This is a genomic window from Anaerotruncus sp. G3(2012) (assembly GCF_000403395.2).
Lineage (GTDB): Bacteria > Bacillota > Clostridia > Oscillospirales > Ruminococcaceae > Anaerotruncus.
In genome coordinates this window covers 165,114-347,654 of the sequence record NZ_KE159674.1, presented here as the reverse complement: position 1 = coordinate 347,654, position 182,541 = coordinate 165,114, and the positions used below count along the sequence as shown (strand labels likewise).

Genomic DNA, 182,541 nt, shown 5'->3' with positions numbered 1-182,541 from the left:
CATACTTCACAAAGGCACTTATAACAATCATATAACCCATACTTAGAATTGTAAAAATTACTCATATGTCAATTATGGGATACACCCAGCTGATCCAGTAGCAGCTGCTGTCTAATATTAAGATTGCGGTTATTGACCAGCCCTGCAAATTTGTCCATATCATAGTCCATAATCTCCAACCAGGCCCGGATAGATGACCCAGCCTGGTCAAACACATACTTTGTGAGATTGTCCAAGTTGTAATCCAGACCGCCCTTGTAGGCCATCGGGATTTTATCCGCGTAACCTAAAAATTTAGACCACCAGGTAGTCATAACAGATCGTTGGGGGTTGTCCTCATCTTTGGACTTGACATACCGCAGCTGATTGGACATGATCCCAAAGTATGCAGCGGAGATACTGCCGGTAGACCTCCAAGCGGAGATAAAACTATCCGCCGCATTATCACGGAGCTGATACTCAAGACGTATCCATTTTTCGGGGACATCCACCACCGATCGACCGGCGCGTAACCGCTCCATGGTCTTGTCGTATATCCTAAGACGCATCCGGCTGGATGGCGCGCCGAAGATAATAGACCTCTCCTTGGTGCCGATACTAACCAGATAATCCCTAAACCGGGAGACATAGCGCCCGGAAAAGGTGTAGGAGATCAACTTATCCATAGAGAGCTGGCCAAAGGTGTCGCACGCGATGTCCAACCGTGAGATGTTATGTACTTTGTACGCCCGTATCTGCTGGATAAGAGTGAGCCAGTCCAAATCTGGATACAATGTCTCATACAGGCGGCAACCCTGGCCGGATAACTGGATTAAGACCGTGTCGCAGCCGCCCCAGGCAAGCGTAATACCCCCGCCGACGTAAGCATACATATAGCCGTACAACCCCTTTCGCGCCATCAGCTGTAGATTGCCAAAATGCCAATCGTGACAAAGACTAGTGAGCACATCGGTATCTGCAAGATACTCGAGACCGTCCACATCCTCCCCCCACTGCTCAAGGTAACAACGTGCACCAACCGTAAATGTCAGGTAATCTACTAAGATTTTTGGTTGCAAGCAAATCCCTCCTAAATGTGCATTGTAAGCTGGTCTATAGACAAGACCTCTGTTGTTTGTGCCCCCGTGCTACATAACGAGGGCTTAAACTCGCCGCACTACCCGCAACAAGTTCTTTTTCCGGCTGGATTTACCATTATATGGCTCTGCCCGGCGGTTCCTTTCCCGGCTGCCCCCCTTTTTTTCGGCGATTGAAAAGTTGAAATCAAAGATTCCAACTTTCCAACACCGCTACTAAGGGCATTGAAACTGTTAAATATTAGCAAATATTTAACAGTTCCAACCCCCTCTACTAGAGGGCTGCCGCCCTCTTCCCACCGACAAGGAAAAGTGGAATATCAAAGATATCCCACTTTACCATGACTGTGGGAATTCACCCGCTCAATTGAGAGAGAGAATAATAAATTATTTTTTTAGGGTACCGTTCGCCCCTCACTTTGTAGAGACTGACAAGAATTCCCTTGGCAAAACCTGCAAAGAAAGTGAAGAACAGAAGCCATGCCGCCGGGCAGAGCCATAGTAGGTATGTAAACCAGCCAAAATACTCATATCATCGCTGATCACGCGGAATAAACTCGCGCCCCTTAAGACGCTCGATTACCTCAAACGTATCATAGCTAGATCGCAGCCGATTAGATTGCACAAAATAGCAAGTGCGGATTGGCTTGCACCTTTTTTTGACATTATAGGCGCTGTCTCCGGATGTATCATATTCCGCGGCGTCGTATTCCCGATACCAGGTGAGACGCCCCAAAAATGTCCGACAAACCATAACGCTAAACGCCTGCTCCCGTATCTGCTTAACCACTCGATTGTATACTTGAGCGGATGCAATAATCTTGACCCGCTGCTTGCGCTGCTGGCTGATTTGGGAGAGCAAAGTTTCGGGGAAGTCCTTCCACTCCTTCGCGGAGTATTCGCCATGGATTTCATCAATCGCAAAAACGACCCCTCGTTCCTCATTGCGGATTTCAAAGAAATCTTTCCAGCTGGACATTACGTGTGTTGCGTTGGAATAAGAAAAGTTTGTAACAATAAAAGCGTCCGGAAACCGCTGGTGAACCATGTCCAGATAGTGCACCATGGATATTGTTTTCCCACTCCCCTGTCGGCCGACGAAGATTGTAAACCCGAAGTAATCAAATACATCTGACCGGGCCTGCCGAGTGAGAAAGTCCCAAACCTTCCAGCGCAAAAAATCGTAAGGACGGAAGGAAATCTCGAGAGACTCGAGCCGATCGGCGGTAAGGTACTCGCCATAAATACGATATCTGACGATAAACACCACAAAAAACAGGACAACCCCAAGTATCGCCAGCCCGAAAAGAGAGCCAATGAAAGACAAAATGCCGGAAACCACTGGACCAAAAATCTTGACCGCGATTGCAAACATATCCACATTAGCCATTAAGACACCCCCGGAATTTTGCGGACTACCCACATAATGACCGACCAAATCGCCCGCAGGTTGTAGCAGATAATAATAAGCAGCAAACAAGTACCCACAACAGGGATAGAGACAGCGAGGTTGGCAGCGTGTATCAGATCGACAAAGGACTGGACATAATCCCGCATAAAAGCAAAATCCGGCAGCCTGGGAAACAAACTAAGGACAAACAAAATCAATGCCTTTAAAAGCTCCATTAACAATTTGACAATCATAAAAGCACCTCACCCATGCATTGATAAAATATAAACCATCCAGAAAAAATGCCAGAAGAAAAAGACCAGGCTAAAGAAGCCATAGAAAAACCGCCAGAAGAAAAGTAAGCTATCTGCATACAACCGCAAAAATCGTATAAACCTATCCAAAAAAACATCTCCTTACTGCTCAAACAAAACCACGATACGACGATAACAAGCAATGGCCGTATAGACCAAAATAATCATTGTCAAGACCGGTTTTAACCATTTAAAATATGGCCGGGCGTACTCAATCACGTCAACCTTGATGGCCGGAGACCCTGCAAACATCTCGTTAGCGTCGATATGCCACCACAAATTAGTAGTTACAATGTTGTCATCCTGTAGCTGTGCAAATGCATCCCGCATGATCTCATAGAGCTGGGATAAGCCGCCAAACTTATCATCAGCAGCGGATTTGATCTCCTGATACCACTGCTCATAGTAACCAGTGTCCGGGACGATCAAACTTACAAGCTTATCCCAAAACCCATTAAGCCAACCCATAATACCGCTACTCTCAGAGGTAGTCTGTCGATCATCAATGATCGTCCATCTCTCCGCTGGTACATCAACCCGGCAATCGCTGCCATCATCTGATAACACATCAAGCGTGATCGCAGTCCGGATGATCTTACCCAGCGGCATTTTTGCACTGGGAATAGTCGATATATTGGCGTGTTGCATAAATTTAAGCGTCGGATAATGAAAAATAAATACATCTGCGTGCAACTGCTCCCGACAAAGCATCTCCCCTCCCGAAAAATCTACTTTAAGCGTATCCCGCGGAGCATCGAAAAGAAACATCATGATTGCCGGATTGCCTTGGCTCAAGGTGTTACCGCTCGTATAGGTCAACATCCCACGATTGGTACCAGTAGCATTAAACGCCTGCTCATATAGAGACATATCGCCATCTGGCAGCCCATACCCGGCGATCTGGAAAATGCCAATCGCCATGGTAGACCCGTCCTTGCTGTTGTACTGATAACATACAGAGGAATCTAGCGTCATAGCAGCAACCGACAGAGGACAGATGGAAAGAAGCAGCGCCGCCAGAAGAAGTGCAAAGAATCTCCTCAAACGAAGTCCCCCCTACTGCCGCGAATAGTGCTTGATAATCCGCAAAATCAAATAGATACCCATAATGGCCGCAAGTACCAGGAACCCAACAAAAACCGCATTGCCAATGTGTCGACGCACCCAGCGGAAAAACGTTAGCCAAATACTAGTATTATATACAACGTACTCTGGATTCCCGGTCGGAACTTCTGGTTCCTTCGGAGGATCTACAGGAACTTCTGGGACACTGGAATCCGGTTCATCCGGGGTGATATCATCATTTACAATAAGAGTATAAATGTCAGACAAGATATAAGATGTCCTCGGATTACGCTCGTCGGAAACCAAAGACTGAGCCGAGCGATAAAGGGGGCTACCAGAAGATGTAACAGAATTAGACCTATTATTAGTATTAAAAATGGAAAGAGACCAACCGGAAGAATAAGAAAAATAAAAGTAATATCCAGGAGAAGAAAATTGAAGACATTGATTACCTACATTATTAGTATAAGTAAAACCCGTAAAATCCGAAATCCGATTTGCGTAAACCCAAAAACTAGAAGAACCTAAACAAAAAATAACTGCATAGTCAGGATCATTTAACCAATCTTGCATTACCAATTTCCAAGCCTCTTTTGCTTCTTCGCTGGCACCATCAAAAGAAACATCTATGTCAAGGACAGTGCCAGTCCTAGAATATCCTTTGCCCCAACCAGAAGCAGAATATTTAGAAACACACTCATCATAAGTTAAATTAGAAACCTCAGCAAAAGACGGGACCGAGAGAGCCAGGACGCACACCAGCGCGCAGCCCAGCGCCAGAAGCCGCTTTAAAAAATCTTTTGTCAACATTTTGTCACCCCTAGATCACTTAAAATAAGCCTTAATAGATTTGACCAAAGCCGATATAGCAATAATGATGGCAAGAATAGCAATCGCAGGAAACATCGAAACACCAATTCTGAAGCGAATGAAACGAGAAAAAAATCAAGAACTGATACATCCCAAGGCACATAGACGCTAATAACAACCACCTCCGTTATTTATGTGGCCATGCAGCGTTTCCGCGGATTTGCTACGCAAAATACCGCGGAAAACGCTTGCATGACCTATATAAAAAAACAAGGACGGTTGTTATGACCGTCCCTGTCCCCCGCTCCCGCATCAGCTCAGGAACTTTTTAATGACTTTAGGAATAAGCGTTACACCCAACAGAATTGCAAAAAGCGCAATGCCAATCGGGATGATCACCGCAAGGTTGGCTGCCACACCGTCAACAACCGGCTTGAGCATCTCTGTCGAAATGGCCACAGACTCAAGACCGGCGGCAACATCACCTGCACCCGGCGTGCTGGAAGAACCGGAAGCAAAAGCCGGAACGGAAAGCGCGGCCGGCAGGATCGCGGCTCCAACAGACACAACTATCTGCCGTTTGACCATCGGGAAAAAACCCTGAATCTGATAGACCTTGGTACTAAGAGCAGTACGCATGATATAACCTCCTTAAAAAATCTATATCAACCCTCACGGGCCAATACCTAATTATCATGGAATGCTGATTTGACAAAGACTTTGTAAAACCACCAGCAGACAAGTGCAAAAACGATAACCGCATATGTAAGCGGGACAAGCCCATAAAGAAAAGTGTGAAAATCATCATGCAGACAAAGGACAGCTAAACGCCAATCGCCACTATCAGCAAATCGGGCAATGCCGGAATCCACATAATGCACCTGTTATCCCCCCTGCCAGACATCTACCGTAAAGTCGTTAAGAGTGATCTCTTCGCCGCCATCTACGAGCAGCGAAAAAATGGAGTCGCTGCCGTCCACGCCATAAACGTTAGTCATAAAGATATACGCAACGACCAGCATAACAGCGACCATAACCAATCTACCCAACGTATCACCCCCAAAAAAGATAAATTGTAGAAAATACCAGAAGAGCACCAGAGAGACCTAAAATCCACTGACAGGCTGCATCAAAAATATCATCCTCGCTATCGTCGCTTCGGGATAGCTGCCGATCCGGCCCAAAGTATAAGCCAAGGTCGTCATATTTCCGAGCCATCAAGAAAAGTCAAGTCCAACGACACGGCCACGATGGTCAAAATCAATTTCTATCTCCATGCCGAGATAATCCGAAATATCAACTCCTTCCGGAATCATCTCTGGGCGGAGAAAAATACTGGCTGTCTCCTGACCCGCCGTAATGGACCTGGATTCGTAAGCTGTGAAAATTTTTGTGCCAAGAATCCGCTCACCATCCTTAGAAAAATCGACCTCGGAATAACCCAGTAACATCTGTTTCATACTCTACACCCTTTCATTTGATTAAATTTTATGCTAAACATTGTTTAACAAATATAATTATATCACGCTAAACATTGTTTAGCAACAACATTTGAATAAAAACATCCAAAATGATAAAATTTGTACAAAGGAGGTCAAGAATATGGAGAAAGAAAAGGCTACCAATCAAATTGGAATAAGAATAACCGACACTTTGAAAGAAAGAATCAACCAAAGAGCTGCTGAAGAAGGAAGAACACCGTCTAACTTTGTTATCAATATTGTTACAAAATATCTAGATGAAGTAGACAATGCAAAACGATTACTAGAAAAAAAATGAGGTAACTGACATGAGTGAATATCTTGACATCATAGAAACAGCAATAGACCAAGGATTCATGGAAGCTTTCCAAATGATACTCCCCTACCTCCTAATTATTTTCCTGTTTATCGTCGTCATTTCGTTCCCACTTGCGATCTTAAGTAAAAAGCTAGACAAGCTGGAAGAAGAGCGCAAGCAAAAAATTTGGGATCAGCGCCACCGCAGAAGAGACCAAATCTATTTTGAAGAACGGGAAAAGTATGAAGAACGCAAAAGACAAAAACGGCAAGAACAAAAGCAAAAGCGCTCTTGATTTCCTGCCGTTCATTCGTTATAATATAAGTACAGGGACACCACAAGACGGTAGCCTGAGGTATAACTAAAAAATAGCCGCTACCTTTGGCCGAGGGCGGCTATTTTTTTATGGTTCTGAGTATTTCCAACAGTATGTATAACATAATGATGTAATATACCAATTCCATAGCGTCACCCCCTTTCACGGGAGTGGCCACCGCCCTGCTTGCAGGTGTCCCTGTAAAGAAAATTATACCATCCAAACGAATTTTGTCAATAAACAAAGAGGACTGGAATTTTTCTTCCAGTCCTTCTTACATAATTTTCATTTAGCGAAATTACTTGTCTTTATTTTACATCACTCCCCCAAGGCTTGTCAAGCCATTTTTATTTTACCTTTCCAAAATTGTTCTGTTGAGAAATGGAAAAATTGCCGGAAGCATAAAAGCTGCCGGCAATCCCGAGAGAAAAATTTCCTATTTTTCAGGCTTTCCAGAAGTCCCCGCCTTTTTTCTTAAATACGCCGGCCAAGGATCGGGACCCAATGCTGGTAAAAAGCACTGTAAGTTCCGTTATCGAGCGTCTCCCTGATTTTTTCCATCAGCGTATTATAGAAATAGAGGTTATGCATCACGCCGAGCCGGGATGCAAGAATCTCGTTTGCCCGAAACAGATGCCGGAGGTATCCCCTGCTATGGTTCTGGCAAACAGGACAGCCACACTGCGGATCAAGCGGTTCGCTATCGGTTTTATATTTCTCGTTGTGCAAAATCCGGATACCCTCCCAGGTGAATAGGGTACCGTGTCGGGCGTTGCGGCTTGGCATGACACAATCAAACAAGTCTACCCCCCGATAGACCCCTTCCAGTATATTGACCGGCGTACCGACCCCCATCAGGTATCGAATTTTTTCTTTCGGCATATATGGTTCTACCGCCTCAATCGTATCATACATCTCCTGCGCGGTCTCTCCCACTGCAAGACCTCCAATCGCATATCCATCCAGCTCAAGCGCGGCGATCTCCTGCATGTGGCGGATACGCAGACTGTGATAGGTCGAGCCTTGATTGATACCAAACAATAACTGGTGTGGATTCAGGGTATCCGGGAGACTATTCAGCCGCGCCATCTCGGTTTTGCATCGCGCAAGCCAGCGGGTGGTGCGCTCGATTGACCGCTCGGTGTATTCAAACGGCGCAGGGTTCTCGATACACTCATCAAAAGCCATCGCAATGGTGGAACCAAGATTGGACTGGATGCGCATACTTTCTTCTGGCCCCATAAAAATCCGATGCCCATCCAGATGGCAGGCGAAAGTCACGCCCTCCTCTTTGATCTTGCGCAGCTTCGCCAGAGAAAAAACCTGGAACCCACCGCTATCGGTGAGGATCGGACGTTTCCAGTTCATAAATTTGTGCAGTCCGCCCAACCCACGAATTACGTCGTCTCCAGGCCGGACGTGTAGATGGTAGGTATTACAAAGTTCCACTTGGCATTTCAGGTCAACCAGATCTATAGAAGAGATTCCCCCTTTGATTGCAGCAGAGGTGCCAACATTCATAAAAGCAGGCGTCTGCACCGTCCCATGAACGGTTTCAAACTCGCCGCGCCGGGCATGTCCCTCCTGTTTCAACAGCTTATACAATATAACTCCCCCTTTTTGAACCGTCACCACCGGGTTCCCATGCATTTCCATACACAGAAACAGGGCGCAACGGCGGCACCGCCACGCCCTGCATGGTTTTCATTTGTCATTGATGCTGTTGGTATTATACTATATGCCAGTTTCCCAAGTCAATGGCTGTGCAGATTTTTTCCATGTGCCCCAGATAGGCAGATCGAAAATCATTCGAGGTGTCTGCGCAATTCTTCGATTCCTTCCCCAGTCACACTGCTGATGTGGACAATCGAACCGACTCCCGCCAGCTTCAGGAACGTTTCAGCCCGTTCTACCTCTGCTGGATTCCTGCATTGATCTATTTTGGTAACAACGCCAACCATTGGCTTTTGGAACATTGCCTGTATCCCTGGGGCAAAGCGGCACTCTGAATCCGTAGAATCTTGAAGAAGCAAAATAACATCTGCTTCCACTCCACTCACCACCAAAGCCCGGTAAAATGCTCTGTTCTCGACATATTCTCCTGGAGTATCAATCGCAGTCCCGCCCACTAATTCGATCGACTGCGTTTTTTGATATTGCAGCTCTTTCTGAAACAATCGTTGACATAAGGTCGTTTTGCCACAGCCAACCCGCCCGATTACCATAATCTTTTTCATAGTGGTTCCTCATGACTGAGTGATTTCGGTGGGCGTAAACTGGAGCGTTTTTGTCAGAACCTGCACTACCTCGTTTAACGCTGCATGGACGCTGGACACATCCCCGCAGACTACCAGAGAACCACTGAATCGGTCGACAAAGACAATCTCCACTTCCGCTGCCTTGGTGGCTACATCTGCTCCGATGATCGCAGCTTCACTAGGCGTGATGGTCAGAATGCCCAGCGCACCCCGCTTCTGGCAGACCACCCCCAATTTGGTATACAGATCCGGATTGGGATTGGCAATCAGATGGGCCATCGTGACCTGTTTTCCGGGAACATATTCCTGAACCATGCGCTGTTTTTCTTCTGGCACCACAATTCCTCCCTCAATAGAGCGACTGGAACACTTCCGGTCTGGGGCTGGGAATCACCACATTGCCCATCAGCATACCGCTGTCCGAAGCGATCCCCGCTCCAGCGTGTATCGCCTCCCGTACCGCAGCAACCTCGCCGGTGAGCACCACAAAGGACTTTCCTCCAATCCCCAGCCCAAGACGCAGGTCTACTAATTCCACATCCGCTGCTTTTACCGCCACATCTGCCGCTTGAACAGCCGCGGTGACACTGAAAAATTCCAATACTCCCACCGCATTGACTTCACCTGGCTCGGTAGCCTGATTGATCGCCTGGATCACCTGAGGATGGACCCGGGGAATCACGACCGAGTCGACCACACAGGCTCCACCAGCCGATTGTCCCGCTTCTATCGCGGCCTGAACGGCAGCTACATCGCCGGACAGCATCACATGATATTTTCCGGGGCAGGCCGTTCTGGCAAACACCAGATTCACTTCAGCCGCCTTCAGCATGGTGTCGGCAGCCTGAATTCCCTGTGCAATGCTGTTTAGCTCTAAAAATCCAATCGTCTCCATCCGACCTTATCCCTCCTTCCGTATTACGATGGCATCTCCAACCGATACAACCACACCATCTATGCTGGCGTGCAGGTTGGCGCTCAAAGCCCCTTCTGGCGCAGCAGCAATCAACTGACCGGCCGAGACCTGTTCCCCCACCGTCACCAATACAGTTGGTGGTGCGCCAATATGCTGCCGTAACGGCAGTGTCACCTGATCAGGTGTCTCCTGCATCAAACCGGCAGTTCCACAACGATCGTAATATTCCAGTACACCTGCCCGAGCGGCAACCCGTTTGGTAGGTGCTTTTCGTCCTTCCCGCCATAGGGATGGTTCCTGCTGTCCCTCTCCTTTGTTCCAGCGCACCTTTTCTCTGGCCAGCTCTTGCTTAAGCATCGCGTTGACCCGCCGGGGCTGTAACTGCATCGGACAGGCAAACGTTTCGCAGATGCCACATTCGCAGCATAATGCCGCACTTTTCAGGATGCGGCTGTCCGTTGTGTTTCCATCCAATGCCAGCGTCGCCATCTGGCGCATAATCCGATGCGGTTCCAGCGGATGTCCCAGAAGATGCCGGGGACATAAATCCGTACACCGGCGGCACTGGATACAGGACGATCTGGCACGCTGATACATATGCAGAAGGGTGATCTGTTCCTTTCTGGCGGGAAGGCTGTCAATGGGCAGAATCAGGATGCCAGATGTGGTCTTAATCACTGAGGCTTCCAGCGCTTGATCCCTTGTGAGCCGTCTTCCCATCATCGGTCCCCCCGCAATGGCCATCCAGTCTCCCTCCGGGATGCCTCCCGCCAGTTCCAGACATTGTGCAAAAGAGGTTCCCAGAGGTACACAGATCACTGTAGGCTTCTTCACCATACCGGAGACCGTAAGATATTTATGGGTTACGTTCTTCCCTTCCAGTGCCAGAGCTATATTATACATGGTCCCGACATTGGAAACGACACACCCCACATCCAGAGGGATGCCTGCCGGCGGGATTACTTGCTGTGTCACCTCGGCAACGATCACCTGTTCGTCTCCCGCAGGATAAAAACTCTTCATTTTGTGGATCGAAATAGGTGCATCCTGTTCCCGGATCGCCCGCTCCAGAGAAGCGATCTCCTCCTGATAGCTGCCTTTGAGAGCAATCGTACACTGCTGCGCCCCGACCGCCTGTTTGACTGCTGTGGCAGCAGATACAATCTGTGCGGCATGATGGATCATCAGATACCGGTCGGTCCGCAGAAGAGGTTCGCACTCCGCTCCATTTAAAATCAGATGATGGATGTCCCCTTTCAGTTTGGCATGGGTGGGAAATCCAGCACCTCCACAGCCCACGATACCCGCACGTTGTATGGCAGAGATCACATCCACCCCATTTTTCTCACTTGCCGGCCTGTTCACGATCCACCTCCAGACTGTCGATAATCCCCACAATCGCGCTGTCCACCATCCGCTCGTCTCCTCCACAGGCCCGGCGGGCAGTGCTTCCGCTGACCACCAATACCCGCTCCCCGATCCCGGCGCCGACCAGGTCGGCCGCTACATACTCCGGAGCGGTTTTACGTCCACCGCGCTCTTCACGCACCACCATCAATTTTAATCCACTCAGGCTGTTCTCCTTTTTCGTAGCCCAGACATGGCCAACCACTGTGCAGACTGTCATTGTTTACACATCCCTCATTCGCGTTCTATGCAGATTCCCGACTGACGGAATACATCCATCGCCGAGGGAGTTAGGATCGTCTTTCTGCTGAGTGTCAGCGACCCTTGGCACTGCGCTGTCAGACGGCGCGCCACTTGTTCGGTCACCAGTTTGGGAATCTCCACCGTCTCCTTTTTTGCCTCCTGTATTTGTTTCCCGGGGAATATCGGGAGTGGCTCCCGCTCTCCTGAAAGGATGATCGCCCGGGTCTGGCTATCCAGAGCACAGGCGTTAGCCTCATCCAGATCAATATGGAGTGCTGGTGTAAAGGAATCCTTCACCCGTATCTCGATCCCCTCAAAAGTCAGAGGACGGCTGCTTTCCATCCGGACGCTGACAAGCTGGCCATCATGCAGCCCCCTGCGGACAGCCTCATCTGGCGGCAAATGGATATGCGCTTTTGCGACAATCGCGCTCCCATCTGCCTGTACCATCCCGTTCGGGCCGATCAGATAGACATCCGCCGCCCCTGACAGGTTTCCAGACAGGCGCACCGGGGCCTGTATCCCCAATACCCGGCAGTCTGACCGAGACAGCTCCACCTGAACGGCTGACCGCTCGGGTCCCAATACCGCCACATTGGAGAGCTCTCCCTTTGGGGTAACCACCCGAACACGCTGTTCACTCAAAAATTCGCCTTTCTGGGATAAATCCCTGCGCTTGGTGAGTGCTGCCCCTTTCCCAAACAGGGCTTCCACCGACTCGCGGGTCAGATGGACATGACGCGCAGATGCTTCCGCAGGTATTTCATTCCAAACTGCGCACATCTGCTGCGGTCCTTCCTGTTTTTGAAGACAGTGGGCTACTACCTGAGCAACGATGCTCTGTATCTCCTGCTGTGTCATTCTTTTCCCTCCTTTTGCCGGGCAATCTCCCGGCACATCAGGATATAAATGGCACTGGACAAGCGGTTCAGCGCCTGAACCAGATCCTGACGTTCCGACCCGAATGCCGAAACAGCGGCCAGTTCACACTCCCTGATCTGGGTTCGCAGCCGGTTCAACAGAAGCACTGGTTCTCCCATCCGGTAGTTTAACACCGGATGGGGAATTCCTAGCCGCTCGGGAATGTGATGAGAAAAATCCCGGATCTGCTCCGCATCCATCTCGAACAGTTTTCGATCTTCCAACGGCCTGTCCTGTACTTCTGCTCCCAGAATCGCACGAATATAGCTCAGGACGTCCTCCAGCGCTTCCGCTATAGGGGTTCTCCCAGCTTCAGCAAGCAGGAACTGGGTTTTCAGCAGCTCGGCCTGAAACGAGTCCAGCGCTCCGCGCAATGCAATGCGCGGATGGATTTTCTCCACCAGCAGATTGCCCCGCAGATGGGTCATGTGCTCCGGTTTTTCGGCATAGGTGATGCCGGTTGAGGCATCGCGGTAGGTCGCAGCTCCCCGGTTCACAACTGGCTCTCGGGGCATTTCCTGCACGTTTTTTTTCTCTGTCAGGGTGATTTTTCGATCCTTTAGAAATTCCCGCGCCAGCGGTGTGACATAGGTACCCGGTTCCACACTGTACTCCCGTACCTTCCCAGTCAGACAGGCACTGCGCAGATCGGCTTCGGTCAAGATTTTCATGTCACAGCCGTTTTTAGTTCAGGGTAGGCAGAATCAGCTCCACCTCTCCATGCGGACGGGGAATCACATGGACGGAGACCAGCTCACCGACCTTCGATGCCGCAGCTGCTCCGGCATCGGTTGCCGCTTTGACAGCACCGACGTCTCCCCGCACCATCACCGTTACCAGACCGCCGCCCACATGGACTTTACCGATTAGGTTCACATTCGCTGCTTTTACCATCGCATCTGCTGCCTCAATCGAACCAACCAGCCCCTTTGTCTCGATCATACCCAAAGCCTGTAAATTTTCTGCCATTTTCAGTTCCTCCTGTATCTCATTTCATTTCTGTATACTGTATAGACTTATGGTGTTCTATCTGTCCCCACTCTCAAGAGAAGGGAGAATCCGCTCGACTTCCTCGTGCGGGCGGGGTATGACATGTACGGATACCAACTCCCCCACACGGGAGGCCGCTGCCGCGCCCGCATCGGTAGCTGATTTTACCGCCCCGACGTCCCCGCGCACCATGACAGTCACCAGACCGCCGCCTACATGGACTTTTCCGATCAGGTTGACATTGGCTGCCTTTACCATCGCGTCAGCCGCTTCAACCGAACCTACTAACCCCTTGGTTTCAACCATGCCCAAAGCCTGAAAATTTCCTGCCATCATCCATTCCTCCTTAAACAATTACGCCATACCCAGCCGGGCCAGCACTGCCCGGGTGATCGCTTCTACATCTGCGCTGGTCACCGGCTCCGACGACTGCGGGGATTTTTCCAGCATCGGAGCATTCTGACACGCTGTTTCGGGCACCGGATGGTTTCCTCGGATCTCCTCCAGCTCCCGCACACCAAAGGCCACCCGCCGGATATTCACCAGATGTCTCGGTGTCACATTGTCCGAGGTCGCGCTTCCTCCCACTGCGCCGCATCCCAGTGTCAGCGCCGGGGCAAGATTGGTGGTGGAACCTACGCCGCCCAGTGCGCCGGGCGTATTGACCAGCAGACGGGAAACCGGCTTTTTTCTGGCAAATGCCCGAATGACTTCCTGATTCTGTGCGTGGATAGTCATAGTGTGACCCGCCCCTTCATTTTGCAGGATTGCAACACACAGGTCGCACGCCTCTTCCCAACTGTCCTGGACATAGTACCCCAGAACCGGGCACAGCTTTTCCCGCGCATAGGGATTCTGTCGGGAAACCTCCGTCTGCCTCGATAGGAGCACCCGGGTTTCATTCGGAACATTGACTTCCGCCATCTTTGCGATCTCCACCGCCCGCTTGCCCACAATCCGGGGATTCATCGTACCGTTGGCCCGCAGCAACAGCCGGGAAACCTTTTGAGACTGCTCCTCATCCAGAAAATATCCGCCCTGCGCTTTGACCTGCTGCTCCACCTGCTGCGCGATGCAGGACAGGGTGACAATCGACTGTTCTGACGCACAGATGGTGCCGTTATCAAAGGTTTTGCTGTCGAAAATATGCTTGACAGCCAGAGGGATGTCAGCGCTCTGGTCGATGAATGACGGACCGTTTCCTGGCCCTACCCCCAGCGCCGGATTTCCCGAACTATAGGCTGCCCGTACCATTGCTTCGCCGCCGGTAGCCAGAATCAGGCTCACATCCCGATTTTTGAGAAGGGCGTCGGTCGCCTGTACCGTAGTTAGGCTGATACATCCTACCGCACCTTCGGGTGCGCCTGCCTTGCAGGCAGCCTCCTGAATCAACTGTACAGTTTCACAGATGCACTTTTTGGCCCCGGGATGCGGGCTGATGACAATGGCATTTCCTGACTTCAGGGAGATCAGTGTTTTATACATTACGGTCGAGGTCGGATTGGTCGATGGGATCAATGCAGCCACAACGCCGACCGGCACCCCGATTTCCCAAATTCCCTGTCCCTCGTCCTCCCGGAGTATCCCTACCACCTTCAGATCCTTGATCGACTGGTGGGTCACCGTACTGCCCAACAGATTTTTCAATATTTTGTCCTGCCAGTTGCCAAAGCCGGTTTCCTCGCAGGCCATCTTCGCCAAACGTTCAGCATTCTGGGCACAGGCTTCTGCAATCGCTGCAACAATGGCATCCAGCTGGTCCTGAGAATACTCTGCCAGCTGCGCGGCGGCTTTTTTTGCCTGTGCCACCAGATTCCGCACCTCCTGAACCGACTGTAGGTCGCGATCCAGTGTCATGTTAACCACTCCTTCATAATGGAAGCATTTGAAAATAACGGGTCTGATTCTTTTCAAGTCTGCGGCGTTCCTGCCGCAGGAGGCTACTTGTAGCAAGCCTTGCTTCAGGTATTTTCTCATTAAAACTTTTGAGGAAACTGTGCCGCATCACACACCGCTTGTGCGAAAGCATCGCACGCCGCTTGACAAGCGGACTGTTCTCCCGTCAGTAGGCCACCGGCAAAATTTGTCTCAGTAGGCGGGCCATAAAATACCGACAAATTTACCTCCGCCGCCTTCAGCGCTGCGTCCAGCCCCAGAAGGGCTTCCATCGGCGGGGCGATTAGGTAAGCCATTGATGTCCCCACCTCCACGCCTGCCTGATGGGACAGGTAGAACCCTGTACTGGAAATGCAGTGCGCAAAGTAGACAACCGAATCATCCGCACAGGCGCTGTAGAAGCACCCGCCATGCCGTATAAACTCCGCTGCCGCATCCAGACCAGCCCGTACCTGCTCGGGGTCTGGTCCGGAAAGCACACCGATGAACTCTCCTGCCAGCCTGGTGCTGGCATTCGACGCCCCAGCATACATACTCCGAGCATAGGCAACATGAACATCTGCTTTCTTGGTGGCCTCATCCAGAGCAGTATAAGATACGTCATCACAATCGGTGGTCAGAAAGCCCAGGCTCCTGTCTTCCGGCCGCAGATTCAGATGTTTTCGCAATATAGGATCGGCATTGGGCAGCATCCGCAGTCCCAGCAGGGATACCGAAATTGGATCGCCCCTCATCTTCTCATCCTTTCCGCAGGTCTACGCCGCTGGCTTTTGCTTTCAATATCATCTCAATCACATCACAGAGATAGGCCCCCGCTTCCACGGCGGAAATGCCGTTCCGATGGATATTCGATACCACTGTGCGTCGAGCCTCGGGCATTCCTACTGTGGCCCGATAGGCCAGATAGGCGCTCATGCTCTCTGCTGTCCCCAGTCCGGGCCGCTCCCCCAACAGCACACAGGTCACCTTGGCATCCAGAGTCTGCGCGATATGGTCCATCGCCGCCACCCGGCCAAACCGGACAAAAAACGGTGTGCCTACTGTCAAGCCTCTGGCTTCCAAACCTTGCATCAACACCGGCAGGATATTAGCCAGATTTGCCTGTATAGCAGTAGAGGACAAGCCGTCGCTTGTATAAATCTGCACATCCGGGCTCTTTCTGCATCGCCGTTTGATCTCTTCCAGCGTCTCGAGGGAAAACTGGCGCCCCAGATCTGGTCGGGTCAAAAACTGATCCTTGCTTGTGCAGCAGGTCTGCACCGAAAAGAGTCCCAGACGTTCCAGTAGCTGTTCCGGTACATCCATCATCACGGCGTCTCGAGCCGCCGCATGGTCAGCCCGCAGGGTCAGCAGCGTCTGTGTCTTTAGTCGAGGACCTGCCCGCCCCACCCCAATACGCGCTGGAGTGCTGCGCATCATCCGCTCTAATGATTCTCGATCTTGTGGGGCTTCTAACAACGGGACGGCCTTTATATCGGGTGAAGTGATGTCCACTCCAGCCTCTTGGCAGACCATTCTCCCCCCGTCCGCCTGTGAAGCAGATTTTTCCTTTCTAGGAGGCTGGAATGGAGGTGGTACCGGAGAGCCAGCCTTTCCATTGGTTTGGATGGAGGAGGGGTTCGCCGTTAGTTCTGCCAGCACTTCCTGTACAATCCGTTCCATCGTTTGTGCTTCCAATCCCGCTCACCTACCTTTTGTAAAAATAGTGGGATCTCCTGCCCGTCTGGTCAGGCGCCCATCTTCCATAATCCCCATCTTTTCCAGCCACTGCTCAAACTCCGGAATCGGCCGCTTCCCAAGAATGTTTCGGATGGTTCCGACATCATGATAGGCGTTGCTCTGGTAGTTAAGCATAATGTCATCACTGGTAGGTACCCCCAGAATATAGTTGATTCCCGCTGCGCCCAACAGGAGGGACAGGTTTTCAATATCGTTCTGATCTGCCAACATATGGTTGGTGTAACAGCAGTCGCACCCCATCGGCACACCGGACAACTTGCCCATAAAGTGATCCTCGAGACCTGCACGAATGACCTGTCTGCTGTCGTACAGATATTCCGGCCCGATAAAGCCGACCACCGTATTGACCATAAATGGTCGGAACTGCCGGGCATAGGCGTAACAGCGTGCCTCCATCGTCACCTGATCCGCTCCATAGTGGGCGTCCGAGCTGAGTTCGCTGCCCTGCCCGGTTTCAAAATACAGCACATTCGGTCCAGCTCCGGTCCCATGCCGGCGCAGCAATTCCTGCGCTTCTATAACGGTGTCGGTTGTAAAACCAAATGCCTGATTGCCCTTTTCGCTGCCCGCGATCGACTGGAAGATCAGGTCGGTCGGCGCCCCGTTTTTCACCGCCTCGATCTGGGTGGTGATGTGCCCCAGCACACAAATCTGGGTGGGGATTTCGAACCGGTTTTTGATTTCATCAAACCGCTTGAGCACCTCGCTCAGGCTGGATACCGTATCATTGACCGGATTCAGACCAATCAAAGCGTCACCGCAGCCGTAACTAAGCCCTTCAAACAGTGATGCAGTGATCCCTTCCACGCTGTCGGTGGTATGGTTGGGCTGGAGACGGGTAGCCAGTGTTCCACGCAATCCGATGGTGGTGTTGCAGCGGGCCGGAACCTGGAGCCGGGATGCCGCATAAATCAGGTCCAGATTGCTCATCAATTTGGCAGTACCCGCCACCATTTCCGCAGTCAATCCCCGGGAAATATCCCGCAGCTGGTTTTCGGTTGTCTCGTTGGACAGAATCCATTCGCGAAGCTCTGCCACCGTCCAGCCTTTGATCCGGTCATAGACCACCTCATTCAAGCTGTCTTGGTTTATTCTTGTCACGTCGTCCTGCTCGTATGGAACAACCGGATTTTCCCGCAGGTCTTTCAACAGCATATCTGATAAGGCTTCTTTGGCCGCAATGCGCTCCATATCCGATCTGGCAGCTACACCCGCCAGGGTATCCCCGGATTTTTCTTCATTGGCTTTCGCCAGCACCTCTTTTACACTGTCAAACACAAAATTTTGTCCTGACAGCAGCACCCGATAACTCATAGGGGGTTCCTCCATCATCCGAAAATCAATGTTTTGACGACCACTGGTATGGCCAGGCCATCCACTACTGGGCGTCCCATATCCAGATAATCGTTCTGCTCCAGCTGCACTGAGTCGATCACGACCAATCCCCTTTTTGGGGAACGAAGGCGAATCTGCTGTCCAAGCGCTTTGGCCATATCCCGTTCCACTGCCAGAAACAGCGCTTCCTCCGGATATAGCGCCTGTTCACAGGCTCGTGAGAGTGCATCTGCCAGCTGTCTGATTTCCTCATACGAGGGATCCGCCTTGCCCGGCAATGCCAACAAAAAACGTCGGCTGTCGGTCTGCTTCATAAACCACGCGATCCGCTCATGCAAAATCATCCAGTCTCCCTGGATGCAGCGTGTCTGTTCCCGGTCTGTCAGCTTGAGCACTGGCAGGTTCTTCTGGGGAAGCAGATCGGGGTCGTAGGTGATGGTACTGCCCGATACACTGGTCGTATAACTGCCCGCCCCCACCACAGTTGCGCGAATCGTCTCCTGGGCATCCACCATCCGGAACCGCTGGAACAGGCCGCTTTCACGGATCGCCTGACCCAGCAGGACACCAATGTCCCCATACTGAAGTGCATCCTGGCCGCTGTGACGGATACAGTCTGCCACACCGCCGGAAAAGCACACCGCCTGCACCGGATAGGGCGGCACGAACTGGCTGCTGCCAGCAGTCTGTATCTTATGTAAGAGCGGAGATTCCTCTCCCAGCAGCAGCTGTTCCAGCAGCTGTGCCATCCTCTGGCAGACCTGCCGGACATCCACAGGCGAAGCCGGAAGCCCTTCCGATAGCTGCAGCCCCAGACTTTCCGCGATGCAGCGGGCACTTGGACTGCAATAAGTCACTGTCCATTCGCTGGACAGGCAAATCTGTCTGCCCCCGATATCCAGACAGCCTTTTGCTACTGTGCGTCCATCCGGAGCAAACAGGACAATGTTGCTTGTCCCCCCTCCGATATCCAGATTCGCGGTGTAACAGCCATTTACTTTTGCGTATTGCTGTGCCCCACTGCCCTTTCCGGCCACGATTGCCTCCAGATCGGGGCCTGCTGTGGACACGACAAACTCCCCTGCAAACCAGCTTAACTGCTCCAGAACAATCGCAGCATTCTCTTTTCGGGCGGATTCCCCTGTGATGATGACGGCGCCTGTCCGGGTGTCCGACGGAGAAACCCCTGCGCTGTCAAATTCTTTTGCAACAATCTCGCCGATGCCCTCCCCATCCAGAAAAATGCGGTCCCGGAGCGGGGTGCGGTAGATTCTGCTTTGATAGACCAGCTCCTTGTCTACAATGGATACCCGTGGTACAGAGAAATAGCTGGCCGTGTTCTCCATCGTCAGCTTGCTGAAGATGACCTGTGTCGTAGAGGTCCCGATATCGATCCCCACGCTCAGCATCTCCTCAGACGCCATCTTCAACACCTCCCCAGACAACATGCGCATAGCCAAACGCATTCACAAATTTCCTGAATATGCTTGACTATGCGCACAAAGGGCATGGAAATGCCCTTTGTGCGGCAACTGATAAAGAGAAAAGGAAGAAGAAACCTTGTAAGTTGTCAGTCCGCGGTTAAATGGTATATAACTCGGGTCTGCGATCCTTGTAAGCGGGCAGCTTTGCGCGTACGGCCTCTACTCGGTCCAGATCAATACGAGCCACCAGCAGTTCTTCGGCTTCACCGCCGCTGGCGATGGGGACACCCATCGGATCCACCGCTACACTCTCTCCAATCGTGTCTGCATTACACTGGTCACAGGCCAGCATATAAACCGTATTTTCAATTGCACGTGCGGTAATCAAGGTGCGGAAATGGTGGCTTTTCAGTTTACCTGCCATCCAGGCTGTGGGCATCACAATGATGTCAGCACCCTTAGAGCGCTGATAGCGGGCAACCTCTGGGAAACGAACCTCGTAGCATACAAACAGCCCGATTTTTCCAAAGGGTGTTTCGATAGGCTCAAAGAACCGGTCTCCAGCTTTGATGGTGTCCGACTCCTTATAGCCAAAAGCGTCATAAAGGTGGGTTTTGCGGTAGGTGGAGACGATCTCCCCTTCCGAATTGATTACCAAAGTGGTATTGTAATTGCGATGATCGTCCGATGCCTCTACCGCCTCGTTCATGCCGAAAATCAGCCAGATCCCATGCTGACGGGCTTGCTCGCGCATCTGGATAACAAACGGGCCATCCAGCGGTTGAGCGGTTGCGAGGGCAATCTCATGAGCGGTTCCAGAGGGAAAAAGGCTCATATAGAGTTCGGGAAAGATCACCACATCGGGATGGTATAGAGATACGGCTTTCTCGATCGCCTTTTTTGCCTTTTCCAGGTTGACCTCGGGCGACCCTTCCGAAGCCATTTGAGCCATCACAAAGGTGCTTTGACGCTGCACAAAAAATCCTCCTTCAGAAATTAGTCTACTTTCATCAGTTCCCCGATCTTCCCCTTGACGCCTTCTTCCACCAGACGATCGAAGTTGACCAGATCGGACAGATATTTACCTTCCGCAAAGCTCTTTCTCCACAGGACTTCGTTGCGGTCAGCGGCCTCCGCTTTCTCAACCAGTTCTTCGAAGCGCTCTGCTGGAGCTACAATAACGCCATCCACATCTCCATAAACGATGTCACCAGGGCAAACAACCGCCCCACCACAGTTAACAGGGACATTGTATTCTCCATCAATCCCTTTTAGGGTGTTGGTGACAGCAGCGCGCCCTGTGGAGAACAGCGGGAAGCCCATCGCTTTGATCGGACGGGTATCCGTGTTGGGGCCGTCTACTACAATACCTGCCAATCCAAGGCTGCGGGCAGCCTGTACAACCATTTCACCTACACAGGCCACACGTTTGTCACCCATGCGGTCGATCACAACCACAGATCCTTTGGGTGCACGCTTCATGGCGTAGTAGAGCATCGCATTGTCGTTTCCAGGCAGGCGGATGGTGAAAGCCGGGCCAATCATCTTGATGTCCTCGCTGATTGGCTTGATGCTGGCATCCATAAAGCCACCCTGAACATGGTGTCCAATCTGTGCGGGATCGGTTTTCAGTGCACGTTCAAACAGTTTCTCGAGATCCATAAAAAATACCTCCTGCAATCATCAATCTTATTGTTGTTATTCATACCGTCCCGGCTTTATGCCAGGAATGTGGAAAATACAAAGTTAGGCAGCCAAGTGCTCAACGCAGGGATAAAAGTCACCGCCATCAGCGCTACTCCCAGCGGAATATAAAGAGGAACCACATTGCGGATTACACTTTCCGACGGAACTTTTGCAACACGGGCTACCGCATAGATGCAGAGTCCGAAAGGAGGGGTCGACAGGCCAATCATCAAATTCAGCACGATCATGACGCCAATGTGCAGCGGGTCAAAGCCCAACATATTGGTGATCTGAAGAATGATTGGAGCCGCCAGAATCAGTGCACTGTTGCTCTCCATGAACATCCCCATAATCAGCAGCACAAAGTTAATAATCAGCAGGACAACAAAAGGATGCTCCATTGCGCCGCCAAGCAGCGACATGATTCGATCAGGGAGTTTTTCGAGCATGAGCGCCTTTGTAAAGGTACCGCCAGCCACCAGCAGAATCAGGATGGAAGAGCAGGACTTAATCGTGCTCCAAACCGAATTCCATAATCCCTTGAAAGTAAAGGTCCTGTGCAGGATTCCCAGTGCAATCATGTAAAGAGCCGCCATCGCGCCGGTTTCGCCGGGGCTGAACACCCCCATCAGCATGGTGATTAGGATCAGCACCGGTGCCAGCATAATGGGGAACGCATCCAAAAACAGCTTGCTTGTCGTCTCAGTTTCTTCCGGGCGCGGAATAGGCTCATGGTTGAAGTGATTTTTGTGGGTAAACAGAACCCATACAAACAGACAGCCGCTCAGCACTACACCAGGAACGAGCCCGGACAACAGGGACTTCGTGCTGGATATACTGGCAATGGTGGCATACAGAACCAGTGGGATACTGGGCGGGAATACCGGCCCGACCGTACTGGCTGCGATCGTCATGGCAGAGGCATAGCCCCGATCATACCCCTCGCCGTCCATCTCCTCTACCATCATGGGGCCAAGCCCACAAACAGCGGAGATCGACGCTCCGGACATGCCTGCAAAAATCAGGTTCAAGATGACCGCGATCTTGGACGAATAGCCTTTTTTCCCTCTTGATATTGTGCGGGCAAAACGGAAGGCTCGCTCGGTCTCGCCAAATTCGGTAACCAGATTGCCCATCAACAGGAACATCGCCACTGCCAACATGTTAAAGCTATACAAAGACTGATAAAACGAATAAGTAATAGTAGACAAGGTGGTGCCGGTCGCGATAAAGTAAAATGCGGCGGGCAGGCCCATAGCCACTACAATCGGTGCACCGACGCCCAACAGGACGACAAACCCAATCAACAACGCTGCGATCACTTCTGAGCCCCCCTCTCCTTCACCATTTTTACCATGTTGATGACCGTCTGAATCATCCAGAACAGGATGCCGAGCAGCATGGCATAATACAGATAGCGGATCGGAAACTTGCTTGCTTTTGCCAGCGTGCGCTGAACTGAAGGAAGCATCAAACAGCCGCTGTAAAGGATGATACCGCTATAGACCAGCGTCAGCAGCTTACCTACCATTGTCATGCCGAAGGACAGTTTCGGAAAGACAGAAAATAAAATCTCTACCTTCAGGTGCTCATCTCCGGACTCGACCTCTGCCAGTGCCAGAAAGACCATCAAAATCATGCCAACCTGTGCAATCTCTTCGCTCCATGTCAATGCGATCCCCAAAAAGAAACGGCAGAATATTTGTGCGATGATGCAAAAGCCAATCATCAGGCAGGACAATCCGGAAATGCTGGTTACTATTTTCCTTGCATAATTCCATAGTTTACTTGCCATAATAGTTCTCCCATCTGTCTGTTCTCAGATTCATCAGTGCTGAACCGATTTGATGAGATCTACCATATCGCCCCAATCCTCTGCAAAGGCATCGTACATGGTCATACCTGCTGCCTGAAACGCTGCAATGTCCAGACCGCTCTCTTCGTCGATGACCGTCATACCATTATCAATGCAGGTCTGCTTGTACTCTTCCTCAGCCTCAGCGATCTGCCCATCCATCCAAATGGAAGCCTCATATGCTGCATCCCAACATGCCTGCTGCTGACGCTCAGAGAGCTTGCTGTAGGTGTTGTAGTTCATCCAAAGGCCGTGGTTTGTCGGCATGTGGTTGGTCATGACCAGATACTTCTGAATTTCGTACAGGGAGTTGGTGCAGATAACGCTCAGAGGATTTTCCTGGCCGTCGATTACGTTGGTGATCAGAGCGGTGGATACTTCCGAGAAGTTCATTGGGGTTGCCGCCGCGCCAAAAGCCTGGAACAGCTGCAGATACAGGTCGCTGGGAACAACACGGATTTTGGCACCTTTCATATCGTCCAGCGTCTTGATCTCAAAGTTGCAGGTCACCTGTCTGTAACCGGAGCAGAAGGAACCCAGCAGAATTGCGTTACTGTCTTTCAGACTTTCATTGATTGTCTTCATCGGCTCACTGCGATAATCAAAGGTCGCTTGGCGGTGCGCCTCGTTCTCATACAGATAAGGAGCATCGAAGGCACCCAGCCGGGAGTCCAGGTCAGATGCGGAAGACGGTACATACTGAGTAAAGTCACAAATCCCGCTCTGCAGCGGCTCCATATCGTAGGCAGCCAGTGAAGCGTTGGGATAAATCTCTACTGTCAGGGTTCCATCAGTTTTTTCATTCAACAGCTCGGCAAACTTCTGCGCCCAGGTAATGACCGGGGTACCCTCTGCGTTCTGGTCGCTGAACTTCAGCGTATAGGACTTTTCTTCTTCGGCAGCCGCGCTGGAAGCGGGCGCTCCAGATGTGGAACCGCTGCTGGACGGGGTGGAGGAACCACTGGAACAACCAGCGAGCCCCAAAGTGAGAGACAGGGCAAGACCTAATGCAAGAATCTTTTTCATTTCGAATCTCCTTTTCTTCCATAGTTTCTTCAGTTTACCCATCTAGTATTCTGCATATTGTATTTGGTATACCAAAATATAGCGAAAACCTCCTCTCTTTGGCAAATACTTATATCCATTCCCTCTAAGGATGATATTTCGAATTCGGTATACCAAAACCACATCAATAATGTACCATATTTCAAAAAATAATACAAGCTATTTCTTTTACTTGATTCTCTTTTTGTTATCTTTCACGAAAATTTTTAAACTTTTATGGTAAGAACGCTCGGTCTTCAAAAGATCAGGTTTTCTTCGTGATCTACCCTCAAAATATTGGGAATCTTTTTTAGATGGCTTTCCCAGGTAGCAATATGTTCTTTCAGAGTTTCCCTTCCCACATCGTAGTCCTTTTTTCTCAGACACTCCAGCAAGCGCATATGCCTGCTGGGATATTCTTCAATCGGCAGATCTCCATATTGGAGCGAAAGCACCGAAGTCCGGATGAGTTGGTCTCCCAGATCAGAAATCATCTGAATCACCTTGGTATTTTTGGAGATGCGGGCGATCTGAATATGAACTTCGATGTCCTTTGTCATCAACTCATAATATTCGGCCGGGTCTATTGCTTTGGTTGTTACACGCATTTCGTCTGTCAAATTCTGGAGCATCTCAATATCCTGTTCTGTGATCTTTTTGATCGCCAAATCATAGGACATCAGTTCCAACGGAAGACGAATTTCCAAAAGCTCCTGCACCGTTTTCCAAGTCAACAGGCTGATCACCTTCTGTTTGCCTTTCTTGGCAATCCAGCCTTCCTGTTCCAACGTTCTCAATGCATCCCGGATCGGGGTCCTGCTTACAGCCAAAGAATCCGCCAGCTCCCGCTCATTCAGAGCCTCTCCTGGTTTGATCTGATTGGTCACAATGAGCTGTTTCAACTGTCGATATACTTTTTCTGAGTAGGTTTCATTTTTGTCAATCGCTAAAAGCTGTACGCTCTCCACACCGTTTGCCCTCCATTAAAACCATAAGCCTTATTTATAATTTAGTATACCATATTTCAAATTCCTGTCAACAGTTTTTGGTATACCAAAAATCGCTCTCCCATTCCCCTGCCAGTTTCACAGAAAAAAACAGATACAATATAATGGTAAAGAACGAGAGTCAAAGGAGCTGAAACTACAATCTATAGGATCAGCATTGCATCCCCGAAACTGAAAAAGCGATACTTTTCAGCAACAGCTGTTCGATATGCCTGCATCGTATGTTCATAACCTGCAAACGCACTGACTAACATAATCAGGGTGCTCTCCGGCAGATGGAAATTGGTTATCAGGCCATCCAGAACTTTGAACTGGTATCCTGGATAGATAAAGATGCTGGTGTCCCCTTCATCCGCGCGGATCTTCCCCCATTTGGAGGCAACCGATTCTAGGGTTCGGCAGCTTGTTGTTCCAACTGCAATTACACGACCGCCATTTTGTTTGGTATGGTTAACCAAGTCAGCAGTTTGTTTGGAAATGGAATAGTGCTCCGAATGCATATAATGCTGGGTGATCTCCTCAACTTTGACCGGGCGGAACGTCCCAATCCCGACGTGCAGCGTCACTTCCGCAATATTGATCCCCTTTTCCCGCAGTTCATCGAGAAGTTTAGTGGTAAAATGCAGTCCTGCGGTTGGTGCTGCAACCGAACCGAGTTGTTTGGCGTATACGGTCTGGTAACGCTCCCGGTCACGCAAAGCAGCAGTAATATAGGGTGGCAGCGGCATAGTTCCAATCCGTTCAAGCACCGGATAGATGCTTGTCCCCTCATATTCCATCCGAACGAGCCGGTTTCCGCCCTCGACTACCTCAAGAACCTCTGCGGTCAACAGGCCCTCCCCAAATACAAAACGTGCACCAGGCTTCGCTTTTTTTCCCGGCCTCACCATCACTTCCCAAATATCCTGCTCCTTCTGAGCGAGCAACAGGAACTGCATTGCCCCGCCGGACCCTTCTTTGATACCGAACAGACGCGCAGGAATGACTCGTGATGTGTTGATGACCAGCGTATCCCCCGGTTTCAAAAACGCTGGAAGATCATAAAAATGCTGGTGGTGAAGTTTGCCGCTCCCCCGTTCGAGACAAAGCATCCGGGAATGATCTCGGGGTTCGACCGGAGTCTGCGCGATCTGCTCTTCGGGGAGATCGAAAAAAAAGTCAGATTTTTTCATGGGTTCCTCCAATATTCTGTTGCATTAAACAATTTATCACAGCAATCGTCCAAATTGATTGACATACGGCTGATGAGATGCTAATATAATTTTGATAAACCAAACCGGTAGAGGCGCGTCTTTCATCAGTAACCGGGCATCAGATTGCCAAAGTCGTTTAAAGGGCCGGAGAAAGGGACAGACGCCGAAGGGGATGCGCTTGGCGGGCGCGCCTCTGGGGGTATTTCCGAAAAGGGGTGCCACTGTCATCATTGCAGTATGATGGAGCGCTATGGGGAGGCACAGGCAATGGGTATCTGCTGTTGCCGCGCGTTCAACTGACGAATCCTATTATATTGTAAAATACGCCGGTTTTCAACCGGTTTTTTTATTCTTCCAGCGAAAGTGCGCCGCGGTCTGGTCGACAGCCACACATTCGCGGATCGAGCGGAAAGGAATGTTTAGAGATTATGAAGCAGTTTAGAGTTGGCGTCATCGGTGCAACAGGCATGGTTGGGCAACGGTTTGTCTCTCTCCTGGAGAACCATCCGTGGTTTCAGTTAAAGGTCGTTGCTGCTTCCCCGCGCTCCGCAGGGAAAACATATGAAGAAGCGGTCGGTTCCCGCTGGGCAATGCCTTTTCCGATGCCGGAGTCTGCAAAAAATCTGATTGTGCTGGACGCCTCCAAGGTGGATCAAGTCGTACCCCAGGTGGATTTTGTCTTCTGTGCAGTTGATATGAAGAAAGAGGAAATCAAAGCCCTTGAGGAAGCCTATGCAAAAGCAGAATGTCCGGTCATCTCGAACAATTCCGCGAACCGTTCCACACCGGATGTTCCGATGATTGTTCCCGAGGTCAATGCTTCCCATACAGAGATCATTCCTGCGCAGCGGAAACGGTTGGGTACCAAACGTGGCTTTATCGCGGTAAAATCCAATTGCTCGATCCAAAGCTATGTTCCTGCCCTCCATCCGTTGATGGAAGAGTTTGGGGTTTCTAAAGTGCTGGTCTGTACTTATCAGGCAATTTCCGGAGCTGGAAAAACATTCGAACGGTGGCCCGAGATGGTTGACAATGTGATCCCCTATATCGGTGGTGAAGAGGAGAAAAGCGAGCAGGAACCGCTCAAAGTCTGGGGTAGGATAGAAGGAGACCAGATTGTCCCTGCCACTTCCCCATCGATCACTGCACAATGTCTGCGGGTCGCCTGCTCAGATGGTCATATGGCCGCAGTGTTTGTCAGCTTTGATCGAAAGCCGACGATAGACCAGATCAAGGAAAGATGGGCACAGTTTGCAGGGGATCCCCAGAAACTGGAGCTTCCCAGCGCGCCCAAACAGTTCTTGCATTATTTTGAGGAGAACGATCGTCCGCAGACCAAGCTTGATCGGATGCTTGAAAATGGTATGGCGGTTTCGATGGGCCGTCTGCGGGAGGATTCCCAGTATGATTACAAGTTTGTTTGCCTATCCCACAACACCTTGCGTGGTGCAGCGGGCGGCGGCGTTCTTTTGGCCGAACTGCTTGCTGCAAAAGGATACTTCGACTGACGCAGAGAGACTTGAAAACCTCTATCCTTTTTCCATCTGAAAGTTTTGTAGAAATACACTAAGGATAGATTCTTTTGTGGTATCCAGATGGAATAATGATATAGTGATATCGTAAAACATCATGTTGATTTTTGCTCGAAAACATGGGAAATTTGGGGTTCTATGCTAAAATCGGACAGCTACAAGCAAAATAGAACATCTCATTTGGGTATGTTTTCACATTTTGAGGAGATCAGGTATCACTTTTGGCAAAAGTGCAGTTGTTAATGGTAGTTTTAAAGCTCTGTATTCCCTCTTTGGGGGCTTTTTCCGGTAGAAAGTCTGCTTGAAAGGCTGTCAATCTCTTCTACTTGACAAAGAATTTGGCTCTTGCTTTCCGACAGGGTTGAGGAGATTTAAAAATCTATGATTTTGCGATATTTGGTAAAGAAATGCAGGAATACAAAGTGTATTTTTCCCAATGATATGATCCAGATTGGAACCATTTTCAGCGATATTCTGCGGTGTAAAGTGCCATAGGTTGGCAAACATATCCTGAAGGTTTTTCAGTAATTTGATGATAGAAAGGTTGTCTGTAACAAATGAAAAAAAAGACCATCTTTACCGGTGCTGGCGTTGCGATCGTTACTCCTATGCGTCCTGATCAGTCGATCGACTGGGAGCTGTTTGGCAAACTGATCGACTACCAGATTGAGAATGGTTCGGATGCGATCGTCGTGGCAGGCACAACCGGCGAGGCATCCACATTCACTGATGAGGAGCATGTGGAGTCGGTACGGTTCGCCGTTGAGCATGTAGCTGGGCGGGTTCCGGTTGTCGCAGGTGCGGGGAGCAACCACACCGACTATGCTGTTTGGCTTTCCAAGGAGGCCAAACAGGCGGGCGCAGATGCTCTGCTGCAGGTTACTCCCTACTACAACAAAACCTCTCAGGCAGGCTTGGTCCGGCATTTCACTACCCTTGCGGATGCGACTGATCTGCCAATCATTCTTTACAACGTTCCAAGCCGTACGGGTATGGGAATCCAGCCCAAGACCTATCTGGAGCTTTCCAAACATCCCAATATTGTCGCAACCAAAGAGGCGAGCGGCAATCTCTCTGCGATTGCGGAAATCCGGTATCTCTGCGGCGACGCTCTCGACATCTATTCGGGCAACGACGACCAGATTGTTCCGATCCTCTCCCTTGGCGGAAAAGGGGTCATTTCTGTTCTGTCGAACGTAGCCCCCCGCCAGACGCACGAAATCTGCCAGCTCTACTTTGATGGAAAAGTCAAGGAAAGCGCGGCACTCCAGATTCAGTTGTTGGGCCTGATCAATGCATTGTTCTGTGATGTCAATCCAATCCCGGTTAAACATGCGGTGAATCTGATGGGTTGGGATGCCGGTATCTGCCGTCTGCCGCTTGCCGAACTTTCTGACGTGCAGAAAACACTGCTTGAACAGGAAATGAAACACGCCCATATCATCTGATCTTCTACTGTCTTTAAAAAGATAAAAGACAGGGAATACAGGATGGGCTGGGGAACGTCCTGGACTGGCTGCATATTTTTGACGATGTTGATGGTTCTAATCTTATCTGGACCAAATATCAATCAGAAGGATATGCCGAGTTTGCAGGAAGCAATAGTAGGAGGTCTAAATGAAAAGGATCATTTTATCAGGTTGTAATGGAAAGATGGGGCAGATGGTTGCTGCCTGTGTGAAAGACCGCAGTGACTGCACCATTGTTGCAGGAATTGACATTACAGGAAATAACAGCCGTAACGCATTTCCTGTTTTCACCAAACCGGCTGAATGTGAGGTAGACGCAGATGTTATAATTGATTTTTCCCATCCCAGCACACTGGCTCCCCTGCTCGCCTATGCGGTAGAACGTCATATTCCGGCAGTGATTGCCACCACCGGGCTTTCCTCCGATCAGATAGAGCAGATTCAGCAGACTTCCAAACAAGTCCCCCTCTTTTTTACTGCCAATATGTCTCTAGGGGTCAATCTGCTGGCGGAGCTGGCGAAAAAAGCAGCGGAGGTTTTGGGGGGACAATTCGACATTGAGATCATCGAAAAACATCATAATCAGAAGATTGACGCTCCCAGTGGCACTGCATTGATGCTGGCGGATGCGGTTTCAGAGGTTCTTCCGGAAACACCACAATATATCTACGACCGCCATGCAGTACGAAAAAAACGCTCCTCCAACGAGATCGGTTTACATGCGGTACGCGGCGGCACGATTGTCGGAGAGCATGAGATCATCTTCGCTGGACGCGATGAAGTTTTGACCCTTTCCCATTCAGCAGCAAGCAAAGAGGTTTTCGCTGTTGGAAGCATCAACGCCGCGCTTTTCCTCTGTGACCAGCCAAATGGCCTGTATAATATGGGCCATATCATTTGAAAGGAGCTTACTTATGAACGGCGTATCCAAAATTTCGGTCTGTGACGAGATTGCACTAGTCAGTTTCCAGCGGATTCCGAGTGACATTGCAACTCTTGCTTCGATTTTCACTCGTCTGGCCAACGCCAAAGTCAATCTGGACATGATCAGCCAGACCGCCCCGCAAGGACATCTAATCGGTCTTTCGTTTACTCTGCGTTCGGAACAGCTCGTCGAGGTGCTTGAACTGATTAACCAGTTCCGCGAAACCCATCCTGATATCAAACCGATGGTAAGCAACGGAAACTGTAAAATCCAGCTTTATGGTGAGGAGATGCGGGAGATGTACGGTGTCGCTGCTTCGGCAATCGAAGCCATCTCCGAAATAGACGCCGAACTGACCCTGATCAGCACCGGTGAGGTAGAAATTTCTCTGCTGGTGCCCAAAAGCAGCTGTGATGCTGCCGTCAAGGCTTTAGAAGAAAAGTTTTCTGTCAAACCAGAATATGGAATATAACTATAGATTCAAAAACAGGGTTGCTTAAAAGCAACCCTGTTTTTTAAAAAAAGCTGACCTGTGAAGTTTCGGGCAGATCTCCCAGCGCACCGGAAGTGCGCAGCATCTCGATCACTGACTTGGAAACCCCGGCGCGGTTGGAAATATCGTCCGCAGAGATGAAAACATCCTTCTGCGCAGCTTCCCAAAGGCTTTTCGCTGCGGCCTCCCCTACCCCTTTCAGCGCCATAAAAGGCAGGCGAATCTTGCCATCCTCTACCTGATAGACATTGTAGTGGGATTTATAGAGATCGACTGGCAGAAAACTAACCCCACGGGCCTGGCATTCATAAATAATCTGCAATGTTGTCAGGACGCTTTCGTCCTTTGCCGTACGCTCGTTACCCATCTGCAAAAGGCTCTGCATCCGCGTCTTGGTCAACTGCTTGCCCACAACGGCAGCTTCTGCATCCAAATCCCCGCCGCGGACGGTAAAGACAACTGCATAGAACTCCAGCGGACGATGCACCTTGAACCAGCCGAGGCGGATGCAGGCGATAACATATGCCGCCGCGTGCGCTTTCGGAAACATATATTTGATCTTGAGGCAGCTGTCAATATACCATTGTGGAACCCCATGCTCCTTCATAGCCGTCATATGCTCCTCAGTCAATAGCGTTGGCGCCTTTCCCTTTCGGGTGATCTCCATAATCTTAAACGCCATCTTGGGCTCCAAACCCTTGTGGAGCAGATAAGTCATGATACTGTCACGGGTACCGATTACATTGGAAATCGTACAGGTTTTGCTGCGGATCAGCTCCTGCGCATTGCCCAGCCAGACATCGGTTCCATGCGAAAGCCCAGAAATCTGGAGCAGGTCGGAAAACTGCTTGGGCTGGGATTCAATCAGCATCCCGCGCACAAAGTTTGTTCCCATTTCGGGCAGCGCGAGTGTGCCAGTATTGCATTCGATCTCCTGTTCAGTCACGCCGAGCGCCTCAGGCGATGTAAACAGACTCATTACCGCGGGATCGCTCATCGGGATGTCATTCACGTTGATACCGGTCATATCTTCCAAATATTTGTACATGGTCGGCACATCGTGTCCCAGCTCATCGAGTTTCAGGATGGTGTCATGCAGGGAGTGAAAGTCGAAATGTGTGGTGGTAATATCCGAGTTGGGGTCATCCGCCGGACGCTGTACCGCGGTAAAATCGTAAACCATGTTAGTTGACGGAACAACTACCATGCCGCCTGGATGCTGACCAGTCGTGCGCTTGACGCCGGTACACCCGATCGCCAAACGTTCCTCCTCGGCGCGGGTCATGACCAGCCCCCGCTCCTGCGCATATTTTTTTACAAACCCATAAGCAGTTTTCTCAGCTACCGTTGAGATCGTCCCGGCCTTAAATACATGGGTTGGCCCAAACAGTTCTTCGGTATATTTATGGATATTGGCCTGATATTCACCGGAAAAATTTAGGTCAATATCGGGTGCCTTATCGCCATCGAATCCAAGAAACGTCTCAAACGGGATGTCATGCCCATCCTGTTTATAGCGCGTCCCGCAGATTGGACAATCCTTCGGCGGAAGATCAAAGCCAGAACCATACTCCCCTTTTTCATAGAATTCACTGTGTTTGCAGTTAGGACAGTAGTAGTGCGGCGGGAGCGGGTTGACTTCCGAGATACCGGCCATAATCGCAACAAACGAAGAGCCAACCGATCCACGGGAGCCGACATGATAGCCGTTTTCCTCACTCTTAGCGACCAGCTTCTGCGCGATCATATAAAGCACCGCAAAACCATGCTTAATGATGGAGGTCAGCTCCCTGTCAAGACGGTTAGAAACCAGATCAGGAATTTTTCCTTCATATCCATACATTTCCATCGCTTTGCCCCAAGTGATCTCCTGAAGCATCTGTTCTGAACCCTCAATTGTCGGGGTAAACGTTCCATCCGGAATCGGCTTGATCTCCTCTACCATATCCGCAATCCGGTTTGGGTTTGTGACCACCACCTCATATGCCTTTTCTTTCCCCAGATATGTAAATTCTTCCAGCATCTCGTCTGTAGTCCGGAAATAGAGCGGCGCTTGTTGGTCCGCATCCGAAAAGCCCATGCCCGCCATCAAAATCGCGCGGAATTTCGAGTCTCCCGCGTCCATGAAATGCACATCTCCCGTTGCTACTACCGGCAGATGCAGCTTTTCTCCTAGCTTGACAACTGTTTCATTGAACTCTTTTATCGTGTCAAGCCCTTTAACTTTACCTGTCCGCACCATAAAATCATTGTTTGCTAATGGCTGAATCTCAAGATAGTCATAAAATTTAGCGATTTCGCATAAATCTCCCCAACTTTTCCCCTCTATAATTGCCCTGTAAAGTTGTCCGGCTTCGCAGGCACTCCCAATCAACAACCCTTCCCGATACTGCATCAGCTTGCTTTTGGGAATCCGTGGACGCTTGGAATAATACTCCAAATGCCCCAATGAAACCAGTCGATAGAGATTTTTCAGGCCAACGTGGTTCTTTACCAGGATAATCTGATGAAAGGTTGGAGATTTTTTCACATCAACGGCTGCCAGAGAAGTATTGATCTGCTCGATCGCCCTGCAATTCCGTTCGGAACGGAAAATGCCGATCATTTTCTGAAATATTTTAGCGAGCATCTCTGCGTCGTCGCAAGCCCGATGATGGTTGAAATTTCCAAGCTCCAGATGTTTTGCAACAAGGTCCAGTTTATGCTTTTTCAGTTGAGGAAACAGTGAACGCGAGATCGTCACCGTGTCGATCGAGGTAAACTGATAGGGCATCCCGGAACGTTTCGCAGCCTGCTTGAGAAAACTGGTATCGAACGGCGCATTGTGCGCAATCAGCACCGCTTCCGCCCCTCCGCAAAATGCATAGAATGCCTTCAAGGCTTCCCCTTCCAATGGTGCATCCCGCACATCATCGTCGGTGATCCCAGTCAGTTCGGTGATCTTTGGCGGGATCGTACACTCCGGATTTACAAACGTATTAAACCGGTCGACGATCTCCCCTCCCCTCAGCTTGACCGCACCAATCTCGGTGATCCGCTCGGTCGCTGCCGAAAGCCCAGTGGTTTCGAGGTCAAAAACAATCAGCTCTCGATCAAAATCCCCAGTCGCTTCTCCCTGCATAGCATGAACCATATCATCGACAAAATAGGCTTCCACACCATAAATCACCTTTATTTTGCCGCCTTTTTTGCGGATGCTGTTGACAGCATTCATGCAATCCGGGAACGCCTGTACTACGCCGTGATCGGTAATCGCAACCGCCTGATGTCCAAATTCATAAGCCCTCTGAACCAGTTTCGCAGCCGGAGTCATCCCGTCCATCGCAGACATGTTCGAGTGCATATGCAGTTCGACCCGTTTCTCCTCTGCAAGATCCCTGCGTGGAATCTTTTTCACCGTTGCGATACTGTCAGGGCGCAACACACTTTCGTGGTCAAACCGGTCGTATTCCACCAGACCATGCATGACAACTGTATCACCATTGCGTAGTTCATCCAGCCCTTTAATCTTTTTATCCATCCGGCCGATAATCTTTGCGCAGTAAGAACCCGTATAGTCGGTAAAATAGACCGATAAGATCAGCGTTTTCTCATCCCGGCTGGTTCTCCGGTCGATCTTGAATACGTCGCCCCAAACTGTGACATTTCCACTTTCCAGGTTGACCGAAGCCATCTCGGTCGGACGCCCCTTGGGAGGATTTCCATAAAGAGTTCGCATAGACCCCTGTTCAAATGGAAGGTTCTGCGCATCAAAGCTCAGTCTGGACGGTTCTGCTGCCGGGGCATCTGTACCCTTACTCGCATCCATTTTCCGGGAGCAAACCGGTTCAGCGGGCGGTTGATAGAGAATCGGCTCCGGCTGGACTTTTTCCATGGTTTCCTGATAAATCTCACTGTCCGATGCGACATCCAGAACTCCATCAAACTCAACCTTGATCTCTCTGCCAAATTCCGCATAGATCACATCCGAGATTTTGCGGGGACAGTGAATCTCTTCCAAAAATTCCTTTCCGCCGTGGGTCAAATAGATTCGCAAGGTCCCATCCATCAAATCCGATCCACAGCCATCAAAAAAGCCGTTTACCGGAACCCCGCTTCCACCCAGACGTGCAATGATCTCAGGCAGATAATCGCAGGTAAACAATTCGGGTGGATAATGCGGGCAAAGCTCCACTTCCTGCACCTGCAACGCTGAAGCGAGCGTCCTCTGGAGCTGGCTCAACTCCGCATAGGGGACCCTTCCTTCCGGCATAAGCTGTATACGGACCACCCTTTTGGAGCCGTCGATTTGTACTCTGCTTATCTCCGCACCAGCGATGGGATCAGCTGGTGAATCGGGCAGATATTCCCCAAAAACATCAATAAAATGTGCCAAACCTTTTTCACAACCTTATCCGAATCTTGCATTGGAATCGACGAACGATTACATCCGGTCGATCTCGTCCAGAAGAACCTGCAAAATTTTGTCTTCCGGGTATTTGCCGACGATTTCCCCTTTTTTGAAAAGCAGCGCTTCCCCGGCTCCGCCCGCGATTCCAATATCCGCTTCGCGTGCTTCTCCCGGTCCATTTACAGCGCAGCCCATCACAGCGACCTTGAGAGATTTTTTACAATCCGCGAGCTTGTCCTCCACCTGTCCAGCCAGAGAAATCAGGTCGATCTTTGTACGCCCACAGGTCGGACAGGAGATGATTTCAACCCCTTCTCTGGCAACTCCAGCCGCTTTAAGGATGTCGCGTCCTGCCCGGACTTCTTCAATTGGATCTGCTGTCAACGATACCCGGATGGTATCCCCGATCCCGTCACAGAGCAACGATCCGATCCCAACCGCACTTTTTAGCAAGCCCATACGGCTTGTACCAGCCTCGGTTACGCCAAGATGCAGCGGATAATCGGTCTGCTCCGCTGCCAGACGATAAGCGCGAATCATCGACGGCACATGGGAGGATTTGATTGACAGAACGATGTCAGAAAAGTCGAATTTTTCAAGTAGCTGTGCATGGTAAAGCGCACTGTCAACCAATGCTTGTGGCGTAGGTCCTCCATATTTTGTAAGAATCTGCTTTTCCAAGGAGCCTGAGTTGACGCCGATCCGAATCGGGATTCCCGCATTACGGCAGGCATGTGCTACAGTTTTGATGCGGGATTCCTCTCCGATGTTACCAGGATTGATCCGGATTTTATCCACTCCTGCGGAGACGGACTCCAACGCAATCCGATAATCAAAATGAATATCCGCAACCACAGGGATTTTTACAGCCTGCTTGATCGCTGGAATCAGCCGCACCGCTTCCAAATCGGGGATAGCGGCCCGAATGATTTCACATCCGGCCCGCTCCAGTGCAACTGCCTGCATAACACTGCCTGCAACATCCGCAGCAGGCACGTTCAGCATCGATTGTACGGTGATCCTGCTTCCCCCACCGATCACGCCGTCTTTTAATTTTATTTCTTTTGACATTCTATTCCGTCCTTTAAAAAAGTCTGACAACATCATTGAAAGTGACCACCAGCATAATCCCCATCAGCAGGACAAATCCTGTTGCATGGATCAGCCCTTCATATTTGGGATTGACCGGCCGTCGAATCACCAGCTCGATCAGCAAAAAGACCAACCGCCCACCATCCAGAGCCGGAACCGGCAGAAGATTGAACACCCCGATATTGATCGTAATAAAGCTGACCAGTAACAGCAGCGTTTTGATGCCGGCTGTGCTCGCCTGACCGATCACAGTGGAAACTCCAACCGGTCCAGAAAGCTCCGACATAGTAAAGTTCCCTGTGATCAGGTTTAAAAATGACATCCAGACCTGCCGCACAATCGAGAACATCCACAAAAAGGAATACCGCACGCTGCCCCAAAATGTTTTGGATGTGGTGTAGACATAGAAATCCAAATTGATCAATCGGGTCCCATCATCGAGTGTTTCCATCCCGAAATCGACAGCTGGAATTTCCAGTCTTCGCCCGTCACGAATCACTGTAAAATCGACAATCCCATCTTTATCGCTAATCATCGAAAATGTGATGTCATTCGAGGTAAAAACCCTGCTTCCATTGACTCCAATGATTCGGTCATTTACCTGTAACTGACGGTTGCTTGATGCATTCTCATGGAATTCCGAGATAATGGTAGTCGGCAGGCTGGTCCGAAGTGCCACCAGAATGGACAGAATCACCAAACCCAAAATCAGATTCATCAGTGCCCCTGCACAGACAAACGCAATCCGCTTCCAGAGCCGCACGTTACAAAAGGCCCTTGGATCAGAACTTTCGGCATCTTCCCCTTCGACCGCCACAAAGCCGCCGATCGGAAACAAGCGGATCGCATATTTTGTTTCGCCCCGCTGTTTCGACCAGATCGCCGGTCCCATGCCAATCGCAAACTGGTTTACCCTCATTCCCGAAAGCTTTCCGACTGTAAAATGCCCCAACTCATGCACAAAAATCAACAGTCCAAATACCAGAATTGCCGCAACCACCTGAATCACAATTTCCATAGGTCAAGTATCCTCACCAATTCAAAAAATGTCCTGCTACTGCGCAGGAGCGGGGTTACAGCCCCGCCATAGTCATAGTATTCTTACCCGATCCCGCAATATTCCAATACCATCTCACGGGCAGTCCGATCTGCTTCCAGCACCATTTCCAGCGTATATGCCTGCTTTTCTCTTCCATCAAACCGTTCCAAAACCTCATGTACACAATCTGCGATCTTTGTGTAACGAATCCTGTTCTGCAAAAATAGTGCGACCGCCTGTTCATTCGCGCTGTTGACTGCACATGGGAACAGGCCGCCCATACTCGCTGCGCGCATGCAGTCCGCCAAACAGGAAAAGGTCTGCAAATCCGGCGGCTCAAAGGTCAGCGAGCCCATCTCTGACAGCGAAAGCCTGTTCGCCGTACCGGGAATCCGCTTCGGGTAGGTCAAAGCATATTGAATGGGAATCTCCATATCCGGAACCCCCATCTGTGCGATCACTGATCCATCGGCATATTCCACTGCGGAATGCACGACACTCTGCGGATGGACAATCACTTCGATCTGATCCGGGGAAATGCCGAACAGCCACATCGCTTCGATGAATTCAAGCCCCTTGTTCATCAAGGTAGACGAGTCAATCGTAATCTTTGCTCCCATAGACCAGTTTGGATGCTTTAACGCATCTTCCAATGTAACACGTTCCAACTCTGCTTTGGAATATCCTCGGAACGGGCCTCCTGAAGCCGTGAGCAGAATTCTCCGGGGCGGGTTTTGTAAATTTCCCTGTAAACACTGAAAAATTGCGCTGTGTTCGCTGTCCACCGGGAGAATCTTCACTCCATTGGCCTCCGCAGATTCCATCACGAGCTGTCCTCCCGCAACCAGTGTTTCCTTGTTGGAAAGTGCAAGCGTCTTTTTCGCGGCGATCGCCGCGAGGGTCGGACGTAGCCCGATCATCCCGATTACCGCATTGCATACGATCTCTGTCTCATCCAGGACGGTAAGCTCGCAAAGGCCATCCATCCCTGTTAAAATGTCAATATCCATGTCTGCAAGACGGACTTTCAGATCCTTGTACGCATTTTCATCAAAAATGGCAACACGGCGAGGGGTAAATTCCCTCGCCTGCTGTTCCAGAATGTCTGCGCTGCGATTTGCCGCAAGTGCAGTGACCTCATATCCCGCACGCTTGCAGACCTTTAATGTCTGGGTTCCGATCGAACCGGTAGACCCCAAAACTGCAACTTTTTTTTTCAAGTCGGTCCCCCCATTTATGCCAACACTGCAAGCGGCAGATAGCGGCTGATAATATAGACCAGCGGCGCAACCATCAATGCGCTGTCAAACCGGTCCATCACACCTCCATGCCCTGGCATAATCGACCCATAGTCTTTCACACCAAACTGCCTCTTTACAATGGAAGCCGAAAGATCTCCTACAATACTGACAGCCGATAAAAACGGCATGATACATGCAATCGCCAGATAGTGGATCTGTATTGGGTATCCCGCTGCCGCAGAAGCCAGACTGTACATCCATGAGATCAGCAGCATTGCGAAATCGGCAAAAATCATTCCGCCAATCGCACCCTCAACCGTCTTTTTAGGACTGATAACCGGTGCCAATTTATGTTTGCCGAACGCATGTCCGGCGAAATAAGCACCTGTATCCGACAGCCATGCACTGCCAAGTGAAAGCAGGACATAAAAAATCCCGAGCGTTGTGCCATTCCAATCCCGCTGGTAAACCAATGTAGAGAGCGAAAACGGGATCATCAGGCTAAAAGTGAAAACCACTGCAACCTGCTCGACATGGATTTTTTTATGATTGCGCAGCAACACAGAAAACAGGACAAGTACATAGAGATAACAGGTAAGCGGTATCACTCTGCTGAGAAGCCGGCTGGACAGAAACGGGATTGCAATCGCGAAAATGGTCGCCGGAATAGACAATGGACGGAAATTCCAGCAGCCGGTCGCAGAAAACATCTCATAAACCGCCAACCAAGCAAGCAGTGCAACAACGATATTGACAACAATGGTATCGAAAAGCGCCAGAACCACAGCCAGTAAGATCAAGCCAACCGCAGAACTGATAACTCTTTGTTTCATAGGGTACGCTCCATTCTTTCCGAATTTGCCCATAAACAGGCAGGAATCGGAAAATCAAACGCCGCCAAATCTCCGGCTGCGTTGCAAATATTGCAGGATCGCCTGATCCAGATGGTTTGGCGTAAAGTCCGGCCAGAGCACATCCATAAAGACCAGTTCTGCATAGGTTGACTGCCATGGCAAAAAATTAGAAGTTCGCATTTCCCCGCTTGGCCGCAGAATCATATCTGGGTCGGGCTGTCCACAGGTGTACAGACAATCAGAAACCATCTGCTCACTGATCTCGGATGGGGAAATCGTCCCCTCCGCGCACCGCTGTGCCAAGGTACGAACTGCCCGTACAATCTCATCCCGTCCACCATAGTTCAATGCAATATTGATGTGGATGCGATCGTTATTCGCGCTTTCCGCCTCGATCCGCTGCATCTTTTCCTGTAAATCCGAAGCAAGAGGAGTGCGGTCTCCGAGAAAACGCACGCAGGCATCCTCCTTTTGCTTCTGGAAAGCTTCGTCCAGATACCTGCGCAGGAGATCCATAATCGCCTTGACCTCATCCTGCGGCCTTTTCCAGTTTTCGGTGGAAAGGGCGTAGGCAGTAAGGTATTGGATGCCGATTTCACGGCAATACTGCGCAATTTCACTAAAAACCTTCGCTCCCTGCCGATGCCCCGCTGTACGCGGCAGGCCGCGCTTGGCAGCCCATCTTCCATTTCCATCCAAAATCAAGCCGATGTGCACCGGCAACTTCTCTGTGGGAACCTGCGCAAGCAGCCCTTTTGCCATGACGTTCCTCCGTTCGTTAGATTTCCAGAATTTCTTTCTCTTTTTTCGATGCGATCTCATCGATCCGCTTACAGAATTTATCAGTTAGCTTCTGCATATCCTCTTCCAAGGTCTTCTGCTCATCCTCACTGATCTCACTGCTTTTTTTCTGTTTCTTAAAGGTATCATTCGCATCCCGACGGATCGAGCGAATCGCTACTTTCGAATCCTCTCCTTGCTTGCGGATCTGCTTGCAGATATCCTTTCTGCGTTCCTCCGTCAGCGGCGGGAAAACAATTCTGATTACCATGCCGTCATTAGATGGGTTGATACCAAGGTCGGACACCTGAATCGCCTTTTCGATGGCCTTTAGGGTAGATTTATCCCAAGGTTGGATAACGAGTATACGAGCTTCGGATACGGAAACCGCAGCCAGAGATTGAATTGGGGTCGGCGTGCCATAGTAATCGACAGTAATTTTGTCCAGAACAGCCGGATTGGCACGCCCTGCGCGGATCGAAGCGTAGTCCGATTCCAGAATACGGATGGTCTTTTCCATCTTTTCATTGTAAACCTGAAGCTTCTCTTTCATGGTTAGTCCTCCTTCACAATCGTACCAATATTTTCACCCTGAATAGCCGCCAGAATATTGTCCGGGTCCGCCAGACTAAACACCAGAACCGGTATTCCATTCTCTCTGCACATCGCCGCTGCGGTGCTGTCCATTACTGCCAGTCCCTTTTCAAGCACTTCCTGGAAAGTCACTCTTTCATACTTAACTGCATTTGCGTTTTTATTTGGGTCACAGTCATAGACACCATCTACCATCGTGGCCTTCAACATGATGTCCGCATCAATCTCCGCGGCACGAAGGGAGGATGCCGTATCAGTTGAGAAAAACGGGTTTCCTGTACCGCATCCAAAGACTACAACCCGCCCCTTTTCCATATGCCGAATCGCTTTGTTCCGAATGTATGGTTCAGCAATCTGCTGCATCGTGATTGCTGTCTGTACACGCACTTCAACCCCATGCGTTTCCAACGCATCTGCCAGTGCCAGCGCATTCATCACTGTCGCCAGCATTCCCATATGATCTGCACGTGTGCGATCCTCCATCTGGCTGCTGCTTCGCCCTCGGAAGAAGTTGCCGCCACCTACAACAATCCCAATCTGCGCTCCAAGATCCACACATTTTTTAATACTTTCGCAGATCGAAGAAATCACATTGTAATCAATCCCAAACTTCTTCTCACCGGCAAGAGCCTCTCCGCTCAACTTGAGCAGGACCCGTTTATACTTGATTGGCATAAACTACCTCCATAGAATGTTTTTTCCACGGTACAACTGGCTTCCGCATACTCTATTTATTTTACAATAACCACCCGATAAAGTAAAGATAAAAAGACAGATTCTTTCCAAAATAATCACCTTTTGCAGGTAGAAGTAGAGATGTCTCAAAAAAAGTGCTAGATTGGAGCGGAAAGTAAGGTCATAGAACTATCATGATTGAGAGAGCAGTTCTATACAATAAGTGAAATACTGGAAATTCAAGTGTACTTATGATTCAGATCAAATCTCAAAGCTATTGACGTTACCCTCTAAAATTATGTATGATAGATAGAAAGGATCATGAAGAGAGGATGTTTGGAATGTACGATGTTTTCCGCGCCGGTGTTGAACCCGGCGGCCTTACAATGGATTATGAAATCAAGATTCTGATCTGTTATATCCTGCGTAGCCTGGGGCATCCAATGCCAATCTCTGCGCTGATTGAAGTTTTCGTTTCCGAAGGGATCGGCAACTATTTTGAGGCTGCAAGTGCAGCTTCAGGATTGGTTAAGAGTGGACACATAGAAATTCTGTCTCCCAGTCCATCCGAGCCTGATCAATGCTATCAGATCACCGATCTTGGGCGCAACGCTGCCGAGACATTCGAAAAGACACTCCCCCTTTCGATCCGTGAAAAAGCGGTTGCTGCCGCACGAGATTATTTTCTGATCCGGGAGCACCGAACTCACAACAAAGCGGAAACCCGCAAGGTGGAGGATGGGTATCTACTGACCCTCACAATCAGCGATATTGGAAGCGACCTGCTGACGCTGACCATTCTGCTGCCAGATGCAGAAACCTGCCGAAAGCTTCAAGATCGTTTTTTTAAAGACCCAGTCACTACCTATAAAGGCATTGTTGCGGTTCTGACTGGAAATTTTGAGACAGTCGGCGCACTTCTCGAAAACCAGTGATTTGACAGCTTGTTCAGAATCTGGTATCATCTTTTTTCATAAGACTTGAATTGAATTCGGATTAGGGAGGTATCTTCATGCTCCATCAATGGATGTTCTGGATTATGCTGCTGCTCTGCGGCTTTCGGCTCAGCGGGCTGACGTTTCTCCTCTCGAACGACCTGGATCGCCTGCCGACTGTTATCTACTACTCTGCGGGCGTAGCCATTTTCCTGGGACTTGTCCTTCTGTGTAAGCGAATCATCCTTTCTTTCCTGAGGACCCGCGACCTCGTTTTCTTTTATGTAATACACGCGGTCTCTGTCCTGCTCAATCTGATCGTGATGAAAGCATCTCGTCCGCTTGTCGTCTACAACACGGATCTTATTGTAACCGGTACTCTTTTTGATATCCTGATAAGTATCGTGCTGGTCATTGAAGCAGCTGTGGAGCACCAACATATCCGTCTCGAACCTGCCGAACCCGCTGAGCCAAACGAATCTATATAATCCGCAGGAGAATGCCATGTTCATTATCCTCTCCCCAGCCAAAAATATGCAGTCATCCCGTCTGGAGGGGTTGACTCTGTCCCGCCCACGTTTTCTCGCGCAGACAGAACAGCTTGTCGAAACTCTCCGCAAATTTAGTCCATGGCAGCTTGAACGCCCCATGTCAGTGAATCCCGACCTTGCGCTCAAGGCATTCGACTCCTTCCAGTCGTTCGACCCAGATGCAGAAGGAACTGCTGCGTTACTCGCTTACCACGGCCTGCAATACCGCAATCTCGATCCGCAATCGTTCAGTCTTGCGGACTTTGCTTTCGCAAACGATCATCTGCGTCTACTCAGCGCATTTTATGGGGTTCTCCGACCAACCGACGGGATTCTTCCCTATCGGCTGGAATTTCTCTGCAAACTGAAATTTGGCGGGCAAAATCTCTATCAATTCTGGGGGGATCTGTTTTATCGAGACCTGCTTTCCAGCGGAAAGACGGTTATCAACTTAGCCTCTGCGGAATATTCCAGAACGGTACAGCCCTATCTAACCCCGCACGACCGGTTTCTTACCTGTAATTTTCTCGTGATGAAGAGAGGAAAACCCAGAATGCTCGCTACTGCCGCAAAGATGGCACGCGGGCGGATGGCACGTTATATTGTGAAAGAGCGAATCGACGATCCAGAGGGCTTGAAGGACTTCTGCTGGAATGGATATACGTTTATACCGCATCTATCAGATGAATCTACATATACCTTTTTGCAAAGAGAATAAGAAGTAAAAAAGACTGCGGTAGCAGTCTTTTTTGTTTCAATAATGCTTATAGGCAAGGATGCTGGTCACAGACGAAATAACCACCAAGGCACACCCGGCAATCAACAGATAAGGGATCGCTACAACATCAAAAAACAATCCTGATCCCTTGCCGGTATAGCACTGTATCGTCAGGATCAGTCCGCAGCCAGAGGCAAACAGCCAAAAACTGTCGAACAGCAATCCGCCCCTGCTCCCTCCGAGGATCAACTCCTGCACCAGCAGGACCACCGATGGCACCGCAAGCACAAGGGTGCGGATCCACCAATTCCGGTCGATTTCCGGTGGAACCGAGCCGCCATATCCAAACATGACCATCAGCTGAAAGGCAAGCGCCGCCAGCAGTGCAAGGCATCCAAAGATACCCAAAACCATTGCGCAGATGCCTGCCGCACCGGCCGGTGCTTCTAGTAACGGATCCTTGCCTTTATGCCGTTCCTCCCGCGCAAAATAGTTATTGACAAGGGATTCTCCGCAGTAGCCGCAGGAACGCGCCCGCCCACTGACCGGATGCCCACATTTCGGACAGTTTATCATCCCATCATCCCTTTCGATCTCCTCATCGTCTACTGTTCAAATATTCCAGCTTTAGTGTAGCACAACCGGACGCTCTTGACAAGAGATCGTTCTACAAAAGACGCAGGCACATAGCACTCTCTGCGCCTGCGTCTTTTGTCTTTAATTTTCGGTTTACTGCTCCAGCAACTTTTCAACTCCTGCTAACTCGACGCAGAGGCAAAGCAGTTCCACCGCCTGCTGGAGCTCGGAGACGGTCGGATAGGAAGGTGCGACGCGGATATTACGATCACGCGGGTCCTTTCCATACGGATAAGTCGCACCTGCGGAGGTCAACACAACACCTGCATCCTTGCACATCTGAACCACCTTTTTGGCACAGCCGTCGAGCACATTCAGTGAAATAAAATATCCGCCCTTCGGCTCAATCCATTCGGCAATCCCTTTTCCAGCCAACTCATTATTGAATGCATCCAGTACCGTCTGGAACTTCGGACGCAGTTCCGCCGCCAACTTTTCCATATGCGCGAGCACACCGTCCAAATTTTTGAAGTACCGCGCATGGCGCAGCATGTTGACCTTGTCAAAACTGATCGTCTGGATCGTCAGCAGATTTTTCATGTTCTCCATAACCGCAGTTGAACATGCAAAGGCCGCAACACCAGCACCTGCATGGGAAATTTTGGATGTTGATGCAAACATCATTACTCGGTCAGGATCTCCCGCTGCCTTACACTCCTCCAGAATATTCAGGATCTGCTGCCGCTCCTCGGGATGCAGGTCATGCACTGCATAGGCGTTATCCCACATAATCATGAAATCACTTGCAGCGGTCTTCATGCGCGCCAGACGCCGCACCGTTTCGTCCGAATAGGTTACACCGTTCGGATTGGAATATTTCGGAACACACCAGATACCTTTAATCGTAGGATCAGACGCTGCCAATCGTTCAACCACGTCCATGTCCGGACCGTTTTCATCCATCTCCACTGGGATCATCTCAAAATTGTAACGCTGGGTAATCGCGAAATGGCGGTCATACCCCGGCACCGGGCAGAGGAATTTTCGTTCAGGGGTCTTCCACCACGGCTCCGCACCCGGCCGCACCCCATGCAGCACCATCTTACCAATCGCATCATACATCATGGTCAGGCTCGAGTTGCCGCAGATGAACAACTCCTCGGGGGCAACGCCCAACATCTCACAGAAGATCACTTTGCAGTCGGGAATACCGGTAAAATCCCCGTAGTTACGGCAGTCGGTACCATCGGCGGACAGACAGGAGGTCTTGGAATTGACCACATCAAAAAGGCCGTTTGCGAGGTCAAGCTGATCGGATGAGGGCTTTCCACGCGACATATCGAGCTTCAAGCCCCTGCGTTTAAACTGCTCATACCGTTCTGTCAGCTCGGTGCGCAGGGTTTCCAGCTCTTGCCGGGAAAGTTCGCTGTATCTTGCCATAAGTCGATAACCTCCATCTTTTATTTTTTATCATATAACATTTTTATTATACATGAAAACACCAGTTCCCGCAAGCTGATTTAGACAATTCACACAAAAAATCTTCTGCGGATTGTGAAACCATGACTTGTGAGCACGATTTTTGCACCGCTTTCTCGAATACGGGACACCGATTCCAAGCAGGATTTCCGATCTTCAAAGATCAGCGGCGGCGAGAGAGCTGGCATCCGCATCAGTGCATCCCCAACCACAATGGCTTCCCCCGCGATCACTCCTGTCGAACCAGCGGTATGGCCCGGAAGCTCGATCACCTGCGCATCCACCCCGTAGGCATTCAGACGCATCCCATCCGAGAGCAGGATTTCCGGGGAAAACGGCTCCAACGGCTTCTGCATCAGCTTTTGGGAAAAGTAGCGCAGCATCTGCCCACGTACGCCCTGTGCATTGAGCGGACGGGCGGACTGATGTTCCAACAATGGCAGGTCCGCCGGATGGAGCGCAACAGGTACCTTCAACTCCTGTGCAAGAAACGCTGCATTTTTGATGTGGTCAAAATGGGCATGGGTCAGCAAAATCAACCGGACATTCGCATCCTGAACCTGTCTGAGAATCTGCCCCGCATTCCTCATTCCTGTGTCGATCAGCACCGAGCCCGTCTCTCCTCGTAGTAGCCAGCAGCAGGCCGTCCCTGCCGGAATCCGCTCAATCACCTGCATAAAAAGCGCCTCCCTGTCAAAAACCGCGCGCGGGTAAACTACCCGCGCGCGAAACACAAACTCAATATTCTGCCGAACCGGTTGTCCGCGGGAACGGAAGCACGTCCCGAATATTCGAAACCCCAGTGATATACATAATCAACCGTTCGAAGCCCAATCCAAATCCAGAATGTCTGGCACCGCCATATCTGCGGAGATCAAGGTACCAGCTGTAGTCCTCTTCTTTCAGGCCAAGCTCTGCAATTCGGCTGGTCAGCACATCAAGCCGCTCTTCACGCTGGCTTCCGCCAATGATCTCCCCAATACCAGGCACCAGCATATCTACCGCTGCGACCGTCTTGTTATCATCATTCAGGCGCATATAAAACGCCTTGATTTCCTTTGGATAATCGGTCACAAATACCGGCCGCTTCATTAGCTCCTCGGTTAGATACCGTTCATGCTCGGTCTGGAGATCACATCCCCAGTAAACCGGGTACTGGAACTGGTCTTTGACTTTTTCCAGCTGCTCGACCGCTTCGGTGTAGGTCAGGTGTGCAAACTCCGAATGGACGATCCCGTTAAGCCGCTCGATCAGCCCCTTGTCATAGAAATTGTTGAAAAACGTCATCTCCTGCGGGCACTGCTCAAGTACATAGGAGAGTACAAATTTTATCATATCCTGTGCAAGGTCCATGTTATCCTGAAGATCCGCAAATGCAATCTCCGGCTCGACCATCCAGAATTCCGCTGCATGGCGGGCCGTATTGGAGTTTTCTGCGCGGAAGGTCGGCCCGAACGTGTAAATATTCGAGAATGCCAGCGCCATACATTCCCCCTCCAGCTGCCCGGAGACGGTGAGATTGGTCGCCTTTCCGAAAAAGTCCTGCGAGTAATCTACCTTTCCGTCCTCGGTAAGCGGCGGGTTCAGTGGATCAAGGGTGGTGACCCGGAACATCTCCCCTGCCCCCTCCGCGTCACTGCCGGTAATCAGCGGGGTATGCACATAAACGAAACCGCGTTCGTTGAAAAACTTATGGATTGCGTAAGCCGCGACCGACCGCACCCGGAACACTGCTGCAAAGGTATTGGTGCGCGGACGCAGATGCGCGATCGAACGCAGGAATTCAAGCGAATGGCGCTTCTTCTGGAGCGGATAGTCCGGAGTGGAAGCCCCTTCAATCTCCACCGCGTCTGCATGAAGCTCAAACGGCTGTTTCGCATCCGGGGTCAACAGGATCGAGCCGCGGACCACCAGCGCACTGCCGACATTGAGTTTGACGACCTCGGAAAAATTCTCAAGTTTACCCGCTTCAAGGACAACCTGTAAGTTCTGAAAGGAAGAACCATCGTTCAGCTCGATAAAGCCGATCGACTTGGAGTCCCGGATCGTTTTTGCCCATCCGCAGACGGTTACTGGCGCACTGGTATATTCCTGTACTGCCGTGAACAGCTTTTTGATCTCTGTCCTTTTCACAATATGACCACCTTTTCTGAAATCTGCTTTTCAATCTGCCAATCAGCCTGGAGGCCAGGCAAGGTTGCGCTGCGCGAGTACATGGAAGTGCAGGTGCCCGACCGTTTGTCCCGCCATTGGGCCACAGTTGTTGACCACGCGAAAATCATCCCCGCAGTCCAGTCCCTTCGCAAGCTTGGCAATTACTGCAAAGATATGCCCAACCACCGCGCAGTTTTCCTCGGTGAGCATATTTGCGCCCGAAATATGCGCTTTGGGCACCACCAGAAAATGTACCGGCGCCTGCGGATCAATGTCATGGAATGCATAACACCGGTCATCCTCATAAATCTTTTTGCTCGGGATCTCTCCCGCAATGATCTTGCAAAACAGACAATCGCTCACAGCCGATCCCTCCTGATTATTGAATAAATTTGCCCACAATCGCCGGAAGCTGTGCAACCGCTTCGTCGATCTTAAAAATCTCGGTAGTGCCGCCCATTGCGGAGTCCGGACGACCGCCACCCGATCCACCGCAGAGTGCGGTGAACTCCTTGACGATCCTGCCGGCGTGAGCACCTTTCGCGACCGCATCTTTGCCGCAGCAGACAAGGATGCTCGCCTTTCCGGCATTGACTGTGGTCAGAACACAGATTGCTGCCGGATTCCGGTCACGCGCATGGTCTCCCATCGTGCGCAGCGCTTCCACCTTCGCGCCGTTGAGAGAGATGCTTGCAATCCGGATGCCGCCAACCTCCTGCGCACCATCAAACAGGTTGCTCATCTGCACCTCGGCAAGTTTGCTGTTGATCCCGTCCAGCTCCTTCTGAAGGGCTTTCATCTCACTGTTGAGCGCGGCCGCCTTGACGGGAAGCTCAGCGGGATTGCCGACCTTCAGCGCCGATGCAGTCTCCTGCATCAGCTTTTCCTGGTCGGAGATCAGCTTGAGCACATTCCGGCCGGTGACCGCCTCAATCCTGCGGATACCTGCCGCGACCGAAGATTCCTTCACAATTTTGAAGAGGCCGACTTTTGCAGTATTGTCCAGATGGGTGCCGCCGCAAAGCTCGATTGACTCGCCCGGCACGTTGCAGACCCGTACGGTATCGCCATACTTTTCCCCAAACAGCGCCATTGCCCCGAGCTTTTTCGCTTCGTCAATCGGCATCTCCCGTACCTCCACGTCGATCGCGGAAAGTACCGCCCGGTTGACGATCTCCTCGACCTTCTCCAGCTCCTCGGGCGTAACCGCAGAGAAGTGGGTGAAGTCGAACCGGCAGATGTTGTCGTCGTAGAAGGCGCCCGCCTGATGCACATGATCTCCGAGCACATTACGCAGTGCCGCCTGAAGCAGATGGCAGGAGGTATGGTTGCGCATAATATCGCGGCGGCGTCCTGCATTGATCGCCGCAGTGACCGTGTCCCCCACCTTCAAGGTTCCGGCAGTCAGCTCCCCTACATGTACAAAATGTCCACCTTTGGATTTTTTGCAGTCAAAGACATTGAAAAAACTGCTGTCACTTTTGAGCATACCGCCATCTCCGGCCTGACCGCCGCTCTCAGCATAGAACGGGGTAATATCCAGCACGATCGAGCCAAGCTCGCCATCCGATAGCTCTTCCGCCCGCTGGTTATCCTTGATGATTGCCACTACTTTGGCTTTGGCGGCAAAGTCGGTATAACCCACGAAATTGCCATGCTCTTTCACGTCTGAGAGGATGTCCTCCTCCCAGCCGAGATCGCCCATCGCGGCGCGGGCTTCGCGGGCGCGCTGCTTCTGTTCCTCCATCTTGGCGATGAACTCTTCTTCATCCAGCCCGATTCCACGCTCTTCCAGGATCTCTTTGATCAGGTCGACAGGGAACCCAAAGGTGTCATAAAGTTTAAAGGCGTCCGCACCCCGCACCGTTTTGTTCTCTATATCAGAGTCGATCTTGTCGATAATTGCGTTGAGAAGCTCGATTCCCTGGTCGATCGTGCGGGCAAACCGCTCTTCTTCCACCTTGATGACCTTGATAATATAGTCTTTGTTCTCGACCAGATTTGGGTAGGCATTGGCATTTTCGCGGATCACCGTTTCAGCGACCTCATAAAGGAACGGGCGGTCGATCCCGAGCAACCGTCCATGGCGTGCAGCGCGGCGGAGCAGGCGGCGCAGGACATAACCGCGCCCCTCGTTCTGTGGGAGGATGCCGTCCCCAACCATAAAGGTAGTCGAACGAATGTGGTCGGTGATGACCCGCAAAGAGACATCCGTTTTCTCATTGGTGTGATACTGTACCCCCGCGATCTTTGCAATATGGCTCATGATGTTCTGGACGGTATCTACCTCAAATAGATTGTCCACCCCCTGCATGATGCAGGCAAGGCGCTCCAGCCCCATACCGGTGTCGATATTCGGATGCTCCATCCGCTCGTAGTGGCCGTTCCCATCCCCGTCAAACTGGGAGAACACCAGATTCCAGAACTCGACATAGCGGTCACAGTCGCAGCCGACACCGCAGGTAGGTTTGCCGCAGCCGTATTTCTCACCTCGGTCAAAATAGATCTCAGAGCAGGGGCCGCAGGGGCCGGAACCAATCTCCCAGAAATTGTCATCCTTCCCGAGACGGACAATATGAGTTGGGTCTACGCCGACCTCTTTGGTCCAGATTTCAACCGCTTCGTCGTCGTCCTCATAGACCGAAACCCACAGCCGGTCCACCGGAAGTTCGAGCACCTTGGTGATAAACTCCCAAGCCCACGCGGTTGCCTCGTGCTTGAAATAATCCCCGAACGAGAAGTTTCCGAGCATTTCAAAATAGGTGCCATGACGTGCGGTTTTTCCCACATTTTCAATATCCGGGGTACGGATGCACTTCTGGCAGGTGGTGACCCGCTTTCTGGGTGGGGTTTCGATACCAAGGAACCATTTTTTCATGGGGGCCATGCCCGAGTTGATCAATAGCAGGCTTGCTTCATCCGCAGCCGGCATCAAAGGGAAGCTCGGCAGCCGCAGATGTTCCTTGCTTTCAAAAAAGCTGAGGAATTTTTCACGCAGTTCATTGAGTCCAGTCCATTGCATTGTCTCTATCGCTCCTTTAAAATTGTGACAAAATAAAAAACGCCCCCGCCCCATAAAATGGGACGAAAAGCGTAATAAACACCTTCCGCGGTACCACCCATATTGCGCAATTGCGCCGCTCAAGAGGATTAACGCTCGCACCGCGTCCGGCTCCGCGCCGGAAGGCTCAGGGATGGCTTCCACCGGGGTTTTGCAGCGGCCTCACAGCCCAAGGGCCGCTTCTCTGGGGCAAACATGCGGTGGTTAATCCCATCATCGCCATATGCCAAACAGTATATACCCTAGCTCTGGAAAAGTCAACCGTTTACGCCTGTTCTGTGCATTTTTTCGCGCTGCTAATGCCTGATTTTATGAACACTTTGTCAAAATGCCCAACCATCCAGACGTTATTGCGTTACGACAGGGTTTCCGTCCTTGTCGATCAATGGCGTTAAGCCTGCTGCATTTCCATTCCTGTGGAACATATAATTGACACCCGTCTCTGTGTCGACCCAGATTTCAATTACATCAATGATACCCTGGCTGTAAACTTTTTCAAAACGATCCATAAAAAAGCCTCCTGCCAATCCCAAATTGATCGCTTTATTTTATCATTTCCAGTTTTGAGTGTCAATGTGGGACTGGTAAAATTGGCCTATGAACTTCAAATATGCTTTTTAATCCATTCCAGTGCGCCTTTTTCCAGCCTCGATACCTGCGCTTGGGAAATCCCGATCTCTTTTGCAACCTCCATCTGTGTTTTGCCGACAAAAAAGCGCAGGGACAAAATCTTTTTTTCCCGTTCTCCGAGACTCTTCATCGCCTCCTTGATCGCGATTTCGTCCATCCAGTCGCTCTCACCATTTTTATCCCCCACCTGGTCCATCACAAAGATGGTGTCCCCGCCATCCGAATAGACCGGTTCGTAGAGGGACATCGGTTCGACGATCGCCTCGAGTGCAAGCACGACATCCTCCTTCTTAACCCCCATTTCCTTTGCGATCTCATCAACCGTCGGCTCCCGGGAGTTGCGGTTCATCAGCGCCTCTTTGGCCTGCATCGCCTTATATGCCATGTCCCGGAGTGAACGGCTCACCCGCACCGCGTTGTTGTCCCGCAGATGCCGCCGGATTTCCCCGATAATCATCGGCACGCCATAGGTAGAAAACCGGACATTTTGGTTCGGATCAAAATTGTCGATCGCTTTAATCAGGCCAATACATCCCACCTGAAACAGATCATCGAGGTTTTCCCCCCGGTTGGTGAATTTCTGCACGACCGACAGCACCAGCCGAAGATTGCCGTTTATCATCTCGTCCCGCGCCGCCTGATCTCCCGCACGAATTCTTTTTAGCAGTTCGATCTTTTCCTTTTCCTTCAGGACAGTCAGTTTGGAGGTGTTTACCCCGCAGATTTCCACTTTATTGATATACAAATCCCGCGCACCCCTTATACTCTCTACATTCGAGAAAAGTATGGGCAGTGCGCGGGAAGATCATGCAGGATTTTTCAGTTTCCAATAGTTTCTTGTATTGCAAAATCTTCGGACTTGAAGTTGTGGTAATACCGTCCTGACCGGGCGGTAAAACGCAATACACAGTAGTCTGGGTCATCCGGGCCCTGCGGATAGTAGGCCGTATCCCCTTCCCGCCAGATCCGGTAGCGGGACTCAGAGTCGGTCAATATCTCTATGGTACCGGTCAACAGCGCACCTCGGAAAAAACGCCGGTCACAGAAATAAAGGCAAGCCGCAGGATTCTCGCGGTACTGCGCCACATGCAGCGACGAGATGTTTGTGGTCAGCCAGAAGGTGTGAATTCCCTCCCGTTCGCGCGGTTGGAGCATCGCCTTGACGCTCGGGAACCCCTCCTTATCAATCGCGCCCAAAAAGCAGACCGACTGTTTATCCATTAGATTTCCAATGGTTTTTTCTGCGTCTCTCATAAAAAAGGCCCCTTTCTTTTCCTGAACTATATTTCTTGTCCCACAGGGCACAGTCAAAAGTGGGAGAAAACTTCTGATGCGATTTCCCAGGCAAAAAATCAGGCAAGACCTGAATCCCTTACAAGAATATGGTAAAACGCACGCCGCTTCCGGGCAGGTTTTCTACAGATACTTCCCCACCATGCAACTCCGCTACCCGCTTGACGATCGAAAGCCCCAGACCGTTTCCCTCTCCTCCTCGGGAAGGATCGGCCTTATAAAACTGCTCAAACAGATGCGGTCTGCTTTCCTCCGGAATGTTGTCCCCATCGTTGCAGATGACAAACACCACCCGCCCCCCTTTCTGGTGCAGAGCCAGGGAAATCCGTCCTCCATCCGGAGAAAACTTTACCGCATTGTCGATCAGGTTCGCCCACACCTGCATCAATAACGACTCATAACCTGCAAAATAAATTTCATCCAGTTCGAGGTCCAACTCCAAATTTTTTCCGGTCCAGCCCGCCTCACAGAGGGCAAGCGCATGCCGAATCTGCTCGTCAATCCGCACTGGATGCCGCTCGGATGGGATATTGCCTTTATCCAGCCGGTTAATCATCAGAATGTTCGCCACCAGAACCGACAGCCTGCGGGTTTCGTCGGTGATCGTCCCCACATATTCCCTGCGTTCCTCTGGGCTGCAATCCCCCTCAAGCAGTTTGGCATATCCTTCGATGGCGGTCAGCGGCGTCTTGAACTCATGTGAGATGTCCGAAACAAAGTTGCTGCGGAGCATCTCAACACTGCCAAGCTCCCGTGTCATGGTGTTAAAACTCTCGATCAGCGAACCAATCTCATCCATGCGCTTTGGGGCGGGAATCCGGACGGTAAAATCCCCTGCCGCGACCTTACGGGTTGCCTCGTCCAGCATACGCACCGGCACCAGCAGGCGGTAGCCACCGATCATCGCGGCGATAAGGCCGATCAGCAGGGTAAGCAGCAGCGAAAGCAATTTGGTCTGACGGGAGAGTCGGAAGATCGGTTCCATGTCCGCCTGAACCAGGATATAGCTGTCCTTATACCGGTTGAGCATCGCATGAGGTAGACCGTTCCCACTGGTCCGGGAGAACACAAGGTAGCCATCAGCCGCGAGCCTTCTCTGTTCCTCTTTGTCCAGCTCAAGCGGGGAAAGATCATCCAGTATCCGAAGCCGGAGACGCTCAAAACTGAGCAGCTCGTCAATGTCCGAAAGGGGCAGGTGGTGCTGTTCCAGATAATCCGCTACAGTGTCAATACTGGACAGCACCTGATTTTGTACATCGCCGGCGAACGCCCGTCTGGAGAAATGGGAAAACATGACTGTTGGGACCGCCGTAGTGACCAGCATTATCAGACAGAGCAGACCCACAACCTGATGGTAAACCGTACTGCGGCGTTTGCAGCGCTTTTTCATGTACCCTTCTGCACCCCTTTATAGCCAAGGCCCCGAATGGTGGAAATCTCCAGATCCGGTACCTGCTCGAACCGCTCCCGCAGCCGCTTGATGTGCACGTCTACGGTACGGGGGCTGGTTTCACTGTCAAATCCCCAGATTTCATCCATCAGCTCCTGGCGGGTAAAAATCCGGTTGGGATAGGAGAACAACTTGTAAAGCAGGTAAAATTCCTTTTGCGGAAGCACGACTGTCTCCCCCGGGAGCCGGACCTCGAGCGTATTATAATCGAGTGTCACCTCGCCGATCCGTATTTGATTCTCGCTGTAAATCCGGCTGCGTCGGAGCAGCGCCCGCACCCGCAGAACCAGTTCTTCCAGATCAACCGGTTTGGTCATATAATCGTCTGCGCCCGCCTCAAACCCTTCTTTTTTGTCCACGAACTCGGTTTTGGCGGTCGCCATCAGTACCGGTATCTCCATCCGATTTTCCCGGAGCTGCCGAACCAGCGCATAACCGTCCATCCCCGGCATCATGATGTCAACGATCATCAGGTCGACCGCCTGCTCCCCCAGCAAGTGCAGAGCCTGATCCCCGGTTTCGGCAAGCAGGGTGGAAAACCCTTCCCGGCGCAGATAAATATCGATCAGCCTGCGAATTTTCTGGTTGTCATCCACGACCAAAATTACCGCCATACGATTCCTCCTTTTTCAAAAATTCCTGCTACCATCCTACCAGAAAATATGATAGAATGATAGGGGTTTTCTCAAAAACACAAATATAACACCTCGTTCACAGATTTTTCACACAAATGGTTGCACAGTCCATACTTGGTTCATAATCCGGCTGTAAACTATATCAGAATTATAAGGGAAGCGTTTGAAAAGAACCAAACTGATTCTTTCAAGCCTGCGGCGGGAGCGCCGCAGAGGACTGTTGCAAGCAGCCCTGCTTCATCACCTGGCGCGCTTTGCGTGCTGGCGGACTTTTGCCTGCCACTTCAAAACGGATACCCGTTTTGAAGTGTGTTGAATATATCTCAATAAGTAAATAGGAGGTTCTCCCATTGAAAAAGATCACCGGAGTACTTTTGTGCTGCGCAGTTGTTGGCGGCGTTGCCGCTGTCGGGTTCCTGTCCCGCATGGGTCCCGACGATACCGCCCCTGTTGCCGCGCAGCTTTCTGAAATCAACGTCAGTGTCGCCAAACCTATCCGCGGCAGCCTTGCCCAGACCACCTCTTTTATCGGTACGGTGCAGCCTGAGGAATCGGTGCAGGTGTTCCCTAAGGCAAGCGGCACCGTCCTGCGCACCTATTTCGAGATCGGGGAACCAGTGCAGAAAGGACAGCTGCTTTTTGAGATTGATCCCGAGATGGCGCAGCTCCAGTATAATGCGGCCCGCATCGCGGCAGATGCACAGCTGGGCAGTGGGTACGACACCCAGCTCGTCACGATGAAGTCCAGCCTGAACGCCGCCCAGAGCGCGCTCAACACCGCCCGCGACAACCTGAAAAACCTCAACGACGGGGTCGCGGACGAGATCGAACGGCAGCAGCGGAATGTCGAGAAGTTTGAGAAGGAGATGGAAAATCTCGACCTCGAGCTTGACCGGATTTCCGGAATGTCCGCCGAAGAACTGAAGGCGACTTACGGCGCGGACGCCGATCGGGACAGACTTCTTGTACAGAAGGAAAACGCCCGCACCACTGCCTATGAGCAGTATGTCTATGCGCGTGATAGGGTAGACGAGTTGGAGGACGACGATGATCCGCAGCTTCGCTCAGCACGCACCGCTTACCGCAACGCCAAAAACAGCTACAATGCCGCAAAGGAGGCCTACGACCTGACTGCTGGCGTCTCCCGTGAGGATGCGGAAGCGGTCTCAGAAGCACAGCTTCAGATCCAGGCCAAGTCGATCGAGTACACCCGGGTCACCGCGCCGATCTCCGGGATCATCGAACAGAAAAATGTGTCTGAACAGAACCCCGCCCCTTCCGGACAGCCTTCCTATGTGATCTCGAACAAAAGCATCATGACTGTGCGATTTGGGGTTTCCGAGTCGGTGATGCAAAACCTTTCGATCGGTGAGGAGATCGAGATTGAAGCAGGCGGTCAGACAACTGTCGGCACCATCACTGAAATTCCCACTGCGGTTGATGCACAGACCGGCCTGTTCAATATTAAGGCGAGCATAGACGGCGAACAGATTCAGCTACATACCGGCGCCACAGTCAAGCTCTACGCCGCCACCCAGAAGGCAACCGACAGCATCATCCTGCCGATCGACTGCCTCTACTACGATGCTGAACAACCGTATGTTTATCTCTACCGGAACGGCAAAGCGGTCAAGACTGAGGTTCAGACCGGTGTTTCGAGCGAAACCGAGATCGCAGTTCTCTCGGGCCTCTCGGAAAATGATCGGGTCATCACCTCATGGCATCCCCGCCTGTTGGACGGTGCGGAGGTTGTCGTACAGGGGGATGAAAATGCGGTGGTCGCGGTTTCGGCGGCAGTTGGCGCGGCCGAGAAGGATACCGATGCCAGCTCCGGAGAAAGCTCCGAAGCGGAAGAAACCGCCTCCACTCCGGAGGATGTTGTTTCCTCCGAATCGGAACCTATCTCTTCTGCGGCTTCCTCTGTCCCACAGGAGCAGCTCTCCACCGAGCCGAACCGGACGGTCCGCCGGATGGATGGCGACAGCTCTTCTAAATCCTCATCCTCCAAGAGCAGTTCCTCTGCCGCTCAGAGTTACGCTTCGGGGTTGAAAGTGATGCAGGGAGGCTCTAAATGAATCTGACAAAACTTGCAATCAAGCGGCCGGTTTCAATGATTATCATTGTATTTGCGCTGCTGGTCTTTGGCGCAATGTCGATTGCAACTACCCCACTTGAAATGACCCCCGATATTGAAATGCCGATGTTCGTGGTTATGACCACCTACCCAGGCGCAGGACCGGAGGACGTGGAGGAGCTCGTCTCCAAGAAGGTCGAGGACGCCTGCTCGACACTGAACGGGCTGAAAAATGTGCAGTCGGTCTCACAGGAAAATGTTTCCCTTGTGATCCTTGAGCTGGAATATGGGAGCAACATGGATATTGCGCACATGGACCTACAGGAAAAGATCAACCGATACAAGGGCCTGCTGCCAGACAACGCATCTGACCCGATCATTATGGAGATGGATGTCAACGGGATGCCCAGTGTCGTGCTTTCGGCGAGTGCAACCGGCGATATCAACCTGCTCAACTATATCAACGAGAGCATTGTCCCCGAATTTGAAAAACTCTCGGGTGTTGCAAGTGTCGATGTAGCGGGTGGACAGGAAGAATATATCAGTATCCAGCTGATGGAGGACCGTCTGCGTCAGTATGGCCTCGACATTGACACGATCAGCGCACTCCTCTCCGCTGCCAACTTTTCGATTCCTGCCGGTGATGCGGACATGGGTACCCAGTCGCTCGCGGTGCGGGCCGCTGTCGAATACAAGACGGTGGAATCTCTACGTGACGTCCCGATCCCCCTGCGCAGCGGCGGTGTGATTCATCTTTCGGATGTTGCACAGATATTCCGCACCTCCCGTGATGCGGACAGCATCAGCCGATACAATGGTGTGGACAATATCAGCCTTTCGATCACCAAGCGGCAGAGTGCGAGCACACTCGACGTCTCGCGGACAGTGCTGCGGGAGGTGGGGCGGCTCAATGCCGCTGATAGCGGCGTCCGCCTTGACGTGATCTATGACAGCAGCGACATGATTGTCGATTCGGTCAAGACAGTATTCAGCACATTGATTCTCGGGGTCCTCCTTTCAATGCTGGTGCTCTTCCTCTTTTTTGGGGATATCAAAGCATCGCTGATTGTCGGAAGCTCGATGCCGATTTCCCTACTGGTTACTGTCATCCTGATGAAGCTGATGGGATTCTCACTCAACGTCGTTTCACTGGGCGGTATGGTCATTGGTGTCGGCATGATGGTCGACAGCTCGATTGTTGTAATCGAGAGTTGCTTCCGGCGCAGCAGTACAGAACGGCAGGATTTCAAAAAATGTGCAATCGAGGGCGCCGGGTTTGTCGCAATGTCCATCATTGCCTCAACGATTACCACCGTTGTTGTGTTCCTTCCGATCAGTGTAATGAAGGGTCTTTCTGGCCAGCTCTTCAAACAACTCGGGTTCACAATTATCTTTTCTCTGACCGCCTCCCTGATCTGTGCGCTCACCCTCGTGCCGCTCTTCTTTTCGATGTTTAAACCGGTCGAGCGGCGGGAAGCGCCTATCTCTCGGTTTGTACGGAAGGTCGAGGTCGGTTATGGAAACCTGCTTCGTCACATTCTTCCGTTTAAAAAGACGGTGGTTCTGGTTTCCATTCTGCTTTTGGTTGGTTCGCTCGCTCTGATCCCTCTGATACACGTTGAGATGATGCCGTCTGTCGATGAAGGAACCATAGCGGTCAGCGCCGAGCTGCGTCCCGGGCTTCAGGTCGGACGTGTCGATGAAATTATGACCGATATTGAACAGCTTGCGGCAAATCATCCCGACGTGGAACGATACTCACTCAGCACCGGCGGTGGAAGCATGATGATGGGCAGTTCGGGTGGGGCAACCCTCACCGCCTATCTGAAAGGTGACCGAGAGATGTCCACCAACGAGGTAGTCGAACAGTGGAGACAGGAAACCAGGGAGATGCTGGACTGTGAGATCAATGTAGAATCGTCCAGTAGCTCTATGGGGTCGATGGCCGGAGGTGGTGACGTAGAGGTCAACCTTCAGGGCAACGATTACGATCTGCTCAAAACGACTTCCGCCGAGATCGAATCGCTGATGCACCAAAATAGCGGGATCGTCCGAGTGACTTCTACTGTCGCAAAAGGCAACCCGCAAGCCAAGGTCGAGATCGATCCGCTCAAGGCCGCATCCAAAGGATTCCAGCCTGCGCAGATTGGTTCGCTGATCTATAAGGTACTTAGCGGCAGTGAGGTCACTACCCTCTCGCAGAATGGACAGGAATACGAAATCTGGGTCGAATATCCGCGTGGACGGTTTCAGACAATCAGTGACCTTTCCGGGCTGATCCTGATTAACGCGGCTGGACAGCAGGTCCCGTTGCTCGATGTTGCAGAAATCAATTTCTCGGACAGCCCACAAAGTATCACCCGCAAAAATAACCAGTACATTGTTACAGTTACCGGGCAGCCGACCGAAGCAGCGAAGTATACCGCCAAAGCCGAGATTCTCGCACAGGTGCAGGCAATGCAGCTGCCCAACGGTGTGACATTGGCTTCCGGTTCGATGGATGAACAGATGATGCAGGAATTCTCTGCACTCGGCATGGCAATCGCAATCGCTGCGCTGCTTGTGTTCATGGTTATGGCGATGCAGTTTGAATCTCCCAAATTTTCTCTGATGGTGATGGTCTGTGTCCCGTTCAGCTTGATCGGCTCATTCGGCCTGCTCTATCTCACCAACAGTACCCTGAGCATGCCCTCTCTGATGGGCTTCCTGACACTAGTCGGAACGGTGGTCAACAACGGCATCCTGTTTGTCGATACCACCAACCAGTACCGGTCCAGCATGGATATGCAGACCGCTCTGCTCAATACCGGCCGTACCCGTCTGCGCCCGATCCTGATGACCACTCTGACCACCGTCCTTTCCATGGTGCCGATGTCACTCGGAATCGGCGACGGTGCAGAGATGATGCGCGGAATGGCAGTTGTTATCATCGGCGGTCTCTGCGCCTCCACTCTGTTGACCCTGCTGCTCCTGCCGACCTTCTATCTCATCTTTGAAGGAAGAAACAAAGGAAACTTAAACAACACCCTACCCCCACCCGCGCCGGTATCGGCTCCCGCGATTGAGGACACCGCCCTCTTCAACTAACGATTCGCAAAACTGAATCGGTCAAAAGCAAGCCCCCTCTGCCAACGGCAGAGGGGGCTGTGTGCATTTCAGGACTATTGCAGCACCTTTTTGACAATCTCCGAAAATTCCTCCTGCGAAACAAGCCCATGATGCTGGATCGCCAAGGATTTCACGTGATCCAGTATCTCCATGCATTTCGACTTTTCAGGAATTTCCATCCCCAGCTTTTCCAGGTAGTGTTCGACAGTTGGCAAGCCACTCCCCTTGCCAAGCAGAATCCGGTTGTCCGGATGCCCGGTCAGTTCCGGCAGATAGGGGGTCAGCTCCAATGGGTCGGTTGCCTTGACATTCTGATACCAGCCGGTGATAATCCCCGACTCGATGTCCATAATATCATCTCCAACAATTCCCCTGTTAGGGCGGACCGGCATCCCGGAAAATGCCCGCATCTGTTTGGAAAGTTCATAAATTTTGTCGTATTTCAGTCCCAGATCGACGTCGTACATTGTCAGGAGCGAGAGCGCTACATCTTCATAGGCTGTATTACCCGCACGTTCCCCGATTGCCGAAATGGTCGTATGCGCCACATCTGCCCCAGCAGCCAGCGCCATAATGGTATTGGCACTGCCAAGGCCGAAATCATCATGGAAATGTACCTCGACCGGTTTATCCAGATAGCTTTTGACCGTACGGATCAGGTATGGGATTGCATTGGGATTCAAGCCGCCAAATGTGTCCACAATCGCAAGGGCATCCATGTGCCCCTCGTCCGCGACCCGCTTAATCAGTTTCATCGCCCAGTTGATGTCCGCCCGGCTCATGTCGATCGGGAAAAAGACGGTATAAAGCCCCTTTTCCTTCGCAAATGCCGTCGCTTCCACCGAAAGCTGGATTGCTTTTTCCAAATCCCAGCGGTAGGCTTTTTCGATCATATGGTCGCTGGACGGGATTTCAATGACGATCCCGTCTACTCCCAGGTCTGCGGCCCGTTTTACATCATCTTTAACGCACCTGCAAAAAGCGAAAATCTCCGGACCGAGGTTCCTTTTGACGATCTGGCGAATGGCTTCCTCGTCGTCCGGGGATACTGCCGGCATTCCTGCCTCAATCCTATGTAGCCCGATTTCAGCCATCCTCTCGGCTAGAGCGATTTTCTCATCCTTGCTGAAGATCAGCCCAGCCTGCTGTTCTCCATCCCGCAGGGACACGTCATGAAGTTTGATATTCTTTTTAAAGTGGTAGGTTTCTTTTACTTCGTCCGCAAAATTCCACGGACTTGTGAACCATTTCTCGCTCTTCCATGGTGTTGTACTCATTCTATAGTTCCCCCTTTCCGCATCGGCTCTTTAGATTAGGCCCTCCTCGTTCAGAATGTCGACCACCCATTCCGCTGCCTTTCCGCAGACACTCGGACAGATGTCATCATGTCCGCCGGCGTTGATAAAGTCGTCGCGCTCCCCTTTCAGAATGTCGTAGGAACGGCCCATCAGTTTAGTCTGAACTGCGGAACAGTCACCGCCGCATTCCCCATACTCTTCCTCAAACCTGTCAACCAGACGGCGGGAAAGCTGGAAGGTCTTAAAGCGGATTCCTTCCGGATCCGGGAAATCCGAGATGTCACGTCCGACAAAACAACTTAACGCCATGATCCCTCCGGTAAGTGCGCCGCACGCATATCCAGCGCCTGCAAGCCCCGCACCAAGCCCGGTAGCGGACTTGAAAACATCGTCCGAAATCCTGCTGCCAATCGTATTTTTGATTGCTCCTATGACACACTGGGAGCAGCAGCCATACTCCTTTTCATAAAAATAAGCGAGATCATAGGCCAGTTTTTTGACAGAATTTACGTTTTCCATCGTTCTATCCCTCCGTAATATAAAAATTTTAACATAGAATATAATTGAAAATAACCCATTATTTTGAAGCATAGGTTAAAAACTGATCGATGTGCAGAGCACGTTTACTGATTATCAACGCTGGAACCAAACTGCTGTAAGCGGCTCCCCGCGGCATCTCCGCCTCGAGACTGTTGAAAATATGGGAGCCGCTTTTTTCAGCCCATCAAACAACCACTGCCCTTATCTGGGAAGCGCCTGCCTTGCAATGATGCCGCCATCGACCAGCATTACGTCACCAGTGATGCCGCGTGCATAGGAAGAAGACAGGAAAAGAGTACATCCAGCGACATCTTCCGGCGTTGTGAGGCGTCCGAGCGGGATATACCGGCAGAATGACTGCACCTTTTCCTCGGTATTCAGACGCACCCGACACATTTTGCTGTCCACGACGCCAGGTGCAATCGAGTTCACAGTAATCCCGAACTCTCCCAGTTCCAAAGCAAAAGATTTGGAGAGCATATCCAGAGCCGCCTTGGTCGCGCCGTAGACGATGCGGTTTTCAGCCGCTGCAGAGCCGTTCAGACTGCTGATATTGATGATCGATCCACTGTCGCTTTCCTTGAGCAGAGGGATCATCGCCTTGGTCAGCAAGAACGCTCCGATCACATTTACTGCCATTGATTTTTCAAAGTCGCTCTTTTCGGTCTCAAATACCGATTTCCGGCAGAGAATCCCTGCAACATTCACCAGTACGTCCACCCGTCCATAGAGTTTCCCAACCGTTTTAACCGCCTGCTCGATTGAATCTTCATTGGTGATGTCGGTTTGTAGAGGGAAAATATCCGCTTCCGGGAACTGTACTTTCAGATTCTCTGCCGCTTCCAGATTCAGGTCACCGAGAATGATCCGGCAGCTTTCGTCTACAAAGCCCTTGACGATCGCGCTGCCAATATCCCCTGCCCCGCCGGAAATAAAGATCACTTTATTTTCAAGATGAAATGCCATAGATTTCCTTCCTTTCTTTGATCATAAAAACAGCATACTTGCCGCCGGCACAAACGCAACCAGCATGAGAACTCCGATCATAATTAGGACAAATGGAATGATATTTTTTATGACCTGCTCGATCTTTACATCATAAATACCACAGATACAGAACATGTTCAGTCCTAGCGGAGGCGTGATCGTGCCCACGCAGATCGAAACCACCATGACCAGACCAAACTGCACCAGGCTCAAACCTAATGCGGTAGCAATCGGAGCCAGCAGTGGAGCGAGGATTACAAGATAAGCGTTCCCTTCCATGAAGGTACCCACGATCACCAGAAAGACCAGCATAATCAGGATGATCAAAATTTTGCTGGTGGTAACCGAGAGAATCCCGGTTGCGATCGACTGTGGAATCTGCAAAATGGTCATCTGCCAGCCGAATAGCGAAGAGGTCGCGATAATGAACATAACTGTAGCTGTGTTTTTCGCTGAAACCAGGATGATCTCAGGGACATCACTAAGGCGGAACTGCTTATAGACAAAGCATCCTACAATAAATCCATACAGACAGGCAACCGCAGCCGCCTCAGTCGGGGTAAAGAATCCACCGTAAATGCCGCCCAGAATGATGACCGGCATCAGAAGCGCCAGAATCGCGTCTTTGAAGGCGACCCAGACTTCCTGAACGCTGGGCCGGGTGTCCAGTCCCTTGTACCCACACTTTTTCGATTTGATCATGATGTAGATAATCAGTGCCACACCGGAAATCACCCCAACCTCGATTCCCGCGGTGAACAGATCGGAGACTGACGCACCCTGCGAAACCGCATAAATAATCATCGGGATGCTCGGTGGGATCAGGATGCCCAGAGAACCCGCAGTGGAGATTACTGCACCGGCAAATCCCTTGTCATAGTTATTCTCTTCCATAGACGGCATCATGATCGAACCGATCGCAGCTACTGTCCCAGTGGAAGAGCCGCAGACTGCTCCAAAAAACATGCATGCGATAGTCGAAACGACCGCCATACCGCCAGCAACATACCCGACGAGCGTCTCAACCAGACGGATGATCCGTTTGGAAATGCCGCCGTATTCCATCAGTTTGCCGGAAAGCATAAAAAACGGGATCGCCAGAAGGGTGAACGAGTCGGTCGCGGCAAAGACCCGTTGTGCGACCGCACTGAGCGGTGTACCTGCGACAACCAGCGAAACCAGCGCAGACAGTCCTGTGCAGAATGCGATTGGGACGCCGAAAGCGACCAGAATCATGAAGGAACCCAAAAGAATCAATGCCGACATACTATTCTCCTTTCTCCTCAGAATTTGGCTTTGCAAAGAAATTGCAGATGTGCAGGAGGAAGTGGATCGCCATGAATATCCCTCCAACCGCCATTCCCGCATATGCATATTGCATCGGCAGACGCAAGGATGGAGAAATCTGTCCATATTGAATCTGTGTCCGCATGATGATAGCCGTAAAATAGACAAGGATAAAGCTCAGGCCCAGGCAAAGAAGATAGGTCAACAGCTCGACTACTCTCTTCATTGCGGGAGGAAAGATATCGACCAAGGCTGTAACGCCGATATGGGCTTTGCCGCCTGCGGCATAGGCAGCAGCGATAAACGTAAGCCATACAAACAGGTATCTAGACAGCTCGTCCGACCAGGCCATCTGGGCATTGACAGTGATCCGGTTGAATACGGCGATCAACACGACCAGTGTCATAGCGACAAAAAGAATCTGCAAAAAGATTTTTTCCACTGTGTTGAGGATGTTCTCAATGGTTTTGAGCATAATCACATACACATGTATGCTCCACACCCAACAAAAACGAGTGTAAACATACGCTCCTTTCGCTGTTTTTTAAGAAACGGTCCAAACCGGGTCTGATGGAAGCTGCGGCAGACAGGAAGATGTCTGCCGCAGTTCCGCTCCGGTCTGGTTACTTGTAATTTTCCGCAGCAGCTACAAATTTATCAATCAGGTCCTGTCCAATCTCGCCTGCAAACATCGCATAGATATCTTCGGCAGTCGCCTTAAATGCATCCTTATCCGCATTGTTGATCTCGCAGCCATATTCCTCAAATACACCGATTGCTGCCTCCTCGGCAGCCAGATTGGTCTGTCGGCAGACATCGCGTCCACCATGTGCGGCTTCCACGATGATTGCCTGTAGCTCCGGAGTCATCTGATCCCAGAGGGTTTTGGAAATCAGCAGCGGGGTGCCGGTGTAGAAATGCTCAGAAACCGAGATGTATTTCTGAACCTCATACAGCTTCTGGGAGAGGATGATCGAAAGCGGGTTTTCCTGCCCGTCAATGGTCTTGGTCTGAAGCGCGGTGTAGACCTCGCCAATCGGCATCGAAATCGCGTTGCCACCCCAGTAACCAATTGCCTGTACGTGAACCGGGGTTTCCATAGTACGGAATTTTTTGCCGGAAACATCCGCAGGCGTGTTAATCGGATTGATGCTGTTGGTGAAGTTTCTAAAGCCGACCTCGTAGAATCCAAGCCCTACCAGACCTTTGCTTTCCAGCATTCCGAGCATCTCCTCGCCCAACTCACCATCGAGCGTATCCCATGCCTGGTCTCGGCTGGTAAAGATATAGGGAAGGTCAAAAACCTGATACTGCGGTACGAAGCTGGTGAGCTGCGAAGTCGCCGCCAGACACATCTCAAGCGTACCCAGCTGAAGCGCTTCGATCATTTCGCGCTCGGAACCCAGAGAAGAGGACGCGTGAATCTCCACCTTCACTTTGCCGCCGGTCTTCTCTTCCACCGTCGCTTTGAACTGTTCCAAGCCCTTATGGTAGCCATGATCCGTTGCAACGCTGTGTCCGACATTGATGGTCATTTCGGGGAAATCCGCAGAACTGTCCGCCGCCGGCGCAGACGACGCCTGTGACTGTGCTGCCGGTTGGCTGGGGGTCGCCGCACTGCTCGCGGGAGCGGAAGAGGCCGCACCCTGCCCACAAGCTGTCAGAAAAGCCGCAACCAGGATTGAGGAAACCAAACTCAGGGTTCTTTTCTTCATCTTCATTGTAATTCCTCCAATTCGTATCATTTCTATGGAAATCTACTCCCGTCTCGGAATCAGGATTTCAGATTCCGAGGCTGTTTCCGCCCCTGTTTAACCGGATCAGCCGATGAATGCACCGCCATTGATCGCGATGACTTCTCCTGTGATCCATCCGCTCTCATCGCTGGAGAGAAAAAGCAGGAGATTCGCAATATCGGTTGGGGTTCCCTTGCGTTTGAACGGGATCGTGCTGAGAAGACTGTTCATCTGCTCTGTTGTGTAGTTTTTCTCAAAAAGAGGAGTCACAACAGGGCCTGGCGCAATCGCATTGACATTGATGCCGTCTGCCGCTACCTGAAGGGCCAGCGCTCTTGTTATGCCTACAACTCCGCTTTTTGATCCTGCATAATCGACGGCGACCATCCGACCGGTCTGGGCGCAGATTGATGCAAGATTGACGATCTTTCCGCATTGTCTTTCAACCATGTGAGGAATGATCTCGCGGCAGCATAAAAAAGTTCCAGTCATATTCACATCAATCAGACGCCGCCACTGTTCCAATGTCAAGTCCTGAATCCGCGAACTTCTTCCGTATCCTGCGCAGTTAATCAGAATATCCACTGTATGCATCTGTTCCAGAGCTTGAGAGAATGCCGATTTTACACTCTCTTCCTCTGAAACATCCACCTGCATCACATGTGCCCGACCTCCAATCTTTGCGATCTCTGTGGCCACCTTTTGTGCTGACTCGGCATTGATGTCCAAAAGTGAAATTTCTGCCCCTTCCCGCGCAAAAAGAAGCGCTGTTTCCTTGCCAAATCCGCTGGCACTTCCAGTGATAACCGCTTTTTTACCTTCCAGTCTTATTTTTCATCCCTTCCTTTCTTCCTTCCTCTTCGTCCATTGTATCGTTGCCCTTCTTTTATGTGGTTTGTTTGAGTTGATTAATCATCAATCCATCAGACCACAAAACCAATATACACTCTATTCACCCTAAAAGTCAATGTTTTTTTATTTTTTACTATTTTTCTAATATTAAATATTTTATTTTAGCTATTTCGACGATTTATTTTCATTTATTTTTTCAATAAGATTTCAAATTTATATCAAAAAAACAGATTCCACCCATATCTAATGGTTAGAATCTGTTTTTTGATATGCAATAAAAATGATTTACCAAAAATCCTGCCCCATATGGGACAGGATTTTATACTTACTTGCGTTTTCCGAACAACCGGAGCAGGTAAAGAAAGATGTTCATAAAATCGAGATAAAGGGCAAGGGCGGAATAAATCGCCATCTTGTCAAGCATCTGCGCATTGCCCTCAAACAGATAGTAATAATCTTTGGTACGTTTTGCGTCATAGGTAGTAATACCCATGAAGAGCGCCAGACCAACAAAGCAAAGCACAGTATCCAAACCCTGCAAATGGAAAATCGTCGCTACAAGCTGCATCACAAGCAACGCAATTAAGCCGGCCAGAATGACCCAGCGGAAGCCGGAAACATCCCGTTTTGTAACCAGCCCAAACGCTGCCATTGTGCCGAAGAAAACTGCTGCGACACCAAACGCAAGAATTACGCTCTGTGCCTGGTACATCAATAAGACTGCCGAGAAGGTCACCGCACTAAGAAGGGAGTAACCAATAAAAATTGCCTTGACCTTTCCGACTGAATATTGTGCGATCCGGCTTGTGAGAAAACCCACAAGAACCAGTTCCCCGATTAACAGAGCAAGCGGCAGCCACCAAGTCATAAACACAAACCAGACAAGGCCGGTCGCGATCAATGCGTAAGCTGTTGTAAAGGTGAGGGCCAACCCGAGGAACATCCATGCATAGGTCTTCGCCACATGTTTATAAAGCGGGCTTCGATTCTTTTCCAGCTCCAATGCGCTCAGATCAGCGGGGTCAGTGCGATACTCCATACGATCAATCCTTTCTATACCCCTTATCGGGAGTTGATTTTATAGTCAAATTTCACCAAGACAGCAATCTGCCTTCACGTGCATCGACTATAACGGCTGATTGTTTCTGTCCCATACGCTCCCAAGTAGTCGCCGCTATCTATAGTATACCCCCAAATGGGCCGCGCGTCCAGCCCCAAATAACAGGTAATTCCAACAGTTCCGCCTTCTCAGCCAAAAAAGATGCCAATACCTCCGACTTTTCTGAAAGGTCAGCGGCCAATTACCCGGATTTGAAGCCCCTCCATCACATCCAGTGCCTTCCGGTTCATCTCTGGGTCAGCGCAAGAGGTGCACGCCGCATCCACAACGACTTCCGCCTCTGGAAGGGAAGCTTTGATCAATACTGCATTTGAAATGACACAGATATTGGAAACCAGCCCACACAGCTCGACCCGCTCAAACCCGTTTTTTGCCACATAGTGTGCCAATTCTGGAGATCCAAAGGCAGACTTCTCGAAGCAGGGATCATCTGCTTCCCGCAATCCGGCGACTTTTCCATAAAGGTCCCAACCTTGTGTACTTTTTGTACAATGCGGGATCGGCAGCAATCTTCCCTCCTGCGTATCCAGATAATCTGCCCCATGCGTATCAAAGGTGAATGCAACCTGTGCACCCTCCGCTCGATATTGGAAAATCTTCTGGCAGATCGGTTGTTCGAGCTGTTCTGCCCCAGAAAAACCGAGGCTTCCGTCAACAAAATCATTTTGAAAATCCACAACTACCAATAACTTTTTCATCGAACAACCTCTAAATTTCATAGACCGAGACCTGATTGTTAATCATTGCAACCGAAATTCTGCGGGGCGGATTGGTCCCTTCGATCAGACAGGAAGCTGTTCCAAACGCCGCCGCAAACTGCACCGACCGCTTGACATCATATTTGTAATCATTGGCAATGATGAAGCCCGCCAGTGCAGCATCCCCGGCGCCAATCGTCGACTTGATCTCTGAAAGTTCGGGGACATCTGCCTTATAGATATGTTCCCCGTCTGTATAGATCATTCCCTCTGCGCCTAAACTGGCGAGAACATGGGAAGCTCCCGCCTGCGCCAGCTCGTGTACAGCCTCTTTCATCTCTTCAAGTGTATGCAGTTCCCTGCCAACGAGCGCACAAAGTTCTTCATAATTCGGCTTTACTACCCAGGGACGTACTCTCTGGATAATCTCAAGCGTTGCAGAGCGGGTATCAAGCGCGATAATCCCGCCCGCCTCCTTGATGAACGCACAGATCTCACAGAGGATTTCGTCCGTGATGCCGTCCGGCATCACCCCCGCCACTACCACGAGCGTTGCAGGTTTGATCTCTTCGGAGAGCACCCCCTCCAGTTCGTTGATGGTGCGAAAACTGATTTTCGGGCTTTTCCGTACCAGACGGGTTTGCTGTCCATCCGGTGTGATGATGCTGATATTCTCACGGATACGCCCTTCGGCGTAGATCACCCGCGTAGTGACATTCTCATCCTTGAGCCGCGCAAAATATCGCCGACTATTATCCTGCCCTGCAACAATCAGCGCAGTATTCGCAATCTCGTAACTCTGGAGTACACGTGATACATCGACCGCCTTTCCTGCCGCGTCATAAAGCTCCGATTGTACCACATGTTCGCTACCGGCTTCAAAATTATCTACATAGCAGGTAACATCCGCCGCCGGGTTGAGCGACAGGGTTATGATTTTATCAAACATCATTGTTCGGTCACCTCTTATGGCTTCATCTCTCACTGTCTGTTTGGTTCTCGTTCTGGGACTCCAGCTCCGATTCAGCCTGATGCGCTGGTTCTTCTGCTGCGGAAACTGTCTGGTTCCCGTCTGCTGCCGGCGGCTGTTCCGATGCTGCAGAATCTGCTGGCTGCTCCGAAACCGGCTCGGTCTGTGCAGTCACCTGATTTGGATCGTGCGCCGCATGGCTGCTATAGATCGAATAGTCCGGTTTTTCAGGCATCGGCTGCCCAGTCATCATTGCTTCAAACTCGTTTGCTGCCATCTTCTCATTCTCAAAGAGGAACTGCGCAACCTTATGCAGCTGATCCATGTGCTCGGTCAGGATATCCCGGGCGCGCTCACGGGCAGTGTCAATGATCCCACGCACCTCCGCATCAATTTCTGCGGCAACATTCTCGGAATAACTGGGAGTGCTGCTGAAGTCACGTCCAAGGAATACCTCGTTGCTGTCGTGCCCATAGACAATCGGTCCAAGCTTCTCCGAAAAACCATAACGCATGACCATATTGTGCGCCACCTTGGTAGCACGCTCGATATCATTGGAAGCACCAGTCGAGATGTCCTCGAGCACCAGCTCCTCCGCCATCCGTCCGCCCAGCAGAGTGACAATATTTTCCGCCATCTCCCGCTTGGTGACATAGGATTTGTCCTCTCCCGGCAGAGAAAGGGTATAACCGCCCGCCATCCCACGCGGTACAATCGAAATCTGATGCACCGGATCCTGTGTCGGCAGATAATAGGTGCAGATTGCGTGTCCCGCTTCGTGGTAAGAGGTGAGCTTTTTGTCTTTTTCTGTGACCACATGCGACCGTTTCTCCGGTCCAGCGATGACCTTAATCGTCGCTTCCTCGATCTCAGCCATTGTGATCGCTTTTCGATCCTTCTTCGCCGCAAGCAGGGCCGCTTCATTGGTGAGGTTCTCGAGGTCTGCGCCAGTAAACCCAACAGTCGAGGACGCGATCACCCGCAGGTTAACATCCGGTGCGATCGGCTTATTTTTGGTGTGAACCCGCAGAATCGCCTCGCGGCCTTTGATATCCGGATAGCCAACCGCAATCTGACGGTCAAACCGCCCGGGGCGCAGAAGTGCCGGGTCCAGAATGTCCCTTCGGTTGGTCGCGGCGATGATGATAACACCTGCATTGGTACCAAAGCCGTCCATCTCAACCAGCATCTGGTTAAGGGTCTGTTCCCGCTCGTCGTGTCCACCGCCGAGACCCGCGCCGCGCTGGCGTCCCACCGCGTCGATCTCGTCGATGAAGATGATCGATGGGGCATGTTTTTTCGCCTGCTCAAACAGGTCGCGCACACGGGACGCACCGACACCGACAAACATCTCCACAAAGTCGGAACCGGAGATCGAGAAGAATGGAACCCCCGCTTCCCCTGCGACCGCCTTGGCAAGCAGGGTTTTACCGGTTCCCGGAGGCCCCATCAGCAGGACACCCTTGGGAATCCGCGCACCGAGCGCATTGAACTTGGAAGGGGCCTTCAGGAACTCGACGATCTCGACCAGCTCCTCCTTTTCCTCGTCCGCACCCGCGACATCCGAGAAAGTGACTTTCGGGCCGTCCTCAGGGGTACGGGGCTTGGCCTTGCCAAAACTCATCATACCGCCTGCGCCGCCACCGCGTGCCTGCCGCATCATCATCACATAGAAGAAGATCAGCGCACCAAGCAGCAACAGCGAAGGGAGCAGATTGACCCACCACGGTGTCTCACGCGGACGGATGATGTCAAAATCCATGGGCGCATCCGGGTGCGCCTCATTGTAGCTCCTGACATAGGACGGCGCTCCGTCGTACTTGTCGTAATAGACATCGTTCAGGAAAAGGGCGGTATTTGGCACCTTATATTCCAGCGTTTTTTCCTTGCCTTCTTCGCCGGTGAATTTAACTTTGAGCATACCAGTACCGAGATCCAGCTCGAACGCTTTGACCTCCTGCCGCTCAAAATAACCAACCACCTCCGAATAGTTCACGGTGCTGGCGGGCTGCTGCATCGATGAGAAGAGCACCATCGCCATCAGCATCAGCAAGAGAAAGACCGAAATATAAATGCCGATGCCCTTTGTTCTTTTGTTCAAATCTGTTTCACTCCTGTCAAGCTGCGATCAGAGCGCGCTTATTTTTCATAGACTTCGGGCTTCAGCTCGCCGACATAAGGCAGGCTGCGGTATTGCTCGGCATAGTCCAGCCCGTAACCGACCACAAACGCATCCGGTACCTCGAACCCACAATAATCCGCCCTGATGTTTGCTTTACGGCGGGAAGGTTTGTCAAGCAGGGTCGCGATCCGGATGTCGGTTGCGCCGCGTTGAAGCAGCATCGTCTTCAAATAGCTGAGGGTGAGTCCGCTGTCGAGGATGTCCTCCACAATCAGGATATGGTAGTCCTGCGGATTGATGTCAATATCCTTGATTATCTTAACCACCCCGGAAGTTTTTACGCCGGCATGGTAGCTGGAAACCGCCATAAATTCCATCTCACAGGGGACGCTGATCTGGCGCACCAGATCAGCCATAAAGACAAACGAACCCTTGAGCACACCGAGCACCAGCAGCTTTTTGTCCCCGTAGTCAGCCGAAATTTTTGCACCCAGTTCAGCGACCTTTTCCCGAATCTGTTCCTCGCTGACAAGCACCCGCTTTATATCCTGCTCCATTGCCGTTGCGATTGCCATATCCTTATTCCTCCGTCTCTTGCTCCAAAATTAGAAAAGCCAGAACTCTCCTGGTCCTCCTGTCTATTTTGACACGCTCATCCACGCCCGCGCCCTGTGCGAACACGACCCCCTCATCGTCCGCGATAACGCAGAGCCGGTCGCGCCCGGACAGGCCCAGCTCGGAATAGAGCTTTTTCAGCGACTTGCCGCAGCCGCGCCCCGCCTGATGGAGCCGGTCTCCCGACTGTCTGGAACGCACAAAAATATCATTGCTTATTTTATCATAATCGACCGCGTTTTTTAAGCCTGAATCGCTATTATTCTCAAAAATTTCATAATCTTCACAGTTTAGTATTGAAAATGTGATGGATTTTCCCTGCCCAAGTGCAAAACACTCTCCATCCAGTCGGTTTTTGGGGAGCGCATGAGGAACAAGCGGCTCGGATTTACGACGTTCCCGCCGTTCCGCACGCAAAACCCCATTGCGCAGGGCTATGTAACGGTCACTCCCGACCTGGAGCACATATCTGCGGCTGCTGGGATCGAGCATCCCATCCACCAAGGCGATCCGGTCGGACGACCGTTCCGCGCCGCACTGTTCGAGCAGACCGGCGATCACCCTGCTGCGCAGTGCCGGATCGAGTGCACGCAGCTGCTCTGCATCCAGCCCGTCCCCTGTAGAAATCTGCTGAGTGGCAAGCGCGGCCTGCCGCTCAAGATAGGCAGCATCCCGCCGAAGATGCGCAGACATCCGCCCGATCGCCCCCAGCAGATCCGGGTTGACCCGGTCAAGGCTGGGGATTACACTGCGGCGAATGTGGTTGCGGGTGTAGTCGCTTGAAAGATTAGTGCTGTCGGTGACATAGCAAAGCCCATGCCCCGCACAATATTCTTCAATTTCAGTACGGGTACAGGAGATCAACGGGCGGATGACCCAGCCGTCCCGCACCGGCGGGATACCGCAAATCCCAGCGATCCCAGTACCGCGTGCGAGGTTGAGCAGCACCGTTTCGGCGTTGTCCGAAAGGGTGTGTGCGGTCGCCACCCTGCCGCTGTACTGTTCCGCCAGTTCCGCGAAAAACGCATACCGCGCTTCCCGCGCCGCTGTCTCGAGGGAAAGACCCTGCGACCGCGCGTCCTCGGCAACCTGTACCCGCTTCACATCAAGCGGAACCCCATATTCGCGGCACATAGTGCATACAAACTGCTCGTCCCGGTCGCTCTCCTCACCGCGCAGGCAATGGTTAAGATGGCAGGCGCGGATTTTGAGGTTCCAGCCGGAAAGCGAGCACAAAAAATCGAGCAGAGCGACCGAATCTGCGCCGCCCGAAACGGCGGCGATCACCGTGTCACCCTGCTTTAACATTCCATATTCTATGATTGCGGCCAATGCCTTACGGTTCATGTCGTGATAACTCCAAATTGGTAAATCTTGTGTATCTGCTGTCCCAGCCGAGCTTGACCACCCCGACCTCGCCATGGCGGTTTTTCGCAACATCACAGTTGGCGATATTGCGCTCCTCCGCCTCCTCACGGGCGTAGTAATCTTCACGGTAGAGCAGCAGGACGATATCTGCATCCTGCTCGATCGAGCCGGATTCGCGCAGATCGGAAAGCATCGGCTTATGATCCGCGCGGGATTCGGGTCCACGCGAGAGCTGGGAAAGGGTGATCAGCGGGACATTCATCTCTTTTGCCATAATCTTGAGATTCCGGGTGATCTCCGAAACCTCCTGTACGCGGTTTTCGATCCGACGTCCCGAGGACATCAGCTGCAAATAGTCGATGATGACCAGATCAACCTGCTTGAGCCGGCGCAGCTTGGCCTTCATCTCCCCGATCGTGATGCCTGGGGTATCGTCTAGGTAGATGTTCGCTTTGGAAAGCACCTGGGACGCCATCGCGATCCGGACCCAGTCATCCCCCGAAAGCTCCCCTGTACGCAACGACTTGCCTTCCACCAATGCCTGCGATGAGAGTAGGCGCTGGGCAAGCTGCTCACTGCTCATCTCAAGCGAAAAGATCGCAACTGTCTTTTGGGATTTGGTTGAGACATTCTCTGCGATGTTGAGCGCGAACGAAGTCTTTCCCATGCCGGGACGCGCCGCCACGAGGATCAGATCGGTGCGGTTCAGGCCGGTAATCACCTTGTCGAGCGCTGGATAACCAGTCGAAAGCCCCCTATACCGATCGCGGTCCTCTCCTGAAAGCCTCTGCAGCGTCTCATAGGTCTCGGTAATTGCGGTCCGAATATGCTTGAATGCACTTGTGTTGCGTCCCTGCCGAATCTCAAAAATCCGCTGTTCCGCGCTATCTAAAAGCAGATCGGATTCGGTCTGCCCCTCCTGCGCCATCTCAATAATCCCGCGTGATGCGGTGATCAGCCGCCGGACATAAAATTTTTCACGCACAATCCGGCTATAAGCCTCGACATTGTTGGAGGATGGCACCACCTGCGCCAGATTGGTCAAGTAGATTTTTGCGTCTTCATCGGTCTCAAAAATCCCTTCGGTTTTCACCGCATCAAGGATGGTGATGAAATCCATGGTCCGGCTCTGGTTGAACATGTTCATCATCACTTCATAGACTTGCTGGTGCTGGGGCCGGTAAAACGCCTCGGGGCGCAGGTTTTCCATAACCTCCCCGAAGCAGGCCGGGTCAATCAGGACTGCGCCAAGTACGCTCTGTTCCGCCTCCAGATTATAGGGCATCTGCTGTGCGCCCAGTTCAATCTCTGCCAACCTCCGGCCTCCTTTCGGTTTTCAAGTGTTTTTTATGCCTCGCCTACCTCGATACGGAGCTGCGCGTTGATGCCCGGATGCAGCTTTGCCTGCGCGGTATAGCTGCCGAACGCCTTGATTTCGGTATCGAGCGAAATTTTGCGCTTGTCGATCTCCGCGTCAAACTGCTTTTTGATTTCCTCGGAAATCTCCTTCGCGGTGATTGAACCAAAGAGCTTTCCATTCGCGCCTGCTTTTGCGGTCAGCTTGACGGTTTTGCCGTTGAGCCTGTTCGCAAGCTCCTGCGCAGTCTGTTTCTCTACTGCGGCATGGTGCTCTTTCGCCGCCTGCCTAGCTTTCAGTTCGTTCATCGCCTGGGCATTCGCTTCAACCGCCAGCCCTTTGGGCAGGAGATAATTGCGGCCATACCCATCGGATACATTGACCAACTCACCCTTTTTCCCACTTCCGGGGACATCCTGTTTCAGAATTACCTTCATTGTCCAAACTCCTTTATCGTATCACAATATTGACCAGTTTTCCCTTTACAACGATCTCTTTGACGATCGTTTTTCCCTCGATCAAAGCTGCTACTTCGGGACAGGCCTTGGCAGCTTTCAGCAGTTCCTCATTGGCGCTGTCAGCATCCACCATGATACGCGCCTTGATCTTGCCGGAAACCTGCACCGCGATCTCGACCTGTGCATCTTTGCACTTGGCCTCATCAAATTTCGGCCATGCCTGTCCAGTAATCATCCCGCCAAACCGGGCCTCCTCCCACATCTCTTCGGTGAGATGCGGCGCAAACGGATTGAGCAGCAGGAGCAGCGTTTTCAGCTCTGCACGCGTAATCGAGCCATGATTGCTGATCTCGTTGAGCAGGGACATCATCGCCGCAATGGCAGTATTGAACTTGAGAACCTCAATATCCTCTGTCACCTTTTTGATCGTCTTATGGAAGCTTCCCTCCAGCGCGGAAGAATAGCTGTCCCCTTCCTGGAGAATCTCAAGCAGGTTGTAGATACGGTCCAGGAACCGTTTACAGCCTTTGATCGAACTCTGGGACCAAGGCGCACTCTTCTCAAAGTCACCGATGAACATTTCGTAAAGGCGAAGGGTGTCCGCACCAAACTCCCGCACAATGTCATCGGGATTTACGACATTGCCACGTGATTTGCTCATCTTCTCCCCATTCTCTCCCAGAATGGTTCCATGGCTGGTACGCTTTGCATAGGGTTCCGGGGTGCTCACTACTCCGATGTCATACAGAAATTTGTGCCAGAACCGCGAATAAAGCAGGTGCAGAGTGGTATGCTCCATACCGCCATTATACCAGTCGACCGGCATCCAGTAGTCAAGCGCCTCTTTTGCCGCGAGTGCACTGGCGTTATTGGGGTCGCAGTAGCGCAGGAAATACCAGGACGAACCTGCCCACTGGGGCATGGTATCGGTTTCCCGTTTGGCAGGCGCGCCGCACTTCGGGCAGGTGACGTTGACCCAGCTGTCGATTGCAGCAAGCGGAGAATCCCCGTCACCGGTCGGCTCGTAGCTCTCGACCTCCGGCAGTCTGAGCGGAAGTTCGCTTTCATCCAGCGGGACATATCCGCAATGATCGCAATGGATAATCGGGATCGGCTCGCCCCAATACCGCTGACGGGCGAACACCCAGTCACGCAGCTTGTAATTGACCTTCGGCTCGCCTTTCCTGTTCTCACTCAACCAGCCGATGATTTTGGTTTTTGCTTCCTCCACCGAAAGCCCGTCCAGGAAATCCGAATTGACCAGAGTGCCGGTCGCACAGTCGGTGAATGCCTCCTCCTGTACATTGCCGCCCTTGACCACTTCGATGATCGGCAGGCCAAACTTTTTAGCAAATTCCCAGTCGCGGGTATCATGCGCTGGGACCGCCATGATCGCGCCGGTCCCATAGGTCATCAGAACATAGTCGGAAATAAAGATCGGGATTTCGGTATTATTTACCGGATTGATCCCCATAACGCCCTCAAGTTTAACACCGGTTTTCTCCTTGACCAGTTCGGTGCGCTCGAAGTCGGACTTGCGTGCCGACTCCTCCTGATAGCTGCGGACCGCATCCAGATTCTGAATCTTGTCCGCCCATTTTTCAATATAGGGGTGCTCCGGAGAGATGACCATATAGGTCGCGCCGAACAGGGTGTCCGGACGGGTGGTGAACACGGTAAGTGGATCACCAGCGGTGGTCTGGAAATCGACCTGCGCACCGGTGGAGCGTCCGATCCAGTTACGCTGGGAGGTGCTGACCCGGTCTACATAATTTACCGTATCAAGATCATCAATCAGCCGTTGGGCATACTCGGTGATCTTGAGCATCCACTGGCTTTTCACCTTATGGACGACATCGCTGCCGCACCGCTCACAGACACCGTTGACAACCTCTTCGTTCGCAAGTACGACTTTGCATCCGGTGCACCAGTTGACCGACATCTCCTTTTTGTAGGCCAGCCCCTTTTTAAAGAGCTGCAAAAAAATCCACTGGGTCCAGCGGTAATAAGCGGGATCGGTGGTATTGATCTCGCGGTCCCAGTCGAACGAAAGCCCCAGGCTTTTGAGCTGGGTTTTAAACCGCTCCACATTCTGCCGGGTGACGATCTCGGGATGGATGTGGTTTTTGATCGCATAGTTCTCGGTAGGCAGGCCAAACGCATCCCATCCCATCGGATAGAGCACGTTGTAGCCCTCCAGCCGGCGCTTGCGGGCAACGATGTCCAACGCGGTATAAGAGCGCGGATGCCCGACATGCAGCCCCTGCCCGGAAGGGTATGGAAACTCGACCAGAACATAATATTTCGGTTTGGTGTAGTCATTGGAAGCAGCGAACACTTTTTTTTCTTCCCAAATCCGCTGCCATTTCTGTTCAACCTTGGCAAAATCGTACTTCAAAATCTGTACACTCCCTGTTATGGCGCGCCCACAGGCGCTTTTTAGTCTGTTTTCAGCCCCAGATCTACCCGCGGCGCATCTGCCCAGAGCCGCTCAAGCGAATAGAATTCGCGGGTCTGGTCCAGAAAAATGTGGACGATTACATCATAGTAATCCAGCACAATCCACATCGCGGACTGATATCCCTCAATCCGGCGCGGCTCAAAGCCCAGGGCGGTCATTCCCTCTTCTACCGCGTCGGACAGTGCCTTCACCTGTGCATTGGAACCACCCGATGCAATCACGAAATAGTCGCCGATCGTGGTCAAATCCCTGATCTCGATCGCTGTGATCTCTTTTGCTTTTTTGCTGTCCAGCAGTTCAGCTACCTTCTGCGCCATCTCTCTGGATGTCATAGAATCACCTCCATTTTATTCCTGCTGCCTGTTACACCTTACATCAAAACTGTGTATAGTGGTTATAAGCCTCAAAACTGTCGATACTGATTCCCTGCCCTCTGCTCACGAGGTCCCCCAGTGCATACTGCATCGCATACTTCATCGCAGGCTTGAGAGCGGTCTCCGCCAGCTTGCGCATATGCTCGATCTCCTCATACTGCCGGTCGGCGCTGGTCAGGTCGGCAAGATATACCACTTCGTCCAGATCGGTCATCTTTCCGCGGGCGGTCGTGTGATAGCGCACCGCATCAAGAATCTCCGGGTCGGTGATCCCCGCCTTGCACTTCATATAGCCGCATGCCGCCATACCATGCCAGGTCTTGGGCTGGGAGCGTTGTACATCGTCAAGAATCATACCATACTTCTCGATCCAATGCAACTGCTCTTCCGGTTTCATCTCTTTGCAGACGTCGTGCATCCATGCCGCTGTGACCGCCTTCAGCTCATCACAGCCGTAGAGCCGGGCGAGCTTTCGTGCCTGCGCAACCACACATTCAGTATGTCGGAACCGCTTTTCCGAAAGGTTTTTCTTAGCCAGCCTGCGAAGTAAGTCCAGATCGTATTCCAAAAAAGACACCCCTTTTCTGTTTTGATGGCTCTATTTCATGCGTCCAAAGCCGGACGCACCGTCACAAAACATGCCCTTCCCAAAATAACGCGCTCCGGCCGTCCGGTAGTACCACCATCAACGCAGCAAAATGCCTCTCATTGACGGGCAAAATCCGCCAGCACCCAGAGCATACTTGATGGCTATGTCGCCTGAGGCAGGGCGGCAGTCAATAGCCTCCTGCGGCGACCCCATCGGAGATTTGAAAAAATCAGAACACTTCTCTTCAAGTACTTCCGTGATAAAGCTGCCGTTCAGCGATATAAGCGGCAACCGCAGGTGGGACAAGCCGGTCGATCGGCAGGCCTAGGTGGATACGCTCCCGCACTTCTGTAGAAGAGACCTGAACCGGGTCTATGTCGATTACACGGCACCGCGCCCCCAGGCTTTCCAGATACCTCCCGTAAGTCTGAAGCCGCCCGAATAAATTTGGCTCCCGCTCCCCCACGCACATCACCGCAAGCTCGAACAGCCGCTCCCAGCGACGCCATTCGGTCAGCGTCAAAAACATATCGCTTCCGGTAAGCAGGAACAGTTCATCCTCCGGCCAACGGGCGTGCAGGGCTTCCAGCGTATCCACCGTATAGCTGGGCTCTGTCCGGCACAGCTCAATATCGCTCACCTCAAATTCCGGCTGCCCCGCAAATGCCAGCCGGCACATCTGAAGGCGATCCTTCCCGTCCGCCAGCTCTGTGCTGACTTTATGCGGAGGGATGCGCGTGGGGATAACCAGCATCCGGTCGAGGTTCAGCTCGGAACGGTAGGCACACGCGAGCTTGATATGGCCGTTGTGGATCGGGTTGAACGTCCCTCCAAAAATCCCTGTACGCATATTAGTTCAGCTCAATCACCGGTTTTTTGTCATTGCGGCGGTAGAGCACAAATTTTGAACCGATCACCTGAACGGTTTGGGAGCGGGTTGCATCTGCGAGCTGCTGTGCAATCTCTTTCACCGGCTCAGGCGAGGTCTCAAGCACCCGAAGTTTAATCAGTTCACGCGCGGTCAGCGCATCATCCACCTGCTTGACCAGCATCTCGTTGACGCCGCCTTTTCCCACCTGCAGGATGGTATCAGCGGTGTTCGCCAGCCCTCTCAGTTTTGCCCTCTGTTTGCTTGTCAGCATATTGATTCTCCTAATTCTATAAATTTATCCTTGTTTTTCCAGATATGCAGCCAGTCTGCGCAGTGCTTTCCCCCGATGGCTGATCGCGTCTTTTTCTGCGTCGTCCAGCTCGGAAAAGCTCTTTTCGCCGACCAGAAAGATCGGATCAAATCCAAATCCATTTTCCCCGGCTGGCGCATAGCCGATCTTGCCTTCGCAGGACTCTTCAATATCCAATCGCTGCCCGTCCTCATCAATATAACAGATATGCGCCACAAATCGTGCCGTACGTTTCTCGTCCGGGACTCCGTCCAGTTCGGCGAGCAGACACTGTATCTTTTCCGGATAAGGGGTCTCTTCCCCTGCATACCGCGCCGAATAGACTCCCGGCCTGCCGTCCAGCGCATCGACACAAAGTCCGGAATCGTCTGCAACCGCAGCTCTCCCGGTCTGCCGGTGGACTGCATCCGCTTTGAGGAAGGCGTTTTCAGCAAAAGTAGTGCCGTTTTCCTCCACCGACAGCCCAGGGCACACCTCTTTTTGTGCGGCCGTTTCCAACCCGAACGGAGCAAAAATCCGACCGAACTCCCGCAGCTTTCCAGCGTTGCCGGTTGCCACAATCACCTGTTTCACAGCTGCTCCTCCTGACCGCTGCCGAACAATGCGTCGGCGAACTCTTTGGCGTCAAACGGACGCAGATCGTCGATCTGCTCCCCCACCCCAATATACTTGATCGGTACCTTCAATTCCTCTTTAATCCCGATCACCACCCCACCGCGCGCGGTCCCATCCAGCTTGGTCAGGATGATACCGGTAATCCCTGCCGCTTCCTTGAACTGACGGGCCTGATTGAGCGCATTCTGCCCGGTGGTTGCATCCAACACCAGTAGCACCTCTGTTGCACAGCCGGGTGCTTCCCGCTGGATCACACGTGAAATCTTGGAAAGTTCATCCATCAGGTTTTTCTTGTTATGCAAACGTCCCGCTGTATCGCAGATGATGACATCTGCACCGCGTGCCTTTCCTGCAAGGATCGCATCATAAACCACCGCCGCAGGGTCGGAGCCCTCATCATGCCGGATCATCTCAACGCCTGCACGATCTGCCCAGACCTGAAGCTGTTCGATCGCCGCAGCACGAAAAGTGTCCGCCGCACCGAGAAGCACCTGCCTGCCGTCCGCCTTGAGGTTCGCCGACAGCTTCCCGATCGTGGTAGTCTTGCCCACTCCATTGACCCCGATCACCAGAATCACCGACGGCTTGGTTGAAAGATCAAGTTCCTGCCCGCCTTCCAGCATCTCCGCAACGATCTCTTTGATCAGTCCGCGCACCTCCTGTGCATCGGTGATCCCCCGCTTCTTAATCCGAGTACGCAGTTCCGCACAGATGCTCTGTGCAGTCACAATTCCGACATCCGAAAGGATCAACGTCTCTTCCAGCTCCTCAAAAAGCGACTCGTCAATCTTTGTAAACGAGTTGAGCAGTTCGTCTACCGCGCGCGTCATCGACTCGCGGGTTTTTTTCAACCCTTCCGCCAGCTTCCCGAAAAATCCCATAATTCCCTCCTATAAACTCTTTTCAACTGATCCCCAGTTTGCTCTCGATCTCGCCCACATTCAGTTCCAAAAGCTTGGAAACGCCCTCTTCCTGCATAGTCACACCATAAAGGACATCCGCTTCTTCCATCGTGCCGCGGCGATGGGTAATTGCAATAAACTGAGTTTTGCCGCACATTGTTCGCAGATACTGTGCATATTTTACAACATTCACGTCATCCAGCGCCGCTTCAATCTCATCCAAAAGTACAAACGGGGAAGGCCGTACCTTTAAGATTGCAAAATAGATTGCAATGGCCACAAACGCCTGTTCACCGCCTGAAAGTGCTGCCAGATTCTTGATGATCTTTCCCGGAGGCTGTACATAAATTTCGATCCCGGAATCCAGAACATTTTGCGGATCGGTGAGCGAAAGTTCTCCCCTTCCTCCATCAAAAAGCTGTGTAAACACCTGGGCAAAATGTTCGGAAATCTGGCTGAAATTCTCGGTAAAGATCGACTGCATATCCATCGTGAGTTCGTCAATCAGGCGATTCAGCTCGGTGCGGGAATTCTCAATATCCTCAATCTGACTTTTCAAGAACCTGTAACGCTCGGAGACCTCCTGATATTCCTCCACCGCTCCCACATTGACCGTTCCCAGCGCCTTAATCCGGCTCTTCAGCTCATTCAGGCGGCGCTGCGCTCCATTGATATCCGATACCGGCCTAGACTGTTCCACTGCCTGCGAACGGGTGATCTCATATTCATCCCAAAGCCGTCCAATAATCGCGTCATAGTCCGATTGCAGGGCGTTTTTCTTTTCCTCCAACCGCGCCAATTCCCGTCCGGCCTGCTCGCGGCGTCCCGTGACCTCCTTTTCCTGCGCACGCATCCCATTTGCCTGTGCTTCACAGGCATTGCGTCTTTCCATTCTGGCTGCAATCTCCTGTTGGAGCGATGCAGCCTGTTCGGCATAAGCTGCATGGCGTGTCTCCATCTGCACGATCTTCTGGCGGATGCGTCTGTTTTCTGTCTCCAGCTCTGCCCGCTGGTCATGCAGCAATTGTATATGCATCTGCCGGTTCTGTTTCTGTCCGGCCAGTTCGGCCGCCATCTGCCGTACTGACCCGATCTCATTCGAGAGCGTCGCAATATCCAACCTGTATTGTGCCAGTTTTTCTGTAGCCGCTTCTGCCTGGCCAGCCAGCCCTTCCCGCTTGAGGCCGGCCTCACTCAGTTCCTCCGCGAGGGAGGAAAGCTGGAGACTCAGCTCCTTTTCCAAATCACCGCTCGAAAGACTCTGCGACTTCAATTCCTGTAATCTTTCCGTAAGCTGTCCATATTCCTGAGCCGCCTGCTTTTTTGCGGATACCGCCTCTTCATAGGAACGTTTTAGCTGGTGGCTCCGGGCTTCAAAGCGAATCCTGTCCTCCTGTGCGGTGGAAAGTTCCCCCTGAATCCCTGCCATTTTGGCCTGCAAAGCGGAAAGATCCTCCTGTAGCCCCTTTAATTCCGCATCCATGCTCCGTATCCGCTCCTGACAGGACTCCGCCTGTCGGTTCAGGGCGTCTATCTCCTTTGTGCGGCTCAAGATGCCCGCACTTTTGGCAGAATAGCCGCCGGTCATTGATCCGCCGCTGTTCATGACCTGCCCATCCAGCGTCACAATCCGGAACCGATAGCTTGCACGTTTCGCAACCGGAAGCGCACAGTCCAGATCCTGCACAATCACGACTCTGCCCAAAAGCTGACGGATCACCCCCTCAAATTCCGGTGCATAGGACACCAGGTCCGAAGCAATCCCGACAAACCCTTCCATTTCCGGGAGCCAGCTATCTGTAAGTCTATTTCCCTTTACCGTAGAAATCGGAAGAAACGTGGCACGTCCAGAGCGGGTATTTTTCAGCATCGCGATTGCACGTTTGGCGACCGGCTCATCTTCTACAATGATATTCTGCATCGCCGCGCCGAGTGCGATCTCGACCGCGAGCGCGTGTTCATCCGAAACCGAAATTAAGCGGGATACTGGGCCGTAAACCCCCTGCAAAGCCCCCTTTTCCGCCTGAGACATCACATACCGGACGCTCTGCTGGAATCCTTCCAGATTGTTTTCCATCTCCTGCAAAAGTTTGGCCTTTTGCAGATACCCGCGTGCCTGATCCTCCTGACTGCGTCGGTCCGCAGCAAGCCGGTCGTATTTCTCCTGCCTGCCCCTGTACTTGATCTGATAACCAGTCTGTGCATTTTCAAGTGTCTGTATCCGGTCGGCGATCTCCCGCAGCAATCCCTCGCAATCGGCGGACTCCTGTTGAATCCTTGCAATGTTTTCGTCCTTTACAACCGCACTGTCTTTGAGCATTTGCAGGCGCAGGATCGTTTCATCAATCAGTGAACTGCTCGATGCCGAGGAAAGTTTGGCTTCGTTGATGCTCTGTGTCAAACCAAAACGCCGCTCTTTTAGCGCCTCGATCCGCTGCCCCAACGCTGTCCTCTGCTCTACGAGCGCCTGCGCGCGCATCTGTTCCTGCTCCTGCCCAGACTGCAATTCTGCCAATCTGCACTCCTTCTGCGCAACCTCCTTTTCATATGTAGCAATCCGATCCCTAAGTTCTTCGTCGGCAACATCCGACTGCTCCAGTTCCTCCTGGATACGGCCAATAGAGGCCTCGTTATGTGAGATGTCATTTCTCATAACAGCCATATCCGAGACCTCTTGTGCGGACTGCTCCTCAATTTCCCGCACCTTTGTCCGGAAACCGTCCACCTCTACGGAAATCTGCTGCATCTGCACAAACAGACGGTTGATCTCCTCTTCGATCCCGTCCAGCTCTTCCTGAATTTCATCGTGTTCTTTCTTGCAAAGCAGGATTTTGTCCTCCTGCTCCCGCAGCGACTCCTTTGACCGTTCGAGCGTTTGTACCCAAAGGGAGATTTCCAGAGTCCGTTTTTCCTGGGAAAATTCCAGAAACTGCATCGCCTTTTCTGCCTGCTCCCGCAGCGGTTCAACGCGTGATTCCAGCTCGGCGAGAATATCCTTGAGCCGAAGAAGATTCTCCTCTGCTCCCTCCAGACGGCGCTGGGCCTCCAATTTCCGATACCGGTATTTGGAGATTCCCGCAGCTTCCTCGAAAATCTCCCGGCGCTGGCTGCTCCTGGCACTGACGATCTCTGCAATTTTCCCCTGCCCGATGATCGAGTATCCGTCCCGGCCAAGCCCGGTATCCATAAACAGTTCGTAAATGTCTTTCAGCCGGACGCTTGCCTGATTGATCCGGTACTCACTCTCGCCCGAGCGGTAGAGTTTGCGCGAAATAGTTACCTCATCGCTTTCATACGGGAGCACTCGGTCCGCATTGTCGATCGTGAGCTGTACCTGCGCATAACCCTGCGGCTTGCGGTTCTGAGTGCCTCCAAAGATGACATCCTCCATCCTGCCGCCGCGCAGCGTCCGGGTCGACTGCTCGCCCAGAACCCACCGCACCGCATCCGCAATATTGCTCTTGCCGCTTCCGTTTGGACCGACAACCGCGGTAATTCCATCATTAAAGGAAAGCCGTGTCCGGTCGGGGAACGACTTGAACCCTTGTATCTCCAAACTGCGAAGCCGCAAATTCACACTCCCTTTAACCTGACCGCAAGCCCGGACATCAACCGATCCTGCTCTACCTTTATATGATACCCCAGCGCGCGCAGTTTTGCAATGCCCTGTCCGCCATGTCCGCAAACTTTTGAAATGCTTTTCGGAGAAACGCAGGCAGTATACGACCCCTGCGGCTTTCCGGACAGCAGGGACAACAGCCGTTCTTCCATCAGCCTTCCCTCACACAGTTCGCGGAAAGCCGGGTGATGCGGGCCTGCGATCTGTCCGGCTGCGAGCTCCTCCTGCGCATGCAGCCCCATCCGGATCACACGGATTCCCTGCCCGTCAAAAAACTCCAACAGCTGTGCCCCCAGCCCGACTGCCTGTTCAAGGCTTTGGGGATGATACATTCCCGCGCGGTAAAGCGCCGCAAGCCGAGTCCCCTCCAACACAACGGTGGGGTAAACCCGCATCGTATCGGGCCGAAGTGCCGCCAGGCGTTTCGCTGTCTCAAGGTCGGACTGCTCATCCGAACGATAAAGGCCGGTCATCATCTGAAGTCCAAGCGAAAAACCGGCATCCTGGATCAGCACAGAGGCCCGCTCCACATCCAAAGCGGTATGCCCTCTGCTATTGGCACGAAGCACCGCATCCGACATGCTCTGTGCTCCCAATTCGATCGAACGCACTGAATAACGCGCAAGCAGTCCCAGAACCTCCCGGTCGATCGCATCCGGGCGCGTGGAAATCCGGATACCACTGAACACCTCACCAACAAACGGAGACGCAGCCTCGAGCAGTTCACACATATATACCCGGTCGATCGCGGTGAAACTGCCGCCGAAAAATGCGATTTCCGCATCAGGGTACCGGCCGCGCAGCTGTCCGGCGACAGTCTCGCAGAGCTGCCGAACCTGCTCACTGGTTGGGGGCTGCTCTGCCCCCGAAATGTGATGTTGGTCACAGAAGCTGCACTGATTGGGGCATCCCAAATGCGGCACAAAGATGGCAAGATTGGCGTGCCTCATCTCCCCATCAGTTTCAAAGCCTCTTTTGCGGCGGCCTGTTCCGCACTCTTTTTGCTTCCGCCCACGCCTGTCCCGATCACGTTGCTGTTAAGGTGCACCTCAACCACAAATCGTTTGTTGTGGTCCGGCCCAGATTCATCCACCAGCACATAGCTCAACCGTTCCTCGGGATTTTTCTGGGTGATCTCTTGAAGCATGGTTTTATAGTCGTTGAACGCAAAGTGATCCTTGTTTTCGAGGGTGCTGACCACAAACTGCAGGACAAACTTCCGCGCTGGTTCGATCCCACCGTCAAGATAGATCGCCGCAATGAATGCTTCGAACGCATCCGCCAGAATGGAAGGACGGGTGCGTCCCCCCATCATCTCCTCGCCGCGCCCCAGCTTCAGGCAGTCTCCCAGGTGAATCTGCTCCGCAAACTCGCAGAGGGATTTTTCGCAGACGATCGCGGCCCGTAGCTTTGTCAGCTCGCCTTCCGGCAGATGGAATGTATGGAACAGATAATCGGACACGATGACCGAAAGCACCGCATCTCCCAGAAATTCCTGCCGCTCGTTGTTTGAAAGCGTATGTTTGACCTCGTTGGCATAGGAGGAATGGGTCAGTGCGATGTCAAGATATTTCTGGCTTTGAAAGGTGTAACCCGCCCGCTGCTGCAAGGAATCAATCCTGTTTTGACTCTCCATCTTTCCCTCCTCAGTCCTGCTCGACTGCACGCTGTTTCATCTGCTCCAGTGAAGATTCGATCTGCGCGATAACCCCTCGTTCGGTATACTCTTTGGCCTGCCGGATCGCATTTTTGAACGCCCGCGCATCCGAACTTCCATGCGCCTTGATGACTGGGCGCGAAATTCCCATGAGCGGCGCCCCTCCATACTCCTTATAGTCCATCTTGCTTTTGAAGTTAGAAACCCCGCCCTTTACGAACAGGTATCCCAGCTTGGAAGCGGCGCTCTCCATGAAAATCCCTTTTAGCTCGTTGGCGAACCATTTTCCAAGGCCCTCGGTCAGCTTGAGCACCACATTACCGGTAAACCCATCGCAGACCGCCACATCACACGCCCCCTGCGGCAGATATCGCGGCTCCACATTTCCGATAAAATTGATCGGTGCATGTTTCATCTGCTCATTGGCATTTTTTTGCAGGTCTAATCCCTTGTTATCCTCCGCACCGATATTGATGGTGCCAACCCGAGGGGACTTCACTCCAATGATATGCTCCATATATGCACTGCCCATAATTCCAAACTGCACCAGCATTTCAGGGCGGCACTCCTTGTTTGCGCCGATGTCGATCAGCATATAACAGCCGTTGGCATTCGGGATAATCGTTGCCAGCGCGGCGCGTTTGATCCCCTTGATCCGCTTGACAAAGAGTGACGCGCCAACCGTCACTGCGCCGGTGCTTCCTGCGCTGACGTAAGCATCCCCCTCCCGGTTTGCAAGCATCTTCAGACCGACCGCGAGGGTGCTGTCATCGTAGGATTTTACCACTTCTGCAGCGTCCACCTCGACAGGCATAACCTTTTCCACATCAATAATCGAAATCCGATCGAGCGAGATATTGTTTTTTCCGCAGACCTCCCGGATCGTCTTTTCACTGCCTACTGCAAGGATATCCACTCCATACTCCCTGACCGCCATCTCACAGCCCTGCAAGATCGCAAGCGGGGCATTATCCCCGCCAAAAGCATCCACTATAATTCTCATCCTACCAATTCCCCCTGTTCCTGTAAAACCTGTCTCAATGCTGAAAGCCCGCGTTCCGCAATCTGCCGGTAACGCTCCTGCTTGTCCCGAATCCGTTCCTCCAGCGGAGACAAAAGTCCCATATTTGCACCCATCGGCTGGAATTCACCGCAGGCAGCCCCAGAAATATATCCAGTCAATGCGCCGCACATACTCTGCTCTGGAAGCACCAGCTCCGGCCTACCCTGCATCCTGCGCGCAAGCTGCTTCCCTGCTAGGATGCCCGACATCGCTGATTCCATGTATCCTTCTACACCGGTGAGCTGTCCGGCAAAAAAAATTCGGTCGTTTTCCCGCATCTGGAAAGTCCTGTCAAGCAGGCGTGGGGAATCAATGAACGTATTGCGGTGCATCACCCCATACCGAACAAATTCAGCATTTTCCAGTCCAGGGATCATCGAAAATACCCGTTTCTGTTCGCCAAATTTCAGATTGGTCTGGAACCCGACCAGATTGTAAAGCGTCCCTTCCCGGTTTTCCCGCCGGAGCTGCACCACCGCCCATGGACGGTGACCGGTGCGCGGATCGCGCAGGCCGACCGGCTTCAGCGGGCCATAACGGATGGTGTCGGTCCCCCGCCTGGCCATGATCTCGATCGGCATACAGCCTTCATAAACCTTTTTTTCCGGCTGGTCAAACGTATGCAGCGGCGCAGATTCCGCATCCAGCAAAGCCTCATAGAATCGCTCATACTCCTCCCGATTAAACGGGCAGTTGATATAGTCGTCCTCCCCACGGTCGTACCGCGCGGCGAAAAAGACCTTCTCCCGATCAAGCGAATCGAATGTCACGATAGGAGCAGCGGCATCGTAAAAACGCAGCAGGCCGCCGCAGAGGGTAGAAATCTGCTCTGCCAGCAGGTCAGATGTAAGCGGACCGGATGCGATTACTACTGGCCCATCTGCAGGCAACCCAGTGACCTCCCCGATAACGACTTCAATGTTTTCCCGTGTACAGATTTCCTGGGTCACCAGCTCGGAAAAGGCATCCCTGTCAACGGCAAGCGCTCCGCCTGCTGCTACACTCGTTTGCAAGGCACAGCGCACAGACAGCGAACCCATCATCGCCATCTCTGCCTTGAGCATCCCTGCTGCGGAACCGATCCGCTGCGCCTTGAGCGAATTGGAGCAGACCAGCTCTGCAAACTGTTCACTGTGATGGGCAGGGGAAAACTTTTTTGGCTTCATCTCATACAGCCGGACGGAAATCCCTGCATTGGAGAGCGCCCAAGCCGCCTCGCAGCCGGCCAATCCGGCTCCAATCACATGCGCTGTCATTCCTCGGCATCGTCCTTTGCAGATTTTTTCTTAACCGGCCGGCTGTAGTCACAGCCCTCCTTCAGGCAGTGGATCAATGCGCCGCGCCCGGTCTTCTGGAAAAGTGCCGCGCCGCATTTGGGGCATTTTTCCTCCAAGGGCTTATCCCATGTCATAAACTGGCACTGGGGGTTGTGCTCACAGCCATAATAGCCCTTTCCGTTTTTGGACTTTTTAGCCAGCACTTTTCCACCACAAACCGGACAGATTCCTCCGGTTTCCTTGACAATCTTCTTCGTGTTCCGGCACTCCGGGAATCCCGGGCAGGCGAGGAATTTCCCGAACCTGCCGGTTTTAATCACCATTTTGCGGCCGCAAAGCTCGCAGACCACATCGGTTTCCTCGTCCGGCACCTTGATACGGGTGCCATCCATATTCTTTTCCGCCTGTTCGAGCGTCTCGATAAACGGACCATAAAAATCCCGCAGGGTATCCACATAACTGGCGTGCCCTTCTTCCACCTCATCCAATCCTTTCTCCATATTGGCAGTGAAGGTCACATCCACAATATTGGAAAACTGCTCCTCCATCAGCTTGGTTGTTACCTCGCCGAGAGCGGTCGGTTTGAGCGCTTTGCCTTCCCGTTCAACATAGTTGCGGCCAAGAATGGTGGTGATCGTCGGCGCGTAGGTGCTCGGACGCCCAATTCCGTTTTCTTCCAGAGTCTTGATCAACGAGGCTTCCGTATACCGCGCAGGCGGTTGGGTGAAATGCTGGTTCGGTGCCAGCTCCTTGAGGTTGAGCAGCGCGCCTTCTTCGAGTGGGGGCAGCGCTGCCGAACCTTCCTCTTCACTCTCTTTGGTGTCCTCATAGAGGACCGTAAACCCATCAAATCGCACCGTAAATCCCGATGCTTTAAACACACAGTTTGCCGCATTGATGTCCACAGCTACGGTATCGAGCAGTGCATTGGCCATCTGGCTGGCGATGAACCGTTCCCAGATCAGTTTATAGAGTTTGTACTGTTCCGCAGACAGGCTCTTTTTGATGCTGTCCGGGGTTAGTGCCGGATCAGATGGGCGGATCGCCTCATGTGCATCCTGCGCATTCTTTTTAGATTTGAACACACGGCGGGTGCTGGGCAGATAATCCTTCCCATATTTTCCAACGATATAATCTTCGGCCTGCTGCGCCGCCTCGTCTGAGATGCGCAGCGAATCGGTACGCATATAGGTAATCAGACCGGTGGCACCTGCGTCCTCCAGCTCAACCCCCTCATATAGCTCCTGCGCAACCTTCATCGTACGGCGGGACTGGTATCCCAGCCGGCGGGATGCCTCCTGCTGAAGTGTCGAAGTGATGAACGGCGGCGAGGGGGATTTGCGGCGCACCCCCTTCTTGACCGTCCCTACCAGATACTCGGCATTGTCGAGCATTGCTACAATCTCACGGGCGCGCTCTTCATTCGGAATACTAGTTAGCTCGAGCTTTTTGCCATCAACCGAATAGAGCTTGGCCGGAAACGGCTTTCTGGCATACCCTTTTGCGGCGAGCTTTGCGTCGATGCTCCAGTACTCCTGCTGCTGGAATTTGCGGATTTCTTCCTCCCGATCCATGATAATCCGCATCGCAACCGACTGCACCCGCCCGGCAGAAAGCCCCCGGCGAACTTTCCGCCAGAGGAACGGGCTGATCTTGTAACCCACAATCCGGTCCAGAATTCGGCGTGCCTGCTGCGCATCGACCAGCTTGGTATCGATCACACGCGGATGCTCCATCCCATATTTGACACCAGTTTTGGTGATCTCGTTGAAGGTGACTCGGTTCTCCTTGGTCATATCTACCCCGAGCATCTGCGCCAGATGCCATGAAATTGCTTCCCCTTCCCGGTCAGGGTCGGTCGCAAGGTAGACTGCGTCGCTCTTCTTTGCCTTTTTTTTCAGCTCCTTAATCAGGTCTTCCTTCCCCTTGATGTCCACATAGATCGGCTCGAAATCGTTGTCCACATCCACACCCAGCTTGCTTTTGGGCAGGTCGCGGATATGCCCCATCGAAGCGATCACCTCATAACCCTTTCCGAGATATTTCTGTATCGTTTTTGCCTTTGCAGGCGATTCCACAATCACCAGGTTCGCCAAAATAAACCCCATCCTTTCTTAGGAACTTCTATTCGAGACGTGTCATGGGGCACGCCGTATGTATCTTTTTCCTGGGAGCTGTTCCGCTAAATCTGCCAGCTCCAATTCAGTCAGTATAGCCAACAGTCGTGCGACTGGCAGCCCAGACGCATAGGAGATGGTATCAAAATCGGTTGGTTGCTGGTTGAGCAGCTGAAAAACCTTCGCTGCCTCCGGCGAAAGATCACATTGTTCCGATTCCAGCTGCCCAGATGGAGTCGGTGTTTTCTCTACAGCCGGTAACGGCCTTTCCGATTTTTGGGAAACTCGCGCCGGTATCTTTCCGACCATCCCCCGAGACTCCTGTTCCAGCAGCTCCGACAGCTTTTCCAGCCGGATACAGGGAGGGTACCTGCCCTGATATTCTTCCAGGATGCTTGCAAGGCCCAGCACCATCTTGCCGCCATCTGCGATCAGCCGGTTGCAGCCTTTCATCTTCTCATCGAAAATCTGCCCTGGAACCGCGAACACATCCCGATTCTGAGAAAGCGCATGGCGCGCAGTGTTGAGCGCACCACTGGTCTCGGGCGCCTGTACGACCACTACACCCGCGCTGATACCCGAAAGAATCCGATTGCGGACATTGAAATGATACCCATAAGCACGTACACCAAACGGGAATTCAGAAATTAAAACGCCGCCCTGATCCAGAATCCGGCGTTTCAAGCGGCGGCTGGCCTGTGGATACCCCACATCCATGCCGCACGCCAGCATACCGATCGTCCTGCCACCGGCCTGAAGCGCGCCTTCGTGTGCTGCGGTATCAATACCGACCGCCAACCCGCTCACAACAGTGGCTCCCACGGTCGCCAGACCGTAACCTAAATGCTGTGCCGTTGAGATGCCATATGCATCGCAGTCCCGCGTGCCGACCATCGTGATCGCCAACTCGTCATTGATCCCCTCCAGCTCGCCCAATACATATAATACACAGGGCATACAGTCGATATTTGTCAAACTCGCAGGATAGGCTGGATGATCCGGCGTAACGACTGCGCACCCGAGCCGTTTGGCACGATCCTGCTGCCAGCGCGCCTCCTCAAGGGAGGATCCCCGAATCCGCTCGATCTCTTTCGGCGCAAATCTCCCGGTCGCAGCGAGCGCCTGCTCCGTCATCTGATAGAGTTTTTCAGGCGAGCCAAGTTCACGAATGACCCAGTCAGTTTTGATGCTGCCAATCCCAAGTGCCTGTTGCAGCCAGATCCAGAATACGCAGTCCTCCATGATGTCCCTCCTGTTGTCCGTCACTCTAATCTGAAAACAGTTTCCCGCTTTCAGGCATTTCGAGGATAGCCAGACCTTCCGCACATCTCCCACAGGAAAATCCCCGCCGCCATAGCCGCGTTAAGCGACTCGCTGTCCGGGCGCATCGGGATCATCACAGCTTGACCACATCTTTCGATCAGATGCCCCGGAAGGCCGTTCCCCTCGTTCCCGATTACAACTGCACAACCGTTCCCCAGGCCAGCCTGTTGGAGCGGAACCGCCTGCCCGTCAAGCGCGGCGGCACAGACCCGGATGCCTGCCTCCTGTAACCTGTCGATTACCTCCGTCAGATCATCCGAAACCTCGAGCGGAATTTTAAAAATACCACCCATCGTTGCCCGTAACACTTTAGGGCTGTACAGGTCAGGGCAATCAGATGAAAGGAATACCCCATCCAGCCCAAACGCCGCAGCTGTACGCAGGATCGTCCCGATGTTTCCAGGGTCCTGCATCGAAGAAAGCAGGATATATCTTCCATCCTTGCCTATTTTAACAGTTTGCATCCGATTGTCAAGCATCCGGAAGATTCCGAACACCCCCTGTGGGCTGACCGATTGGGACAGCTTGTCCGCAACCGGTTGGGAAATCTGGCAGAACAGTTCAAACTGATATGCGAATTTTTCAAGCTGTTCATACCGGTCCCATGCCTCTTCGGTGACAAACAGCACAGCCGGTCCACAGCCTGCCGAAAACGCCTCGCAGGTCATCTTCAGCCCCTCGGTGACAAAAAGCCCCGTCTGCCTGCGTTCTTTTCGGGAGCCCGCAAGCTGCACATATCGTTTTACTTCCGGGTTTTCCCGGGAAGTGATCTCTCTGGAATGCATAAAACGCCACCTTTTCTGGAGATAGTCTGTATTTCCATACATTCAATGGGCGTATTTCATATTCAAAGCGGCTTTGAATATGAAATACGCCCGTCGTCAAAGACGCGGGCGCATACGAAACGGTTATTTAAAGCGCTGCTTTCGCCTTTTCGACCAATGCAGTAAATGCCGCAGCATCGTTGATCGCGATCTCGGACAGCATCTTTCTATTAAGGGTTACACCGGCTTTGTTCAGTCCGTTCATGAAAGAGCTGTAATTGACACCATTCATCCGGCAGGCAGCCGAGATTCTGGTAATCCACAGGCGGCGGAAGTCACGCTTTTTCTGCTTTCTTCCGATAAAAGCGTAGTTACCGGATTTCATGACCTGCTGTTTTGCCATTTTAAACAGCTTGCTCTTTGCACCAAAATAACCTTTTGCAAGCTTCAGCGTCTTTTTTCTTCTTTTGCGCGTCATCATTGCGCCCTTAACACGAGCCATATCCTTTTACCTCCGTTATATTTCAGCGATTCAAAGTTATTTATAAGGGATCAGCAGCTTGATGGTTGCCGCGTTTGTCTTATCCGCATAGGTTCCCTGACGCAGCCGGCGTCCCCTCTTGGTGTCCTTTTTGGTCAGGATATGACTTTTGTACGCATGAGCGCGCTTGACCTTCCCGTTTTTAGTGAGTTTGAAGCGCTTTTTTGCGCCGGAATGGGTCTTCAGCTTAGGCATTTTATTTTCCTCCCTTAGTATTGGTTACAGGCTTTGGAGACACAAACATCACCATGCTGCGTCCCTCCATCTTGGGCTGTTTCTCGACGACCCCGACAGCAGCAACCGCATCGGTGAATCTCTGCATAATGTTCACACCAAGCTCGGGATGCGCCATCTCACGGCCTCTGAAACGCAAGGCAGCCTTCACCTTGTCCCCCGCTTCGAGGAATTTGATCGCGCGGTTGACTTTTGTGTTGAAGTCGTTGGTGTCGATATTCAAGGAAAGGCGTACCTCCTTGATCTCGATCACCTTCTGATTCTTCTTTGCTTCCTTCTCACGCTTTGCCTGCTCAAATTTGAACTTGCCATAGTCCATGATCTTGCACACAGGCGGTACCGCTTGAGGAGCGATCTTTACAAGGTCCATATTTTTTTCAATGGCCATATTCTGGGCGACCGAGATCGAAACGATCCCGAGCTGTTCTCCGTCGGTGCCAACCAAACGGACCTCCTTATCCCTGATCTCCTCATTGATGAGCAAATCCTTCATGCGAATGCAATACACCTCCAAAACCTATTCATAACAAAAATAAAACTGAGCGCAGACAGCTTTGCCCACACTCAATCAAAACACATCCTGTCCCTCAGAAAAACTGTGGGCAGTTTGGTATTGACCAGCCGCCTTTTGGCGACGAGGTGAGAACAGATAAGCTGTTCTACTTTATTTATGATGTTGATCATAACACAATCGTGGAAAGCTGTCAAGCCCTTTTCCGTGATTTTCCGGGGAGGAGTTCAATCCTCCTCGGTCAGAATATGAAAAAGGCCTTTGGATTTTCCTCCTGCCTCGTAAGGCGGAAGCTCGTGGTTGACAAGGATGGTATCTTCCCCGATCACCTCAATGTCTGTCCACCGGATCACGACATCCTCTTCCCGTCCCAGCAGCCCAAACAGCCGCAGCCGTCCTTTAATCAGCAGCGCGGTTGCTTTTGCAGTCGCGGTATCCAGTTCCACATCTGCAACTGTTCCCAACCTGCCTCCGTTTCGCACATTGATCACATATTTTCGCTTCAGATCACTGACCCGACAAAACAAGGTGTTCCCTCCCCTATCGTTCTATTCTGTTCCTTTCCTATTCTATTCTGCCCCATCTTGCAATATCTCTGTTTTCTGAAAATCCGGAAAAGTTCCCCGGCGGAGCCTTTCCCAAGATTGACTTTTGCAAAAAAATCCTTTAGAATAGGAACCTGTAAATCCCTTTCCGCTTCTGCAACAGGTGTGGAATCCCGGGAGGGAACAGGGGCTGTCTGAAATGTCTATATATCGTCTTTTCTGATATTTTCAAGCAGTTTCCGGGACAAACAATGCGATGAGGTGTTGAAATTGCAAAGAGAAAAATTCTCCTCCCGGCTCGGCTTTCTGCTGATTTCGGCGGGATGTGCCATCGGTCTGGGCAACGTGTGGCGGTTCCCATATATCACCGGACAATATGGCGGTGCGGCATTTGTGCTGATTTATCTATTTTTTCTGCTCATCCTTGGTCTGCCGATCATGGTTATGGAATTTTCCGTCGGGCGCGCCAGCCAGAAAAGTGCCGCTCTTTCCTTCCACATACTAGAACCAAAGGGCACCAAATGGCATCTATACGGATATGGTGCAATGATCGGCAACTATATGCTGATGATGTTTTACACCACGGTCTGTGGCTGGATGATGATCTATTTCATTAAGATGGCTTCTGGGGAATTTTCCGGTAAAAGCTCTGCCGAAATTGGTGAAATGTTTGGTGAGATGCTCTCCCGCCCAGGTCTAATGTCCTTCTGGATGATCGTTGTGGTCGCGCTCGGATTCGGTATCTGTTCGATGGGCCTGCAAAATGGTGTGGAGCGGATCACCAAATTGATGATGCTCTGCCTGCTTGCGGTTATGGTCGTTCTGGTTTTCCGGTCGGTCACCCTGCCGGGCGCTGCCGAAGGTTTGCAATTCTATTTGATGCCTGATTTCAGGAAGATCGTCGAGCAGGGGCTTGGTACCGTCGTATTCGCCGCAATGGGACAGGCATTCTTCACCTTGAGCCTCGGAATCGGTGCTATGGCAATTTTCGGCAGTTATATCGACAAAGATCGCTCGCTGACCGGGGAATCTATCAGTATCACGCTGCTTGACACTGCGGTCGCATTGATGGCTGGTCTGATTATCTTCCCGGCTTGCTCCGCATTTGATGTCAGCCCGGGTGAGGGTCCCAGTCTGATCTTCATCACCCTACCAAATATCTTTAATACCATGGTGGGTGGTCGCCTGTGGGGTTCTCTTTTCTTTGTATTTATGACCTTCGCGGCTCTTTCCACTGTCATCGCGGTTTTCGAGAACATTGTTTCATTCGGGATGGATCTTTGGGGTTGGCCGCGCAAAAAAGTGGTCCTGTTCAATCTGTTCCTGATTATTCTGCTCTCCCTCCCCTGTGTGTTGGGTTTTAACCTTCTGAGCGGGTTTCATCCGCTAGGCGGCTCCTCCAACATTCAGGACCTCGAGGACTTTATCATCAGCAACAACCTGTTGCCACTCGGTTCCCTGGTTTATCTGCTCTTCTGCACCCGGCGCTGCGGCTGGGGTTGGGACAACTTTATCAAGGAAGCCGACAGCGGTAACGGCATCAAATTTCCGCGCTGGATTCGTGGATATGTCTCCTATGTGCTCCCATTGATCGTCCTGTTTATCTTTGTACAGGGCTATTGGTCCAAGTTCTTTGCGCCGCTCTTTCGCGCCTAGTCGTAAAGTTCGTTAAAAAGCGCCTGTGTAAACACAGGCGCTTTTTCTTTATAGCAAACTTTTTAAAAGGTAAATTATCTGCTATCTGCGGCAACAGGGGGCTTTTGATGGATGAAAAGCCCTCTTGGAGACATAGAAAAGAATCAATTTTTAGAATCCCAGCGATTCCCCAACAATAATTACTTTGATCCGTCCCTTAATCCGCTGCTGCCCTAAAGTCACATAGCTACAGCACATCCTCTCGTCGCTGTGGCAGTCGCGGCAGGTGCCGATAATCTTGCAGGGCGTTTTGGTATCCAGACGCACCGCATTCGCTGGAGCGCTGACCTCACGCACCCGTTTACGCGCTGCCTCCAGATTCGGGACGATCTTATTGTACCCCGCCACGACAATTACGCTCTTAGGACCAAAAATCATTGCGGAAACCCGATTGCCATTCCCATCCACATTGTAAAGCTCGCCCTCTTCGGTCACAGCATTGGTTCCGGTCAGATAGGTATCGCAGAAAAATGCTTCCCGGAACACCTTGTACAGATCCGCATTTGGGGCATAACGGTCGAGGTAATTGTATCGCCCGGATTTCAGATGCTCAATCACGCCGCATTCTTTCAGGGTTTCCGACCCCCCAACAGTCACCGTCTCCCCCTCTGCGCAAAGTGTCTCAATCAGCGGAACTACCTCCGCTACAGTCCTGACATAATACGCATCCATCTTGTTATTTTGGAGATTTCCGATCGTTCGATTGACCCGTTTCTCCAGAACGATCTGCAAGTGTTCATTCATAGACATCCCCTCCTTTATTTCATTTTACAATGAATTTGTTCAATTTTCAACACCAATCGAAATCTTAAAATAGATATAGCAGCAACATATAAACGATAGGCCATCCAACTGCTCCCCTAATTTATCCCCAGATACACCCTCTATGACATCTTCTGGTTGCATCCTAACAGTCTTCAAATCATCTCAAGATTCTTCCAGAAGTATCTTTTATCCCCAATTGAAAAGTATAATATCCACAAAAATATGAACTTATACTCATGTATATTATGGATAAATAATGAACAGATAATCATATACCTTTATAAAAAACGACAAAATTCTACAATCAGAAGTCGATTTTCTGTATATTATATTTAATCTCCTTTATTTTTAATTATAGAAAGCAGATAAATAATATTCTATCTGTTACAAATCTATAATACAAACAGGAGGTTTACACCATGTCAAAAGTAGCATTATTTGATCACGAAAAATTTAGTAATGCAATCAGGAAATCGAATCTAAAGCAGGAGCGGCTTGCGGAACATCTGAATATCTCCACACGTCATGTACGAAATCTGAAAAGTGGAGGTACTTCCGTTTCCGCTCCTCTTCTCTATAAAATCAGTCAGGAATTCCAAAAACCTATGGAATACTTTCTGATCTTTCGAGAGGAGGATGAGTCAATCAAATGAGACAAACTATAGGCATATTGGCTAATGCTCTCATAGATGCCTTTGGCTATCGCAAGCCAATGCAAGTCACCGAGATCATGATATATCTGTCGCCCAATTATAGTGAGACCGGATATTCTGTATACCCAAAATGCAAAAACACTTTGGAGCGGGAATTTATTCGTTTCTGCGAACGTTGCAGCCAAAGGCTAGACTGGTCAGGTTACCGAAATGCCGAACTTGTATATCCCAAACCACACATTAAGCCTATGCTCAGTTAGATAGTGCTCACATAAGGGCATCGAGAATAAGAGTGAAATAGATAAAGGACAAAAAGATAACATCCAGTTTAGTATAGCGGGTGAAAATGGAGCGCGGCCTTCCGGCCCATCGCTGTAGTTTCCAGTGGGCAGCGAGAATATTACCCCATCTCGATCAGATGCGAAGACCATATGCTTGCGACCTGCGGGTCAAAAAGGTGGATGGTCAGCTGAAAATTGATCGGGAATGCTGGATTCGTGTTCCGGCCAACTATCAGACAGATTACCCCGAGCGTCTGGGTGAGGAAGGTCTCCCCTGTTGGCTATTTGTCGATTATGGCAAACCCTATTAAAACACATAGCATAAAGAACGTACCAGTTGCCATTTTGAGGCGACTGGTACGTTCTCTGGCAATATTCAAACTTCCTTTTATGCCTTGAATGAGATGTTTCCTTTTTGGATTTTACTCGAGTTGCCTATAGCATTCAAAACGAAAGGGTTGCCGCATAGGAAACCTCCCTCATTTCTACGTTTACTTAATGGCAACTCTTATAATTCAATTGGAAAGAAAAACGTCAAGAGTGCCTCGGTATCCCGCGCAACAAAAACGCTGGCTGCCTCTTCTTCGGGACCGACCCCATATCCATATGCCGCCGCGATAAAATCCACACCCGCCTGTTGCGCCCCCTCCCGATCATATTTTGTGTCTCCAATCAATACCGCATCCTGTTTTGAAATTTCACCGAGCTGTTCAAGTACCCGGTCGATGATCTGCGCTTTGGTCGCCGAATCCATCTCATCGCTCCTGCTTCCCACGCAGACATCCACCAAATCCGAAATCCCAAATCGGGAGAGCAGCAGCTTTGCCATTTTTTCCGGTTTGAGGGTCGCGACGCCAATTTTGATGTTCTCTTCCCGCAGGCGGCGAAGCAGTTCAGGCAGTCCATCATACGGTTTGGAACGATAAACACCGTCCTCCTCATAATCTACGCGGAAAAACTGGGTTGCCAGCTCCGCCTGTTGTGCATCCATCCCTGCAAATGTTTGGAATGAATAATAGATAGGAGGACCCATAAAATGCCGCAGAATTTCCTTCGGCGGAAGCGGCATCCCCATTTTTCGGAATGCAACCGCGATAGAATGAAAAATCCCCTCCGAGGTATCCACCAACGTGCCATCAAAGTCTAATAAAACCGCCCGATACTGCAAAATTACACCCCGCCTGCCCTTCAATTTTCCTGTTCCTGTAACAGTTGATCCTGTTCCTCCAGAGCAACTGCCTTATTGATCGCGTTGATATAGGAACGAATACTCGCCTCAACAATATCGGAAGAAAGCCCGCGTCCGACCACCTGATGTCCATTACAGGTGATCTTACACACCGCCTCGCCGAGCGCGTCCTCCCCTTCAGTGACCGCCTGCATGGTCCAGTTTTCCAGCTTGGCCTGCATCTTGACAATCCGGTCGATCGCCTTAAACGAAGCGTCGATCGGCCCTTCTCCGCGTGCAACATGCTCATACTCCTGTCCATCACGCACAAGACGCACGACCGCTGTAGCCGAAATCATCGGGCCGCTGTTTATCACAAAACTCTTGAGAGAATAGGTCTCGCGGATCGCCAACGCACCTGCACCGATCAGGGCTTCCATGTCCTTGTCGGTAATCTCCTTTTTGCGCTCCGCAAGTCGTTTGAATCGCTCGAATGCGGCCACGATCGCCTCTTCCGACATGCTGTACCCCAGTTCCGCGATCCGATCGGCAAATGCATGTTTTCCTGAGTGCTTACCAAGCACCACCCGCTGGTTGCGGTAGATGCCGATATCCTCCGGCTTCATAATCTCGTAAGTCTGCGGCGACATCAGCACCCCATGCTGGTGGATCCCGCTCTCGTGCGCAAACGCATTCACGCCGACGATCGGCTTGTTCGGTGCCAGACCCACACCGTTCATCGTTGTTAACAGCTTGCAGGTGCGGTAAATCTGCTTGGTGTCTATATTGGTCTCACACTGGTAGTAGTCCCGTCGGGTATGGAGCGCCATCACAATCTCCTCGAGCGCGACATTTCCAGCGCGCTCCCCGATCCCGTTGACAGTACATTCGACCTGATCTGCACCCGCGTGGATGCTGGCGAGGGTGTTTGCCACTCCCATACCGAGGTCATTGTGCACATGCACCGAAAATTTCACGCTGGGGTCACATAGATTGGATTTCAGATAGCTGACCAACTCGTGCATTTCGGTTGGGGTAGCATAGCCGACTGTATCCGCAATATTGACGGTGGTTGCCCCCTCTTGGATCGCCCTGTTAAACAGCCGGAGCAGGAACGCCCGGTCACTGCGGGTGGCATCCTCTGCCGAAAATTCCACATCGTCGCAGAGGCTCTTGGCATAGGCGACACATTCGGCTGCTGTTTCAAACACCTGTTCCTCGGTCATATTCAGCTTATGTTCCATATGGATTTCACTAGTCGCAATAAACAGGTGCAGACGGGGATGTCTGGCCTTGCGGATTGCCTCCCAGGTGCGCTGAATATCCGCTTTTACACATCTCGAGATCGCTGTAACCGCTGCATTCTGTACTGCGGCTGCAATCGCCTTTGTCGCCCGGTAATCTTCATTTGAGGAAACCGGCAGGCCCGCCTCAATAATATCGACTCCCAGCCGGTCGAGCTGCTTGGCCATCTGCACCTTCTCGCTCTGGTTCATACTGTATCCGGGAGCCTGCTCCCCATCCCGAAGCGTGGTATCCAAAATCAGGACCTTTCTCATATTGATTTCCTCTTTCCTACAAAACCTTGAAAAACCTCCGGCCCGCGATGGAGACGGAGGTTTTCCCTGTAAGAACCTGTTTCGTATCCTCACTGACACTCCCCGCCGCGTACGTACGATGCCAGAAAGCCGCGTAACACTTTAAAGTCCATCAGCATACCGCTCAACCGAGCAGCGCTTTATGGTAAACCTTTTTGCCTTTGCGCAGGATGACATGTCCCTTCTCAAATGCCTCGGCAGAAACCGTCTGCATCACATCGGTCACCTTAACGTCATCGACCGAGACACCTCCCTGCTGCACCAGACGGCGCGCCTCCCCCTTGGAGGGAGCAAGTCCACATTTCACCAGCAGATCAAGCACTGCGATCTTTCCGTCGGTCAGGTCGCCGGAAGAAAGGGTGGTCGACGGCATATCTGCGCTGTGGGTGCCTGACGAGAAGATCGCTTTCGCAGCATCCAGCGCTTTATCCGCTTCCTGTTGCCCATGCACCATCTTGGTGACCTCGTAGGCAAGGATCTCTTTGGCCTTATTGAGCTGGCTGCCCTCCCACTGTTCCATTGCTTCGATCTCTTCGATCGGCAGATAGGTCAGTAGCTTCAGGCAGCGTATCACATCATCGTCCGCAACATTGCGCCAGTACTGGAAGAACGCATAGGGGGAGGTTTTCTCCGGATCAAGCCAGACCGCCCCATTCTCGGTCTTCCCCATCTTTTTCCCCTCTTTGGTGGTCAGAAGAGTGAAGGTCATGCCATAGACCTCCTCACCGGTCACCCGGCGGGTCAGGTCAATCCCGCCCAGAATATTTGCCCACTGGTCGTTCCCGCCCAGCTGCATCCTACAGCCATGGTTCCGGTAGAGATGCAGAAAATCATAGCTCTGCATAATCATATAGTTAAACTCGATAAACGAAAGGCCGCGCTCCAGCCGGGTTTTGAAACACTCATAAGTGAGCATCTGGTTGACCGAAAAATGGACGCCCACATCCCGCAGCAGCTCAATGTAGTTGAGTTTAAGCAGCCAGTCCCCATTGCGAAGCATCAACGCGCGGCCATCCGAGAAATCAAGGAACCGCTCCATCTGCCGTTTGAAACACTCGGCATTATGGTTGATCTCCTCAACGGTGAGCATCTTACGCATATCGGTCTTGCCGGTGGGATCGCCTACCATCGTTGTTCCGGTGCCCAACAGCGCAATCGGAAGATGTCCTGCCCGCTGTAGATGCCCCATCACCACCAACTGAAGAAAATGGCCGACATGCAGGCTGTCCGCTGTTGCGTCAAACCCGATGTAGAAAGTGACCCGCTCCTGATTAAGCAGCTTCTCGATTTCTTCCGGATGGGTCATCTGCGCGACAAGACCGCGTCGGGTTAATTCTTCAAATACTGTCATCAATCTTTCCCCTTGTTTTTCAATTTGCATTCTTGTATGAAAAAGCCGTTTGATTGTATCAGTATAGCACGCCCATTTCACAAATACAAGCCCCTCAGAGGGTTTAAAATCACCCGGGCAGCCTCTAGTTTCCTGCATCCCGCAGCATTTCTTCCGCATGCCGCAAAGCGATTTCACTGATCTTTTCCCCGCCGCTGATCCGCGCCAGTTCCCGTACGCGTTCCTCTCTGGACAGCGGCCGGATGGTAGTAAACGTGCGGTCCTCCCGCGCGGCCTTGGAGATAAAAAGATGGTTGCGCGCAAACGATGCCACCTGCGCGAGATGGGTAACCACGATCACCTGCCGGTTCTCCGCAACCTGCGCGAGCTTTTTGCCGATCTTCTGCGCAGCGCTCCCGGAAACACCAGTGTCCACCTCGTCAAAAATCAGTGTCTGGATGTTGTCCCGGTCAGCGAGTACGTTTTTGATCGAAAGCATGATCCGGGAAAGCTCACCTCCGGACGCGATCTTTGCCAGCGATTTGGCCTGCTCACCAACATTGGTGGCGATAAACAATTCCAGCTCGTCCGCACCGTCCAAAGACATCTCCTTGTGCTCCTGACACACCGAAAGCTGCACCGATGGCATGTCCAGAAAGATCAATTCTCCCTGTACCGCCTTCACAAACAGCTTCGCCGCTTTGGTGCGCGCCTGTGTGAGCCTTTCTGCCTGACTTCTGGCCTTTTCCTCGAGGCTGGAAAGCTGGGCGGACAGCTTTTCAATCCGCATATCCGAAGTTTCAATCTCCTCCAGCTCGGCTGCTGCGCGTGCACCAAACTCCAATATCTCCTCGATGCTTGACCCATACTTTTTTTTCAGGTTGTAGATCGTGTCCAGGCGCCGCTCGATCGCGTCAAGCTGGGAGGGGTCGCAGTCGAAATGGTCGATCAGATCCTGAATTTCCCCTGGAAATCCCTCAAGTTCGTAGGAGATGTCTGTCAGCCGTTCTGCAATCGGCTGGGCTGCTTCCATATAGTTTGCCGCCTGTGTCATATTTTCCGCCAGCTCGGAAAGCAGGCTGGTCAGGCTCGGGACTTCCTCCCCACCTTCCAGGATCGCAAGGCTACCGCCCAGCGCCTGTGTGACATGCAGGGAATTCTGAATCAGCTTGCGCTGTGCCCTCAGTTCTTCCTCCTCGCCCGGTTGGAGTTCCGCCGCTTCGATCTCGTTGACCTGATAGGAAAGCAGGTCAATCCGATGTGCTTTCTGCGCCTCGTCGGTGTTGACCGATGCAAGCTCCCGGCGCACCAGCATATAGTCCCGATATGCCGCCTGATACTCCCGCACCAGGCCATCCAGCTCCCCATAGCTGTCGATAAAACCGAGATGCTTTTGGGGGGAAAGAAGCTGCTGGTTGTCGTGCTGCCCATGGACATTGATGAGCAGCGCAGAAACCGAACGCAAAATCGCAGCTGTCGCGGGCCTGCCATCAATCTTACAGGAGGATTTTCCATCTGCGGAGATTTCCCTGTGAATCAGCACCGCGTTCTCTTCGACCGGATACCCCGCCTCGGCGAGCGCCTGTTCCGCTGCCGGAGAAAGCCCTGTAAACAACGCGGAAATTGTCGCGCGCGTCTCCCCGGTCCGGATCATCTCCTTGGAAACCCGCTCCCCCAGCACCGCATTGATTGCGCCGATCAGAATGGTCTTTCCCGCACCGGTCTCACCGGTAAACACGTTCAGGCCCGGCTGCAGACCGATCGACGCTTCGCTGATGACTGCGACATTCTTGATGTATAATTGAGAAAGCATCCCTTTGTTTCACCTCATTCGCCCTGAGAATCAGGCCCCGGCCTGGGCCATCATTTTGCGGAGCTGGGTCACCAGTTCCCGCGCGTTCTGTTCGTCCCGCATCACCATAAAGATGGTGTCATCCCCTGCAAGCGTCCCGACCACACCGCTCCAGTGCAGCGTGTCGAGCGCAGCACACGCTGCATTCGCCATACCGGTATAACATTTAATCACAAGCATGTTTCCTGCCGAATCAATTTCCCGCGCCGCCTCCGAAAAGATCAGTAGAAATTTGTCAGAAATTTCGCTTTTTGGGGAGCTGGTGTGCGCGGTATAATGGTATTTTCCGTCCGCAGTGAGCGTTTTGATCAATCGGAGTTCCTTGATGTCCCGCGAGATGGTTGCCTGTGTTACAGGAAATCCGCTCTCACTCAGAAGATTGAGCAGTTCGTCCTGCGTATCAATCGGACGAGAGCTGATAAGTTCCAATATCTTTGCGTGACGTCTTGCTTTCATGCCTATCCCCTCGATTTCAATTTTTGGCTCAATATATCTGTGAAATTTTTTTCCGGAAACTGGATAAATCGTGCCACCCTTTTCGCCCGTCTGATCCACACCTCTGCCTTCCCATCCAAAGATGCCGCCCGTTCCCCATCAATGTTCAGTGCCGCCCGGTCACTGCCGCTGCTGAACCGGCAGCAGATCCGCAGTTCTACATCGGGCGGAAACAGGATCGAACGGTCATTCAGAGAGTGCGGACAGATTGGTGTCATTAGGATAGTCGCAATCCCGGGAGCGACCACCGGCCCGCCAGCAGAGAGCGAATAAGCGGTTGAGCCAGTCGGTGTCGCAAAGATCAACCCATCCGCGCGGCAGGTGGCGATCACCCCTCCCTTACTCGAAATCACAAGGTCGAGCAGACGCGCCGTATCTCCTCTGGTAATCACCGCATCGTTCAGCGCATACAGGGTCGGGCCTTTCCCATCGACCTGCACTTCGAGCAGCATCCGCTGCTGAATCGTATAATCCTCCTCCGCAAGCCTGCCCAGAAAATCGAGTTCATTCGGCTCGATCTGTGCGAGGTATCCAAGCCGCCCTGTGTTGATGCCGAGCAGAGGTTTATCATACCGCATCGCGTGCTTCGCCCCATGCAGAATTGTCCCATCCCCGCCGACTGTCAGAACAAGATCGCATTCCGCAAGAAGCGACTCCAGGCCCCCGGTTTGCAGGCCACCGAACCGTCCCTCATATTCCGTCAACGCCAGCGGCTGACAGCCACAAAGGATGAGCTGACGGATAATCTTGGGGACAAGTTCCGCTGTATTGTGTTTTGTAAGATTCGGCAGCAATAAAACCTTTTTCTGCATCATCTGTCCCCACTCTGCGGATGGTCGAGCTTTTCGTGCGACTGACGCACAACCCGTTCGATCTCCTCCCCGTTGACCTGATCCTCCCCACCTTTTTTCAGATACATCAGATATTCAATATTTCCCTCCGGGCCTTTCACCGGGGAGAAATCCAGCCCGCAGACCGCAAATCCATTTTCTCGTGCATATCCACAAGCGTTTTCCACTACTTCCATATGGGTTTTGCTCTCACGCACTACCCCATTTTTCCCCACTTTTTCTCGACCTGCCTCGAACTGCGGCTTGACAAGGCAGACCGCCTGCCCTGTTTCGGAGAGGAGGCGCCCCGCAACCGGTAGCACCAGCTTGAGTGAGATAAACGAAACATCAATACTCAGGAAATCTATCGGTTCCGGAACCTGCTCTTCGGTCACATATCGGATATTGGTACGCTCGAGGTTGACCACCCGTTCATCGGTTCGCAGTTTCCACGCAAGCTGACCATACCCCACATCCACCGCATAGACTTTCGCGGCACCATTTTGCAGCATACAGTCAGTAAATCCACCGGTTGAAGCGCCGATGTCCATGCAGCACTTTCCGTTCAGGCCGATCGGAAATACCTGCATCGCCTTTTCCAGCTTGAGACCACCCCGACTGACATAAGCCAATGTTTCTCCGCGCACCTCAATCGCAGCATCCTCCGGTAAGTCGGCTCCAGGTTTATCAGCCTTCTGGTTGTTCACATAGACCTGTCCCGCCATGATAACCGCTTTTGCCTTTTCTCTGCTCGGAAACAGTCCGCGCTCCACCAAAAGAACATCCAGCCTTTTTTTCATTCAGAATCGGCCCCCATTTTTCAGAAATAGAGCGCTGCAATCTGCTCTTCGAGTGTGTCTGAATCCAGGCCACACCGGTGCAGCGCAGATGCGACCGACATCTGGGGCAGAAACGGATTCTCCACCGCTTGGATGGTCATACGGCCGATATAGCCCGCATCCGAGAGCCGGGACAGAAAATGTTCCCCGATGCCGCCGCTGCGGATTCCCTCCTCCACAAAAAGGATGGTCCGGTATCTTTTCGCCAATGCGATACACGCTTCCGGAAGTGGTGCGATCTGGTGGAGCTTGAGCAGATCGACCGGTTTCCCCCGCTCTGCGAGACTCTGCGCCGCACGATAGACCTCCCCGAACTCCCGTCCGTAGGAAATTACCAGCGTCTCCCCCCCGTATTTCAGGTGTAGCCATTCCGCGGGTTCTTCCGGCAGTTTGGGTGAAAACGTCGGTTCGCCGCCACGTGGATACCGCACTGCCACAAGCCCATCGGTTTCGTACAGTGCCTTTTGCATCGCATAGCGGAGATCGGCAAAGGTCGCCGGGGAATAAACTGTCGTTCCAGGGATTTGACTCAGGAATGCCGCATCAAACATTCCCTGATGGGTTTCCCCGTCATCGCCGACCAGCCCCGCGCGGTCTACCGCAAGCAGCACATGCTGCTGTTCAATCGCAGCATCGTGGATTAACTGGTCGAATCCCCGCTGCAAAAAGGTCGAGTAAACCGCAAATACCGGTAGCATCCCCCCTGCCGCCAGACCACAGGCAAAAGTGACCGCATGCTCCTCCGCAATCCCCACATCAAAAAACCGGTTTTTCGGCTCAAACTGCTTCGCAAAGCCATCCAGACCGGTTCCTCCCTGCATCGCTGCGGTGATTGCGCAAATCCGGTCATCCTCCTGTGCCAGCCGCACCAGTTCCTGCCCAAATACCGAAGAAAAATTTTCCGAAGAGGGCTTCAATTCCCCACTCTCGTAATCAAATTTCCCGACGCCATGGAAGGTCGATGGATTTTTTTCCGCATAGGGGTAGCCTTTCCCCTTGATCGTATTGATATGGACCAGAACCGGCTTTTCCAGCGCTTTTGCACGACGGAAGGTCTGGACCAGGAGTGGGATGTCATGCCCGTCCACCGGACCGAGATAGTCAAAGCCAAAGTCCTCGAACATGTTGCTGTGATAGATGGTCTGGCGCAGCAGGGCCTTCGAATTATAGATCATATCGCGGGCCGTATTTCCGACCAGCGGGATTTTGAGCAGTGCCTGTTCCACCGTATCCTTGAGCTGGGCGTACCCTTGAGTGGTGCGTTTTTCCGCAAGATACCGCGCCAAACTGCCCACACTCTCGGAAATCGACATATGATTGTCATTGAGCACCACAATCAGGCGGTCCCCGCTTCGGCCCGCGTTGTTAAGCGCTTCATAGACCATCCCGCCGGTGAACGCACCATCTCCCACGACCGCAATCACATGGTGCCTGTCCCCTGTCAGGGTTTTTGCCTTCGCAAGTCCATACGCCGCAGAAACCGATGTACTTGCATGTCCCCCGATGAATGCGTCATACTCGCTTTCGCTCGGACGCGGGAATCCCGAAATACCGCCTTCCTGGCGGATTTTCGAGAAATTCTTCAGCCGACCGGTCAGGAGCTTATGGGTATAGCTCTGATGGCCAACATCCCAGACAATCTGATCCTGCGGCAGGTCAAAAACAGTATGCAGAGCGACTGTAAGCTCCACCGCCCCCAAATTTGAGGCGAGATGCCCTCCTGTACTCGAAAGCGTACGGATCAGCCGCTGGCGAATCTCCCAACAGAGGTTTTTCTGCTGTTCTTCGTTTAGTTTCCGCAGGTCCTGCGGAAACTTTAAGGTATGCAACAGGTTAAAATTTGCCAAATCAAACACCTCTTTCGGCTCAAAAGACCGGCACGACCAGTGCAATCACAATTCCCAAAACCGCCCCACAGAGCACCTCCAGCGGTGTATGTCCAATAAACTCCTTCAGAGTTTTGGGTTGCTCGGCCGGACGGTCGGACTCTCCCCGTGTCAGCGCATCCAGTTCCTCCCGAAGCATCTGGAACACCTCTCGAAAGTCCACCGCCATCCTGTTCAACACCTTGGCCTGCTCGCCCGCCGCACGACGCACACCCATCGCATCATACATCACGATCCCCGCCAGCACGACAGCAAGTGCAAACTCCGGGGAAGTAAAACCCGTTTTGCGCGCCATCCCGACCGCTACCGAGCATACAAGGGACGAGTGGGAACTTGGCATCCCGCCGGAGCCGACCATCCGCTCCCAGCTGACCTTCCTGGACGGAAGGTAGGCCAGCAAAGTCTTGATAAACTGGGCGGCAAACCAAGAGAGGAACCCAATATTGATGATATAATTTCCCGTTAAACTTCTCAGAAAATCCATCCAAACGCCTCCTAGATTGTCCGTACCATCAGTGGTCCCGCGTCAGGACCAACTCTGCCAGCCAGAGCAGAAATCCATTATCCGGGAGCTGTTCCACACTCCGCATCGCTCTCTGAATCTGCTCCGCAGCTCGCTGACGCGCTCCATCTATCCCAAACAGGGTTACATAAGTGGTCTTTCTGTTTTCTCCGTCGCTCCCGACCGGCTTTCCCAGCTTTTCAGCATCGCCCACTACATCCAGGATGTCGTCTGTGATCTGGAATGCAAGTCCGTAAGCAGTGGCATAAGCGTCTGCGGCGCTGTGGATAGCCTGCGGCGCATTTCCGGCGATACAGCCGAGCGCTGCCGCCGCGCGCAGCAATGCACCTGTTTTCAGTGCATACAGGGTGTCCAGCAGTTCTGCGCTGATCTGCCTGCCTTCGCTTTCCAGGTCGATCACCTGCCCGCCGATCATCCCAGCGACGCCTGCTGCCTGTGAGAGAATCCGCACCGCTTCCAGCCGCGCAGATTCCGGCAGATTCGCAGATGCTGCCGTTTCAAATGCCAACGTCAGCAGTCCATCCCCAGCGAGCAGAGCATTGGCCTCCCCGAATGCCTTGTGGCAGGAGGGCTTTCCGCGCCGGAAATCGTCGTTATCCATACAGGGAAGGTCGTCATGAATCAATGAATAAGCGTGCACCATCTCCACCGCACAGGCAAGAGACATTGCACCTTCTGGATCTGCATCCGACATCCGCCCAAATTCGAGAACCAAAGCAGCGCGCAGGCGTTTTCCAGCATCGAGCAGGCTGTATCGCATCGCCTGAAAGACTGCCTCCTGCGGGTCTCTTCCGCTGGTTTTCAGGCAGGCATACAACGCCTGGTTCGTCCTCTGCGCGTCGTCTCTCAGCTGTTGTTCAAACCGGTTCATCCCCTGCCTCCTTTGGTGCTGTCAGTTTTTCCACCTTTAATCTGGCCGTCTCCAGCTTCCCGTTCGCAAAATCAATCAGCTTTACCGCTTCTCCGTAGAGCTTGATCGACTCATCTATCGAAATTTCACCGTTCATCCGCGCCAGAATCTCTTCCAGCCGTCCAACGGCTCCTTCCAGTGTTATGGATTTGCTCATTGTTTTTTCTCCTTTATCCCACTCACTGTCGAATAGACCTCACCGTCCGTCAGCCGGGTGACCATCTGATTTCCCACCTGCACCTGCGCAACCGATAATACAGTCTTGCCCTCAACCGCTGTGAGACTGTACCCTCGTTCCAGCAGCTTCACCGGGCTGCGCGCTTCGAGCAGCTCTGCCAGATGCCGCAGGCCAGTTTCCGCATCGGACAGCTTCCGACAGGTGGATTTCCAAATCGCATCCTGTAAAAAAGACAACTTTTGTACATATTGGTTCAGGAGATGATCCGGGGCCAAAAGCCGGCTTTTTGCTGTATCTAAGCGGTGTTGGAAAAACGCGATCCTACCGACCGTCAGCTCCTCACATTTCCGACCCAGCTCCAGCAGATAATATTGCAGATCGGGCAGATTGGGCGCGACCAATTCGGCAGCTGCGGAAGGAGTCGGCGCGCGCAGGTCCGCTGCAAAGTCGGCAATCGTGAAATCGGTTTCGTGCCCGACCGCCGAAACTACCGGTATCGCACTTGCAGCAATCGTACGCGCGAGCTGCTCATCGTTAAACGGCCACAGGTCTTCTATCGAGCCACCACCCCGCCCGACGATCATAACATCGCACGCATTCTTCCGATTGAGCAGACGGATTCCCTCAATAATCGTCTGAGCTGCACCGTTTCCCTGCACCTGTACCGGCACAAGCACCACCCTTGCCACCGGATACCGACGGGAAAGGATATTCAGCATGTCCTGAAGTGCAGCGGCCCCTTCGCTGGTCACAATTCCGATCCGCTCGGGATAAGGCGGCAACGGGCGTTTGCGCATCTGATCGAACAGGCCCTCCTGAGACAGCTTCTCCTTGAGCTGCTCGAATGCGAGATGGAGCGCGCCGATCCCGTCCGGCTGCATGTCTGTCACATAAAACTGGTAACTTCCATCCCGCTCGTAGAGCGAGACCGACCCGCTGACCACAACTGCCATTCCGTTTTCGGGGGAAAACGCAAGCTGCGCCGCATAACTGCGGAACATCACCCCTTTGATGGCAGCGTTGTCATCTTTCAGCGTAAAATACAGATGCCCCGACTTATAATGCCGGGTAAAATTAGAAATCTCCCCCCGCACCATCAGGCCATTAAGCAGATGGTCTGATTGCAGGACCGACTTGACATATTGGTTAAGTTGGGAGACGCTCACCACCATCGGCTGGTTCATTTTGGTACACCGCCCGTCTGTGCGAGCATCGCCAAAATTGAGATTCCCGCTGCATTGTCAGAGGAGAACTGCGGCTCCGCAAAAAAACCGCCATATTTCCCCGTGATCCGCTCGCGAATGATCCGATTGGACATCACCCCGCCCGAATAGATCACCGGCAAGTTCCCCTCCGATTCCTGTATCTGTTCGGTCATGCGATCCACTACAGCAAGGATGCTTTCGATACAGAAGCGGGCGATGTCGCATGCAGGTTCTCCGGCCTTTTGCATCCTTTCACACTGGTTCTGGATACCGGAAAGCGAACAATCGCGGCCCTTCATTGCTGGACGGATCCGGAATCTCCGCTCCGATTGCAGTGCCAACGCTTCCAACTGCCGGCCTGCCGGGAATGGCAAGCCGAGCATCCTGCCGACCCGATCGACCGCCTGTCCCGCTTTCAGATCGAGTGATTGCGCAGCCAGCTCCACCGAAAAAATCCACTGCGGATCAGGTTGTACCAGCAGGCATTCAGTCGTCCCACCCGATAGGTGGAATGCCGCGAATCTTTGACCCAGGAGACCAAGCTGTCCCGCGGAAAAAAGCGCAGCAGCAATGTGCCCTGCCTGGTGAGAAAACCTGGAAATCTGTATCCCGCAGACCGAGGCAATCGACTCGGCTACCAGCTCTCCCACCAGAAAGCAGGGCATATAGGAGCCTTCCTGATCCCGCGGACGCACCGATACCCCCACACCGTCCAGCCGGACAGATTCCTGTGCCATCAATTCTCTGACCAGCGCGCCAAGCTGTTTCACATGTGCAAAAACCGCATCACTTTGGCGAAGTCCAAGCGTGCCCTGTTTTACTGGGAGCAGCTTTTTCTGCTGTATGACCTGACGTGCCTGGCTGTTATAAAGGGCAACGGAACTGGTATAGTTGCTGGTATCCAGCCCAAGATAGTATGCCATCGCTTTACTCTTCGACCCCGGAAATGACGGCCTCCGCCGCATCGGGAAGTATCTGTCCGGCATCCTGTTTCTCTGGGATCAGCTCGGGAGACTCTTTCCCTTCCTCGCGCACATAAGCACCAAGCACCCCATTGACAAAGGAAAAGTCATCATCGTTTCCGTATCTTTTTGCCAGTTCCACCGCTTCGTTGATGGAAGCGCCTACTGGCACTGTGTCCTCGTGGTCAATCTCCCAAAGACTCATCCGAAGAATCGAAAGCGCAACCCGTGACATCCGGTTGAGCTTCCACTTTTTTGAATATTTTGCAATCGAGGCATCCAGCCACGGCATGTGATCGGAAACATCCTTCGCAAGATGATATGCATAATCATCCACCTCAATGTTGCGCCCAACCACCGCCTGTTCAATGATCTCGTCGATCGTCTCATCCTTAAACGAACGTTCAAAGATCAGGGTAAAGGCAATCTCACGGGATTCGCTGCGTTTCATATCGTTTCTCCTAACTCCTGCTTCCCAGCCAGGCAGTTTCAAATGCGGCTTCTTTTCGGATTTCATTGCCAAAGGAGGTTCTTCCCACTATACAAACCAGTGCGTCTGTTTCCAACCTGTAGCAATACACAATACAACGCCCTCCCTTGTGGAGGGCATCTAATCGTTTTATTCCTGCTCTGCTGAGGAAAAAAGCAGAGGCGGTTCATCGAAGATGATGCCGGCAATGTTGATGTTGACCCGTGAAACCGCGATCCCGGTCATATTCTGTACCGCTTCCTTTACCGTTGCCTGCACTTTTTCCGAGACTTCCGGAATATTGACGCCTGCTTTTACATTGACATGGATGTCAATAATTGCAAGATCGTCATTCAACTCGATTAAGATGGGGCGGGCAGACTGTTTTTTCAGCAGCCATCCTTTGATGTTGGAGGTAAACGAAGCTAACGAATCGATCCCCTCGATCTCAAGCGCCGCATAACGCGCAATGGTTGCGATAACTTCACGGGAAATCTTCAGATTTCCTGCCGTCTGATTGCTCTCATGATGGTTGTGCATATCCATCCTCCTTTTATTTCTCTGCTTAAAATAGAAGCTGCGATGATTACAGCCTAGCTTTGCAATCGTTCTGATATAACTGGCGTAGGGGCGGGAGCAGATTCTGCCTGCGCATCATCCTAGCTATCCTAGCTATACTGGCCATAACTATGGCATAATAACTGTTTTGCAGCTATTACCATAATCGCGGAGCGATATGGTATAATTGGCCATCGGGACGGGAGCAGCCTCTGCCTGCGCATCGTCCTGGCCATAACTCGGGTATAATAGCTGTTTTGCAGCTATTATACCACAAATCTGTTGAGATAACAACACCTTAAGCTGTATCGTTATGCGCGAAAAAACAGGATATTCTGAGAAACAAGAAATAAAGAGAAGTGAAACATCTATTTCCATCAGACTGAACGCGAACTTCTCCACTTCAGATTTTGAGGAGAAAAAAATCGCCGAAAGCTTTCCAGCCCTCGGCGAATTTCTGCAATCGTAAATAAACCTTTCACAAAGCCTTTCCGGCCCATTCAGAAACGCCTGACCTTATCCCCCCCATCCACACGGTTAAAGATCAATACACATAAACTGAGATACCAATAAAGACCACCTGCAATACCACCATAATAGCGAATAGAGGCGCCATAAATTTATACCATTTATTCAGGGACACCCCCATCAAGCCACATTCCAGAGAACAGGCAGTTGGCCAGAACATATCAGAAAACCCATCTCCAAAGCAGTAGCAGAGCACCGCCGTCTGCCGGCTGATTCCCACAATATCCGCCACCGGCGCCATAATGGGCATAGTGATGGTAGCCTGACTGGAAGAACCCGTAATAAAAAAGTTGATGACATTCTGCAAAACCAGCATCCCCACTGCGGAAAAGACCCGATTGGAATAGCTCAACATGCGCGCAAGACCATAGACGATCGTATCGGAAATCATGGCATTCTGCATCGTGAGCAAAATGCCCCGCGTAAAGCCGATCACCAGAATGGAAGGCACTACACTTTTGGTGGAGGCTATAAAGCTCTGGCAGATCTGTGTCGCAGAATATCCCCCTACCACACCAGTAATCACCATCATCATCAGAAACATGGCGGCAATCTCGTCAATGTACCAGCCCAACTGGGTGGTACCATACAATAAAATACCGATGGTCAAAAAGAACAATACCAGACAGAGCTTCTGCCGCAGGGTAAACGCATCCTCTTCCCCATCCTTTGGAGCGGGAATCTGCACCTCATAAGGCTCACCATACAGGACAGATCTGGTTGGATCAGCCTTGACCCGACGTGCATACCGCATCACATACCAAATGGCCACCATCTGGAACACCACAAAGATGACTCCTCGATACCAAAGACCGGAATTGATTGGCACTTCCGCGATGCTCTGCGCAATCCCTACCGAGAAGGGATTGGTCAGCGCTGCGGCAAAACCGGTCGCGACTCCGACATAAACCATCGCTCCCCCCACCAGAGGATCATAGCCCAATGCAGTCATAATGCCGATAAACACCGGGACCAAACCATAGGTCTCCTCAAAGATACCCAAAGTCGCCCCCAGCAGGCCAAACAGAAGCATACACACTGGGATCAGAAGGTAGGTGCGACTGCCCAGACACCGCACCAACACCTGAATTGCTCGATTCAGCGTTCCGTTTTCAGTAAGAAGATAGACATAGGAATAGGCAAACACGATCAGGAACAGGATATTTGCCGCACTGACATAACCACGCTGAAGCGCCAAAAAAATATCAAAAAAACCGGGCCGAATCCCTTCCACATAGTGGAACGACTCCGGCAGCACCACCATCTTCCCACTTATCTCGTCCAATACCCGGTCGTATTCGCCGGCAGGGATCAGATAGGTCAATACAACAACTGACAGCAATATCATCGTCAGCAGGACATAGGTATGCGGCATTTTGATGCGTAACAGCTTATTTTTCAGATTATCCAAGCGGATACACTCCTTCGTCATAACCGGGGATCCTGTCAGAACCTATTCCTTTTCTTTAGCAGAGGGGGCTTTAAGCCCCCTCTTTTTACCGCCCAGAGGGCGGTAATTCACCCCCAAAAAAGCGGTTCTCAGGAAACGCGTTCCTCCACACCTAGCACTGATAGCCGCCTTCGACAATAGCGCTCAAAACGCTGCGGCTTGCAGTGCGTACGGCGGCGGGGTGCTGTCCCCGGCCCCGCGTTTTTTACTCTGGCCTAAAAAGCGCCGTTCCTGCGCCGGTTGGCCTTTGTACACCGCTACAGCGGCAGTGAAAAAACGGGTAAAACTTTGGACTTGTTTGCAAACAAAGGGATGGAAAGGTTTCACAGCTACTATAGTCAAAGCACTGCAAAATAACAGGTTACTTTGCAGTGACAGGTCTTTAAATGTGCAAAGAGCACACTTCCTTCTGTATGGAACCCGCATAAGGCCACTGGCAACAGCCTTATGCGGGGAAACCATGCAGTCCTCAGTTCCGCATTCTTTCAGAGAACCTACAACGCAGCCGATTTTTGGACGATCAAACCGCGGTACCCTCCAAAAATACCTGCTCCGGCTTTGCCTTGCAGGCGAAAGGATGCTCCGACCAGATTACAATATCGGCATCCAGCCCAGCTTTCAGCTGGCCTTTCCGGTCATCAATCCCCAGAACCTGAGCAGGATTGAGTGTAACTGCCTTCAGCCCCTCTATCTCATCCAGGCCATGACGTACAGCCAGTCCCGCATAAACAGACAGGAAATACAAGGGCGTCACATCATGATCGGCCGTAATGCACACCTTAATGCCTGCCTTATGCAATATGCCGGCGGTTTCATAGGTTTTGTCCCAGGTCTCATGTTTGGAACGGGGAGTCATGCCGGGACCCACAATCACCGGATAGGAGAATTCTGCCAGATAATCTGCCACAGGGATCGCATCGGTCCCATGGACCAGCACCATGTCCAGATCATACTCTTGCGCCAGACGGACTGCAGTGCAGATATCGTCCGAACGATGGGCATGGACATGGATCGGCATTTTTTTATCCAGCACCAAAAGCATATGCTCCATGCCTCTGTCTGTTTTAAAATAGCTGCCCGATGCCTGGGCTTCCTCTTTGCTGTGACGATAGTCCAGCGCATCCTCCAGGCATTTGCGGAATTGCCATGCCACGCCCATACGGGAAGCAAAGCCGTGTTTGGCACACTTGGGGTTCTCCCCCAGGCTGCACTTCATAGCTGCATACCGGCGCACCAGCATCCTGTCCGCCACCGAACCAGCCAGCCGGATCACTGAAGATACGCCGCCCACTACGCCATCGCTGCCCGGGCACACGCAGGCACAGGTGACGCCGGAACGCACCGACTCCGCAACTGCCCGGTCAAAAGGATACAGGCCATCCAGCACTTCCAGCTCAGGGGTCAACGATCCGGAGTAATCGCAGCAGTCGTCCCCCACATCGCCCATTCCTTCCTCACTGATACAGATGTGGCTGTGGGCGTCAATCAGTCCGGGAGTTACGTATTTTCCGGACGCATCATAGCAGGTTTCTCCCTCCCGGGGGGGAATCGAAGGGGCAATCTCCACGATCTTTCCTTCTTCCACCCGGATGTCCCGTACTGCAAATCCATTCTCCTCAAAGAGAAGAACATTTCCTTTTTGAATCAGCATTTCAGATTCTCCTTTCTTCCGTGAGACGCTGCAAAAAGGATACGGGTATCCCATATCCTTTTTGCCCTCTATTTTTGATATGCGCGTGAAAAACTGCCCCGCATCCGAAACCGCCGCTCTGGCAGTCCTTTCGGGAAGGGCGAAACAGCTTTCGGGATCAACAATAGCCGATCGCTACCGCAAAAGTCAGGAATGCAAACTCCAGCACAACAAAGATCAGGAAAAGCGGGGTTGCAAACTTGTACCACTTGTTGAGGGGCACTCCCATCAATCCGCAGCAAAGTGCGCAGCCAGTGGGCCAGAAGAAATCTGCGAAGCCGTTGCCGAACTGATAAGCCATAACCGCGATCTGCTTGCTGAGGCCAACCAGTTCCGCAGTAGGCGCCATGATCGGCATGGTGATGGTTGCCTGGCTGGTAGAACCGTTGATGAAGAATTTAATCAGATTCTGCACAATCAGCATACCATAAGCAGCTATGTACTTGCTGCCGCCTTCCAGCAGGCTGACCAGACCGTAGACGATGGTATCGGTGATGCAGCCCTGTTTCATTAGAATGGTAATACCTCTGGTAAAACCGACCACCAGCATGGAGGATACCATAGATTTGGTAGATTCAATAAATGTTTTACAGATTTCAGTGGCGGAATAGCCGCTGATGATACCGGCTGCTACCATGGACATAAGGAACAGCGCAGAAATCTCATCCACATACCAGCCCAGCTCCAGTACCGCATACAGCAGGAATGCGATGGTGCCGAAGAAAAGCAGCAGGCACAGTTTCTGACGTCCAGTCATCTTGACTTCGTTCAGGTCTTCCAGATTCTTGCGCTCCACCTGATCCATATCCAAGCCGTACAGAACCGACTTGGTGGGGTCGGCCTTGACCTTACGGGCATAGCGCATCAGATAGACAATGGTAACCGCCTCGAACACGAAAAATACCAGCCAGCGCATCCACATGCCAGAGTACAGGTCCACGCCGGCTACATCCTGTGCTACAGCCACGTTGTATGGGTTGGTAGTACCGGCGGCATAACCAATCGACACGCCCAGGAAGATGGTGGCTCCACCCACCAGCGAGTCGTAGCCCAATGCTAAAAAGATACCTACAAACACCGGGAACAGGCCATACACCTCTTCATAGATACCCATTGTGGAAGCTAGAATGCCCAGAATGAGCATCGTAATGGGAATCAGAATCTGCACCTGATTTCCCACCTTCTTTACCATTGTACCCAGCGCGGCGTCCATCGTGCCATTTTTGGTCAGCACATAGACAAAGCCATATGCGAAGATGATAAGGAACATGATATCGGCAGCTTCCACATATCCCTGCTCAAGAGCCAGGAACAGGTCAAAAAGCCCCGGGGCATCTGCCTCAATCGTCGTGTAGGAACCAGGTACAACAATCATTTTGCCCGACACCGGGTCCTCCACCCGCTGGTACTCGCCCGCAGGGATAAGATGGGTCAAAATGAGCATCAGGAACATGATTGAAATCAGAATGACATAGTTATGGGGCATCTTAAATTGAAAGCGTTTTTTCTTGGCAGTTTCCATACCTTCTCCTCATTTCTCTAAAGATTTTTTATGGTTACAGCGCGCTTCTTAACAAATTATACACATTCAAGTAGCTTGAATGTCAATGCAGAAACTGGTATAATGGAGAAAAACTTTTCGGTGAATCGCATGAATAAATTGTTTTCCATTCGTGAAATTGCACAACTTCTCAATGTCCCAGCTCCCACCCTTCGATTTTGGGAAGAAAAGGGGCTCTTTTCGGTGAAGAAAGGGGCCAACCGATACCGCCAATATACCGTTCGGGACCTGATGCGGATTGCCAACGTGATCTTTTTCAGAAATCTGGGCATTCCGGTTTCCAATGTACATGAGATGGAGGAGTGTACGCTTGAGCAGTACACCCGGCAGATAGAGGAGGTCCAGCTCCATCTGAAACAGAGAATCCGAAGCTATGGGCAGATGTACCGCCGCACCCAAAACCAGCTCCAGCATCTGGAAGCGGTTCAGCAGCTGATGCTGCTCGGTACCTCTGAGGAAGAAGTCCCCTTCGATGCGGTGGCTACCTTCGACTATTTCGAACAGGATAAGCTCATTCAGTACGTTCAGGACCCGTCCTGCTATGTGCGGTATTTCAATACAAAGGATATGTCTACCGAAGTCCGCAGCATCATCGTTTCCTCGTCATACAGTGGACAAAATCTGATTTGGAAAAAATGTCCTGGAACCCATTTTATCACCTTCCTGATCCGGGAAAAAGTGGACCGGGACTATGAAAGTGACGTAATCCAGACGCTGACCAAGCTCCAGACCCGCTATCAAACCGGCTGTCTGCTGGCCCGTTACCTGCTCACTGCGAAAGAGGGTGGTGAACGCATCGACTATCTGAAAGCCTATCTGGAAGTTGAGCCGCTTTCCGGTCAGCACTCTGAAAAAGAATAAGCCGTGTGCAACCTCCCGTCTGTATCCAGAGTGTATCTGTCGTCTGTGTATTTGATTTTCCAATGCTTCCGCTCTGAAACACAGAGAAAAAGCCCGCTTTTCAAGCGGGCTTTTTTGTGAACTGATTCTGGGACATCCCTAATTGATCTCGACGATCGAGATATTCTCCACGGGAATACTCGTTTCCTTGAGGATGATGTCCTTCATCTGTGCAACCTGCGCTGCTTCCAAACCGTCGGTCTTGACCACAACATCCACACCCTCGGTGTCATAATAGACCATGCAGTCATCGAACCCTTTCGCTTTAATCAGATTTTCGATCTTCCCTTCGGTTTCGATCGACTTTGCCACCTCGGTCGCTTTTAGGGCCATCTCCGCCTTCAGATCCGCGTCAATCTGGGCATCCTGCATCATATTTTTGAGCGTCTCGACCGATTCGTCCCTCGAGCGCTGGCGGGTGACCTTCGCCTCTGCAAAATAGGCTTCCCCGTCGCTATCAACCGATGAGTCCTTAGAATCTACCAGCTGTGCGTCCCCATAGTTTTTATCGCTTTCCTCAACAGCAGAAGTCGCTGTGAGCATGCCGTCTGCCTGCGCAAACTGGTAGTTGACATAGACCGCCAGTCCAAGCCCTACCACGAGCGATGCCAAGATAATCTGTTTTTTGCCAATAATCATATTCATACGGGGTTCCTCCTCACTTTATTAACTGATTTTTGTCACGCATACTTTATTGTAAGGGATGCCGAGCGCAGTAGTAACCGCCTGTGTCACCCGCTCCTGCACAACAACGCTCTTCGCGCCCTCGCAGACCACCACCACCCCCTGAATCGCTGGCTGCTTCCATGTTTTCAGCAGCGCTTCTTTTTTTCCGCTGCCCGCATCCATTACGATATACTTTTGTTCGGTGTTCTGCTGCTGCGTCTGTTTTTTCATCTCATCCCCCTCGTAGCTGTTGGTTTCGTTGGAATTCTGTGACTCTTCGATCGCATAGATATATTCCACACCATTGGCAGCGGTAATCATTACCTCGCATCTTCCCACCCCCTCGATCTTTCCGATCAGCCTGGTCAACCGATCCTCCAACTGCCCTATGTAAACCTGTGTGTCCAGCTCTCCGCCTGACTGCATCGGTTCAGACTGCTTTTTAGGGAGTACGGAAGAAAGCAGGATCATCAGCATCCCCGCTATCCCGAGGAAAAGAACGGCCTGATGTTTTCTTCCTCTGAAAAATGCGGTAACTTTTTTCTGCAAGACTGCAGACTTGCTGTTCCCATCCATGCGGTCACTCCTTTTTATATCCTATGAGCACGTTTACCCCCAAACGGTCGAGCAGGGCCTCCCGAATCTCCTGATGGCGCGGAAACCAGCTTTCATCCAGTTCCACTTCGCACTCACTAATAGATATGCCGCCTTCCCCGTCCTCATGTACATTTATGTAAATTTTCCGATATTCGACCCCCATATCTTCCAGAAGATCCGCTGCTGCCAGCCGCACGCTTTCGGATATGGCATCCTTCTGCTGTTCCTCTACCATCAGCCGCAGACGGTCCGCACGCCGGTCCGCCTCCTGCTGAAATTCCTCCTGTGTGGTAATGTCGAGGGTCAGCGGCACGAGCGCAACCGGTGAAAGCAGGCATACCAGAAAAAAGACACTCGATGTAATCCCAAACACCCGCTGCATACTCGATTTTGGCAGGATCATCTGTGTCAGCCCGCAGGCGACCGCAGCAGCGCAGATGCCAAAGGCCCATTGCCGAATCTCCTCCATATCAGTTTATACCCCCATCGACGTCATTAGAACCAGCGAGGTTGAGATAATCACCAGAAGCGCAAAACAGAGGATCACCGCAACCAGTACGCCCAGTGTTGCGGAAGAGCTTTTCAGAATTTCCGCAATCGGCTTAATCCCCAGCATCTCACTGACCGCGGATGTCAGGTTGACCGCCAGATACCAGGCCGTTGTCTGTAGAAAAACCGGCAGGAAAGTCAGCAGGGCGATCAGGATTCCAAAGGCCCCTACCGTCGTCCGCAGCAGACGCATATACCCCTGTGTCATTGCGAACGCATCCGAAAGTGCGCCTCCAATCACTGGAACGAAACTTCCGATCAGGAACTTGGCCGTCTTGGAAACCACCGTATCGCTCCCGGATGCAACCATTGTCTGGAGTGAAAGCAGCCCAACGAACAGGGTCAGCAGAAGCCCCAACGCCCAGCTCACGGTTGATTTGATGACGCGGGAAACCGCAGCAACGTCCAACCCCGGCGCAAGGCTCCCGGTGATGCAAAACGCCAAATAGATTCCCATGAGCGGAACCAACGTTCCGGAAACGATCTGTGAAACAATCTGGCAGGCCATAAAAAGGAATGCCGTATAGGTGGTCGCAGTCACCGGCTGTCCGCTCACCGTCACGACCGAGGAAAACACTGGGATAAACGATAGAAGGAAGGTCGAACAGTCCTCGATCGCACGAGCGGTCGTTGTGATGCAGTCGATGATCGGGGATGCAATCGCCGCCGCAATGCAGACCACCGAAACTGCCGTAAACACCGTGTTCAGCGTTCCATCCCACAGGGAAATTCTGAGGCAGTCGAGCAGAGAGCAGAGCAGGATGATTCCCAGCACCGAGCCAAAGACGGTCAGCGGCATCCGTACCCGCTCCCGCACAGCCCCCCATATCTCCTTGAAAAAATCGGATGGCGAGAGCGTAAGCAGCTTTCTATAATCCACTGCCTCGATCCCTACCCTTTCCAGCAGGCTCTTCGCCTGTTCCGGTGCATGGTCCAGCAGCTCATCCGCACCCGATGCTTCCATTTGCTGCCGGTAAACCTCATCCTCCTGTTCGGGGGCTTGCTGTGCGGAAAGTGTAATCCCACAAAAGCAGACCAGAACCATCGAGAGCAGCAGACAAAAAAACGTGCGTTTCATTCTACCCCTCCCTATCCGATCAGACTATTGACGATCGAGAGCACCTGTTCGAACAGCGGCAGGCTGACCAGCAGCACCGATATCTTTCCCGCTGTCTCCACCTTCGATGCAATCGCCGTTTCCCCCAGGTCGCGGCATCCGTCACAGGCGATCTGGGTCACAAAGCAAAGCCCCAGTGACTTGAACAGAATCTGCACATACTCTGCCTGCGCCCCGCTCGCTTCCAACAGGCCCCCGATCCGTTCAAAGAGCGGAGATGCGGAGCTGATCAGCATGGAGATGATGAGGATTCCCGACGCAAGTGAGAGCATCAGGGAATATTCCGGATTCTTTTGACGCAGCAGCACCGACAGTGAGACCGCCACAACCGCCAAGCCGGTGATTTTCAGCATATCCATCAGTACAGCCCGAATACGTTTTTGACCGTCTCGAACAGGGTATTGATCTGCACAATCACCATCATCAGTACAACGATCAGCCCCGCCAACGTGGTCATCATCGCCTGCTCCTCCCGTCCCGACCGGATCAGCACCTGGTTGAGCACCGCTACAATAATCCCGATCGCTGCGATTTTAAAGATCAGATCTACATCCATCCTGTCCGCCTCCCTAAATCAGAATGATCACGAGGAATGCCCCGGAAAGCAGGCCCATCGTTCGGTAGAGCCTTGCATATCCCTGGCAGCGGACGCGTGCCCCGTCCAGCTGGAGCTGGAGCCGTGACCGGATATTCCGAATCTGGGAGAGCTGGGTTTCGAGATCAAACTGTCCAAGGGTGTCCGAAAGCTCCGCCAGGATGCCTGCGTCCTCTCCGGAAAGACTTCCCGGTTGGTGTGTCACCGCCTGTTTCCAAGCTTCCGGAAATGGGACGCCCTGCCTGCAAAGAGAGGAACAGAGCGGCAGATATGCCGCATCTGACAGGGAATCCCGCTGTTCCAGCCGTCCGGCAATCTCGTCCGGCGGAGAGAGGCTATAGGAAAGCTCCCCTTCAAATGCATCCAGCATGGTCACCGCTGTTTCCAGCTGTTCCACCCGGCGCGAAAGTTCACGCGCCAGCGCCATCCCGATCGATGTGGTGCAGAACAGGATCAAAACCATCCCGCCTGCTTTCAACAGAGTCTGCATCATCTTTCCATCCTCCTGACTTCCCGAATATGACAAGGTTTGTCCGCCCCTTCCAGCAGAACCGCCTGCCGGAACGCACCTGTGTGTGCAAGCCGCCGATAGTTCGGCTTACGAAACAGTTCCTCAAAACTTCCCGCGTGGATCGAAGTCACCACTGATACGCCGCTGTTCACCGCCTCCGCAACCGCAAGCACTTCATCTGCGGCAGATACTTCATCGCAGATAATCACTTGCGGAGAGAGATACCGGATCGCTGTCCGCATCCCTTCCGCCTTTGGATAGCCTGAAAGCAGGTCACAGCAGGGTCCAAGCCGGTTGCCAACCTCCCCGCCCGATGCGCCGCCAATCTCACCGCTTTCGTCCACCACGCAGACTTTGACATATCTGCCAGTTTCCCCTTCGGAAAGCTGCCGGGCGAGGTCCCGCAGTAAGGTTGTTTTACCGCTGGCCGGTGCCCCGACCAGCAAAATCCCGCCAAATGGATCGGCAAGTCCCTTTTTTATAATTGGATCGGCCGCACCAAAGATTTCCCGCGCTACCCTCAGGTTGATGGAAGTGACATCCCGGACCGCTGTCAGTTTTCCTTCCTCGACCACCGCAGTTGCCGCAACGCCCGCACGATGCCCGCCCTTCACCGAGATATATCCAGACGCCATCTCCCGCTGATGGCTATGTACCGCCCAGCCGCACAGGCTAACCAAGCAGTCCTGAAGATCCTGCCTGCGTATTCGAAAGCCATCCGCCGGAGGCTGTGAAAACACCCCTCCCCGCTCGTCCACAAACAGAGGGTGTGCTGATGCAGTCAATCCCAGCGGTTGGCCGACCCGCAGGCGAATTTCACTCACCGTCCCGCCGATCCCCGATGGAATCCGTTCCAATACCTGACGTACCCGCTCTCCAAGCATCCCTGCCGCATGTCCAAAACGCTCGTCCTGTTTCATTTCGATCACGTCCTTTTTTTCTCTGTTCTCAGTCTATTGGCACGTCCAGCTTTTTAGAACCGAAAATCCTGCTATCAAAAATACAGAAGGGACACTTTCCATAAAGAAGCATCTCTTCTGCATGTTAGGAATGGCACTTATCCTGCTCCGCCTGGTTCTGAAAGTTATAAATCAGCCGGTCCTTTTCCCCGAACCTTAAAAAAGACCCCTCTGCGAAAAATTCCGTAGAGAGGCTCTGTTATCCTGCCTGTGTGAGACGCTCTACCGCCTCCTGCTCGCTCCCGACAAAAAATACATCTTTGCCGTTGTTGCTTTCATAGATGAAATCCTTGAGCGGCTTGCTGGTGTACCCGGAAAAATCCCCGATGATCGCCAATTTCGCATGGTAGTTGATAAATTTTTGCAGGATTTCCCCTGCAATCCCACTGCTTAACCGGAAAAAATCCTCCTCGACCGCCGGTTTCGGAACTGCGATCCGGCTGCATCCAGTCTCATACCGGACCGACATAATCAGGTCAACCGCCGATTGTTCATCTGACAGCAGAATCTTGTCAGACCCCATTACGGCTACTGCACTTTCCCCAAGCTCTTTTCGCTCGATTCGCACAATTTTTCACCTCCTTTCATTTAAGACCATCATGCTGCCATATTAAAAACAAACCGGCGGAAAATGCTCGCCGGTTTGTTTTTAATTGTGTCTGCTCTGGTTGTGTGCAAAAAATATCGGTTTACAGACCCCGCGTCACAGGATCACAGCGAAAATATTCTTCTTTCTGCTGGCTGTCCTGATAAGTTTACAGATCTTTTTACAATCCCTCATCCCGTCCGCAGCATCAGAAACTGGATTCCGCCAATCAGCAGCAGATGCGCCGGATAGAACCAATAAAAGAGCCATCTGCGCCATCCGCCCGACGGGCCGCGCTCGCCGTTATAGCGACTGAGCAGAAACAGCGCAAGGAACATACCGCTATCCGAAAGGTAGTACAGAAAGGTTTCCAAATTCAGGCTGAACTCCCCCAAATAGATCAGTGACTGGAATGGGCTTGTCCAAATACGGAGCACACCCACGCCCAGGAGGGTTATCAGCGCGTAGCCAACTGCCTGATTGCGGAAATCGCCTCGATAGAAATCGAACACAAGGATGATGATAATACCATAGATCGCCCAATCCCCCAGCATCCCCAGTGTGAACAGCAGCAGAATCAGCAGTAATTTCAACACAGAATTCTTCACATGATGGCGTACAGTGACCGCGAGGACGCCCAACAGGATGGTATAAATAACATTGAGCCGCAAGGGGTTGAGGCTCCCGACATCGCCGCCTGCATGGAAAAGCAGAAAGGGAAAATAGCTGATTCCTGCGAAAATCACCAGGCGCAGGATGTATCGTTTCAGATCACGGGTATGGTGGTATCCCTCAACGGCAAAATAAAACATGGTTGGCCCGGTGATCCGCCCGATGAAATGCATCGCAACCGCCAGAAACGTCCCATCCGGAACAAACGAGAAAGCAAGATGGTCGATCACCATTGCCACAATCGCGATCAGTTTCAGCTGCCATGCGTTCAGCCCGACCCGCTGTCCATCTGTTTGATATTGCTCCATAATTCCCCTCTTTTCGCAGTTGACTGCTGTCTAGTATATTCCATTCCCTTCCGGCAATCAAGCGGCAAATTGTGAATATTCCAGTCAGGATAGCCTCTGTCCGCTCTTTTTCAGCAGCATTTCATGCATCCACACCATCACCGCCAGAGAAAGAATCAGATAAACCGGAAACCATGCCACATTGATGTGGTTGGCAATCAGTCCAAAAAGCGGCGGCATTACGCAGGTTCCGATATATGCGCTCGCCATTTGCACGCCGATCACCGCCTGTGAACGATCGGCTCCGAAATGAGCTGGTGTAGAATGGATGATACAGGGAAAAACCGGTGCACAGCCCAGGCCAATCAAAATCAGGCCTACCAAGGTGAAAAATTCCCCCAGCGGGAGCAACAGAGCGATGATTCCGACAGCGATCACTCCCTGTCCCAGACGAATCATCTGCGGATCATCCATCCTGATTGTCAGGAAGCCGCTGAACGCCCGGCCAACAGTAATCCCTATAAAGAACAGGCTGGCAAAACCCGCTGCCTGTTCTGTGGAAAATCCCGCATGCAATGCCAGATAACTGCTCGCCCAGAGTGAAGTGGTCTGTTCTACCGCGCTGTAGCAGAAAAAAGCAATCATCACCTCTTTCGCGCCAGGGATTCTGAAAATCTCCCGCAGGGTGAGCGGCTTGTCGGGGGCTTCCCCTGCGCCTGCATCGGTCCTCTGCCCTTTCCAAAGCGGCAGGCTGACCAGCAGAATCGCAGTCAGAACGACCTGAAGTACTGCTATGCTTCGATATCCAGCAGGCCAGCCCTGCCCGCCAGTCAGGGCGTATCCCATGATATATGGCCCGATCGATGCCCCGATCCCCCACATACAGTGCAGCCAGCTCATATGGCGGCTCGCATAGTGCAGGGCAACATAGTTGTTGAGGGAAGCGTCCACACTTCCCGCTCCGACCCCATAGGGGATTGCCCAAAGGCAGAGCATCCAGAACGACCGGCTGACCGAAAATCCGAAGAGTGCAGCCGCAGTGAGCGCCACACTGAACGCTGTGACCTTTCCAGTACCAAGACTGCGGGAAAGGCGGTCGCTTTGCAGGCTGGACACAACGGTGCCAAGCGCAATAATCATTGAGATCACACCCGCATAAGAGATTGGCACGTCAAAGCCGGCATACATCGACGGCCATGCCGAACCCAGCAGGGCATCCGGCAGGCCAAGACTGATAAAAGACAGATAGATCACCACTAAAAGCAGATGTATCATACTTGCATTCCTCCTCGCTGTTTGCTATCATTATATCAGCAAAATTTGCGGACAGATAGAACAAAACAGCCGGTTTTATAGGAGAAAACCGCCAAACAGGAGGATCACATGGCATTGACAGCATGTAATATCAGAACCAGCCCACAGGGCAGAGAGTTAAAACTGCATGGGACTGCTCTGTTTCCGGTAGCCTGCTATTATGACGACCTGACAACCGAATCGCTCCCATGGCATTGGCACGATGAACTGGAGGCGCTCATTGTTGTTGAGGGAACGGCGGCTGTGACAGCGGGTACAGAGAGTTTTACAGTCCGGCAGGGGGAAGGCTTTTTCTGCAATACCGGGGTGCTGCACGCGGCGTGGAATGCCGGGCACGCCAGTTGTCTGCTGCATTCGGTGGTGTTTCATCCCCGGCTGGTCGGCGGCAGCATCGACAGCGTCTTCTGGCAGGACTATCTTCAGCCTTTGCTGGAAAATCTATCCTGCAAGAGTGTCCTGCTTGACGGCTCTGCGCAGTGGCATCGAAACGGGGTCATCTCTATTGAAAACGCATGGAAGTTTTGTATGGAGGAACCGTCCGGATACGAGTTCTCAGTCCGTACCGCACTGTCTGAACTGGTTTTTCTGCTCTCCAGCAACCGCCCGACAGTGTCCGTCCCTCCTTCCGAGCGGTCCCTGCGGGAGGCCGAGCGAATCAAGACTATGCTTCAGTTTATACAGGAACATTATCCCGAAGAGCTGGACACAGCACAAATCGCAGCCAGCGCCCGGGTAAGCGTGAGTGAGTGCCTGCGTTGCTTCCGTAACACCATTGGTGTCCCACCAATCCAATATCTCAAACAGTTCCGCATCCAGAAAGCGGCCGAGCTGCTCGCAACGACCGACTGGAAAATCGCGGAGACCGCCACACAATGCGGATTTCAGGATATGAGCTATTTTGCCCGAACCTTCCGTGAGCTGAAAGGCTCTGCGCCGACCGAATATCGTAACCGGGCCAGACTAGCCAACAGCCGCAGAGGATAACTCCCCTGCGGCTCCTGTTCGTTTCAAGGCTCCTTTTTCTTATCTGCGTGACCACTGTACCCCCTGCGGAGTATCTTTCAAAAGAATCCCCATCTCGTTAAGCTGGTCACGGATGCGGTCGGCCTCTGCAAAATTCTTTGCCTTGCGTGCCGCCTGCCGCTGCTCGATCAGGGCTTCTACTTCACTGTCCAGATCGTCCGACCCGCGTTGATAGAGCAGCCCAAGCACCCCGCACAGCTCGTCAAATTTGGAAATCGCGCAGGAGACCGCCTGTTTGGAGCGCGGTTCTGTCAGGAACGAATTGATGTCCCGCGCCATCTCGAACAGTGCAGCGATCCCGTCGGCGGTGTTGAGGTCGTCGTCCATCGCCTCAATAAACTGGGCAATCCGGCGTTCGAGCTGCTCCTGAAAGGCGCCCTCCCCTTCTGTGGGCCCATCCAACGCGTTTTTCAGCGCAAAGTCCAGATTGTTCCGGCAGTTGTGCAGCCGCTCAAGCGCGGATTTACACTGTTCGATCACTTCCAGACTATAGTTGATCGGGCTGCGATAATGCGCCTGAAGCATCATGAATTTGATCGGCTCATAACCGAATTTGTTCGCAACCTCCCGGGTGGTGAAAAAGTTTCCGAGGGATTTGCTCATCTTCCGGTTGTCAACATTGATATAGCCGTTGTGCATCCAGTAATGGACATACTCAACCCCGGTGCAGCACTCGCTTTGAGCAATCTCGTTTTCATGATGTGGGAAGATCAGGTCCTGACCGCCGCAGTGGATGTCGATGGTCTCCCCGAGGTGTTTTCGGATCATGGCGCTGCACTCGATATGCCAGCCCGGACGACCCTCCCCCCACGGGGAGGCCCAGCTCGGCTCGCCCGGCTTTGCGGCTTTCCAAAGGACAAAATCGAGCGGGTCCTCCTTGGCTTCGCTGACATCGATCCGCGCGCCCGATTCCAGTTCTTCCAGCGGCTGGTGGGACAGCTTCCCATATCCGGAGAACCGGCGGGAACGGAAATAAACGCTTCCCTCGTGCGCATAGGCATAACCCTTCTCCTCAAGGATGCGCACCATCTCGATGATGGTGTCGATGTTTTCGGTCGCGCGGGGATGGATATTCGCGGGGCGGATCCCCAGCCCTTCCGTGTCGGTCAGATATTCCCCAATATACCGCTCCGCAACCTCCTTAACGGTGATCCCTTCTTCGTTGGCTTTGTTGATGAGCTTGTCGTCGATGTCGGTGAAGTTCTGGACAAAAGTCACGTCATAGCCGCGATATTCAAGGTACCGGCGCAGGGTATCAAACACGCAAATCGGGCGGGCGTTGCCAATATGGATAAAGTTATAGACGGTCGGGCCGCAGGCGTACATTTTGACCTTGCCCGGCTCGATAGGGACGAACTCCTCTTTCTGTCTGGTGAGGGTGTTGTAAATTTTCATGCAGATTGCTCCTTTATTTTGTAAAATAGGTTACAGCTTGTGCGGGATTGGTTGTAGAAGACTGCAAAAATTCTCCGATTTAGAATAGCCTCGGATGCGGTAAGTTCAATAGCAAACAGCCTCTAAGCCGGCTCGCGGGCAGACTGGGAAAAAGGCCCCGATCCGGATGGTTCCTGCGTCTTTTCCAGCTCGCGCAGACGCTTTTCCATCCGACTGATCTGGATATTCAGCTTACAGATTTCCTGCGCAACCGGGTCCGGGATATGCACATGATCAAGCTGCCCGGTCGGCCTGCGGCCACCGATCCGCACCACCCGCGCAGGCACGCCGACCGCTGTAGCCTGTGGCGGGAGAGACTCAAGTACCACTGCGTTGGACGCGACCTTTGCGCCGTCACCTACCTTGAACGGTCCGAGGATTTTGGCACCGCTGCCGACGGTAACATTTTTTCCCAATGTCGGATGCCGTTTTCCCTTCTCCTTGCCGGTTCCGCCGAGCGTAACCCCCTGATAGATTGTACAGCCATCACCGACCTCGGCAGTCTCTCCGATCACCACGCCCGAACCGTGGTCGATCAGCACACCTCTGCCTATCTTTGCGCCGGGATGGATCTCAATGCCAGTCAGAAATCGGGCGAACTGGCTAATCATCCGCGCGGAGAGATAGCATTCATGCTGATAAAGCCAGTGCGCCGGTCGATGCAGCATGATCGCATGCAGGCCGCTCGAAATCAGCAGTGTTTCCAGGCTGCTGCGGGCGGCTGGATCGCGCTCCTTGACTGCGGCAATATCCTTTTTAAGCGATTGAAACATCAAACAGACCTCCTGTTTTCGTCTGTGGAACACGGCACAAAAAAGCCTTCGTCCGGCATTGATCCAGACGAAGGCGGTTAGGTTTCCGCGGTTCCACTCCGATTTATTACTCAGGGCCCGCTTCCGGCCTTTTCAGACGCAGATTCAGCCCTTTACCCTTAACGCGGGAAACGTGCCGCCATACTTGGGGAATCCCGTTGGGACGGCCTGCTCGCGGGTGCATTTCGCCGCAATCCCGCCGGACACGCTTTCAGCCGGTGACGCGTCCTCTCTGCTGCGGAAATCCTGCGGGTACTTCTCCCGTTCTATGCATTTGTTCCATCTAAGTCTATGCACAGGATACCATATTTGTGCCCCGGATGCAAGCATTTATTTCAGATCGGAAAGCAGGTCCCGGTTCTTCCAGACATAATTCCATCCTGAAAATACCGTCAGAATGACCACGATCAGCTGTAAAACAACATCCCCAAAAAAGAATGCCGGTGAATAGGAAGCGGGCGAGGGCGGCAGCAGATCAAAAACCACCCACATCGAAAGGAGCGCGTAGAGCACCCAGACAATCTGCAAGACTGTTTTGAGCTTGCCGTACCGATCGGCAGCGATCACCCTGCCCTGTTCGGCAGCGATCAGCCGTACCGAAGTGACCAGAAACTCCCGCGCAAGGATGATGAACGTCCCGAGCGTCGAGGCGCGCCCGGTTTCCAGAAAACAGATCAGCGCAGAAAAGACCAGCAACTTGTCGGCAAGCGGGTCCATCAGCTTGCCGAAGTTGGTGACCAGCCCGTCCCGCCGGGCAATATGGCCGTCCAGATAGTCGGTAAACGACGCCGCCCCAAAAATTGCGGCAGCGATCAGATATCGGTGGGGAATCCCATCACAAAGCATAAAAATCAGGAAAAAAGGGATCAGCGCCATGCGCATCACTGTGAGCCTGTTCGGCAGATTCATGCTTCCACCTCCAGCATCCTGCCCAGCAGGTCATATTCCTCGGTCCCGGTGATCTCCACAGCAACGTAACTGCCGGACGGGCAGTCTGCCGGGCCGGTGAAAAATACCTTTGTGTCGATGTCGGGGGCATCCATATAGCTGCGGCCGTACCACAGTCCGTCCCGGGCACGCCCCTCGACCAGTACAGTCAACCGCCTGCCAATCTGTGAAGCGTTAAACGCCTCAATCACCCGATATTGCTCCTCCATCACAACCTCTGCGCGGCGATGCTTTTTCTCCTCGTCGATCTGCCCGTCCATCTCAGCTGCGGGGGTGTCCTCCTCCGCCGAATAGGGGAAACAGCCGAGCCGCTCGAACTTTACCTCGCGTATGAAGGTGCAAAGCTCGAAAAAATCCGCCTCGCTTTCGGTCGGGAAGCCAGTAATCAGGGTGGTGCGCAGGACTACCCCAGGCACCCGTTTCCGGATTTTCCGCATCAGCGCGGTGAGCGAACCCGCATCCCCGCGGCGGTTCATCAGCTTGAGCAGCCGCCCGCTGACATGCTGGATCGGTATGTCCATATATTTGACGATTTTTTCCTCCCGCGCCATCACCTCGAGCAGCTGGTCGGTGATCCGATCGGGATAGCAGTAGAGGATGCGGACCCAGCGGATTCCGTCGACCCTGCAAAGCTGCTCAAGCAGTTCCGGCAGAGCGGGCCTGCCATAGAGGTCCTCGCCATAACGGGTGGTATCCTGCGCGACAACGTTCAGTTCGGTGACTCCGGCATCCGCGAGACGTTTCGCCTCTTCGACCACTTTCTCAACCGGACGCGAGCGGAATCCGCCGCGGATCAGAGGGATTGCACAATAAGAGCAGCGGTTGTCGCACCCGTCCGCAACCTTGAGATAGGCAAAATACGGGGCGTTTGCAAGGATACGCGGCCCCTCAAGCGGCAAGGCATACTTATCCCCAAACGCGACCGTCTTTTTGCCGTCGAGCGCATCGCGGATCGCCTGCAAAATCTCTTTGTTTTTGCCGATCCCGAGCACCACATCCGCCTCGGGGATCTCGACCGAGACCTCCTCACGATACCGTTCAGCGAGACAGCCGGTCACCACAACCGCCTTAACCTGCCCTTCTTCCTTCATCTGGCAGAACTCCAGAATCGTTTCGATACTTTCCCGTTTTGCATCCTCGATAAACCCACAGGTGTTGATAATCACCACATCGCATTCGGACGCATCTGCGCTGATCTCGTAACCACCCTCGACGATCAGGGCGAGCAGCAGTTCCGCATCCACCTGATTTTTCGAGCATCCGAGCGACACCATTCCAATCTTGACTGCCATAGGCACCTTCACTTTCTCTTGATTCGATCAACCGGCAAGACCTTCTCGTTCCTGGTCGTTCTCCTCGACCGTCTGCCGGCTGAACATCGCTGTCACTGCATAGACAAACTCATAGTCCTCAAATACTTCTGGCTGAAAAAAGCAGGAAGTATCGTAAGAACGCACCTCATCCTTTGCTGTGCAGACCTGGAGGACCAGCGGAATTTCCTCTTCATAGCGCAGCTCCTGACATCCGCTCAGCCATGACGTAACCATCTGTGTCCCCGTACGGTCGGGCGGCGCATTCGACCGATGGGCGGTTGCGGAAAAGGCATCCTTCCCCTGAAGTGCGAACCGATGCCCCGCTCCAAGATCATCGAACGATATTGCAATCCGTCCGCCATCCTGCTGAAACGCCCTTACCCCGTCACTGACCTGTTCCCATCTCCTGTCCTGCAAGCGATAGAGGCACAGCCTGACCGACTGCAGGGACGCATCCGCCCGGAAATCGTAAATCTTCTCGTTGAGGTCCGCGCCTGCGAGCTGTAAAATTGCTGTTTCCTTCTCGGTCAGCTCCGCTGTTTGCAGGTACATCTTCTGCGTCTGCTGTGTTTTGCCGCAGCCGGCGCAGGCCAGTATCAGCAGGCAGCATACCACTGCCATCCACCGCTTCATTCAGAGAGAACCTCCTTTTCCTGGAATCAATCATACTCACTTACGGTGAGCACACGGCGCACCTCTGCCGCTGGATACCCCATCCGCATCAACGCGGAGAACGCCCTCCGCCGGACCTTTTCGTCCTCATAGGCAAGCGGATATTTACGCGCGATGATCTCCCGCATCTTCTCCTCCGGGTCGGACCGAAGCAGCGAGGTGGCATATTCGATCTGCTCGTTGGTCAGGCCACGCTGCCGCATCTCCTGCCGAATCCGCAGAATCCCGAACTTTTTCCGTTCCGAAAGGTCGCGGGCAAACCGCTCGGCATAATCGTCATCGTCCAGCAGCCCCAGTTCCTCCATCCGCGCGACCGCCTGTTCTGCTGATTCTTCGTCAGTGTGGCGTTTAAGGCGGTCGGTGAGCTGTTTCGTGGTATATTCTTTGTAGGACAGCAGGTTGAGCGCCTTCTCCTTCGCTTTTTTCAGTTCGGCTTCGGCGGAGAGCGTCTCTAGGGATTCTGTATCCACCTCTGAACCGACCGACAGTCCCGACACTGCAAACACATCCGGGTGCATACTCAACAGGAACTCCCCTTCAACATAAAGGGCAACCCGCCCGCGTTTGGTCATCCTCACATCTGTAATCCGCATCGCTTAATCGGTCTCCACATCAATGTTGACTTTCTTGGCAGACGATTTTGCCGGCTCCGCCGAGGCATCAGCCTCCACCGGTTCCTCAGCCGCCACCTTTGCGCCGACCTTCACCGGCTTTTTGCCCGCTGTCCGGTTGGATTTGAGCAGTTTGTCCGCATTGGCGCGCACCTGCGCTTCGATCTCCGCAGCAACCTCCGGATTGGCTTTGAGGAACTCTTTTGCGTTGTCGCGCCCCTGACCGAGCCGGACGTCCCCATAGTTGAACCAGGAACCGCTCTTGTCAACGATCTCGAGCTTGGCGCCCAGATCAAGGATCTCCCCCTCTTTCGAGATGCCGGTGCCATACATGATGTCGAATTCTGCCTCCTTGAACGGTGGCGACACCTTGTTTTTAACCACCTTCACCCGGGTACGGCTGCCGATCATCTCGGTACCGGATTTGAGGGTTTCGGTCCGGCGCACGTCCAGGCGCACCGACGCATAAAATTTGAGCGCCCGACCGCCGGGGGTCGTCTCGGGGTTACCGTACATCACGCCGATCTTTTCACGGAGCTGGTTGATGAAGATCACGATGCAGTTGGATTTGCCGATCGCGCCGGTGAGCTTACGCAGCGCCTGCGACATCAAGCGGGCCTGCACACCGACATGGCTGTCCCCCATCTCCCCTTCGATCTCAGCCTTGGTGACCATCGCGGCGACCGAGTCGACCACCACGACATCGACCGCGCCGGACCGAACGAGCGCCTCGGCGATCTCGAGCGCCTGCTCACCGGTGTCCGGCTGGGAGACAAGCAGAGAGTCGATATCCACGCCGAGCGCCTGCGCATAGACCGGATCAAGCGCGTGCTCCACATCAATAAAGACCGCCGCGCCGCCCGCCTTCTGCGCCTGTGCCGCAACATGGAGCGCCACTGTCGTTTTGCCCGAGCTTTCCGGACCGTAGATTTCAATGATGCGGCCTTTGGGCACGCCTCCGATTCCGAGCGCGATGTCGAGCGACAATGAACCGGTCGAGATCGCCTCCACGTTCAGAGTGCTGTCCTGCCCGAGCTTCATTACCGCGCCCTTGCCGAACTGCTTTTCGATCTGGCTGAGGGCGGTCTCCAGAGCTTTCGCCTTCTCCTCCGCCGAAACATTGCTCCTGCGTTCTGTAACCGGTGCTGCCTTTTTTTCTGCCATTGTGTCTCTCCTCCATTACCCGGATAGTTTGTTTTTCATCTGTTGAAAAAACAGCAGTCCCACAAATCTGCCGTATGGTTGATTTTACAGAACCCATTATACAGGATCACATCTAAAAAAGCAAGCAGATTTGCAAACATATGTTCCTAAAATTTTACTTGACATTTGGCGAAAAACTGGTTATCCTGAATGTAAACCAAATTTTGAAGTATTGGTTTACAATTCAGGAGGTGTCCACCATGTCAACTGCCATCAGCACAAAAAAAATTGCGGTTTGTGCCATGTTCGCCGCACTCACCGCAATCTGTTCCCAGATCGCCATTCCAATTCCTCCCATTCCGATCAATCTTGCGCTCTTTGCAGTCCATCTCTCGGGAGCACTGCTTGGCGCAAAGTTCGGGCTGTTCAGCCAGCTTGCCTTTGTCCTGCTCGGCGCATTCGGCCTGCCGGTCTTTCAGGGATTCAGCGGTGGCATGGGCATCATCACCGGGCCAACCGGTGGTTACATCATCGGCTATCTGGTCGCAGCATTTCTGGTTGGGCTGATCTGCGAGCGCTGGGGACGCAGTTTCCGTAAGCTGTGTATCGCTATGGTGATCGGCGTGGCCGCCTGCTATGCATTCGGAACCGTATGGTTCATGATGCTGACCGGAAAAGGGCTGGTTGCTGCGCTCGGGATGTGCGTGCTGCCGTTTCTGCCCGGTGATGCACTGAAAATCCTCGGCGCTGCATGGTTGGTGCAGGGGCTGCGCAAACCGCTCGCCGCTTCGGGGTGGAACCTTGCGAACTGATCGAATCCCGCTGCGGCCGCATCACGGGCTTTGCCTGCGGCATTTCAGCGGGCATGGATACAGCGAAGCGTTTACCCGGCGGATGACCGGCTTGGTCAGTGAACTTCAGGAATCTCCGGAACAGCCGGTGATCCTCCATTCTCGTGCGGACTTCCTTTGCACCGCCTGCCCGCACCGCCGGGGAGCTGGCTGTGTCTCAGGAGAGAAGGTCGCAGCCTACGATGCAGCGGTACTCTCTCTCTGCGGTCTTGCAGACGGGGACTCGCTTACCTGGGAAACGTTTTCCCAGCTGGTCGAAGAGCGGATCATACAGGCTGGCCAGTTTCCGGAAGTTTGCAGCGGATGTCAGTGGTATGCCCTCTGTGAACCACTTACGCTATAAATAGACAGCGATATTCCCTTTGCCAGGGAATATCGCTTTTTTATCTGTCTGCTTGCCCAAAACAATCACCCAGCGTATAAATTCTTAAAACAACTCCAGGAAATAGAAATCATTGTAAATTTTAATCCATAAACATCCATTTTTTATGTGGATAAACGGTGAAAAGGATACTGGGAAACTGGTGGAATTCCCGTCTTTTGCGGGGATTCTATTGTGGAAAACTCAGTGGAAAGTGTTTATAACTGTTTGTATATGTCTTTTTTTCCCGTTGCTTGATCTTTTACTTTACATTTCTACAGGAAAATTGTATAATATTTTTGCTGAAATTTTTGTATGGTGAAATTAACACATACAAAAGCGATTCTATGTAAACGCTTTTAGGCATTTGCTTGCCTCAGGAGAAGATGAAGATTATGGCTATGAATAAACCGATGAAAGTGAGCCGGAGGAAAAAAAGCAACCTGATTCCGGTTCTGATTATGCTTGTCTTTGCGTTGCTCCTTTCCCTTCTGATCGCCGGCGCCTGGCAGATCTCGGCCGGTGCGCAAGGCGAGAACGCATCTTCCGACGCATCCCGTCAGCGTCTGCGCTCCTCCTCGTCGGAACCGGAGGAGAAAGAGGAATCCAGTGACGACGAACCGGAACCCGCCTCAGCGCCGAAACCGGAACCCGAGCCGGAAATCCCGGTTTTTGAGGGAGCTGTCCCTGCGTCCGACTGGGTATCCAGCGACTACTTTAATGATGCAGTTTTTGTTGGGGATTCGATCAGCACTGGAATCGAGCTTTACGGTGTAATGGATGGAACTACCGTACTCGCCGGTACAGGGGCCAACCTCAGCAGCATCTATACCGAGCCGTATGTCAAGCAGGAGGATGGTTCCCGCATTGCGATTATGGATGGGCTCAAACAGGCACAATTCCGCAAGGTTTACATCCTGCTTGGCGGAAACGAGGTGCGCGATGTTGAGAAGTCCCGTTTTATCGAGCGGTATTCCAGTTTTCTCGATGATGTGAGGGAGCTTCAGCCGGATGCGCTGATCTATGTGCAGTCGATTCTGCCGGTGACCCGGAACAATAATTATAATATGGATAACAACCGGATCGACGAATTTAATCAGGCACTGCTCACCCTCTGCGGGGAAAAACAGGTCTACTATTTGAATGTAGCGGAATGTATGAAGGACGAAAATGGGATGCTCCCGGATGCGGCTTCTCCTGCCGACGGGATGCATTTTGGTCCGGAATACTATAATAAATGGTTCGATTATCTCAAGCAGCACACTGTTTCCGTTCCAGGTGGGCCAGCAGCCGCTTCCACTACGAACGTTTCCGCATCCGAACCGGAAAACAGCGGCGTAGAATCACAGAATTAAGGAGTCAGAAAAAAGATGAAAAAACTGTTCGTTATTGCCCTTGCTATTATCACCTGCCTTTCGCTGGCCGCCTGCGGCGGAAAATCCTCCGATCAGAGCGGAAAACAGCCTGCTACCGCCGATGTGGTGGAGGCGGTAGCTTCCCAGCTCACCTTCAAGGATGAATTGATGACCCTTGAGGACAAGATGGTTGCAAATATTTATAACCTCGATGAGGAAAAGCTCGCGGAAAAAACTGTGCGGACAAGTGCAACCCGAGCTACCGCCGAGGAGGTCAGCGTCTTTAAAGTCAAGGATGCTGCTGACATCGGTATGGTACAGGATGCCATCAACGAGCGGATCGAAGATCAAAAGATCGCGTATGAAAATTACGTCCCTGCCGAGATGGCCAAGATCAACAATGCGGCAGTCTACACCAACGGCAGCTATGTCATCCTCGTGATGGCTGATGACACTTCAAAAGTAGAGGAACTGTTCCAGGCACAGTTTTGAACCGGGGCAGAACAGCCCGGTAACGGCTGTTCTGTTTTCCGCATTTTTATAAGTGAACGACCGTCTACAATCGTAGGAACTTGGAGGACAGCGGAAATTGCAGTTTTTATTTTTTCTGATTAGCTTTGGAGCCTCGATTATAGGCGCTATATGCGGGATTGGCGGCGGGGTGATTATCAAGCCCGCACTCGACGCATTCCAGCTTCTCGATGTAGCGGCAATCAGCTTCTTGTCCGGATGCACTGTTCTTTCGATGTCAGCGATCTCGGTTTTCCGCTCTAAGCATGGTGGGCAGAAATCGCTGATTGATCTTCGGACAGGTACTCCGCTCGCAATCGGTGCGGCAATCGGTGGAATCCTCGGCAAAGAGCTGTTTCAGCAGGTTGCCGGGCTATTCCCTGACCCCAACAAAGTTGGGGCGGTGCAGTCGATCTGTCTGTTGGTGATCACTGTCGGCACCTTGATTTATACCCTGTATAAAAACAACATCTCCACCCATCAAATGGATGGAACCATCATCTGTACGGCGATCGGCCTTGTTCTGGGAGTCATGTCCTCGTTTCTGGGGATTGGCGGCGGTCCGATCAATTTGGTGGTTCTCTCCTACTTTTTCTCAATGGATACCAAAACTGCTGCGCAAAACTCGCTTTATGTGATCCTCTTTTCTCAACTCACAAGTCTCGCCAGTACGCTTCTGACCGGCCAGCTCCCACAATTCAGCCTGTTCCTCCTGCTTTTGATGGTCGCGGGCGGCTTTGCAGGCGGCATCTGTGGTGGCAGGATCAACCGCAGGATTGATGCCAAAGCGGTCGATCGTCTGTTTATCGGGCTGATGGTTGTCATCATCGGCATCTGTATCTATAATACCATCTGCTACCTTGGATAATTCGGATCAGGCGATCCCATCAAATATTTGGAAAGGATGATTTCAACAATGAAAAAAATCGGACGGATGGTTCCTCTGCTTGTTTCGGTCTCTCTGTCTTTTGCTGTCGGGGTGTCTGTGTATGCCGTACCTGTTTCAGATGGGGTTACAGCTGTAAGAGGTCCATCAATTCCGGGGATAGCCGCTTCCAGTCCACACCCTGCTTCACGTCAGCGCAGCCTGTCTGAACAGTTTGAACAATTCCGTGTCTATGGGGTTATCTACGATTCTCAGCTTGATCAAGTTCTCTACAATGGACAGCCGGTCAAGGCATTTGTAGATTTCCATAGCAATGGCGAACCAAATGCGTTTAATATCGGCTATTTTGACAAAAGCTTGGATGACAACGCGCTCTTTTTGGTGACAGTCAAGGGGGAAGGCGGAAAGGTTGTGGGGATCGCACCGATGCCTGATGCATTAAAAGCGGATCTCTATGATGTGTATACCAATGATGACCTGCAATATGCGTCTGATACAGAAAAGGCTCCCTCTTTTGTACCCGCGAATGGAGACGACGTAAAGTATATCACCTTTGATGCAACTACAACCATTGCCGGTGGAATTACCTCCACCGACCTGCTCGATCCGGCGGAGCAGCGCCCGCAGGAACTGACCGACTGGCTCTCTGGAAAGCCTGATTCTGGTGCGGTCTTTGTAAAACGGACTGTTCTGGAGGACGGGAGCGCCGATTTCTGGATTTGTTGCAACAGCGAGAAACGGCTCGGTTGGACAATCGAAGCGCAGGGTAACTCGATCCGGTTTAACCTGCTCGACAGCACCTCTTTCCAAGGCAAAGGACCGACGGTTCTCCGTTGCAAAGCACCTGGTTCCTATACTGCAATTGAGGTTTTTTCGGGAAATCAGAAACTGCCAGTCACTGCACAATAACAAGAGCAGATTAAAAATCCCTCCTGGTGTCGATCATCCGGCACCAGGAGGGATTTTTCAGTCCGTGATTTTTCCCATTTTTAATACATCAAGCAGATTCTCAACGGGTCAGGCTCAAAATTTCCTGATAAATCCGTTCATTTGCGTCGATAATCGCCATCGCCTGCGCATTTCGCCCCAGGCGTTTGAGCGTTTCTGAATCTGCACAGAGCTTTTGCGCTGTCTCCCGCAGAAGAGCGGGGGTCAGGTCCTTTTCCTCAATCACAACCGCTGCATCGTGCTCCGCGAGCACCATCGCATTATGGTACTGATGGTTCTCCGCCACATTTGGGGATGGAATCAGGATCGAGGCGGTTCCGCTTGCCTCCAACTCCGAAAGGGTCATAGCCCCCGAACGGGAAATCACCAGGTCAGCCGCCGCGAGGCAGTCTGGCATATCGTTGATGTACTCCCTCACATCCAGATCATCGGAGGGTTTCACGCCTTCGGCCTCCAGCAGACCAGGAAACCGATCCTTCTCATAGGAGCCGGTTGCATGAATATGGTAGATATCGCCGCGCTTCTGTTCCCACGCCATCAATCCAGCGATCGCTTCGTTGATCCGTCGGGCGCCGAGGCTTCCCCCAAACGACACCACACAGATTTTCTCTGGCCCAATCCCCAGTTTCGCGCGGGCCTTTTCCCGGCTGGCAAACAGAATCTGTTCCCGCACCGGGTTGCCGGTAACAATATATTCCCTGCCCTGCGGCAGAAACCGCTTGGCTTCCTCGACAGAAATCAGCACTTTGTCGGCGGTACGTGCGAGCAACTTGGTTGTCACGCCAGGAAAGGCGTTGGATTCGTGGGTCAGAGTCCGGATTCCCAGCTTCGCCCCTTCCCGCAGGATCGGCCCGCTGACATACCCTCCTGTGCCGACGATCACATCCGGCGCAAACGATCGGATCAGCCTGCGTGAGCGTCCCCACGAGAGCGCAAGACAACCGATTGACCGGATGTTATAGCGGATATTGAACCAGTTGAGCTGACGCTGGAATCCCATGATCTCGATCGGCGCAAACGCGAACCCCGCGTTTGGAACCAGCCGCGCCTCCATTCCCTTGGGATTGCCCGCAAACAAAATTTCCGCCTCCGGATGCCTCGCCTTTAGATATCCCGCCGCCGCAATCGCGGGATTGATATGCCCTGCGGTACCGCCGCAGGCAAATAAGATTCTCATACCTTCCGTCCCCTACTTCCTGTTACTCCTTTTCAACTGTGCTGTATCTGGATACTGACAGGACAACCCCCATCTGCGCCAGAAGCATACAGAGCGCTGTTCCTCCGTACGAGAAAAATGGCAGACTGATTCCGGTGTTGGGGATCGTGTTGCTGACCACCGCGATATTGAGAATGGTCTGAACACCCACCTGTGTTGTCAATCCGACCGCAAGCATCGAGCCAAACCGGTCGCGGCAGCGCATCGCGATGGCGAATCCGCGCCAGACCAGCAGGACAAACAGCAGCAGGATAATCGTTGCACCGACAAATCCCAGTTCCTCACAGACGACCGAAAACACAAAGTCATTTTGCGGTTCCGGCAGATACAGGTGCTTCTGCCGGGAGTTTCCGATTCCGACACCGAGCAGCCCGCCTGACCCGATCGCGTAGAGGGACTGCAGTGTCTGGTAACCGGCTCCAGTCGGATCAGATGCAGGGTTGATCCAGTGTTCCAGCCGGCTCATCGCGTAGGGAACCGCATCAGGGATAAAGATGATAACGACAACCGCACCGACCAGGAACAGACCGCCCAGTGCAAACCATTTCAGGTTGGTCCCTCCAATAAACATCATGACAACGCCGATGCTCAGGATCAAAATAGTGCCTGAAAGGTGGGGCTGCAAAACCATCAGAAGTGCAATGATACCCATGATCGAGAGGAACGGCCACAGCCCATACCGAGGGTCGGACATCCGGTCGTAGTTCAATGAAATCAAGTGTGCGAACACCACAACAATCGTAAACTTTGCCAGCTCGGAGGGCTGGAAGGTGAATGTGCCAACAATCGGTATCCATCGTTTGGCCGTTGCCTGTGTGTGGTAAAAGAGCACCAGCACCAACAGAAACAGTGTCCCGCCGAGCAGGAGCAACGCGAATCTGCGCAGGATATGATAGTCGATCTGCGAAACAACCAACAGTGCCACTACCCCGACCACTGCGAACGCAAGCTGGCGGGTGATATAATGGAAGCTGTTTCCATCGTAGTAGTAGGCGTAAGCGTAGCTCGCCGAAAAAAGCATAATCAAGCCGATTCCCAAAAGGGTCAGGACCAGAATCAGAAAGATCAGGTCCATGCTCCCCCGCTCTGCCGGTTTGGACTTCACCCGTTTTTTGCGTCGGGGCGCACCAGCCGATCTTGCGCTTTGTGCATACTGCATCCGCATACCTCCTTTGGAACTGCTCACAGACGGAATACTGACCAGATTGCCAACAGGCCACCAACTGCGGTGACCAATGAAAATACCGTCACAATTTTAACCTCGCTCCATCCCGACATCTCAAAATGATGGTGGATCGGGCTCATCTTGAAAATCCGTTTGCCACCGGTCGCCTTGAAATAGCTGACCTGCAAAATGACCGAAAACGCTTCGCACCAGTAGATAACGCCGGTGAATACAAGCAGCAGCGGCAGCCCAACCTCAAACGCGAGCGCGACCACCAGCCCCCCGAGGAAGAGCGAGCCGGTGTCCCCCATAAAGACCTTGGCCGGGTAGAAATTCCAGACCAGGAATCCGAGAGTACCGCCCGCGAGCGCACAGGAAACCAGGCCGGCCTGTTCAAACCGCAGGATGCCGGAAATCACCAGCATGACCAGCGCATAGACAAAGGTGACCGAGGAAGCCAGCCCATCGATGCCGTCGGTGAGATTGACCGCATTGACAAAACCGGTGATGATGATAACTGCAAGCGGGTAGTAGAGGAACCCCAGCTCGAACTGTCCCAGGAACGGGAGCACCACCACGGTCGGACGGTCGCCCGCAAGGTATAGGGTAACCAGATAAAATACCGCGATAATCAGCTGCATCAGGTACTTCTGGCGGGCGGTCAGACCGAGGTTCTGTTTTTTTATTACTTTGATGTCATCGTCCAGAAAGCCCACTGCACCAAATGCCAGCGCCATCACCATCCCGCCGAACAGCCTGAGCCTGCCGGTCGAATCAGAAGCAAGTGTCGGATCCATGGTCAGCGCTGTGAGATACCCCACCGCCACCGCCAAGGTGATACCGGCTACAAACATAATGCCACCCATCGTCGGGGTGCCCTGTTTTTTCTTATGCCATGTGGGGCCAATATCGAGAATCGTCTGGCCAAATTTCAGCCTGCGCAGGTAAGGGATCAGCGGGAACCCCAGCAAGGCGGAAACCGCAAATGCAACCAGTACAGTCAGGATCATTGTTGTTGTGTTCATCTCTTTTGTCTCTCCCTTAGGTCTGTTTCATGTCTGCCGGGGCAGAGCCTACAGGCAGCGATCCCGCGGCCCATCAAAGCCTGGAAAATTTCTCATCCCAATTTGGGATGGCTGGCACCATCATGGGTTCGATGTCCGGCTATAGAACTGCTCGAGCACCTCTTCCAGCTTCATACCCCGGCTGGCCTTAACCCAGATCACGCTGCCCGGAATCGACTCCTGCTCCAGTGCCTTACAAAGCGCATCCTTGGTTTCGAACCAACGGGCGTCGACCCCGAAAGCACCCTCTACATAATACCGCCCCTGTTCCCCATAGGCGAGCAGCAGGTCAATCCCCTGCTCCGCCGCGCACTGTCCTGCCTCGATGTGAGACATCCGGCTGATCTCCCCCAGTTCGAGCATATCCGCGAGAACTGCAATCCGTCTGGATGCACCCTCCCATCTGCCGAGGGTCGAAAGTGCGGCCCGCATCGAATCGGGGGAGGCGTTATAGCAATCCTCCACAACGGTTACGCCGTTCCAGTCAACTACCTTCTGACGCATCCCGGAAGGGCGGTAGCCTGCCAGCGCCTGTGCGCAATCCTCTGGTGAGATGCCAAGTTCCCGACCGACCGCAAATGCCGCCAGCGCATTCAAAACATTATGGCGTCCCATGCATGGCAGGTACACTGGAATCCGCCCATCCGGATGCCGGAGGGTGAACCGGGTCTCCCCTGCCTGTTCGAAGATTTCTTCGGCCAGAACTGCGCAGCCGGGGTTCTCGATCCCGAAAAAGGTTACCCGCAGGCGTGGCATCTGTACCCCGGACAACAGGTCATTATCCCCGCAGAGCAGAAGCGGTGCTCCATCCGGCAGGGCATCCGCAAGCTCCATCTTGGCCTTCAGGATGTTTTCACGCGAGCCAAGCCGCTCGATATGGCTTACCCCCACGTTGGTGATGACCCCGATCTGCGGCTGCGCGACCGCTGCAAGCGTAGCGATCTCGCCAAGACCCTCCATCCCCATCTCGATCACCGCCGCCTGATGGCTGCGGTCAAGCCCGAACAGGGTTTTGGGAAGGCCAATCTCATTGTTCAGGTTTCCCTCGGTTTTGAGCGTCTTATAACCCGCCGAAACCACCTGCGCAATCATCTCTTTGGTGGTGGTTTTGCCGACGCTGCCGGTTACCCCCACGCAATGGATCGAAAATTTTTCGCGGTAGGCGCGTCCAAGTTCCAGCAGCGCGCGCCCGGTATCCTGCACATAGAGTATGCGCCCATTTTGCGCGGCATAATCCGCCCTGCGTTCCTGCGCAACCGCAAAAGCCGCGCCGTTTTGCAGGGCAGCGGCGAGGTAGTCGTGCCCGTTGAACCGTTCCCCCGCCAGCGCCAGAAAGAGGCAGCCTTCCGGGAGTGCGCGGGAGTCGGTGGAGACCTGCTCCACCGCTCCCTCAAACCGTTCTGTACTCCCAATCGCTTCCGCAATCTCCTGTATTGTCATACGTTCCATAGCTGTATCCCCTCAATACTGTCCGGCGGGGCCCCCGCGCAGACGGGTCAAAATATCCGACACGATCCGACGTTCGTCAAAACAGATCGTCCCGCCCCGCAATACCTGATAATCCTCATGCCCCTTGCCCGCTAGGATCAGCACATCGTCCTTCTGACAGGTGGTGAGCGCCCATTCAATTGCTTCGTACCGGTCGGGGATCACCTTACAGGGGGTCTCGGGATGCATCTCGATGCCTGGAAGGGTATCGTTGATAATCTGCATCTCATCCTCTTCCCGGGGATTATCCGAGGTGAGGATCACGAAATCCGCCAGCCGGGAGACGATCTCCCCCATCAATTTCCGCTTGGACCGGTCGCGGTCCCCTGCCGGCCCGAACAGGAGGTAAACCTTCCCTTTGGCGAACTTCTGCATGGTTGTGAGGATCTTTTCCAGGCCGTCGGGGCTGTGGGCATAGTCCCGGATCACAACAAAATCGGTGCCGGTCGGCAGCACCTCGATGCGTCCGACCACTCCTTCGCAGGTCGAAAGCCCTTCGGCAACCTGCTCGACCGGGAATCCAAGGGTAAGACAGGCGACCCCCGCAGCCATCGCGTTTGAGACCGAAAAATCCCCGGGGATCGGCAGCCTGACCCGCGCGATCTGATTTTTTCCCACAAAGAGGAACCTGCTCGAATCGGGCGCGGACTGGATGTTTTTGGCGGTGTAATCGGCGAGGTCATTGTCTGTCGAGAAGGTCAGCGCCTTGCAGGAGACCTCCTCCTGTAACCGGCGTCCATACGCGTCATCCAAATTGAGCACCGCTGTCCCGCACATCGAAAACAGCCGCTTTTTTGCCTGAAAATAGTTTTCCATCGTCTGGTGATAGTCAAGATGGTCCTGTGTCAGATTGGTAAAGATCGCTGTCTGGAAGGTCACCCCCGCTACCCGGTGCTGATCGAGTGCATGGGAGGAACACTCCATCACCACATATTCGCACCCGGCCTTCTCCATTCGCGCAAGCATACTGTGCAGGACCATCGGGTCGGGGGTGGTGTGCTTGGCGGGGAGCAGGATATCGTCGATCTCGTTGTGGATGGTTCCGATCAGCCCCACCTTTTTCCCTGCCGATTCCAGAATGTGCTTCATCATGTAGGTGATCGTCGTCTTGCCGTTGGTGCCGGTGACCCCCACCATTTTGAGCCTGCGCGACGGATTGCCATGCCAGCTTCCGCAGAGCAGTCCATAAACATAGCGGGTATCCGGGTGCAGAAGCTGACGCTCCAGCCCGAGATCATGCTGACAGACAACCGCCGCGGCACCGTCCTCCAGCGCCTGTCTGGCGCGGTCATGACCGTCGAACCGCCCTCCTTTGATGCAGACAAACACCATCCCCGGCTCAACCTGCCGGGAATCGTTGGTAACCCCGGTGATCTCGCAGTCCGCCACCTGTCCTGTCAGCCCAAGCCCCTCTATCAGTTGGTATAACCGCATGCAATCTGCCCCCTGTCTGCCGACGGTATCACTCCGCCGGCGCGCTTTCCGCAAATTCTACTGTCACAATGGTGCCCTTTTCCACCTCAATTCCTGCAAGCGGATTCTGGGCGATGACCGGTGAGCTGGTCCCCTCGATTCCCGAACCCATCATCGCGTAGTTGAGGCCCGCGTTGGTGATCTCCTTATTCGCCTGCCCGGCAGTCATGCCGACCACGTTCGGGACAAGCACCTTTCCATCCACCACATTTTCCTCGGTGTAAAGTACGACGGTCGCATCCTTTGGAATCGGCTCCTGATAGCCCGGCACCTGACGCAGCACCGTGGTCCCGCTGCCCACCTGGCGGTATTTCAGTCCCGCGATCCGCAGGATCGACTGCGCGTCGTGGATGTCCTTGTCGGTCACGTTCGGGGTGGATGTGGTAGTCTCCTCCAGCTGCTCCTGTGTATACTGGGGCTCAATCCCCATATACGGCAGGACATCCGCGAGGATCGAGCCGACAACCGGCGCGGCAACGGTCGAGCCGTATGCGTTGATCAGATCCGGCTCATCGAGCACGACCAGACATGCCACCTTCGGGTTGTCGATCGGCGCAAATCCATAGAACGAGAGGATATTTTTGGTGTTCTCGCTTCCGTCGAGGTTTCTGGTACCGATCTTTTCAGAGGTGCCGGTCTTGCCGCCGACCCGGTAGCCCGGGATCTGCGCCTGACGCCCGGAACCGTTTGCGACAACCTGTTCGAGCATCAGCTGCATCTTGTCGGAGATGTCCTTTGAGATCACCTGCCGCTTGACCACCGGCTGGGTGGCGGAAACCACGTTTCCGTCCTTGTCGACCACTTGCTTGACGATATACGGCTGCATCAGCTTGCCGCCGTTGACCGCCGCATTGGCTGCCGTAATCATCTGTAACGGGGTGATCGTGAACGTCTGCCCGAACGAGGAGGACGACAGCTCAGCAATCCCCATGTTTTCCACCTTGTGGTAAAGCCCGCTCGCCTCACCAGGCATGTCGATCCCAGTCAGCTCGGTCAGACCAAAATTGGAGAAGTATTCTGAGAACAGGCGTGACCCCATCAGCTGTCCAATCTGAATGAACGCCGGGTTACAGGAGTTGCGGACCGCATCTTCCAGTGTCTGCACCCCATGCCCCTGATGCTGGCTGCTCCAGATATGGCAGTGCTGGGTCTTATCCGCTACCTCGATATAACCAATGCAGTTGAAGGTGCTGTTCTCGGTGACCGCATGGCTTTCGAGCGCACCCGCCGCGGTGATGATCTTAAAGACCGATCCCGGTTCATACGGGTCGGAAACCGCCTTGTTGCGCCACTGGGCATACTGGGCATTTTGCAGTGCCTTCCGATAGGCCGCCTCCTGCGCCTCCTGCGTCAGGCCGCCTTCCTCGTTCTTCTGGTCGATCAGCGCGTAGATCGTGTTCAGGCCCATCACCTTGTTGAGGTATTTTGCATTCTTAATCAGCGTATCATACGCCGGACCGCTCAAAAATTTACGGTCGGTGGCCGCGTTATAATCGTACCAGAGCTGCCCTGCCGCGATCGCTGTGATGACCGGTTTGGCTTCCTCCAGCGCCTGAAGCAGGTTTTTGTCGATGATTTCTGTGGGATTGTTCGGGTCGAAATCGGGCTTGGTGGACATCGCCAGAATCGCGCCTGTTTCGACGTCCATCACAATTCCTACCGTCCGATCCCCGACTTTATGCTCATCCACCGCTGTTTCCAGATTTTTTTCCAGATAATGCTGGATCGTCTCGTCGATCGTGAGCACAAGCGAATTTCCGTCCTGTGCGGGCTGGGTTTCCTCATATTGGAGGCTCATCGGCTGGCCCTTTGAATCCCGGATCGCAAGGGTCCGGCCCGGCGTGCCTGCAAGCGTCTTGTTATAGTAGGATTCCAGCCCATAGGCGCCGTCGTTGTCCGCATTGGTGAACCCAAGCACCGTTGCTGCAAAGTTGCCGTATGGGTAGTACCGCCGGGTATCTCCCTCGAGGAAGATCCGCCCCTGCAAGCCGTTTTCAAGCACCTGCTGCATCAGCTCATCGGTCACCGGCTTTTCCACCTTGGTCTTGACCACCTCGTACAGGCTGTTTTTTTTGTCGAGCTTTTTAGCAACCAGCGCTTCGTCCACGCCCAGCATCTTGACCAGCATTGCGGTCACATTTTTGCGTTCCTCGTCGTCGTCGATCATGCCCGGCGCCACACAGACCGAAGAAACATCCGCGCTGGTTGCCAGAGCTTTCCCGTTTGTGTCGTAGATGGTGCCGCGCTTGGCGCCGATCCGGGTACTGCGCATCTGCTGATCCAGTGCGATCTGCTGATATTCCTCCCCCTGAAGGATCTGGATGCTGAACAACTGGTGCAGTACGATGCCGAACCCTAGGATAATCATGCCCGCCAGCACGACCATCATCCGGCCTTTCATCTGATAGGTTGGTGTTTTTGCCATAGCGTTTCCCTTTTCCTTTGTGAAAAATGTAAAATCTTGTCGTGTTCTCCCTGAAAAGAGAGGAAAGCAAGAAAGACCTACGGGCATTGCTGTCCCTTTCATCCCTCTTGCTTTTCTTCCCGCCTATGTCTGCAAATTTCTGTCCGCTTTCCATATGTATTTCATTTATCTTTCAGGTATTCCTGAACGTTGCTGATTGCAAGCTGAATTCGATCAGCAATCGTCTGCCGCGGGGACTCGCTCGTCAGTTCTACCCTGTCCCCCTCGTTCAGGTTGATATAGGTGATCTGGCTTTTATCCAATGGAGCCATCCCCAGTTTTTGCGTGGCATATTCCTCCACGTTTCGCAGCGAAACCTTGGATTCCAGCTCTGCTGCCAGGCGCGTCCCCTCGCTGATCTCCTCGTTCAGTTTTGTCCGCTCGCTGCTGATCTGAAGGGTTAATTCGGTCAACACCGCGCGATAGTAGAGCATCATTACCACAACCGCCACCCCAATCGCGATAACTGCCGCGACCTTCATTGCAGTTGCGAGACGCCGCCTGGCCCGTACGGACCGGCTTGGCCTCGTCACTGTGAGGGTAGGCTTTTTTGACCTCGCCCGCGGCGTCCTTGTGCGGAAATTGTCCAGATCATAAGCGGCACTGCCGTTGGAATACTGCCTCTGCAAAGCCTTTCGTCCTCCCCTTCCTAAGCCCCCGTATCCACAGCCATCTGGCTCCTTCTGATCGGGCCCTTTTTCGCCTTACAGGCGAAAAAATCACCCGTTTACCAGACTTCCTGTTTATCCATACAGGTTCTATCAAGATTGCCGCTTCTCAATCACCCTCAATCTCGCACTTTTACTCCGGGAGTTCGCCTGCTGTTCCTCCTGCGCCGCTTCGATCGGTTTGCGGTTGACCAGCCGACCAAGCGGTTGTTTCCCACAGACACAGACCGGAAAATCCGGCGGGCAGGTGCAGCCCCTGCAAAGCTCCGCAAACCGCTGCTTGACCATCCGGTCTTCCAGCGAGTGAAATGTAATAATCGCCATCCGTCCGCCCGGTTTGAGGCGTTCGAACGCTTCTGACAAAAACTGCGACAGGCTGTCCAGCTCTCCGTTCACCTCAATCCGGATCGCCTGAAAAACCCGTTTCGCAGGATGTCCGCCGCCCTCCCGGCGCGCTTTGGCCGGGAGGGAACTGCGGATCACTTCGACCAGTTCACCGGTCGTCTCAATGGGGTGCTGTTCCCGTCTGCGCAGGATGCCTTTTGCAACAGCCGGGGTATATCTCTCTTCCCCGTACTCCCGCATAACCCGGCAGAGGGCCTGAAAATCATAGGTGTTGACCACATCATATGCGGAAAGACCTGTCCTGCTCATCCGCATGTCCAATGGGGCATCATGCATATAGGAAAAACCGCGTTCGGGTGTATCGAGCTGAAACGAGGATACCCCCAGATCGAGCAGGATGCCGTCAACCGAGTCGATTCCCAGCCGGTCGAGTGTCTCGCACATCCTGGAAAAGTCGGTCTGCACCACCTGTGCGCAGGGATACTGCGCCAGCCGTTCAGACGCAACTGCAACCGCATCCGGGTCCTTGTCCAACGCGATCAGCCGACCGGTTGTCAGCCGTTTTGCGATCTCGCTCGAGTGGCCTGCTCCGCCTGCTGTCCCATCCACATAGATTCCGTCCGGCCTGATCGCCAGCCCTTCCATGCATTCGTTCAGCAGGACCGATATATGCCTGAAATTCTGTGTTTCCATCCTAAAATCCCAACTCATCCATCGCTGCTGCAATCGATTCGGACGTAAGCAGCGCATTGTTCTGTTCCCAGCGGGCGGTGTCCCAGATTTCAGCCCGGTTGAATACTCCGGCAATCGTGACATCCTTCTCAAGACCGGCATATTCCCGCAGATGCGCGGGCAAAAGCACCCGGCCCTGCTTATCCGGCTCAACCTCCGCCGCACCTGAAAAGAAAAAGCGGTTGAGCGGAGCGGACTTGGAGATTGGAAGTTCCCGCAGCTTTGCGGCGAGCAGCTCCCATTCCTCCATCGAGTAGACAAACAGGCAGTTATCCAGCCCTCTGGTAACCATAAAACGCTCTCCCAGCTCCTCACGCAGACGCGCCGGAAAGCTGATCCTGCCCTTGGGGTCGAGGTTGTGGCTGTACTGACCTGTCAGCATACCATCGCCCCTCCCCCTGCAATTTTCATACCATGTACTCCACTTTTAACCACTTCTCACCACTTTTACATCCTTATTATACTTGTTCATCTTGTAAAAAGCAAGGGTTTTCTGGGGATGGCAAAAATATCCGCCGATATTGCCGACGGATACGGGGATGTTTTTTCTATTAAAACGCGGGCAGAACATTCCCTTGTAAACCCTTGATGAACTCTGTTTTATCCTCGACTACCTAGTTTTAGATATCATCGGACACACAAGAATGCATAACACTCTGTTTTCCATATAGGAAACAGATATGAAAAACAATCCGTTCAAATTTTCTAAAAAATTTGAACGGATTGTTCTCTTTGAATCGTATTATAATTGAAATGGGAATTCCTGATTAACAGCAATGGAGGAAATAGCTATGCTTAAAAAAGTATTACCCAGCGTTCTGGCCGCCGCACTTCTGTTGTCCATCGGAACCACCAGCGCCTTTGCGGCTGGGCTTGGACAAGGCCCCTATTTCGTAGACGCTAATGGAGACGGCATTTGTGATTATGCCGGAACTGGATGCGGCGGGTACTTTGTGGATGCTGACGGGGACGGGGTCTGCGACTATGCAGGAACCGGATGCGGCGGGCACTTTGTGGATGCTGACGGGGACGGCGTTTGTGATTACGCCGGAACCGCCTGCCCTTACAGAAATGCTGATGGAAATAGCAACGGAGTCCGACCGCAGGGCGGCGCAGGATGGGGAAATGGCTGCCATAGAGGACGTTTCAGATAACGGATGAAAGGGCCATGCGGAGCGAACAAGAAGTAAACAGAGCTATCGAACGGTATTCAAATACCGTTCGACGGCTTTGCATGATACATCTGAAAAATGAGGCTGATACCGAGGACATATTTCAAACCGTGTTTTTGAAGTATGTCCTTAGTTCCGTTTCTTTTGAAAGCGAAGAGCACGAGAAAGCCTGGCTGATTCGCGTCACGATCAATGCCTGTAAAGACCTGATCAGGAGCTTTTTTCGCAGCCACACAGTATCTCTGGATGAGGTCATGGAACAGCCTGCCCTACTGCCGCCGGACAACAGGGAGGTTCTTGAGGCGGTGCTTTCTCTTCCAAAAAAGTACAAGGATGTTGTATACCTTCATTACTATGAAGGCTACACCGCTCCTCAGATCAGCCGGATTATTGGCAAAAACGTCAATACCATTTATACGCTCCTGACCCGTTCCAAACAGATGCTCCGAGAGAAGTTGGGAGGTGATGCGTATGATTCCCGGAATAAAGGAAGCGTTCGATAAAATTAACGCAGAGGACGAACTGAAGGCCCGTACCAGAGCTTTTCTTGCCAAGAAAACAAACAACTATACAGAATACCGTGTGCCAAATGTTCAGCGTCTAGCCGCTGCCGCAGCCGGTTTCCTATGTCTGCTGGCAGGTAGTTACTGGCTCTATTTTGTCCCGACAGCAGAAATCAGTATAGATGTCAATCCCTCTATCGAACTGGGCATTAACCGGTTCGATCAGGTGATTTCCGTACGCGGCCGCAACGACGATGGGAAGGAACTGGCGAGTTCATTGCACCTGCGGTTTACAAATTACACCGAGGCAATCCATCGGACGCTGGAAAGCCAAAAAATTATCACTCTGTTGTCCAATGATGAAATGGTGACGATCGCCGTCGTTGGGTCAGACGAAGCGCGGTGTGCGAAGATGCTTTCCAATATTAAGTCCTGCACTGCTGGTCAGGAAAATACCTATTGCTGCTATCTGACCCATTCAGATGAGGTTGCTGCCGCCCATGAAATGGGGCTTTCCTATGGAAAATACTCCGCATTTTTAGAGTTGCAGTCACTCGCCCCCGATATGACGCCCGAAGAAATTCAAGACATGAGCATGAGAGAGATCCGCAGCCGGATCAATGCGTTATCACCTGCTGACGAACGGGTGGCACAGGCGGACAGCGGCAAGGGCTGCGGGCATCACAATGCTGGTCAGGGCTATCGGCACAGAGCCGGCTGGTGGAATGCTGCTTCGTCAGATGAATAGAGCCGGACCGGCTGGTGACCGATCCGGCAGCGGCACAGAAACGGGTTATATTCAGATGTCAGTCCTGAAACAGCGCTGTGGAAAGATAGCGGTCACCGGTGTCCGGCAGCAATACGACGATATTTCTGCCCTTGTTCTCGGGACGTTTTGCCAACTGAATGGCGGCCCACAAGGCAGCACCCGAAGAGATGCCCACCAGAATCCCTTCTGTCTGGCCGACCTGCCGGCCAACAGAAAAAGCGTCCTCATCCGCTACCGGGATAATCTCATCGTAAATGGAACAGTCCAGCGCTTCGGGGACAAATCCCGCACCGATCCCCTGAATTCCGTGGGGGCCTGCGGTACCCTTACTCAACACCGGCGAAGAGGCCGGTTCCACCGCAACAACCCTGACCGCAGGATTCTGCATTTTCAGGTAGGCGCCTACACCGGTGATGGTGCCTCCAGTCCCTACACCAGCTACAAACAGGTCCACCTTACCGTCCGTATCTTCCCAGATCTCCGGGCCAGTGGTAGTCTGATGCGCCAAGGGGTTTGCCGGGTTCACAAACTGTCCGGGAATGAAACTGCCGGGAATCTCCCGGGCAAGTTCCTCCGCCCTGTCAATAGCGCCCGCCATGCCTTTTGTGCCTTCGGTAAGCACCAGCTCCGCACCATAGGCTTTCATCAGCTTGCGGCGTTCAACGCTCATGGTTTCCGGCATGACGATGATAATTCGATAACCGCGGGCAGCGGCTACACTGGCAAGTCCGATGCCGGTATTGCCAGAGGTCGGCTCAATGATGACCGAACCGGGCTTCAACAGCCCTTTTTGCTCTGCATCGTCAATCATCGCCTTTGCAATGCGGTCCTTGGCCGATCCCGCGGGGTTCAGATACTCCAGCTTTGCCAGAATCCGGGCTTCCAGATTTTCCAGCTGTTCTATGCGGGTCAGTTCCAACAGCGGGGTTTTTCCAATCAGCTGATCGACAGAAGTATAAATCTTGCTCATGACCGGTCCTCCAAACATAAAAAATAACAATACAGATGCGCAATCTTCTGCGGACAGAAAGATACTATTCAAGCGGGTATATCGGAATTATATACCCCTGTTTTCCATCTGTCAATTGCGGAAGATGGCTACCCCTCAGATATGCAGCAGGCTCCCGCGGTAAATCCCCGCGGGAGCCTGTTCAACTACCCCTTCAAAACCCGTCTGCATGGTTATGTAGACGGGTTCCGTCCAGTATTCTCGCCCAATCCGAAACTGATCGAAAGCGCCTGGTTGATCTGGCCCATCGAGCCGTCGTCCAGCCGCCCCATCTTCTCCTTGAGGCGTTTTTTGTCGAGTGTGCGGATCTGCTCAAGCAATACCACAGAGTCCCGGGAAAGCCCGCAGACCTGTGAATTGATCTCGATGTGGGTAGGCAGCTTGGATTTTTCCTTCTGGCTGGTGATCGCTGCGGCAATCACAGTCGGGCTATACCGGTTCCCGACATCATTCTGCACAATCAGCACCGGCCGCACCCCTCCCTGCTCCGAACCGACCACCGGGCTCAAATCCGCATAATAGATTTCTCCTCTTTTCACAGTCATTCCTATCACTCTCCGTGGATATTCATTTTGCATCTGACGTCCCTGCATCCCTGAAGCAGTTCGATTCTAGTTTGGGCGTGGGGCACGTCATTTAAACATCCGGAGTGAAAAAAGTTTCCGCACCCTTTTCATGATATGGGGCAGGCCCGGTTTTTGACAATCAAAAAGCCCGCACCATGCGGCGCGGGCGAATCCAAAAAACAGGGTCAGTCCTGAAGAATCGAGAAATTGAGGACTTCCATCTCCAGATCATGTTCCGGAAGCGAAAGTTGCAGCAGGTTTCCGCTCTCCCGGTCGAGCAGGAGGGAGAAGGTTCCCTGCTCCATACTGCCCTCAAACCGGACCCCCTCCCCCTCCTGCCGGACGTTCATTCCCTGGTCGTTCAGCGCGGCATTGAGCGCGGAGAGGATCAGTTTGGATGCCGCCTGCCCCGGAACACTGTCCGGCTCAAAATCGAACTTCATCTCCCCGTAACTGAGGGTCACCCGATCGGTATAAAAAGTCATCTTCATCTCTTTGAGGGTGTCTGGGGCATCAAATGTCACAACTGCGCAGTTCATCGGCTTTTTATAGATGGTCATGGTCGTTTCCATCCCCTGATACCGCACCTTTGCAGTTGTCTGGAACGGCTTTGCCAGCGTTTCGCGCGCCTGCTCCGCCATCTTTGCTGGGTCCTGCCGCTCCGCCGCATGACAGCCACAGAATACCATCAGAGCGGCCAGAACCGCCAGAATCGTCTTTTTCCACATAGCCCCACCCCGTTCGGTCAGATTCGGAAACGCCTTCCTCCGAAAAACGGCGGCTGGTTTCCTTTCTTCAACGTCCGTGGTCGGCAAACACCCGCGGCAGCATTCTGATGACATCCCGCGGCAGCATCCCATACTGGGAAAACTCATTCGCCGCGTAATCACCCGCCATCCCATGCAGCCAGACACCGCACGCCGCTGCAACAGCAGGTTCATGCCCCTGCGCGGCAAGTGCCCCGATCACCCCTGCCAGCACGTCGCCGCTGCCCGCCTTGGCCAGCCCAGCGTTGCCGGTGGTGTTGATGTAGACCTGCCCATCTGCTGCGATCGTGTTGGTGTAGGCATCCTTGAGCACAACCGTCACCCCATACCCCTCCGCGAACCGTTTCCCAATCGAAAGAAGATCCCTCCGGATCTGTTCAGGCGGCAGGGTAGTCAGGCGGGAAAGCTCCATCAGATGCGGTGTGAACACCACCGGTGCCTGCGCCTGTCTGATTATATCTATATTCTTAGCGACCGCATTTATGCCATCTGCGTCGATAATCAGCGGGCATTTTACCGTCTGAATCAGGTCGTAGACGATGTGACAGGCATCACTCCCGGTCCCGAGGCCGTTCCCCAGCAGGATCGCGGACGACCGCTCCGCTTCCTGTAGGATTGTGTCGATCGAATCGTACGAAATCGAGCCGTCCGCATTCTGGCGCAGCGGCATCATCACCGCTTCAGTCAGGTTGGGCAGCGCAGTCCGGCAGACCTCCTTGGTAGAGGCCAGGGTGACATATCCCGCACCGGTGCGCAGCGCCGCAAGCGACGAAAGCATCGCGGCTCCCATATACCGTTGACAGCCCGCGATATTCAGCAGCCTTCCGTAGCTCCCTTTATGGGTCTCGCGGCGGCGAGGCAGCAGGATGCCGAATACAAATTCCTCATCCACCACAGTATAAAGCGGCTCGATTCCCTCCCGCGCCTTGGGCGGGATCCCGATGTCCACCACAACCACCTCTCCGCACCAGGCCGCTGCTCCGGGGAGAACGGTCGCGGGCTTATCGCTGTCAAACACGATGGTCACATCCGCACAGACCGCGAAATCGTCCGCGGCACCGGTATCCGCCGCTACGCCGGTCGGGATATCCAGCGAAACCGTCTGCACCCCCACCCCGTTCATCAGCCGGCAGATGTCCCGATGTTTTTCGTCCAGCTCCCCATAGAAGCCTGTCCCATAGATGGCATCAACCAATAGATCGGTTTCGGCCAGCCGCTCCGCCAGGTACACCGGGTCCGCTTCGAATTCCACCACAGCGATCTCCATCCCGCTGAGGATTGAAAACATCGCCTGCGCCTGTTCGGTGCGGGGCTGCCCGTCGGTGAGCACAACCGCCACATTCGCGCCCGCCTCATGCAGCCGGCGGGCCACTACAAAGCCATCCCCACCGTTGTTTCCCCGTCCGCAGAAGATAGTAACAAACCGCCCCTCCACGTCGGTTATCTGCCGGATCGCGATTGCCGCTGCACTGCCTGCGTTTTCCATCAGGCGTTCCATGCTCAGGGCATATTCTGTCGAGTTGGCTTCAATGGTTTTCATCTGCTCCGCTGTTACAATCAGCATAACATCCCCCCATTCTGTCTTTTGGATAAAAAAGGGCTTTTCCCCTGCAAAAAGTCTCCTCCTGCCGCCCTGTAGAGTGCCAAGGAGGTCCGCTGTGGCTCTCCGGTGCGGCAAACGGAAGGGGGTCTGCCCCTCAACCCCGCCACCTTTGAAATGGTGGACGAAACTTTTGATGAAATACAAAACAAGTTTTCATTCCCCGGCAGATCGGGTGAAACGAACGGGCCGGACCGTTTGCCTTGCCGGGAAATGACGCCTTGGCCTGTAAGGTATGTCCATAGAGGGCCTGTGATTTTTTCAAAAAACAAGCCTTAAATAAGGATAGCATAAGAGAGCCGCGGAAAAAGGCAGATTTACGCGGACGGCAGGTTTTTGACAAATCGCTCGATCCGTTTCAGGGCCTCGAGCAGGTGCTTGATCGAATAGGAATAGGACACACGGACATGACCTTCACCGCTTGCGCCGAGCGCATCCCCTGGAACGACCGCTACCCGTTCCTTTTCGAGCAGCTTCATGCAGAATTCGTTGCTGGTCATGCCGGTCGACCGGATGCTTGGAAAGACGTAGAATGCACCCTCCGGCTCAAAACAGCTCAACCCGATCCGGTTGAACCCGTCAACCACCAGACGCCGGCGCATATCATACTCGCTGCGCATCGCCTCGATCGCTTCATCGCAGTTCTTCAATGCCTCGACCGCTGCATACTGGCTGGTTGTCGGGGAGCACATGATCGCAAACTGATGCAGCTTGATCATCTGCCGGATGATCGGCGCAGGGCCGGCTGCATAGCCAAGACGCCAACCGGTCATGGCGTAAGCTTTGGAAAAACCGTTGACCAGAATGGTACGTTCCCGCATCCCGTCCAGCTCGGCAATCGAGACGTGCCGTTCCGATCCATAGGTCAGCTCGGCATAAATCTCATCCGAAAGCACGAGGACATCGGTTCCGCGCAGTACCTCCGCGATCTCCTCCAGATGGTTCCGCCGCATGACCGCGCCGGTCGGATTGTTGGGGAACGGCAGGATCAGCAGTTTGGTTTTGGGGGTTAAATGCTCCCGAAGCTGTGCAGCGGTCAGACGGAAATCATCCTCAACACGGGTCGCGATCGGCACCGGGACCCCGCCTGCCATCCGGGTAAGCGGGTCATAACAGACAAAGCATGGTTCGGGAATCAGCACCTCTTCCCCTTCGCCGGGATTGATCGTAGCCCGGATGCACAGGTCGATCGCCTCGCTCCCGCCGACGGTGGCAAAGACATCGGTTTTGGGGTCATAGGAAAGGGTAAAACGGCGTTTGAGATAGTTGCAGATCTCTGTACGCAGCGTGATCAAGCCCGCGTTTGCGGTGTAAAAGGTGTGCCCCTTCTCCAGGCTCTCGATCCCTGCGCGGCGGATCTCCCACGGGGTTTTAAAATCCGGCTCCCCAACGCCAAGGGAGATCACATCATCCATCTCCGCCGCGATGTCGAAAAATCTGCGGATACCAGATGGTTTGAGGGCGGCGGCCGATCTGCTCAACAGCTTATCATAATCCATCACTGGGAAGTTACCTCCCGTTCATCCCGAGGGGCGTCTGCCATCAGCAGGCCGCGCTCCTTGTATTTTTTCAGGATAAAATGGGTACTGGTCGACTGTACCGCATCCAGCGGAGCCAGCCGGTGCGCCACAAACAGGGCAATGTCCTTGAACGTTTTGCCGCTGATCGTCAGCGCAAGGTCATAGCCGCCGCTCATCAGGTAGCAGGTCTCGACCTCGGGAAACTGCGAGATGGTGTAGGCGATCTCCTCAAACCCCATCGTTGCCTTCGGAGTCACCTTGATCTCGATCCGCGCAGAAACGAGATTATGTCCGGTCTTATCCCAGTCGATCAGCGCTTTGTAGCCCCGGATGATCCCCTTCTGCTCCAGTCCGGCGATCGTGTCGGAAATTTCCCGCACAGTGACGCCAAGCATCACTGCAAGCTGCTCATGGGAAAGCTGCGCATCATCCGCAACCAGCTTTAACAATTTGATGATATCAATCTCTTTCATACGTTCACAACTCCTTTTTCCTCAATCTGGATCAACAGCGGATGGCGCTCCCGGTAGAAGGTATAACTCCCAAAGCCCGCATCCGCCAGAATCTGTCTGGCCTGGTCAAACCCGGCGCCCAGCGTATGTATCTGGTGGGAGTCCGAGCCAATCGTCACAAACTCCCCACCCAGTTCCCGAAACCGCCGGATATACGGCGCTGGCGGCATTGTATCCGCAAGCGGCCCGGAGAGGCCGGAAGTATTGATCTCCAGCCCTTTGCCCTCCTGTGCGGCAAGCCGAAGGATTGCATCCGTCAGGTCGCTGTATCGCCCGAGATCGACCGGGATCTTATGCCTGCCGGTGATGTATCGGATTGGATAGGTCAAATGCGCCACTACGTCAAATTCTCCCAGCTGCATCGACCGGAGCAGTGATGTGAAATAATAGGTCAGATAGCGGTCGATCTCCTGCGGTGTCCATCGGTCGAACGGATGGTAAAAGATGTCCGTCCCGTCCTCATCATTGTGAACTGAAAGCAGGATCATATCGAATGGGCGGCCTGCCACCTGACGCGCAAGCTCGGGACGGTGATGCACCCCCGAAATCTCGACCCCGGTATGCAATGTCAGACGGCCCTGAAATACCTTGGCCGCCTTGCCCACATCGAAGATTGACTGTGAAATCCGCTCTGCGAACTGCCCGGATTCGTACTCCTCCAGCTCGCAGTGATCGGTGACGCAGAATCCGGAAAGCCCTGCCGCTACGGCCTGTTCACACAGGAGCATCACCGAGCTTTCCGCATCGGGTGAATTGCTGGAATGCACATGACTGTCAAAAATTCTCATCTGTAACCCCCATCCTCTATCTTTGCTGGTTTTGTCTGAACCCTGATGAATCATGATATGCTGGTAATTTATTGTACCACCTTCCGCGCCGGTTTGCAATCCTGTCTTCCAATCCGTCTTTTTACCCGCTGAATCGTTGAAAATTCATCCAACCAGTGCTATAATTGAAACACTTGAAAAGAATCGGGATAAGCAAAGGTCCTTTCTTTAAGAATCTGTTTCGTATACTAGAGATTGTTTGAAAAAAGGAGGAGGCGTCATGCCGTATATCAAAGTGACCGGTGGCAGTTTAACCGCAGAGCAGAAGGAACTGCTCATCAAACGTCTCACGCAGGTGGCTTCCGAAATAATGGAGGTTCCGCCTGAATTTTTCATGGCTGTAATTGAGGAACTTCCTGACCAGAACATCGGGATTGGCGGCAGAACAATCGGCCAGATCAAGCAGGAATATCAAAGAAATACGGGTGATCTGTGATGAGTGACAGTGATCTGATCCGGGTAATCTCCTTCAACCTCAAGAGGGATTTCGGCATCCCGCTCAACCACACCCACAAATGGGGGGAACGCCGCGCGCTTGCAGCGCAGTTTATCCGGGAAAGCGGCGCTACCATCATCGGTGTGCAGGAGCTTCTGCCCAATATGCGCGAGGATGTCGGCCGCCTGCTGGATGTCGATTACAGCATCCTCGGGTTTGGGCGGTTCCGCGGCCTCAAGCCCAAAGACGACGAGCACAGCGATATTATCATTAAAAATCAGGAAGCCAAAGTCAGCCTGATTAAAACCTTCTGGCTTTCCAAAAGCCCTGAAAAACTCAGCCGCGCCTATTATGCGGTATTCCCGCGGATCTGTACGGTCGCGGAAGTTTACATTAAACGACTCGATCGGTCGATCCGGGTGTTCAATACCCATCTCGACCATATCTGCGGGATCGCGCGGCTGCTTGGGGTGCAGGTCATCCTCGACTATATGGAAAAATATCAGCAGCAGCGCCCTCTGCCGACCATCCTGATGGGGGATTTCAACTGCAAGCCCAGTAGCAAACCGGTTCAGTTCCTGCGCAACTACGCTGCTGATCGGAGCGGCTTGCACCTTACTGATGTGTACACCCGGTTTGATCCCTCCTGCCTTTCGAATACGCTGCACAATTTCAGTGGGAAAATCCGGAAGGGCGCCTGCCCGATCGATTATATCTTTGTTTCCGATGAATTCGAGATTATTGATTCCCAGATTGTAACCGATCCGATCAACGGGTTGTATCCGTCCGACCATTACCCTCTGCTGGCCACCCTCCGCCTGAAGGACACCCCCTCCGATCTGGAATATACTGAATAACGAGGTGATTGATATGCCGCAGATGAACAAGGGCGGTAAATTTATTTTTGGAAAGTCAGTCATACAACCGGATGGTGCCGTCCAAATCCCTGTCCAAGCCATTCAGGAATATCAAATCACGACGGAAGGCAGGGTGTATCTGTTTACGGGAAGCAAGGTCACAGGCGGATTCTGCGTCACCCGGAAAGGACTGTTGGAGCCGTCCAAGCTCGGCCACATTTTGACCGAGAACCCGGATCTGCTGCATTATACTGCGGCACCCGGCGTATTCTTGAGATACAAAGGGCGTTCCTACTGCTGGACCACCATTACAAACGATGGAAAAATCGCCCTGTCCAAAAACATGATGGATTTTCTGGAACTGGCGCCAGGAAACGCTCTCCTGTCCATCCGAAGCAGCGACATTGCTTTCACAATGGGCGTAAAAGGTCCCCTTTTGGAGAAAGCGCAAAACTATGAGGGGGAGATTCCGATATTCTGATGCATTTTTAAAGGGGAGCAAAGAGCTGCGGCATCCATCTGAAAAAGGAGTGCGTATGGGTGTTCTTCCACGAAAATCCTGCTTCTCAAATTATTTTACAAATTTCATAAATTTTTTCCCTTTTTAGGTTGACAACTCCATCTTTCTTTGCTATAATAATCAAGCGTTGTGAATCACTTCGTCAGCATGATCCATTAGCTCAGCTGGCAGAGCACCTGACTTTTAATCAGGGTGTCCGGAGTTCGAGTCTCCGATGGATCACCAAAATATGGGCCCGTAGCGCAGCTGGGAGCGCGTACGGTTCGCATCCGTAAGGTCGAGGGTTCGATCCCCTTCGGGTCCACCATAAAAATCATGTAAAGTTTTTTAGGCTTTGCGTGATTTTTTTGCAGGTTCGGAAATCAAAGCGGTCTTATTTTCAGGAAGGAGTTTTTTTATGAGCCTGAAAAAATGTCTTTTAACAGGTCTTGCGAGTGTCCTTGTGCTCTCTGCCGTCACTGTACCCGCTTCGGCGCATGGGCATCGCCGCGCTGTTGCAGTACAGCAGCGGACGGTCTATCCCACCTGCGCGGTTGCAGACTGCACCCTGTCCGGCATCCACACACATGATGGTATCTCCTGTTGCCGTCACAGCCAGCAAAGCGGTATTTGTGACTACTGCGGCAATGATTGCGGTGCACAACTATGCGCCGTGGAAGGTTGCGCTCTGTCGGGTGTCCACACCCATAATGGTGCCTCCTACTGTCATCACAACCAGGAAAATGGTTCCTGTACCCATTGCGGCACTTATTTTGGGGTACCGTCAACGTCCGCAGCCCCCTATTACGGCGGGCACCATGGCGGCCACTGTCGTGCATGGTACTAATTTCTCCGTCTCTTCAAAGGGTTAAAAGGGCATCCGCTTTCTGCGGATGCCCTTTCTATCTGCGATTTACGCTAAGAACTGATTGCAAGCGCAACTTCGAATCATGCGGCCTCTGTTTTTAAAGCACGAGAGGCATTGAGTACCGCGAGTATCATAACACCTACATCCGCAAAGATCGCCGCCTGCATACTGGCAAGACCCACTGCACCGAGCAGGAGGAGCAATCCCTTGACGCCCAGCGAAAAGACGATGTTCTGCTTGACAATTCGCAGGGTCTTTTTAGAAATCCGCATTGCAGAGGCGATCTTGGAGGGCTGGTCATCCATTAAAACAATGTCGGCAGCCTCGATTGCGGCATCAGACCCCAATCCCCCCATCGCGATCCCGATATCTGCCCGGGAAAGGACTGGGGCATCATTGATCCCATCACCAACAAACGCCAGCTTTCCCTTGGCGGACTTCTGTTCCAGCAGTTCCTCCACCCGCGCTACCTTATCTGCGGGAAGCAGGCCGGCATGGAACGAATCAAGTCCGAGTTGTCCGGCGGTCTGCTCGGCGACCGCCCTTGCATCACCGGTCAGCATGACTGTCTGACGGATTCCCATTTGTTTCAGTGCAGCGATCGCTCCGGCCGCATCAGGCTTGACCGTATCGGAAATCACGATATGTCCACCATAGCAGCCATCTACCGCAATGTGCACCACTGTACCGGTCAGATGGCAGTCATGCCACTGCACACCGGTTCGGTCCATCAGTTTCCCGTTTCCGGCATAGATCAGAAGCCCATCAACCCGCGCTTGCACCCCATGCCCCGAAAGTTCCTCCACATCAGAGACCCGGCTGCTGTCGATCGGTTTGCCGTACGCCTGACGCAAAGAACGCGAGATCGGATGGTCGGAAAAGCTCTCGGCAAGCGCCGCAAGCTCCAGCAGCCGGCTCTCTGGCAGCGTATCAGGGTGCACAGCTGTAACTTGGAATACCCCTTTGGTAAGGGTCCCGGTCTTGTCAAAAACGACAATTTCGGTTTCAGAGAGCGCTTCCAGATAATTGCTGCCTTTAACCAGAATCCCAGCTTTGGAAGCGCCTCCGATTCCGCCGAAAAAGCTGAGTGGGATCGAGATCACCAGTGCACAGGGGCAGGAGATCACAAGGAAGATTAGTGCACGTTCAATCCAGGTATTCCAGGAACCGCCGAGCAGAAGCGGAGGAAGCAGGGCGAGCAGAACCGCACCAATTACGACGACAGGGGTATAATAGCGGGCGAACTTGGTAATAAAGTTCTCGGCGCGGGCTTTTTTGCTGCTCGAATTTTCTACCAGATCGAGAATTTTTGATACGGTAGACTCCCCGAATTCCTTGCTGACACGCACCCGCAGCAAACCGCTCTGATTGATACAGCCGCTGATCACATCATCCCCCGCAGCGACCTCGCGTGGAAGGGATTCTCCGGTCAGCGCCGCCGTATCCAGTGAGGAACTGCCTTCGATGATCACGCCATCAAGCGGGATTTTTTCTCCCGCCTTAATGACAATGATATCCCCCACCGCAACTTCATCCGGATCGACCTGTTCGAGTGCACCGTCCCGCTCGATGTTGGCGTAGTCGGGCCGGATGTCCATCAATGCGGTGATCGACTGGCGGGATTTCCCGACCGCATAGCTCTGGAAAAGCTCGCCGATCTGGTAGAAGAGCATGACCTCCACCGCTTCGGGAAACTCGCCGAGCACAAATGCACCGATCGTAGCAAGCGCCATCAGAAAATTCTCGTCAAAGACCTGTCCATGTGCGATGTTGCGCGCTGCTCTCCAAAGAACATCCCAGCCAACCACTGCATAAACCGTAATAAAATAGAACAGCCGGAATACCCCGCTCAACGGGAGCAGAAACGAAAGCGCGAACAGAACCGCGCTGACCAGAATCCGCGTCAGCATCTTTTTTTGCTTCCTGCTCATCGGTATATCCCCTTCCTAACCGGATACCGGTTACAATTTGATGGCACAATCGGGTTCTACCCGTTTGCAGACCCGCACAATCTCCTGCATGATCTCGTCAAAGCGGCTGTCGTCCGCATCAACAGTGAGCTTCTGTGCCATAAAGCTGACAGCTGCATCGTTTACGCCGTTGATTTTTTTGATCGCAGCCTCCATCTTGGCGGCGCAGTTTGCACAGTCGAGATCCACCATTTTAAAATGCTTTTTCATCAGAATACCCCTCCATAATAATTGAATTATTTTTTTCCTTATTCTGCAACATGCTCCATCCCCTGGTCGATGATCGTGCGTACATGCCCATCCGCCAGAGAGTAGAACACGGTCTTGCCGTCCCGCCGGTATTTAACCAGTTTGCTCTTTTTGAGCACCTGAAGCTGGTGAGAGATCGCTGACTGTGTCATATTGAGCAGTTGAGCGATATCACAGACGCACATCTCCGATTCAAACAACAGATAGAGAATCTTGATCCGGGTGGAATCCCCGAAAATTTTGAACAGCTCGGCCAGATCAAACAAAATCTCGTCCTCGGGCATCTGCTGATTGACCTTATCCACAATCTCCTGGTGCACGTGCATCAGTTCACATCGTTCCGCACTGCTGGTTTCCGACATATCATATTCACATCCTTTCATATGAATGATTGTTCATGCGTTTATTATAATCCTTTTTCGAAAAAAGTCAATAAGGAATTTTGCTAAAAAACCTAAAAAATGCTGTGGAACCGAACGGCAGAAAGAGAGCCAAAGTGCCAACATAAACAGAGACGGACAGCCGATAATGGCTGTCCGTCTCTGTATTTTTTGTAAGTGATTTCAAAAGACTGCTCTCTACAGGTCAACCGCCAACAGGCGATGCTGTCTGAGCAGATGTCATCGTTTCAATAATGATCTGGTAAAGCTCCTCCGGGGAAACATTGATCGAGCCATACTCAACCACAAAACCATCCTGATAGAGGATACCCACGTTTCCATGATACTGCTTTTCATCCCCCGGCTCATCGGACGGGAGCAGCCGCGCCTCTAATATCTGCTGGGTAACCTCTTCCGCCCGGAAAATTGGGTTGTTCGTTGTATAGAAATACGCCTCTGGGATTGAGTCCGCATACGGGATTTCATACAGCCGCAGGTCGAATGTCTCCGGCTTGTCAGGATCTGCAAGATAGGCCGACCGTTCCTCGGTATAATCCTGGACCGAAACCCGCAGTTCTTTTGTGTAATCCTGACTGAAAAAACTGACTGAAAGCGTATAGGTATCTATGCCGCCGCCCGAATAGTAGGTCCCCTCCGGTGCGGATTTGGGTAGCCAGTTCCCCCAAGGCAGCTGCTCCCGCGCCTGTTCCAACGATTCCAGCGGCCGGTAATCGGGAGCTGCCATCTTGGGGGCATAGTCCTCACCCGTGTTCTCTCCTATGTCGCCCTCCGCACTCCCTTCCAGCGACCGTCCCATCTTTGGCTCCGGTTCATAGCTGGCTGGTATACCGGCCGATGGTTCTATCACCAGGTTGGCCCCCCCTGCGGGCGCATCCTCTTTCAACTCTGTCAGGGTATCATCCCCGATGGAAAACGACTGCGCCTCTGGCACTCCTCCAAACCCAGCGTCTAAAGGTTCAGGCATATCCTCAGGAAAAGCTACCGCAGCGTTCTGCAAACTAGCCTTCTCCTCCTGCCCGATCAGTGCCTCCGAACTTTTTTCCATACCATTCATCACTCTGACCGACCCCAGAACCACTACAAAACAGGCAGCAACCCCGACAAGCGCTCTCCAATACCGGTATCTCCGCGGTTTTTCCTCTTTCAGATCGAGATATTCCAGTTGATAGCGCATCCTGTCCGGCTGAAGCGAATGGGGGAGCTTGATATCCTGGTTGAGGGCATCAAACCGCCCGCGCAAAAATTCCAGATTTTCCTGCAATTCTTTTTCTTTTGCCACATTCACACGCATTCACTCCTTTCTGTCCTGCCTAGCTTTCCAACTGGGCGCGCAGCTTCTTCAAAGTGCGGTGCAGCTTGGAGCTAACCGTTCCCTGAGGCGCACCGAGGATTTGGGCGGTTTCCCGTACGGTATATCCCTGCACCACCGCAAGCGCGACAATCTGCCGTTCCTGTGCATTGAGGGTTTCCAGCGCATGCAGAAGTGCGATCTTCTGGGTAGACTGCGCTTCCACCCCGTCCCCCTCTTCTGAAAGGTCGAGGAAATCGTCAATGTCCAGCTGATTGCGCCCGTTTATGTACTGCCCAATCTTCCGCTTGCACCGGATCGACAGGATTCGCATAATCCATGGTTTAAAGCTGTTCTCGTCCCGCAGCTTTCTAATCCCCTTATATGCTTCGATGAATGTTTCGCTTACCACATCCTGTGCATCATGGGAATTGCCCAGCGAATAGAGCGCAACGCGATAGAGGTCCTCCGCAATCTGCTGGTAGACCTTTGCAAAGCTGTCCTTATCCCCAAGGCGCGCCTGCCTCACCGCATTTATGTCAACAACCATCTTATACCACCATTCTCCTGCCAAGCGGTTCACTTATATAGTGGCCCGCTGGCTCCCTTTTACTGCACATTTGTAAAATTTTTATAATCAAGGGAGCGCTGCACATAACAGCGCTTTCAAAAATGAAAAATGTGCCAGCAGTCCCCACCGGCACATTCAGTATAACACACTATGTTCCGTTTGCCTATGCTTCTATAATATCGGTCGGATTTTCCACTGTCAGAATTGCGTAGACACAGGTGGTCACCACCGAAAGAAAGTTCGCAAGCAGGTTGATCTGCGTCTGGGTCAGGTTATCGCAGAGGATATTTGCTACTGTCGCAGCGACATAAATAAACTGCGCTCCCTGCCCGCTTTTTGGCTGCGGAGCCTCGTTGGAAAGCCCTCTTGCCGTTGCGGCTGCGCCCTTCTGCCCCTTAATCGGGCCGAGACTTCCTACCGTACTCGCGGTTCCTGTCGCGCTCGTGCTGTCGAGCGCTCCTGCACCCGCCGCCCCTACCACGCCTGCCGAGCCTGTCTCCATATGCACCACCTCCCCACACAGTTTATGCAGAGAGGATCCTTTTAGCCAACCTTCATTTTAAGATCACCGCTTTTGATCCAGCCCATCCGGAGGAAGAAATGGTAGAACACCATCGTCAAAACCGCAGGCAGGATCACCTGCATGACCGCCATTTCCGCCAACAGGATCGGAAATGCCGTGTCTGCACCCATCGCAGCGACCGTTCCAAACTGTCCAACCAGCCCGCTAGTGCCCATTCCTGCGCCTGAAGCGGTGTTGGTCATCCCGAGCACTCGGGTCGAGATAGGGCCGAGGATTGCGCCTGCCAGCGTTGGAGGGACCCACAGCATCGGACGGCGCATGATGTTTGAGAACTGAAGCATCGAGGTGCCGACTCCGACGCTCACAAGCCCACCCCAGCCATTTTCTTTGAAGCCCATCACCGCAAAGCCGACCATCTGTGCGCAGCAGCCAACAGTCGCCGCACCGGCAGCAATCCCGCTCAGATCAAGCATGATGCAGAGAGCAGCCGAGGAGATCGGCGCAGTGAGCGCCATGCCGACCACCACTGAAACGATAATACCCATAGGGATCGGAGACAGCTCGGTCGCGGTATTGATGATCCCGCCGAGAAAACTCATGAAATCCTGGACATACGCACCTGTAAAATCACCGATCAGGCCACCTGAAACGATCGTGACAATCGGAGTGAGGATGATATCCACCCCGGTTTTCCCGGCGACCAGCGAACCGATTTCACTCCCAGCCACCGCCGCTATGTACGCGCCAACCGGCCCGCCTGCCGCGTAACCAATCGCACCACAGGCCACACAGGAGAAGGTAACCAGCGGTTTGGAGCCAAGCCCCCAGGCCACCGCGGTACCGATCGCCGCGCCGACCACCGGCGAGGAAGCGGACAACACCTCGGTGAGCACCGACAGGAAACCCAATCCCGGCAGCTTGGCAAGCTGAGAGATCACCAGACCGATGATGAGCGAAGAGAACAGCCCGAGTGCCATAGCGCTCATCGCGTCGATCAGGTAGCGTTTGAAAAACTTTTTGACCAGATCCATTGCATACAACCCTTTCTTACTCTGGCAGTTTGCCGAGGCAAACCCTGCATACCTGACCGGGTGCCGCGCGTACGCGGCTCCCCTGATCCGGATACAGGTTTCGTCCCGCGCCCTGTGGTTCCCTGCCATTTCATCGGTTGCGCAACAAAGCCATTTTTTGTTTTTAGACCCCTCCGGGCCTTTTGCATTCTAGCATAATTTACCGGGCCCGTCAACCAGCTTTTGAAGATCAGCGGTTTTTCGCGCCGATGTCCCGGCGCAGATGCATCCCCTCAAAGGAGATATTCTCTGCGGCAGCATAAGCCGCCCTGACCGCCTGTTCCCCGTCCGGCGCGGTACAGGTCACACCCAGCACTCTGCCGCCTGCGGTCAGATAGGAATCCCCATCCCGCTTGGTACCTGCGTGATAAACCGTCGCACCGGGGACTTGCCCTTCCGCATCCAAGCCGGAGATCTGCTTGCCGGTTTCGTATTTCACCGGATACCCCCCGCTTGCGAGGATCACACAAGCAGCGCTGTCCTTCGAAAAACGGACCTCGGTTTCCGCCAGCCGTTTTTCCGAAATCGCCAGCATGATCTCGAGCAGGTCGGTTTCGAGCAGCGGAAGCACCACCTGTGTCTCGGGATCTCCAAAGCGGCAGTTGTATTCGATCACATACGGGCCTTTCGAGGTGAGCATCAGCCCAAAATAGAGGCAGCCAGAAAACGGCCGGCCTTCCGCTTTCATCGCGTCGATGGTTGGGCGGAAAATCCGCTCCATGCAGGTCTGTGCAACTTCAGGCGTATAGTGGATGTTAGGGGCAACGGTACCCATCCCGCCGGTATTCAACCCCTGGTCGCCGTCCAGCGCGCGCTTGTGATCCATCGACGAAACCATCGGTACGACCGTCTCTCCGTCGCAGAACGCCAATACGCTGACTTCCGGTCCGGTCAGGAACTCCTCAACCACCACCTGGCTGCCCGACGCGCCGAACACCCGATCCTCCATGATGCTGTGCAGGGCATCCACCGCTTCTGTTTGATTCTGGGCGATAATGACCCCTTTGCCGAGCGCAAGCCCATCCGCTTTGATGACAACCGGATATTCCCCCCGCTGCTCGATATACGCAATCGCCGCTTTCGGGTCGGAAAAGACCTCGTAAGCCGCAGTCGGGATGCCGTATTTTTTCATCAAATTTTTGGAAAACACCTTGCTTCCCTCGATCTGTGCAGCCGCCTTATCTGGGCCGAAAGTCCGGATACCCGCCGCATGCAGCGCATCGACCATCCCGAGCACCAGCGGGTCGTCCGGCGTGACCACCACAAAATCGACGCCCTGCCCCTTGGCAAACGACACCATTCCTTCGATGTCGGTCGCCTTGACCGGCACACATTCCGCATCCGCCGAGATACCGCCGTTACCGGGCGCGCAGTAGATTTTTTCTGCCTTCGGATTCTCTTTGAGTTTCCGGATCACCGCGTGTTCGCGGCCCCCTGAACCCACCACCAATAGTTTCATTCATTTTCCCTCCATACAGCTCGCGGGGATGCGCAGAACGCATCCCCGCAGAGATTTTTCAATGATGGAACAGCCGGATGCCGGTAAACGCCATCGCAATGCCATATTTGTTACAGGTTTCGATGACATGATCGTCACGAATCGAGCCGCCCGGCTGCGCGATATACCGCACCCCGCTCCGATGTGCACGCTCTATGTTGTCTCCGAACGGGAAAAATGCGTCCGAACCGAGTGATACGCCATCCAGCGTGTCGAGCCATGCGCGTTTTTCCTCGCGGGTGAGAGGTGCGGGACATTCGGTGAAAAACTGCTGCCACGCTCCGTCGGCGAGTACATCCATGTAATCGTCCGAGATATAAACGTCGATCGTGTTATCCCGGTCGGGGCGGCGGATGTCCGCTTTAAACGGCAGGTTCAGCACCTTTTCATGCTGGCGCAGATACCAGATGTCCGCCTTATTGCCCGCCAGACGGGTACAGTGGATCCGGCTCTGCTGGCCTGCCCCCACGCCGATCGCCTGCCCGCCTTTGGCATAACAGACCGAATTGGACTGGGTGTATTTCAGGGTAATCAGCGCGATGATAAGGTCACGTTTTGCGTCCTCGGTCATCTCTTTTTCGTCGGTGACCAGATTTTCCAGCAGCGCCCCGCTGATCTCCAGCTCATTTCTGCCCTGCTCAAAGGTGATCCCAAACACGTCCTTATGCTCAACCGGCGCGGGACAATAGTCCGGGTCGATCTTCACGACGTTGTATCCGCCCTTACGCTTGGTTTTCAGGATCGCGAGCGCTTCCTCGGTATAACCGGGCGCAATGATCCCGTCCGAGACCTCCCGCGCGAGCAGGGTAGCGGTTTCCGCGTCGCAGATATCCGAAAGCGCGGCCCAGTCGCCGTAGCTGCTCATCCGGTCGGCGCCGCGCGCGCGCGCATAGGCACAGGCGACTGGTGAAAGCGCGAGGTCATCCACGAAATAAATCTTCTTTTCGGTCTCGGTCAACGGCAATCCAACCGCCGCCCCTGCCGGACTGACATGTTTAAATGAAGCTGCACTCGGCAGGCCAGTTGCCGCTTTGAGTTCCCGGACAAGCTGCCAACTGTTGAACGCGTCGAGAAAGTTGATATAGCCGGGTTTGCCGTTCAGTACCTCAACCGGAAGTTCCCCCGCCTGCATAAAGATTCTGGCTGGTTTCTGGTTGGGGTTGCAGCCGTATTTGAGTTCGAGCTGGTTTGCCATGCTGTTCCTCCTCACTGGTTTTGATTCACAATTCGTGTTTCGCAGGTGCCCGCCTCCACGTCGATATACCGCACAAAAAGCGAAACCTTGTTATCCGGGTTGAGCGCATTCCAGACCGCGTCGGTAAATGCGTCGATCCCACCGTCGATCCCGACGCAGGCCGGTTCCCCCTCAAACGACGGGATCGGGTTGCCGTCGCACCGGTAGGTGTGGATAAAATGCCCCTCTCCTGCAACCGGTTCCATATATTCATAGAAAAACCGCTGGACACTGTCCGGGTTGCCGTTCGCACTCTTGAGAATCGAGAGCTGATACCGGAATCCCTCAAGCGCACCCGAGATGCGCGGCGTGAAGTTAGGCGGGTCCGGCTCAAAAGTGCGGGTACGGAGCGCCTCTTCGAAGGTCCTGCCCTGCTGGAACGCTTCATAGACGGTATCCGTCTGGTCGCCGTTGGTCACGACGGTCACAACGCCGTCGGAGTATCCCCGCATCGGGGCTGACCCTGCGCCCTGCACAACGGGGGGCTGCTCCCCCGCGCGGATAAAAGCGATTGGCCCGTCCCCGGTTCCCGATTCCAACGACCGGAACACCCGCACCGGATGATAGATAATCAGGCTAGGGTCGGTCAGTTTGGCGGGATCGAACGCCTGGGTACGGATCCCCTCCCCGTCCTCCACAAAGACGCGGTTGCGGCTGTTCTCGCTGCGCCCCATGATGAAATAGGCGATTACCGCATGTTGGCCGTCGGCATGTTTTCCAATCACGATACCGCGCCCGGGATAGCTGTTGTTTTGCAGAAGCTGTTCCAGATTTTGTCTGTTTGACATCTCCATCCTCCGTCTCAGTTGGATTTCGCGTTGCAGACCAGCGCGACCGCGCGGGGCAGCAGTTCCCATTCGGCCTGCTCCATCACCCGCCGCTGCAACGTCTCAGGGGTGTCGCTCGGCAGCACCTCCACCGCCTTTTGCAGGATAATCTGCCCACCGTCGGTCACCTCGTTGACAAAATGTACCGTTGCGCCGGTCACCTTGACCCCATAGGTCAGCGCCGCCCGATGTACCCGGATACCATAATACCCGTCCCCACAGAACGCAGGAACCAGAGAAGGATGCACATTGATGATCCTGCGTGTGTAGTTGCTCACGATCTCGCTCCCAAGGATGTGCAGGAATCCGGCCAGCACAACCAGATCCGCATCAGCGCGCTGGAGCGCCGCAAGGATTGCCGCATCGTAGTCCTCACGCGCCTTATAAAAGCTGCGGGGGATGACCTCACAGGGAATCCCCGCTTTTTCCGCCCGTTTGATGGCGTAAGCATCCGGATTCGAGCTGATCACCTGAACGATCTCACCCGCACCCAGCTCGTCACGGGCCTGCGCGTCGATCAGCGCCTGAAGGTTGGTGCCGCCGCCCGAAACCAGTACCACAATCCGTTTTAACATAATTCGATCCCCTTTTCGCCGTTCTCAATCTGTCCGATAACCTTCGCCCGCTCGCCATGCGCGTTCAGGATCGCGACCGCGCGGTCCGCGTCCTCCCTGCCAACTGCCAGGATCATCCCGACCCCCATATTGAAGGTATTGAACATATCATGTTCCGGAATGCCGCCTGTCTTCTGAATCAAGTCGAAGATTGGCAGAACCTCGACTGCCGCACGTTCTATTTTGGCGCGCTTCCCATTGGGCAGGGCGCGCGGAATGTTCTCATAGAAGCCGCCTCCCGTGATGTGGGAGACCGATTTGACTGTCAGCTCCTCCATCACCGCCAACACCGGTTTGACATAGATTTTAGTCGGGGTGAGCAGCGCTTCGCCAAGGGTCATGCCCAGTTCGTCGTGATGTTGGGACAGCCCGCCCTTCTCGACATCAAATACCTTGCGCACGAGGGAGAATCCGTTGGAATGCACCCCGCTGGAGGCGATCGCAACCAGCGCGTCCCCCGCTTCGACCCGGCCAGGGTCGAGAATTTTGGAGCGGTCGACCGCCCCAACCGAGAACCCCGCAAGGTCGTATTCCTCCTCCGGGTAAAACCCAGGCATCTCGGCAGTTTCGCCGCCGGTCAGCGCGCAGCCTGCCTGCACACAGCCTTCGGCCACGCCCGAAACGATGGTCGCGATCTTTTCCGGGACATTCTTCCCGCAGGCGATATAGTCCAGGAAGAGGAGCGGCTTCGCGCCGCAGCAGATGATGTCATTGACGCACATCGCAACACAGTCGATCCCGACAGTATCATGTTTATCCATCAGGAATGCCAGCTTGAGCTTGGTGCCGACTCCGTCGGTGCCCGCACAGAGAACCGGATGCGGCATCCCTGTGAGATCCATCTCAAACAGGCCGCCGAATCCACCGATCCCGCCGAGTACCCCGCTGGTCATCGTTCGTGCAACATGCGCTTTCATCAGCTCCACAGCCTTGTATCCGGCGGTCACATCGACGCCTGCCGCTTTATAGGCGTCGGAATAACTATTCTGCATCTGTCTCTTCCTCCTGCTTCGCTGCGCTGATCTTTTTTTCAAACTTGTTTTTCTGCATCTTATCAGGCACCGCAATCGGGTATTCCCCTGAGAAACAGCCCACGCAGAACCCGCAGTTGGCGCCCTGGGCAATCTCCTTGACCCCATCAATGCTGAGATAGGTCAGCGAATCCACCCCGATCTGTTTGGCGATCTCGGGGACGGTCATCCGGCAGGCGATCAGCTTGTCCCGGCTGTCGATGTCGGTGCCGAAATAACAGGGATTTTTAAACGGCGGCGCTGTGACCGCAAAATGCACCTCGCGCGCACCTGCATCACGCAGCAGACGGACGATCCGCGCACAGGTGGTTCCGCGGACGATCGAATCGTCGATCAACACCACCCGCTTGTCCCGGACGGTTTCAGCAATCACGTTCAGCTTGATCCGCACCGAATCCTCCCGCTGGCCCTGGGTGGGCTGGATGAAGGTACGGCCGATATAGCGGTTTTTGATGAACCCGACCCCATACGGGATACCGCTCTCCTGGGAATAGCCAAGCGCAGCATCCAGACCCGAATCCGGCACGCCGACCACCACATCCGCCTCCACCGGATTTTCCCGATAGAGGATGCGTCCGGCACGCTGCCGCGCCTCATGGACGCTGACTCCCTGTATCACCGAGTCGGGGCGCGCGAAATAGACATACTCAAAGACACAGAAACTCGATTCGCCGCCGCAATGGGAGTACAGGCTATGCAGGCCGTTCTCATCGGCGATCACGATCTCGCCCGGCTCAACGTCCCGCACAAACTTCGCGCCGATGCTGTCGAGCGCGCAGGTTTCGGACGCAAACACCACGCCGCCGCTCGCTGTCTCGCCGATGCAGAGCGGGCGGAACCCGTTGGGGTCGCGCACCGCAATCAACTTTTTCGGGGACATAACGATCAGCGAATAGGCACCCTTAATCGAGTACATCGCCTTTGCAATCGCGTCCTCAATGCTGGGGGAGAGCAGCCGCTCACGGGTGATGATATAGCTGATGACCTCCGAATCATTGGTGGTGTGGAAGATCGCGCCGTTCAGCTCCAGCTGACGGCGCAGCTCGGGCGCGTTGACCAGATTGCCGTTATGAGCCAGCGCCATTGCACCCTTGCAGTGACGCACCACCAGCGGCTGGGCGTTGACCGCACTGCTGTTGCCGGTAGTTGAATAGCGGCAGTGCCCGACTGCCATGGTCCCCCATCCGAGTTTTTCCAGATTGTCGCGGCTGAATACGTCAGGTACCAGCCCCACGTCCTTATGGCAGACGATCAGCCCATCATCGTTGACCGCGATCCCGCAGCTTTCCTGCCCGCGGTGCTGAAGCGCATAAAGCGCATAATAAGCGCTGCTCGCGACATCCGACTGCTCTTTCTCGTAGATACCGAATACGCCGCATTCCTCATGGATTGTATCGAACATGCTTTCACTCCTATAAAATCAGGTTCCCGGGCGGATGTTTCCACCAGGATTATTCCCCCATCAGCCGTTTCATAATCTCGTGGTAGGCATCCTCCACGCCGCCAAGATCCCGGCGGAACCGGTCCTTGTCCAGTTTTTCACCGGTCTTGCTGTCCCAGAACCGGCAGGTGTCAGGCGAAATCTCGTCCGCGAGGATGATCGTCCCGTCGCTGGTTCTGCCGAACTCGAGCTTGAAGTCGATCAGCTCGATCCCAAGGTCTTTCAGATAGGCGGTCAGGATTTCGTTCACCTTGAACGCATAATTGGCGATTGTCTGAAGCTCCTCCGGGGTGGCAAGCTCCATCGCAAACACATGATAGTCGTTAATCATCGGGTCGCCCAGCTCATCGTCCTTATAGCTGTACTCAAGGACGGTTTTGGCAAGTTTTTTGCCCTCGGGCAGCCCGAGCCGTTTGGAGAGCGAACCGGCCGCAATGTTGCGGACAATGACCTCCAGCGGGACGATCGTGACCTTTTTCACAAGGGTTTCACGGTCGGAAAGCTCCTCGATCAGGTGGGTCGGGATGCCATTTTTCTCAAGCAGGCGCATCAGGTGGTTGGAAACCTTGTTGTTGATCATCCCCTTTTCGGCGATCGTGCCTTTTTTCAGACCGTTAAACGCGGTCGCGTCGTCCTTGTAATCAACGATGTAGGCATTGGGATCATCGGTTTTAAACACCTTTTTCGCTTTTCCTTCATAAAGCTGTTCCAGTTTTTTCATAATTATCGTCTCCTTCTCCATCTATCAATCTATCAGGACTGAAATTGTTCCTGTATCTTTGCATCTTTTTCAAGGACTTCCTGTTCCATCTGGTCTTTGCGCACAGTGAGCCGGTAGGCAACCTCTGCGTCAAACACCCCAATGATCTGGGCAGCGAGCAGGCCGGCATTCTTTGCACCGTCGATCGCAACGGTCGCAACCGGGATGCCGGCAGGCATCTGAACGGTCGCAAGCAGTGCGTCCAACCCGTCCAAGGTGGAGGACTTGACCGGGATCCCGATAACCGGCAGGGTGGTGTGTGCGGCGAGAACCCCCGCGAGATGGGCAGCCTTGCCCGCTGCCGCAATGAGCACAGCAAATCCCTTTTCGCGCGCATTGGCTGCGAACTGGCAGGCGATCGCCGGGGTGCGGTGAGCACTCATCACATGCACTTCGGTCGGAATCCCAAGCTCCTTTAGAATGTCTATCGCGCTTTTTACCACAGGCAGGTCGCTGTCACTGCCCATGATGACCGCCACTTTTTTTTCAGCCATTTTGACACATCCTTTTCTGCAAAAAAATGAAAACAGGCTGCGGTTTGGCCCGCAACCTGCAAAAATCCCGCAACTATCTCCGGATTCCCGGACAAACTGCGAAAATGCGTCCGAAGATGCAGCTATAGCGGTGCAAACCGCCATATCCCGCTGCCTGCCACATCATCCTGACGCCTCCCTTTTGGATCCTCTTTTTTAGATTCTACATGAAAATACCGATAATTTCAATTAGAAAACTGTAAACATTCAAAAGATTGGCGGGTTGGTCCAATCCTTATAGGATCATATGCCCATTTTTGTGAATTCGCACAAGGCATTCTCTGTTGATCCAGGACTTATATCGGACAGAGGCACACAATCCGAGGGCTACGCCTGCGCATCCTCCGCTTTTTCTGCACTCTCAAGCTGGGCGGGTACCTTGGCCGCATCCGCTTCCTCTGCCTGGGCTGTTTCTGTCTCCTGCTCCGTCGGTGCCTCTTGCTCCTGCTTTTTCTCCAGACGGGCACCACACCGCGCACAGTAAAGCGCACCTACGGGGTTCGCCGCCAAGCACTCGCTGCATTTCACGACATTTTTCATCTCGTCGATCCGGTTGGTCAGCTCGGCAAGCTCTGTCCTCTGAGACTCAATCTCAGCAATGCACATGCTAATCAGCTCTTCGTTCTCGGTCCCCGCCTTGTTCAGCTCGTAAATGATCTCACCCAGCTTGAGGTAGTTCGCATCAATATCCCCGCGAAGCTGCGAAGCCTGTATCTTAAGGCGGGTCAGCTCAACGACCTCCTCGGTTTTGTTTCCCGCTACCTTCGCCAGGTCTTTCGCCTTTGCAAGGACTTCATCCAGTTTTCCCATAAACACTCCATTCCGCCGCTTCGCCCCGGCTGTTTCATCCTTTACCATGCGTTTCCGCTGCGAAGAAAAATTTGCGGACGCATCGTCTGTTTCGTCTTTGTTTTGAAAATCCTCTTTTATTATAGCGCAAAGAAACAGTTGTTACAAGTAGGTTTTTGGGAACAGGCTCAATTTTCATCCCCGCCCGTAGAACTGCCGGATTTTCTCCTTGCGCGCCCGGACGGTATCAAACCGTTCGATGTACTCATACGGATATTTATAATTGAAAACCCGCTCGATCCGGCCGTCTGAGCGGCGGCAGAGCTTGGTCGCTCCTCCCGCGCCGACCGCCAGAACGGTGTGGGAATCGTCCATGATATAGATATTGTAAAGCCCCTCGGTACCGGGCTTCGCATACCCCACATTCTCCAAACTTGAAAGGCTCCCCGCCTGCCGATAAAGGTAGTAGGGGTTCAGGCCTGCACTGGTGATCCGCTGGCGCGCCTCATCCACCATGCCGCACACCAGATCCAGCTCCGCGCGTGCCTGCGGGAAGGTCAGGTCTGCCGCCCGCTTGACCGTAAGGGTATGTACGGTGATATTTTCCGGAGCGAGCCGCAGAACCCCATCAAGCGTCCGGGAAAACCCTTCGCGGGTATCGGTCGGAAGCCCGGCGATCAGGTCCATATTGATGCTGTCAAACCCTTCGCTCCGCGCCATCTGATATGCCTCCAGCAGCTGCGCCGATGTGTGCCTGCGCCCAATCTCCCTAAGTACCCCCTCTTCGAGCGTCTGCGGATTGATGCTGATGCGGTGCGCACCGTGGGACCGGATCGTCCGCAGTTTTTCCGCGGTAACGGTGTCCGGACGCCCCGCCTCCACGGTATATTCCCAAAGGCCGCTCAGATCAAACGAATCAGAGATCGTATCCATCAGCCGCGCGAGCTGCTCGGCTGTGAGGGTGGTCGGGGTGCCGCCGCCAAAATAGACCGTCCGCAGCCGCAGCCCCAGTTCGGAAATAATCCGCGCAAGATCGGCCAGTTCCTCACAGAGCCGGTCGAGATAGGCGGGGATCAGCTTTGCCGCCCGACCTATCGAATGCGAAACAAACGAGCAGTATGCACACCGGGTCGGGCAGAACGGGATCGACACATAGAGCGAAAAATCCCGCTCGGAAAGCCGGGAAAGCAGCGGTCGTTCGATCCGCGCGGTGTCAAGTGCGAGCTGGAACCGCTCCTCGCTTACCTGCCGCTCCCCGATGAAATGCCGGCGCAGGGCGGGTTCATCCAGGCCGTTTTCCATCTGGGTGAGAAACAGCCTGACCGGGCGAATACCGGTCAATACCCCCCATTGGGGCGTCAGGCCGGTCAACTGGGAAAGCAATCCATAGAGCAGGGCTGCAAATTTGTGTTCGAGCTGTTTGGGAGGATCCCCCGGTCCAGCGCGGTCCTCCAGAAGGATCACCACCGGTTTTTTGTCCTCCCAGCCCGCTGCATCAGCAAACAGCCCGCTCTGCACACGGGCACGCAGGCGCGCACGCAAAAGCAGGCGCTGCCCGTCGAGCAGGGCGTAAAGGTATTCCCTTTCCACCCCATCGTCAGGCGCACCCTCGATCACCTCGATCTTTTCTCCGAAAAAAAAGGTTTGTGCAAGCCGCTGCAGTTCGTAGCCAAACCGGTGGCCCTTAATATAGAAGGTCATCCGGCGACATCCTCACATACTGGTTATACCTGCGCTCCTGCTCCAGCGTGCTCTCCGGCCCGTGTCCCGGCAGGACCCGGTAGTCCCCCGGCAGTGCGGCGAGCTTTTTCAGGGATTTGAGCATTGTCTGGTAGCTGCCGCCATAGAGGTCGCACCGTCCACAATCCCCGGCAAAGAGGGTGTCCCCGGTGAACAGCACTCCCCCGCAGCGATAGGTGATGTCCCCTTTGGTATGACCGGGGGTCAGGATAGCGGTAAACTCCAGATCTCCGGTCCGGACGGTATCGCCATCCTTCAGCATCAGATCAGCCTCCATCAGATAGGGGTCCTCCCCTGCCGGGAACCGCGCGGACGCGAGGCTCTTGCTCCGGTCGGTGAGCTGCTCGGCGTCCTGCTCACTGATGACGATTTTTGCCCCATACTTCTGTGCAATCGCCTTGACTCCGCCAATGTGGTCATAATGCCCGTGGGTCAGCAGGATATATTCCGGCTTCAGCCCTTTGGCGTCGAGAAAGCCGATCAATTTTTCCGGCTGTGCGCCCGGATCGACCATCGCACAGCCGCCGCCCTCTTCTGAAATGATATAACAGTTGGTCCCGATCGGGCCAACCGGCTTGATGTAAATTTCCATCTTCCCGCGCCTCCCTTATTTTTTCATGATCTCATCCGTATCCAGCAGGATGGTGACCGGACCGTCGTTGACCAGCGAAATCTGCATATCCGCCCGAAAAACACCGGTCTGAACTGTCGCGATTCCGGTGTCCTTCGCCGCTGCGACAAACCGTTCATAGAGTGAATTGGCCGCTTCCGGCCCAGCCGCATTGGTGAACGACGGGCGCCGCCCATGCCGCGCATCGGCACAGAGGGTAAAGTTGGAGACGACCAGCATCCCGCCGCCCACATCGAGCAGAGAACGGTTGAGCTTACCGTTTTCATCCTCAAAAATCCGCAGATTGGCCGACTTTTCCGCAAGGAAGTCGGCCTCATCAACCCCATCCTTCCCGGTCACGCCGAGCAGGATTAAAAGCCCCTGCCCGATCTCGCCGGCAATCCTTCCGCCGGTCTCGACCTTCGCGGACGAGACCCTTTGCAACACTGCTTTCATAAAAACTCCGTTCTACTGCACCGACCGCGAGACGCTTTCCACGCCCGGGATTTTAGACAGGTTATTGATGATAAACTGGAGCTGTTCGATGTCGCTGACCGTAAAGGTCACAGTGACAATGTTCTCTCCCTGCTTGGCCTCCCGCGCGACCAGCGTGGAAATCGAAATCCGCATACTGGAAAGCGCGACCGAAATATCCGCAAGCGATCCAATCCTGCCATCGGTGAGAATCTCGATTGTGCTCTTGAAGCTCTCCTTTTTGGCCGACTCCATCGCCCATTCGGAGTGCACCCACCGTTCGGCATTGTTGGGGTCATTGAGCGAATTGACGACATTCTGGCAGTCCTTCTTGTGGATCGAAACTCCATAGCCCCGGGTAACAAACCCGATGATCTCATCCCCCGGGAGCGGATTGCAGCACCGCGCAAATTTGACCAAGCAGCTGTCCAGCCCCTCGACGATCACGCCGCTCGAGGCCCGTCTGTTCTTGCGGGGCGGTACTTTTGTCGCCAGAACCCGCTCGGTGGGGTCCTCAGGCAGGTTGGAGCGGTATTGACGGGTAAAATCATCCTTGATCCGCGGCATGATTTTGGAAAGCAGCACGCCTCCATATCCGACTGCCGCGAGGAAGTCCTCCACCGCTTCAAAATGCTGGCGTCTGGCAATCCCCAGCAAAAACTCCTTCAGTTTCCCGTCAGGCAGGGAGATCATATTCCGCCGGAACTCCCGCTCCAGCTCGTTGCGTCCCTGCTCAATATTCTCCTCCCGGCGCTCCTTCTTGTACCAGTTGCGGATCTTATTGCGCGCCTGTGAAGTCTTGGCAATCTTGAGCCAGTCACGGCTGGGGGTGTGGTCCTTCGAGTTGGTCGTGATGATCTCGATGATCTGCCCGGTGTGCACCTTGGTGTCGAGCGCGACCATCCGACCGTCCACCTTCGCGCCCACCATCCGGTTGCCGACCTCGGTATGGATTGCATAGGCAAAGTCGATCACTGTCGAGCCTACAGGCAGGCTGATGACCCGCCCCTTCGGGGTGAACACATAGACCTCTTCCGGGGCAAGGTCGCTCTTGATCGAGTGGACGATATCCTCGACGTCGTCCGCCTCTTTCTGGTTTTCAATGAGCTGCCGAATCCATGCGAGCCGTTCTTCCAGCTTATCCTTGCCCGAGATGCCCGCCTTATACTTCCAGTGCGCCGCAATGCCGTATTCCGCCGTATGGTGCATATCCCAGGTGCGGATCTGCACCTCGAACGGAATCGCTTCCTTATCAATAACAGTGGTATGCAGGCTCTGGTACATATTGGGTTTCGGGGTGGAGATATAGTCCTTGAACCGGTTGGGGATCGGCTGGAACAGGTCGTGGATAATCCCCAGAACATTATAGCAGTCCATCACCGAATCGACAATGATCCGCACCGCATAGATATCAAAGATCTCCTCAAACGCCCTGCCCTGCATATACATCTTCCGGTAGATGCCATAGACGCTCTTGACCCGCCCGTCGATGTGGATTTCGCTGTATTCGGACGAAAGCCGCTCCCGGATTTTCTGTTTGATCTTCTCGAGGAAGTTCTGGCGGTCCACCTGCTTGAGCGCGAGCATCCGTTCGATCTCGCGGTAGGCAACTGGGTCGAGGTACCGCAGCGAGCGGTCCTCCAGCTCCTCCTTGACCGCGCGGATACCCAGCCGGTGTGCAAGCGGCGCATAGACTTCCATCGTCTCAAGCGCCTTGTCACGGCGTTTCTGCTCGGGCATGACCTCGATCGTGCGCATATTGTGCAGCCGGTCGGCCAG

185 protein-coding genes, 2 tRNA genes and 1 riboswitch (1 of these 188 cut by a window edge) are annotated in these 182,541 nt (G+C 53.0%); of the genes, 30 read left to right on the top strand and 157 right to left on the bottom strand.

Going from position 1 to position 182,541, the window contains the following annotated elements:
• Positions 1-68: 68 nt before the first annotated feature.
• The 9 genes from C814_RS15410 to C814_RS15390 all read right to left on the bottom strand — a co-directional run bounded on the left by C814_RS15410 (position 69) and on the right by C814_RS15390 (position 6,115).
• Positions 69-1,058, bottom strand: coding sequence for a replication initiation factor domain-containing protein (locus tag C814_RS15410; RefSeq protein ID WP_016316296.1), 990 nt, complete (start codon positions 1,056-1,058; stop codon positions 69-71).
• Positions 1,059-1,608: 550 nt separating this feature from the next.
• Positions 1,609-2,466 carry a hypothetical protein gene (locus tag C814_RS22410; RefSeq protein ID WP_016316295.1) on the bottom strand — a complete coding sequence of 286 codons (858 nt, stop codon included), beginning with the start codon at positions 2,464-2,466 and terminating at the stop codon, positions 1,609-1,611.
• A complete protein-coding gene (locus C814_RS15405; protein ID WP_016316294.1) occupies positions 2,466-2,720 on the bottom strand; it encodes a hypothetical protein in 255 nt (84 codons plus the stop codon). The genes C814_RS22410 and C814_RS15405 overlap by 1 nt, the downstream gene beginning before the upstream one ends.
• A gap of 162 nt (positions 2,721-2,882) precedes the next feature.
• Positions 2,883-3,824, bottom strand: a complete 942-nt coding sequence (locus C814_RS15400; protein ID WP_016316293.1) for a hypothetical protein — start codon at positions 3,822-3,824, stop codon at positions 2,883-2,885.
• A gap of 12 nt (positions 3,825-3,836) precedes the next feature.
• Positions 3,837-4,655, bottom strand: a complete 819-nt coding sequence (locus tag C814_RS23730) for a hypothetical protein (RefSeq protein WP_016316292.1) — start codon at positions 4,653-4,655, stop codon at positions 3,837-3,839.
• Between the two features lie 312 nt (positions 4,656-4,967).
• Positions 4,968-5,294, bottom strand: a complete 327-nt coding sequence (locus C814_RS15395) for a hypothetical protein (RefSeq protein WP_016316291.1) — start codon at positions 5,292-5,294, stop codon at positions 4,968-4,970.
• Positions 5,295-5,341: 47 nt separating this feature from the next.
• A complete protein-coding gene (locus C814_RS0105035) occupies positions 5,342-5,536 on the bottom strand; it encodes a hypothetical protein (protein ID WP_022788454.1) in 195 nt (64 codons plus the stop codon).
• A 3-nt stretch (positions 5,537-5,539) separates the two neighbouring features.
• Positions 5,540-5,704 (bottom strand): hypothetical protein, encoded by a 165-nt coding sequence (locus tag C814_RS23725; RefSeq protein ID WP_016316290.1) that lies wholly within the window; start codon positions 5,702-5,704, stop codon positions 5,540-5,542.
• 168 nt (positions 5,705-5,872) lie between these two features.
• On the bottom strand, positions 5,873-6,115 hold the full coding sequence (locus C814_RS15390; protein ID WP_016316289.1) for a hypothetical protein: 243 nt from the start codon (positions 6,113-6,115) through the stop codon (positions 5,873-5,875).
• A 142-nt stretch (positions 6,116-6,257) separates the two neighbouring features.
• Here C814_RS15390 and C814_RS23720 point away from each other — a divergent pair, with 142 nt between their 5' ends.
• Complete coding sequence (locus C814_RS23720; RefSeq protein ID WP_016316288.1) at positions 6,258-6,434, top strand: hypothetical protein; 177 nt, start codon at positions 6,258-6,260, stop codon at positions 6,432-6,434.
• Positions 6,435-6,444: 10 nt separating this feature from the next.
• Positions 6,445-6,729: a hypothetical protein gene (locus tag C814_RS15385; RefSeq protein WP_016316287.1), complete on the top strand. Its 285-nt coding sequence runs from the start codon at positions 6,445-6,447 to the stop codon at positions 6,727-6,729.
• Positions 6,730-7,224: 495 nt separating this feature from the next.
• On the opposite strand, the gene tgt is transcribed toward C814_RS15385, so the two are convergent.
• The 22 genes from tgt to queA form a co-directional block, all read right to left on the bottom strand.
• Complete coding sequence (gene tgt, locus C814_RS15380; protein WP_016316286.1) at positions 7,225-8,355, bottom strand: tRNA guanosine(34) transglycosylase Tgt; 1,131 nt, start codon at positions 8,353-8,355, stop codon at positions 7,225-7,227.
• 200 nt (positions 8,356-8,555) lie between these two features.
• Positions 8,556-8,987, bottom strand: a complete 432-nt coding sequence (locus C814_RS15375) for a EutP/PduV family microcompartment system protein (RefSeq protein WP_016316285.1) — start codon at positions 8,985-8,987, stop codon at positions 8,556-8,558.
• A gap of 9 nt (positions 8,988-8,996) precedes the next feature.
• On the bottom strand, positions 8,997-9,347 hold the full coding sequence (locus C814_RS15370; protein WP_304412300.1) for a BMC domain-containing protein: 351 nt from the start codon (positions 9,345-9,347) through the stop codon (positions 8,997-8,999).
• A gap of 10 nt (positions 9,348-9,357) precedes the next feature.
• Positions 9,358-9,903 (bottom strand): BMC domain-containing protein, encoded by a 546-nt coding sequence (locus tag C814_RS15365; RefSeq protein ID WP_016316283.1) that lies wholly within the window; start codon positions 9,901-9,903, stop codon positions 9,358-9,360.
• 6 nt (positions 9,904-9,909) lie between these two features.
• Positions 9,910-11,289, bottom strand: coding sequence for a 4Fe-4S dicluster domain-containing protein (locus C814_RS15360; RefSeq protein ID WP_016316282.1), 1,380 nt, complete (start codon positions 11,287-11,289; stop codon positions 9,910-9,912).
• On the bottom strand, positions 11,270-11,551 hold the full coding sequence (locus C814_RS15355) for a EutN/CcmL family microcompartment protein (RefSeq protein ID WP_016316281.1): 282 nt from the start codon (positions 11,549-11,551) through the stop codon (positions 11,270-11,272). Before C814_RS15355 ends, C814_RS15360 begins: the two co-directional genes overlap by 20 nt.
• A gap of 14 nt (positions 11,552-11,565) precedes the next feature.
• Positions 11,566-12,435, bottom strand: coding sequence for a phosphate propanoyltransferase (gene pduL, locus C814_RS15350; RefSeq protein ID WP_016316280.1), 870 nt, complete (start codon positions 12,433-12,435; stop codon positions 11,566-11,568).
• Complete coding sequence (locus tag C814_RS15345; RefSeq protein WP_016316279.1) at positions 12,432-13,166, bottom strand: hypothetical protein; 735 nt, start codon at positions 13,164-13,166, stop codon at positions 12,432-12,434. Before C814_RS15345 ends, pduL begins: the two co-directional genes overlap by 4 nt.
• Before the next feature lie 13 nt (positions 13,167-13,179).
• Positions 13,180-13,464, bottom strand: coding sequence for a BMC domain-containing protein (locus C814_RS15340; RefSeq protein WP_016316278.1), 285 nt, complete (start codon positions 13,462-13,464; stop codon positions 13,180-13,182).
• Between the two features lie 57 nt (positions 13,465-13,521).
• Positions 13,522-13,818, bottom strand: a complete 297-nt coding sequence (locus tag C814_RS15335) for a BMC domain-containing protein (protein ID WP_016316277.1) — start codon at positions 13,816-13,818, stop codon at positions 13,522-13,524.
• A 21-nt stretch (positions 13,819-13,839) separates the two neighbouring features.
• Positions 13,840-15,342, bottom strand: coding sequence for an acetaldehyde dehydrogenase (acetylating) (locus tag C814_RS15330; protein ID WP_016316276.1), 1,503 nt, complete (start codon positions 15,340-15,342; stop codon positions 13,840-13,842).
• Between the two features lie 119 nt (positions 15,343-15,461).
• The gene (gene eutL / locus C814_RS15325; RefSeq protein ID WP_016316275.1) at positions 15,462-16,115 is read right to left on the bottom strand and encodes an ethanolamine utilization microcompartment protein EutL; all 654 of its coding nucleotides are present in this window, start codon (positions 16,113-16,115) and stop codon (positions 15,462-15,464) included.
• 4 nt (positions 16,116-16,119) lie between these two features.
• Positions 16,120-17,043: an ethanolamine ammonia-lyase subunit EutC gene (gene eutC, locus C814_RS15320; protein WP_022788452.1), complete on the bottom strand. Its 924-nt coding sequence runs from the start codon at positions 17,041-17,043 to the stop codon at positions 16,120-16,122.
• A 21-nt stretch (positions 17,044-17,064) separates the two neighbouring features.
• Positions 17,065-18,435 (bottom strand): ethanolamine ammonia-lyase subunit EutB, encoded by a 1,371-nt coding sequence (locus tag C814_RS15315; protein WP_016316273.1) that lies wholly within the window; start codon positions 18,433-18,435, stop codon positions 17,065-17,067.
• Between the two features lie 14 nt (positions 18,436-18,449).
• Positions 18,450-19,880 (bottom strand): ethanolamine ammonia-lyase reactivating factor EutA, encoded by a 1,431-nt coding sequence (locus C814_RS15310; protein WP_016316272.1) that lies wholly within the window; start codon positions 19,878-19,880, stop codon positions 18,450-18,452.
• Between the two features lie 157 nt (positions 19,881-20,037).
• Positions 20,038-20,856, bottom strand: coding sequence for a carbon-nitrogen hydrolase family protein (locus C814_RS15305; RefSeq protein ID WP_016316271.1), 819 nt, complete (start codon positions 20,854-20,856; stop codon positions 20,038-20,040).
• 20 nt (positions 20,857-20,876) lie between these two features.
• Positions 20,877-21,542, bottom strand: a complete 666-nt coding sequence (locus tag C814_RS15300; RefSeq protein WP_016316270.1) for an RraA family protein — start codon at positions 21,540-21,542, stop codon at positions 20,877-20,879.
• Between the two features lie 56 nt (positions 21,543-21,598).
• Positions 21,599-22,888 (bottom strand): TRAP transporter large permease, encoded by a 1,290-nt coding sequence (locus tag C814_RS15295; protein ID WP_016316269.1) that lies wholly within the window; start codon positions 22,886-22,888, stop codon positions 21,599-21,601.
• Complete coding sequence (locus C814_RS15290; RefSeq protein WP_016316268.1) at positions 22,885-23,361, bottom strand: TRAP transporter small permease; 477 nt, start codon at positions 23,359-23,361, stop codon at positions 22,885-22,887. Before C814_RS15290 ends, C814_RS15295 begins: the two co-directional genes overlap by 4 nt.
• A 33-nt stretch (positions 23,362-23,394) precedes the next feature.
• A complete protein-coding gene (locus C814_RS15285; RefSeq protein WP_016316267.1) occupies positions 23,395-24,447 on the bottom strand; it encodes a TRAP transporter substrate-binding protein in 1,053 nt (350 codons plus the stop codon).
• A 275-nt stretch (positions 24,448-24,722) separates the two neighbouring features.
• Positions 24,723-25,433: a GntR family transcriptional regulator gene (locus C814_RS15280; protein ID WP_016316266.1), complete on the bottom strand. Its 711-nt coding sequence runs from the start codon at positions 25,431-25,433 to the stop codon at positions 24,723-24,725.
• Positions 25,434-25,615: 182 nt separating this feature from the next.
• The gene (gene queA / locus C814_RS15275; protein ID WP_016316265.1) at positions 25,616-26,644 is read right to left on the bottom strand and encodes a tRNA preQ1(34) S-adenosylmethionine ribosyltransferase-isomerase QueA; all 1,029 of its coding nucleotides are present in this window, start codon (positions 26,642-26,644) and stop codon (positions 25,616-25,618) included.
• A gap of 100 nt (positions 26,645-26,744) precedes the next feature.
• Positions 26,745-26,924: riboswitch (Lysine riboswitch) on the top strand.
• Between the two features lie 169 nt (positions 26,925-27,093).
• Here queA and asd point away from each other — a divergent pair.
• The 4 genes from asd (at position 27,094) to C814_RS15255 (ending at position 31,063) form a co-directional block, all read left to right on the top strand.
• A complete protein-coding gene (gene asd, locus C814_RS15270) occupies positions 27,094-28,173 on the top strand; it encodes an aspartate-semialdehyde dehydrogenase (RefSeq protein WP_016316264.1) in 1,080 nt (359 codons plus the stop codon).
• Positions 28,174-28,754: 581 nt separating this feature from the next.
• Entirely contained in the window at positions 28,755-29,645 is an 891-nt protein-coding gene (gene dapA, locus C814_RS15265; RefSeq protein WP_016316263.1) for a 4-hydroxy-tetrahydrodipicolinate synthase, read from the top strand.
• A 169-nt stretch (positions 29,646-29,814) separates the two neighbouring features.
• Positions 29,815-30,567: a 4-hydroxy-tetrahydrodipicolinate reductase gene (dapB, locus tag C814_RS15260; RefSeq protein WP_016316262.1), complete on the top strand. Its 753-nt coding sequence runs from the start codon at positions 29,815-29,817 to the stop codon at positions 30,565-30,567.
• A gap of 13 nt (positions 30,568-30,580) precedes the next feature.
• A complete protein-coding gene (locus C814_RS15255; RefSeq protein WP_016316261.1) occupies positions 30,581-31,063 on the top strand; it encodes an ACT domain-containing protein in 483 nt (160 codons plus the stop codon).
• Between the two features lie 43 nt (positions 31,064-31,106).
• On the opposite strand, the gene C814_RS15250 is transcribed toward C814_RS15255, so the two are convergent.
• The 8 genes from C814_RS15250 to pyrH all read right to left on the bottom strand — a co-directional run bounded on the left by C814_RS15250 (position 31,107) and on the right by pyrH (position 41,749).
• Positions 31,107-35,459, bottom strand: a complete 4,353-nt coding sequence (locus C814_RS15250; RefSeq protein WP_022788450.1) for a PolC-type DNA polymerase III — start codon at positions 35,457-35,459, stop codon at positions 31,107-31,109.
• Between the two features lie 48 nt (positions 35,460-35,507).
• Positions 35,508-36,545: a flavodoxin-dependent (E)-4-hydroxy-3-methylbut-2-enyl-diphosphate synthase gene (gene ispG / locus C814_RS15245; RefSeq protein WP_016316259.1), complete on the bottom strand. Its 1,038-nt coding sequence runs from the start codon at positions 36,543-36,545 to the stop codon at positions 35,508-35,510.
• Between the two features lie 13 nt (positions 36,546-36,558).
• Positions 36,559-37,584: a M50 family metallopeptidase gene (locus C814_RS15240; protein ID WP_016316258.1), complete on the bottom strand. Its 1,026-nt coding sequence runs from the start codon at positions 37,582-37,584 to the stop codon at positions 36,559-36,561.
• A gap of 83 nt (positions 37,585-37,667) precedes the next feature.
• Positions 37,668-38,825 (bottom strand): 1-deoxy-D-xylulose-5-phosphate reductoisomerase, encoded by a 1,158-nt coding sequence (locus C814_RS15235; protein WP_016316257.1) that lies wholly within the window; start codon positions 38,823-38,825, stop codon positions 37,668-37,670.
• Between the two features lie 14 nt (positions 38,826-38,839).
• Complete coding sequence (locus C814_RS15230) at positions 38,840-39,679, bottom strand: phosphatidate cytidylyltransferase (protein WP_016316256.1); 840 nt, start codon at positions 39,677-39,679, stop codon at positions 38,840-38,842.
• Between the two features lie 54 nt (positions 39,680-39,733).
• Positions 39,734-40,462: a polyprenyl diphosphate synthase gene (gene uppS / locus C814_RS15225; protein WP_016316255.1), complete on the bottom strand. Its 729-nt coding sequence runs from the start codon at positions 40,460-40,462 to the stop codon at positions 39,734-39,736.
• A gap of 16 nt (positions 40,463-40,478) precedes the next feature.
• Complete coding sequence (gene frr, locus C814_RS15220) at positions 40,479-41,033, bottom strand: ribosome recycling factor (protein WP_016316254.1); 555 nt, start codon at positions 41,031-41,033, stop codon at positions 40,479-40,481.
• A gap of 2 nt (positions 41,034-41,035) precedes the next feature.
• Positions 41,036-41,749, bottom strand: coding sequence for a UMP kinase (gene pyrH / locus C814_RS15215; RefSeq protein WP_016316253.1), 714 nt, complete (start codon positions 41,747-41,749; stop codon positions 41,036-41,038).
• Positions 41,750-42,090: 341 nt separating this feature from the next.
• Between pyrH and C814_RS15210 the strand changes: the two genes are divergently transcribed.
• From C814_RS15210 to yaaA, 3 genes are all read left to right on the top strand, one after another.
• Entirely contained in the window at positions 42,091-42,684 is a 594-nt protein-coding gene (locus C814_RS15210) for a DUF4364 family protein (RefSeq protein ID WP_016316252.1), read from the top strand.
• 77 nt (positions 42,685-42,761) lie between these two features.
• A complete protein-coding gene (locus C814_RS23715) occupies positions 42,762-43,172 on the top strand; it encodes a hypothetical protein (protein ID WP_016316251.1) in 411 nt (136 codons plus the stop codon).
• Between the two features lie 16 nt (positions 43,173-43,188).
• The gene (gene yaaA, locus C814_RS15205) at positions 43,189-43,932 is read left to right on the top strand and encodes a peroxide stress protein YaaA (RefSeq protein WP_016316250.1); all 744 of its coding nucleotides are present in this window, start codon (positions 43,189-43,191) and stop codon (positions 43,930-43,932) included.
• 36 nt (positions 43,933-43,968) lie between these two features.
• Here yaaA and C814_RS15200 read toward each other — a convergent pair whose 3' ends face one another.
• From C814_RS15200 to C814_RS15155, 11 genes are all read right to left on the bottom strand, one after another.
• Positions 43,969-44,508 (bottom strand): zinc ribbon domain-containing protein, encoded by a 540-nt coding sequence (locus C814_RS15200; protein WP_016316249.1) that lies wholly within the window; start codon positions 44,506-44,508, stop codon positions 43,969-43,971.
• A 153-nt stretch (positions 44,509-44,661) separates the two neighbouring features.
• Positions 44,662-45,948 carry an aspartate aminotransferase type Ic gene (locus C814_RS15195; RefSeq protein WP_016316248.1) on the bottom strand — a complete coding sequence of 429 codons (1,287 nt, stop codon included), beginning with the start codon at positions 45,946-45,948 and terminating at the stop codon, positions 44,662-44,664.
• A gap of 89 nt (positions 45,949-46,037) precedes the next feature.
• Positions 46,038-46,664, bottom strand: a complete 627-nt coding sequence (locus tag C814_RS15190; RefSeq protein WP_016316247.1) for an MBL fold metallo-hydrolase — start codon at positions 46,662-46,664, stop codon at positions 46,038-46,040.
• A 61-nt stretch (positions 46,665-46,725) separates the two neighbouring features.
• On the bottom strand, positions 46,726-48,120 hold the full coding sequence (gene asnS / locus C814_RS15185; RefSeq protein ID WP_016316246.1) for an asparagine--tRNA ligase: 1,395 nt from the start codon (positions 48,118-48,120) through the stop codon (positions 46,726-46,728).
• A gap of 42 nt (positions 48,121-48,162) precedes the next feature.
• Positions 48,163-48,504, bottom strand: a complete 342-nt coding sequence (locus C814_RS15180) for a histidine triad nucleotide-binding protein (RefSeq protein ID WP_016316245.1) — start codon at positions 48,502-48,504, stop codon at positions 48,163-48,165.
• Between the two features lie 16 nt (positions 48,505-48,520).
• Entirely contained in the window at positions 48,521-51,163 is a 2,643-nt protein-coding gene (gene alaS, locus C814_RS15175; RefSeq protein WP_016316244.1) for an alanine--tRNA ligase, read from the bottom strand.
• Positions 51,164-51,549: 386 nt separating this feature from the next.
• Positions 51,550-51,711, bottom strand: coding sequence for a DUF6440 family protein (locus C814_RS15170; RefSeq protein ID WP_016316243.1), 162 nt, complete (start codon positions 51,709-51,711; stop codon positions 51,550-51,552).
• Between the two features lie 95 nt (positions 51,712-51,806).
• On the bottom strand, positions 51,807-52,577 hold the full coding sequence (gene sigG, locus C814_RS15165) for an RNA polymerase sporulation sigma factor SigG (RefSeq protein ID WP_016316242.1): 771 nt from the start codon (positions 52,575-52,577) through the stop codon (positions 51,807-51,809).
• A 74-nt stretch (positions 52,578-52,651) separates the two neighbouring features.
• Positions 52,652-53,086, bottom strand: coding sequence for a pyridoxamine 5'-phosphate oxidase family protein (locus C814_RS15160; protein ID WP_016316241.1), 435 nt, complete (start codon positions 53,084-53,086; stop codon positions 52,652-52,654).
• A gap of 118 nt (positions 53,087-53,204) precedes the next feature.
• Positions 53,205-54,515 carry a HAMP domain-containing sensor histidine kinase gene (locus C814_RS0105015; protein ID WP_016316240.1) on the bottom strand — a complete coding sequence of 437 codons (1,311 nt, stop codon included), beginning with the start codon at positions 54,513-54,515 and terminating at the stop codon, positions 53,205-53,207.
• Positions 54,512-55,189 carry a response regulator transcription factor gene (locus C814_RS15155; RefSeq protein WP_016316239.1) on the bottom strand — a complete coding sequence of 226 codons (678 nt, stop codon included), beginning with the start codon at positions 55,187-55,189 and terminating at the stop codon, positions 54,512-54,514. Before C814_RS15155 ends, C814_RS0105015 begins: the two co-directional genes overlap by 4 nt.
• Before the next feature lie 371 nt (positions 55,190-55,560).
• Here C814_RS15155 and C814_RS15150 point away from each other — a divergent pair, with 371 nt between their 5' ends.
• Positions 55,561-57,285: an efflux RND transporter periplasmic adaptor subunit gene (locus C814_RS15150; protein ID WP_016316238.1), complete on the top strand. Its 1,725-nt coding sequence runs from the start codon at positions 55,561-55,563 to the stop codon at positions 57,283-57,285.
• Positions 57,282-60,371, top strand: a complete 3,090-nt coding sequence (locus C814_RS15145) for an efflux RND transporter permease subunit (RefSeq protein WP_016316237.1) — start codon at positions 57,282-57,284, stop codon at positions 60,369-60,371. Before C814_RS15150 ends, C814_RS15145 begins: the two co-directional genes overlap by 4 nt.
• A 74-nt stretch (positions 60,372-60,445) precedes the next feature.
• Here C814_RS15145 and C814_RS15140 read toward each other — a convergent pair whose 3' ends face one another.
• From C814_RS15140 to C814_RS14985, 34 genes are all read right to left on the bottom strand, one after another.
• On the bottom strand, positions 60,446-61,669 hold the full coding sequence (locus tag C814_RS15140; protein WP_016316236.1) for a LeuA family protein: 1,224 nt from the start codon (positions 61,667-61,669) through the stop codon (positions 60,446-60,448).
• Between the two features lie 30 nt (positions 61,670-61,699).
• Positions 61,700-62,209 (bottom strand): C-GCAxxG-C-C family protein, encoded by a 510-nt coding sequence (locus C814_RS15135; RefSeq protein WP_016316235.1) that lies wholly within the window; start codon positions 62,207-62,209, stop codon positions 61,700-61,702.
• 222 nt (positions 62,210-62,431) lie between these two features.
• On the bottom strand, positions 62,432-63,196 hold the full coding sequence (locus C814_RS15130) for an SDR family NAD(P)-dependent oxidoreductase (RefSeq protein ID WP_016316234.1): 765 nt from the start codon (positions 63,194-63,196) through the stop codon (positions 62,432-62,434).
• Positions 63,197-63,217: 21 nt separating this feature from the next.
• Positions 63,218-64,483 carry a TRAP transporter large permease gene (locus C814_RS15125; protein WP_016316233.1) on the bottom strand — a complete coding sequence of 422 codons (1,266 nt, stop codon included), beginning with the start codon at positions 64,481-64,483 and terminating at the stop codon, positions 63,218-63,220.
• A gap of 1 nt (position 64,484) precedes the next feature.
• Positions 64,485-64,991 (bottom strand): TRAP transporter small permease, encoded by a 507-nt coding sequence (locus C814_RS15120; protein WP_016316232.1) that lies wholly within the window; start codon positions 64,989-64,991, stop codon positions 64,485-64,487.
• Positions 64,992-65,127: 136 nt separating this feature from the next.
• A complete protein-coding gene (locus tag C814_RS15115) occupies positions 65,128-66,225 on the bottom strand; it encodes a DctP family TRAP transporter solute-binding subunit (RefSeq protein WP_016316231.1) in 1,098 nt (365 codons plus the stop codon).
• Between the two features lie 99 nt (positions 66,226-66,324).
• Positions 66,325-67,065: an SDR family NAD(P)-dependent oxidoreductase gene (locus C814_RS0105010; protein WP_255345282.1), complete on the bottom strand. Its 741-nt coding sequence runs from the start codon at positions 67,063-67,065 to the stop codon at positions 66,325-66,327.
• Positions 67,066-67,417: 352 nt separating this feature from the next.
• Positions 67,418-68,131 carry a Bax inhibitor-1/YccA family protein gene (locus C814_RS15110; RefSeq protein ID WP_016316229.1) on the bottom strand — a complete coding sequence of 238 codons (714 nt, stop codon included), beginning with the start codon at positions 68,129-68,131 and terminating at the stop codon, positions 67,418-67,420.
• A 251-nt stretch (positions 68,132-68,382) separates the two neighbouring features.
• A complete protein-coding gene (locus tag C814_RS15105; RefSeq protein ID WP_016316228.1) occupies positions 68,383-68,910 on the bottom strand; it encodes a cysteine hydrolase family protein in 528 nt (175 codons plus the stop codon).
• 10 nt (positions 68,911-68,920) lie between these two features.
• Positions 68,921-69,862 carry a 1-phosphofructokinase family hexose kinase gene (locus tag C814_RS15100; protein ID WP_016316227.1) on the bottom strand — a complete coding sequence of 314 codons (942 nt, stop codon included), beginning with the start codon at positions 69,860-69,862 and terminating at the stop codon, positions 68,921-68,923.
• Between the two features lie 22 nt (positions 69,863-69,884).
• The gene (gene ftsH, locus C814_RS15095) at positions 69,885-71,927 is read right to left on the bottom strand and encodes an ATP-dependent zinc metalloprotease FtsH (protein WP_081645009.1); all 2,043 of its coding nucleotides are present in this window, start codon (positions 71,925-71,927) and stop codon (positions 69,885-69,887) included.
• A 92-nt stretch (positions 71,928-72,019) separates the two neighbouring features.
• Complete coding sequence (gene hpt, locus C814_RS15090; RefSeq protein ID WP_016316225.1) at positions 72,020-72,577, bottom strand: hypoxanthine phosphoribosyltransferase; 558 nt, start codon at positions 72,575-72,577, stop codon at positions 72,020-72,022.
• A gap of 4 nt (positions 72,578-72,581) precedes the next feature.
• Complete coding sequence (gene tilS / locus C814_RS22405; RefSeq protein ID WP_016316224.1) at positions 72,582-73,964, bottom strand: tRNA lysidine(34) synthetase TilS; 1,383 nt, start codon at positions 73,962-73,964, stop codon at positions 72,582-72,584.
• Positions 73,954-75,270: a replicative DNA helicase gene (gene dnaB, locus C814_RS15085; RefSeq protein WP_051142468.1), complete on the bottom strand. Its 1,317-nt coding sequence runs from the start codon at positions 75,268-75,270 to the stop codon at positions 73,954-73,956. The genes tilS and dnaB overlap by 11 nt, the downstream gene beginning before the upstream one ends.
• A gap of 62 nt (positions 75,271-75,332) precedes the next feature.
• Positions 75,333-75,779, bottom strand: a complete 447-nt coding sequence (gene rplI / locus C814_RS15080) for a 50S ribosomal protein L9 (RefSeq protein ID WP_016316222.1) — start codon at positions 75,777-75,779, stop codon at positions 75,333-75,335.
• Between the two features lie 13 nt (positions 75,780-75,792).
• Positions 75,793-78,198 carry a leucine--tRNA ligase gene (leuS, locus tag C814_RS15075; RefSeq protein WP_016316221.1) on the bottom strand — a complete coding sequence of 802 codons (2,406 nt, stop codon included), beginning with the start codon at positions 78,196-78,198 and terminating at the stop codon, positions 75,793-75,795.
• Between the two features lie 41 nt (positions 78,199-78,239).
• The gene (rsfS, locus tag C814_RS15070) at positions 78,240-78,593 is read right to left on the bottom strand and encodes a ribosome silencing factor (protein WP_016316220.1); all 354 of its coding nucleotides are present in this window, start codon (positions 78,591-78,593) and stop codon (positions 78,240-78,242) included.
• A 43-nt stretch (positions 78,594-78,636) separates the two neighbouring features.
• On the bottom strand, positions 78,637-79,203 hold the full coding sequence (gene yqeK / locus C814_RS15065; RefSeq protein WP_016316219.1) for a bis(5'-nucleosyl)-tetraphosphatase (symmetrical) YqeK: 567 nt from the start codon (positions 79,201-79,203) through the stop codon (positions 78,637-78,639).
• 265 nt (positions 79,204-79,468) lie between these two features.
• A complete protein-coding gene (gene nadD, locus C814_RS15060) occupies positions 79,469-80,074 on the bottom strand; it encodes a nicotinate-nucleotide adenylyltransferase (protein WP_016316218.1) in 606 nt (201 codons plus the stop codon).
• A 1-nt stretch (position 80,075) separates the two neighbouring features.
• Positions 80,076-80,366 carry a ribosome assembly RNA-binding protein YhbY gene (yhbY, locus tag C814_RS15055; protein WP_016316217.1) on the bottom strand — a complete coding sequence of 97 codons (291 nt, stop codon included), beginning with the start codon at positions 80,364-80,366 and terminating at the stop codon, positions 80,076-80,078.
• 24 nt (positions 80,367-80,390) lie between these two features.
• Entirely contained in the window at positions 80,391-80,978 is a 588-nt protein-coding gene (rdgB, locus tag C814_RS15050) for an RdgB/HAM1 family non-canonical purine NTP pyrophosphatase (RefSeq protein WP_016316216.1), read from the bottom strand.
• Positions 80,975-81,901 (bottom strand): signal recognition particle-docking protein FtsY, encoded by a 927-nt coding sequence (gene ftsY / locus C814_RS15045; RefSeq protein WP_016316215.1) that lies wholly within the window; start codon positions 81,899-81,901, stop codon positions 80,975-80,977. The genes rdgB and ftsY overlap by 4 nt, the downstream gene beginning before the upstream one ends.
• Positions 81,902-81,923: 22 nt before the next feature.
• A complete protein-coding gene (smc, locus tag C814_RS15040; protein ID WP_196809927.1) occupies positions 81,924-85,499 on the bottom strand; it encodes a chromosome segregation protein SMC in 3,576 nt (1,191 codons plus the stop codon).
• Positions 85,496-86,491 carry an elongator complex protein 3 gene (locus C814_RS15035; RefSeq protein ID WP_016316213.1) on the bottom strand — a complete coding sequence of 332 codons (996 nt, stop codon included), beginning with the start codon at positions 86,489-86,491 and terminating at the stop codon, positions 85,496-85,498. The genes smc and C814_RS15035 overlap by 4 nt, the downstream gene beginning before the upstream one ends.
• A complete protein-coding gene (gene rnc, locus C814_RS15030; RefSeq protein ID WP_016316212.1) occupies positions 86,488-87,177 on the bottom strand; it encodes a ribonuclease III in 690 nt (229 codons plus the stop codon). The genes C814_RS15035 and rnc overlap by 4 nt, the downstream gene beginning before the upstream one ends.
• A gap of 10 nt (positions 87,178-87,187) precedes the next feature.
• On the bottom strand, positions 87,188-88,201 hold the full coding sequence (plsX, locus tag C814_RS15025) for a phosphate acyltransferase PlsX (RefSeq protein WP_016316211.1): 1,014 nt from the start codon (positions 88,199-88,201) through the stop codon (positions 87,188-87,190).
• Positions 88,198-89,517 (bottom strand): methylenetetrahydrofolate--tRNA-(uracil(54)-C(5))-methyltransferase (FADH(2)-oxidizing) TrmFO, encoded by a 1,320-nt coding sequence (trmFO, locus tag C814_RS15020; RefSeq protein ID WP_016316210.1) that lies wholly within the window; start codon positions 89,515-89,517, stop codon positions 88,198-88,200. Before trmFO ends, plsX begins: the two co-directional genes overlap by 4 nt.
• Positions 89,514-91,634, bottom strand: a complete 2,121-nt coding sequence (gene topA / locus C814_RS15015; protein WP_022788447.1) for a type I DNA topoisomerase — start codon at positions 91,632-91,634, stop codon at positions 89,514-89,516. Before topA ends, trmFO begins: the two co-directional genes overlap by 4 nt.
• A 42-nt stretch (positions 91,635-91,676) precedes the next feature.
• A complete protein-coding gene (gene dprA / locus C814_RS15010; protein WP_016316208.1) occupies positions 91,677-92,897 on the bottom strand; it encodes a DNA-processing protein DprA in 1,221 nt (406 codons plus the stop codon).
• A gap of 50 nt (positions 92,898-92,947) precedes the next feature.
• Positions 92,948-93,763 (bottom strand): TrmH family RNA methyltransferase, encoded by an 816-nt coding sequence (locus C814_RS15005; protein ID WP_016316207.1) that lies wholly within the window; start codon positions 93,761-93,763, stop codon positions 92,948-92,950.
• A gap of 127 nt (positions 93,764-93,890) precedes the next feature.
• Entirely contained in the window at positions 93,891-94,244 is a 354-nt protein-coding gene (gene rplT / locus C814_RS15000; RefSeq protein ID WP_016316206.1) for a 50S ribosomal protein L20, read from the bottom strand.
• Positions 94,245-94,280: 36 nt separating this feature from the next.
• Positions 94,281-94,478: a 50S ribosomal protein L35 gene (rpmI, locus tag C814_RS14995; RefSeq protein WP_016316205.1), complete on the bottom strand. Its 198-nt coding sequence runs from the start codon at positions 94,476-94,478 to the stop codon at positions 94,281-94,283.
• Between the two features lies 1 nt (position 94,479).
• Complete coding sequence (gene infC / locus C814_RS14990) at positions 94,480-95,010, bottom strand: translation initiation factor IF-3 (protein WP_016316204.1); 531 nt, start codon at positions 95,008-95,010, stop codon at positions 94,480-94,482.
• A 245-nt stretch (positions 95,011-95,255) separates the two neighbouring features.
• Entirely contained in the window at positions 95,256-95,555 is a 300-nt protein-coding gene (locus C814_RS14985) for a YlmC/YmxH family sporulation protein (protein ID WP_016316203.1), read from the bottom strand.
• 288 nt (positions 95,556-95,843) lie between these two features.
• Between C814_RS14985 and C814_RS14980 the strand changes: the two genes are divergently transcribed.
• Positions 95,844-97,229 carry a sodium-dependent transporter gene (locus tag C814_RS14980; protein ID WP_016316202.1) on the top strand — a complete coding sequence of 462 codons (1,386 nt, stop codon included), beginning with the start codon at positions 95,844-95,846 and terminating at the stop codon, positions 97,227-97,229.
• A gap of 150 nt (positions 97,230-97,379) precedes the next feature.
• Here the strand turns inward: C814_RS14980 and C814_RS14975 are convergent, their stop codons facing one another.
• Positions 97,380-98,012: a lactate utilization protein gene (locus C814_RS14975; protein ID WP_016316201.1), complete on the bottom strand. Its 633-nt coding sequence runs from the start codon at positions 98,010-98,012 to the stop codon at positions 97,380-97,382.
• A 440-nt stretch (positions 98,013-98,452) separates the two neighbouring features.
• Between C814_RS14975 and C814_RS14970 the strand changes: the two genes are divergently transcribed.
• Positions 98,453-98,686, top strand: a complete 234-nt coding sequence (locus C814_RS14970; protein ID WP_016316200.1) for a helix-turn-helix domain-containing protein — start codon at positions 98,453-98,455, stop codon at positions 98,684-98,686.
• A gap of 789 nt (positions 98,687-99,475) precedes the next feature.
• Here C814_RS14970 and C814_RS14960 read toward each other — a convergent pair.
• The 18 genes from C814_RS14960 to C814_RS14880 all read right to left on the bottom strand — a co-directional run bounded on the left by C814_RS14960 (position 99,476) and on the right by C814_RS14880 (position 118,960).
• Positions 99,476-100,135, bottom strand: coding sequence for an HAD hydrolase-like protein (locus C814_RS14960; protein WP_016316198.1), 660 nt, complete (start codon positions 100,133-100,135; stop codon positions 99,476-99,478).
• Positions 100,136-100,155: 20 nt separating this feature from the next.
• Positions 100,156-101,694, bottom strand: coding sequence for a 2-isopropylmalate synthase (locus tag C814_RS14955; protein ID WP_016316197.1), 1,539 nt, complete (start codon positions 101,692-101,694; stop codon positions 100,156-100,158).
• Between the two features lie 163 nt (positions 101,695-101,857).
• Positions 101,858-103,087, bottom strand: a complete 1,230-nt coding sequence (gene tyrS / locus C814_RS14950) for a tyrosine--tRNA ligase (protein WP_196809926.1) — start codon at positions 103,085-103,087, stop codon at positions 101,858-101,860.
• 121 nt (positions 103,088-103,208) lie between these two features.
• Positions 103,209-104,876, bottom strand: a complete 1,668-nt coding sequence (gene recN, locus C814_RS14945) for a DNA repair protein RecN (RefSeq protein ID WP_016316195.1) — start codon at positions 104,874-104,876, stop codon at positions 103,209-103,211.
• 30 nt (positions 104,877-104,906) lie between these two features.
• On the bottom strand, positions 104,907-105,371 hold the full coding sequence (locus C814_RS14940) for an arginine repressor (protein ID WP_016316194.1): 465 nt from the start codon (positions 105,369-105,371) through the stop codon (positions 104,907-104,909).
• Between the two features lie 2 nt (positions 105,372-105,373).
• Complete coding sequence (locus C814_RS14935; protein WP_016316193.1) at positions 105,374-106,225, bottom strand: NAD(+)/NADH kinase; 852 nt, start codon at positions 106,223-106,225, stop codon at positions 105,374-105,376.
• Positions 106,222-107,040, bottom strand: coding sequence for a TlyA family RNA methyltransferase (locus C814_RS14930; RefSeq protein WP_016316192.1), 819 nt, complete (start codon positions 107,038-107,040; stop codon positions 106,222-106,224). The genes C814_RS14935 and C814_RS14930 overlap by 4 nt, the downstream gene beginning before the upstream one ends.
• A 20-nt stretch (positions 107,041-107,060) precedes the next feature.
• On the bottom strand, positions 107,061-108,935 hold the full coding sequence (gene dxs / locus C814_RS14925) for a 1-deoxy-D-xylulose-5-phosphate synthase (protein WP_369750563.1): 1,875 nt from the start codon (positions 108,933-108,935) through the stop codon (positions 107,061-107,063).
• A gap of 10 nt (positions 108,936-108,945) precedes the next feature.
• Positions 108,946-109,449, bottom strand: coding sequence for a divergent PAP2 family protein (locus C814_RS14920; protein ID WP_016316190.1), 504 nt, complete (start codon positions 109,447-109,449; stop codon positions 108,946-108,948).
• A 28-nt stretch (positions 109,450-109,477) separates the two neighbouring features.
• A complete protein-coding gene (locus tag C814_RS14915) occupies positions 109,478-110,359 on the bottom strand; it encodes a polyprenyl synthetase family protein (protein WP_016316189.1) in 882 nt (293 codons plus the stop codon).
• Positions 110,346-110,555 carry an exodeoxyribonuclease VII small subunit gene (gene xseB, locus C814_RS14910; RefSeq protein ID WP_016316188.1) on the bottom strand — a complete coding sequence of 70 codons (210 nt, stop codon included), beginning with the start codon at positions 110,553-110,555 and terminating at the stop codon, positions 110,346-110,348. The genes C814_RS14915 and xseB overlap by 14 nt, the downstream gene beginning before the upstream one ends.
• The gene (xseA, locus tag C814_RS14905) at positions 110,552-111,760 is read right to left on the bottom strand and encodes an exodeoxyribonuclease VII large subunit (RefSeq protein ID WP_016316187.1); all 1,209 of its coding nucleotides are present in this window, start codon (positions 111,758-111,760) and stop codon (positions 110,552-110,554) included. The genes xseB and xseA overlap by 4 nt, the downstream gene beginning before the upstream one ends.
• The gene (locus C814_RS14900) at positions 111,757-112,704 is read right to left on the bottom strand and encodes a Kae1-like domain-containing protein (protein WP_016316186.1); all 948 of its coding nucleotides are present in this window, start codon (positions 112,702-112,704) and stop codon (positions 111,757-111,759) included. The genes xseA and C814_RS14900 overlap by 4 nt, the downstream gene beginning before the upstream one ends.
• 4 nt (positions 112,705-112,708) lie before the next feature.
• Positions 112,709-113,194 (bottom strand): transcription antitermination factor NusB, encoded by a 486-nt coding sequence (gene nusB / locus C814_RS0104995; protein ID WP_016316185.1) that lies wholly within the window; start codon positions 113,192-113,194, stop codon positions 112,709-112,711.
• 168 nt (positions 113,195-113,362) lie between these two features.
• Positions 113,363-113,752, bottom strand: coding sequence for an Asp23/Gls24 family envelope stress response protein (locus C814_RS14895; RefSeq protein WP_016316184.1), 390 nt, complete (start codon positions 113,750-113,752; stop codon positions 113,363-113,365).
• A 562-nt stretch (positions 113,753-114,314) separates the two neighbouring features.
• Entirely contained in the window at positions 114,315-115,709 is a 1,395-nt protein-coding gene (locus tag C814_RS14890; RefSeq protein ID WP_022788444.1) for a YfcC family protein, read from the bottom strand.
• A 559-nt stretch (positions 115,710-116,268) separates the two neighbouring features.
• Entirely contained in the window at positions 116,269-117,399 is a 1,131-nt protein-coding gene (locus C814_RS14885) for an amidohydrolase family protein (RefSeq protein ID WP_016316182.1), read from the bottom strand.
• 157 nt (positions 117,400-117,556) lie between these two features.
• Positions 117,557-118,960, bottom strand: a complete 1,404-nt coding sequence (locus tag C814_RS14880) for a YfcC family protein (protein ID WP_016316181.1) — start codon at positions 118,958-118,960, stop codon at positions 117,557-117,559.
• A 30-nt stretch (positions 118,961-118,990) separates the two neighbouring features.
• Here C814_RS14880 and C814_RS14875 point away from each other — a divergent pair, with 30 nt between their 5' ends.
• A complete protein-coding gene (locus C814_RS14875) occupies positions 118,991-119,860 on the top strand; it encodes a MerR family transcriptional regulator (RefSeq protein WP_081644994.1) in 870 nt (289 codons plus the stop codon).
• 138 nt (positions 119,861-119,998) lie between these two features.
• Here C814_RS14875 and C814_RS14870 read toward each other — a convergent pair whose 3' ends face one another.
• The 11 genes from C814_RS14870 to C814_RS14825 form a co-directional block, all read right to left on the bottom strand.
• Positions 119,999-120,544 (bottom strand): SpoIIIAH-like family protein, encoded by a 546-nt coding sequence (locus C814_RS14870; RefSeq protein ID WP_016316179.1) that lies wholly within the window; start codon positions 120,542-120,544, stop codon positions 119,999-120,001.
• 21 nt (positions 120,545-120,565) lie between these two features.
• Positions 120,566-121,141, bottom strand: a complete 576-nt coding sequence (locus C814_RS14865; RefSeq protein WP_016316178.1) for a stage III sporulation protein AG — start codon at positions 121,139-121,141, stop codon at positions 120,566-120,568.
• A gap of 4 nt (positions 121,142-121,145) precedes the next feature.
• Positions 121,146-121,631, bottom strand: coding sequence for a stage III sporulation protein AF (locus C814_RS14860; RefSeq protein ID WP_016316177.1), 486 nt, complete (start codon positions 121,629-121,631; stop codon positions 121,146-121,148).
• 6 nt (positions 121,632-121,637) lie between these two features.
• Entirely contained in the window at positions 121,638-122,789 is a 1,152-nt protein-coding gene (locus C814_RS14855; RefSeq protein ID WP_016316176.1) for a stage III sporulation protein AE, read from the bottom strand.
• A gap of 11 nt (positions 122,790-122,800) precedes the next feature.
• Positions 122,801-123,187: a stage III sporulation AC/AD family protein gene (locus tag C814_RS14850; RefSeq protein ID WP_016316175.1), complete on the bottom strand. Its 387-nt coding sequence runs from the start codon at positions 123,185-123,187 to the stop codon at positions 122,801-122,803.
• Positions 123,187-123,384, bottom strand: coding sequence for a stage III sporulation protein AC (gene spoIIIAC / locus C814_RS14845; protein ID WP_016316174.1), 198 nt, complete (start codon positions 123,382-123,384; stop codon positions 123,187-123,189). The genes C814_RS14850 and spoIIIAC overlap by 1 nt, the downstream gene beginning before the upstream one ends.
• 13 nt (positions 123,385-123,397) lie before the next feature.
• A complete protein-coding gene (locus C814_RS22400) occupies positions 123,398-123,916 on the bottom strand; it encodes a stage III sporulation protein AB (protein ID WP_016316173.1) in 519 nt (172 codons plus the stop codon).
• Positions 123,913-124,854: an ATPase, T2SS/T4P/T4SS family gene (locus tag C814_RS14840; protein WP_016316172.1), complete on the bottom strand. Its 942-nt coding sequence runs from the start codon at positions 124,852-124,854 to the stop codon at positions 123,913-123,915. Before C814_RS14840 ends, C814_RS22400 begins: the two co-directional genes overlap by 4 nt.
• A 238-nt stretch (positions 124,855-125,092) precedes the next feature.
• Entirely contained in the window at positions 125,093-125,461 is a 369-nt protein-coding gene (locus C814_RS14835; protein WP_016316171.1) for a DUF4180 domain-containing protein, read from the bottom strand.
• A gap of 209 nt (positions 125,462-125,670) precedes the next feature.
• Positions 125,671-126,459 carry a TraX family protein gene (locus C814_RS14830; protein ID WP_016316170.1) on the bottom strand — a complete coding sequence of 263 codons (789 nt, stop codon included), beginning with the start codon at positions 126,457-126,459 and terminating at the stop codon, positions 125,671-125,673.
• A gap of 84 nt (positions 126,460-126,543) precedes the next feature.
• On the bottom strand, positions 126,544-127,713 hold the full coding sequence (locus C814_RS14825) for an MFS transporter (RefSeq protein WP_016316169.1): 1,170 nt from the start codon (positions 127,711-127,713) through the stop codon (positions 126,544-126,546).
• A gap of 108 nt (positions 127,714-127,821) precedes the next feature.
• Here C814_RS14825 and C814_RS14820 point away from each other — a divergent pair, with 108 nt between their 5' ends.
• Positions 127,822-128,736, top strand: a complete 915-nt coding sequence (locus tag C814_RS14820) for an AraC family transcriptional regulator (protein WP_016316168.1) — start codon at positions 127,822-127,824, stop codon at positions 128,734-128,736.
• A 39-nt stretch (positions 128,737-128,775) separates the two neighbouring features.
• Here C814_RS14820 and cysS read toward each other — a convergent pair whose 3' ends face one another.
• The 7 genes from cysS to recA all read right to left on the bottom strand — a co-directional run bounded on the left by cysS (position 128,776) and on the right by recA (position 135,729).
• A complete protein-coding gene (gene cysS, locus C814_RS14815; protein ID WP_016316167.1) occupies positions 128,776-130,170 on the bottom strand; it encodes a cysteine--tRNA ligase in 1,395 nt (464 codons plus the stop codon).
• Between the two features lie 122 nt (positions 130,171-130,292).
• Positions 130,293-130,982 (bottom strand): serine O-acetyltransferase, encoded by a 690-nt coding sequence (gene cysE, locus C814_RS14810; RefSeq protein ID WP_016316166.1) that lies wholly within the window; start codon positions 130,980-130,982, stop codon positions 130,293-130,295.
• Positions 130,983-131,351: 369 nt separating this feature from the next.
• Complete coding sequence (pgsA, locus tag C814_RS14805; protein ID WP_016316165.1) at positions 131,352-131,930, bottom strand: CDP-diacylglycerol--glycerol-3-phosphate 3-phosphatidyltransferase; 579 nt, start codon at positions 131,928-131,930, stop codon at positions 131,352-131,354.
• Positions 131,927-133,261, bottom strand: coding sequence for a 30S ribosomal protein S12 methylthiotransferase RimO (gene rimO / locus C814_RS14800; protein WP_016316164.1), 1,335 nt, complete (start codon positions 133,259-133,261; stop codon positions 131,927-131,929). The genes pgsA and rimO overlap by 4 nt, the downstream gene beginning before the upstream one ends.
• 27 nt (positions 133,262-133,288) lie before the next feature.
• Complete coding sequence (locus tag C814_RS14795; protein WP_016316163.1) at positions 133,289-133,915, bottom strand: hypothetical protein; 627 nt, start codon at positions 133,913-133,915, stop codon at positions 133,289-133,291.
• Between the two features lie 26 nt (positions 133,916-133,941).
• On the bottom strand, positions 133,942-134,547 hold the full coding sequence (locus C814_RS14790) for a regulatory protein RecX (protein WP_016316162.1): 606 nt from the start codon (positions 134,545-134,547) through the stop codon (positions 133,942-133,944).
• Between the two features lie 3 nt (positions 134,548-134,550).
• Positions 134,551-135,729, bottom strand: a complete 1,179-nt coding sequence (gene recA, locus C814_RS14785; protein ID WP_016316161.1) for a recombinase RecA — start codon at positions 135,727-135,729, stop codon at positions 134,551-134,553.
• 239 nt (positions 135,730-135,968) lie between these two features.
• Here recA and C814_RS14780 point away from each other — a divergent pair, with 239 nt between their 5' ends.
• The 6 genes from C814_RS14780 to C814_RS14760 all read left to right on the top strand — a co-directional run bounded on the left by C814_RS14780 (position 135,969) and on the right by C814_RS14760 (position 140,580).
• Positions 135,969-136,520 (top strand): biotin transporter BioY, encoded by a 552-nt coding sequence (locus C814_RS14780; protein WP_016316160.1) that lies wholly within the window; start codon positions 135,969-135,971, stop codon positions 136,518-136,520.
• Positions 136,510-136,902 carry a DUF1284 domain-containing protein gene (locus tag C814_RS0104980; protein ID WP_022788442.1) on the top strand — a complete coding sequence of 131 codons (393 nt, stop codon included), beginning with the start codon at positions 136,510-136,512 and terminating at the stop codon, positions 136,900-136,902. The genes C814_RS14780 and C814_RS0104980 overlap by 11 nt, the downstream gene beginning before the upstream one ends.
• A gap of 413 nt (positions 136,903-137,315) precedes the next feature.
• A complete protein-coding gene (locus C814_RS14775; RefSeq protein ID WP_016316159.1) occupies positions 137,316-138,275 on the top strand; it encodes a GDSL-type esterase/lipase family protein in 960 nt (319 codons plus the stop codon).
• Positions 138,276-138,290: 15 nt separating this feature from the next.
• Positions 138,291-138,767, top strand: a complete 477-nt coding sequence (locus tag C814_RS14770; RefSeq protein ID WP_016316158.1) for a DUF4358 domain-containing protein — start codon at positions 138,291-138,293, stop codon at positions 138,765-138,767.
• A gap of 97 nt (positions 138,768-138,864) precedes the next feature.
• Complete coding sequence (locus C814_RS14765; protein ID WP_016316157.1) at positions 138,865-139,653, top strand: sulfite exporter TauE/SafE family protein; 789 nt, start codon at positions 138,865-138,867, stop codon at positions 139,651-139,653.
• A gap of 27 nt (positions 139,654-139,680) precedes the next feature.
• Positions 139,681-140,580, top strand: a complete 900-nt coding sequence (locus C814_RS14760) for a hypothetical protein (protein ID WP_155846393.1) — start codon at positions 139,681-139,683, stop codon at positions 140,578-140,580.
• A 100-nt stretch (positions 140,581-140,680) separates the two neighbouring features.
• Here C814_RS14760 and murG read toward each other — a convergent pair whose 3' ends face one another.
• From murG to mraZ, 9 genes are all read right to left on the bottom strand, one after another.
• Complete coding sequence (gene murG / locus C814_RS14755) at positions 140,681-141,796, bottom strand: undecaprenyldiphospho-muramoylpentapeptide beta-N-acetylglucosaminyltransferase (RefSeq protein WP_016316155.1); 1,116 nt, start codon at positions 141,794-141,796, stop codon at positions 140,681-140,683.
• 22 nt (positions 141,797-141,818) lie between these two features.
• A complete protein-coding gene (gene ftsW, locus C814_RS14750) occupies positions 141,819-142,994 on the bottom strand; it encodes a putative lipid II flippase FtsW (protein ID WP_016316154.1) in 1,176 nt (391 codons plus the stop codon).
• A gap of 23 nt (positions 142,995-143,017) precedes the next feature.
• Positions 143,018-144,025, bottom strand: a complete 1,008-nt coding sequence (gene mraY / locus C814_RS14745) for a phospho-N-acetylmuramoyl-pentapeptide-transferase (RefSeq protein WP_016316153.1) — start codon at positions 144,023-144,025, stop codon at positions 143,018-143,020.
• A 120-nt stretch (positions 144,026-144,145) separates the two neighbouring features.
• A complete protein-coding gene (gene murF, locus C814_RS14740; RefSeq protein ID WP_016316152.1) occupies positions 144,146-145,513 on the bottom strand; it encodes a UDP-N-acetylmuramoyl-tripeptide--D-alanyl-D-alanine ligase in 1,368 nt (455 codons plus the stop codon).
• A gap of 12 nt (positions 145,514-145,525) precedes the next feature.
• Complete coding sequence (locus tag C814_RS14735) at positions 145,526-146,986, bottom strand: UDP-N-acetylmuramoyl-L-alanyl-D-glutamate--2,6-diaminopimelate ligase (RefSeq protein WP_016316151.1); 1,461 nt, start codon at positions 146,984-146,986, stop codon at positions 145,526-145,528.
• A 28-nt stretch (positions 146,987-147,014) separates the two neighbouring features.
• Positions 147,015-149,450 carry a penicillin-binding transpeptidase domain-containing protein gene (locus tag C814_RS22395; protein ID WP_016316150.1) on the bottom strand — a complete coding sequence of 812 codons (2,436 nt, stop codon included), beginning with the start codon at positions 149,448-149,450 and terminating at the stop codon, positions 147,015-147,017.
• 161 nt (positions 149,451-149,611) lie between these two features.
• Positions 149,612-150,118 carry a cell division protein FtsL gene (locus C814_RS0104960; RefSeq protein WP_016316149.1) on the bottom strand — a complete coding sequence of 169 codons (507 nt, stop codon included), beginning with the start codon at positions 150,116-150,118 and terminating at the stop codon, positions 149,612-149,614.
• A 132-nt stretch (positions 150,119-150,250) separates the two neighbouring features.
• Positions 150,251-151,195, bottom strand: coding sequence for a 16S rRNA (cytosine(1402)-N(4))-methyltransferase RsmH (gene rsmH / locus C814_RS14730; RefSeq protein WP_016316148.1), 945 nt, complete (start codon positions 151,193-151,195; stop codon positions 150,251-150,253).
• A 1-nt stretch (position 151,196) separates the two neighbouring features.
• On the bottom strand, positions 151,197-151,616 hold the full coding sequence (mraZ, locus tag C814_RS14725) for a division/cell wall cluster transcriptional repressor MraZ (RefSeq protein ID WP_016316147.1): 420 nt from the start codon (positions 151,614-151,616) through the stop codon (positions 151,197-151,199).
• A gap of 536 nt (positions 151,617-152,152) precedes the next feature.
• Between mraZ and C814_RS23705 the strand changes: the two genes are divergently transcribed.
• Genes C814_RS23705 through C814_RS14715 form a run of 3 tightly spaced genes read left to right on the top strand, consistent with a single transcriptional unit; the run spans position 152,153 to position 153,657 of the window.
• Positions 152,153-152,395, top strand: a complete 243-nt coding sequence (locus tag C814_RS23705; RefSeq protein WP_022788440.1) for a hypothetical protein — start codon at positions 152,153-152,155, stop codon at positions 152,393-152,395.
• Between the two features lie 7 nt (positions 152,396-152,402).
• Positions 152,403-152,909, top strand: a complete 507-nt coding sequence (locus tag C814_RS14720) for an RNA polymerase sigma factor (RefSeq protein WP_016316145.1) — start codon at positions 152,403-152,405, stop codon at positions 152,907-152,909.
• Entirely contained in the window at positions 152,878-153,657 is a 780-nt protein-coding gene (locus tag C814_RS14715; RefSeq protein WP_016316144.1) for an anti-sigma-I factor RsgI family protein, read from the top strand. The genes C814_RS14720 and C814_RS14715 overlap by 32 nt, the downstream gene beginning before the upstream one ends.
• Before the next feature lie 58 nt (positions 153,658-153,715).
• Here C814_RS14715 and cysK read toward each other — a convergent pair whose 3' ends face one another.
• The 7 genes from cysK to C814_RS14680 form a co-directional block, all read right to left on the bottom strand.
• A complete protein-coding gene (cysK, locus tag C814_RS14710; protein ID WP_016316143.1) occupies positions 153,716-154,648 on the bottom strand; it encodes a cysteine synthase A in 933 nt (310 codons plus the stop codon).
• A gap of 212 nt (positions 154,649-154,860) precedes the next feature.
• Positions 154,861-155,232 carry a type II toxin-antitoxin system PemK/MazF family toxin gene (locus C814_RS14705; protein WP_016316142.1) on the bottom strand — a complete coding sequence of 124 codons (372 nt, stop codon included), beginning with the start codon at positions 155,230-155,232 and terminating at the stop codon, positions 154,861-154,863.
• 206 nt (positions 155,233-155,438) lie between these two features.
• Complete coding sequence (locus tag C814_RS14700; RefSeq protein ID WP_016316141.1) at positions 155,439-155,981, bottom strand: hypothetical protein; 543 nt, start codon at positions 155,979-155,981, stop codon at positions 155,439-155,441.
• A gap of 67 nt (positions 155,982-156,048) precedes the next feature.
• The gene (locus C814_RS14695) at positions 156,049-157,584 is read right to left on the bottom strand and encodes a bifunctional ADP-dependent NAD(P)H-hydrate dehydratase/NAD(P)H-hydrate epimerase (RefSeq protein WP_016316140.1); all 1,536 of its coding nucleotides are present in this window, start codon (positions 157,582-157,584) and stop codon (positions 156,049-156,051) included.
• A 353-nt stretch (positions 157,585-157,937) separates the two neighbouring features.
• The gene (locus C814_RS14690) at positions 157,938-159,119 is read right to left on the bottom strand and encodes an aminotransferase class I/II-fold pyridoxal phosphate-dependent enzyme (protein WP_022788439.1); all 1,182 of its coding nucleotides are present in this window, start codon (positions 159,117-159,119) and stop codon (positions 157,938-157,940) included.
• The gene (locus tag C814_RS14685; protein WP_016316138.1) at positions 159,119-159,613 is read right to left on the bottom strand and encodes an Lrp/AsnC family transcriptional regulator; all 495 of its coding nucleotides are present in this window, start codon (positions 159,611-159,613) and stop codon (positions 159,119-159,121) included. Before C814_RS14685 ends, C814_RS14690 begins: the two co-directional genes overlap by 1 nt.
• On the bottom strand, positions 159,610-160,440 hold the full coding sequence (locus tag C814_RS14680) for a histidinol-phosphatase HisJ family protein (protein WP_016316137.1): 831 nt from the start codon (positions 160,438-160,440) through the stop codon (positions 159,610-159,612). The genes C814_RS14685 and C814_RS14680 overlap by 4 nt, the downstream gene beginning before the upstream one ends.
• 259 nt (positions 160,441-160,699) lie before the next feature.
• On the opposite strand from C814_RS14680, the gene dmpI reads away from it, so the two are divergent.
• From dmpI to C814_RS23700, 6 genes are all read left to right on the top strand, one after another.
• Positions 160,700-160,915, top strand: a complete 216-nt coding sequence (gene dmpI / locus C814_RS14675; RefSeq protein ID WP_016316136.1) for a 4-oxalocrotonate tautomerase DmpI — start codon at positions 160,700-160,702, stop codon at positions 160,913-160,915.
• Positions 160,915-161,772 (top strand): endonuclease/exonuclease/phosphatase family protein, encoded by an 858-nt coding sequence (locus C814_RS14670; protein ID WP_016316135.1) that lies wholly within the window; start codon positions 160,915-160,917, stop codon positions 161,770-161,772. The genes dmpI and C814_RS14670 overlap by 1 nt, the downstream gene beginning before the upstream one ends.
• 133 nt (positions 161,773-161,905) lie before the next feature.
• On the top strand, positions 161,906-162,253 hold the full coding sequence (locus tag C814_RS14665) for a hypothetical protein (protein WP_369750561.1): 348 nt from the start codon (positions 161,906-161,908) through the stop codon (positions 162,251-162,253).
• A gap of 188 nt (positions 162,254-162,441) precedes the next feature.
• Positions 162,442-162,517, top strand: a tRNA-Lys gene (locus C814_RS14660).
• A gap of 6 nt (positions 162,518-162,523) precedes the next feature.
• A tRNA-Ala gene (locus C814_RS14655) sits at positions 162,524-162,599 on the top strand.
• A 90-nt stretch (positions 162,600-162,689) separates the two neighbouring features.
• Positions 162,690-163,118, top strand: a complete 429-nt coding sequence (locus tag C814_RS23700) for a hypothetical protein (protein WP_016316133.1) — start codon at positions 162,690-162,692, stop codon at positions 163,116-163,118.
• A 101-nt stretch (positions 163,119-163,219) separates the two neighbouring features.
• Here the strand turns inward: C814_RS23700 and C814_RS14650 are convergent, their stop codons facing one another.
• The 20 genes from C814_RS14650 to C814_RS14560 form a co-directional block, all read right to left on the bottom strand.
• The gene (locus tag C814_RS14650; protein WP_022788437.1) at positions 163,220-165,070 is read right to left on the bottom strand and encodes a heavy metal translocating P-type ATPase; all 1,851 of its coding nucleotides are present in this window, start codon (positions 165,068-165,070) and stop codon (positions 163,220-163,222) included.
• Between the two features lie 30 nt (positions 165,071-165,100).
• Positions 165,101-165,319, bottom strand: coding sequence for a cation transporter (locus C814_RS14645; protein WP_016316131.1), 219 nt, complete (start codon positions 165,317-165,319; stop codon positions 165,101-165,103).
• Between the two features lie 38 nt (positions 165,320-165,357).
• Entirely contained in the window at positions 165,358-165,720 is a 363-nt protein-coding gene (locus C814_RS14640) for an ArsR/SmtB family transcription factor (RefSeq protein ID WP_016316130.1), read from the bottom strand.
• Between the two features lie 223 nt (positions 165,721-165,943).
• Positions 165,944-167,044 (bottom strand): hypothetical protein, encoded by a 1,101-nt coding sequence (locus C814_RS14635; RefSeq protein ID WP_016316129.1) that lies wholly within the window; start codon positions 167,042-167,044, stop codon positions 165,944-165,946.
• Between the two features lie 25 nt (positions 167,045-167,069).
• Complete coding sequence (locus C814_RS14630; RefSeq protein WP_016316128.1) at positions 167,070-167,597, bottom strand: RNA polymerase sigma factor; 528 nt, start codon at positions 167,595-167,597, stop codon at positions 167,070-167,072.
• Between the two features lie 184 nt (positions 167,598-167,781).
• Positions 167,782-168,120: a hypothetical protein gene (locus C814_RS14625; RefSeq protein ID WP_016316127.1), complete on the bottom strand. Its 339-nt coding sequence runs from the start codon at positions 168,118-168,120 to the stop codon at positions 167,782-167,784.
• A 41-nt stretch (positions 168,121-168,161) separates the two neighbouring features.
• Positions 168,162-169,172, bottom strand: coding sequence for a PTS sugar transporter subunit IIC (locus C814_RS14620; RefSeq protein WP_031219732.1), 1,011 nt, complete (start codon positions 169,170-169,172; stop codon positions 168,162-168,164).
• A 229-nt stretch (positions 169,173-169,401) separates the two neighbouring features.
• Positions 169,402-170,670, bottom strand: coding sequence for a phosphoribosylamine--glycine ligase (gene purD, locus C814_RS14615; protein ID WP_016316125.1), 1,269 nt, complete (start codon positions 170,668-170,670; stop codon positions 169,402-169,404).
• A gap of 58 nt (positions 170,671-170,728) precedes the next feature.
• Entirely contained in the window at positions 170,729-171,904 is a 1,176-nt protein-coding gene (locus C814_RS14610) for a phosphoribosylaminoimidazolecarboxamide formyltransferase (protein WP_016316124.1), read from the bottom strand.
• An 11-nt stretch (positions 171,905-171,915) separates the two neighbouring features.
• Positions 171,916-172,731 (bottom strand): IMP cyclohydrolase, encoded by an 816-nt coding sequence (locus C814_RS22390; RefSeq protein ID WP_016316123.1) that lies wholly within the window; start codon positions 172,729-172,731, stop codon positions 171,916-171,918.
• 14 nt (positions 172,732-172,745) lie between these two features.
• On the bottom strand, positions 172,746-173,345 hold the full coding sequence (purN, locus tag C814_RS14605) for a phosphoribosylglycinamide formyltransferase (protein ID WP_016316122.1): 600 nt from the start codon (positions 173,343-173,345) through the stop codon (positions 172,746-172,748).
• A complete protein-coding gene (gene purM, locus C814_RS14600) occupies positions 173,339-174,376 on the bottom strand; it encodes a phosphoribosylformylglycinamidine cyclo-ligase (RefSeq protein WP_016316121.1) in 1,038 nt (345 codons plus the stop codon). Before purM ends, purN begins: the two co-directional genes overlap by 7 nt.
• Positions 174,366-175,817 carry an amidophosphoribosyltransferase gene (gene purF / locus C814_RS14595; RefSeq protein WP_016316120.1) on the bottom strand — a complete coding sequence of 484 codons (1,452 nt, stop codon included), beginning with the start codon at positions 175,815-175,817 and terminating at the stop codon, positions 174,366-174,368. Before purF ends, purM begins: the two co-directional genes overlap by 11 nt.
• A 49-nt stretch (positions 175,818-175,866) precedes the next feature.
• The gene (gene purC / locus C814_RS14590; protein WP_016316119.1) at positions 175,867-176,577 is read right to left on the bottom strand and encodes a phosphoribosylaminoimidazolesuccinocarboxamide synthase; all 711 of its coding nucleotides are present in this window, start codon (positions 176,575-176,577) and stop codon (positions 175,867-175,869) included.
• Between the two features lie 32 nt (positions 176,578-176,609).
• Complete coding sequence (purE, locus tag C814_RS14585) at positions 176,610-177,110, bottom strand: 5-(carboxyamino)imidazole ribonucleotide mutase (protein WP_016316118.1); 501 nt, start codon at positions 177,108-177,110, stop codon at positions 176,610-176,612.
• Between the two features lie 366 nt (positions 177,111-177,476).
• Entirely contained in the window at positions 177,477-177,959 is a 483-nt protein-coding gene (locus tag C814_RS14580) for a zinc ribbon domain-containing protein (RefSeq protein WP_016316117.1), read from the bottom strand.
• 174 nt (positions 177,960-178,133) lie between these two features.
• The gene (gene hemZ, locus C814_RS14575; protein ID WP_016316116.1) at positions 178,134-179,639 is read right to left on the bottom strand and encodes a coproporphyrinogen dehydrogenase HemZ; all 1,506 of its coding nucleotides are present in this window, start codon (positions 179,637-179,639) and stop codon (positions 178,134-178,136) included.
• Complete coding sequence (locus C814_RS14570; RefSeq protein WP_016316115.1) at positions 179,623-180,270, bottom strand: MBL fold metallo-hydrolase; 648 nt, start codon at positions 180,268-180,270, stop codon at positions 179,623-179,625. Before C814_RS14570 ends, hemZ begins: the two co-directional genes overlap by 17 nt.
• Before the next feature lie 15 nt (positions 180,271-180,285).
• Positions 180,286-180,744, bottom strand: a complete 459-nt coding sequence (dtd, locus tag C814_RS14565; RefSeq protein ID WP_016316114.1) for a D-aminoacyl-tRNA deacylase — start codon at positions 180,742-180,744, stop codon at positions 180,286-180,288.
• Positions 180,745-180,756: 12 nt separating this feature from the next.
• Positions 180,757-182,541 carry the 3' portion of a RelA/SpoT family protein gene (locus tag C814_RS14560; protein WP_016316113.1) on the bottom strand. Its footprint extends 417 nt past the window's final position, so 1,785 of the gene's 2,202 nt are visible here — the last part of the coding sequence; the start codon falls outside the window, past its right edge; the stop codon is at positions 180,757-180,759.

What these genes read in the sequence shown, in the direction of transcription:
- C814_RS0105015 (WP_016316240.1), bottom strand. Translation starts at nt 54,515, where the DNA reads ATGAAAAAGCGCTGCAAACGCCGCAGTACGGTTTACCATCAGGTTGTG.
- recN (WP_016316195.1), bottom strand. Translation starts at nt 104,876, where the DNA reads ATGCTTTCTCAATTATACATCAAGAATGTCGCAGTCATCAGCGAAGCG.
- C814_RS22400 (WP_016316173.1), bottom strand. Translation starts at nt 123,916, where the DNA reads ATGATGCAGACTCTGTTGAAAGCAGGCGGGATGGTTTTGATCCTGTTC.
- C814_RS14915 (WP_016316189.1), bottom strand. Translation starts at nt 110,359, where the DNA reads ATGAACCGGTTTGAACAACAGCTGAGAGACGACGCGCAGAGGACGAAC.
- rnc (WP_016316212.1), bottom strand. Translation starts at nt 87,177, where the DNA reads ATGGAGAGTCAAAACAGGATTGATTCCTTGCAGCAGCGGGCGGGTTAC.
- C814_RS15375 (WP_016316285.1), bottom strand. Translation starts at nt 8,987, where the DNA reads ATGAAAAAGATTATGGTAATCGGGCGGGTTGGCTGTGGCAAAACGACC.
- C814_RS14830 (WP_016316170.1), bottom strand. Translation starts at nt 126,459, where the DNA reads ATGGAGCAATATCAAACAGATGGACAGCGGGTCGGGCTGAACGCATGG.
- C814_RS15005 (WP_016316207.1), bottom strand. Translation starts at nt 93,763, where the DNA reads ATGCATTCCAGAGAGATCACTTCCCGGGAAAACCCGGAAGTAAAACGA.
- rsmH (WP_016316148.1), bottom strand. Translation starts at nt 151,195, where the DNA reads ATGGAAACACAGAATTTCAGGCATATATCGGTCCTGCTGAACGAATGC.
- C814_RS14705 (WP_016316142.1), bottom strand. Translation starts at nt 155,232, where the DNA reads ATGACTGTGAAAAGAGGAGAAATCTATTATGCGGATTTGAGCCCGGTG.
- C814_RS14840 (WP_016316172.1), bottom strand. Translation starts at nt 124,854, where the DNA reads ATGAAACAGGACGAGCGTTTTGGACATGCGGCAGGGATGCTTGGAGAG.
- C814_RS14620 (WP_031219732.1), bottom strand. Translation starts at nt 169,172, where the DNA reads ATGGATCTGGTCAAAAAGTTTTTCAAACGCTACCTGATCGACGCGATG.
- dprA (WP_016316208.1), bottom strand. Translation starts at nt 92,897, where the DNA reads ATGGAGGACTGCGTATTCTGGATCTGGCTGCAACAGGCACTTGGGATT.
- C814_RS14940 (WP_016316194.1), bottom strand. Translation starts at nt 105,371, where the DNA reads ATGAAAGCAAGACGTCACGCAAAGATATTGGAACTTATCAGCTCTCGT.
- C814_RS15140 (WP_016316236.1), bottom strand. Translation starts at nt 61,669, where the DNA reads ATGAGTACAACACCATGGAAGAGCGAGAAATGGTTCACAAGTCCGTGG.
- C814_RS15330 (WP_016316276.1), bottom strand. Translation starts at nt 15,342, where the DNA reads ATGACACTGGATCGCGACCTACAGTCGGTTCAGGAGGTGCGGAATCTG.
- C814_RS15300 (WP_016316270.1), bottom strand. Translation starts at nt 21,542, where the DNA reads ATGGATCTCGAGAAACTGTTTGAACGTGCACTGAAAACCGATCCCGCA.
- C814_RS15345 (WP_016316279.1), bottom strand. Translation starts at nt 13,166, where the DNA reads ATGAAAATCTTGACCGAAGCCGATCTGCGCAGTGCCTGTCTGACTGGG.
- C814_RS14975 (WP_016316201.1), bottom strand. Translation starts at nt 98,012, where the DNA reads ATGAATGAACACTTGCAGATCGTTCTGGAGAAACGGGTCAATCGAACG.
- C814_RS15290 (WP_016316268.1), bottom strand. Translation starts at nt 23,361, where the DNA reads ATGGCAAGTAAACTATGGAATTATGCAAGGAAAATAGTAACCAGCATT.
- dapB (WP_016316262.1), top strand. Translation starts at nt 29,815, where the DNA reads ATGAAAAGGATCATTTTATCAGGTTGTAATGGAAAGATGGGGCAGATG.
- C814_RS15035 (WP_016316213.1), bottom strand. Translation starts at nt 86,491, where the DNA reads ATGAGGCACGCCAATCTTGCCATCTTTGTGCCGCATTTGGGATGCCCC.
- trmFO (WP_016316210.1), bottom strand. Translation starts at nt 89,517, where the DNA reads ATGACAGCGCATGTGATTGGAGCCGGATTGGCCGGCTGCGAGGCGGCT.
- eutL (WP_016316275.1), bottom strand. Translation starts at nt 16,115, where the DNA reads ATGAGGGGCGATCCAATTTCGGTATCCCTGCTGGGACTGCGGATGCTG.
- C814_RS14895 (WP_016316184.1), bottom strand. Translation starts at nt 113,752, where the DNA reads ATGCACAACCATCATGAGAGCAATCAGACGGCAGGAAATCTGAAGATT.
- C814_RS15340 (WP_016316278.1), bottom strand. Translation starts at nt 13,464, where the DNA reads ATGGCAGAAAATTTACAGGCTTTGGGTATGATCGAGACAAAGGGGCTG.
- tilS (WP_016316224.1), bottom strand. Translation starts at nt 73,964, where the DNA reads ATGAACCGTAAGGCATTGGCCGCAATCATAGAATATGGAATGTTAAAG.
- C814_RS15385 (WP_016316287.1), top strand. Translation starts at nt 6,445, where the DNA reads ATGAGTGAATATCTTGACATCATAGAAACAGCAATAGACCAAGGATTC.
- queA (WP_016316265.1), bottom strand. Translation starts at nt 26,644, where the DNA reads ATGAAAAAATCTGACTTTTTTTTCGATCTCCCCGAAGAGCAGATCGCG.
- C814_RS14790 (WP_016316162.1), bottom strand. Translation starts at nt 134,547, where the DNA reads ATGCGGATTACAGATGTGAGGATGACCAAACGCGGGCGGGTTGCCCTT.
- C814_RS14885 (WP_016316182.1), bottom strand. Translation starts at nt 117,399, where the DNA reads ATGCTGATTCAAAAAGGAAATGTTCTTCTCTTTGAGGAGAATGGATTT.
- infC (WP_016316204.1), bottom strand. Translation starts at nt 95,010, where the DNA reads ATGAAGGATTTGCTCATCAATGAGGAGATCAGGGATAAGGAGGTCCGT.
- eutC (WP_022788452.1), bottom strand. Translation starts at nt 17,043, where the DNA reads ATGGAACGGATTGTACAGGAAGTGCTGGCAGAACTAACGGCGAACCCC.
- pduL (WP_016316280.1), bottom strand. Translation starts at nt 12,435, where the DNA reads ATGACACAGCAGGAGATACAGAGCATCGTTGCTCAGGTAGTAGCCCAC.
- C814_RS15315 (WP_016316273.1), bottom strand. Translation starts at nt 18,435, where the DNA reads ATGAGTTATCGGGTGCTGCTGTCAGGACAAAATTTTGTGTTTGACAGT.
- yhbY (WP_016316217.1), bottom strand. Translation starts at nt 80,366, where the DNA reads ATGCTGACAAGCAAACAGAGGGCAAAACTGAGAGGGCTGGCGAACACC.
- C814_RS14570 (WP_016316115.1), bottom strand. Translation starts at nt 180,270, where the DNA reads ATGGAAATTTACATCAAGCCGGTTGGCCCGATCGGGACCAACTGTTAT.
- C814_RS23730 (WP_016316292.1), bottom strand. Translation starts at nt 4,655, where the DNA reads ATGTTGACAAAAGATTTTTTAAAGCGGCTTCTGGCGCTGGGCTGCGCG.
- C814_RS14685 (WP_016316138.1), bottom strand. Translation starts at nt 159,613, where the DNA reads ATGAAAGAGATTGATATCATCAAATTGTTAAAGCTGGTTGCGGATGAT.
- C814_RS14870 (WP_016316179.1), bottom strand. Translation starts at nt 120,544, where the DNA reads ATGAATATGATTATTGGCAAAAAACAGATTATCTTGGCATCGCTCGTG.
- C814_RS14640 (WP_016316130.1), bottom strand. Translation starts at nt 165,720, where the DNA reads ATGTCGGAAACCAGCAGTGCGGAACGATGTGAACTGATGCACGTGCAC.
- C814_RS14720 (WP_016316145.1), top strand. Translation starts at nt 152,403, where the DNA reads ATGCGGAGCGAACAAGAAGTAAACAGAGCTATCGAACGGTATTCAAAT.
- C814_RS14700 (WP_016316141.1), bottom strand. Translation starts at nt 155,981, where the DNA reads ATGTGGAAAAAGACGATTCTGGCGGTTCTGGCCGCTCTGATGGTATTC.
- C814_RS14935 (WP_016316193.1), bottom strand. Translation starts at nt 106,225, where the DNA reads ATGATGCAGAAAAAGGTTTTATTGCTGCCGAATCTTACAAAACACAAT.
- C814_RS23715 (WP_016316251.1), top strand. Translation starts at nt 42,762, where the DNA reads ATGCTCCATCAATGGATGTTCTGGATTATGCTGCTGCTCTGCGGCTTT.
- asd (WP_016316264.1), top strand. Translation starts at nt 27,094, where the DNA reads ATGAAGCAGTTTAGAGTTGGCGTCATCGGTGCAACAGGCATGGTTGGG.
- xseA (WP_016316187.1), bottom strand. Translation starts at nt 111,760, where the DNA reads ATGAACCAGCCGATGGTGGTGAGCGTCTCCCAACTTAACCAATATGTC.
- C814_RS15135 (WP_016316235.1), bottom strand. Translation starts at nt 62,209, where the DNA reads ATGGAAAACGTAAATTCTGTCAAAAAACTGGCCTATGATCTCGCTTAT.
- C814_RS15110 (WP_016316229.1), bottom strand. Translation starts at nt 68,131, where the DNA reads ATGGAGTATCGCACTGACCCCGCTGATCTGAGCGCATTGGAGCTGGAA.
- C814_RS23700 (WP_016316133.1), top strand. Translation starts at nt 162,690, where the DNA reads ATGAGCCTGAAAAAATGTCTTTTAACAGGTCTTGCGAGTGTCCTTGTG.
- C814_RS15155 (WP_016316239.1), bottom strand. Translation starts at nt 55,189, where the DNA reads ATGGCGGTAATTTTGGTCGTGGATGACAACCAGAAAATTCGCAGGCTG.
- C814_RS23720 (WP_016316288.1), top strand. Translation starts at nt 6,258, where the DNA reads ATGGAGAAAGAAAAGGCTACCAATCAAATTGGAATAAGAATAACCGAC.
- C814_RS14695 (WP_016316140.1), bottom strand. Translation starts at nt 157,584, where the DNA reads ATGCTGATTGTAACAGCGGAGCAGATGAAAACCATTGAAGCCAACTCG.
- frr (WP_016316254.1), bottom strand. Translation starts at nt 41,033, where the DNA reads ATGAAAGAGAAGCTTCAGGTTTACAATGAAAAGATGGAAAAGACCATC.
- C814_RS14770 (WP_016316158.1), top strand. Translation starts at nt 138,291, where the DNA reads ATGAAAAAACTGTTCGTTATTGCCCTTGCTATTATCACCTGCCTTTCG.
- C814_RS15200 (WP_016316249.1), bottom strand. Translation starts at nt 44,508, where the DNA reads ATGATAAACTGTCCGAAATGTGGGCATCCGGTCAGTGGGCGGGCGCGT.
- rpmI (WP_016316205.1), bottom strand. Translation starts at nt 94,478, where the DNA reads ATGCCTAAGCTGAAGACCCATTCCGGCGCAAAAAAGCGCTTCAAACTC.
- pgsA (WP_016316165.1), bottom strand. Translation starts at nt 131,930, where the DNA reads ATGAATCTGCCGAACAGGCTCACAGTGATGCGCATGGCGCTGATCCCT.
- rsfS (WP_016316220.1), bottom strand. Translation starts at nt 78,593, where the DNA reads ATGACATCCAGAGAGATGGCGCAGAAGGTAGCTGAACTGCTGGACAGC.
- C814_RS14610 (WP_016316124.1), bottom strand. Translation starts at nt 171,904, where the DNA reads ATGGCAAACCAGCTCGAACTCAAATACGGCTGCAACCCCAACCAGAAA.
- C814_RS14630 (WP_016316128.1), bottom strand. Translation starts at nt 167,597, where the DNA reads ATGGTTGTTGACATAAATGCGGTGAGGCAGGCGCGCCTTGGGGATAAG.
- purC (WP_016316119.1), bottom strand. Translation starts at nt 176,577, where the DNA reads ATGAAAAAACTGGAACAGCTTTATGAAGGAAAAGCGAAAAAGGTGTTT.
- ftsW (WP_016316154.1), bottom strand. Translation starts at nt 142,994, where the DNA reads ATGCAGTATGCACAAAGCGCAAGATCGGCTGGTGCGCCCCGACGCAAA.
- C814_RS15255 (WP_016316261.1), top strand. Translation starts at nt 30,581, where the DNA reads ATGAACGGCGTATCCAAAATTTCGGTCTGTGACGAGATTGCACTAGTC.
- dnaB (WP_051142468.1), bottom strand. Translation starts at nt 75,270, where the DNA reads ATGCCCTATAATCTGGAGGCGGAACAGAGCGTACTTGGCGCAGTCCTG.
- dmpI (WP_016316136.1), top strand. Translation starts at nt 160,700, where the DNA reads ATGCCGTATATCAAAGTGACCGGTGGCAGTTTAACCGCAGAGCAGAAG.
- C814_RS14850 (WP_016316175.1), bottom strand. Translation starts at nt 123,187, where the DNA reads ATGGATATGCTGAAAATCACCGGCTTGGCGGTTGTGGCGGTCTCACTG.
- C814_RS14795 (WP_016316163.1), bottom strand. Translation starts at nt 133,915, where the DNA reads ATGAAGCGGTGGATGGCAGTGGTATGCTGCCTGCTGATACTGGCCTGC.
- C814_RS15210 (WP_016316252.1), top strand. Translation starts at nt 42,091, where the DNA reads ATGTACGATGTTTTCCGCGCCGGTGTTGAACCCGGCGGCCTTACAATG.
- C814_RS14625 (WP_016316127.1), bottom strand. Translation starts at nt 168,120, where the DNA reads ATGGAGACAGGCTCGGCAGGCGTGGTAGGGGCGGCGGGTGCAGGAGCG.
- purF (WP_016316120.1), bottom strand. Translation starts at nt 175,817, where the DNA reads ATGTTCGATACAATCCATGAGGAATGCGGCGTATTCGGTATCTACGAG.
- murG (WP_016316155.1), bottom strand. Translation starts at nt 141,796, where the DNA reads ATGAGAATCTTATTTGCCTGCGGCGGTACCGCAGGGCATATCAATCCC.
- C814_RS15405 (WP_016316294.1), bottom strand. Translation starts at nt 2,720, where the DNA reads ATGATTGTCAAATTGTTAATGGAGCTTTTAAAGGCATTGATTTTGTTT.
- purN (WP_016316122.1), bottom strand. Translation starts at nt 173,345, where the DNA reads ATGTTAAAACGGATTGTGGTACTGGTTTCGGGCGGCGGCACCAACCTT.
- C814_RS14855 (WP_016316176.1), bottom strand. Translation starts at nt 122,789, where the DNA reads ATGAAACGCACGTTTTTTTGTCTGCTGCTCTCGATGGTTCTGGTCTGC.
- cysS (WP_016316167.1), bottom strand. Translation starts at nt 130,170, where the DNA reads ATGAAAATTTACAACACCCTCACCAGACAGAAAGAGGAGTTCGTCCCT.
- purE (WP_016316118.1), bottom strand. Translation starts at nt 177,110, where the DNA reads ATGGCTGAAAAAAAAGTGGCGGTCATCATGGGCAGTGACAGCGACCTG.
- C814_RS14580 (WP_016316117.1), bottom strand. Translation starts at nt 177,959, where the DNA reads ATGGGAAAACTGGATGAAGTCCTTGCAAAGGCGAAAGACCTGGCGAAG.
- cysE (WP_016316166.1), bottom strand. Translation starts at nt 130,982, where the DNA reads ATGTTTCAATCGCTTAAAAAGGATATTGCCGCAGTCAAGGAGCGCGAT.
- C814_RS14690 (WP_022788439.1), bottom strand. Translation starts at nt 159,119, where the DNA reads ATGGATTATGATAAGCTGTTGAGCAGATCGGCCGCCGCCCTCAAACCA.
- C814_RS15240 (WP_016316258.1), bottom strand. Translation starts at nt 37,584, where the DNA reads ATGGAAATTGTGATTCAGGTGGTTGCGGCAATTCTGGTATTTGGACTG.
- purD (WP_016316125.1), bottom strand. Translation starts at nt 170,670, where the DNA reads ATGAAACTATTGGTGGTGGGTTCAGGGGGCCGCGAACACGCGGTGATC.
- dtd (WP_016316114.1), bottom strand. Translation starts at nt 180,744, where the DNA reads ATGAAAGCAGTGTTGCAAAGGGTCTCGTCCGCGAAGGTCGAGACCGGC.
- C814_RS15170 (WP_016316243.1), bottom strand. Translation starts at nt 51,711, where the DNA reads ATGGATCGTTTTGAAAAAGTTTACAGCCAGGGTATCATTGATGTAATT.
- C814_RS15335 (WP_016316277.1), bottom strand. Translation starts at nt 13,818, where the DNA reads ATGGCAGGAAATTTTCAGGCTTTGGGCATGGTTGAAACCAAGGGGTTA.
- C814_RS15190 (WP_016316247.1), bottom strand. Translation starts at nt 46,664, where the DNA reads ATGCAGGTGATTGAGCGGATTCCGGCAGGGACGGCCTGCTGCTGGCTA.
- yaaA (WP_016316250.1), top strand. Translation starts at nt 43,189, where the DNA reads ATGTTCATTATCCTCTCCCCAGCCAAAAATATGCAGTCATCCCGTCTG.
- C814_RS14865 (WP_016316178.1), bottom strand. Translation starts at nt 121,141, where the DNA reads ATGGATGGGAACAGCAAGTCTGCAGTCTTGCAGAAAAAAGTTACCGCA.
- nadD (WP_016316218.1), bottom strand. Translation starts at nt 80,074, where the DNA reads ATGCGTACAGGGATTTTTGGAGGGACGTTCAACCCGATCCACAACGGC.
- C814_RS14645 (WP_016316131.1), bottom strand. Translation starts at nt 165,319, where the DNA reads ATGAAAAAGCATTTTAAAATGGTGGATCTCGACTGTGCAAACTGCGCC.
- C814_RS14670 (WP_016316135.1), top strand. Translation starts at nt 160,915, where the DNA reads ATGAGTGACAGTGATCTGATCCGGGTAATCTCCTTCAACCTCAAGAGG.
- C814_RS15130 (WP_016316234.1), bottom strand. Translation starts at nt 63,196, where the DNA reads ATGGCATTTCATCTTGAAAATAAAGTGATCTTTATTTCCGGCGGGGCA.
- C814_RS14920 (WP_016316190.1), bottom strand. Translation starts at nt 109,449, where the DNA reads ATGGATTTTCTGAGAAGTTTAACGGGAAATTATATCATCAATATTGGG.
- rimO (WP_016316164.1), bottom strand. Translation starts at nt 133,261, where the DNA reads ATGGCAGTCAAGATTGGAATGGTGTCGCTCGGATGCTCGAAAAATCAG.
- C814_RS22395 (WP_016316150.1), bottom strand. Translation starts at nt 149,450, where the DNA reads ATGGCAAAAACACCAACCTATCAGATGAAAGGCCGGATGATGGTCGTG.
- plsX (WP_016316211.1), bottom strand. Translation starts at nt 88,201, where the DNA reads ATGAGAATTATAGTGGATGCTTTTGGCGGGGATAATGCCCCGCTTGCG.
- hpt (WP_016316225.1), bottom strand. Translation starts at nt 72,577, where the DNA reads ATGGCAATCGCAACGGCAATGGAGCAGGATATAAAGCGGGTGCTTGTC.
- dapA (WP_016316263.1), top strand. Translation starts at nt 28,755, where the DNA reads ATGAAAAAAAAGACCATCTTTACCGGTGCTGGCGTTGCGATCGTTACT.
- C814_RS22390 (WP_016316123.1), bottom strand. Translation starts at nt 172,731, where the DNA reads ATGTCAAACAGACAAAATCTGGAACAGCTTCTGCAAAACAACAGCTAT.
- C814_RS15105 (WP_016316228.1), bottom strand. Translation starts at nt 68,910, where the DNA reads ATGAAAAAGTTATTGGTAGTTGTGGATTTTCAAAATGATTTTGTTGAC.
- C814_RS14900 (WP_016316186.1), bottom strand. Translation starts at nt 112,704, where the DNA reads ATGGCATACTATCTTGGGCTGGATACCAGCAACTATACCAGTTCCGTT.
- C814_RS15160 (WP_016316241.1), bottom strand. Translation starts at nt 53,086, where the DNA reads ATGAGAGACGCAGAAAAAACCATTGGAAATCTAATGGATAAACAGTCG.
- C814_RS15355 (WP_016316281.1), bottom strand. Translation starts at nt 11,551, where the DNA reads ATGACAGTCTGCACAGTGGTTGGCCATGTCTGGGCTACGAAAAAGGAG.
- C814_RS15145 (WP_016316237.1), top strand. Translation starts at nt 57,282, where the DNA reads ATGAATCTGACAAAACTTGCAATCAAGCGGCCGGTTTCAATGATTATC.
- C814_RS14775 (WP_016316159.1), top strand. Translation starts at nt 137,316, where the DNA reads ATGGCTATGAATAAACCGATGAAAGTGAGCCGGAGGAAAAAAAGCAAC.
- C814_RS14955 (WP_016316197.1), bottom strand. Translation starts at nt 101,694, where the DNA reads ATGAGAAAGGTCCTGATTTTGGATACCACGCTTCGGGATGGGGAGCAG.
- C814_RS14860 (WP_016316177.1), bottom strand. Translation starts at nt 121,631, where the DNA reads ATGGAGGAGATTCGGCAATGGGCCTTTGGCATCTGCGCTGCTGCGGTC.
- spoIIIAC (WP_016316174.1), bottom strand. Translation starts at nt 123,384, where the DNA reads ATGGATGTAGATCTGATCTTTAAAATCGCAGCGATCGGGATTATTGTA.
- C814_RS15390 (WP_016316289.1), bottom strand. Translation starts at nt 6,115, where the DNA reads ATGAAACAGATGTTACTGGGTTATTCCGAGGTCGATTTTTCTAAGGAT.
- recA (WP_016316161.1), bottom strand. Translation starts at nt 135,729, where the DNA reads ATGGCAGAAAAAAAGGCAGCACCGGTTACAGAACGCAGGAGCAATGTT.
- hemZ (WP_016316116.1), bottom strand. Translation starts at nt 179,639, where the DNA reads ATGACCTTCTATATTAAGGGCCACCGGTTTGGCTACGAACTGCAGCGG.
- pyrH (WP_016316253.1), bottom strand. Translation starts at nt 41,749, where the DNA reads ATGCCAATCAAGTATAAACGGGTCCTGCTCAAGTTGAGCGGAGAGGCT.
- rplT (WP_016316206.1), bottom strand. Translation starts at nt 94,244, where the DNA reads ATGGCTCGTGTTAAGGGCGCAATGATGACGCGCAAAAGAAGAAAAAAG.
- C814_RS15365 (WP_016316283.1), bottom strand. Translation starts at nt 9,903, where the DNA reads ATGGAGACGATTGGATTTTTAGAGCTAAACAGCATTGCACAGGGAATT.
- C814_RS15395 (WP_016316291.1), bottom strand. Translation starts at nt 5,294, where the DNA reads ATGCGTACTGCTCTTAGTACCAAGGTCTATCAGATTCAGGGTTTTTTC.
- alaS (WP_016316244.1), bottom strand. Translation starts at nt 51,163, where the DNA reads ATGCAATGGACTGGACTCAATGAACTGCGTGAAAAATTCCTCAGCTTT.
- C814_RS15285 (WP_016316267.1), bottom strand. Translation starts at nt 24,447, where the DNA reads ATGAAAAAGATTCTTGCATTAGGTCTTGCCCTGTCTCTCACTTTGGGG.
- C814_RS15230 (WP_016316256.1), bottom strand. Translation starts at nt 39,679, where the DNA reads ATGAAACAAAGAGTTATCAGTTCTGCGGTTGGCTTGATCTTACTGGCT.
- uppS (WP_016316255.1), bottom strand. Translation starts at nt 40,462, where the DNA reads ATGGCAAAAGGGCTGCTTGCGCAGGTTCCCACAGAGAAGTTGCCGGTG.
- xseB (WP_016316188.1), bottom strand. Translation starts at nt 110,555, where the DNA reads ATGAGCAAATCCATAACACTGGAAGGAGCCGTTGGACGGCTGGAAGAG.
- C814_RS14970 (WP_016316200.1), top strand. Translation starts at nt 98,453, where the DNA reads ATGTCAAAAGTAGCATTATTTGATCACGAAAAATTTAGTAATGCAATC.
- mraZ (WP_016316147.1), bottom strand. Translation starts at nt 151,616, where the DNA reads ATGCTGACAGGTCAGTACAGCCACAACCTCGACCCCAAGGGCAGGATC.
- C814_RS14715 (WP_016316144.1), top strand. Translation starts at nt 152,878, where the DNA reads ATGATTCCCGGAATAAAGGAAGCGTTCGATAAAATTAACGCAGAGGAC.
- C814_RS14875 (WP_081644994.1), top strand. Translation starts at nt 118,991, where the DNA reads ATGGTTACAGCGCGCTTCTTAACAAATTATACACATTCAAGTAGCTTG.
- C814_RS22410 (WP_016316295.1), bottom strand. Translation starts at nt 2,466, where the DNA reads ATGGCTAATGTGGATATGTTTGCAATCGCGGTCAAGATTTTTGGTCCA.
- murF (WP_016316152.1), bottom strand. Translation starts at nt 145,513, where the DNA reads ATGGAACGTATGACAATACAGGAGATTGCGGAAGCGATTGGGAGTACA.
- C814_RS14680 (WP_016316137.1), bottom strand. Translation starts at nt 160,440, where the DNA reads ATGAGAATTTTTGACAGTCATGTGCATTCCAGCAATTCACCCGATGCG.
- C814_RS15195 (WP_016316248.1), bottom strand. Translation starts at nt 45,948, where the DNA reads ATGGCAAGATACAGCGAACTTTCCCGGCAAGAGCTGGAAACCCTGCGC.
- C814_RS14930 (WP_016316192.1), bottom strand. Translation starts at nt 107,040, where the DNA reads ATGAAAAAAAGGCTGGATGTTCTTTTGGTGGAGCGCGGACTGTTTCCG.
- C814_RS14880 (WP_016316181.1), bottom strand. Translation starts at nt 118,960, where the DNA reads ATGGAAACTGCCAAGAAAAAACGCTTTCAATTTAAGATGCCCCATAAC.
- ftsY (WP_016316215.1), bottom strand. Translation starts at nt 81,901, where the DNA reads ATGGGATTTTTCGGGAAGCTGGCGGAAGGGTTGAAAAAAACCCGCGAG.
- C814_RS14825 (WP_016316169.1), bottom strand. Translation starts at nt 127,713, where the DNA reads ATGATACATCTGCTTTTAGTGGTGATCTATCTGTCTTTTATCAGTCTT.
- mraY (WP_016316153.1), bottom strand. Translation starts at nt 144,025, where the DNA reads ATGAACACAACAACAATGATCCTGACTGTACTGGTTGCATTTGCGGTT.
- C814_RS14650 (WP_022788437.1), bottom strand. Translation starts at nt 165,070, where the DNA reads ATGAGCAGGAAGCAAAAAAAGATGCTGACGCGGATTCTGGTCAGCGCG.
- C814_RS14735 (WP_016316151.1), bottom strand. Translation starts at nt 146,986, where the DNA reads ATGCGGTTATACCAACTGATAGAGGGGCTTGGGCTGACAGGACAGGTG.
- nusB (WP_016316185.1), bottom strand. Translation starts at nt 113,194, where the DNA reads ATGAAACGCAGCGAATCCCGTGAGATTGCCTTTACCCTGATCTTTGAA.
- purM (WP_016316121.1), bottom strand. Translation starts at nt 174,376, where the DNA reads ATGCAGAATAGTTATTCCGACGCCTATAAAGCGGCAGGCGTCGATGTG.
- C814_RS15310 (WP_016316272.1), bottom strand. Translation starts at nt 19,880, where the DNA reads ATGGCGTCTGAGGAGATGCTGAGCGTGGGGATCGATATCGGGACCTCT.
- C814_RS15125 (WP_016316233.1), bottom strand. Translation starts at nt 64,483, where the DNA reads ATGTCGGCATTGATTCTTTTGGGTTCCTTCATGATTCTGGTCGCTTTC.
- rplI (WP_016316222.1), bottom strand. Translation starts at nt 75,779, where the DNA reads ATGAAGGTAATTCTGAAACAGGATGTCCCCGGAAGTGGGAAAAAGGGT.
- C814_RS15100 (WP_016316227.1), bottom strand. Translation starts at nt 69,862, where the DNA reads ATGATGTTTGATAAAATCATAACCCTGTCGCTCAACCCGGCGGCGGAT.
- C814_RS15115 (WP_016316231.1), bottom strand. Translation starts at nt 66,225, where the DNA reads ATGAAGATGAAGAAAAGAACCCTGAGTTTGGTTTCCTCAATCCTGGTT.
- ftsH (WP_081645009.1), bottom strand. Translation starts at nt 71,927, where the DNA reads ATGCTGATGGCGATGGTGCTCTTCTCATCGATGCAGCAGCCCGCCAGC.
- C814_RS14780 (WP_016316160.1), top strand. Translation starts at nt 135,969, where the DNA reads ATGTCAACTGCCATCAGCACAAAAAAAATTGCGGTTTGTGCCATGTTC.
- C814_RS14820 (WP_016316168.1), top strand. Translation starts at nt 127,822, where the DNA reads ATGGCATTGACAGCATGTAATATCAGAACCAGCCCACAGGGCAGAGAG.
- ispG (WP_016316259.1), bottom strand. Translation starts at nt 36,545, where the DNA reads ATGTCAAAAGAAATAAAATTAAAAGACGGCGTGATCGGTGGGGGAAGC.
- cysK (WP_016316143.1), bottom strand. Translation starts at nt 154,648, where the DNA reads ATGAGCAAGATTTATACTTCTGTCGATCAGCTGATTGGAAAAACCCCG.